188 protein-coding genes, 7 tRNA genes, 1 pseudogene, 1 CRISPR repeat array and 2 riboswitches (1 of these 199 running past the window's edge) are annotated in these 230,686 nt (G+C 44.3%); of the genes and pseudogenes, 73 read left to right on the plus strand and 123 right to left on the minus strand.

Translation table 11 applies throughout. The features are described 5' to 3' along the window. Nucleotides 1-56: 56 nt before the first annotated feature. The 6 genes from G7Y45_RS13885 to G7Y45_RS13910 form a co-directional block, all read right to left on the minus strand. Nucleotides 57-437 carry a YccF domain-containing protein gene (locus G7Y45_RS13885; protein WP_005820355.1) on the minus strand — a complete coding sequence of 127 codons (381 nt, stop codon included), beginning with the start codon at nucleotides 435-437 and terminating at the stop codon, nucleotides 57-59. A gap of 88 nt (nucleotides 438-525) precedes the next feature. Then, nucleotides 526-2,019: a proline--tRNA ligase gene (proS, locus tag G7Y45_RS13890; protein WP_165015079.1), complete on the minus strand. Its 1,494-nt coding sequence runs from the start codon at nucleotides 2,017-2,019 to the stop codon at nucleotides 526-528. A 179-nt stretch (nucleotides 2,020-2,198) separates the two neighbouring features. Next, entirely contained in the window at nucleotides 2,199-2,963 is a 765-nt protein-coding gene (locus G7Y45_RS13895; RefSeq protein WP_165015083.1) for a CDGSH iron-sulfur domain-containing protein, read from the minus strand. A gap of 84 nt (nucleotides 2,964-3,047) precedes the next feature. After that, on the minus strand, nucleotides 3,048-3,782 hold the full coding sequence (locus G7Y45_RS13900; RefSeq protein ID WP_165015086.1) for a TIGR02757 family protein: 735 nt from the start codon (nucleotides 3,780-3,782) through the stop codon (nucleotides 3,048-3,050). 131 nt (nucleotides 3,783-3,913) lie between these two features. Beyond that, complete coding sequence (locus G7Y45_RS13905) at nucleotides 3,914-7,147, minus strand: S41 family peptidase (RefSeq protein WP_165015089.1); 3,234 nt, start codon at nucleotides 7,145-7,147, stop codon at nucleotides 3,914-3,916. A 153-nt stretch (nucleotides 7,148-7,300) separates the two neighbouring features. Then, nucleotides 7,301-7,373, minus strand: a tRNA-Gly gene (locus G7Y45_RS13910). A gap of 67 nt (nucleotides 7,374-7,440) precedes the next feature. On the opposite strand from G7Y45_RS13910, the gene cobU reads away from it, so the two are divergent. The 4 genes from cobU (at nucleotide 7,441) to cobC (ending at nucleotide 10,585) form a co-directional block, all read left to right on the plus strand. After that, nucleotides 7,441-8,052, plus strand: coding sequence for a bifunctional adenosylcobinamide kinase/adenosylcobinamide-phosphate guanylyltransferase (gene cobU / locus G7Y45_RS13915; protein ID WP_080546236.1), 612 nt, complete (start codon nucleotides 7,441-7,443; stop codon nucleotides 8,050-8,052). An 11-nt stretch (nucleotides 8,053-8,063) separates the two neighbouring features. Then, a complete protein-coding gene (cobT, locus tag G7Y45_RS13920; RefSeq protein WP_005777932.1) occupies nucleotides 8,064-9,101 on the plus strand; it encodes a nicotinate-nucleotide--dimethylbenzimidazole phosphoribosyltransferase in 1,038 nt (345 codons plus the stop codon). An 11-nt stretch (nucleotides 9,102-9,112) separates the two neighbouring features. Beyond that, complete coding sequence (gene cobS, locus G7Y45_RS13925) at nucleotides 9,113-9,856, plus strand: adenosylcobinamide-GDP ribazoletransferase (protein ID WP_005806312.1); 744 nt, start codon at nucleotides 9,113-9,115, stop codon at nucleotides 9,854-9,856. A 138-nt stretch (nucleotides 9,857-9,994) separates the two neighbouring features. Next, the gene (gene cobC, locus G7Y45_RS13930) at nucleotides 9,995-10,585 is read left to right on the plus strand and encodes an alpha-ribazole phosphatase (protein WP_165015092.1); all 591 of its coding nucleotides are present in this window, start codon (nucleotides 9,995-9,997) and stop codon (nucleotides 10,583-10,585) included. On the opposite strand, the gene cbiB is transcribed toward cobC, so the two are convergent. The 3 genes from cbiB to G7Y45_RS13945 are packed head-to-tail and all read right to left on the minus strand — an operon-like array spanning nucleotide 10,518 to nucleotide 14,002. After that, a complete protein-coding gene (cbiB, locus tag G7Y45_RS13935; protein WP_206265632.1) occupies nucleotides 10,518-11,474 on the minus strand; it encodes an adenosylcobinamide-phosphate synthase CbiB in 957 nt (318 codons plus the stop codon). The genes cobC and cbiB overlap by 68 nt on opposite strands. 34 nt (nucleotides 11,475-11,508) lie before the next feature. Further along, the gene (gene cobD / locus G7Y45_RS13940) at nucleotides 11,509-12,522 is read right to left on the minus strand and encodes a threonine-phosphate decarboxylase CobD (protein ID WP_165015098.1); all 1,014 of its coding nucleotides are present in this window, start codon (nucleotides 12,520-12,522) and stop codon (nucleotides 11,509-11,511) included. Beyond that, nucleotides 12,515-14,002, minus strand: coding sequence for a cobyric acid synthase (locus G7Y45_RS13945; RefSeq protein WP_122142152.1), 1,488 nt, complete (start codon nucleotides 14,000-14,002; stop codon nucleotides 12,515-12,517). Before G7Y45_RS13945 ends, cobD begins: the two co-directional genes overlap by 8 nt. Nucleotides 14,003-14,621: 619 nt before the next feature. On the opposite strand from G7Y45_RS13945, the gene G7Y45_RS19975 reads away from it, so the two are divergent. From G7Y45_RS19975 to G7Y45_RS13980, 8 genes are all read left to right on the plus strand, one after another. Then, nucleotides 14,622-14,885: a hypothetical protein gene (locus G7Y45_RS19975; RefSeq protein ID WP_241158968.1), complete on the plus strand. Its 264-nt coding sequence runs from the start codon at nucleotides 14,622-14,624 to the stop codon at nucleotides 14,883-14,885. Then, a complete protein-coding gene (locus tag G7Y45_RS13950; protein ID WP_241158969.1) occupies nucleotides 14,882-15,412 on the plus strand; it encodes a hypothetical protein in 531 nt (176 codons plus the stop codon). The genes G7Y45_RS19975 and G7Y45_RS13950 overlap by 4 nt, the downstream gene beginning before the upstream one ends. A 702-nt stretch (nucleotides 15,413-16,114) precedes the next feature. Further along, nucleotides 16,115-16,462, plus strand: a complete 348-nt coding sequence (locus G7Y45_RS13955; protein ID WP_005777955.1) for a hypothetical protein — start codon at nucleotides 16,115-16,117, stop codon at nucleotides 16,460-16,462. Then, the gene (locus tag G7Y45_RS19980; RefSeq protein WP_241158970.1) at nucleotides 16,459-16,656 is read left to right on the plus strand and encodes a type II toxin-antitoxin system RelE/ParE family toxin; all 198 of its coding nucleotides are present in this window, start codon (nucleotides 16,459-16,461) and stop codon (nucleotides 16,654-16,656) included. Before G7Y45_RS13955 ends, G7Y45_RS19980 begins: the two co-directional genes overlap by 4 nt. A gap of 209 nt (nucleotides 16,657-16,865) precedes the next feature. Further along, on the plus strand, nucleotides 16,866-18,314 hold the full coding sequence (locus G7Y45_RS13965; protein ID WP_165015101.1) for a TolC family protein: 1,449 nt from the start codon (nucleotides 16,866-16,868) through the stop codon (nucleotides 18,312-18,314). A 15-nt stretch (nucleotides 18,315-18,329) separates the two neighbouring features. Further along, nucleotides 18,330-19,328: an HlyD family secretion protein gene (locus tag G7Y45_RS13970; protein ID WP_005806331.1), complete on the plus strand. Its 999-nt coding sequence runs from the start codon at nucleotides 18,330-18,332 to the stop codon at nucleotides 19,326-19,328. Nucleotides 19,329-19,474: 146 nt separating this feature from the next. Beyond that, nucleotides 19,475-20,647 (plus strand): ABC transporter permease, encoded by a 1,173-nt coding sequence (locus G7Y45_RS13975; protein ID WP_165015104.1) that lies wholly within the window; start codon nucleotides 19,475-19,477, stop codon nucleotides 20,645-20,647. After that, a complete protein-coding gene (locus G7Y45_RS13980; protein ID WP_032531012.1) occupies nucleotides 20,631-21,821 on the plus strand; it encodes an ABC transporter permease in 1,191 nt (396 codons plus the stop codon). Before G7Y45_RS13975 ends, G7Y45_RS13980 begins: the two co-directional genes overlap by 17 nt. Here G7Y45_RS13980 and G7Y45_RS13985 read toward each other — a convergent pair. From G7Y45_RS13985 to G7Y45_RS14010, 6 genes are all read right to left on the minus strand, one after another. Beyond that, on the minus strand, nucleotides 21,784-23,688 hold the full coding sequence (locus tag G7Y45_RS13985) for an ATP-binding protein (RefSeq protein ID WP_165015274.1): 1,905 nt from the start codon (nucleotides 23,686-23,688) through the stop codon (nucleotides 21,784-21,786). The genes G7Y45_RS13980 and G7Y45_RS13985 overlap by 38 nt on opposite strands. A gap of 36 nt (nucleotides 23,689-23,724) precedes the next feature. Next, entirely contained in the window at nucleotides 23,725-24,297 is a 573-nt protein-coding gene (locus tag G7Y45_RS13990; protein WP_032539259.1) for a cob(I)yrinic acid a,c-diamide adenosyltransferase, read from the minus strand. Then, entirely contained in the window at nucleotides 24,297-25,631 is a 1,335-nt protein-coding gene (locus tag G7Y45_RS13995; protein ID WP_165015107.1) for a cobyrinate a,c-diamide synthase, read from the minus strand. Before G7Y45_RS13995 ends, G7Y45_RS13990 begins: the two co-directional genes overlap by 1 nt. 71 nt (nucleotides 25,632-25,702) lie before the next feature. Beyond that, on the minus strand, nucleotides 25,703-26,437 hold the full coding sequence (locus tag G7Y45_RS14000; RefSeq protein ID WP_032531008.1) for a DUF6064 family protein: 735 nt from the start codon (nucleotides 26,435-26,437) through the stop codon (nucleotides 25,703-25,705). Nucleotides 26,438-26,470: 33 nt separating this feature from the next. Further along, the gene (locus tag G7Y45_RS14005) at nucleotides 26,471-26,956 is read right to left on the minus strand and encodes a threonine/serine exporter family protein (RefSeq protein ID WP_005777972.1); all 486 of its coding nucleotides are present in this window, start codon (nucleotides 26,954-26,956) and stop codon (nucleotides 26,471-26,473) included. Then, nucleotides 26,953-27,720, minus strand: a complete 768-nt coding sequence (locus G7Y45_RS14010) for a threonine/serine exporter family protein (RefSeq protein WP_005806347.1) — start codon at nucleotides 27,718-27,720, stop codon at nucleotides 26,953-26,955. The genes G7Y45_RS14005 and G7Y45_RS14010 overlap by 4 nt, the downstream gene beginning before the upstream one ends. 809 nt (nucleotides 27,721-28,529) lie before the next feature. Beyond that, a riboswitch (cobalamin riboswitch) is annotated at nucleotides 28,530-28,768 on the plus strand. Between the two features lie 54 nt (nucleotides 28,769-28,822). Here G7Y45_RS14010 and G7Y45_RS14015 point away from each other — a divergent pair. From G7Y45_RS14015 to cbiD, 8 genes are all read left to right on the plus strand, one after another. Further along, complete coding sequence (locus G7Y45_RS14015) at nucleotides 28,823-30,904, plus strand: TonB-dependent siderophore receptor (RefSeq protein WP_165015110.1); 2,082 nt, start codon at nucleotides 28,823-28,825, stop codon at nucleotides 30,902-30,904. 3 nt (nucleotides 30,905-30,907) lie between these two features. After that, nucleotides 30,908-31,825, plus strand: coding sequence for a sirohydrochlorin cobaltochelatase (locus G7Y45_RS14020; RefSeq protein ID WP_165015113.1), 918 nt, complete (start codon nucleotides 30,908-30,910; stop codon nucleotides 31,823-31,825). Next, nucleotides 31,822-34,176, plus strand: a complete 2,355-nt coding sequence (locus tag G7Y45_RS14025) for a TonB-dependent siderophore receptor (RefSeq protein WP_165015116.1) — start codon at nucleotides 31,822-31,824, stop codon at nucleotides 34,174-34,176. The genes G7Y45_RS14020 and G7Y45_RS14025 overlap by 4 nt, the downstream gene beginning before the upstream one ends. Continuing rightward, a complete protein-coding gene (locus tag G7Y45_RS14030; protein ID WP_165015119.1) occupies nucleotides 34,176-35,648 on the plus strand; it encodes a PepSY-associated TM helix domain-containing protein in 1,473 nt (490 codons plus the stop codon). The genes G7Y45_RS14025 and G7Y45_RS14030 overlap by 1 nt, the downstream gene beginning before the upstream one ends. A gap of 233 nt (nucleotides 35,649-35,881) precedes the next feature. Next, nucleotides 35,882-37,291 carry a precorrin-3B C(17)-methyltransferase gene (gene cobJ, locus G7Y45_RS14035; RefSeq protein WP_165015122.1) on the plus strand — a complete coding sequence of 470 codons (1,410 nt, stop codon included), beginning with the start codon at nucleotides 35,882-35,884 and terminating at the stop codon, nucleotides 37,289-37,291. A 32-nt stretch (nucleotides 37,292-37,323) separates the two neighbouring features. After that, on the plus strand, nucleotides 37,324-38,562 hold the full coding sequence (gene cbiE, locus G7Y45_RS14040; RefSeq protein WP_165015125.1) for a precorrin-6y C5,15-methyltransferase (decarboxylating) subunit CbiE: 1,239 nt from the start codon (nucleotides 37,324-37,326) through the stop codon (nucleotides 38,560-38,562). Beyond that, nucleotides 38,559-40,358: a precorrin-4 C(11)-methyltransferase gene (gene cobM, locus G7Y45_RS14045; RefSeq protein WP_165015128.1), complete on the plus strand. Its 1,800-nt coding sequence runs from the start codon at nucleotides 38,559-38,561 to the stop codon at nucleotides 40,356-40,358. Before cbiE ends, cobM begins: the two co-directional genes overlap by 4 nt. Before the next feature lies 1 nt (nucleotide 40,359). Then, entirely contained in the window at nucleotides 40,360-42,261 is a 1,902-nt protein-coding gene (gene cbiD / locus G7Y45_RS14050) for a cobalt-precorrin-5B (C(1))-methyltransferase CbiD (protein ID WP_165015131.1), read from the plus strand. A 6-nt stretch (nucleotides 42,262-42,267) separates the two neighbouring features. Here the strand turns inward: cbiD and G7Y45_RS14055 are convergent, their stop codons facing one another. The 13 genes from G7Y45_RS14055 to G7Y45_RS14115 all read right to left on the minus strand — a co-directional run bounded on the left by G7Y45_RS14055 (nucleotide 42,268) and on the right by G7Y45_RS14115 (nucleotide 57,595). Then, a complete protein-coding gene (locus G7Y45_RS14055; RefSeq protein WP_005806367.1) occupies nucleotides 42,268-42,942 on the minus strand; it encodes a DUF421 domain-containing protein in 675 nt (224 codons plus the stop codon). A 237-nt stretch (nucleotides 42,943-43,179) separates the two neighbouring features. Further along, a complete protein-coding gene (locus G7Y45_RS14060) occupies nucleotides 43,180-43,782 on the minus strand; it encodes a hypothetical protein (RefSeq protein WP_044300193.1) in 603 nt (200 codons plus the stop codon). 288 nt (nucleotides 43,783-44,070) lie between these two features. After that, on the minus strand, nucleotides 44,071-44,970 hold the full coding sequence (locus G7Y45_RS14065) for a DUF4906 domain-containing protein (RefSeq protein WP_165015276.1): 900 nt from the start codon (nucleotides 44,968-44,970) through the stop codon (nucleotides 44,071-44,073). A gap of 117 nt (nucleotides 44,971-45,087) precedes the next feature. Next, a complete protein-coding gene (locus G7Y45_RS14070) occupies nucleotides 45,088-46,137 on the minus strand; it encodes a BF2992 family fimbrillin-A clan protein (protein ID WP_032531028.1) in 1,050 nt (349 codons plus the stop codon). Between the two features lie 10 nt (nucleotides 46,138-46,147). After that, complete coding sequence (locus tag G7Y45_RS14075; protein WP_165015134.1) at nucleotides 46,148-48,259, minus strand: fimbrillin family protein; 2,112 nt, start codon at nucleotides 48,257-48,259, stop codon at nucleotides 46,148-46,150. A gap of 111 nt (nucleotides 48,260-48,370) precedes the next feature. Further along, a complete protein-coding gene (locus tag G7Y45_RS14080) occupies nucleotides 48,371-49,396 on the minus strand; it encodes a hypothetical protein (protein WP_165015137.1) in 1,026 nt (341 codons plus the stop codon). Between the two features lie 35 nt (nucleotides 49,397-49,431). After that, nucleotides 49,432-50,985 (minus strand): Mfa1 family fimbria major subunit, encoded by a 1,554-nt coding sequence (locus tag G7Y45_RS14085; RefSeq protein WP_165015279.1) that lies wholly within the window; start codon nucleotides 50,983-50,985, stop codon nucleotides 49,432-49,434. Then, complete coding sequence (locus G7Y45_RS14090; protein WP_165015140.1) at nucleotides 50,972-52,024, minus strand: FimB/Mfa2 family fimbrial subunit; 1,053 nt, start codon at nucleotides 52,022-52,024, stop codon at nucleotides 50,972-50,974. Before G7Y45_RS14090 ends, G7Y45_RS14085 begins: the two co-directional genes overlap by 14 nt. A gap of 176 nt (nucleotides 52,025-52,200) precedes the next feature. Beyond that, on the minus strand, nucleotides 52,201-53,856 hold the full coding sequence (locus G7Y45_RS14095; protein WP_165015143.1) for an Mfa1 family fimbria major subunit: 1,656 nt from the start codon (nucleotides 53,854-53,856) through the stop codon (nucleotides 52,201-52,203). Between the two features lie 24 nt (nucleotides 53,857-53,880). Next, nucleotides 53,881-55,281, minus strand: a complete 1,401-nt coding sequence (locus G7Y45_RS14100) for a hypothetical protein (RefSeq protein WP_165015147.1) — start codon at nucleotides 55,279-55,281, stop codon at nucleotides 53,881-53,883. An 8-nt stretch (nucleotides 55,282-55,289) separates the two neighbouring features. Beyond that, on the minus strand, nucleotides 55,290-55,847 hold the full coding sequence (locus G7Y45_RS14105; protein WP_165015150.1) for a DUF3575 domain-containing protein: 558 nt from the start codon (nucleotides 55,845-55,847) through the stop codon (nucleotides 55,290-55,292). Between the two features lie 35 nt (nucleotides 55,848-55,882). Further along, entirely contained in the window at nucleotides 55,883-56,257 is a 375-nt protein-coding gene (locus G7Y45_RS14110; RefSeq protein ID WP_032530991.1) for a hypothetical protein, read from the minus strand. Between the two features lie 390 nt (nucleotides 56,258-56,647). Further along, nucleotides 56,648-57,595 carry a Tsr25 family tyrosine-type DNA invertase gene (locus tag G7Y45_RS14115; RefSeq protein WP_080594274.1) on the minus strand — a complete coding sequence of 316 codons (948 nt, stop codon included), beginning with the start codon at nucleotides 57,593-57,595 and terminating at the stop codon, nucleotides 56,648-56,650. 206 nt (nucleotides 57,596-57,801) lie between these two features. On the opposite strand from G7Y45_RS14115, the gene G7Y45_RS14120 reads away from it, so the two are divergent. Then, nucleotides 57,802-58,176 (plus strand): SNF7 family protein, encoded by a 375-nt coding sequence (locus G7Y45_RS14120; RefSeq protein ID WP_165015153.1) that lies wholly within the window; start codon nucleotides 57,802-57,804, stop codon nucleotides 58,174-58,176. Nucleotides 58,177-58,251: 75 nt separating this feature from the next. On the opposite strand, the gene G7Y45_RS14125 is transcribed toward G7Y45_RS14120, so the two are convergent. The 3 genes and pseudogenes from G7Y45_RS14125 to G7Y45_RS14135 form a co-directional block, all read right to left on the minus strand. Then, nucleotides 58,252-59,829 (minus strand): ATP-binding protein, encoded by a 1,578-nt coding sequence (locus G7Y45_RS14125; RefSeq protein ID WP_165015156.1) that lies wholly within the window; start codon nucleotides 59,827-59,829, stop codon nucleotides 58,252-58,254. A 267-nt stretch (nucleotides 59,830-60,096) separates the two neighbouring features. Beyond that, a pseudogene (locus G7Y45_RS14130) lies at nucleotides 60,097-61,388 on the minus strand (AAA family ATPase); the annotation flags it as partial. Between the two features lie 225 nt (nucleotides 61,389-61,613). After that, nucleotides 61,614-62,822 (minus strand): hexokinase, encoded by a 1,209-nt coding sequence (locus G7Y45_RS14135; protein WP_005778023.1) that lies wholly within the window; start codon nucleotides 62,820-62,822, stop codon nucleotides 61,614-61,616. Between the two features lie 344 nt (nucleotides 62,823-63,166). On the opposite strand from G7Y45_RS14135, the gene G7Y45_RS14140 reads away from it, so the two are divergent. The 5 genes from G7Y45_RS14140 to G7Y45_RS14160 all read left to right on the plus strand — a co-directional run bounded on the left by G7Y45_RS14140 (nucleotide 63,167) and on the right by G7Y45_RS14160 (nucleotide 67,227). Beyond that, on the plus strand, nucleotides 63,167-63,478 hold the full coding sequence (locus tag G7Y45_RS14140) for a DUF4248 domain-containing protein (RefSeq protein ID WP_005806399.1): 312 nt from the start codon (nucleotides 63,167-63,169) through the stop codon (nucleotides 63,476-63,478). A 354-nt stretch (nucleotides 63,479-63,832) separates the two neighbouring features. Then, nucleotides 63,833-64,453, plus strand: coding sequence for a hypothetical protein (locus tag G7Y45_RS14145; RefSeq protein WP_165015159.1), 621 nt, complete (start codon nucleotides 63,833-63,835; stop codon nucleotides 64,451-64,453). Nucleotides 64,454-64,591: 138 nt separating this feature from the next. Beyond that, nucleotides 64,592-65,956, plus strand: a complete 1,365-nt coding sequence (gene dnaB, locus G7Y45_RS14150; protein ID WP_005806404.1) for a replicative DNA helicase — start codon at nucleotides 64,592-64,594, stop codon at nucleotides 65,954-65,956. Nucleotides 65,957-66,085: 129 nt separating this feature from the next. Further along, nucleotides 66,086-66,565 (plus strand): HU family DNA-binding protein, encoded by a 480-nt coding sequence (locus G7Y45_RS14155; RefSeq protein ID WP_022011627.1) that lies wholly within the window; start codon nucleotides 66,086-66,088, stop codon nucleotides 66,563-66,565. A gap of 218 nt (nucleotides 66,566-66,783) precedes the next feature. Next, the gene (locus tag G7Y45_RS14160) at nucleotides 66,784-67,227 is read left to right on the plus strand and encodes an N-acetylmuramoyl-L-alanine amidase (RefSeq protein ID WP_005778037.1); all 444 of its coding nucleotides are present in this window, start codon (nucleotides 66,784-66,786) and stop codon (nucleotides 67,225-67,227) included. A 261-nt stretch (nucleotides 67,228-67,488) separates the two neighbouring features. On the opposite strand, the gene G7Y45_RS14165 is transcribed toward G7Y45_RS14160, so the two are convergent. From G7Y45_RS14165 to G7Y45_RS14200, 8 genes are all read right to left on the minus strand, one after another. Continuing rightward, nucleotides 67,489-67,561: transfer RNA gene (locus tag G7Y45_RS14165), tRNA-Gly, on the minus strand. 7 nt (nucleotides 67,562-67,568) lie between these two features. Beyond that, nucleotides 67,569-67,650 (minus strand) — tRNA-Leu (locus G7Y45_RS14170). A gap of 61 nt (nucleotides 67,651-67,711) precedes the next feature. Next, nucleotides 67,712-67,784 (minus strand) — tRNA-Gly (locus G7Y45_RS14175). A 22-nt stretch (nucleotides 67,785-67,806) separates the two neighbouring features. Continuing rightward, nucleotides 67,807-67,890, minus strand: a tRNA-Leu gene (locus G7Y45_RS14180). A gap of 37 nt (nucleotides 67,891-67,927) precedes the next feature. Continuing rightward, nucleotides 67,928-68,009: transfer RNA gene (locus G7Y45_RS14185), tRNA-Leu, on the minus strand. Between the two features lie 25 nt (nucleotides 68,010-68,034). Then, nucleotides 68,035-68,107: transfer RNA gene (locus tag G7Y45_RS14190), tRNA-Gly, on the minus strand. 130 nt (nucleotides 68,108-68,237) lie between these two features. Then, nucleotides 68,238-69,377, minus strand: coding sequence for a carboxynorspermidine decarboxylase (gene nspC / locus G7Y45_RS14195; protein WP_032537980.1), 1,140 nt, complete (start codon nucleotides 69,375-69,377; stop codon nucleotides 68,238-68,240). 117 nt (nucleotides 69,378-69,494) lie between these two features. Then, complete coding sequence (locus tag G7Y45_RS14200; protein WP_032536723.1) at nucleotides 69,495-71,855, minus strand: ATP-dependent helicase; 2,361 nt, start codon at nucleotides 71,853-71,855, stop codon at nucleotides 69,495-69,497. A gap of 121 nt (nucleotides 71,856-71,976) precedes the next feature. Here G7Y45_RS14200 and G7Y45_RS14205 point away from each other — a divergent pair, with 121 nt between their 5' ends. The 9 genes from G7Y45_RS14205 (at nucleotide 71,977) to G7Y45_RS14245 (ending at nucleotide 79,462) form a co-directional block, all read left to right on the plus strand. Next, nucleotides 71,977-72,594, plus strand: a complete 618-nt coding sequence (locus tag G7Y45_RS14205; RefSeq protein ID WP_005778049.1) for a superoxide dismutase — start codon at nucleotides 71,977-71,979, stop codon at nucleotides 72,592-72,594. A gap of 182 nt (nucleotides 72,595-72,776) precedes the next feature. After that, nucleotides 72,777-72,869: riboswitch (TPP riboswitch) on the plus strand. 65 nt (nucleotides 72,870-72,934) lie between these two features. Beyond that, entirely contained in the window at nucleotides 72,935-73,132 is a 198-nt protein-coding gene (gene thiS, locus G7Y45_RS14210) for a sulfur carrier protein ThiS (protein ID WP_032530986.1), read from the plus strand. 3 nt (nucleotides 73,133-73,135) lie between these two features. Beyond that, nucleotides 73,136-73,750 carry a thiamine phosphate synthase gene (locus G7Y45_RS14215; protein ID WP_022012389.1) on the plus strand — a complete coding sequence of 205 codons (615 nt, stop codon included), beginning with the start codon at nucleotides 73,136-73,138 and terminating at the stop codon, nucleotides 73,748-73,750. A 140-nt stretch (nucleotides 73,751-73,890) separates the two neighbouring features. Continuing rightward, entirely contained in the window at nucleotides 73,891-74,667 is a 777-nt protein-coding gene (locus G7Y45_RS14220) for a thiazole synthase (protein WP_165015162.1), read from the plus strand. A gap of 30 nt (nucleotides 74,668-74,697) precedes the next feature. Continuing rightward, complete coding sequence (gene thiC / locus G7Y45_RS14225) at nucleotides 74,698-76,392, plus strand: phosphomethylpyrimidine synthase ThiC (protein ID WP_005806421.1); 1,695 nt, start codon at nucleotides 74,698-74,700, stop codon at nucleotides 76,390-76,392. A gap of 11 nt (nucleotides 76,393-76,403) precedes the next feature. After that, the gene (locus G7Y45_RS14230; RefSeq protein WP_044300182.1) at nucleotides 76,404-76,949 is read left to right on the plus strand and encodes a hypothetical protein; all 546 of its coding nucleotides are present in this window, start codon (nucleotides 76,404-76,406) and stop codon (nucleotides 76,947-76,949) included. Between the two features lies 1 nt (nucleotide 76,950). Continuing rightward, a complete protein-coding gene (gene thiH, locus G7Y45_RS14235; RefSeq protein ID WP_044300181.1) occupies nucleotides 76,951-78,075 on the plus strand; it encodes a 2-iminoacetate synthase ThiH in 1,125 nt (374 codons plus the stop codon). 15 nt (nucleotides 78,076-78,090) lie between these two features. Beyond that, nucleotides 78,091-78,792, plus strand: coding sequence for a HesA/MoeB/ThiF family protein (locus G7Y45_RS14240; RefSeq protein WP_005806426.1), 702 nt, complete (start codon nucleotides 78,091-78,093; stop codon nucleotides 78,790-78,792). 61 nt (nucleotides 78,793-78,853) lie between these two features. Next, a complete protein-coding gene (locus G7Y45_RS14245) occupies nucleotides 78,854-79,462 on the plus strand; it encodes a thiamine phosphate synthase (protein ID WP_005778065.1) in 609 nt (202 codons plus the stop codon). An 80-nt stretch (nucleotides 79,463-79,542) separates the two neighbouring features. On the opposite strand, the gene G7Y45_RS14250 is transcribed toward G7Y45_RS14245, so the two are convergent. The 3 genes from G7Y45_RS14250 to ppdK all read right to left on the minus strand — a co-directional run bounded on the left by G7Y45_RS14250 (nucleotide 79,543) and on the right by ppdK (nucleotide 83,749). Next, a complete protein-coding gene (locus G7Y45_RS14250; RefSeq protein ID WP_005778068.1) occupies nucleotides 79,543-80,058 on the minus strand; it encodes an outer membrane beta-barrel protein in 516 nt (171 codons plus the stop codon). 199 nt (nucleotides 80,059-80,257) lie between these two features. Further along, nucleotides 80,258-80,827: a porin family protein gene (locus G7Y45_RS14255; RefSeq protein WP_022012391.1), complete on the minus strand. Its 570-nt coding sequence runs from the start codon at nucleotides 80,825-80,827 to the stop codon at nucleotides 80,258-80,260. A 201-nt stretch (nucleotides 80,828-81,028) separates the two neighbouring features. Next, nucleotides 81,029-83,749, minus strand: a complete 2,721-nt coding sequence (gene ppdK / locus G7Y45_RS14260) for a pyruvate, phosphate dikinase (protein ID WP_005778073.1) — start codon at nucleotides 83,747-83,749, stop codon at nucleotides 81,029-81,031. A 266-nt stretch (nucleotides 83,750-84,015) separates the two neighbouring features. Here ppdK and rlmD point away from each other — a divergent pair, with 266 nt between their 5' ends. Together rlmD and G7Y45_RS14270 are read left to right on the plus strand one after the other, a co-directional pair. After that, nucleotides 84,016-85,434, plus strand: a complete 1,419-nt coding sequence (rlmD, locus tag G7Y45_RS14265) for a 23S rRNA (uracil(1939)-C(5))-methyltransferase RlmD (protein WP_005806432.1) — start codon at nucleotides 84,016-84,018, stop codon at nucleotides 85,432-85,434. A 10-nt stretch (nucleotides 85,435-85,444) separates the two neighbouring features. Next, nucleotides 85,445-86,362 (plus strand): RluA family pseudouridine synthase, encoded by a 918-nt coding sequence (locus G7Y45_RS14270; protein WP_005778080.1) that lies wholly within the window; start codon nucleotides 85,445-85,447, stop codon nucleotides 86,360-86,362. 68 nt (nucleotides 86,363-86,430) lie between these two features. On the opposite strand, the gene G7Y45_RS14275 is transcribed toward G7Y45_RS14270, so the two are convergent. The 10 genes from G7Y45_RS14275 to cas6 form a co-directional block, all read right to left on the minus strand. Continuing rightward, complete coding sequence (locus G7Y45_RS14275; protein WP_032544034.1) at nucleotides 86,431-86,835, minus strand: hypothetical protein; 405 nt, start codon at nucleotides 86,833-86,835, stop codon at nucleotides 86,431-86,433. Between the two features lie 21 nt (nucleotides 86,836-86,856). After that, complete coding sequence (locus tag G7Y45_RS14280; RefSeq protein WP_165015167.1) at nucleotides 86,857-87,300, minus strand: hypothetical protein; 444 nt, start codon at nucleotides 87,298-87,300, stop codon at nucleotides 86,857-86,859. Between the two features lie 173 nt (nucleotides 87,301-87,473). Beyond that, nucleotides 87,474-92,564: a CRISPR direct-repeat array (repeat unit 29 nt; unit sequence GTTTCAATTCCATAAGGTACAATTAACAC). A gap of 213 nt (nucleotides 92,565-92,777) precedes the next feature. Next, the gene (cas2, locus tag G7Y45_RS14285) at nucleotides 92,778-93,041 is read right to left on the minus strand and encodes a CRISPR-associated endonuclease Cas2 (RefSeq protein WP_005806443.1); all 264 of its coding nucleotides are present in this window, start codon (nucleotides 93,039-93,041) and stop codon (nucleotides 92,778-92,780) included. Between the two features lie 2 nt (nucleotides 93,042-93,043). Further along, nucleotides 93,044-94,057 carry a type I-B CRISPR-associated endonuclease Cas1b gene (gene cas1b / locus G7Y45_RS14290; RefSeq protein WP_005806445.1) on the minus strand — a complete coding sequence of 338 codons (1,014 nt, stop codon included), beginning with the start codon at nucleotides 94,055-94,057 and terminating at the stop codon, nucleotides 93,044-93,046. Further along, nucleotides 94,054-94,566, minus strand: a complete 513-nt coding sequence (gene cas4 / locus G7Y45_RS14295) for a CRISPR-associated protein Cas4 (RefSeq protein WP_005806448.1) — start codon at nucleotides 94,564-94,566, stop codon at nucleotides 94,054-94,056. Before cas4 ends, cas1b begins: the two co-directional genes overlap by 4 nt. Before the next feature lie 64 nt (nucleotides 94,567-94,630). Then, nucleotides 94,631-95,689 (minus strand): hypothetical protein, encoded by a 1,059-nt coding sequence (locus G7Y45_RS14300; RefSeq protein ID WP_005806450.1) that lies wholly within the window; start codon nucleotides 95,687-95,689, stop codon nucleotides 94,631-94,633. A gap of 12 nt (nucleotides 95,690-95,701) precedes the next feature. Further along, the gene (locus tag G7Y45_RS14305) at nucleotides 95,702-97,027 is read right to left on the minus strand and encodes a hypothetical protein (protein WP_005806451.1); all 1,326 of its coding nucleotides are present in this window, start codon (nucleotides 97,025-97,027) and stop codon (nucleotides 95,702-95,704) included. Nucleotides 97,028-97,030: 3 nt separating this feature from the next. Continuing rightward, nucleotides 97,031-99,190 carry a CRISPR-associated helicase/endonuclease Cas3 gene (locus tag G7Y45_RS14310; RefSeq protein ID WP_005806453.1) on the minus strand — a complete coding sequence of 720 codons (2,160 nt, stop codon included), beginning with the start codon at nucleotides 99,188-99,190 and terminating at the stop codon, nucleotides 97,031-97,033. Further along, nucleotides 99,180-99,743 (minus strand): hypothetical protein, encoded by a 564-nt coding sequence (locus tag G7Y45_RS14315; RefSeq protein ID WP_005806454.1) that lies wholly within the window; start codon nucleotides 99,741-99,743, stop codon nucleotides 99,180-99,182. Before G7Y45_RS14315 ends, G7Y45_RS14310 begins: the two co-directional genes overlap by 11 nt. An 11-nt stretch (nucleotides 99,744-99,754) precedes the next feature. Next, on the minus strand, nucleotides 99,755-100,426 hold the full coding sequence (gene cas6 / locus G7Y45_RS14320) for a CRISPR-associated endoribonuclease Cas6 (protein ID WP_005806456.1): 672 nt from the start codon (nucleotides 100,424-100,426) through the stop codon (nucleotides 99,755-99,757). A 403-nt stretch (nucleotides 100,427-100,829) separates the two neighbouring features. Here cas6 and map point away from each other — a divergent pair, with 403 nt between their 5' ends. From map to G7Y45_RS14335, 3 genes are read left to right on the plus strand one after another with little or no spacing between them, the layout of a single operon-like run. Beyond that, entirely contained in the window at nucleotides 100,830-101,684 is an 855-nt protein-coding gene (gene map, locus G7Y45_RS14325; RefSeq protein WP_005806458.1) for a type I methionyl aminopeptidase, read from the plus strand. Beyond that, nucleotides 101,685-102,911 (plus strand): DNA recombination protein RmuC, encoded by a 1,227-nt coding sequence (locus G7Y45_RS14330; RefSeq protein ID WP_022012393.1) that lies wholly within the window; start codon nucleotides 101,685-101,687, stop codon nucleotides 102,909-102,911. It abuts the gene before it with no gap. Between the two features lie 26 nt (nucleotides 102,912-102,937). After that, complete coding sequence (locus G7Y45_RS14335) at nucleotides 102,938-103,693, plus strand: DUF169 domain-containing protein (protein WP_032542589.1); 756 nt, start codon at nucleotides 102,938-102,940, stop codon at nucleotides 103,691-103,693. A gap of 70 nt (nucleotides 103,694-103,763) precedes the next feature. On the opposite strand, the gene G7Y45_RS14340 is transcribed toward G7Y45_RS14335, so the two are convergent. The 7 genes from G7Y45_RS14340 to G7Y45_RS14370 all read right to left on the minus strand — a co-directional run bounded on the left by G7Y45_RS14340 (nucleotide 103,764) and on the right by G7Y45_RS14370 (nucleotide 111,329). Next, nucleotides 103,764-105,410, minus strand: a complete 1,647-nt coding sequence (locus G7Y45_RS14340) for a M56 family metallopeptidase (RefSeq protein WP_165015170.1) — start codon at nucleotides 105,408-105,410, stop codon at nucleotides 103,764-103,766. 4 nt (nucleotides 105,411-105,414) lie between these two features. After that, nucleotides 105,415-105,780, minus strand: a complete 366-nt coding sequence (locus G7Y45_RS14345; protein WP_005778094.1) for a BlaI/MecI/CopY family transcriptional regulator — start codon at nucleotides 105,778-105,780, stop codon at nucleotides 105,415-105,417. Nucleotides 105,781-105,929: 149 nt separating this feature from the next. Further along, nucleotides 105,930-107,243: a Na+/H+ antiporter NhaA gene (gene nhaA, locus G7Y45_RS14350; RefSeq protein WP_005820467.1), complete on the minus strand. Its 1,314-nt coding sequence runs from the start codon at nucleotides 107,241-107,243 to the stop codon at nucleotides 105,930-105,932. Between the two features lie 44 nt (nucleotides 107,244-107,287). After that, on the minus strand, nucleotides 107,288-108,466 hold the full coding sequence (locus G7Y45_RS14355) for a sodium:proton antiporter (RefSeq protein ID WP_165015174.1): 1,179 nt from the start codon (nucleotides 108,464-108,466) through the stop codon (nucleotides 107,288-107,290). A 144-nt stretch (nucleotides 108,467-108,610) separates the two neighbouring features. Further along, on the minus strand, nucleotides 108,611-110,392 hold the full coding sequence (gene lepA / locus G7Y45_RS14360) for a translation elongation factor 4 (RefSeq protein WP_165015177.1): 1,782 nt from the start codon (nucleotides 110,390-110,392) through the stop codon (nucleotides 108,611-108,613). Nucleotides 110,393-110,517: 125 nt separating this feature from the next. Then, nucleotides 110,518-110,718, minus strand: a complete 201-nt coding sequence (locus G7Y45_RS14365; RefSeq protein ID WP_005778103.1) for a winged helix-turn-helix domain-containing protein — start codon at nucleotides 110,716-110,718, stop codon at nucleotides 110,518-110,520. A gap of 146 nt (nucleotides 110,719-110,864) precedes the next feature. Beyond that, nucleotides 110,865-111,329 carry a C-GCAxxG-C-C family protein gene (locus G7Y45_RS14370; protein ID WP_005806471.1) on the minus strand — a complete coding sequence of 155 codons (465 nt, stop codon included), beginning with the start codon at nucleotides 111,327-111,329 and terminating at the stop codon, nucleotides 110,865-110,867. Nucleotides 111,330-111,399: 70 nt separating this feature from the next. Between G7Y45_RS14370 and G7Y45_RS14375 the strand changes: the two genes are divergently transcribed. Further along, nucleotides 111,400-111,810: a secondary thiamine-phosphate synthase enzyme YjbQ gene (locus G7Y45_RS14375; RefSeq protein WP_005806473.1), complete on the plus strand. Its 411-nt coding sequence runs from the start codon at nucleotides 111,400-111,402 to the stop codon at nucleotides 111,808-111,810. 1 nt (nucleotide 111,811) lies between these two features. On the opposite strand, the gene G7Y45_RS14380 is transcribed toward G7Y45_RS14375, so the two are convergent. Both G7Y45_RS14380 and G7Y45_RS14385 read right to left on the minus strand, forming a co-directional pair. Beyond that, complete coding sequence (locus G7Y45_RS14380; RefSeq protein WP_005778108.1) at nucleotides 111,812-112,573, minus strand: exodeoxyribonuclease III; 762 nt, start codon at nucleotides 112,571-112,573, stop codon at nucleotides 111,812-111,814. A gap of 10 nt (nucleotides 112,574-112,583) precedes the next feature. Then, nucleotides 112,584-113,837: an Nramp family divalent metal transporter gene (locus G7Y45_RS14385; RefSeq protein WP_005806476.1), complete on the minus strand. Its 1,254-nt coding sequence runs from the start codon at nucleotides 113,835-113,837 to the stop codon at nucleotides 112,584-112,586. A 142-nt stretch (nucleotides 113,838-113,979) separates the two neighbouring features. On the opposite strand from G7Y45_RS14385, the gene G7Y45_RS14390 reads away from it, so the two are divergent. After that, nucleotides 113,980-114,372 carry a hypothetical protein gene (locus G7Y45_RS14390; RefSeq protein WP_005778111.1) on the plus strand — a complete coding sequence of 131 codons (393 nt, stop codon included), beginning with the start codon at nucleotides 113,980-113,982 and terminating at the stop codon, nucleotides 114,370-114,372. A 150-nt stretch (nucleotides 114,373-114,522) separates the two neighbouring features. On the opposite strand, the gene G7Y45_RS14395 is transcribed toward G7Y45_RS14390, so the two are convergent. The 24 genes from G7Y45_RS14395 to dnaB (G7Y45_RS14510) all read right to left on the minus strand — a co-directional run bounded on the left by G7Y45_RS14395 (nucleotide 114,523) and on the right by dnaB (G7Y45_RS14510) (nucleotide 141,795). Then, nucleotides 114,523-114,768 carry a TIGR03905 family TSCPD domain-containing protein gene (locus G7Y45_RS14395; RefSeq protein WP_005778113.1) on the minus strand — a complete coding sequence of 82 codons (246 nt, stop codon included), beginning with the start codon at nucleotides 114,766-114,768 and terminating at the stop codon, nucleotides 114,523-114,525. Beyond that, entirely contained in the window at nucleotides 114,768-115,505 is a 738-nt protein-coding gene (locus tag G7Y45_RS14400) for a YebC/PmpR family DNA-binding transcriptional regulator (protein WP_005778114.1), read from the minus strand. The genes G7Y45_RS14395 and G7Y45_RS14400 overlap by 1 nt, the downstream gene beginning before the upstream one ends. Nucleotides 115,506-115,603: 98 nt before the next feature. Further along, nucleotides 115,604-118,066 carry a phenylalanine--tRNA ligase subunit beta gene (gene pheT, locus G7Y45_RS14405; protein ID WP_165015180.1) on the minus strand — a complete coding sequence of 821 codons (2,463 nt, stop codon included), beginning with the start codon at nucleotides 118,064-118,066 and terminating at the stop codon, nucleotides 115,604-115,606. Nucleotides 118,067-118,216: 150 nt separating this feature from the next. Continuing rightward, the gene (locus tag G7Y45_RS14410) at nucleotides 118,217-119,170 is read right to left on the minus strand and encodes a glycosyltransferase family 4 protein (protein ID WP_005820481.1); all 954 of its coding nucleotides are present in this window, start codon (nucleotides 119,168-119,170) and stop codon (nucleotides 118,217-118,219) included. Between the two features lie 116 nt (nucleotides 119,171-119,286). Beyond that, complete coding sequence (locus G7Y45_RS14415; protein WP_165015183.1) at nucleotides 119,287-120,183, minus strand: NAD(P)-dependent oxidoreductase; 897 nt, start codon at nucleotides 120,181-120,183, stop codon at nucleotides 119,287-119,289. Nucleotides 120,184-120,213: 30 nt separating this feature from the next. Continuing rightward, nucleotides 120,214-121,026: a glycosyltransferase gene (locus G7Y45_RS14420; protein ID WP_005820486.1), complete on the minus strand. Its 813-nt coding sequence runs from the start codon at nucleotides 121,024-121,026 to the stop codon at nucleotides 120,214-120,216. A gap of 12 nt (nucleotides 121,027-121,038) precedes the next feature. Next, nucleotides 121,039-122,019: a glycosyltransferase family 4 protein gene (locus G7Y45_RS14425; RefSeq protein WP_005820487.1), complete on the minus strand. Its 981-nt coding sequence runs from the start codon at nucleotides 122,017-122,019 to the stop codon at nucleotides 121,039-121,041. Continuing rightward, nucleotides 122,016-123,038 carry a glycosyltransferase family 1 protein gene (locus G7Y45_RS14430; protein WP_050550834.1) on the minus strand — a complete coding sequence of 341 codons (1,023 nt, stop codon included), beginning with the start codon at nucleotides 123,036-123,038 and terminating at the stop codon, nucleotides 122,016-122,018. The genes G7Y45_RS14425 and G7Y45_RS14430 overlap by 4 nt, the downstream gene beginning before the upstream one ends. 5 nt (nucleotides 123,039-123,043) lie before the next feature. Then, nucleotides 123,044-124,186: an EpsG family protein gene (locus G7Y45_RS14435; protein WP_005820491.1), complete on the minus strand. Its 1,143-nt coding sequence runs from the start codon at nucleotides 124,184-124,186 to the stop codon at nucleotides 123,044-123,046. A gap of 62 nt (nucleotides 124,187-124,248) precedes the next feature. Continuing rightward, nucleotides 124,249-125,532: a hypothetical protein gene (locus tag G7Y45_RS14440; RefSeq protein WP_005820493.1), complete on the minus strand. Its 1,284-nt coding sequence runs from the start codon at nucleotides 125,530-125,532 to the stop codon at nucleotides 124,249-124,251. A gap of 31 nt (nucleotides 125,533-125,563) precedes the next feature. Then, the gene (locus tag G7Y45_RS14445; RefSeq protein ID WP_005820495.1) at nucleotides 125,564-126,442 is read right to left on the minus strand and encodes an alpha-1,2-fucosyltransferase; all 879 of its coding nucleotides are present in this window, start codon (nucleotides 126,440-126,442) and stop codon (nucleotides 125,564-125,566) included. A 7-nt stretch (nucleotides 126,443-126,449) separates the two neighbouring features. Beyond that, nucleotides 126,450-128,009, minus strand: a complete 1,560-nt coding sequence (locus G7Y45_RS14450; RefSeq protein ID WP_137569249.1) for a lipopolysaccharide biosynthesis protein — start codon at nucleotides 128,007-128,009, stop codon at nucleotides 126,450-126,452. A 33-nt stretch (nucleotides 128,010-128,042) separates the two neighbouring features. After that, nucleotides 128,043-129,086: a glycosyltransferase family 2 protein gene (locus G7Y45_RS14455; protein WP_005820499.1), complete on the minus strand. Its 1,044-nt coding sequence runs from the start codon at nucleotides 129,084-129,086 to the stop codon at nucleotides 128,043-128,045. 207 nt (nucleotides 129,087-129,293) lie between these two features. Further along, the gene (locus G7Y45_RS14460; protein WP_005820500.1) at nucleotides 129,294-130,187 is read right to left on the minus strand and encodes an NAD(P)-dependent oxidoreductase; all 894 of its coding nucleotides are present in this window, start codon (nucleotides 130,185-130,187) and stop codon (nucleotides 129,294-129,296) included. Then, nucleotides 130,184-131,263 (minus strand): CDP-glucose 4,6-dehydratase, encoded by a 1,080-nt coding sequence (gene rfbG, locus G7Y45_RS14465; protein ID WP_032537489.1) that lies wholly within the window; start codon nucleotides 131,261-131,263, stop codon nucleotides 130,184-130,186. The genes G7Y45_RS14460 and rfbG overlap by 4 nt, the downstream gene beginning before the upstream one ends. A gap of 4 nt (nucleotides 131,264-131,267) precedes the next feature. Then, complete coding sequence (gene rfbF / locus G7Y45_RS14470; protein ID WP_005820502.1) at nucleotides 131,268-132,044, minus strand: glucose-1-phosphate cytidylyltransferase; 777 nt, start codon at nucleotides 132,042-132,044, stop codon at nucleotides 131,268-131,270. Then, entirely contained in the window at nucleotides 132,041-133,378 is a 1,338-nt protein-coding gene (gene rfbH / locus G7Y45_RS14475; RefSeq protein ID WP_032542584.1) for a lipopolysaccharide biosynthesis protein RfbH, read from the minus strand. The genes rfbF and rfbH overlap by 4 nt, the downstream gene beginning before the upstream one ends. Beyond that, complete coding sequence (rfbC, locus tag G7Y45_RS14480; protein WP_032542583.1) at nucleotides 133,371-133,943, minus strand: dTDP-4-dehydrorhamnose 3,5-epimerase; 573 nt, start codon at nucleotides 133,941-133,943, stop codon at nucleotides 133,371-133,373. The genes rfbH and rfbC overlap by 8 nt, the downstream gene beginning before the upstream one ends. A gap of 13 nt (nucleotides 133,944-133,956) precedes the next feature. Further along, entirely contained in the window at nucleotides 133,957-134,844 is an 888-nt protein-coding gene (gene rfbA / locus G7Y45_RS14485) for a glucose-1-phosphate thymidylyltransferase RfbA (protein ID WP_005820506.1), read from the minus strand. Nucleotides 134,845-134,867: 23 nt separating this feature from the next. Then, nucleotides 134,868-135,338 carry a UpxZ family transcription anti-terminator antagonist gene (locus G7Y45_RS14490; RefSeq protein WP_032542582.1) on the minus strand — a complete coding sequence of 157 codons (471 nt, stop codon included), beginning with the start codon at nucleotides 135,336-135,338 and terminating at the stop codon, nucleotides 134,868-134,870. Between the two features lie 35 nt (nucleotides 135,339-135,373). After that, nucleotides 135,374-135,892 (minus strand): capsular polysaccharide transcription antiterminator UpeY, encoded by a 519-nt coding sequence (gene upeY, locus G7Y45_RS14495; protein ID WP_005778177.1) that lies wholly within the window; start codon nucleotides 135,890-135,892, stop codon nucleotides 135,374-135,376. Nucleotides 135,893-137,033: 1,141 nt separating this feature from the next. Continuing rightward, nucleotides 137,034-139,883 carry a bifunctional fucokinase/fucose-1-phosphate guanylyltransferase gene (locus tag G7Y45_RS14500; RefSeq protein WP_165015186.1) on the minus strand — a complete coding sequence of 950 codons (2,850 nt, stop codon included), beginning with the start codon at nucleotides 139,881-139,883 and terminating at the stop codon, nucleotides 137,034-137,036. A 4-nt stretch (nucleotides 139,884-139,887) separates the two neighbouring features. Further along, a complete protein-coding gene (locus G7Y45_RS14505) occupies nucleotides 139,888-140,217 on the minus strand; it encodes an L-rhamnose mutarotase (RefSeq protein WP_005778184.1) in 330 nt (109 codons plus the stop codon). A 30-nt stretch (nucleotides 140,218-140,247) separates the two neighbouring features. Further along, nucleotides 140,248-141,795 carry a replicative DNA helicase gene (dnaB, locus tag G7Y45_RS14510; protein ID WP_005778186.1) on the minus strand — a complete coding sequence of 516 codons (1,548 nt, stop codon included), beginning with the start codon at nucleotides 141,793-141,795 and terminating at the stop codon, nucleotides 140,248-140,250. 180 nt (nucleotides 141,796-141,975) lie between these two features. Between dnaB (G7Y45_RS14510) and ispE the strand changes: the two genes are divergently transcribed. The 3 genes from ispE to G7Y45_RS14525 all read left to right on the plus strand — a co-directional run bounded on the left by ispE (nucleotide 141,976) and on the right by G7Y45_RS14525 (nucleotide 145,465). Further along, nucleotides 141,976-142,800 (plus strand): 4-(cytidine 5'-diphospho)-2-C-methyl-D-erythritol kinase, encoded by an 825-nt coding sequence (gene ispE / locus G7Y45_RS14515; protein WP_005778189.1) that lies wholly within the window; start codon nucleotides 141,976-141,978, stop codon nucleotides 142,798-142,800. A gap of 22 nt (nucleotides 142,801-142,822) precedes the next feature. Continuing rightward, a complete protein-coding gene (locus G7Y45_RS14520; protein ID WP_005820518.1) occupies nucleotides 142,823-144,067 on the plus strand; it encodes a DUF4934 domain-containing protein in 1,245 nt (414 codons plus the stop codon). 135 nt (nucleotides 144,068-144,202) lie between these two features. Continuing rightward, on the plus strand, nucleotides 144,203-145,465 hold the full coding sequence (locus G7Y45_RS14525) for a DUF4934 domain-containing protein (protein WP_165015189.1): 1,263 nt from the start codon (nucleotides 144,203-144,205) through the stop codon (nucleotides 145,463-145,465). Nucleotides 145,466-145,771: 306 nt separating this feature from the next. On the opposite strand, the gene galE is transcribed toward G7Y45_RS14525, so the two are convergent. The 10 genes from galE to G7Y45_RS14575 all read right to left on the minus strand — a co-directional run bounded on the left by galE (nucleotide 145,772) and on the right by G7Y45_RS14575 (nucleotide 154,747). Then, nucleotides 145,772-146,806, minus strand: a complete 1,035-nt coding sequence (gene galE, locus G7Y45_RS14530) for a UDP-glucose 4-epimerase GalE (protein ID WP_005778195.1) — start codon at nucleotides 146,804-146,806, stop codon at nucleotides 145,772-145,774. Between the two features lie 203 nt (nucleotides 146,807-147,009). Continuing rightward, the gene (rsxA, locus tag G7Y45_RS14535) at nucleotides 147,010-147,582 is read right to left on the minus strand and encodes an electron transport complex subunit RsxA (RefSeq protein ID WP_005778198.1); all 573 of its coding nucleotides are present in this window, start codon (nucleotides 147,580-147,582) and stop codon (nucleotides 147,010-147,012) included. Nucleotides 147,583-147,593: 11 nt separating this feature from the next. Continuing rightward, nucleotides 147,594-148,181 (minus strand): RnfABCDGE type electron transport complex subunit E, encoded by a 588-nt coding sequence (rsxE, locus tag G7Y45_RS14540; RefSeq protein WP_005778200.1) that lies wholly within the window; start codon nucleotides 148,179-148,181, stop codon nucleotides 147,594-147,596. A 17-nt stretch (nucleotides 148,182-148,198) separates the two neighbouring features. Continuing rightward, on the minus strand, nucleotides 148,199-148,873 hold the full coding sequence (locus tag G7Y45_RS14545) for an RnfABCDGE type electron transport complex subunit G (protein ID WP_005806529.1): 675 nt from the start codon (nucleotides 148,871-148,873) through the stop codon (nucleotides 148,199-148,201). Continuing rightward, nucleotides 148,870-149,862, minus strand: coding sequence for an RnfABCDGE type electron transport complex subunit D (locus G7Y45_RS14550; protein ID WP_032540529.1), 993 nt, complete (start codon nucleotides 149,860-149,862; stop codon nucleotides 148,870-148,872). The genes G7Y45_RS14545 and G7Y45_RS14550 overlap by 4 nt, the downstream gene beginning before the upstream one ends. 5 nt (nucleotides 149,863-149,867) lie before the next feature. Continuing rightward, nucleotides 149,868-151,205, minus strand: a complete 1,338-nt coding sequence (rsxC, locus tag G7Y45_RS14555) for an electron transport complex subunit RsxC (protein WP_005806533.1) — start codon at nucleotides 151,203-151,205, stop codon at nucleotides 149,868-149,870. Nucleotides 151,206-151,241: 36 nt separating this feature from the next. Beyond that, nucleotides 151,242-152,114: a Fe-S cluster domain-containing protein gene (locus G7Y45_RS14560; protein WP_005806535.1), complete on the minus strand. Its 873-nt coding sequence runs from the start codon at nucleotides 152,112-152,114 to the stop codon at nucleotides 151,242-151,244. Between the two features lie 5 nt (nucleotides 152,115-152,119). Beyond that, nucleotides 152,120-152,539 carry a SoxR reducing system RseC family protein gene (locus G7Y45_RS14565; RefSeq protein WP_005778211.1) on the minus strand — a complete coding sequence of 140 codons (420 nt, stop codon included), beginning with the start codon at nucleotides 152,537-152,539 and terminating at the stop codon, nucleotides 152,120-152,122. A 252-nt stretch (nucleotides 152,540-152,791) separates the two neighbouring features. Further along, a complete protein-coding gene (locus G7Y45_RS14570; protein WP_005778212.1) occupies nucleotides 152,792-153,196 on the minus strand; it encodes a hypothetical protein in 405 nt (134 codons plus the stop codon). A gap of 120 nt (nucleotides 153,197-153,316) precedes the next feature. Beyond that, complete coding sequence (locus G7Y45_RS14575) at nucleotides 153,317-154,747, minus strand: DUF3078 domain-containing protein (RefSeq protein WP_032530673.1); 1,431 nt, start codon at nucleotides 154,745-154,747, stop codon at nucleotides 153,317-153,319. Between the two features lie 382 nt (nucleotides 154,748-155,129). Here G7Y45_RS14575 and G7Y45_RS14580 point away from each other — a divergent pair, with 382 nt between their 5' ends. From G7Y45_RS14580 to G7Y45_RS14595, 4 genes are all read left to right on the plus strand, one after another. After that, nucleotides 155,130-156,731 (plus strand): CTP synthase, encoded by a 1,602-nt coding sequence (locus G7Y45_RS14580; RefSeq protein WP_005806541.1) that lies wholly within the window; start codon nucleotides 155,130-155,132, stop codon nucleotides 156,729-156,731. A 47-nt stretch (nucleotides 156,732-156,778) separates the two neighbouring features. Next, the gene (gene yidC, locus G7Y45_RS14585) at nucleotides 156,779-158,635 is read left to right on the plus strand and encodes a membrane protein insertase YidC (protein ID WP_005778218.1); all 1,857 of its coding nucleotides are present in this window, start codon (nucleotides 156,779-156,781) and stop codon (nucleotides 158,633-158,635) included. Nucleotides 158,636-158,724: 89 nt separating this feature from the next. Further along, nucleotides 158,725-160,056: an MATE family efflux transporter gene (locus tag G7Y45_RS14590; RefSeq protein ID WP_165015192.1), complete on the plus strand. Its 1,332-nt coding sequence runs from the start codon at nucleotides 158,725-158,727 to the stop codon at nucleotides 160,054-160,056. Between the two features lie 50 nt (nucleotides 160,057-160,106). Beyond that, nucleotides 160,107-162,215: a S9 family peptidase gene (locus G7Y45_RS14595; protein WP_165015195.1), complete on the plus strand. Its 2,109-nt coding sequence runs from the start codon at nucleotides 160,107-160,109 to the stop codon at nucleotides 162,213-162,215. Between the two features lie 92 nt (nucleotides 162,216-162,307). Here the strand turns inward: G7Y45_RS14595 and G7Y45_RS14600 are convergent, their stop codons facing one another. The 5 genes from G7Y45_RS14600 to G7Y45_RS14620 all read right to left on the minus strand — a co-directional run bounded on the left by G7Y45_RS14600 (nucleotide 162,308) and on the right by G7Y45_RS14620 (nucleotide 166,535). Beyond that, nucleotides 162,308-163,303, minus strand: a complete 996-nt coding sequence (locus G7Y45_RS14600) for an MBL fold metallo-hydrolase (RefSeq protein WP_005778223.1) — start codon at nucleotides 163,301-163,303, stop codon at nucleotides 162,308-162,310. A gap of 243 nt (nucleotides 163,304-163,546) precedes the next feature. Continuing rightward, on the minus strand, nucleotides 163,547-164,116 hold the full coding sequence (locus G7Y45_RS14605) for a flavodoxin (protein WP_165015198.1): 570 nt from the start codon (nucleotides 164,114-164,116) through the stop codon (nucleotides 163,547-163,549). A 176-nt stretch (nucleotides 164,117-164,292) separates the two neighbouring features. Beyond that, nucleotides 164,293-164,862, minus strand: coding sequence for a sugar O-acetyltransferase (locus G7Y45_RS14610; RefSeq protein ID WP_005806553.1), 570 nt, complete (start codon nucleotides 164,860-164,862; stop codon nucleotides 164,293-164,295). A 245-nt stretch (nucleotides 164,863-165,107) separates the two neighbouring features. Then, nucleotides 165,108-166,187 carry a PspC domain-containing protein gene (locus G7Y45_RS14615; RefSeq protein ID WP_005778228.1) on the minus strand — a complete coding sequence of 360 codons (1,080 nt, stop codon included), beginning with the start codon at nucleotides 166,185-166,187 and terminating at the stop codon, nucleotides 165,108-165,110. A gap of 12 nt (nucleotides 166,188-166,199) precedes the next feature. After that, nucleotides 166,200-166,535, minus strand: a complete 336-nt coding sequence (locus tag G7Y45_RS14620) for a PadR family transcriptional regulator (RefSeq protein ID WP_005820533.1) — start codon at nucleotides 166,533-166,535, stop codon at nucleotides 166,200-166,202. 161 nt (nucleotides 166,536-166,696) lie between these two features. Between G7Y45_RS14620 and G7Y45_RS14625 the strand changes: the two genes are divergently transcribed. Further along, nucleotides 166,697-167,194, plus strand: a complete 498-nt coding sequence (locus G7Y45_RS14625) for a GNAT family N-acetyltransferase (RefSeq protein ID WP_032530073.1) — start codon at nucleotides 166,697-166,699, stop codon at nucleotides 167,192-167,194. 108 nt (nucleotides 167,195-167,302) lie between these two features. Here the strand turns inward: G7Y45_RS14625 and G7Y45_RS14630 are convergent, their stop codons facing one another. The 3 genes from G7Y45_RS14630 to uvrA form a co-directional block, all read right to left on the minus strand. Then, complete coding sequence (locus G7Y45_RS14630; protein WP_005778234.1) at nucleotides 167,303-168,961, minus strand: peptide MFS transporter; 1,659 nt, start codon at nucleotides 168,959-168,961, stop codon at nucleotides 167,303-167,305. Nucleotides 168,962-169,022: 61 nt separating this feature from the next. Next, nucleotides 169,023-169,502, minus strand: a complete 480-nt coding sequence (gene ybaK / locus G7Y45_RS14635; protein WP_005778236.1) for a Cys-tRNA(Pro) deacylase — start codon at nucleotides 169,500-169,502, stop codon at nucleotides 169,023-169,025. A 160-nt stretch (nucleotides 169,503-169,662) separates the two neighbouring features. Then, nucleotides 169,663-172,491, minus strand: a complete 2,829-nt coding sequence (gene uvrA / locus G7Y45_RS14640; protein ID WP_005778238.1) for an excinuclease ABC subunit UvrA — start codon at nucleotides 172,489-172,491, stop codon at nucleotides 169,663-169,665. A 176-nt stretch (nucleotides 172,492-172,667) separates the two neighbouring features. Between uvrA and G7Y45_RS14645 the strand changes: the two genes are divergently transcribed. Continuing rightward, nucleotides 172,668-174,437, plus strand: a complete 1,770-nt coding sequence (locus tag G7Y45_RS14645; protein ID WP_022012641.1) for a LysM peptidoglycan-binding domain-containing protein — start codon at nucleotides 172,668-172,670, stop codon at nucleotides 174,435-174,437. Then, entirely contained in the window at nucleotides 174,434-175,141 is a 708-nt protein-coding gene (locus tag G7Y45_RS14650; protein ID WP_005806564.1) for a porin family protein, read from the plus strand. Before G7Y45_RS14645 ends, G7Y45_RS14650 begins: the two co-directional genes overlap by 4 nt. 75 nt (nucleotides 175,142-175,216) lie before the next feature. Here the strand turns inward: G7Y45_RS14650 and G7Y45_RS14655 are convergent, their stop codons facing one another. The 5 genes from G7Y45_RS14655 to G7Y45_RS14675 all read right to left on the minus strand — a co-directional run bounded on the left by G7Y45_RS14655 (nucleotide 175,217) and on the right by G7Y45_RS14675 (nucleotide 178,867). After that, the gene (locus G7Y45_RS14655; RefSeq protein ID WP_005778244.1) at nucleotides 175,217-175,666 is read right to left on the minus strand and encodes a DUF4293 domain-containing protein; all 450 of its coding nucleotides are present in this window, start codon (nucleotides 175,664-175,666) and stop codon (nucleotides 175,217-175,219) included. Nucleotides 175,667-175,775: 109 nt separating this feature from the next. Further along, complete coding sequence (locus G7Y45_RS14660) at nucleotides 175,776-176,111, minus strand: DNA-directed RNA polymerase subunit omega (RefSeq protein ID WP_005778246.1); 336 nt, start codon at nucleotides 176,109-176,111, stop codon at nucleotides 175,776-175,778. 15 nt (nucleotides 176,112-176,126) lie between these two features. Next, nucleotides 176,127-176,930, minus strand: coding sequence for an outer membrane protein assembly factor BamD (locus G7Y45_RS14665; protein ID WP_005806568.1), 804 nt, complete (start codon nucleotides 176,928-176,930; stop codon nucleotides 176,127-176,129). A gap of 186 nt (nucleotides 176,931-177,116) precedes the next feature. Then, entirely contained in the window at nucleotides 177,117-177,542 is a 426-nt protein-coding gene (locus G7Y45_RS14670; RefSeq protein ID WP_005778250.1) for a hypothetical protein, read from the minus strand. A gap of 26 nt (nucleotides 177,543-177,568) precedes the next feature. Further along, nucleotides 177,569-178,867: a phenylacetate--CoA ligase family protein gene (locus tag G7Y45_RS14675; RefSeq protein WP_005778252.1), complete on the minus strand. Its 1,299-nt coding sequence runs from the start codon at nucleotides 178,865-178,867 to the stop codon at nucleotides 177,569-177,571. A 115-nt stretch (nucleotides 178,868-178,982) separates the two neighbouring features. Between G7Y45_RS14675 and uvrB the strand changes: the two genes are divergently transcribed. From uvrB to G7Y45_RS14710, 7 genes are all read left to right on the plus strand, one after another. After that, nucleotides 178,983-181,016 (plus strand): excinuclease ABC subunit UvrB, encoded by a 2,034-nt coding sequence (gene uvrB, locus G7Y45_RS14680; RefSeq protein ID WP_165015201.1) that lies wholly within the window; start codon nucleotides 178,983-178,985, stop codon nucleotides 181,014-181,016. 294 nt (nucleotides 181,017-181,310) lie between these two features. Continuing rightward, nucleotides 181,311-181,949, plus strand: a complete 639-nt coding sequence (locus G7Y45_RS14685) for a vancomycin high temperature exclusion protein (protein WP_005806572.1) — start codon at nucleotides 181,311-181,313, stop codon at nucleotides 181,947-181,949. 42 nt (nucleotides 181,950-181,991) lie between these two features. Continuing rightward, nucleotides 181,992-182,768: a transglutaminase-like domain-containing protein gene (locus G7Y45_RS14690; RefSeq protein WP_165015282.1), complete on the plus strand. Its 777-nt coding sequence runs from the start codon at nucleotides 181,992-181,994 to the stop codon at nucleotides 182,766-182,768. 153 nt (nucleotides 182,769-182,921) lie between these two features. After that, nucleotides 182,922-183,299: a GxxExxY protein gene (locus G7Y45_RS14695; protein ID WP_005778261.1), complete on the plus strand. Its 378-nt coding sequence runs from the start codon at nucleotides 182,922-182,924 to the stop codon at nucleotides 183,297-183,299. Between the two features lie 64 nt (nucleotides 183,300-183,363). After that, complete coding sequence (locus G7Y45_RS14700) at nucleotides 183,364-183,828, plus strand: hypothetical protein (RefSeq protein ID WP_044300243.1); 465 nt, start codon at nucleotides 183,364-183,366, stop codon at nucleotides 183,826-183,828. A 244-nt stretch (nucleotides 183,829-184,072) separates the two neighbouring features. Then, nucleotides 184,073-184,501, plus strand: a complete 429-nt coding sequence (locus tag G7Y45_RS14705; RefSeq protein WP_005778266.1) for an Hsp20/alpha crystallin family protein — start codon at nucleotides 184,073-184,075, stop codon at nucleotides 184,499-184,501. 296 nt (nucleotides 184,502-184,797) lie between these two features. After that, nucleotides 184,798-185,253: a DUF6078 family protein gene (locus G7Y45_RS14710; RefSeq protein WP_165015204.1), complete on the plus strand. Its 456-nt coding sequence runs from the start codon at nucleotides 184,798-184,800 to the stop codon at nucleotides 185,251-185,253. Nucleotides 185,254-185,482: 229 nt separating this feature from the next. Here G7Y45_RS14710 and G7Y45_RS14715 read toward each other — a convergent pair whose 3' ends face one another. The 7 genes from G7Y45_RS14715 to G7Y45_RS14745 all read right to left on the minus strand — a co-directional run bounded on the left by G7Y45_RS14715 (nucleotide 185,483) and on the right by G7Y45_RS14745 (nucleotide 196,026). Further along, complete coding sequence (locus G7Y45_RS14715) at nucleotides 185,483-188,554, minus strand: response regulator (protein WP_005806585.1); 3,072 nt, start codon at nucleotides 188,552-188,554, stop codon at nucleotides 185,483-185,485. A 133-nt stretch (nucleotides 188,555-188,687) separates the two neighbouring features. Beyond that, complete coding sequence (locus tag G7Y45_RS14720) at nucleotides 188,688-189,806, minus strand: ABC transporter permease (protein WP_005806587.1); 1,119 nt, start codon at nucleotides 189,804-189,806, stop codon at nucleotides 188,688-188,690. Continuing rightward, entirely contained in the window at nucleotides 189,803-190,903 is a 1,101-nt protein-coding gene (locus G7Y45_RS14725; RefSeq protein ID WP_005778275.1) for an ABC transporter permease, read from the minus strand. The genes G7Y45_RS14720 and G7Y45_RS14725 overlap by 4 nt, the downstream gene beginning before the upstream one ends. Nucleotides 190,904-190,906: 3 nt before the next feature. Beyond that, a complete protein-coding gene (locus G7Y45_RS14730; protein ID WP_022012631.1) occupies nucleotides 190,907-192,367 on the minus strand; it encodes an ATP-binding cassette domain-containing protein in 1,461 nt (486 codons plus the stop codon). 13 nt (nucleotides 192,368-192,380) lie between these two features. Continuing rightward, on the minus strand, nucleotides 192,381-193,277 hold the full coding sequence (locus G7Y45_RS14735) for an HlyD family secretion protein (protein ID WP_005778279.1): 897 nt from the start codon (nucleotides 193,275-193,277) through the stop codon (nucleotides 192,381-192,383). Nucleotides 193,278-193,290: 13 nt separating this feature from the next. Further along, nucleotides 193,291-194,547 carry a TolC family protein gene (locus G7Y45_RS14740; RefSeq protein ID WP_165015207.1) on the minus strand — a complete coding sequence of 419 codons (1,257 nt, stop codon included), beginning with the start codon at nucleotides 194,545-194,547 and terminating at the stop codon, nucleotides 193,291-193,293. A gap of 318 nt (nucleotides 194,548-194,865) precedes the next feature. Beyond that, on the minus strand, nucleotides 194,866-196,026 hold the full coding sequence (locus G7Y45_RS14745; RefSeq protein WP_032542568.1) for a 6-bladed beta-propeller: 1,161 nt from the start codon (nucleotides 196,024-196,026) through the stop codon (nucleotides 194,866-194,868). Nucleotides 196,027-196,332: 306 nt separating this feature from the next. Between G7Y45_RS14745 and G7Y45_RS14750 the strand changes: the two genes are divergently transcribed. Beyond that, a complete protein-coding gene (locus G7Y45_RS14750) occupies nucleotides 196,333-197,220 on the plus strand; it encodes an AraC family transcriptional regulator (RefSeq protein ID WP_032542567.1) in 888 nt (295 codons plus the stop codon). Nucleotides 197,221-197,311: 91 nt separating this feature from the next. Here G7Y45_RS14750 and G7Y45_RS14755 read toward each other — a convergent pair whose 3' ends face one another. From G7Y45_RS14755 to G7Y45_RS14775, 5 genes are all read right to left on the minus strand, one after another. Further along, nucleotides 197,312-199,468, minus strand: coding sequence for a family 20 glycosylhydrolase (locus G7Y45_RS14755; protein ID WP_165015210.1), 2,157 nt, complete (start codon nucleotides 199,466-199,468; stop codon nucleotides 197,312-197,314). A 166-nt stretch (nucleotides 199,469-199,634) separates the two neighbouring features. Then, nucleotides 199,635-199,931, minus strand: coding sequence for a thioredoxin family protein (locus G7Y45_RS14760; RefSeq protein WP_005778289.1), 297 nt, complete (start codon nucleotides 199,929-199,931; stop codon nucleotides 199,635-199,637). Between the two features lie 104 nt (nucleotides 199,932-200,035). After that, a complete protein-coding gene (carB, locus tag G7Y45_RS14765; RefSeq protein ID WP_005778290.1) occupies nucleotides 200,036-203,266 on the minus strand; it encodes a carbamoyl-phosphate synthase (glutamine-hydrolyzing) large subunit in 3,231 nt (1,076 codons plus the stop codon). Between the two features lie 161 nt (nucleotides 203,267-203,427). Next, the gene (gene carA, locus G7Y45_RS14770; RefSeq protein ID WP_032538057.1) at nucleotides 203,428-204,504 is read right to left on the minus strand and encodes a glutamine-hydrolyzing carbamoyl-phosphate synthase small subunit; all 1,077 of its coding nucleotides are present in this window, start codon (nucleotides 204,502-204,504) and stop codon (nucleotides 203,428-203,430) included. Nucleotides 204,505-204,635: 131 nt separating this feature from the next. Beyond that, entirely contained in the window at nucleotides 204,636-206,519 is a 1,884-nt protein-coding gene (locus tag G7Y45_RS14775) for an amidophosphoribosyltransferase (RefSeq protein ID WP_005778294.1), read from the minus strand. Between the two features lie 753 nt (nucleotides 206,520-207,272). Between G7Y45_RS14775 and gltB the strand changes: the two genes are divergently transcribed. From gltB to G7Y45_RS14825, 10 genes are all read left to right on the plus strand, one after another. Next, complete coding sequence (gene gltB / locus G7Y45_RS14780) at nucleotides 207,273-211,817, plus strand: glutamate synthase large subunit (RefSeq protein WP_165015213.1); 4,545 nt, start codon at nucleotides 207,273-207,275, stop codon at nucleotides 211,815-211,817. Between the two features lie 65 nt (nucleotides 211,818-211,882). Further along, entirely contained in the window at nucleotides 211,883-213,244 is a 1,362-nt protein-coding gene (locus tag G7Y45_RS14785) for a glutamate synthase subunit beta (RefSeq protein WP_032540501.1), read from the plus strand. 54 nt (nucleotides 213,245-213,298) lie between these two features. After that, nucleotides 213,299-214,969 (plus strand): asparagine synthase B, encoded by a 1,671-nt coding sequence (asnB, locus tag G7Y45_RS14790; protein ID WP_165015216.1) that lies wholly within the window; start codon nucleotides 213,299-213,301, stop codon nucleotides 214,967-214,969. Between the two features lie 251 nt (nucleotides 214,970-215,220). Beyond that, nucleotides 215,221-215,982 (plus strand): glycerophosphodiester phosphodiesterase family protein, encoded by a 762-nt coding sequence (locus G7Y45_RS14795; RefSeq protein ID WP_005820571.1) that lies wholly within the window; start codon nucleotides 215,221-215,223, stop codon nucleotides 215,980-215,982. A 262-nt stretch (nucleotides 215,983-216,244) separates the two neighbouring features. Beyond that, nucleotides 216,245-216,799 (plus strand): DUF4251 domain-containing protein, encoded by a 555-nt coding sequence (locus tag G7Y45_RS14800; RefSeq protein ID WP_005820573.1) that lies wholly within the window; start codon nucleotides 216,245-216,247, stop codon nucleotides 216,797-216,799. 236 nt (nucleotides 216,800-217,035) lie between these two features. Next, the gene (locus G7Y45_RS14805) at nucleotides 217,036-218,073 is read left to right on the plus strand and encodes a sensor histidine kinase (RefSeq protein ID WP_165015219.1); all 1,038 of its coding nucleotides are present in this window, start codon (nucleotides 217,036-217,038) and stop codon (nucleotides 218,071-218,073) included. Further along, entirely contained in the window at nucleotides 218,066-218,845 is a 780-nt protein-coding gene (locus tag G7Y45_RS14810; RefSeq protein WP_022012618.1) for a LytTR family DNA-binding domain-containing protein, read from the plus strand. The genes G7Y45_RS14805 and G7Y45_RS14810 overlap by 8 nt, the downstream gene beginning before the upstream one ends. 461 nt (nucleotides 218,846-219,306) lie before the next feature. Beyond that, nucleotides 219,307-220,116, plus strand: coding sequence for a diaminopimelate epimerase (gene dapF, locus G7Y45_RS14815; RefSeq protein WP_032530055.1), 810 nt, complete (start codon nucleotides 219,307-219,309; stop codon nucleotides 220,114-220,116). 87 nt (nucleotides 220,117-220,203) lie between these two features. Further along, on the plus strand, nucleotides 220,204-221,436 hold the full coding sequence (locus tag G7Y45_RS14820) for an LL-diaminopimelate aminotransferase (protein WP_005778316.1): 1,233 nt from the start codon (nucleotides 220,204-220,206) through the stop codon (nucleotides 221,434-221,436). Nucleotides 221,437-221,611: 175 nt separating this feature from the next. Next, entirely contained in the window at nucleotides 221,612-223,801 is a 2,190-nt protein-coding gene (locus G7Y45_RS14825; protein WP_005778318.1) for a glutamine synthetase III, read from the plus strand. Between the two features lie 216 nt (nucleotides 223,802-224,017). Here the strand turns inward: G7Y45_RS14825 and G7Y45_RS14830 are convergent, their stop codons facing one another. Then, complete coding sequence (locus G7Y45_RS14830) at nucleotides 224,018-224,584, minus strand: HdeD family acid-resistance protein (RefSeq protein ID WP_005778321.1); 567 nt, start codon at nucleotides 224,582-224,584, stop codon at nucleotides 224,018-224,020. 170 nt (nucleotides 224,585-224,754) lie between these two features. Here G7Y45_RS14830 and G7Y45_RS14835 point away from each other — a divergent pair, with 170 nt between their 5' ends. Next, nucleotides 224,755-226,821, plus strand: a complete 2,067-nt coding sequence (locus tag G7Y45_RS14835; RefSeq protein WP_032530052.1) for an RNA degradosome polyphosphate kinase — start codon at nucleotides 224,755-224,757, stop codon at nucleotides 226,819-226,821. Further along, nucleotides 226,818-227,732: a Ppx/GppA family phosphatase gene (locus G7Y45_RS14840; RefSeq protein ID WP_122330253.1), complete on the plus strand. Its 915-nt coding sequence runs from the start codon at nucleotides 226,818-226,820 to the stop codon at nucleotides 227,730-227,732. Before G7Y45_RS14835 ends, G7Y45_RS14840 begins: the two co-directional genes overlap by 4 nt. A 154-nt stretch (nucleotides 227,733-227,886) precedes the next feature. Here the strand turns inward: G7Y45_RS14840 and G7Y45_RS14845 are convergent, their stop codons facing one another. Both G7Y45_RS14845 and G7Y45_RS14850 read right to left on the minus strand, forming a co-directional pair. Then, entirely contained in the window at nucleotides 227,887-229,032 is a 1,146-nt protein-coding gene (locus G7Y45_RS14845) for an iron-containing alcohol dehydrogenase (RefSeq protein ID WP_005806615.1), read from the minus strand. Nucleotides 229,033-229,164: 132 nt separating this feature from the next. After that, a complete protein-coding gene (locus G7Y45_RS14850; protein ID WP_165015058.1) occupies nucleotides 229,165-229,458 on the minus strand; it encodes a hypothetical protein in 294 nt (97 codons plus the stop codon). 819 nt (nucleotides 229,459-230,277) lie between these two features. On the opposite strand from G7Y45_RS14850, the gene trpB reads away from it, so the two are divergent. Next, a protein-coding gene (trpB, locus tag G7Y45_RS14855) for a tryptophan synthase subunit beta (protein WP_005806622.1) crosses the window boundary here: on the plus strand, nucleotides 230,278-230,686 show its beginning. The gene runs 764 nt beyond the window's last position; the window shows 409 of its 1,173 coding nt (coding positions 1-409); its start codon is at nucleotides 230,278-230,280; its stop codon lies off the right edge, out of view.

Here is a 230,686-nt window from a genome sequence, read left to right on the forward strand (position 1 = left end):
ATACAAAAACGGAAAGTGTATGAATACCGAAAAGGGATGTGAAGAAGATAGAACGATTAAAAGCCCTTATCGACAATAACCTTTCCGAAGGGAGTCAGAGCCAGTCCGGCAAGTTTGAAGTGTTGTCTCCCGAATGGTATACCAATGATTGTGATACAAAGCAGAATTCCCCATCCCAGATGAGAGAGGCTGATCCAAATTCCACCGAGAAACAGCCAGACTATATTCATTATGATACTGAGGCAACCTCCCGAATCGGGGGTGCTCCTCACCTCTTTGCCGAACGGCCATAAAGCAAGCCCGGCCAGTTTCAGAGTCTGAAAGCCAAATGGAATACCAATAATGGTAACCATCATCAAGAGACTTGCAATAAGATACTCTATCGCAGTAAAAATGCCGCCACACAGCAGCCAGATAAGATTCAAGAATGGATTCATAGGCTATTAGAATAACGGTAGTAAAGAAAAAGGTCGGAAGTTCATTTCGGTACCTCCAACCTTTTTTCCTTATACCTTATATTAATTATTAATAAGAACGAGCAAATATCACACGGCAAGCAGAAGGTTTGCCGGTTACCATACACTTACCGGGCTCTTTGTCACCTTCAACAAACGAATCGAACGGGATACAACGAATAGTAGCTTTTGTCTCTTCCTTGATCTTCTCTTCTGTTTCCGTAGTTCCGTCCCAATGAGCCAGAATGAAACCGCCCTCTTCGATTTTTTCCTTGAATTCATCGTAGCTGTCTACCTTAATGATACGTGAATCGCGATAAGTACGCGCTTTCTTGTAGATGTTGGCCTGAATCTCTTCCAACAGATTTTGAACATATGTCTCGATACCATCGCAAGTGACGGTCTCTTTCTCCAATGTATCGCGACGCATCACCTCCATCGTATTGTTTTCCAGGTCGCGTCCGCCCATTACCAGACGAACCGGTACACCCTTCAGTTCATAATCGGCAAATTTGAAGCCCGGTCGTTTGTTATCGGCATTATCATATTTGACCGAAATGCCCAATGCCTTCAGCTTCGCTACAATACCTTCTACCTTGGCATCAATCTGTTTCAGCTGCTCGTCATTCTTATATATAGGAACGATCACTACCTGAATCGGAGCCAGATGCGGAGGTAATACCAGACCGTTGTCATCCGAGTGGGTCATGATCAATGCACCCATCAGACGGGTAGAAACACCCCATGAAGTAGCCCATACGTACTCAAGCTTATTTTCTTTATTAACAAACTGCACATCAAACGCTTTCGCGAAGTTCTGTCCCAGGAAGTGAGACGTACCACTCTGTAACGCCTTGCCGTCCTGCATCATCGCTTCAATGGTATAGGTGTCAAGCGCACCGGCAAAACGTTCATTGGCCGACTTCACCCCTTTCACCACCGGAACCGCCATGTATTTCTCTGCAAAGTCAGCATATACATTCAGCATACGGATTGCTTCTTCTTCTGCCTCCTCACGTGTTGCATGTGCCGTATGGCCTTCCTGCCACAGGAATTCTGCTGTACGGAGAAACAGTCGTGTACGCATCTCCCAACGGAAAACGTTTGCCCACTGGTTGCATAAGATAGGCAGGTCACGATAAGACTGAATCCAGTTTTTATAAGTATTCCAGATGATTGTTTCGGAAGTCGGACGGATAATCAGTTCTTCTTCCAACTTTGCAGCAGGGTCAACCACCACACCCGAACCATCTTCGGCATTCTTCAGGCGGTAGTGAGTAACTACGGCACACTCTTTGGCAAAGCCTTCCACATGCTCAGCTTCACGACTCAAGAATGATTTTGGAATCAGCAACGGGAAATAAGCATTCACATGTCCGGTTTCCTTAAACATATCGTCCAGCTGACGTTGCATTTTCTCCCAAATAGCGTATCCGTAAGGCTTAATCACCATACATCCGCGTACAGCCGATTGCTCTGCCAAATCGGCTTTCACTACCAAATCATTATACCACTGCGAATAGTTTTCGCTGCGTTTGGTCAGGTCTTTCAGTTCTTTTGCCATTATATTTTTCTTCTTTTAAAGTTTTCTATCTTCAAAACAGGATGCAAAAATACTAAAAATGGGTGAACTGTGATCATTCTTTATCTATAATTTTAAGAGGTAACCCGGCAGGGCAGTTCATAAACAAGCCGGTTTATCGATTGACAACCGGCTTATTTATGATTTTTCAGAAAGCAGAATCACCACTTCTTGCCTTTTTCTTCCAACGGAAGTCCGTCACTGAATCCCATGGAAGCATGCGTACCGTCGCAAAACGGTTTATTGGAGGACTGTCCGCAACGGCACAAAGTCACCCTGTTCCTGATTGTATAGCTTTTGCCATCCGCACTCTCTATGCGGATACCGCCTTTTACCCAGATAGGTCCGCTCACTCTGATTCCGGGATCCTCAATAATACCGATAGAGGGCTCAAAAGGCGGTTCGAAGACTTTTTGCGTCTCTTTGTCCCAAACGACGAGCCGCCCGGCAGGACAATGGCCGGCCTCGCGACGGACAAGTTCACGCTCTTCTTCGGTTTCAGCGAGTTGTACCAGATTCCAGATTCGACCGCGTGCATCGCAGAAACGGGCAAAAGCACAATACTTTTCGTTATCGGCAAGCACCATGGCGGGGCCTTCCAATTCCTCGGCTTCTTCAAGTAACGGACGTTTGTTATTGGTTTCATTAGAGTCCCAATCGGTGGCACGCTTATGAGAACCGTCACAGAAGGGTTTATGGCGGGAATGCCGGCAACGGCACAGAGCTACCGGAGTGGCCGAACTGTCGAAACTCAGCCCGCGTTGATACACCCACGAAGAACCTTCTTCATTGGGAAGAATAATTTCCTGGTCAATGGGAGGATTACCATAAACAAGATAAGGGCCGTCAGGAGTTATTTTGATATAATACTTCTCGGGTGCTTGCCGACTGCCCTCTTCTACTAAAATTTCTTCTTTCTTAGTCATAATTTTACGCCATAAGGAGGTTTAACATATCCTTTATCGCTTAAAGAACAGATAGTCAAACTAAAAAGTTTCTTATAACACCGTCTAACTTCTTACGGATTCGTTGATACCAAACCCGAAAAGTGCAAAGTCTCCCTTCACCGGATCATCCGGCCATATCTCCCGCAATGCATCGGTAATACAACGCGCAGTCTTCAGACATTTACGTGCATCGGTCAGTCCAAGATCGACTGAAATGCGATGCACATGCGTGTCGAGAGGGATAATCAAATCCGAAGGATCAAAACTCCGCCAGATACCCAGATCCACAGGAGAATCCCGACGAATCATCCAGCGCAGGAACATACACATCTTTTTCGCTTCGGAAGCACTTGCCAAAGCAGGCATCCCATTGATATGTCCGAACACGGATTGCAGTCTTTCCAACGGAGTACCCCAAGAAAGCGAATGGCACAAATGCGACTCCAGGTCTTCATGTTCCTGATAGGCCGCATACAAAGCCTGACAAAGTAAATAGAAATCATTCCAGGAATAATAACGATAGAAGCTGGTTTTTACTCCTCGATATTTCTTCCACTCCTCACTAAGTATATACCGGTAAGGAGCATTCGAGAACAGTTCACGGTCAATCCGGTCGCCGCTTTTGATAATAGCCTTCCGGTTTCCGGTAGCAATCCAAGAAGCTACCAGGGCAGAGATCTCAATATCGGCCTTGCCGGTATAGCGATGTGGAAACTGTACAGGGTCATCCATAATAAATTCGGCTACCTCGTATTTCTCTGCCAAAAATGCAAGTTTATTCTTTAGTTCTTGTTTCATAAACGTTAGAAGGTATGTATCAAAAAGAAACACCACAGATTACGCGATTCTATACATAACACTGATAATGAGTCTGTAAAAGTACGTGGAATCTGTGGTGAAAACCTCTTACTGCAATCTCAGTAAGTTTTTTATTTGCTAAAATCTCTCGGAGCAGGTACCGGAGCCAATGGTTTACGGTCCTGAAGCTGTTTCATAACCTCTTCGATGGCTCTGTTCAGCTGCTGATCCTCTCCATTCCACTCTTTCACCGGATCATTATCGATCAGGATATCCGGGTCCACACCATGGTTTTCGATAATCCATTGTCCCGTCTTCGGGTCATAACTGGTAAAGAACGGAACACGTATGTCTGTTCCATCCATATATGGCAATGAACCACTAATGCCAACAATACCTCCCCAGGTACGCGTACCTATCAACTTGCCCAATCCAAGTGCGCGGAAGCCCCATGGGAACAGGTCGCCATCAGAAGCGGAGTATTTATTAATCAAACAAACCTTCGGTCCCACCTGTACAGCATCAGGCACTGTTCCCACATGGCTGGTACCTCTACCCATAGTCAAGCGATAAGGTTCACGGGAAAGACGTTCCAGGATCATTGGTGAAACATTACCTCCACCATTGACACGATCATCAATAATCAACCCTTCTTTATCAAGTTGCGGATAGAAATAGCGGGCAAACTCGTTCAAGCCTTCCGGTCCCATATCCGGAATATAAATATATCCGATACGTCCGTTGGAAGCCTGGTCCACTTTCTTTATATTATCCTGTACCCAATTGTAATGTATCAAAGGATATTCATTGGCAAGCGGACTGATCACAACCTTACGTGCTCCGGAAAGCTGAGGTTTGGCATTCAACGAAATTTCAGTAGGTATCTCTGCTTTACCCACCAGTAAAGAATACATATCTTTAACTGTATTGGTCGGCACACCGTCAATAGCTACGATGTACTCTCCTGCTTTCACATCAACCCCCGGTTCCGTAAGCGGAGAGCGCAGTTCTTTGCTCCAAGATGCTCCGGGGAATATCTTCTCCAGACGGAAAAAGCCACTCTTGTCGCGGGTAATCTCCGCACCAAGCAAACCGGTATTGATCCGTTTGGGCTGTTCCGTTTCTCCCGGATTGACATAAGCATGCCCACAGTTCAATTCACCTATCATCTCACCGATAATGTAATTCAGGTCTAAACGAGTTTTAACGTAAGGCAGCAAGACCGCATATTTTTCTTTAATTGCTTTCCAATCTACACCGTGCATGCTCTCCTGATAGAATCCGTCACGATAGGCACGCCAAGCTTCATCAAAGATTTGTGCCCACTCTTTCGGATAATCCACAGTAATCTTCATATTGCTTAAATTGACCGGAGTGGTCAGTTCTGTCTTACCCGAAGGAAGATTGGTCACATAAATCTGACGGCCTTTAAAGAAAAGTGCCTTCTTACCATCGTAAGTAACATCCATCGAAGCTCCATCGGCAATCGATTCCTCTTTCTGACTTACCAAGTCATACATTTTCGTACCACCACGTCCCCAGTAGTACACCTTGTTGCCATCCGAATAGAAGTTACCATAATAAGACGGAGACAAGGGCAATCGAACAATGCGATCGGTAATGCCATCCGGATCGAACTTCACCAACGAAGCATCAGCCACCTCCTTCTTATCTGCCGGTTTCTTATCCCCGCTTTTGGGTGCAGCATTAGCTGCAGCCACTTCCGCATCTTTCTGCATGAAAGGAGACGATGTATCTTTAGACAGCAAAGCGATGTACACACCATACATATTATTATATACATGGTTCCATTCCAATGATCCGTAAGTCGGATTAAAATCACGGGCAGAAGAGAATATCAGATACTTTCCGTCGGCACTGAACACCGGAGAAGAAGAGTTATACCATTTGTCGGTCACCGGATATTCTTTCTTTTCCGCAATATTGTAGACATATACGACATTGATTTCATTTTTACCCATCCGTGTATAAGTCAACCACTCACTGTCCGGAGAGAAAGTAACTCCACCCGGCACTCCCATCGGATCTTGCAATAATAATGAAACTTTCCCGGAAGCCACATCCAGCAGATTAACTCGGTTCTTACGATCCATATACACTATCTTCTTAGAATCCGGACTCCATTTAAAGCCACGGATATATGTATCGTTCTTATGGGTTAACTGCATCGGTTCGCCACCTGCCGCATTCTGCAGATAAAGTTCGGTTTCGCCTGTAGCATCAGAGATATAAGCAATCTGTGTTCCGTCCGGTGACCACTGTGCGTCACGGTCGTGAGCTCCCGGCGAACGAGTTATATTTTTTGTAACCCCTTTTTCTACCGGCAGATTGAATACTTCACCCCGGCTTGTCACTACCATTCGTGCTCCATCCGGCGACAGACTGGCCGCAGTCACATAATTCGCTCCGTCTTTCAAATCGGTACGGGCATAGATGTTATCCGAAGCCAGTGTAATGTTTACCTTTTCAGCCTTCCGGGTAGCGGCATCCATCTTATAAATATATCCACCATTCTCAAAGACAATGGTATTTCCACTGGCACTTGGGAACTTCACATCATACTCAGTGAAATCAGTTACCTTGGCAGTCTGTTTAGTCTTCGTATTGTATACAAAGATATTCATGATGCGGTCACGATCGGAAAGGAAAAAGATTTCATCGCCAATCCACATCGGAAAAATGTCCTGAGCTACATTATTGGTAATGTTTTCCACTGTTTTGCTGTTCGGATTATACACCCAGATATCATCCGCCATACCGCCTTTATAATACTTCCAGGTACGGAATTCACGCATCACCCGGTTGTATGCCAACTGTTTTCCGTCCGGTGAGTAACTACAAAATCCGCCCTCCGGAAGAGGAATTGCTTCTGACAATCCGCCTTCCTTGTCCACTGTAAACAGTTTGCCGGAAAATCCATCACTGATACGGTTACGGTATACGATGCGCTGTCCGTCCGGTGTCCAGGTCATGACAATGTTATTGGGTCCCATACGGTCACCCAGGTCATCGCGGCTATTGGTAGCCGTATAGGTAACTCGTAACGGTTCACCCCCTGTCGCAGGCATGGTATACACTTCTGTATTTCCATCATACTGTCCGGTGAATGCAATCGTTTTGCCGTCCGGAGAAAACCGGGGAAACATTTCGTATCCCACATGGGAAGTCAGACGCTGTGCCTCACCTCCCGCAGCAGGCACTTTATACAAATCGCCCGCATACGAAAATACGATCTCCTTTCCGTTCGTAGCAGGAAAACGCAGTAATCGTGCTTCTCCCGCAGCCGATAACAGTACAGGAGCCCCCGCCAGAACGAAGATAGATAAGATTAGTTTCTTATTCATGTGATTATCTATTAAAATTGATTCACAAAGGTAAGAAAAGAACAAAGAGTGAAAGAGGAAATACACAAAAAAACCGCAGATTCCATCATTCTTTTCTCACAAAAAGATCAAGGGAACCTGCGATATTTACTTTTGACTTGAAAACATGAATTGAGCGGTAGGCGAGGGTCGAACTCGTGACCTGCGGCTTGGGAAGCCGCCGCTCTGCCAACTGAGCTACTACCGCAATATAAATTGCTTCCGTTTTGTAAAGCAGTGCAAAGATAAATATTGTTTCTGAAATACCCATGGCAATGGCACAATATTTTGCATCCGGGAACGGAAATATAAAATATTACCGTACATTTGCTAACCGAAAATACACAGATAGATTCATGAAACAGATCATACTTATCACCGGAGGGGCCCGTTCGGGCAAAAGCAGCTATGCCGAACGGTTAGCATTATCTCTCTCCCCCAATCCGGTCTACCTGGCCACCTCACGCATCTGGGACGAAGAGTTCCGTCAACGGGTGTTACGTCATCAGGCCAACCGGGGACCGGAATGGACCAACATAGAAGAAGAAAAGGAACTGAGCCGCCATTCTTTGCAAGGGCGTGTAGTGCTGATCGATTGCGTAACACTCTGGTGTACCAATTACTTCTTCGACCTTGAAGCGGATACAGACAAGGCACTCGCCGCCATAAAAGCCGAGTTTGACCGGCTGACAGAACAGGAAGCCACCTTTATCTTCGTCACCAACGAGATCGGCATGGGAGGCACCTCAGAAAACCTTATACAACGAAAGTTCACCGATATGCAGGGGTGGATGAACCAGTATATTGCCACCCGGGCCAATCAGGTCTTATTAATGGTATCGGGCATTCCCGTGAAAGTAAAAGATGAAAAACAAACGATAGACTAACCCTATATAAAATGAAAACATTTCAAATCACCAGACCGGACGAAACAATCCGGGAAGCATTGACTGACAAAATAAACAATCTGACCAAGCCCAAAGGTTCTCTGGGAACACTTGAAGAACTGGCTTTGCAAATCGGGCTTATCCAGCAGACACTGACTCCCACGCTGAAATGTCCGCAGAACATTATATTTGCAGCCGATCATGGCATTGTCGACGAAGGTGTCAGCCTCTCTCCCAAAGAGATCACCTGGCAGCAAATCAGCAACTTCCTTCATGGAGGGGCAGGTGTCAACTTCCTCTGCCGCCAACACGGATTCGAATTAAAGATCGTGGATGCCGGAGTGGATTACGATCTGCCTTACGACAGGGGAATTATCAATATGAAAGTACGCAAAAGTTCACGCAACTACCTGCATGAAGCGGCCATGACGGAAGAAGAGATGGACTTGTGTATAGACCGTGGGGCAGAGATAGTCCGCCGGTGCCACGCCGAAGGATGCAATGTGCTCTCCTTGGGTGAAATGGGAATCGGCAACACTTCATCCTCCTCTATGTGGATGACCTGCTTCACCCGTATTCCCCTCGAACAATGCGTCGGCGCCGGAAGCGGACTCGACAATGCCGGAATCCGTCATAAATACAGCGTATTGCAGCGGGCACTGGACAATTATCAGGGAGACGGAAGCGTACGCGACCTGATTCGTTACTTCGGCGGCCTGGAAATGGTAATGGCGGTAGGTGCCATGCTTCAGGCAGCCGAACTGAAAATGATTATCCTGGTGGACGGATTCATCATGACAAACTGCATCCTCGCGGCATCCCGGCTTTACCCTGAAGTAATGCACTACGCCATCTTCGGCCATCAGGGAGACGAGACCGGACACAAGCTTCTGCTTGATGCCATGGGAGCCAAGCCGTTATTGAATCTGGGTTTGCGCCTTGGAGAAGGGACCGGAGCCATCTGCTCCTATCCTATCGTAGACTCTGCGGTGCGGATGATCAACGAAATGGACAACTTTGCGCATGCGTCCATCACCAAATACTTTTAAAGAAGCCCCACATGAATATATTAGCAGCATTTATCTTTTTCACCCGTCTCCCCTTCTGGCGCATCCGGGAAGTTCCGGCAGAATGTTTTAAGCACGTGGTGCCTTACTGGCCCCTTTCAGGATGGCTTACGGGCGGCGTCATGGCGGGGGTACTCTGGTCGGCCGCACAGGTTCTCCCCTTCACCGTTGCCGTATTGCTGGCACTTACCAGCCGATTGTTGATTACAGGCGCATTGCACGAAGACGGGCTGGCGGATTTCTTTGACGGATTCGGCGGAGGAACCAGCCGGGAACGTATCCTCTCTATTATGAAGGATTCGCACATCGGCAGTTATGGGGTCATCGGATTGATCGTATACTTCTTCCTGCTATGGAATCTCCTGACAAGTCTTCCTCTCTCCTTCGCCTGCTCTGTACTGATTGCAGGCGACACTGTGAGCAAGTTGACTTCATCACAGATCATTAACTTCCTGCCTTACGCACGGAAAGAAGAAGAGAGTAAGGCGAAGGTGGTTTATAATAGAATGTCGCAAGGAGAATTTGCTTTCGGACTTTTATGCGGAATACTTCCTTTGACGCTCCTGCTTCCGTACAGGTATTGGATTGCCATTATATTCCCACTGGCAGTGTTGTATCTACTATACAGGCTGATGAAACGAAAGTTACAAGGGTATACAGGCGATTGCTGCGGTGCACTGTTCCTTTTAAGCGAACTGTCCTTCTACCTGGGGGTAGTTATTCTTATATTCATATAGTTTGACTCACCACAGAGTAACACAGAGTTCCACTGAGATGATTTATCTCTTAAACATCTTATAGACAATAATTTAAAAACCGGTGAAACTCTGTGTTACTCTGTGGTGAATCAAACTCATACTTAAACCAATAAGATCATGGAAATCATATTGATCCGACATACCTCTGTCGATGTTCCCAAAGGCGTCTGTTATGGCCAGACCGATGTTCCCTTACGGGATAGTTTTAAAGAAGAAGCCACAATCACGGCTCAACAGTTGCAGGATGATGTGTTTGATGCCGTATTCACAAGTCCTTTGAGCCGCTGCACCCGTCTGGCAGAGCACTGTGGCTATCCGGATGCCATCCGTGATGCCCGTCTGAAAGAACTGGACTTCGGTGAATGGGAAATGAAGGAGTTCGACAAAATAGATGATCCGCGACTGCAAGAGTGGTATGACGACTATTTCCATGTGGCAGCCACAGGCGGAGAATCGTTTATGATGCAACTTCAACGGGTCTCCGAATTTCTGGATGAAGTGAGCAGGCAAAAGTACGGGCGCGTGGCTGTCTTCGCACATGGCGGAGTACTGATTTGTGCACAGATCTATGCAGGAACATTAAAGATGGAAGATGCTTTCGGCGCACTGACACCTTACGGTGGAATAGTCCGGCTGCAACTTAACCCAAAGACAGCAGAACAGTCAGCCACACCAACGCGACCATCAACGCCTCTGCCTTCTGATTGACGGATACCGCTTTCCTCATATCCGCTGTTGTCAATACCCGTTCGTTATCACCGATGAACGGTTTCCATACCTCCTCCCCGAAGTAATAATGCGGACCGCCGAACCGGCAATTCAGGATACCCGCCAATGCCGCCTCCGGATAACCGGAGTTGGGACTGGCATGGCGACTGCCGTATTTACCCACAAACCTGAATAAAGAAAGCCGTCCGCTGACGATTATCATCAACAGAGCCGTCAGGCGGGCAGGAATGTAATTGGCGACATCATCTATCCGGGCCGCTATACAGCCGAACTGACGATAGCGCTCGTTTCGGTAACCAATCATCGAGTCGAGCGTGTTCACCATCTTATACGCCATCATGCCGGGTACTCCCAGCACAGCATACCAGAAAAGGGGTGCAATCACTCCGTCACTCAGATTTTCCGCCAAGGTTTCCAAAGCCGCCGTGCGCACTTCCTGCGCAGATAAAGCAGAAGTATCCCGCCCCACGATACGCCCCACCTGTCGGCGTCCCTCGTCCAACGAACGGTCTACCGCCTCGAAAACCATCCGAACCTCACGTATCAACGTCGTTCCGGCCAGGCAGCAGAATATCAGCAAGGTCTTTATCAGAGCCGTCAATACGATGGAATACTCTTCGGTCACCCTGAGAAAGAAGCAAGTGAAAAGATAGACTCCCGCAATCAGCACTGCCGATACCAGCCCACCTTTCCAAACGCGGGCACTCCCCACATTCATCGACTTTTCTCCCCAAGCTATCAGTTTGCCGAATCCCACCACAGGATGCGGCAACCAGGCAGGGTCTCCCAACCAGCGATCCAGCAGCCAAGCCAAAGGCAAGGGGGACAGCCGGCAGAAATATACAAGGCAAACAAACCCAAAAAACATCTCGTCCATACTCTGATACATCCTTAATCTGTCATTATTCCGCCATCCACTTCGCAATGGCCCTCACCAGTTCATCATTCTCTTCCGGTGTCTGGGTGGCAACACGGAAGAAACGTTCGTCCAACCCTTCGAAGTTGGAAGCATCACGAATCAGAATTCCTTCTTCACGGGCCAGATACTCTTTCAAGGCAGCAGCTTTACCGAATCGCAAACAAACCAGCATAAAGTGCGTATCGGTAGGCCATACTTCCAGTCCGCCTATCGCTTCAAGCGAACTTTTCAGACGGGCACACTCTGCCAGATAGTCCTTCATGGAGAGAGCTTCCGGAATGCCCTCGGAAAGCAGGTAGAGACCTGCCTCGATGGCAAGCTGATTGACCGACCAAGGCATGCGGTTCGTACGCAGACGAGCCATCAGCCCCGGCTGCGCAGTTACGTATCCCAGACGGAGCCCCGGTATGGCATATCGCTTGGTCATGGAATGCAAGAGGATCACATTGGGAAATCCGGCAGCTTCACGTGCGGTGAAGAGTTCCTCCAACGTAAAGTATTCATACGACTGATCGATCACGAAGCAAACCTGCGGATGTTTCCTGATCAGTTCGGTCAGGCGCTCCTTACCATGCACCTCTCCTGTCGGATTATTCGGGTTGCAGAGCCATACCATACGCACGTCCTCCGGCACTGCCTCCAGCGTATACAGGGATGTGACCCTATGCCCGTGCATGCGGCAGGCATCGGCATATTCGCTGAACGTAGGCATCAGGATGGCCGTATTCGTCCCCCGGAAGGTTTGCGCTATCAGATAAATGGCTTCTGTGGCACCATTCGTCACGCAAACCGAAGCGGCAGGCAAAGCGTGACGGTCGGCCAGACGGGCCTCTAATGTATAAGGTTCCGGTTCGGGATAAGCGGAAATGGTGGAGATACGCCCGCACAAATGCGTCCGCAGCCCGTCAAGGTTTACCTTATTATATACGTTCGAACTGAAATTACTCCGTATCGGGTGGAGGTATTTATAAGAATCGTCTCCGTGTCCTTCAATCATTGTCTGTCAATATTTGATAGATAAGCGGCAGGTCGACATGCTTGCGGACGTGGGCTGCCAGTTTATCGTATTGTTCTTCTTTAAACGCTTTATAGTCGAAAGTGGTCTCCTTCAGCTTATCGGCGAAAGGTTCCAGCAGATAGTCGATGACCGAAGGATTGTCGAGAATGCCATGTACGTATGTCCCCATACAGGTACGGTCGGCAAAATATCCGTCCTCCCTTCCGTCTGCCAGATGGTTGAGTGGCGAAGCGGGAACATCGGCAAGGGGCGTCGTTGTGCCCATGTGTATCTCGTATCCTTCACAGGTCTCGCTGCCTTCAAGAAAGTGGAAACGTACCTGCCGCGTAATCTTTTCCCCCTGCATACGGGTGCTGACGGGCAATAATCCCAATCCCGGCAAGCGTTCTATCTCACCTTCCACATGATCGGGATCGCAAACCTCCTGCCCCATCAACTGGTAACCTCCACAAATGCCCATCACCGTGGCACCCTCCCGGTGGGCACGGACGATGGCCTGCGCCACTCCGTTACGGCGCAACTCATACAGATCGGACAAAGTGCTTTTCGAACCGGGCAACAGGATGATATCAGCTTTCATCAGTTCGTCCGTATTGTTGGTGTAGAACAGGTGTACACGCGGATCGCGCTCCAATACATTGAAGTCGGTAAAGTTACTTAAATGCCGGAGCAGCACTACGGCTATGTTTACCTTCCCCTGTCCGGCACGGATATTCTTGGTTTGCAGCATCACCGAATCTTCTTCTTCGATATAAATGTCTTTGTAATAAGGCACGACTCCCACCACCGGAACACCACAGAGATCTTCCAGCATCTTTACCCCCGACTCGAAAAGACGGATATCTCCACGGAATTTATTAATCAATATCCCCTTGATATGCTTCCGCTCTTCCGGCCGAAGCAGCATCACCGAACCGTAAACACTGGCAAACACTCCTCCACGGTCTATATCCGCCACGAGAATCACATCTGCTCCGGCATGCATAGCCATAGGCAGGTTCACCAGATCACTGTCCCGGAGGTTAATCTCGGAGATACTCCCCGCCCCTTCCATCACTACCGGATTGTAACGGGCAGCCAAACGGTCGAATGCGGCATGAACCTCTTTTCGCAATTCCTCCCGCCCTTCACGGCGGAAATATTCGTAAGCATTCCGGTTACCGATGGGGCGCCCGTTGAGTACCACCTGTGAAGTATGATCGGACGATGGTTTCAGTAGCAACGGGTTCATATCCGTATGGCAAGGCACGCCTGCGGCCTCGGCCTGCACAGCTTGTGCCCTTCCTATTTCAAGTCCCTCGGGAGTGGCATATGAATTTAATGCCATGTTCTGTGCCTTGAATGGTGCAGGATGATAACCGTCTTGCAGGAATATGCGGCAAAAAGCTGCGGCAATGATGCTTTTACCCACATCACTACCGGTTCCGGCCAACATTAAAGGGTGTAAGTTCTTATTCATATCGTGTTTGTCACGTTAATGGGCGACAAACTTAGTGAAAATATTCGGGGGGGACAAGTGGGGGTATCAAAAACTCACCACAGAGAACACAGAATAACACAGAGAGGGGGTGTGTCGAAACTCGTATTCACAACAGATTTATACAGATAAGTATCATTAGTTATCAACAGATTAAGTTTGCTCTATGGAACTCTGTGTTACTCTGGGGTGAATAATGACACATCCCCAATCCATGCAGAGTGCTTCCATGCGGAAGTCATAACAGTCTCAACTTTCTTGTCACATTCTTTGCTATTCCCACAAGATTCTTTATCTTTGTCACTTGAAAGCCGAAGAGAAATGCGGCATATTGAAACGTTTTTTGCGGAAAGAAAAGTACCAAATTTAATTAATGCATAAAAACAAGAACTTCAATAAATCAGTTTCATACGTGCGACGTAGGGTCGGGCGTGTGAACATATTTATGAAGTTCTAGGTATTGGTACTACCTCTTTCCGCGTAAATATGAACTCAGCGCCCGACTTCTTATATATATAAGGTATACATAAGGATGTGGACGTTCATAATAATCAGAAAGGTATGAACAGACCAATCAAAGAAGTAACAAGGAGGGGCAGGCATGGCTAACTGGATAACCCTCAAACAACTGTCGGAGAAACGCGGTATTGCCGAATCCGACCTCCGCACATGGGCAAACTTGGGATATATCGCTTCATCGAGGATAGAGAACGTCCTAATGATTGATGACGAAAGCCTGACCCAATATCTTGATGTTCACCAGATCAAAGATTTAGGTGAGAATTATCTGGAAAAGATCATCAAAGAAAAGGAACTGGAACGTAAGTACTCCTCTCACAATGTGACGACGAACTATTTCTATTGAAAACCCAGAAACTACACCAACCACTTTTCCATATCCTCATTCAGGAACTCGGTCAGTTGATTACGGACGATCACGAACGGGAAATATTCCTTTCCGTCTCCAGTGGCGAACCCATCGCACGGGTGGCGAAACGTAACAAAATGACGTATGCACGAGTGGCGACTAACTATAGTTCCATCCTCCGGACTCTGGGCGAACATAAGGGGCGAATCGCCACATTTCGCAGTCGGACGATGGAACTGATGTTCGATAAATGCAATACGGTCACACCCGTAAATACTCCCCTATCAAACCTTGTCGGCGCGCATGCCTATAATGTTTTATATGGAGAGATGGGATTCAGGACAGTACGCGACCTTCTGCAATACACCACCCAGAACGGATGGCAAAGCCTGAGACGCTTCAAGGGCATGGGACTGGTTACGTATAAGAGTGTGATGAACGCACTAAGGGATGCCAACTTCATCATTGTCCGCAAAGACGGAAACATCGAGCTGTCACCAGAGATCGCTGCGCTGGTAATATAAAAAAGATAGAACCGAGTATCCCGAAGGGAATTGAGCCAGACACAAAGTACCCTTTTATCAAAATGATAATCCAAACGCTTTAGATTCGCTTTTTCCCGTACAAAGTACCAAGGATGGGCAAAAATCGCCGTATTTTCGCATCAAGAGAATACCGTTAGAAACAAATACATCCATTACGAGAACAAAAGGATACCTATTTTGCATTATCGTTTAACAACAGAAACAAAAACCAATAAAATATCATATTTTTATCAATCATCAATCTATCATTCTACGAAAGCAACCAGAGAAATAGGACCACTGTTTTCACTCCCAAACAAGAACAATATATGTAATGGAAGAAAACATATAGAGATATTGGGCAAAACTCTTATTCATTTTTGAAAAACGCAACCGTCTTTCGGAGCAAATGCTTACTTCTTTTAGTCGAAATGCCGGCTCTTCAAGGTGAAAACGCCGGCTCTTCCTCCTCCCAAGCCCGGCTTTCCGGGCGAAGAAGCGGAAAGTTCCGGGACATTCTCTCCTATATGGGCAAGAAGATGAAAAGGGATAGTTAGCGGAAAAGGCCATTATCCGCCTTTTTGATTCCGAAAACGTTTTATAGACATCAATTAGGCAAATGAAATTAATTCTGAACGGAACCTTATTCGCTATCAATTAATTTATTATCTTTGTATTCATACTAAAAAAACAAGACGCATTATGAAGGAGTCTAAAAAATACAAGCAACAAGAAGAGGAAACAACCAAAGTATCCGAACCGGTAGTAGCTTACAATAGTATGGCTTATCTTGAATTGGAAGCAGAGAAAGCAGAATTGATCCGGACTATTGCCAATATAGACAGTAAAGAAATCATCGACAAAGTGAAGCAGAAACTTCACGATGTGCTCGGTTTGAGAGAGAAAACTGCTGTTAAGAAAGCAGCTCCCTGCCAGCTCACAGAAGATGAAATTAAAGAAGAAATAGAACAAGCAATAGATGAAATACAACAAGGACAAATCATCAGCAGCCAAGAAATGCACACTACTTTTAAACACTATCTATTATGATGAAGATAGCATGGACAATTCAAGCACAAAGAAGGGTTATTGAAATTTTAGAATACAGCCAACAAGAGTTTGGTAACAAAGCAACCGATCGCCTGGCAAGAACCATTGAACAAAAAACATTGCAACTAATCAATACCCCATTCCGAGGACCTGTAGAACTGATACTTGCCAAAGAGAAAAAGATTAGCTGCTGATACTTACTCGTAAATCCTTATAAAATTATATATTATGTAGATGAAAAGGAAGAAAGCATATACATCGTAACTTTGTTCCATACTCACCAACATCCTTCAAAGTTGGACAAAGAAGTCGAATTATAAAGACGGCATTCCCTTACATTTTCTGAACAAACCTCCCCCCTCGTCTGTTACAAGGACTCATAAACCTAAACCGTAACAGACGTATGGAAAAAAAGAAAATACCAGTCGCGCTGATGATAGCGGCAGGAATACTCTTATACAGCAACACCGTTCTGGCGCAAAGCCTCCCTCCCACGCGGGAAACTTCGCAGCAGCAACTCAGCTTTGATGAAGCGTTGCAACTGCTGCACAAGGGCAACCAAAGCCTCAAGATAGCCGACAAAGGTATCGACATAGCCCGTGCCGAACGGGGAAAGCTCAATGCCTTCTGGATGCCCAGCCTGCAATCGACCGGTGTCTTTGTGCACCTTTCCGAAAAGATCGAAGTGAAACAACCCCTTTCCCAGTTCACCGATCCGGCCAAAGACTTTGTACATACCATCCTGCCGGATGATAAGATCATATCGTCCATACTTGACCAGATTGGTACGAACACACTTATTTTCCCGTTGGCGCCGCGTAACCTGACCACTGTAGACCTCACCGCCGAATGGGTACTCTTTGCCGGGGGCAAACGTATTCATGCCACCAAGATAGGTAACACAATGATAGACCTCGCCCGTGAAAACCGGGCACAGGTAGACGCCACGCAGCGCACGCTGCTTGCCGAAAGCTATTACGGCCTGCGCCTGGCGCAGGAAGTCGTCAGTGTCCGCCGGGAATCGTACCAGGCACTGAAGCTCCATTACGAGAATGCGTTAAAGCTGGAGGCCACCGGCATGATAGACAAGGCGGCACGCCTCTTTGCCCAAGTCAACATGGACGAGGCACTGCGCGAGCTGGAAGCCGCCCGCAAGGAAGAGGCCGTGGTGCAACGTACGCTGAAAACCCTGCTCAATCTGGAAACAAGCGGAGACATCACACCTTCCTCTCCCCTGTTTATCAACGATACCCTACCTCCCAAGATGGAGTTTTTGCAGGTGGTAGGCATCAGCAACTACCTGCTCAACCAACTGAACCTTCAGGAACACATGGCCAAGCAACAGGTCCGGATAGACCAGAGCGGCTATCTGCCCAATATCGCCCTCTTCGGTAAGCAGACGCTTTACTCTCATGGCATACAAAGCAATCTGCTGCCTCGCACCATGGTCGGCATAGGTTTCACCTGGAACCTTTTCGACGGACTGGAACGGGAGAAGCGGATCCGACAATCGCGCCTGACCCAACAGACTCTCGCATTGGGGCAGGAGAAAGCACGTGACGATCTTTCCGTCGGAGTGGACAAACTGTACACCGGTCTGCAAAAGGCGCTCGACAACGTGCGGGCACTGAACACTACCATCGAGTTGAGCGAAGAATTGGTGCGGATGCGGAAAAAAGCCTTCGCCGAGGGAATGGCAACTTCAACAGAAGTAGTAGACGCAGAAACTCTGCTATCGAAAACAAAGGTGGCCAGACTGGCAGCCTACTACGAGTATGACGTAACCCTGATGAATCTGCTGGCACTCTGCGGCATACCGGAACAATACTCGAACCTGCAAAATAATCAATAAAACAATAATAAAGAGATGGAGAAGTCAGAATCTAAAAAAGGCAGAACCTTAAGCATCGCCTTCATCGCCGTACTTGTGGCAGTAGCCTTGTTCACAGCCATCGGAATGATTGCCATGCGCCGCCAGCCCCTGATCCTGCAAGGTCAGGCCGAAGCAACCGAAATCCGTATCAGCGGCAAACTGCCGGGACGCATCGACACCTTCCTGGTGGACGAAGGCGAGTGGGTGAAACAGGGTGATACGCTGGTGGTCATCAACAGTCCCACCGTAGAGGCGAAATACCGCCAGGTGGACGCATTAAAGCAAGTGGCTGTAGAGCAAAACAAGAAGATAGATGCCGGAACCCGCCGGCAAATCATAGCTACGGCGCAGCAACTGTGGAACAAAACCCAGAGTGACCTGGCACTGGCACGGACAACGTATAACCGCATCCTCACCTTATACAAGGACAGCGTGGTCACTTCTCAACGCAAGGACGAGGTAGAAGCCATGTATAAAGCGGCTCAGGCAGCCGAGCGTGCGGCCTACGAACAATACCAGATGGCAGTGGACGGGGCGCAGAGTGAAGATAAAGCTTCGGCCCGCTCCATGGTAAACGCGGCCAACAGCACGGTCGATGAAGTTTCATCACTGCTGGTGGATGCCCGCCTGATTGCGCCGGAAGACGGGCAGATAGCAACGATCTTCCCCAAACGGGGCGAACTTGTGGCACCGGGCACTCCGATCATGAATCTCGTAGTGATGGACGACGTGCATGTCGTTCTCAATGTAAGGGAGGACCTGATGCCAAACTTCCGCATGGGAGGTACATTCATTGGAGACGTGCCGGCCCTCGCCGAAAAGGGAATCGAGTTTAAAATCTACTATATCAGTCCGCTGGGGAGTTTTGCCACCTGGAAGTCGACCAAACAAACAGGAAGCTACGACTTACGGACTTTCGAGATCCACGCCCGCCCTACCCGGAAAGTGGAAGGGTTGCGTCCGGGGATGTCGGTATTGGTGGAAATCAAATAGAGAATAAAAATGAATACGATTCACCACAGAGGACACAGAGGGCACAGAGTTTAAATTTTCTGTTTATAGAATATCAAAGAGAAAAATATATTTTCTCTGTGCCCTCTGTGTCCTCTGTGGTGAATCAAACTCAAAAACCAATCATTATGCAACAATCCCCTATCACCCGTGTCGTACAACGTGAGTGGCGACGGATGACCTCACGGCGCCTTTACTTCGGCGTCTGCCTGGTGCTTCCGCTATTCACGCTTTTCTTCATGGCTACCATATTCGGCAACGGACAGATGGAGAACATCCCCATCGGCATTGTCGACCAGGACAATACGGCCACCTCGAGGGATATTACCCGGCGGATGTCTGCCGTACCCACCTTCCGGGTGGTTCGTCACTTCGTCGACGAAGCCGAAGCACGCAAAGCGGTACAGCAGAAAGAAATATATGGTTACCTTTCCATTCCTCCACACTTTGAGCAAGATATGATATCGGGACAGGACGCTACGCTGAATTATTATTATCACTATGCACTGCTCTCGGTGGGAGGCGAGCTGATGGCCGCCTTCGAAAGCTCGCTTGCTCCCGTAGCCCTCTCACCTATCGTGATGAAGGCCGTGGCGCTGGGCGTAAACGAACAGCAGATAGAAACCTTCCTACTCCCCGTACAAGCCAACAATCACCCGATTTACAATCCATCGCTGGACTACTCGGTCTACTTGAGCCAGCCCTTCTTTTTCGTACTCTTCCAGGTGCTGGTACTGCTTATCACGGTATATGCCGTGGGGAGCGAGATCAAGTTCCGTACGGCCGGCGAATGGTTACAGGCGGCCGGGGGTGACATCACGATAGCCGTTATCGGCAAGTTGCTGCCTTATACACTTATTTTCAGCCTGATCGGCATACTGGGCAACTTTGTCATGTTCGGCATCCTGCACATACCTTTTCAAGGGAGCTGGTTGCTACTCAATGGAATGACGGTACTTTTCATTATCGCCACCCAGGCACTGGCTCTGTTCATCTTCTCCCTGTTTCCTGCCGTGGCAATCATCATCAGTATCGTATCCATGGTCGGATCGCTGGGGGCTACCTTGTCCGGCGTCACCTTCCCGGTACTCAACATGTATCCGTTGGTGCGAGACGCCTCTTATCTGTTCCCCGTGCGCCATTACACCGAGATTACACAAACCATGCTCTACTATGGTGGCGGATTCATCCACCTATGGCCTTCGGCAGTGATACTTTGTATCTTCCCGCTATTGGCATTGGCGATGCTCCCCCACCTCAGACGAGCCATAATCAGTCGTAAATATGAAAATATCCGGTAAACTATCGCAGATTTCCTTCATCATCACACGTGAATTCCGTGCCATCAGCACCAGTTATGCCGTACTGTTGGTGCTGATGGGAGGTATCTTTGTTTATGGGCTGCTCTATAATTATATGTATGCTCCCAACATCGTGACCGACGCTCCCGTAGCAGTTGTCGACAACTCGCACAGCAGCCTTAGCCGCCAATACATCCGTTGGCTGGACGCCACGCCGCAAGTAGCCGTCTATGCACAGGCAATGGACTACCGGGAAGCCCGCGAATGGATGAAAGAAGGCAAAGTGCAAGGCATTCTGTATATTCCGCATGATTTCGAAACCCGCGTCTTTCAAGGACGGGAAGCAGTGTTCTCGCTATACGCCACCACAGATGCCTTTCTCTATTTCGAGGCGTTGCAGGAAGCCACTTCACGTGTATACCTTGCCCTCAATGATGCCCACCGCATGGATGGTGCCGTATTCCTTCCTCCGCAGGGACTGCTTGCCGTAATGATGGCTAAACCTGTCAACATAGCAGGCACGGCACTCTATAACCACACCGAAGGGTATGGCTCCTATCTGATTCCGGCTGTCATGATGGTCATTATCTTTCAGACATTGCTGATGGTCATCGGTATGCTGACGGGCGACGAATATCAGCACCGTGCCACAGAGCCGTTACTTCCGGCATTCAGGACGACCGGTAAAAACGGGCTTTGGGGAGCGGCAACGCGCCTTGTGGCGGGAAAAACATTTGTATATTGCGGGCTTTATGCGATCTTTTCCATGTTCCTGCTCGGGCTGTTACCCCACTTCTTCAGTATCCCAAACATTGGGAACGGACTGTACATCACCGCCATGATGGTGCCTTACCTGATGGCAACCTCTTTCTTCGGGTTGGCCGCCTCGCGTTTCTTCACCGATTCGGAAGCCCCACTGCTGATGATCGCTTTCTTCTCGGTGGGACTGATTTTCCTGTCGGGAGTCTCCTATCCGTTGGAGCTGATGCCGTGGTATTGGCGTATGATGCACTACATCATCCCGGCCGCACCCGCTACTCTCGCCTTCGTCAAGCTGAACTCGATGGGGGCCGATATGGCAGACATACAACCGGAATACATTACCTTATGGATACAGGTTGTTGTTTATTTCGGACTTAGCGTGTGGGTATACAAGAAGAAACTGGAAGCGTAAACCAGAAGCGCGAGCCCTTCCCCAATTCGGAAGTGACGCCGATACGTCCGCCCATCTTTTCGATAATGCTCTTGCACAAAGGAAGGCCGAGGCCCGTACCCTGTACGAAACTGTCTACTTTCATAAAGCGGTCGAAAACTGCCGTCTGATTCTCAGCAGAGATACCGATGCCGGTATCTTCTACAAACATTTCAAGCTGCCGGGCGGCATCGATCTGGTAACCGATGGTGATAGTGCCCCGGTGCGTAAACTTAATCGCATTGCTCACGAAATTGGTAATCACCTGGTTCAAGTATCCGCTGTCGGCGTTGAACCAGGCATCGAGCGGTGAGTCTTCATCGATCCGTAACTCTACTCCTTCGGGTACTCTATCCTTCATCTTCTGTAGCATCATGGCACAGAACTGATAAAGATAAACAGGCTTCGGCACATACTCAAACGAACCTGCATCGATCTTAGAAAGGTCGATGATATCGGAGAACAGTTGCAGGAGCAATACGTTGTTTTTCTGTATGGTCTGGCGGAACTCTTCCTGCTCCGCCGGATCGTCCACTGTCATCAGAAGGTCGGAAAAACCGACAATGGCATTAAGCGGCGTACGTATTTCATGGCTGATATTTGCCAGAAAAGCGGACTTCAACCGGTTGGACTCTTCCGCTTTATCGCGGGCCGCCCTGAGCTCTGCCTCTGTTTCTTTCTGGACCGTTATGTCATAGTTCACCTCTACTAATTCCAGTCTCGGATCGGGCGACTGGTAGGCAGTCACCATGGAAGATTTATGTATCCAGTTCCATTCGTCCGAATCCTTTGCCCGACGGATACGCAGATCACCGTCAAAGAAACGTTCCGTACCCGCTTTGGCCTTTTCATAGAAATCGAGTACCAACTTCCGGTCATCGGGGTGCATGTACGAAAACACACCGATAATATCCGTCAGCGGCGTGTCATGGCTTTCACCCAGATTCCTGTACCACTGGCGGATGGCGTATCCGGTGTGATCCAGCAGATTGATTTTCGCATATCCCACCTTGGAATAGTCGGAAATAATAGAGAAGAAGTTCTCAAAGTCATGCACTTTGCTCAGTGCATTATTGCGTTCGGTATTATCTATATTCATCAGCAGATAGTTCGACAGATTCCCTTCCGCATCATAGAGCATCAGGCTCCGCACATCAAGATCGGCCATCCCCTTCCGTTCCGACCGGAAGAGTCTGCGTTCTTCGTCGAAGTTATAATGCAAATGAAAACTGCCGGGACAGCCGGCTTGAAGGCTTTCAAGCATATCCTGAGTCACATTGGGGCTCTCAAACAGGCTCAGGCCGATGATCCGGTTCTTGTCTGTTACTCCGAATATCTCGAGATTCCGGTTATTGCAGTCCAGCAACACGCCCTCCTTATTATATAGCTCGAGACCGACCGGAATGTTGTTGAATATATCGCGAAACAACTTATCGCTACGTTGGCTCCATACGCACTGATAACCTTCTGTCTCCGGGTTTTCTATCCGTTGGCTATACCCGATAGCAATCAGCTGTCCTTCTTCATTTTCCTCTTCCATGCTCAGTGCGCAGTGCATCCAGAAGATGTTACCGTGGTTGGAAGATACGGGAAAGGTCTGTTCGAATACTCCTTTTTGGGGAATGGACATGAATTCGTCCGTGATGCGTTTACGATAGTCCCGGCGTACGGTGGACATTAATTCGTCTATGCTCAACAATTCACTGCTGACTTCCAGCGCCTTAAGCAGGGTTTCCGCAATAAGGCATTGTCCTGTGTTAAAGTTCACTTCCCACCATCCGATTTGTGCATCGGCACAAATCTTATTCAGTTTGGCTACATTGTCCAAAGGAGTTTTGCTAATCATTATGTTTGCTTTGTTTTGACAGAATTTGGGATAGGCCCCTTATTTTTTCTTTGTCTTATATGCGAACGACTGCCAGCGCTCTTCCGGCCAGTCCTGTTGTTGCATGTCATAGCGTGCCATAACAAAAAACAGGTCGGACAAGCGGTTGATAAAGCTCAGGATTTCTTCCGGGACGGCATCTTGCCGGTTCAAAGTCCAAAGACGGCGTTCTGCTCTTCGGGCAACTGTGCGGGCAAACTGCAATTGGGCAGAAACCGGTGTGCCTCCGGGCAGCAGGAAGTAACCATTCTCTTTCAGCTCGGCCGTCATCGCATCCATTTCCTGCTCACAGAAGGTTGCCAGATGAGGTGATAGACTGTTCGGGTTCTTGTCGCGAATGGCCGACGGAGTCGCTACATGACTCATAACCACCATCAACTCCCGCTGGAGGGTATGCAGCAACCTTTGCCAGTCATGTGTTTGCGGAAGCAATGAACGGATGATGCCGATCACCGCATTCAATTCATCGATGGTTCCGTTTGCTTCAATCCGGATATCGTCTTTTTCTACCCGTTCTCCACCATGAATACCGGTTGTTCCCCGGTCGCCGGTCCGTGTATAGATTCGTTTCATTATTCAAATAATTTAAGTAAATCAATCTCTCCCCAGTATAGATGCGTGTAACTGGCTATCACGTTTTTGTATCGGAACACAGGTGTACCGACAGGTATTCCCTTGGCATTGTATACCTGAGTGACAGACTCCGGCAGTTCTTCCGTCTTCGGTTCGAATTGCGTATAGTGGAACTCGTGGCCGCGAAGATGCTGTCCGTTATAATCGAAAGACCGATACCCCAACGTCAAACGCCTATCAGCTTTACGGCTTGAAATATAGAAAGGAAATACCCCTGTTTGCGGTCCGGTCGCAATCCCCGGATGTTCCGGCCGGTCGAAGAGAATACCTTTAGAAAGGTAAATCATCCCTCCGCATTCGGCAAGCACGCGCCCGCCCGCCTCTACATAGTTACGGACAGACTGCATTCTTCGCCAAGCCCGACTCAGCCGGGTATGACATTTCTCCGGATAGCCTCCGGGAAGATAGAGCAGATCGGTTCCTTTCGGCAACGGACGATTGTGTTCAGGATTGAAAAAGGTAACGGTTCCCAAACGGCGAAGTATATCCAGATGTTCCTGATAGATGAAAGAAAAAGACTCTGCACTGCATGCCACGGATATTTTTAAATCTCCTTGTCGGAAAGTATCCGGAGTAGAAGGTATGGGGGCAGGAAGCGTTGTCTCTTCAAGCAGGCGGGTATAGTCGATGTGTGTTTCCATTAAGGCGGTCAACTCCTCAAGTGCATCCGTCCCTCCCGAACGGCTGAAGTCCAGCCCCAAGTAACGGGATTCCTGCACCAGATTCTCCCGCTTAGGCAAATATCCTAAACAGGAAATACCCAATTCGCTACATACTTCCTGTAGCATTTCGTAATGACGGGGAGACCCTACACGGTTAAAGATAACTCCCGCTATTCTTATCTCAGGACGGAAATGAAGGAAACCCGAAAGCAGAGGAGCCATCGAGTAGGCCGCCGACTTGGCATCGACTACCAATACGACGGGTAAATTCAGCAAGCGGGCTATTTCGGCCGAAGAACCCCGGTCACGGTCATATCCGTCATACATGCCCATCATCCCCTCCACAATACAGGCATCGGCCCCTGTGGCATAGCGGGCATAAAGTTCCCCCACATGCTCTGCCGAAGCCATAAAGGTATCCAGGTTAATGGAAGGACGCCCGCAAACTGCCGTATGATATTTGGTATCGATATAGTCGGGCCCGCACTTGAAAGGTTGTACTTTCAACCCTTTCTTTATCAATAGTGCCATTAATCCGCGACTGACCGTTGTCTTTCCGCTGCCCGAAGAAGGGGCTGCTATCAGAAACTGAGAAATCATCCTACACTCCATATTGTCAGTTTTTATCCTGCAAAGATACGGATATTTCTCTCTAAGGGTATACCTTTGTCTGTAAAAATGCGCTATGGCTGCTGGGTCGGCACCAGTTCCAGAAACATGGTCGTGGTCAGTAAAATCCCGATAGATACGCAGACAAGAATAAGTAACCAATTAATATATTTTGCTTTAGGCTTGGTATCGGCATGCAGATTGTTGAGGAAATACTCCCGGAAAAAGAGGTATAATGCGGGAATCGTTGCACTGGCCAGCAGAAAATCTTCCGGAATATTAAAGAAGTAAGTTTTCGACAAACCGATAAGAGACCAATGGCACAGGAACAATACCAGAAACATATTCACTTTGCGCGAGAATAACAGAAGCAGACCGATGGTAAAAACGGTTACCGAGCAAGGCATCACCGGCGATGTAATGCCGGGAAAAGCAAGTCCCCTTGCGACAGACACCAAAGGATATACGAATGGCAAAGCCAACAGCACGTACGAAAGCATATCGTATTTATGCGTACGCTCAAAAGTGGTATATCCGGTGATGGCATCCCACACCCATATCGTAGCCATAACAATCCAAAACATAGCCAATGCCCCGTTATAGCTGCGCTCGTCACAACAGATGGCATAGTATGCGATGGCAATCCACAAATACAGAAAAACCATATACAGTTTCATGCCCATCTTCACCCATGGACGGGGATTCTTTATTAGCATCACTGTCAGCAGCAAGCCGGCAACAATGATCAACAACTGATAGATCCAGGTAGCAGAATTATAATACGCAATAGTTTTCCAGAATATCTCCATAAAATATAGATTCTTATTAAACAGATTAATTTATTAATGCCGCGTCAGGGAAAATGCTTTGTGAGGAAACAGGAACATGGGGAAAGTGGCTCCCACCGCCAACATAAAGATAACGGTACAGGTCACCAGTCCGTTGGCAAAGAATGTCTCCATGTATTTACCCAGCCGCTCCGGCTCGTTCATTGTTTGCAGACTCATAATCAGTGAAAACACCATGTTATAAGCAAACTTACCCGGAATCATCGGAAGCAATGCCGGTATATAGAGTACGGTCATCGGGCAATATACTTTCTGCCCGAGCCACAAGCTGCCGAAACCGATAATCAATGCTCCGAACAAAGAAGCCGTAGCAATATCCACCCCCAGAAAAGTCATCAGGCAATAACGGCAGGCATGTCCGGCAGCCGCAAGTAACGCAATCATCTTGAAAGCCCGCAACGGCGGATCGGATATAGCCCCAAAGCCAATACCCGCAATTGCGGCAAAAAATCCATCGGAAAGAATATCTAAAGCTATCATATCAAACTGTTTTTAACCATTAACAATGTAAACGAAAGACCTATCGCAATGCTGACAATCAGCAGGGCAGCCTCCGTCAACCGGGCAAATCCCGTGAGGATATATCCTTCTACAATATCGATCACACCGTTGATCAGCGGCACGCCCGGTACCAGATAAAGCACGCTGGTTGCAAGGGCTATCTCAGAGGTAGTGTCAAAAATAAGTGCCGTCGACGCACATAATGACGCAACAAAAGCGGAAACAATAAAAATGATATAATGATTTATTTTCTTCTTCTGCATCTGTTGCTTCAGGAAAAGTCCCGTGATAGTAGCCGAAAAGACAATGCTCATAGAAATGATATCACCACCAAACAACTTACAGAATGAAGCATTGGCGAATCCAACCAGCAGAAGCACAAACAACGGATCTATTTTCGGTGCCGATATAATTTTATTGAACTTGTCCGCCATCTCGTGTAAAGGCAGATGTTTGTCATAAACCTCCCAACTCAAAGCACTCAATTCAGAGTTGTGTTCAAAACTGATCGGATGGGCAGGAATATCAATTACTTCGTTACAGGCCTCACCCGTTTCGTTATCAATAATGGTCAGGATAATGTTTTTATGAAAAACACTCAACTTCACATCCACCCCATAGGCTTCTCCGATACGCTTCGAGTTACGGATGACACGTGAGGTGTGCACACCTGCTCCCATCAGATGGGCCGAATATCCGGCAATGAACTTGGATATGGAAATCAAAGATTCATTTGTAGTCATAATGCTCACTTTTTAAATCGGGCGCAAAAGTACAAAAAAGATAGGAAAGAGAGACATGATGCAACCTTTCATTTTATCCAAATCTTGTTTCGCACCGCTTTCCTGCTTCCATTCAGCATCTTCCATCATTGACATTTTGACATTCTGTCATCTTGTATTTTCTATGTGGCTTGTAGCGCATTTTTCGGAGTCTGTCCCAGGCTTCTCCGGAAAAAGCGCCGTATTTACAATTCTCCAAAAACAAAAGAACATTCGTGAACATATCTTCCAAGCAAATTAAAATATATCCACTGCATTTTGTAGCATAAAGCATATAAATAACTGATATTACAATCCAAACGATTAATCCGGCCGAGCATCGAGACGGAGTCAACCAGCATAAGAAACAGAGCTTTTAGTGCCTCTTTTTAGAGTGTTAACCTCACCCGGATACAATGTTAACTTCCTCTGAACGCAATGTTAACTTCCTCCGAATACGATGTTAACTTCATATAAAGACAATATTAACTTCCTAAAGGCAAGAAATCGATCATCTCTGATCATCCAAAGTATATTTAATCACAAAACAGTCCGGATATCGTATACTAATGCCATATTTATGCGGACTACTTTTCTATTTCACACATATAGAATTCTTCCCTTGTTTTAAAAACAGAGTAAATTCCTTCTTTCTGCTACAAATAAGCAGTAAACCGCGTCCTTTTGACTAAAAGACATCCGCCTTTCCCAATATAAAAGGCTTCACTTCTCCGATATACCTATAAATAAGTATATTCTTTAATTTATTTCTATATAAACTAATAAATGTATATCTTTGCCCCCGCTTAGGTGATGCAGTCGAAGCATTCCGTTCGATGCATAAAAGGGAATCCGGTGAGAATCCGGAACAGTGCCCGCTACTGTGATGCCCATATACTCCGCATTCTGTTCAAAGGAGGAAAGGAAAGCATTTCTACACATACCACTGTCGATGCCGGAAGGCAAGGCGGGAAGGTTGCTTTCTAAAAAAGGGATAGTCAGGAAACCTGCCGAGCAGACATAGATAACAGTGCCGTCCCGGGGTCAGGAAGGCCGTTTATTAACACATTATTCAAAAACATCAATGGACAAAAGATGCTTACTGACCATTCTCTTGGGAGGATGTGCAGCGGTGGGTGCGTTTGCACAGCAACACGCAACAGGCAAAGACAAAGAGATGACTGTGGACCTGAACCCTGTAGTTGTGACAGGTACCGGTACACACCAAAGACTGAAAAACACACCGGCTCCGGTGGAAGTAGTAACTGCCAACGAAATAAAGAAAGCCGGTATCACAGACTTTCAGCAGGCAATGACCATGCTCGTTCCTTCCCTTTCATTCTCTACCAACTCAATGGGTTCTTACCTGATGATGAACGGCCTCTCCAACAAATATGTACTCATCTTGATTAATGGCCGAAAACTGATAGGGGACACAGCGAACAATATCGACCTCTCACGCATCGACATGAGCCGCGTGAAACGCATCGAGGTGCTTGACGGCGCAGGTTCATCACTTTATGGTTCTGATGCCATTGCAGGTGTAATCAACATCATCACCAATGAACCGAAAGAACTGATGCAGGTGACTTCTACCACCCGATATGAAGATCACCGCCAACTGACACAAATGGTAAATGCGGACATCGCTACTGAAAAGTTCGGTTCGTATACCTCCTACAAACATGAACAAAGCGCAGGGTGGAGAAACAGTGACTTAGCATACGTAACAGATAGTAAAACAGGAGCAGTATCAACTATTCCCACCGTATCGCCTACATCCAATGGCTTCCACTCCAATTTAGTAAATCAAAAGTTCACTTTCCAACCGACTGAGAAGTTCTCTTTCTATGCTAATGGAGGTTACTACTGGAAATTAACAGATCGCCCTGTATACGATAAAAGCATCGACGGAGGTTCTAAATATAACTTGCATTACGAATCATATAACTTCGGTGTAGGCGGACGCTATAAAATCAATAAGCGGTCTTCTATCCAACTCGACCTGATAAACGACAATTATATGCAGAACTACAAGTACCTGGTTGATGACACTAAAAAAAATATTGCAATTGGTGATTATACAAAAACAAAACGGCAGCACTTCTATGATGCCGAACTGAAAGGTATCTTCAACTTTGCGAAAGACAACATGACGGTATTCGGAGTAGACTACCGTTCGGAAAGCCTTGACCGTCCCAGTGCTAATGTTGATAAAGCAATCTATACGGCCTCTGCTTATGCACAACACGAAATTAAATTATGGAACTGCCTCAAAGGTATTGCCGGTGTGCGTTACGATTATCACGAACTTGCCGGGGGACGTTTCACTCCAAAAGTAGCTCTGATGTATTCCGTGGGGGCTTTCAATATCCGTGGTACATACTCTACCGGTTACCGTGCTCCTGGTTTGGATGAATTATATTATTATCTCGTAAAATCAGGAGGAAATACCATTACCCAAGGTAACAAAGACCTGAAAGCAGAACACAGTAACTACTACTCCATCAATCTGGAATATAACACGAACCGTCTGAATGTATCTGTTACGGGCTATCTGAATTACATTAATGGTATGATTAACGCAACCACCACTCCCCTCAAAGACTTACCCAATGGTGAAGAACTTCGTGCAAAAGCTCAGAAAGACTTCAACCTGACAGATGCCGAAGCCAAAAAGCTCTCCAATTACAAACTCTACGGCAATCTCGACAAGGGTGTTATCCGTGGCTTTGAAATAAATGCAGCAAGCAACCTCGGTGCAGGCTTCAGCCTGAATGGAAACTATGCTTTCGCTTATGCACGTGGTAAAAGTGTGGACGGTGTGTGGGGTAACATCGAACGCTCGGTACGCCATACAGGAACCGTAGCGGGGAATTACAGCCATTCCTGGGATGACTATCTGCTGAACATCAACATCAACGGACGTTTCCAGAGCAAACGCTTCCATCCGGGACACAGCTATGGTGACGCTCCGGGTTATGGGGTGTGGAACCTGAACGTGAAACATTCACTGACAGGATTCGAACACCTGGGACTGGACTTCGGCATGGGGCTCGACAACATTTTCAACAAACGTGATACCCGTCCCAATGGCGTTAACTACGCACTTCTTTCTCCGGGACGTATGGCATATGTAAGTTTAACTCTCCGATTCAAGAAATAACCAATGAAAACATCTATTCTCTCTTTACTCTTGTTAGTTTCCCTCTTCTGCTCCGCGCACGAAGGGGGAAACTTCGTGGCCTCCGATATGCTGGCCACCATGCAACCGGGCGATAAAGCCGCCCTTCTTATGGTACACTTCGGTACTACATACGATGACACCCGTACCAAAACAATCGATGCCATCAATGCCAAAGCCAAAGAAGCATTCCCACAACTGGAAATGCGCGAGGCTTATACTTCACGTATTGTCATGCGCCGCCTCAAAGCTCGCGGCATTGAGAAACCCAGTCCACTGGAAGCACTGTTGAAACTTCTCGGAGATGGCTATACACATGTCATTGTGCAGAGTACTAACATTATAGAAGGTGTTGAGATGGAGTCGTTGAGACGTGACGTAGCCTCAGTAGCGCCATTCTTTAAAGAGATCCGGGTAGGTAATCCGCTTCTTTATTCGGTAGAAGACGCTGAGGCTGTGGTGGATATCCTGAGCAACAGCAAGCCGGAAAAAGGCAGTGTGGTCCTCGTCGGACATGGCACTTATACCCCAAGTACAGCTACTTATGCCATGATCGACTATATGCTGAAAGCCAAAGGATTGAAAAACTTTCATGTAGGTACCATCGAAGGTTACCCTACATTCGACACCATGCTTCAGCAACTGAAGGATAACAAAACCAAGCAAGTGACATTGGTTCCCTTTATGTTTGTAGCAGGTGACCATGCCAACAACGACATTGCCGTCGACTGGAAAGAAGCTCTTGAAAAGGAAGGCTTGAAAGTAGATGTACGTATGCAGGGATTGGGTGAAATACCCGCTATCCAACAACTGTTTATCGACCATGCCCGGTTTATGCTGAAGCACAAAATGGTGGACATTATGAAGAAAAAAGCCAAATATGCAAAAGAAAAAGACGAATGAAAAGAGTGATATTAATGGCAATAGGCAGTGCACTATTGCTCCCCTCGCAGGCACAGCTGCAAAACAGAAAATATACCAACTTCAATGATTCTATATTCTCAATCAACGAAGTAGTAGTGGCAACCAACTACAGACGAAAGACCGATGCCCTGAAACTGGATGTTCCCGCCAAGTTCATTCCCATTTCAACCAATTCAATCACTTCCGGAATGCTTGAGAAACGAAACATCCGGGACATACAGGAAGCTGCCCGTTTCCTCCCAGGTGTACGCTTCCGCACCTCCTACGGAGCCTTTACGCAGTTCTCTATCCGCGGGTTCGATAATTCCGTGATTATGGTGGACGGAGTGCGTGACGAACGTTCATCCATCGACAATTCCTATCCGTTTATGGACCTGTCTTCCGTTGAAAGTATCGAATTGCTGAAAGGTCCGGCTTCGGTACTCTACGGACAGTCCGCCGTAGGTGGCGTTCTCAACATTGTCCGTAAAGCTCCCGTAAGCAAACAAAGCGTATACGCACGTCTCGCTTATGGCAGTTATTATAACAAACAGGCTACAATGGCGTTAGGCGGCAAACTGGTAGGTCCCCTAAACTATCGTGCAAGCGTCAACTGGCAAGATCAGGAAGGATGGAGAAGTAATGCTACCAAACGTCTTTCCGGATACCTGGCCCTTGGCGGACATCTGACTGAAAGCGACGAACTGGACATCCGTATCGGCGCCAACCGCGATTTCTATCCGACCGAGATCGGTTTACCTCCCACAATGTCTTATGATATACTCTCAGCCACAGACGGCAGCAAATACCTAAGCAAAGGAGATGCCCTGCCCGGACTGAACAAAAAAGCCCGCTACAACAGTGAATCGGACTTTATGTACAACCGTGGTTTCAACATATCCGTCCTGTATAAACACACCTTCAGCGAAGCGTTCAAGCTGATGGACAAACTCTCTTATACGTATGACGATATTGATTACTTCGGTACCGAGTCATTGGACTATCTGACAAGTGACAGCCCTATCTATGATCATTATTACATGACCAAAGACGAGCAAGGTAACGACACCAAAAAGTATATCTGTCTGGATTCCATCTATTACAGTTATCCGCTACGCTTCTCACATATCGCTAAAACAGTGAACAACCAACTGGAAGCAAGCGGTAAGTTCTATACCGGAGACGTTGTGCACAACTATCTGGGCGGTTACTCTTTTGTATCCCTGATGCGTGACTCTTACATGGCTTATGGTGGCGGAAGTACCGGAGCTACCGGCCCCGGAACCACAGGACACGGTTCGGTATATAATCCACACAGCATTGGCTGGATGGAAGCGCCTTTCAGATTTGTCACCGCACAGAAAACATTCACCCACGGATTTTACCTGCAAGACCTGGTGGAGTTCAGTGATAAACTGAAAATGATGCTGGCAGGACGTTATGACTTGTTCATGTACAAGACCGCCAACCTGAACACCAGTGACGGAGGACGCCATTATGACAAACCGGATGACGATGCATATAACAAAATCACCAACGGTGCCTTTACGTTCCGTGCCGGATTGGTGTATCTGCCTATTGACAAAGTGTCCATTTATGGTTCATACGGTACTTACTTCAAACCTATCCGCGCATTTTATGACGCTAATACCATTTACATTGATAAAGATGGTAAAGAGTTTATTCCGATAAATGGTAAAGAGGTATTCAAGCCGGAGAAAGGTTTCCAGGTAGAAGTGGGAGCACGATACGAGATCACACGTACGTTGCAGGCTAACGTAAGCTTGTTCTATATCAATAAGAATAATATCCGCCAGACTCTTGCAAACAAAGGAGACATTGCCAATGGTGTAGAACTGGACAAAAAAGTTGTAGGGCAAGTGGGTAGAATGGATTCCAAAGGATTCGATATTGATATTACCTGGAGTCTTATTTACAACCTGTCTATGAGTGCCGGATACGGATACACCGACGCCAAAGTGCGTGACCTGGCCAACAACCCTTATATGCAGACAAACGCAAGCGAAGGCAAGCAGTATGCTTATATCCCTAAAAATACTTTCTACGCTTTCGGTGCCTATACGGTTTCAAAAGGTATACTGAAAGGTTTGGGAGTGAATCTCTCTACCAGTTTCCAGGACAAAGTGTACCGCAACTTAGACAATACAAGTTCGTTCGATGCTTACTGGCTGACCGACCTCGGTCTCTCTTATACATTAAAGAGCAATGTGCGTCTGGGAGTCAACGTCAACAATCTGTTCAACAAGGAATACTGCAACCAGGCACTTGGCAATCAATTGATACCAAGCATGCCACGTAATTTCATGCTTTCTGCGTCTTATACTTTATAATGATGATCACGAAATTGATGTATACCATTCACAGGGTACTGGGCACACTGCTCAGTATCCTGTTTTTAGTTTGGTTCCTATCAGCTTTTGTCATGATGTACCACGGATTTCCACGTGCATCTCAAGCTGAAAAATTAGAGAAACTGGAACCCCTGTCTCCTTCACTGCCTTCTGTCGGCGAAATCACTTCCCGACTGCCCGAAGGTGAAAAAGTGAAAGGAATCCGGATAGACCGATACCTCGGACAGACCGTCTTCCACATCCGCACGGACAAAGGTGAACATAACTTGCCCGCTGACTCTGCTCAGGTACTACCATCTGTAGACGGATCCCGTATCCGCCGGACAGCGTCCCTATGGTGCAGTGCGCCGGTGGAGCGGATAGATACGCTGAACCGGCTCGACCAATGGATTCCGTTCGGTAACCTGAAGAAGGAGTTTCCCATTTATAAGTTCCACTTTGCCGATGCGGAGAGACACCAGTTATACATCGGCTCACAAAGTGAAGAAGTATTGCAGTTCACCACCCGTAACGAACGTTTCTGGGCATGGCTGGGGGCTATTCCACATTGGGTTTACTTCACCTGGCTCCGGCAAGATGCCGCTTTATGGAGCGTCACGGTGATCTGGCTGTCGGGCATTGGCTGCCTGATGACGATTGCAGGACTGTGGATAGGTATCGACATCTGGCGCCGCTCACGCAAACAGGGAAAAAGTTTCTCTCCCTATCGCAAAAAGTGGTATCACTGGCATTATGTGACGGGAATCGTTTTCGGTCTCTTCGTGCTGACATTCTGTTTCAGCGGAATGATGTCGCTGGCAGAAGTTCCGTCCTGGATCAGCAAACCGGTATTGGATAAAAACCCCACACGCGAAATAAAGAAAGGAGCACCGAGGTTAGAGCAGTATGTGCTGGATTACCGCCGGATATTAACCGAATATCCCGACGTACGCCAGATAGAATGGAGTAATTTCCGCTCGCAACCTTACTATATAGTAAAACGAAGTGAAGGAGATCTATATATCGATGCATCGGACTCCCTGTCGCGCCCGCTGAAATTGGACGAAAAGCAGATAACGGATGCCGTGAGAGCCATACATGGTGACAGCGCCCGGCTACATGCAGCACTGATCAACGAATTTGAAACCTACTACAGGGATATGAGCCGGATGTACCGTGACCGCAGTCTGTTGCCCGTCTGGAAAGTCACTGTCGGCGACGCAGACAAGAGTTGTTACTACATCCATCCGGAAACGGCCACCGTACGATATGTGAACGATACGGTCCGTTGGAAATACTGGATGTACACCGCCCTGCACCGCTTACGCATACAGGGACTGAACTCTTCGCCTACACTCCGTAAAACCGTTCTTTGGGTACTATTGCTGGGCGGTACTGTCTGTTCGCTAAGTGGTGTAGTGCTCGGAGTGAGGTACATCGAACGTAAATGCAGAAAGAAAATAAAAAGATAAAATGAAAGGGTCCACCCATCTTTATGTTCCCGAATAAAAGGCTAAAAACGGATTAATCCGTATCTTTGCTACATAGTTTCTCTAAATCAGGAATAGGAAATGAATCAGGTTCACCACAGAGGACACAGAGGACGCAGAGAATATCTTTCTCTTAAACATCCATATAAACAAGAGATTAAAACTCTGTGCTCTCTGTGTCCTCTGTGGTGAATAATACTCAAAACCGATAAATTATGAAACAACCCAAGATAATCGTAGCCGGCATCGGGCCGGGAAGTGAACAGGATATTACCCCTGCGGTGCTCGCTGCCGTGAGTGAAGCAGATGTAGTGGTGGGATACAAGTATTATTTTCGTTTTATCCGTAACTTTGTCCGTCCGGATGCCGAATGTATCGACACCGGAATGAAGCGCGAACGGGTTCGTGCCGAACAAGCTTTCGAATACGCCGAACAAGGCAAAACAGTCTGCGTCATCAGTTCGGGCGATGCAGGTATCTATGGCATGACTCCCTTGATATATGAAATGAAACGCGAACGACAGAGCGATGTGGAAATCATCGCCTTGCCCGGAATCAGTGCTTTCCAAAAAGCCGCCTCCCTGCTGGGTGCTCCGGTAGGACACGATTTCTGCGTCATCTCCCTCTCCGACCTGATGACTCCGTGGGAACGCATCGAACGCCGTATCATCGCCGCCGCACAAGCCGATTTTGTAACTGCCGTCTACAACCCCAAAAGCGAAGGACGCTACTGGCAGCTATACCGCCTCCGGGAATTGTTTCTGCAGGAAGGGCGCTCGCCGGAGACTCCGGTGGGATATGTCCGCCAGGCGGGCAGAGATGAACAGGAAATACACGTAACGACTCTTTCCGCATTCGATCCGGAAGAAGTAGACATGTTCACGGTCATCATCATTGGTAATTCGCAAACCTACTCTTTCGGTGAAACGATGATTACTCCCCGCGGGTATTATCGTGAGACAAAAGAAGACGCAACCGGCATCGGACAGGATATTATGATACGCAGTTTCCGTACCATCGATGGAGAATTGAAAAACAAAAACATCCCGCTCGACCATAAATGGGCTTTGCTCCATGCCATCCACACAACGGCGGACTTTGATATGGAAAAATTACTCTACACCGACCCCGGTGCAGTGGCTTCACTTTATCATGCCATCGGTGAGGGAAAATTGAAAACGATTGTCACAGATGTGACCATGGCTGCATCCGGCATTCGCAAAGGTGCCTTGCAACGTCTGGGTGTCGAGGTAAAATGTTACCTGAATGATGAAAGGGTAGCAGAAATGGCTGCCTCTAAAGGCATCACCCGCACACAAGCCGGTATCCGCCTGGCCGTAGAAGAACACCCGGACGCTCTATTCGTATTTGGCAATGCTCCCACGGCACTCATGGAACTGTGCGACCTGATCCGCAAAGAGAGAGCGCAGCCGTCCGGCATCGTTGCCGCTCCCGTAGGTTTTGTCCACGTACAGGAGTCCAAGCACATGACCAAACCCTTCGTTCACATCCCCAAACTGATTGTAGAAGGCCGTAAAGGAGGCAGTAACCTGGCAGCCACACTGGTCAACGCCATCCTCTGTTATCCGGATGCCGAACAATTAAGACCGGGAAGAGACGTTTAAAAGGAGAGAAAACCCATTAGAAACTTAAAGACATGACAGATCACCATCATCCCACCCAATTCATTGTCATCGGTCTGGACGACAGCCCTGCTCCTTATCTCCCACCCTCGATACAGGCATTGATACGCGAGGGTAAGGTCTTTTCAGGGGGCTTGCGTCACCATGACATCATCTCCGCCTTCCTTCCCGAAGGGGCGGAATGGATCGATATCACTGTCCCTCTCGACGCGGTATTTGCCCGTTACGAGGCCTACGACCACATTGTTGTCTTCGCTTCGGGCGACCCGCTCTTTTTCGGATTCGCCAATACCATCCGCCGGCGTTTGCCCGAGGCGGGGATACAACTTTATCCTACCTTCAACTCCCTGCAAACACTGGCTCACCGATTAGTCATGCCTTATGACGACATGCGCACCGTATCCCTCACAGGGCGTCCCTGGCATGAATTTGACCGGACACTGATAGAACGCACACCGAAAATGGGCATTCTCACCGACAGGGAACACACCCCTGCCGCTATAGCCCGACGTATGTTGGACTATGGCTACACTCATTATACGATGTACGTCGGCGAACATCTGGGCAACCCGGAACGGGAACGTATCCGCCGGCTGGAACTTCAAGAGGCGGCAGAACTGACCTTTGAATATCCCAACTGCCTGATTGTCCATCAGTACCCCGACACCTATACTCCCACCCACCCCGGAGCGCGTATAAATCTCCCTCCACTCGGAATCCCCGATGAAGAGTTCGAACTGCTGGACGGGCGCACCAGAATGATCACCAAAGCTCCCATCCGTCTGCTTACACTCAGTGCGCTGGAACTGAATCGCCGCGTCTCTTTCTGGGATGTCGGTTTCTGTACCGGCTCCGTATCCATCGAAGCCAAACTGCAATTCCCGCACCTGCACGTTACCTCCTTTGAGATCCGTCCCGAAGGACAAAGACTGATGGAGGTCAACAGCCGGCGTTTCGGCACTCCGGGCATCACCATCCTCATAGGTGATTTCCTTGAAGCCGACCTCGACACCATTTCCCGCCCCGATGCCGTCTTTATCGGCGGGCATGGCGGACATCTGAAGGAAATAATTACACGCATCTCCCATTACCTCCTTCCGGGAGGATGCATTGTCTTCAACTCCGTATCCGAAGAAAGCAAGTCGCTCTTTATCGAAGGGATAAGAGAAGCCGGACTCCGGCTCCTCAGCGGAACAAGAATTGCCGTCAATGAATACAACCCCATTGAAATACTCAAAGCCGAACAACAATGAAAACAGCTATTATCGTAATATCAGAAGCCAGCATATCCATGGCGAAAACCCTCAAGCAGGAACTACCTGAGTCTGAAATTGTCTCTACCATCGCAAATGCCGACTGCCGGCATATCCCGGCCCTTCAGGAGGCAGTTCCACAACTGTTCCGCGACTCCGACGCACTTATCTTTATCGGGGCGATGGGCATTTGTGTGCGTGCCATCGCTCCCTGCATTGAAGATAAGAAGACAGATCCCGCCGTGCTATGCGTAGACAGTACGGGACGCTACGTCATTTCCGTACTCTCCGGACACGTCGGCGGTGCCAACGGACTCACCCAATATGTGGCAGGCATTCTGGGTGCCGAACCTGTCATCACCACCCGTAGCGACCGCACCGGACTCTGGGCACTCGACACCCTCGGAAAGAAATACGACTGGCAGGCAATCCCCAGCGAAAACTGCGACATGAACCACCTGATCTCCCTTTTCGTCGACTGTGCACCGACCGCCCTGTTACTCGATATTCGTGACGAAGGCACTGCCCAACTGGAACACACCTTGCCGTCACACGTAGATGTGTTCTATAACTTCAAGGACATAGATACCGGCAAATACCGCCTGTTGCTGCTCGTCACTCCTTATTTGTATGAAACTTCCGGCATGCAAGCACTCTACTATGTACCCAAAGTGCTGCACATGGGTATGGGACTGGCACGCAACGCCGGCCCGAAGAATGCCGTCATCACCCGCCTGATGAACACCTTACTGGAGGCAAACATCATACCTGCCGCCATTCGGACCATCTCCTCCATCGAAGAGAAAAAGCATGAAGAAGTGCTGAAACTGCTTGCCGATGCTTATGAACTGCACTTGTATACAGCCAGCCAACTCAGCCAGGTAGATGTACCTACCCCAAGCGAGGTAGTCGATAAATACATGGGTACGCCCAGCGTGTCCGAAGCCTCAGCCTTGCTGACAGCCGGAGGCGGCCCGCTGATTCTGCCGAAGCAGAAATGTGAGAACTTTACCGTTGCCATCTCCCTGGACAGCGCAGCCGTACGCCAAGGGCACATCGAAATTGTGGGAGCCGGTCCCGGCGATCCCGAACTGATTTCGGTACGCGGACGCCGTTTCCTTGAAGAAGCCGACCTGATTCTCTATGCCGGTAGCCTCGTCCCGCACGAACTGACCGAATGTGCCAAAGCCGGAGCCACCATACGCAGTTCGGCGTCCATGACTCTTGAAGAACAGTTTGCCCTGATGAAAGACTTTTACGACCGCGGACAGCTGGTAGTCCGCCTGCATACGGGCGATCCCTGCATCTATGGTGCTATCCAGGAACAGATGAACTTCTTCGACCGATACGGCATGCATTATCACATCACTCCGGGCATCTCGTCATTCCAGGCCGCGGCCGCTGCCTTACAATCACAGTTCACCATCCCCGAGAAAGTACAAACCATCATCCTCACCCGAGGCGAAGGACGCACGCCCATGCCCGAGAAAGAGAAACTCAGCCTGCTGGCACGTTCGCAAAGCACCATGTGCATCTTCCTCAGTGCGGGTGTGATCGATCAGGTTCAACAGGAATTACTTGAACATTATCCTCCCACTACCCCCGTTGCCGCTTGTTATCATCTGACGTGGAAAGACGAACGCATCTATCGTGGCGAGCTGAAGGATCTGGCACAAATCGTAAAGGAGAACAACCTGACACTGACCACCATGATTGTCGTAGGCGACGCCATCGACAACCGTGAAGGATTATCACGCCTGTACTCACACCAATTTAAACATCTATTCCGTAAGTAAAATGATACTGATATTAGGAGGAACAACCGAAGGAAGGAAAGTCGTCGGCATTGCCGAAGAAGCCGGAAAACCTTATTACTATTCAACCAAAGGAGACGAACAGGAAATCAGCCTGCAACACGGAATACGGCTCACAGGTGCGCTGACCCAGACCACTATGAAAGCCTTCTGCCGAAAGAACGGTATCCGCCTGCTGGTGGATGCCGCCCATCCCTTTGCAGAACAACTGCACGCAACGGTCACCGCCGTTTCACAAGCGCTCGGCATCCCTTGCGTTCGGTACGAACGCATGTATGATGACCTGTTCAAGCTGTTTAATGAAGAGATGTACGATGAATATCCGCTCAAACTGAGGGAAAAGTACGAAGAACTGTCAGAGTTACTCAACGAAGAAGGTATACATCGGGTACTTGCCCTGACCGGGGTCCAGTCCATCCCCAAACTAAAACCCTTCTGGAAGAAAAAGGAAAGTGAGTGTTACTTCCGCATTCTCGACCGCGAAAGCTCCCGCGAGATAGTCCGGAAGGCAGGCTTTCCCGAAGACCGCCTGGTCTATTATACTCCCGGCAAAGAGAACCTGCCCGAACTCCTCCGGCAACTCTCTCCGGAAGTCGTTCTTCTGAAAGAAAGCGGCGTGTCCGGAGGATTCTCCGAGAAAGTGAACATCATTACCGAACAGGGAATCCGTCTTTATATCCTTCTTCGCCCTTCTCTGCCCCCGTATGACCAGACAGTGAATGGAGTGAATGGAATGCGCCGTGCCATCGAGCACTTTCTGCCCGACTTCCTGCCCCTGCGCAGCGGACTTACCACCGGGACATGCGCAACCGCAGCCGCCAACGCAGCTCTGCGGAAACTCCTGTCGCCCATACCCGGAAATAGAATAAAAGATGTTTCCGTTTTGCTCCCCAACGGAGAAAAGATTGCCGTCCCTGTCCATTCCGTTACCGGCTCGTTCACTGACCGGCGCATGGAAGTCTCCTGCACTGTGACCAAAGACGGAGGTGATGATCCCGATGTCACGAACGGGCTACCCATTGTAGCTACCGTATCCATCGATATTTCTGAAGAAAAGCCGCACACCGGAGGTGAGCGGCAACAGGTTATACAAATCCACGGCGGACAAGGTGTCGGTACCGTCACCCTGCCCGGATTGGGACTGGAAGTAGGCGGACCGGCCATCAACACCACTCCCCGGCAAATGATTACAGAAAATCTACTGCACATCCTTGACAGACACACCCCCGTGCCCACTGCCCCCATACATGTCACCATCTCTGTCCCCGGAGGCGAAGAGGTTGCCGCTCGCACCTTCAATCCCCGCCTCGGTGTTGTAGGTGGCATTTCCATTATCGGCACCAGCGGTATTGTGAAGCCATTTTCTTCCGAAGCATTTGTCAATTCCATCCGTAAAGAAATGTCGGTAGCCCGGGCTACAGGTTCTCCCCGCATCGTCATCAATTCGGGTGCCAAGAGCGAGAAATACATCCGCAGCCTCTACCCTGAATTACCCTCACAGGCTTTCGTCCATTATGGTAACTTCATTGGTGAAACCATCCGGATCGCTGCCGAACTCGGCATCCGGCAACTCACGTTGGGGGTTATGATCGGTAAAGCCGTAAAGCTGGCAGAAGGACATCTCGACACGCATAGCAAAAAAGTAACGATGAATAAGGAATTCCTGAAAGAGATAGCCCGTCAGTCCGGGTGCAACACTGCCACTGTAACAGCCATCGAAGGCATCACGTTGGCACGGGAACTTTGGGAACTCCTGCCCGAAGCGGAACTTCAGGCGTTTTGTTCATTACTGATCGAACAATGCCATCGCCATTGCGCCCCCCTGTTGCCCAACGGAGAACTGACTATTCTGCTGATAACGGAAGAAGGGAAAGTGATTCGTTAACTGATTTTAATTACACACATCATTCTCTTCTTTGCCTATGATACCATTATCCGAGTTTTTCTTTGCAACATAGAAACCACGTCCGGGCGTCCACTCCACACAAAACAATTCACTGACGTCCGGATACCCCTGCCGGGCAAGATTATCCTTCAGCCACTCTTCCGTTTTACCGGCACTCTCCAATGAAGAATCCAGCACTGAGCCACTGTTTACGAAAAGATACGATTCCGATTTGGAATTGCGGGTCGATACCGTAAGTTGCCCGTTTGTTTCAAAGCGTACATCATCCACATCCATCATCGAGAAGATGCCATTCTCACGCAAAAGGGTACGGAACTGTTCCATTTCCAGCCCGTTTCGTTTAAATTCTTTCAGATTGATCTGACCATTGCGGACAATCATCACCGTATCTCCCTTTATAAGGCGACGCAACGTTTTGAAACGAAGCAGATAGCGAATACCCATGTTGAAACAGGTCCACACCCCCAAAGAGAAAACGAGTTGCCATGCCGATACATCGGGACTATAGATAACACCTCCGACGAGCGCACCCAGCACAAAAGCATTGACTGAATCAAGAGGAGTCAGTTGCGCCATCTGTGTTTTACCGGAGATACGAAGAAAGAAGAGCACGCCCAGCATGCCTACCACAATTTTGACTATAATAGTAAGGTACATCATCTGCAATAATAGGATTTAATTTTACAAAGAACAACGTCCGAAACGAGATTTTGTTTACGAGCAGACCAAATTCTTCCCTCTCTTGTCACCACAAACATAGCAATCAGACTAATCCTACCAGTATACTCCCATTTACACTCTTGGACCTTATAGTAGCCCTCCTTTCTTTTTGTAATCTGTCGAATCCTTCGTAGAGACAATGAAAACAAGCACGTTTTTATCAGTTATTAGCAATCATCACCTTTGAATCAGATGAATTGTATCATTAAAGTAACCTCTATACTTTCCTCCCTCAGGCACAAATACGCCTTTTATTTCTTTAGAAGCAAAGTCATTACCAGTATAATAAATGCCAGAAGCTCCTACATGCCAGAAACCTGCCTTATAAACACAAACAAACTGAATGGTAGGTATATAAAACGTTGATTGCCCTGCTATATTATTATTCCAATAGTTCCCAGCCTCAATTCTGCATACCTGTGTTCCCACATTGCGTTGTTTATGCATATTGCTCCCGTTTGCATCATGATAAAAATAATAGTTATCATTCAGGTAGCAAACTTCCAAAGCACATCCGTTCATTCCTCCTGTCACTACAACCGTTCCATCCTGAACAGGAGTTTGTATCCCCACATATCCGGCATTGCCCTGCACATATGGAAAATAAAAATCTGTTGAGTGATGATTAGCAATGTCCCAATAAAACACTCCATTCTTCAACTGTTCATTTATCTGTACAGTACATCCTAAAGGAGTTTGAACTAAATTACGTGTATCAACAAAAAAATGTTCGCTACTCAATACTGTTTGCGGATTTGTTCTTAACTGTGTCAGTCCCATATAAAATATAATTATAGTCTCCTACTCTATTTACTATCAGGATTTTCGGATTCTTCCTTATAAGCTTACACCTCAAAAGTAGAAGCTTTACTGACGACAAACAACTATTTTCTCTTATTGAATTGCTATTTCTTCTGACTACCCCATTAATTTTTTAATATGAATGATAACCGATATAAACCGAGCAAGTCCACCTTTCCCCACCGGGAAAGCATGGACCTGCAACAAACAAAACAAGCAAGGGGAAGCGTCTGTCGCAGATAGCTTCCACACTATTAAGATATATGATTATTCTAAAATGATATTGAATGTATAGTTATTGTTTCGGCGGAGAGAATAGTCATTGATATCACTCCTGCCCAGATCAATGATTTTTGTATACTCAGTCCCCCCTTTCGTTGCTTTTATTTGGAGTTGCGTGCGTTCATCCCGGTTTGTTCCTGTGGTTACATTCTCCGCCATATAGTAATAACGATAAGAAGAAGCTGTTCCCAATGTTCCGGTGGTGATCACCTCTTCCGTATAATCACCGCTTTCCGGTGCCAGATACGTATCCGAAGGGAATAGATAACCTTTGGTCTGCGCCCGCTTCAATTGAATTTTCACGTTGCTGAATACTCCTGCCGCCTTGGCCGAAACAGCTATGTTGAGCCTGCATACCAGACGTCCCAATACCACATTCACAGCAGTGGTTCCGGCAGTAATCTCTCCTTCATAATAGCCGAAAAGACATACATTCCGGTCCGCACTCCGTTCTTTCATCCAGCCCATATCTACCACCAGACTTTTGAAACCATTCAGGTTATCAGGCCACGCGGGAGTCTCCGCATCTGTCAGATTGCCTACTATGCAAAGGGTGCTGCGCCCGGTCCTCAGTGCGACTCCTTCAAGCGTTGTATTGAGCACCGGTGTGGTCAGCACTATCTGTTCACTGCCGATCAGGATACCTTCACGGTCAAACTGCAGAATCCACAAATTACCAATTAGGTTTTCATAATCGGGCGCCATCGGCTGCTCCGCACGGGTAACCGCATCATTGGTAAAAGAAGCGGCAGTGAGCCCAACCGACACTTTTACCACGTCCTCTTCCTGATCCATCGGTTCATGGGATATGCAGGCACCCAACGTAAGCAGACAAACACTAAAAACGATATATCCGAATCTTTTCATGGGACTATTATTAAGTATTACTCTAATTTGTTCATTTCACCACAGATTACACAGATTAACACAGAACTTTTAATCGTAGATATCAACGAGATAAATTATAAATCTGTGTTAATCTGTGTAATCTGTGGTGAGCTCTTATGTATCCATTTCCACATTTTCCGTCCACGAACGGTTTTGCCAGGTCAGCACAGTCACCCCGTTACTGATCTTCACCGTAGCGGTATAGTTATACGAATGTCCTGCTGTCAGATACAAACCGGTCAGTAACATCTGATACTGAGTGGGGTTACCATTCACTTTCAGATTCAGCAACACGCTGATAGAGTGCGAACGTGCATCTGTGGGCAATATGCCGGTATGTGCCATCAGGCTGTTATCGGCATTTTGGGTGGCTTGTGTGATACGTACCGATGCACTTTGGTCGCCCACTTTCACGGGCAGCACCTCTCCATTCACCCAGTCAAAACTGGTTGTATTGTCCAGTGGTTGCTGTATGCCACTGATTTCAATTCCTTCGGCAAGCATCTCCAAGGAGTGTACACCCTCACCCGCTTTGACAGTAAACTGCATCCGTGCCGTCTGGTTGATGATGGGGGGCAGATACAGGGTCTGAACATTGTTCAATGTACCCCCTTCATCAATTTTCGTAATGGTCACCGCTGTCATGGCTGTTTGCGTATACCGGTCGTCGGTCGCAAGCAGATATTCTCCATTACCGATATTGACAAAACCCTTTGAGTTTAAGGCCTTGGCAGGTGACAGGATTCTGAAGTAATAAGTACCCGCCTTCATATAAAGAGGAGTGCTGCTTGAAGATATTACCGTCCCGTCGTCGTCTACCTCGCAGGGATAAAGCAAACTGCTGCCTGACGTACCGGCGTTACGTACCAGATAGGCTTTGGAATACTCTTCCATTAAGTTCTTGGTATTATCATATACCACCAGTCGTATCGTACTCCCGTCTTCCAGCAGATAAATCGGTTTATCCTGCAATGTTTCACTATCCTGTGCCGTTGCACGGGTACGGACCGAAGGAAGCATAGAAGCGTAATATCCGCCGGCAATGGGATTCACCTGTACCAGTTCCTCCGTATTCTCCTCTTCGGGAGAGGCAGGGACACATGCCGTACAGAGCAGAACCATGATTACATACAACCAACTTTTGAAGACAATCATTCTTTTCATACTTACCATTTTATTGTGAAGTGACATCCCGCACACAACGGACGGAAACGCCGGCAGCCCTTGACGTGTCATATACCGCAAAGTAGCGACGACTATCATTGCCCGTATATTTAAACGAAGCAGCATACATATAAGCACCGTTAGGGGTCGATGTCGCATATACTACCTCAGCACCGGCATTATACAGTGCCGCTTGATTGGGATAAATATAACCGGAAACAGGCAGATTGATAAAATCACTGGGATGCACCCAATCATAATCCGTATTACAGGTATTTATATTCAGGTCGGCATCTTTATCACATGGAAACCTCGAGATTGTAACATAGGCGCGATAGCGTGTTCCATAATCCGTTACAGACTGATTGTCTCCAACCATCCCCACCGTCCACATCAGGCGATAAGCTTGTGAAGTTCCCTGATACTTAATTGCATAAATGACTCCATACGGTGCACCACTTGCCCGTTGGCATACATAAACAGTTCGGGCACCTGCCTCCGGATCATTCGAAGCAACTTCCCTCCAGGACGTTCCGCTATGTTTTGCAAATGTCAAGTCGCCATATTTCTCTGCCGTAGGCATAATTCCATCAAAATCCGCCTTAGTAGGCACGCGCCAGCCCGTCGGACAAGGGTCATTCTTTGTGTTCTTCCAATAAGTAGAACTGGTAGCGGCAGTATTATCCCAATCACCACCGATCATAACGTAACTAAATGTCTTACCGACATCTCCCGGATTAAGCGCTAAGGTTCCCACCGCAGGCCGCCCGACAGGAGCATCGTTTTCATGTCCCACTATCTGTGGGTAAGGTTTTGCACCCCCGTCTCTATCAACCATACTTTTAGGTCTTTGACGCGTCACTCCGTCACTTCCCCTATAGTTTACTGTTTTAGGCAGATAATATGGAATACTTCTTCCCATCTGATACACATATCCTCTGGCTCCTTCCCATCCCTCGGCGGTTGTCATATCCGCACTGGTAGCTCCGAGATTCCGGTCCATCCACATTAGGCCGTTAAAAGTCAGGGGTTGCCCCAGATATTGCGAATCATCATCATGTTCGATCCAATCGTACCGGCGGGGAATAATAGTAATAATCTGTACATCACTGTTAGTGATCGTAATGGTGAGTGTATACTCGTAATTGGGCAGGAAGCGGAAAGGCTCCGTCACGGTTTGACCACTTTCATCTTTCTGAACGTTCCCGTCATCTCCCATAACCGGAACACGAATTTCATACGTATCCGTTCGATCTCCACTGTTCGTTCCCGTCGTAGCCACTTTTATTTTAAGTCCCTCCGCAGCCGTGGTTAGAGTCGGGAATATCAGGCATTCGGCAGCCGCACTGCCCGATTGCCCGTCTATAGTTACAGACTGCACACTTTCCGTCACAGCTTGAGAGAATCCGCTGCCCAGAACCGTACGGTCACTTTTCCCTCCCGTATGGCTGTATTCTCCGGTCGAAAGCAAGAGCGCTCCTTCGCTATAATCACTGACAGAGATACCTTGCAACCGGATATTTTGCAATACATCCGTACCCGTTGAACCGCTTTCCGGTTTTTGCTTCACCACCTCAAACTTCAACTTAGACAAAGTATGCTTGAAGGGTAAGGTAATCACTCCCGAGTTGATACCCGATTGTCCTGTCAGCACAGCACGGCGCAAATCGGGCAGTGCTCCTCCGGCAGAGGAAGTGACGTTGCAAACAGGTATGCCATCTGCTTCGGAACCGCATACCGGCAGAGTCGTATTACCGTATGTCAGTGCATAAAAGTCGAGGATTCGGCCTTCAAAACGGTCTTCGTCAGTACCTGTACTCAGATATTCTATCTGATGTGTGCCGTCCGCATCCACGGTCTCCGTGCCTTCCCGCCCATCCATCGTAGAGAGTCTGCCGCTCCACGAACTCCCTATAAGTCCGTATAGCCGGTATTTAGTGCCGGCTGTGAAATGATTCACCGACACATCTCCCGCACGGGTGATGGCCTGCTCTTCACTCGAGGAGAGTGTAAAGCTGTCACCACCCTGCGCAGGTATGTGTTCCTCTTCGGGAGTGCAGCCGGTAACCAGTGCAGCAGTCACGGCTACGGTTGAAAGAAAGAATCGTATTATTGTTTTCATATATTCAGCTCTTTTTATTTAGATTCACCACAGAGGACACAGAGGGCACAGAGTTAGAGTATTTAAGTTTACAGCCCCTTCCCTGTTCACCGTTCCCTGTTCACCGTTCATCTATGTACTTGGAACCGGTTCAGGAACTACCACGGGAATGGTCATTTTTCCTCCATCCCCCCACTCTTTCTCTTCGCCTTCCAGCGTAAAAGAGTCGATATCAAAATTGAGAGTGGTTCCATACGACTCTCCGGCTTGCAACTGAGTTACCGGGGTTCCGGATTGATCCATGAAATTCAGATTGCCATCCAAAACAGGAAAGCTTGCCTTTCGCGCTCCGGTCGTAAAATTTACATCCTTGGCCACATCCGCTGTCAACGTAAGCCCCGGTGTACCCACAGAGGAAATATCGGTCAGCAAGTCGTTCGTCGCACAGGGTATCAGATAGAATACCGCAATCTGCGTATCCTCCGTACTCAATATCTGACCGGGATGATCGATAGCCAAATCGGCAGAAGCCGGAGCCGCTACATAGTGTTTCACCCCCGTATCCCATTTCACCCCTCCGCACACTAACCGTGAGGGTACTGTCAACCTGAGGTTCTTGACATACAGCTTACCGACCGTGTTGTCCGTACGCCTTGCCTTGAGCACGATGCGTACGGCGGCATGCGCGAACTCCAACGCCCGCCCGAAAGGTTGCTTCCTGCTGCCCGTAACTCCATTCGGAGTAACCAGCACATCGGTCAGCCCTGTTCCCGAAGACGGTAACGAATAGGTGCCGTGACCATCTGCCATAGTCATGACCGAAGGGCAAAGTCCCATCACCACCACCCGGGAGTTATCAGCCGGATAATCCGCTTCCGTATTATAGGGTGCATCGGCGTAATCACCGATCGCCCCTGCCGGAGTGGAGATTTTATAAGGAGAGCCCAATGTCCCCGCACTGAAATCCGTCTCTTTCCAGAACAGCAGTAACGGAGTGCTTTCGCTGCCTGCCACCCCATCCGTACGGGTGAGAGCTACCTCCATGGGTATCTCCTGTTCGTACTCTCCTTCTCCGGATGCACACGAGGCAGACAGCAGACACAGGCAAAGCAGCAGGCATGCCCGGCAGAATCTACTCTTTTTTTCTTCTTTATTCATAGTTGTATGCTTTCTTTTTCACCACATTTTCCTTTCTACGTCGGCCTGACTATAATTGTATTACCCGAACTCGTCACCCAGTCCGTTACTTTCATCGTGGCACGCATCGGTTGCGGCAAAGCGGCCGAAGGCAGACTAAACCGGGTAATACGCAGCAGATAATAACGGTTGCGCAAAATGCCGGAATCCGCACTGAAAGCAATTGTGCCGTCGGCAGCAGTTGCGCCGTCTATATAAGTGTAATAATAACCGATCCCGCCTTCGTAAGCGGTAAAATCAGTACGTTTCAGCGTACCCGCATCGATGACGGCCTTCATGCCCGCATAGCTGTAACAGTCACTCCCGTTGGTAAAGTAAGTGCCTGCCGCATGTGCTTCCGCATCGGCAGGTGTCGTCGTTGCGGGCAAGTGAGTAGCGGCATCGGCGGGAGATGACAGGGTTTGCGTGGTTCCCGCCCCGGTAATAATCTGTTTGGGGACAAACTTCGCCGCTACCAGCAGATGGGTAGCCACCAGGCGGGGAATCTCCGCTTGGGTTGAATTGAGTGTTCCTGTCAGATCCAGCCCGCCTTCAAGAGAGGCGGTAGAAGTGGCAGTGGTGTTCTCCGGACAATACAGTCCACCGGTATAAGCGCCGCTTGTCGAGGGGACAGTGGCCGTAGCATTGTACCGGGGGGCGTCATACGCTTCCGGAGCGCTACCTTCTGCCCAGACACTGCCCAAGGTACGGTAAGCGAATTGCTGTTCAGGCACATCGGGTGCCGACACATAATTGCTGCCACCATCTTTTACCACATACGGGTCTACTTCATAGTTAGGATCTTTCCCATCCGAAGGCGCATTCAGATACACCTTCCGGTTCACCGTATTGAGGGCATACCGCACTTCCGACAAACAGATCCAGCCCGGATCATCCGCCGGACGAGCCGCATTGTCGGACATCCGTACATACGCCCCTCCGTCGTCCGTATAGGTATCGCACACCAGCAGCACTTTAGCCACCACCCTTTCGAGCGCGACAGGCGAGGCCGTAAGATCTATATTCACATCGGTACCCGCACTGACCGTTACGGCATCGGCGGCTTTTCCGGTCATGGCAATGCCCTCCGCCTGACGGGCAAACTGTCCGATCACTTCGTCATATCCGTCTCCGGCAGCGGTATACAATCCCAGGCCTCCCGCCTGCCCGCAAATGGCATGCACCTGACCGGGCAACAGATTGGCACCCACATAGACCTTCTTCCGTCCGGGAGCGGTCGGTATGCGGGCCTGATATACGTCCGTCACACCACTTGTAGCGCCGTAAACCACTTCGTACTGCACATCATTCCAGTCTTCGTTTCCGCTCCCGTCTACCGATACCAGAAAAACGGCGACAGAAGAGATCTTCTCCTCAACCGCTTCGCCCGCCGATACGGCCGCCCGGGTAGTTGCTCCCGCCACCCGCACCGAGAAACGGACACACGCCGTCACCCGGTCCGTCCCTGCCGGAGTGCCCGGCATATCGGTATCGTCGGAGCATCCACATGCCAGCAGGCAGAGCAGAAACCGAAAAAACAAGGTAAATATGCTGCCTTTACAGTTGTGCATCATTCAGTCTGATAATCCATCCGTTAATGTTCAGCGCCTCCAGCCTTCCCATCGGGGTAAGGTAGAAAATCACGTTGAACTGATCTTCGTAATCAAGGTAATCCTGGTCGCTGAGCTCCACACCGCTGCTCTCTTCAAACAAAGGACGCGTCATCAGCAGATAATGCGTCAGGTCGACGTCCACTACTTTCTGTCCCGAGGTGCGGTCAGTCACCACCAGACGGGCCTCCTGCCCTGCCAGTAAGCGCAATGTATTCAAGCGGGCACGTGCCAGGCTGACTTCTCCCGTGCGGGTGACCGCCGGTTCCGTTTCGGACGCGGACTCCGTATGGTAGGCGGCATAAGTCACCCGGTTGCCCGTTATTATCTCGTTATCGGCATTCAGGTGACCGTTATCCGCCAACAGGGTAAAGTCATAATCATCGGCATCCAGCCCCTCGCCCGAAGTGTCGTGCAGGGTGATGATGAACCGGTTGCTATCCTTCAGCATCGGCACACTGACCGATGTCAGTTCCGAAGGCTGTATCCGGCTCAGCCGGACATGCCCATACCACAGGTGTCCCAGTTCGTCATCCTGACGTCCGTCCCCGTCACGTTCCAGCCAGAGGACCAACTCGTCACGGGTCGAACTGCCCGGTGTGAGCTGCGGTATCCGGTAATGCCGGTTGTCCCCTCCCGCCCAGAACACCAGTTCGTAAACATCTCCGTCTTTATATTCCAGTGGCAGGGTAATGATAGATCCGTTTTCAGTCAGCGATTGCCTGTTTTCAGTGTGCAGGCAGACAAACTGTCCCTGTGCGTCGAACACGTAGAGGGACAATGTGTCAATCTCGTCGGTGATGATGCCTATCCCGCTACCGGGCTGTATCTGTGCATGCAATGCAGGCTGAAGACGAATACGAAAACCACTGGGACAGTCGCCGCGATCGTCCTTGGTCCACGAGCAGGCGGATAAGCCCGCCAACAGGCAAAACCATAAGAACGGCAGAAGCCGACTGCCGGAATGGAAGAAACAGGAGGTCTGAAAGTTATCGGACATGGTTGGGAAAATTTTATGATTGAACAAGGGGTTCACCACAGAGTACACAGAGGACACAGAGTTTTATGCTCTTGTTTATAGGGTATTGAAGAGAAAAATATGTTCTCTGTGCCCTCTGTGTACTCTGTGGTGAAAACCTATCTCAAAGCAATTACTTTATAACAGAAAACAGTGGGTTAACGTCCCAATACGGCACTATTCGTGCGTACTGTCCAGGGTTTGATACTTAACTTCACATTCAGCAATACGGTGGTCGGATCATCGGTTTCGGTATCGGTGATGATATCTTCGGTTACACCGTCTTTGCCCACACCTTGAATACCGGTGACGGTTACTTTATAGACATTGTTGCGGACAATGCCGAACTCCATCACGTCTTCTGCCGTATTTTCCGAAGGGATATGCTTGATCCAATACGGATAATAACAAACGAACTTGCCATCGGCACTCCCTTTTTTGAAGCACTGGACGTCGTTCTTCTTCAGGTCAGCAGGGGCACCACTGGCAGAGCTGGAAGTAGTTCCGTCCGCCAGCAATACGCCGGCTTCCTTCAGCGCTGCAATATCCTTGTAAAAGATGCCGGAATGATAGAAGATTTCAGACATGCTGGTAAATGTGGAGTTCTCTTCCACACCACCACTACCAGCCTTTTTTTGCATCATTTTACTCGGAGCTATTTCCGCTTTAAATACGATACCGGTTGTATATCCGTTCTTCTGTTTATCCTTCAGCATCGTGTTTTCATGGCAGTAAGCGGCGACTTTGGTTTCTGCCGCACTGGAAGAATAACCCGGCATAGCCGTATAAGTTCCCCCAAAAGAACCGAAAGACGACAAGCTGAATGCGCCTGATGCTTGCAGATACCAGGTGGCATAGCTATTGGCCAAAGCAGCAGGTGTGCCGGAATAAGTTTTACTATACGTTTTCGGATCTACCACATACGGCAATGAAGTGCTTGAGTTACCATAATTTGCCTCGGTCAAAGAACTCGTTGCAGTGCTTTCTTTATCCACATGACGGAAATAATATCCCTCTTTCCGTGCGTTGACTACATAATAGCCTTTCAGGGTGATATTCGTAATATTGCCGATAGCAGTCACTGTGGTAGAAAAGCTGGTATACACATTAGGGGCAGAAGCCACATTGGCTCCTCCCGCCGTCACCGTAATCTTTCCCATCATACGCTCTACCGTTGCCGCAATGGTTTGTTCCGGATCTTTGGTGATCGTCTGGGCAATATAAGGAAGAGTATTCGTATTATCACTGTTGGGAGAACGGCTCGCCATCACCAGTCCGGCGTCCGGCACAGCGGCTATCACGCCCGTAGCGTCAGCCGTTGTCTTTGCAAGGAAATCGGCTTCGGTCAAGCTATTCTTGCTGCTGTCAGACACTCCATTGACCGTACCGTTCACCACAATATAAATACGATAGTCTCCCGGGGTCAAGGCTGTTTTCTTACTGGTCCATACAATCGTTTTAGCGTCGGCAGTGCTGGCTGTCATTTGTGTAAACTGGTTGATGGAAATAATCTCTTTCAACTTAGCGCTACCAAAGCTACTACCCGCTCCTCCCGGAAACAAATACAGATTGGCGGTCTTCACTTTGTATTCATCCTCCGAACCGGCTTCAGTAGTGTTATCGTCAGTATCTGCCGTCGTACCGGCTCTTGTTTCCGCCACGCCGTTCGGCACGGCAATGGTCACTGTGGTATAAGCTCTCGCTTCTTCCGGATTCTCTCCGCCCGGGATGTCCGTATCGTCGGAACAGGCGGACCAGGTTGTCAGCAGCAAAGCAGCCAACCCCATCATACTCATGTACTTTAGTCTTTTCATTTCTTTTTATATTATGTGATACACTTATTGCGTTATACCGGTTGTCGCGGCCCGTTGTTCCGCATTCATCTTTTTAAGGTTCTCCTCCGCCTCCCGGTTTCCGGCTTTCGCCGCTCTGTGCAGCCATATCCCGGCCTCTTTGTCGTCTCCGCACAACAGATGGCATACTCCCCGTGCGTTCCACGAACGTTCGTCCGCCTCTACTGTTTTCAGCAGCCGGAATGCTTCTTCATAATCCCGCACCCGAATGGCGGCTATCGCACGGTTCACCGTATCCGCCACACTGTCAGAACGGTTGGCATACTCCACACGGATGTAGCAGGCATCGCGCAACTGCGGATAGAGCACATCCAGCACCGAACGGTACGGACGCCCTCCCGCCAAAGCTTTCAGCCTGTCGTTCCGTTCTTCCTCCGGATGGCTGCGAAGAATGGCAAGCACCTCCTCTTTATACGTCATGTCGCTTTCATTTACCAGTTCGGCCAGCCTGTCCCAGTCTACTCCCCCGGCATTCAGTTCAAACAACGATACAGGCAGGTTCATACGGCCCGAGAGAGCATGCCGCAAAGCCTCGGCACGTTTCGCCGACAACTTCCGGTTCAGCTCCGTCGCTCCTTCGGGCGAAGCATATCCGGTGATCGAGATACCTTGCAGGGATGCGCAACTGTCCGCACGCAGCAATCCGATGGCTTCCGTTATCCGGCGCAGATTTCCGGCATTGGCCGAGTATAGTGTATCCACCACTGCCGACGCCGCACGGAAACGAATACCGATGCCGCTTTCACGCAGGGGACGGCTGCCCGCCTCACACAAGAACGGATAGTCAGCCGCATGTTCCGCTACCGACCGGCTCACCTGCGGAGCAACCTCACAAACCGAGGGACGATAGGGCAAAACCACCGGAAAAGCACCGGAGGAAACGACGCTCCCCACCGTCTGTACCCGGCAGCAACCTTCCCGGTCGATGTCGAGCCGCAGGTTCAAACCACTCTCCATCCACGGAGCATAGCGCAGCGTATCGGTATACAAGAAGGTATCTCCATTGCGGGCGGTCAGCCGATGACCCGCCTCACCGGCACTGCCTTTCAAGAGACGTTGTTGCCTCGCCCTGCGTGCCATGATGCGCCCCGTCACCACAAACGGGCTGAGCAACACGCTATCCGAGGCATTGCCCAGACAAGGGGTAATCACCCAGCGGTGACGGGCACGCACTGCGCGGGGGGCTATCTTTATGGCAAACGAGACATATACCTGTCCACCCGCACGCTGCATTCGGGCAGCAGTAAGGGCCACTCCTCCGGACGGCCCCGCCGCACGGGCAGACGGCATGCCGGAACACAGGGCAAAGGCCGCCAGGCAACAGGCTGACGCCAAAGCCTTCCGAAAGCATATTCTTAAACGGGTCGATCGTATCTTCTCTTTCATAAAACTTTTCATTTTAGCATATAAATCAAGCTGACGCCCACACGGGTCGGTGCCAGGAAGTTTTTCTTATCCGCTCCCCGATATTCGCCACAGGCAGGGCAATTAAAGCGTTTGTACTCGGCATGTACCCATCCCGCGCCTACGGTAGCCTCCAGATTCCAGCGTTTGCCCAGCACCCACGAGTAGCCGTATGAAAACCCTGCCATCACCGCCCACCCCTCGTAGCGGGAAGAGGCCGAATGGGAGACAAAAGGCAGACGCACCCGGCTCAGGTTGTACTCTCCCCCTCCGGCATGCACGCCCAAAAAATGCCCGTAGAACGATTGGCAAAGCCAGTAGCGCGCCTCCCCCTGTGCCATCCAGAATTTCCACTTCCGGTTGTTCTCAAAGCTCCACGGACAGGCGCTTCCCGAAACATCGAGTGTCCATCGGGAGGCCAACGCCCACTCGGCGGCAAGCGAAGGAGCGGTCGCGACATCGTGCAGCAAATTGGTTTTAACTGCTGCCCTCTGTGCCAGCACGTTGCCCGAAACAAGCAAAAGCAATATGAATAGTTGTTTTTTCATTCTGTTAGTTTATCTGAAACAAACCGGCAATCCGTTCATAAATCGGTCAGAGGTATCTCCGACAGGTAGACGCGGGTCATCTGGTTGATGATCCCCAACTTATGGGCGGCACGGTGATAGCGTGCGTACATTTTCTCACAATCCGGTTGATTGCAATTCAGATGTTGGTCCGTGGCTTCCATTACATGGAGCAGGGAGATTTGGAAGAGGGGACGGGTCAGCTCATAGATTTCCGGAGTGACATCACCGGCATGATCCGCCTTGACACGTATCAGCCCTGCGGATTCCAATTGCCCCAGAAGTTCGCCAAGAGGCTTACAACTACCTTCTAATTCCTGGAAGTTTACTGTTTCCTGAAGGGAAATATGACGCAAGACAGATATGGCTGTCAAAGTTAACGGCGTAAGCATAAGCTATTTTGTTTTGTTGTGTGATCGTCCGTTACTTTGTAGGTAACGGCAATTAACATAAAATAGATTCGGATAGCGTTCCTGACAGGACACTGAGATTTAAATAATAAAAAACATCTGATGATGGCAATAGAATAATCATCCGCGTTAAATAACAGTAAACGTGGCCAACCCCTCTTATAGTTTTTTTAGGAGAAAATAGGGAAAACTAATGCAAAGCATGCATCTTTTTTAAAATTAATTGCCTTTTTTATAAAAAACTTGTCTTTTTATTTGTTTGTGTGAAAAATAATATCCAATTTTGCAGCAATAATTCATTGCCGTTACCTACAAAGTAACGGTCTATACACTTCTCTGATTACAAGCATAATACATTCTATTTTTCGTTTTTCAAACCGCATTCAGCACATACCGGATTATCTTCCTGTTTGTCCGATCTACTTCCCTGTCCCCGAAAGGCTTCAGGTAAGTTTCGGTCACCTTCACCGAGGAGTGTCCCAACGCACGGCTGATAACTCCTACGGGAGTCTCCTGATGAAAAGCGACCGTGGCCCACGTATGGCGGGCGGTGTATGAACTGAGCCTGCCTCCCAGTTTCAACTCCACCGAAACCCGTTCCAACTGCCGGTTCAGGTTACGCAGGGCACATTGATATTCCTGATAAGGAGTGGGATTTTTCTTTGTATGCCGCTTTCGGGTACGGGGTTGCCCCAGGATAGGCAGCAGATAGCTCGGATGGCAGTTCTCAGCCATCCTCCTGTTGATAATTTCCATCGCCTCATGCGGTACGGTGATGGTCACCTCCTGCCCCGTCTTGTGGCGGCAGTAGGTCAGCACTCCTTTATCGAGATTATTCCTGCGCAAGTGAGCCAGATCGACAAACGGGATTCCCCGAAGCATAAACATCAGCACAAACCAGTCGACGGCTTTCCCTGAAGCGTCTCCATCCGGATGTCCTGCCATCCGGATCATCCGCCCCACTGTCCCCGGACTGACAGCACGTTTCACGTCGGAGCGCGTACCGGTGTATACCTTATCGAAAAGCCCGGTCACATATCCCGGGCGGCCTTTCATCCCTCTGTTGTAGCCCGCACGCAAGGCACGCATGTAAGTCGATACCGTGTTCCAGCTCAACCGTTTTCCCAGCAGCCAATGTTCATACTTGTCCAGAAACACCGGACTCACCTCTTCGAATCCGATCTCCTCTTTTCCTGCACTCTCCCTAAGCGTACGCAGCATATTATGGTAGATACGCCGGGCCGGTTCACGCCCCTCTTCTTTGAGCCTTTCGATCTCCGAAATCATAAATACTGTTAATGTTTCATTCATCTTATCCATTGTTTTTAGTTTACAAATCTCCTTTAGATATAAATTGTGTAAATAGCCGGATAACAGAATCTATATCTTTACAAAAAACATCTAAAGAGACTTTGCAGAACAATCCCCGGGACGATATGCTATACTCTTTTTGTATATCTTTGCCGATCCTAACGTCGATTTAACAAACATTGGCATCCGCCATCCCATACAAACCTCAAAGTAAAATGAAAAAGAGCATCCAGGACCTGAAAGAGTCATTAAGAAAAAAAGAAGAGAAACAACAGCGACTGCGTGAAAAAGAAGAATCGATAGAAAAAGACATCCGTGTGCTGCGCTACCTGATAGCCAAGGAGGAACAAGCCGCCTCACCACAAGCCCCCCGGAAACGGAAAATCACCCGAAAACAGGTAAGCAGCTTTTTCAGCCGGATCGCCCTATTTTATGAAGACCTGCAGCGACGCCTGAACCTCCGCATCACTTACCGCTGCTTCTGCCGCTGGCTCTGCACCCGCTACGAGTTTGAGTCACGCTATCGCGACCGCCACAAGCTGTCGCCTTGCACGGTACTGGGATATTTTAAGAGAGAAAGGGGTGGATGAAGGGGAAGTAGCCTCTGCTCTTTAATTTCGTATCGCCCGTACACTTCTGTGAGAATCTGTGTAATCTGTGGTGAGTTATCCTCCTATCACCCACTTCCCAATATTCCGTTCTTCCTTCTCGAAGGCTACACCCACCTTCACTACTTTCCGCCCGTCCGCCTGATAGGGCAGCAGATATCCCTTTTCATCAATCTGCCTCAAGGCAGCCTCGGCGCTGTCGTTCAGCTTGAACTCAAACACGTAGATGTAGTCCGGTGTCTTCACCACCGCATCGGCACGCCCCCGGGCACTCCGGACCTCCGTCTCCGTAAACTGCCCCATAAGCTGGAAGACGAGGTAGAACACCGTCTGATAATGCCGCTCCGTGCGGTCGTTCAGGTCGTAGGGAATACCGGCAAAGAAGCAGCGCAGGCGCGTGAGGAAAGCGTCTACATCGCCGCTCTCCAACTCGCGGATGAACTTGCCGATATAGAACGAGGTGTCTGTCTGGGCTATAGGAGTGTAGAAGGGACTGACGAAGTTGAGGAAACCATATTTCACCTCCTCGTTGGGGAACCCCAGCGTGTACATCCGGAAGCGCTCGTCGTAGTCCTTAATCGTCAGATATCCGCTCTGATAAATCATGGGTATCGGATTGTTTATATCCGCGCGGTCGTCGCTCAGCGAAGCCTCATTCACCTCAATGCCCTCCATCTCCCTCAGGTCGAAATCGGTCTTCTGCAGCATCTCCACCAGGAAGGTGGGCGTGCCGCTCGCAAACCAGTAATTGCCATACGAACGCTTCTGCAAGGCACTCAACACGCTGAAGGGATTATACATGGAGGTGAATTCCTCGTCTTTGGTGAACCGGTATCCGTCATATTGGAGAGTTAGCCGGTCCATCACCTGCCGGCAGGTCGCATTACTTTTCACTGCCAAGGCTTCCAATTCGGGAGAGAAGGTAGCTTCTATCTCCGCACGGGTCATACCGCAGAGGGTGTTATAGTCGAGGTCGAAACTGATATCGTTCAGTTGGTTCAGATTACTGAAAATGCCCATTTGCGCGAATTTGGTCACTCCGGTGATGAAGACGAACTGCAACCAGGGGTCGGCATCTTTGAGCACAGTATAGAAAGCGGTCAGCGTCTCCCTGAAATCGTGTTGCAACTCCTGATTGTCGAACGAACGCAGCAAGGGTTTGTCATATTCGTCGATAAGCACCACCACGCGGCGCCCCGTCTGTTCGCAGGCGCGCCGGATGACGGTCATGAAACGTCCGGAGTGCGTAATGCCTTCTCCTCCAGTCCGGTATAACTCTTCCCACTGCCGCAACTGCCGCTCAAGTATATCGACCAGCCCCTCACGACTGTCATACTTCTCCGCATTGAGGCTGAGATGCAGCACGGGATATTGCAGCCACTCTTTTTCCAATTTCTCGATAGCCAATCCGCGGAAGAGTTCCTTCTTACCTTGAAAGTAGGCCTCGAAAGAAGAAAGCAACAGGCTCTTGCCAAAGCGGCGGGGACGGCTCAGGAAACAGGGATTGCCCGCTTGAGCCAGCCGGTAAATCAATGCGGTCTTATCTACATAAAGGAAATTTTCGGAGCGCAGTTTCTCAAAACTCTGTATCCCTATCGGGAGTTTTCTAAGCGGGGCATTGATCAGTGTATCCATGGGGCATTGAAGTTAGTCTTTTGCAAATGTACACAATTATTTTTTAGATTCTCACACGTGGTTACAAAAATGTAAGGGATGCAACAATTGTCCCTTCTTTATTATCCTTATACCCATAGATACAAAGATAACATTTTCTTTTCACCACAGAGGACACAGAGGACACAGAGTTTTAATCTCTTGTTTATATATCCTCTGTGTACTCTGTGTACTCTGTGGTGAGCCCCAAATACAATCAAGTCAGCGCTGCCATACCGGTTCCTATCAGAGCACATTCCGGTAATGGAGTTCCTGCTCGCGAACTATCTCTCGTAAGTGGTATCCGCAAAGAAACTTTGCAAACGGCGGAAGAAAGAGTCATAGTCTCCGGCGCGAATCTCACGGACAAACTTCTGAACTTCAAACGGAGCTTCTACCTTATCGGTATTCGCATAGTAGGGAAGCAGGAATTTCATGAACCCCTCCTCCACTTCACGGTTCGGGAATCCCAAACGGTAAATTCCAAATTCACGGTCATACCCCTTAATGGTAAGGTAACCGCTTTGATAAATCACAGGAATAGGATTGGTAGAGGAAGAGTCGATGCTGTTCAATACATCCGCATCGGTTTCCACATGCGCCATTTTATGAAGATCATAGTGATGCATCTGCAACAGTTCTACCAAATAGGTAGGAGTACCCGTTTCAAACCAATAATTTCCAAATTTCATTTTATAGAACGTATTCAGCAGGCTGAAAGGATTGTAAATGCCGATCGAATCTTCCACAAAATGATACCCGTCATAGCATTCCTTCAATTCACGGCACACCTCTTCATAACCCATCCTCTGCCTGTCGGCAAGTTCGTACAATTCTTGCTCCAGATTAGTCCGTATTTCCTCTTCAGTGATGCCGCACAATGCCACGTAACGTTCGTCCATCGACAAATCAATCAGATTGTTCAAAGCACTGAACACACTCACTTTACCAAACTTAGTGACACCGGTCAGAAAAGCAAACCGGATGTATCCATCCATTGTTTTGATGGCTCCATAAAAGGCTTGCAACGTCTTGCGAAACTCCTTTTGCAATTCTTCATCCCCGATGGATTGCAGCATAGGCTTATCATATTCGTCGACCAGAATGACTACACGATGCCCCGCCTGCTTGCAAGCACGCTCTATGACACCGGCAAAGCGCAGAGACAAAGAGCGCTCCGAAGGTTCAGCTCCATAGAGTTTCTCCCATGCCACAATTGCTTTCTCCAATATATCCTCAAGACTTTGCAGTGAGTCATATTTCTCTATATTCAAATCCAGATGCAATATCGGGTGTTTTATCCATTCTTTCTCGAGCTTTTCCATCGCCAGCCCTTCAAAGAGCTCCTTTTTTCCCTGAAAATAGGCTTCGAGGGTAGAAACAAGCAAACTTTTTCCAAAGCGACGGGGACGGCTCAGAAAATAATAACTCCCGGTCTTTACCATTTGATAAACCAATGCTGTTTTATCAATATAGAAAAGGCCCTCTTTACGGATTTTCTCAAAATTCTGTATCCCGATAGGATAGATTTTATTGCTCATATTCTTTTATTCCGGATAAATAACAGACAAACTTATAAATACAAAGATAACATTTTCTTTTGTATTTTACGTGTTGTGTCTTAAAAGAATGGTTTTGAGTTCAATTCACCACAGAGGACACAGAGGACACAGAGTTTTAAGCTCTTGTTTGTATATCCTCTGTGTACTCTGTGTACTCTGTGTACTCTGTGTACTCTGTGTACTCTGTGGTGAGCCCAAATACAATCAAGTCAGTGCTGCAATACCGGTTCCTATCAGGTTGGCATTGCTCATGTTATTGATATGAACTTCCACATCTTCCAGTTGAAGTTCGCGAAGAAGTTCCTGCAATTTCTCCATCACAAGAATATTGTAACTTTTATCTTTCCGGCTCTCACTCCAGAAGAGGCTTCCTTCGGCTATCAGACAAATCCGATGAATATCTTTGTTGTATGATTTCAGCAATGCGATCAGTCCGGCAAGGGACGCGGCAACCAGTTGGGCCGATCTGCTATAGATCCAACGGGCCACCTGCACATAGATATCTTTGTGGATATCCGGATAGTTCATGATGGCAGTCAACTTCCGGGCATCGAACTTTTCTTCAAATTCATCCAACGGAAAGGCCGCTTTCAATATATCCCCTAAATACATGCCGGACACCGCTTTCTCAAAACGCTGTTTGCCCATGCTGTCGGACATTGCATCCACCGTATCATCCACCGCTGTCAAGAATGGCGGATGAAAGTTGCCCGACTCCAGATTGACAGGAATCAAACCCTCTACGCTGTATGCCGGATCCAGTTTCTTTATCTTGTCAGCGGGAATAAAAGTGGCCATATTCGTACCGGTCCCGACAATCAGGCCGATATAGGCGTCGTAACTCTTGTCGGTAAGCCCGGCAAACAAACTGGCGATCGTGTCATTCAGAACTTTGATGCCTGTAAACTTTATTTTATTCTTTTCATTCAGATAGTCGAGTAAAGGTTTCCCCACAAACTGCCCGACCATTTTCCGGATATCCACTCCTTTGGTCCAACGAAGCAGCTTTGCATCTCCTCCGGGCACTGATTCGGCGGGATAAGAAAAACAATAGCCAATAGGCATTTCCTCTTCCCGTTTTATCTCCACAATCAGATCGGCCAGTTCTTTGAACAGTTCTTCGCGCGTATAGCCGGGCGACTTCATGACGGACATGTCTTTCTTCCAGCCATTGTTCGGGTAGATGACCGGCTTTTCTTGCGTGAAATCGACAATCGCCACCCGGTAGTTGGTACCTCCCAGATCGAGGACTAAGGCCTTCCCTTTGACATCGGCCGCCTTGGGCAGAATAAAGGTAGGAATACATTGTATCTCTGCATTTTTTTTACTTAATCCTTCTTCCACTTTCTCCCGGAATGCATAGGCAATCCCTTTGAGTTGTTCGTTGTCCAGTTTGAAAATATTCTTTTCCATGGTGTTGGTTTTATGTATGGATGATCTTTATTTCTGTAAATAACAACTGAGGAGGATTTTTGCTCAAAACCGGGATAAAAACGATTTCACCACAGAGGACACAGAGGACACAGAGTTTTTTTAGACAGAAGAACAAAAGAACAGATAATTCTTTATTGGTTCATCTGTTCTTTCGTCTGAAAACAAATAGAGCGCAGCCAATTAATCTCTGTGTCCTCTGTGTCCTCTGTGGTGAAAGAACAGAACAAAACCCATGCAAGCATTCAGTTCCGTTACATAGTAAAAAAGTCTTTCTCGATAAGCAGAGAATATGCTACTTTGCCACGTAAACAAAAACAATAAGAATGAAAGACTTAAATTTTGACTGGCTGCTGAGTGGAAGCTGCCTGCTGTCGGACGTGGCGATGGCGTATTTTACAACTTGTATTTATCCCCGCTCGGCGGGCAGACAGATGCGTGAGCAGATAGAACGATATCCGGACTTGCATGCCGAACTACTGGAAGCAGGATACAAACGCTCCAATACACTGCTGACACCCCGGCAGATCTGTATCGTGATACAGCATTGGGGAATGCCCGACACGGTGTACCAATGGCTACGCGAACATCCGGAGGATCGGGTCCAAAAACTGTTCGCCGATCGCAAATTCGACTGATATATGTTAATATATCTTTTTGCTTATTATTTATTTATGTGCAGGTCTGCCTGTTGGCGGCTTCCGGAACATCCTCCGTAAATAACTGACGGACAACGGACTACAAGTCTGAAAGCATGTTGGTGTCCGTGTTGGTGATTTGGAGGCTCTGAATGACGGCAACAGAGGGTCTGAAAGGGTGAAAACAAGGCTCGGTTTCACCCCGGCAGAGTGTGCGTAGGACGGCAATGGGGATCACCGTACACTTTTGCACCAATCTACACCAATCTTTTGCATCCTTGCCCTTCTATGCGTAGCTTTGTCATGCCGTTCGGGAAAGGACGGCACATTCAATAACCTTTAAAACGAAATTCCATGAACGCACCGACCGAGACAATTCTGAAAAAAGGATATATCCTGATTCCCAAATCCATGATCGAAGATTTCTTCAAAACCGGATCGCAAACCGAGGGCTACCTGGAAGCATGGATACAGGTATTGACGCGGGTCAACTACTCCGATACGGAGGTTTGTGTACAAGGCAACCGGATCGTTTGCCGGCGGGGTGAAACCGTATATACCTACAAACAGTGGGAAAAGACACTGGGATGGAGCCGATACCGCACCCGCCGCTTCTTCGAAACGTTGTTCAAATCCGGAATCATGGAGGTGGTAGAGAATCCCGCCGGAATCACCCTGCTCCGGGTAACAGACTATGACCTCTGGACCGGACATAAAAAAGCCGCCACCACCCGGGACAGCCATGCGACGGAAGGCTTTGCCGACTTCTGGGATCTTTATCACCAGATCACCCAGAAAGATAAGATAAACATAGCCCGTGCCCGGAAAGAATGGAAAAAACTGACGGTAACGGAAAAGAAACTGGCACTGGAAAACATCGAGGAGTATTACACCCACCAAAAGGACATACGCTTCTGTAAACAGGCAGCCACATATCTGGAAGATAAGGCGTTTCTGAACGAATACGAATTTTAAGATTATTCACCACAGAGGACACAGAGGGCACAGAGAAATTTCTCTCTCTTCAATATCCCATAATAAAAGCTTAAAACTCTGTGCCCTCTGTGCCCTCTGTGGTGAACTATACCCCAAACCATATACCATCCAAACATTATGTTACAACCCCAAGCACCCGAACTCGAGGAAACCATCCTCGGAGCCTGCCTGATTGAAAAAGAAGGCATGGCACTGATTGACGAACTGCTGAAACCGGAAATGTTCTATGTCACCCGTCATCAACTGATTTACGCCGCATTGCAGGCGATGTTCCACGCCGGTACGAACATCGACATCCTCACCGCCACCGAGGAGCTTCGCAAACGTGGAAAGCTGGACGATGCCGGAGGGCCGTTCTACATCACCCAACTGAGTAGCCGGGTGGCAAGTTCGGCACACCTGGAATATCACGCACGCATCGTTCACCAAAAGTACATCCGAAGGGAAATGATCGTGGGATTCAGCAAACTGCTGACACTCTCCGGCGACGAAACCATCGACCTGACAGACACGTTAGTGGATGGACACAACCTGCTGGACAGGCTGGAAGGGGCATGTGGGCACAACAGGCAGTTGCGCGATATGGACACGCTGATGCAGGCAACCCTGACCGAAGCGGAAGGACGCATGCAGAAAAATAAGGACGGAGTGACCGGAATCCCCACCGGACTGGCCGAACTGGACAAGATGACAGGAGGATGGCAAAACAGCGATCTGATCACCATCGCCGCCCGTCCGGCAGTGGGAAAAACCGCCTTTGCACTCCATCTGGCAAAAGCTGCGGCAGCGGCCGGACACCACACGGTAGTGTACAGCCTCGAGATGCAAGCCGAGCGGTTGGGCGACCGCTGGCTCCTGTCGGCAGGAGAAATGGACCCATACCTCTGGCGAAGCGGAAAGCTATCACAGGAAACATGGCTACAGGCCCGGCAAACGGCCGGAGAACTGGCAAGGCTCCCCATCTGCGTAGACGATAACCCGGATATGAGCATGGACCGTGTACGCTCGAGCGCCCGGTTACTGCAAAGCAAAGGGAAGTGTGACTTTATCATCATAGACTACCTGCAACTGTGTGACATGCGCACCGAACAAACCAACCGGAACCGGGAACAAGAGGTGGCGCAGGCGAGCCGTAAAGCAAAATTGCTGGCCAAAGAGCTGCACATCCCGGTCATCTTGCTAAGCCAACTCAACCGTGGCTCCGAAAACAGGGCGTACGGACGTCTGGAATTGGCCGACCTGCGTGAGAGTGGAGCCATCGAACAGGATTCCGACCTGGTGCTCCTCCTCTATCGTCCGGCACTGGCACATCTGGCAACAGACAAACAAAGCGGATATCCGACGGAGGGACTGGGAGTAGCCATCATCGCCAAACACCGCAACGGGGAAACGGGAAACGTATACTTCGGACACAACAAGAGCATGACCAAAATAGGCGACTACGTTCCGCCCATGGAATGGATAAAAAAGAATGCCAGATAGAGGCTCCGTTTTCTTAACCTACACATCGTTATTTTCATCATTTTACTTGACTTTACCTGTTTGATTTCGTATCTTTACGTAGTGATTGAGACAAGAAATTTATTAACCTAAACCTTAACTTTTTATTGTATGGAAGTATCAGTGGAGCGCTATCAGCGCAAGAAGTATGTCAATCAGGAGAACTCTCCCATGTTGTATTACATCCGCCAGAAAGCGGGAACAGCCAAAGTTATGGATATCGACGCACTGGCGGAAGATATCCAGACCAATTGCGCCCTGACAACGGGCGATGTGAAACACACCATAGAGGCGCTGGTGGAACAGCTGCGAAAGGTGCTGACGCAGGGAAACAAAGTGAAAATAGAAGGACTGGGAACCTTCCACATGACGCTGACCTGCCTGCCGGGCGAAACCGAGAAGGAGTGCACGGTGAAGAATATCAAGCGGGTGAACGTGCGGTTCATACCCGATAAGGCAATGAAGCTGGTGAACGCCAGTCGGAGCATGACCCGAAGCCCGAACAACGTGACGTTTGCCATGGCTTCGGCAGGCGCTCCGGAAGGCGGAGGAAGCGGAGACGGGGGCATTGTGGACGACCCGACGGCATAAATCCGCACCACAGATTACTCAGATTTACACAGATTTAAATTTTAAGTTCGATTGCAGAGAAAATAAATCTTTATCTGTGATAATCTGTGAAATCTGTGGTGAAACAACGAAACTTAATACAGCAAAAACAATGAAGAAAATACAAAAAATACTGGAATGTCTACTGGCATTCCTGATGTTTCTCCGCGGGGGGAACACCGAAAAATAGAACCGGAACTATGAGAGAAATCAATCTGATTGTTATTCACTGCTCCGCAACCAGAGAAGACCGCTGCTTCACGGAGCATGACCTGGAGGAGTGTCACCGAAGACGGGGATTCGAAGGAGCGGGCTATCACTTCTACATACGCAAGGACGGGAAGATCATCACTACCCGACCGGTGGAACGGGCCGGGGCACATGCCAAGGGATTCAACGCACACTCCATAGGCATCTGCTACGAAGGAGGGCTGGACTGCAACGGACGACCCAAAGACACCCGGACAGAATGGCAAAAACATTCAATGCGGGTACTGGTGAAAGTATTGCTGAAGGAGTATCCCGGAAGCAGGGTATGCGGACACAGGGATCTGAGTCCGGACCTGAACGGAAACGGAGAGATAGAACCCGAAGAGTGGATCAAGGCATGCCCGTGCTTTGAGGTAAAAGAGGAAAGCTTTTAAATTCACCACAAACTTCACCACAGAGTACACGGAGTACACAGAGTTTTATTGCTAATGAACGGAGCTCACCACAGATTACACAGATTAACACAGATTTATCTATTTCTCAATCTGTGATAATCCGTGTAATCTGTGGTGAAAAACATTAAAACTCTGTGTGACTCTGTGGTGAAGTTTGTGGAATCAGCATGGCACTGACCCCGGTAAACGGCAAACAAAAAAAGGAAGCTGAATCAAATGATTCAACTTCCTTTTTCTTTGAGCGGAAAACGAGACTCGAACTCGCGACCCTAACCTTGGCAAGGTTATGCTCTACCAACTGAGCTATTTCCGCAATGTAGTGCCCAGAACAGGACTCGAACCTGCATGCCTCTCGACACACGCACCTGAAACGTGCGCGTCTACCAATTCCGCCACCTGGGCATTGACTAATCAGGAATCTGCTGTTTAAATGGAGAGGAACAGATAACCGACATTCTTGTTGAGCGGAAAACGAGACTCGAACTCGCGACCCTAACCTTGGCAAGGTTATGCTCTACCAACTGAGCTATTTCCGCAAAACAACTTTAATAAAGAATGTGAAGAGAAGGAGACTCGAACTCCCACGACAGTAATGTCACTACCCCCTCAAAGTAGCGCGTCTACCAATTCCGCCACCTCTCCAATCTCGATTAAAGCTTTGAACTATTCTCACCTTTTGTGCCCAGAACAGGACTCGAACCTGCATGCCTCTCGACACACGCACCTGAAACGTGCGCGTCTACCAATTCCGCCACCTGGGCAAAAGGTTTCCAACATTTCAAAGAGAGCGGAAAACGAGACTCGAACTCGCGACCCTAACCTTGGCAAGGTTATGCTCTACCAACTGAGCTATTTCCGCATTTGCAACCGTTGTTTCTCGATTGCGGTTGCAAAGGTAGGCATTTTCTTGATATCTGCAAGCATTCGGGATACTTTTTTCTCAGGAAAATGTGCATTTTGTTTTTGCCAAACGACAAATGTTTTGATTATCAACTCATTCTATTGCGATAATCTTCATAGGAAAATTGCTTGAAGATTTCAGCATTTCCACTCGCCGTCCACAAAGCAATGGCAGGATGGTGAATCCCGTTAAACATATTTGTTTTTACCATCGTATAATGTATCATATCTTCAAAAACGATACGTTCGCCGATCTGCAATTCATGATCGAAACTCCAGGAACCCATATAGTCTCCGCTCAGGCAGGAATTACCTCCGAGCCGATAGACAAACGGTCCCTCCTCTCCCATCACCGCCCCGCGAACGGCCGGTTGATAAGGCATTTCCAGACAGTCGGGCATGTGACAGGTAAAGCTGACGTTAAGAATGGCGGTACGGATACCACGGCTCTCGACAATATCTACCACCTCGGAAGTCAGTACCCCGGTTTGCCAGGTGAAAGCCGAACCGGGCTCAAGGATGATGCGCAAATGCGGATAACGTTTCTTTAAGCCCTGCAACAAGCCTATGAGGTGCCCGGTATCATAATCTTTACGGGTCATCAGATGTCCGCCTCCCAGGTTGAGCCACTTTATCTGAGAGAACCACGGGGAGAACTTCTCTTCAAGATGTTGCAAAGTACGCTCGAGTTCGAACGAAGATGATTCACAATGGCAATGGCAATGAAAACCCTCGATCCCCTGCGGCAACTGTTCGGGCAGCAGATCGGCAGTGATGCCGAAACGGGTGCCGGGAGCGCACGGATTATAGAGTTCGGTCTCCACTTCGGAATATTCGGGATTGATGCGAATGCCGCAAGAAATATCACTGCCTCCGGCCACGGTCATCGGGTAGAACCGGTGGAACTGCGCCATGGAATTGAACGTGATATGACTGCTGCAACGCATGATTTCCGGAAAGTCGGCTTCGGTATAAGCCGGAGAATAAGTGTGTGCCTTACTGCCGAACTCTTCGAGTGCCAGGCGTGCCTCGTAGACGGAGCTTGCCGTGGAATGTCCGATGTATTCCCTGAAAATTGGGAATGAACGCCACATGGCAAAAGACTTGAAAGCAAGGATGATTTCAACTCCGGCCCGGTCGGCCACACTCTTTATCAGACTGAGGTTCTTTCTCAGCAATTCTTCCTCCATGATATAGCACGGAGAGGGAAATTGGGTAAAATCTATCATAGTCAACTACAAGGTTCACCACAGAGGACACAGAGGGCACGGAGTTTTTATTTTCCAGGTTTATAGAAAGATCTTAAATTCTTCCTCTGTGAACTCTGTGTCCTCTGTAGTGAATAATTATTCTATTACTTTAAATCTCGCAAAACGCAGCAGCAACTGTTTATCGCCCGCATTACGAAAATGGATCGTTGCTTTGGCATTGTCGCCCGAACCTTCGACACGAATCACCTGGCCTATGCCGAAACGCTCGTGTTCAATGGTCTGCCCGGGTTGTACACCTGTAATGCCGGCTCCGGGAGCTGCCGATGGGGATACCGTGGTACCGCTCACCCTCTTCAAGTTACGGGGGACGGTCGGGGCAATGATCTGCTCCTTCGGACGTTCACGCTGCGGACGGTCGGCAGACGGACGGGCAGAAAAACGCTCGGCAGACGGACGGCGGGAGTATCCCTCCTCCATTTCGCGGCGGAAACGGCCGGCTCCTTCGTCAACGCTACGGCCTAAAGCTGCCTCCTGCGGAAGTTGCAGAAAGCGGGTGTCGATATCCCTCAGGAACCGACTGGGACTGCCGAACTCCATCTTTCCGTAACGGAAACGGGTTTTGGCAAACGAGAGGAAACAGTGTTCCTCGGCACGGGTGATGGCGACGTAGAACAGGCGGCGTTCTTCTTCCATCGCGCGCGGTGAATCGCCCGCCATGCCACTGGGGAAGAGATTCTCTTCCAACCCTACCACAAATACATTGCGGAACTCCAGCCCTTTGGCAGAATGCACCGTCATCAAAGTCACCTTCTCACCATCTCCCTCCTTATCGGAATCCTGATCGGTGAGCAGGGATACTTCGGAGAGAAAGTCGATCAGTGAAACATTTGTGTTCCCCTCTTCCTGACGCATGGCACAGAAATCATTCATACCGTTCACCAGTTCCTCGATGTTCTCTTTGCGGCTCAGGTTTTCGGGCGAATTGTCCTGACAGACGTCATTGATAATGCCGGACCGGCGGATGATTGCCGTACCTATTTCATAGGCATTCTTCTCCGCCACCTCGGTCATGAACTGTTCGATCAGTTCACGAAAGCCTTGCAACTTGGTGTGTGTATTTTTATTAATAGTAAGTCCGTAAGTGATGGGTTCGCACAGCACAGTCCACAGGCTGACATTGTTGTCGGTGGCGGCTTTGATAATCTTCCCCACCGTAGTATCACCGATGCCGCGTGCCGGATAATTGATAATCCGCTTGAACGCCTCTTCGTCGTTGGGATTGACCACCAGACGGAAATAAGCTATGATGTCTTTTATTTCCTTACGCTGATAGAAAGAGAGACCGCCGTAAATCTTATAAGGCATGCTCCGCTTACGCAAGGCCTCCTCGAAGACACGGCTCTGGGCATTGGTGCGGTAAAGGATCGCAAAATCAGAATAGCCATAATCGTGTTCGCGACGCAGCTGGGCGATTTTATTGGTCACGATATCGCCCTCTTCCACATCGCTGTAGGCTTGGAATACACCGATGGCTTCCCCCCGTTCTTTCTCGGAGAAAACCTCTTTGGGGATCTGCCGCTCGTTCTTTTCGATCAGGCTGTTGGCTGCACGGACGATGGTCTGGGTAGAACGGTAATTCTGCTCAAGCTTGAAGACTTTTGTGTCGGGATATATCTTGGTGAAATACAAAATATTGTCGATGTCGGCTCCCCGGAAAGAGTAGATGCTCTGCGCATCGTCACCCACCACACAAACACGCTGATTCTCCTTAGTGAGCTGCAACACAATGCTGTGCTGCGCATAGTTGGTGTCCTGATACTCGTCGACAAGCACATAACGGAACTGCTCACGATAGCGCGCCAGCACTTCGGGAAAATCGCGGAAAAGAATATAGGTATAGACCAGCAAATCATCGAAATCCATTGCTCCGGCTTGCCGGCAACGCTCCCAGTAACGGCTGTAAATGTCGCGTATGGCAGGCATCTTGGCCGCAGCATCTGCCTCGTAAGCCTCCTTGTTGGCAGCATAGCCCGAAGGAGACACCAAATGGTTCTTGGCATTGGAAATGCGAGCCTGTACACTGCCGGGTTTATAGGTCTTTTCATCAAGCCCCATCTCCTTGATGATGGAACGGAGCAGGCTCTTGCTGTCCGCCGAGTCGTAGATGGTGAACTGTGACGTAAACCCGATGTGGGATGCCTCGGCACGAAGAATACGGGAGAACACCGAATGGAATGTACCCATCCAGAGATACCGTGCACGCTGTTCGCCCACCTGCCGGGCAATGCGCTCTTTCATCTCACGGGCGGCTTTGTTGGTAAAAGTCAGTGCCAGGATGTTCCAGGGATTGTAACCGTTCTCGAGCAGATAGGCTATCTTATAAGTAAGTACGCGTGTCTTTCCAGAACCGGCACCGGCAATGACCAGTGAAGGACCATCACCGTAGAGCACCGCTGCACGCTGGCTTTCATTAAGTTCTTCGATATAGTCGGGCATAAAATTTATCTGTTAAATCTCTATTCACTGGCAAAGATAGAGGAAAGTTTGGACAACTCCGAACATTTAGGCCCTATATCCCGTTATATATTTATAGAAATGAAATAAAAGATTTGAATTTATGAATACATTATTAATGTCTTTAATATTTACAACCATGACTTACGAAATGCCTAAACTTCCGTACGCAAACAATGCGCTGGAACCTGTAATCAGTCAGCAGACCATTGATTACCATTATGGTAAACATCTTCAAACATATGTAAACAATCTCAATAGCCTCGTTCCGGGCACCGAATTTGAAGGAAAAACAGTAGAAGCCATCGTAGCTTCGGCTCCCGACGGAGCCATCTTCAACAATGCCGGACAGGTGCTGAACCACACACTCTACTTCCTGCAATTCGCACCGAAACCGGCGAAAAACGAACCGGAAGGTAAGTTGGGAGAAGCCATCAAACGCGACTTTGGAAGCTTTGAGAACTTCAAGAAAGAATTTAATGCGGCTGCCGTAGGATTGTTCGGTTCGGGATGGGCCTGGCTGTCTGTGGATAAAAACGGGAAACTGCATATCACCAAAGAAGCCAATGGAAGCAACCCGGTGCGTGCCGGACTAAAACCGCTACTGGGATTCGATGTGTGGGAACACGCTTATTATCTCGACTATCAGAACCGGCGGGCCGACCACGTAAATAAACTGTGGGAGATCATCGACTGGGATGTAGTGGAAAAACGACTGTAATTCAGAAGTATTCACCACAGAGGACGCAGAGGACACAGAGTTTCAAATTCGGGAAAAGAACGAATTTGACTCTGGTGTCCTCTGCGTCTTTTGTTTCCTCTGCACCACTCTCTGCCTACTCCGTGGTGAAATAATCCCTGATTTACTTTTTTCTTATCTCCTTTTTCACTTACTTTGTTCCCGTAAAGACAAAGGGGTGCCACCCGGTGGCTGAGATCATACCCTAAGAACCTGATGCAGTTAGTACTGCCGAAGGGATTGTGTATTTCTTCTTATCGTTTCTCTCCGCATGCACTCTCTTTGTATTTACTTTCATTTATCTATAAATACATATACGAATATGAAAGTACAAGTGAACAACAAAGAAGTGGAAACTACCGCAAGCACCATCACCGGGCTTGCCACGCAATTGCAACTTCCCGAAAACGGCATTGCCATCGCTGTGAACAACCAAATGATCCCACGTCCGCAATGGGACGAATTCAGCCTGCACGAGAATGACAACCTGATTGTGATTAAAGCAGCCTGTGGAGGATAAATCATGCTGAGCCTGCAATTTATCACTCACCAGACCGGGAAATACTCTTATTTCGAATCGGCATGTATGGCCCTCGAAGGAGGATGCAAATGGATACAACTGCGCATGAAAGAGGCATCTCCGGAAGAGGTGGAAACAGTAGCCCGGCAGCTGAAACCTCTTTGCAAGACACACGGAGCCATCCTGATTCTTGACGATCATGTGGAACTCGCCCAAAAACTGGAAGTGGACGGAGTGCATCTGGGCAAAAAAGACATGCCTGTCAGCGAAGCCAGAAAAATCCTGGGCGAAGCATTCATCATCGGAGGTACAGCCAATACTTTTGAAGACGTGAAAATGCACTTCAGCGCCGGTGCCGACTATCTGGGCATCGGCCCGTTCCGGTTTACTACAACCAAGAAGAACCTCAGCCCCGTACTGGGACTCGAAGGATATACCTCTATTTTATCGCAAATGGATGAATGCGGCATCCGGATTCCGGTAGTCGCCATCGGAGGCATCGTAACGGAAGATATCCCTGCCATCATGAAAACAGGCGTAAACGGCATCGCCCTCTCAGGAGCCATCCTGCAAGCGCCGGACCCGGTAGAAGAAACAAGAAGGATTCTAAACATATAAGGAAATGAATACGAGTTCACCACAGAGTACACGGAGGACACAGAGAATATATTTCTCTTAAATGTACTAATAAACAAGAGATTAAAACTCTGTGCCCTCTGTGTCCTCTGTGGTGAATAAAGCTCAAAACAAAATCAGAAATGGAAAAGCTAATTATTGCGGGACGTGAATTCAACTCCCGCCTCTTCCTGGGAACAGGAAAGTTCAACTCAAACGAATTGATGGAACAATCGATACTGGCCTCGGGCACCGAAATGGTAACAGTGGCCATGAAACGTATCGACATGGAGAATTCGGAAGACGACATGCTGAAACATATCGTGCATCCACACATCCAACTGCTGCCCAATACCTCGGGAGTGCGCAATGCAGAAGAAGCGGTGTTTGCCGGACAAATGGCACGCGAAGCCTTCGGGACCAACTGGCTGAAGCTGGAGATACACCCGGATCCGCGCTATCTGCTGCCCGACTCGGTAGAGACTCTGAAAGCAACCGAACGACTCGTGAAACTCGGATTTGTGGTACTGCCTTATTGCCAGGCCGACCCGGTGCTCTGCAAACAACTGGAAGAGGCGGGAGCGGCCACAGTGATGCCGTTGGGAGCACCGATCGGAACCAACAAAGGTTTGCAGACCAAAGAATTCATCCACATCATTATCGAACAGGCGGGTATCCCGGTAATAGTGGATGCCGGAATCGGTGCGCCGAGCCATGCGGCAGAAGCGATGGAGCTGGGAGCATCGGCGTGTCTGGTAAATACTGCCATTGCCGTAGCCGGCAACCCGGTAGAAATGGCAAAGGCCTTCAAGCAGGCAGTCGAAGCAGGACGAATGGCCTATGAAGCAGGACTCGGCATGCAGACTACCGGATTGGTGGCAGAAGCAAGTTCACCGCTGACGGCATTTTTAAACGAATAAAAAAACAGTCCCACCTCTAATAACGAATTTATGGAACAAAGAATAAAATTCCCCCGCTCCGAGAAAGTGTACCTGTCCGGAAAACTTTTCCCCGAAATCCGCGTAGGTATGCGGAGAGTAGAGCAAGTGCCCAGCACCACTTTCGAAGGAGAGAAGAAAATCATAACTCCCAACCCACACGTATATATCTATGATACAAGCGGACCTTTCAGTGACCCGGACATAGAGATTGACCTGAAAAAAGGTCTCCCCCGGCTGCGGGAAGAATGGATACTGAAAAGGGGGGATGTAGAGCAACTTCCGGAGATCAGTTCGGAATACGGACGGATGCGGCGGGACGACAAAAGCCTCGACCCTCTCCGCTTTGAGCACATCGCACTGCCCTACCGGGCCAAATCCGGGAAACATATCACCCAAATGGCATATGCCAAACAAGGTATCATCACTCCGGAAATGGAATATGTAGCTATCCGCGAAAACATGAACTGTGAGGAACTGGGTATCGATACTCACATTACTCCTGAATTTGTATGCCAAGAGATAGCCGAAGGGCGGGCGGTTCTGCCTGCCAACATCAATCATCCCGAAGCCGAACCAATGATTATCGGCCGTAACTTTCTGGTAAAGATCAATACCAACATCGGTAACTCCGCAACCACGTCGAGCATCGACGAAGAGGTGGAGAAAGCGATGTGGAGCTGCAAATGGGGAGGTGACACGCTGATGGATCTTTCAACGGGAGAAAACATACACGAAACACGGGAATGGATCATACGCAACTGCCCGGTTCCGGTGGGTACGGTACCCATCTATCAGGCACTGGAAAAGGTAAACGGCAAAGTAGAGGACCTGTCCTGGGAACTGTATCGCGACACACTGATAGAACAGTGCGAGCAGGGAGTGGACTACTTCACCATTCATGCGGGAATCCGCCGGCACAATGTGCACCTGGCGGAAAAGAGGCTTTGCGGAATCGTATCCCGCGGCGGGAGCATCATGAGTAAATGGTGCCTGGTGCACGACCGCGAGAGTTTCCTTTACGAACACTTTGACGACATCTGTGATATTCTGGCACAATATGACGTAGCGGTATCATTGGGAGACGGTTTGCGGCCGGGTTCCACCCACGATGCCAATGACGAGGCACAGTTTGCCGAACTTGATACCATGGGCGAACTGGTGGTGCGCGCCTGGGAAAAGAACGTACAAGCCTTCATCGAAGGGCCCGGACACGTGCCGATGCACAAAATCCGCGAGAACATGGAACGCCAGATCGAGAAGTGCCACAATGCCCCGTTCTATACACTCGGCCCGTTAGTGACGGATATTGCACCGGGATACGACCACATCACCTCTGCAATCGGTGCGGCACAAATAGGCTGGCTCGGAACAGCCATGCTCTGCTACGTGACGCCCAAGGAGCACCTGGCATTGCCCGACAAAGAAGATGTACGCGTCGGAGTGATCACCTATAAGATTGCCGCCCATGCAGCCGACCTGGCCAAGGGGCATCCGGGAGCCCAGGTACGGGACAATGCGTTGAGCAAAGCACGCTATGAATTCCGCTGGAAAGACCAGTTCGACTTATCGCTCGACCCGGAACGCGCATTCTCTTATTTCCATGCCGGACGACACACGGACGGAGAATATTGCACCATGTGCGGACCGAACTTCTGCGCAATGCGACTGAGCCGGGATTTGAAGAAAACTAAAAAACAAGAGTAAGACCAACTGTCATGGAAAGAACAGACGAATACCGGAAAGCATTGGACGTACCCATCTCCGAACTATCCATAGACCGGATCATTGAGGAGATCCGCCGGCAGCCGGAGAGCTTTGAGGCCCTCTATCATCTGACGACAGACGAGAAGCTATTGGTCTCCTGGCGGGCACTGTGGGTATGCGATAAACTTTGCAGGCAATACCCCGATTGGTTCGCCCCGCTCCGGGAAGAACTGACCGGAAGGCTGGTGACCTGCAAACACGATGGTTCCAAGCGCCTGCTTCTCTCCATACTCTACCATGCTCCCGCCGAAGAAATCCCATCGGTTGAATTGCTTAACTTCTGTCTGGATTGCATGCTGTCTCGCCACGAAAGCATAGGCGTGCAATCCTTAGCCGTCCGAATGGCCTACCACCTGTGCAAGCACGAACCCGAACTGCTCAACGAACTGCGGACCATACTGGAAAGCACAGATACGGAACTGTATTCGACCGCTGTAAAAACAACTGTGCGGAACACATTGAAGAAAATAAATCAGAAGAATAAAAAGAAAAAATAAAATGTTTTCAGATGAATTAGAAAAGATTTCCTGGGAAGAGACGACTAAAATCATCTATTCCAAAACCGACGCCGATGTGCGCCGCGCATTGTCAAAGGAACATTGCGATGTAAACGATTTTATGGCATTGATTTCGCCGGCTGCCGCCCCCTATCTGGAGACTATGGCGCGTCTCAGCCGGAAATATACGCTGGAACGCTTCGGAAAGACAATTTCGATGTTCGTTCCACTCTATATTACAAATTCTTGTACAAACTCGTGTGTATACTGTGGCTTTAACCACAATAATCCGATGAAACGGACCATCCTTACGGAAGAGGAAATGGTAAACGAGTACAAAGCGATCAAGAAACTGGCTCCGTTCGAAAATCTGCTGTTAGTAACAGGCGAAAATCCTGCCAAAGCAGGAGTAGATTACATTGAACGGGCCCTCCTGCTGGCAAAGCCTTATTTCTCTAATCTGCAAATTGAGGTAATGCCACTTAAAGCAGAAGAATATGAACGGCTTACGTATGCCGGACTGAATGGAGTCATCTGCTTTCAGGAGACTTACAACAAAACCAATTATAATGTGTATCATCCCCGTGGTATGAAATCGAAATTTGAGTGGCGTGTCAATGGTTTTGACCGTATGGGACAAGCAGGTGTACACAAAATAGGCATGGGGGTACTGATCGGTCTGGAAGAATGGCGCACGGATGTCACAATGATGGCCTACCATCTGCGCTATCTGCAAAAGCACTACTGGAAAACGAAATATAGCGTCAACTTCCCCCGGATGCGTCCCTCGGAGAACGGAGGTTTCCAACCTAATGTTGTGATGAACGACCGGGAACTGGCACAGGTGACTTTTGCCATGCGCATCTTCGACCACGATGTGGATATCTCCTACTCTACCCGCGAAAGCGCAGAGTTCCGTAACCACATGGCTACGCTCGGGGTGACTACCATGAGCGCCGAAAGTAAAACGGAACCGGGAGGCTACTTTACCTATCCGCAGGCACTGGAGCAGTTTCATGTCAGCGACGAACGGAAAGCCGTGGAAGTGGATGCCGCACTGCGTTCACTGGGGCGGATACCCGTTTACAAAGACTGGGACACGGCACTGACCCTGACTCAATGCTAACGATAAAGACGAATCATGGAAAGATACAACAGGCAAATCATGCTTCCGGAAATAGGAGAAGCAGGACAAGCAAAACTCAAAGCTGCCAAAGTATTGATTGTGGGCGTAGGAGGACTGGGTTCTCCCATCGCCCTCTATCTGGCGGGTGCAGGAGTAGGTACCATCGGACTGGTGGATAACGACGAAGTAAGCCTCAGCAATCTGCAAAGGCAGGTGCTCTATACAGAAGAAGAGGTGGGAGACCTGAAAGCGATTTGCGCTTCACTGCGGCTCAGTGCCCTGAACCGGGAAATAGAGGTAAATGCCTGTCCGGGACGGCTCAGCAAAGACAATGCCCGTGAATTGATAAGGCAGTACGACATCGTAGTGGACGGATGCGATAACTTTATCACCCGATATCTGATAAATGACGTCTGTGTAGAGTTGGGAAAACCTTATGTGTACGGTGCCATCTGTGGTTTCGAGGGACAGGTTTCTGTCTTTAACTACGGGAGCGGGGCACAACGGAAAACATACCGTGACCTCTATCCGGATGAAGAAGAGATGTTGCGTATGCCTCCCCCTCCCAAAGGGGTAGTCGGAGTAACACCGGCAGTGACGGGCAGTGTGGAAGCAACCGAAGTCCTGAAGATTATCTGCGGATTCGGCGAGGTTCTGGCAGGCAAACTATGGACAATTGACTTACGGACATTGCAATCTAACATATTTTCACTATAAAGGTTGGTTTCTGAGTAAGTTAATTACTAACTTTGCTAAACTTAACAGTTTAACAACAGAAATGAAACTTATCGTAGTAACGACGCCTACTTTCTTTGTAGAAGAAGATAAGATTATCACTGCTCTCTTTGAAGAGGGATTGGATATTCTGCATCTCAGGAAACCGGAAACGCCGGCTATGTATTCGGAACGCTTGCTCACACTGATTCCGGAAAAATATCATAAACGCATTGTCACCCATGAACACTTCTACCTGAAAGAAGAATTCAACCTGATGGGAATTCACCTGAATGCCCGCAACCCGAAAGAGCCACATGACTACTCCGGGCATATCAGTTGTTCCTGCCACTCGGTGGAGGAAGTGAAAAACAAAAAACACTTTTACGACTATGTGTTTATGAGCCCGATTTACGACAGTATCTCAAAAGAAGGATATAACTCGCCTTACACGGCTGAAGAATTGCGTCAGGCAGGTAAAGACAAAATCATCGATGGCAAAGTAATGGCTTTGGGAGGCATCACGCCGGAGAATATACTGGAAGTAAAGGATTTCGGATTCGGAGGTGCAGTGGTTTTAGGAGACTTGTGGGGTAAATTCGATGCCTGTTCCGACAGAGATTATCTGGCAGTGATAGAACACTTCAAGAAACTGAAAAAGATGGCGGACTGAGCCAAAGAATAACGGACTAAATAAAATAGGGTGACTTCCTTATGAAGGGAAGCCACCCTATTTCGTTGAAACCTATTTGATTAAAATTCGTAATGGAATCCGAATGTTAAGTCTTCGCTACTTGCGCTAAAGCCGAATCCGCTGTTATTCATATAGTCGTCCTTATAACCCAAGAAACCACATTTGGCAACCAAACTGAAATGTTGGTTCAGTTTTATGGCAATACCCGGTTTCAGACCGATCTCAAAACCGTTTATTGCATCTCCGCCATCTTTCACCTTAGTGGTAGCAAAGCCAAACCCACCATCAATAAACAGACGTACAATCTTGTTCTCGTAATAAGAAAAGCGTGCATAAGGAGCAATAGCAAAAGAATTAATCGTTTTATGACTTATATAATCATGGTTAAACTGGAGTTCAACGCCCAGTGCCCATTGTTCACTCAGGTTGTATCCGATTTCCGGAGCGAGCTTGAAAGAAGTAGTATTAGCGTCATCATTACGCCACAAACCTACGGTACCTCCCATGTAAATGTCCTGAGCTTTGACAGATAAAGTTGCAATAGCAACAAATAAAAACAATACAATCTTTTTCATCTTCTTAGTAGTTTTAATTAAATGTACCTATTTTGAAAACAAACAAAAGAATTATTTCACTTTTGTTTCGGGGCGCAAAAGTATAGTATATTCATTAATTAAACAACTATTTCCGCCATTATTCGCTGAGTGAATATAAAAGAAAAGCCGCTTGTAATTGATTTACAGCGGCTTCTCTATTTTAATATTTATCGGTTTCTCAGAACTTATAACCTACACTGATCGAAACATTCAGATTTTTACCATTTACGTCGTCCATTACATCGACAAATCCGAACTGGCCGTCAAGCCCTGCGATGATCTTGCCAAACTCCGCGGCCACACCGATACCCAAACCTACATCGCCACGTTTCAGCAGACCGTCGTCGCCAAAGGTATCAACTTCCAAACGTCCTTTACCTAAATCGACTTTAGAATTACCCCCGATACCGCAAGCAAAATAAGGACCGGCACTCAACACAATATTGGTATTATCGGCCACTTTGAAACGCGCCGCAGCCATAACCGGCAGTTCCAGATAAACAGCATTCACACTCAGTTCATCCTTCTTGACACCTTTGGAAGATACGAACAAAGAGGGTTGCAAAGACCAGATTTCATTAAATCCATACTCCATACCACCGCCTATTTTGAATCCTACTTTGGCATTCATGTCAAAATCACCGGTATAATTACTGATATTCATTCCCACCTTGGCATTCCAGCTCACTTGAGAAAAGCCCACAACCGAAACAAGGGCAAACAATACAAACACAAGATTTCTTTTCATAATTCTGTAATTTTAGTTTGTTAAAAATATAATAAGTAAGGTTTCATAAGATAAAGGAAATATTTTTATTTGAATTATACAAATATTCACTCTACATTTTATCCACTCCCCCTGCTTCTGCTTTCTCTTATTCTGTTTCCATAAAAAAACGAGGCTACCCTTTCACGGGTAGCCTCGCCTAACCAGTTATCTAAAATCTATTTAGTCTTCGATAGCTGCTTGTGCCGCTGCCAGACGTGCAATAGGCACACGGAACGGAGAACAACTAACGTAATTCAAACCTACTTTATGGCAGAACTTCACAGATGAAGGCTCACCGCCATGTTCACCGCAGATACCGCATTTCAAATCCGGACGGATAGCACGCCCTTTTTCGGTTGCCATACGTACCAACTGGCCTACACCATTCTGGTCGAGTACCTGGAACGGATCTACCTTCAGGATCTTCTTCTCCAGATAAACCGGAAGGAAAGAAGCGATATCGTCACGAGAGTAACCGAAAGTCATCTGAGTCAAGTCGTTGGTTCCGAACGAGAAGAACTCGGCAGACGAAGCGATACGGTCGGCAGTCAGAGCTGCACGAGGAATTTCGATCATGGTTCCGACCTTGAAGTCGATGCGGTCTCCCACCTCTTCGAAAAGCTTTTCTGCTTCGGCACGGATCACACTTTCCTGCTGCTGGAACTCGTAAAGAATACCTGTCAGCGGCACCATGATTTCGGGATGTGTTTCTATTCCTTCTTTCTTCAGTTCAAGAGCGGCACCCAAAATGGCACGAGTCTGCATCTGTGTGATTTCGGGATACGTATTTCCCAAACGACAGCCACGGTGACCCAACATCGGGTTGTGTTCGCAAAGTGATTCTACACGCTGCTGGATATATTGCAGGCTTACCCCCATCGTATCGGCCATTTCTTGCTGTCCTTTCAGATCGTGAGGAACGAATTCATGCAAAGGAGGATCGAGCAGGCGTACGGTCACCGGACAACCGGACATAGCCTTAAAGATACCTTTGAAGTCGGCTTGCTGATACGGAAGTATCTTAGCCAGTGCTTTGCGGCGCCCTTCAGCATTTTCTGCCAGAATCATTTCACGCATAGCCTTAATTTTTTCACCTTCAAAGAACATGTGTTCCGTACGGCAAAGGCCTATACCTACCGCACCGAAGTTACGGGCAACCTCAGCATCATGCGGAGTGTCGGCATTAGTACGTACTTGCAGGCGGGTATATTTATCGGCCAACTTCATCAAATCGGAAAAATCACCCGATAACTCAGCAGCCTTCGTTTCTACTTTACCTTGGTAAACTTCACCCGTACTACCGTTCAAAGAGATGAAATCACCCTCTTTCAGCAACACGCCGTCCACTTCTACTGTACGGGCTTTATAGTCGATGTTCAGTGCACCGGCTCCCGAAACACAACATTTACCCATACCGCGGGCAACCACGGCTGCATGTGAAGTCATACCTCCGCGTGCGGTCAAAATGCCTTCAGCAACTGCCATACCGGCCAAATCTTCCGGTGATGTTTCAATACGAACCATTACGACGCGTTTTCCGGCAGCATGCCATTCGGCAGCGTCGTCAGCAAAGAATACAATCTGACCGGTAGCAGCACCCGGAGAAGCCGGCAAACCGCGAGTCAACACTTTAGCCTGTTTCAAAGCAGACTTATCGAATACCGGGTGGAGTAATTCATCCAGCTTATTGGGTTCTACACGCATCAGGGCAGTCTTTTCATCAATCATTCCCTGACGGAACAGATCCATTGCGATTTTTACCATGGCAGCACCGGTACGTTTACCGTTACGTGTCTGAAGGAACCAAAGTTTGCCTTCCTGAACGGTGAACTCCATGTCCTGCATATCTTTATAGTGATTTTCGAGCTTAGTCTGCAATTCGTCCAGTTGTTTATATATTTCCGGCATTGCTTCTTCCATAGAAGGGTATTTCGAAGCACGCTCTTCTTCGCTCACACCGGCCAACTGGGCCCAACGCTGAGAACCGATCTTCGTGATCTGTTGCGGAGTACGGATTCCGGCAACAACGTCCTCGCCCTGTGCATTGATCAGGTATTCACCATTGAAAAGGTCCTCACCTGTGGCAGCATCGCGTGAGAAGCAAACACCTGTAGCAGAACCATCGCCCATATTACCGAATACCATTGCCTGAACACTTACGGCAGTACCCCATTCGTCAGGAATTCCCTCCATCTTACGGTACAGGATGGCGCGTTCATTCATCCATGAATTAAATACAGCGCAAATTGCTCCCCAAAGCTGTTCGTATGCACAAGTAGGGAAATCCTTGCCGGTCTGTGCTTTTACAGCAGCTTTAAATTTCTTCACGAGTTCTTTCAGGTCTTCTACCTCAAGCTCGTTATCCAATTTCACGCCTTTGGCATGTTTCACCTCTTCGATGATGGCTTCAAACGGATCCTGGTCTTCTTTGTTAACAGGCTTCATACCCAATACTACATCACCATACATCTGTACGAAACGGCGGTAAGAATCCCATGCAAAACGGGCATTTCCTGTTTTACGGGTCAAGCCTTCAACCACTTCATCGTTCAATCCCAGGTTCAGGATCGTATCCATCATGCCCGGCATGGATGCACGCGCACCCGAACGCACAGAAACCAGCAACGGATTCTCTACGTCACCAAATTTTGAACGCATCAGGTTCTCTATATTTGCAATGGCTTTTTCTACTTCTTCTTTCAGGAGAGATACGACCTTTTCCTGTCCCATCTCGTAATATTCGGTACAAACGTCAGTTGTAATTGTGAAGCCCGGAGGTACGGGGACACCGATCAGATTCATTTCGGCAAGGTTCGCACCTTTACCCCCAAGTAAGTTTCGCATACCGGCTTTTCCTTCTGCCAGTCCATTACCAAAGGTATAAACTCTTTTTTTGTCCATAATACGATTTTAAAGTTATTAGTTGTGATTCTTTTCTGTTCGCAAATCTAAGGATATTTCGCAAACCAGAAAACTTTTATATGAAAAACTTTCTATCAAAATGCAATTTCGACATTGCAATCTGCATTATTTCACTTCATATAGAGAAATACGAAAAAAAATACCTACTTTTGCGAAAGATTTTATTAATATGGCGTAGAATGGTGATTTTATATATTCACGCTTTATACATAAAGAAATCATTTTAATATAATTCAAGGAGTATTGTGGCTAGAAAGAAAAAAGAACTTCCCCTGCTGGAGAAGGTGACAATAACGGATGTGGCTGCCGAAGGAAAAGCCATCGCAAAAGTAAATGACCTGGTAGTTTTTGTGCCTTACGTAGTGCCGGGCGATGTGGTGGATCTGCAAGTCAAAAGAAAAAAGAATAAATATGCCGAGGCCGAAGCGGTGAAGTTTCACGAACTCTCGCCGATACGTGCCGTTCCTTTTTGCCAACACTATGGCGTATGCGGCGGATGCAAATGGCAGGTATTGCCTTACGCCGAACAAATCAAATACAAACAGAAACAGGTGGAAGATAACCTCCGTCGCATCGGCAAGATCGAATTACCGGAGATCTCTCCTATCCTGGGATCTGCCAAAACCGAATTTTATCGGAACAAACTGGAATTTACCTTCTCAAACAAACGCTGGCTGACAGCAGAAGAAGTGAAACAGGATGTAAAGTACGACCAGATGAATGCAGTGGGATTCCATATCCCGGGAGCATTCGACAAAGTACTGGCTATCGAAAAGTGTTGGTTACAAGACGATATTTCCAATCGCATCCGAAACACAATCCGTGATTATGCTTACGAGCACAATTACTCTTTCATCAACCTTCGTTCACAGGAAGGAATGCTCCGCAACATGATTGTGCGTACTTCAAGTACCGGCGAACTGATGGTAATTCTGATTTGTAAAATTACCGAAGAGCATGAAATGGACCTCTTCAAGCAGTTATTGCAGTATGTGGCCGACCAATTTCCGGAAATAACCTCTCTCCTATACATTATTAATAATAAATGCAACGACACCATCAATGATCTCGATGTACACGTATTCCGTGGCAACGACCATATCTTTGAAGAGATGGAGGGCCTGCGTTTCAAAGTGGGACCGAAATCGTTCTATCAGACCAATTCGGGGCAGGCATACAACCTCTATAAGGTAGCGCGCGACTTTGCCGGATTAACGGGTGGCGAACTGGTGTATGACCTGTATACCGGAACAGGAACCATTGCTAACTTTGTATCGCGACAGGCACGGCAAGTGATTGGCATCGAATACGTGCCCGAAGCCATTGAAGATGCGAAAGTAAATGCGGAAATTAATGGAATAGAGAATACGTTGTTCTTTGCCGGAGACATGAAGGATATCCTGACTCAGGACTTCATCAATCAGTATGGACGTCCGGACGTAATTATCACCGATCCTCCCCGGGCAGGAATGCATCAGGATGTGGTAGACGTAATCTTGTTTGCCGAACCAAAACGAATTGTATATGTTAGTTGTAATCCGGCAACGCAAGCCCGTGATCTTCAGTTGCTCGACGTTAAATACCGTGTGAAAGCAGTGCAACCGGTAGATATGTTCCCACATACCCATCACGTGGAAAACGTAGTGCTGCTCGAACTTAAATAAGGAAACGAATATGAAAAGAATGAAACGAACTCCGGCCGAAAAGGCACGTGCGCAATATACAGGTTATCTGGTGAAAGAGCCTATGGAACTAATGGACTTCCTCGCAGCGAAAATGCCTGATGCCAGCCGTACCAAGCTAAAGTCACTGCTCAGCAAACGAATCGTACTGGTTGACAATGTGATTACGACACAGTTCAACTTCCCTCTGCAACCGGGCATGAAAGTGCTTATCAGCAAAGATAAGAATAAAAAGGAATTCCGTCATCCGCTGCTGAAAATCGTCTATGAAGACGCTTATATCATCGTAGTAGAGAAAAAAGAAGGCTTACTCTCTGTTGGCACCGACCGGCAAAAGGAACGCACAGCACAGCATATCTTAAGTGAATATGTGGGGCGTTCGGGGCGTGGAAACCGTATTTTTGTAGTTCATCGTCTGGATCGTGACACCTCAGGATTGATGATGTTTGCCAAAGATGAAAAGACACAACGTACACTGCGTGACCACTGGCATGACATCGTGACGGACCGTCGTTATGTAGCAGTAGTTACCGGCGAGATGGAAAAGGACAGCGACACCGTCGTATCCTGGTTGACAGACCGTACCTTATATGTCAGTTCAAGCAGCTACGATGACGGTGGTTCCAAATCAATCACCCACTATCGCACTATCAAACGCGCCAATGGATATTCATTGGTAGAACTGCGACTGGAAACCGGACGTAAAAATCAGATACGTGTACATATGCAGGATTTAGGGCATCCTCTGATCGGAGACGGGCGTTACGGTATCGACGGCGGCCCCAATCCTCTCGGGCGTCTGGCGTTGCATGCTTTCAAACTTTGTTTCTATCATCCGGTAACAGATCAGCTGATGGAATTTGAAACTCCTTATCCCCCGGCATTCAAGAAATTGTTTCTCAGAAAATGATACTAAAATGGGCGTGAAACAACTATTTCACGCCCATTTTGATATATCCCACCTGTCAAATATAAGTATTATTCCATCCTAAGCTCAAAATTAAATCCCGGTGCATTGTCCGAAAGATAAAAGATACCGCTCAGCCGATCTCCGTATACTCTTACGTCATCCATAAAAGAAATACCGTTAGTTCCGTAATCCAACACTAAATTACGATTATAAGAGTCGCCCCAATACCACCGGAAACGATACTGATCATACAAAGCGCCGTCAGAAGCATAAAACTGGGTTTCCACCCCAAAACCGTCAAGCCCGAATTCAAAGGTACTAAACAAGGCTTCACCGTTATCGGCATTCATCCCCACATCTCCTGTCCATGCCCGTCCGGCAATGACATATTCAATCTCTCCCTGATCGTCTTCACAGGATGCCAGTCCGACAGCCAGCAGCAGTCCCAGCAGAATCTTTAAATAGCCTTTCATCTTTCTATCTCCTTTTCTAAATTAGTTTCTGTTGTATTTTGAATCAACAAATACAACGACCTTTCCGTTCAGCTTTCCGGAAAGATTATGTTCGCGCACCCACACATTATCAAAATAAGTCATCCCGTTTACGCCATAGTCAAAAACAATTCCTTCCATCGAATCGTCTATCCAGGACCAAGTCAGATTATTTGTTTCTGTCCGGTAAGGTTGGTTTTCATTCAAATGATAATAAGCATAAGTTTCTGCCAGCCGTCCGCTATCATCAAACTTCAATGTATGGCGCACCCATTCATCCGCATCATTTTTATCAGAATCATTCACCCAAGTCTTTCCGCATAACTTTGCATTACTGTTTCGCAAATAATCATCTGAATAATACTTGTCGCCACAAGAGTTCAAGCCTACTATAGCTACCAATAAAAGCAGCGTCTTCATAAAATTCAATGTCTTCATAAGTGTCATTTGTCATTAAATTAATAATACAAGGGACAAATATAAGGATTGTTTTCTAATAAAAAGGAAATAGGATTAATAAAAACATTTCCCAAAAGATAATGAGAGAATATGCTAGCAAGAAAAAAAAATTCATTCTATTAAGTTCTATTAAGCCAATCTTATAAATATACATCTTCCTTAGTCCAATTCCATAAGGTACAATTAATACGTGCAGGCGGTGTAGGTACCGTTGTAGCACACAAAGAGTCCAATTCCATAAGGTACAATTAATACCCTGTCATTTTATCTTTATTTTGCTTTTTTCTCAGGTTTCAATTCCATAAGGTACAATTAACACTCCCCAACTTGGAGAAAAGTTCACTACGGTTAATGCGTTTCAATTCCATAAGGTACAATTAACACGCAAGTTAATAGTTTGAAGGCTGGTACTAAGTTGTCTTGTTTCAATTCCATAAGGTACAATTAACACTTCAAATTTTCAACTTCTTGATTTATCTTATCAAGTTTCAATTCCATAAGGTACAATTAACACAACAGTGTGATAAACTTGATATTCGTTATATTTTCGTGTTTCAATTCCATAAGGTACAATTAACACGAAGACAGTCAGATGTTCTTCGTTTCTATTGCGGTTTCAATTCCATAAGGTACAATTAACACTATAAGGAGAAGTTGAAAACGGCTATGAGAGAGAAGTTTCAATTCCATAAGGTACAATTAACACACATTCTCCTGAATGGCATAAATTTGTTTTATACCTGTTTCAATTCCATAAGGTACAATTAACACAACGGCTGCTCTGACGGAGTTTGGAAACAAAATCGGGTTTCAATTCCATAAGGTACAATTAACACTCCCGGTATATTCAGTCTATTGAGTTTGAAAGAGGTTTCAATTCCATAAGGTACAATTAACACTCAATTCTAATTTTGGCAAGTATTTGACTAATCTTTGTTTCAATTCCATAAGGTACAATTAACACAAGCTGACGTCGTTCTCTTTATACTCCAGTTCTCAAAGTTTCAATTCCATAAGGTACAATTAACACAAGCTGACGTCGTTCTCTTTATACTCCAGTTCTCAAAGTTTCAATTCCATAAGGTACAATTAACACCTCTCCTACGCTGCAAAGATAGCCCGCTTTTCTGGTTTCAATTCCATAAGGTACAATTAACACAGTGGCGGAGAACACCGTCTTTCGGGTGGTACTGAAGTTTCAATTCCATAAGGTACAATTAACACCAATTGTGCCGCCTGTGATCGTAAACCGTTTGTTGTTTCAATTCCATAAGGTACAATTAACACACCTTTAAATCAAGTATTTGCGTATCGGGGTTTTTGCGTTTCAATTCCATAAGGTACAATTAACACCGGTGACTCGACCGTCAACTGTATCGGCTTTGTTGTGTTTCAATTCCATAAGGTACAATTAACACGCATTAAATATTTTGGCAGAATCACCCCAATATTTATGTTTCAATTCCATAAGGTACAATTAACACTAAATTGTATTGTTCATATACAAAGTTTGTTGATGTTTCAATTCCATAAGGTACAATTAACACCATTGATGGTATCACTCTCGACTGGATCAAAAAAGTTTCAATTCCATAAGGTACAATTAACACGCACTGGATAAGAAGTATGAAGTGACTTATACAGGTTTCAATTCCATAAGGTACAATTAACACTATGGAGAACGTTACAATGACGGCCGTATGAGCGGGTTTCAATTCCATAAGGTACAATTAACACTTTGAGTTGCTTATACAGAAAATACGTTCAATAAAGTTTCAATTCCATAAGGTACAATTAACACAGTATCAGGTCTGTATGAAAGCATGATGGCTTTGGTTTCAATTCCATAAGGTACAATTAACACGAGTAAAGCGGAATATACTCACAGCATATAACTTGTTTCAATTCCATAAGGTACAATTAACACTGTAGCCCTCTGCAATAGTGGTTATTGCGTCGAGAGTTTCAATTCCATAAGGTACAATTAACACTGTAGCCCTCTGCAATAGTGGTTATTGCGTCGAGAGTTTCAATTCCATAAGGTACAATTAACACTAAGTTTGCTATCTTTCCTGTCATTGTTGATCTCGAGTTTCAATTCCATAAGGTACAATTAACACCAGCGTGCGTATCAATTAGCCTCTATCAAACTACGTTTCAATTCCATAAGGTACAATTAACACATATAACGACATCCTTCAAGAGAGGGGATTATGAGTTTCAATTCCATAAGGTACAATTAACACTCCGATCTTCATATCATAATCTGATGTCTTGCAAACGTTTCAATTCCATAAGGTACAATTAACACGCATCTACCGTTATCTGGTGAGTGAGGCCCTCTACAGTTTCAATTCCATAAGGTACAATTAACACGTAAGCGCTGCGGCGACCTTGTATCCAAAAATTAGTTTCAATTCCATAAGGTACAATTAACACAAGAGGTACGATTACGCGTTGACCCTGAGTAAAGAAGTTTCAATTCCATAAGGTACAATTAACACGTTATGAAGAAAAGAGATTATAAGTTAGTAATAAAGTTTCAATTCCATAAGGTACAATTAACACGCGAAATTATCAAAGTTCAATGCGAACACTGGATTGTTTCAATTCCATAAGGTACAATTAACACTTTACTGCCTGTCCTTGCTTTGCCGTCCAGCCAGCGTTTCAATTCCATAAGGTACAATTAACACCCTTATACTAATCATTATGATGATGATTTCTTGCGTTTCAATTCCATAAGGTACAATTAACACTTTAAACACTTCATCAAAAGCGGATTCCGCAAAAGTTTCAATTCCATAAGGTACAATTAACACGAAATATCAGCAGCACAACCTAACAAATGCTGAGGTTTCAATTCCATAAGGTACAATTAACACATATGGAAAAATATTATTTTGCTATTATTCATTTGTTTCAATTCCATAAGGTACAATTAACACAAATGAATCCTACGCAGTTGCGTCGTTATCTTAAGTTTCAATTCCATAAGGTACAATTAACACCGTGCTAACGTTAATGGTATGATGCCTGTTGTCTAGTTTCAATTCCATAAGGTACAATTAACACAATTGTTATTTCCGATTCAAACACCCTTGTTCACGATGTTTCAATTCCATAAGGTACAATTAACACACTTGTGTCAATCAACTCATGCAAAGAAAAAAACTGGTTTCAATTCCATAAGGTACAATTAACACCGCCAATAGCAGCTCCTATCATTCTGATGAAGATGTTTCAATTCCATAAGGTACAATTAACACATTATCGTAGCGTAACTTATCTCGTTCAGAGTCAATAGTTTCAATTCCATAAGGTACAATTAACACACAAGTTCAAGAACTTCGCTAAATACGTAGATAAGTTTCAATTCCATAAGGTACAATTAACACTGGTGAGAGTACAACGAATGTAGCCTTATATGTTGTTTCAATTCCATAAGGTACAATTAACACCACCAATAGCAGCACCTATCATTCTGACGAAGATGTTTCAATTCCATAAGGTATAATTAACACACATTAACAATAGCTGAATTTATATCAGATAAAGAAGTTTCAATTCCATAAGGTACAATTAACACATCGCCTACAGATTCGTAGTAATGTGTTCCAACTGTTTCAATTCCATAAGGTACAATTAACACTGAACATGCTGAACGTCTTTTGTCAATGTTTCCTAAGTTTCAATTCCATAAGGTACAATTAACACTTCGGTGATTTGAAAGGAGAGGTGAGTATAATCTTTGTTTCAATTCCATAAGGTACAATTAACACCGTGACGTTTTCTCCGCTCCCATTATACGAGTATTGTTTCAATTCCATAAGGTACAATTAACACCTTTCTATCTTTGTAGTCACACCCATCGCACGGACGTTTCAATTCCATAAGGTACAATTAACACTTTGCTAAAATCAATCATATTTTTCTATTTTTAAAAGTTTCAATTCCATAAGGTACAATTAACACACGTGATTCAAGAAAGGTTACAGTTTGACCCAAATACGTTTCAATTCCATAAGGTACAATTAACACACCGATGAAACGAAGCGTAGAGCCTTTAGTTCGAGTTTCAATTCCATAAGGTACAATTAACACGTTTCAGTTTCTTTGCCTTCCGCCTCTATTTTCGCTGTTTCAATTCCATAAGGTACAATTAACACCCGGATAACAGCATATCAGAGGCGGTTAAGCAATGTTTCAATTCCATAAGGTACAATTAACACATGCATGATTGGATAGATTTCACTCCGAGCAAAGGTGTTTCAATTCCATAAGGTACAATTAACACTTTTGTGGTGATTTCTACCTTGCTGTTATTTATTTGTTTCAATTCCATAAGGTACAATTAACACAGTATTTGCCAGTAGGTCAATTTTATAAAGGTTCTCTGTTTCAATTCCATAAGGTACAATTAACACTTAATCCACTATGTTGGGGTGTGGTATGTATTGAGTTTCAATTCCATAAGGTACAATTAACACCTTCCGCAAGAAAAACAGATAGCTCTTTCTACGCTGTTTCAATTCCATAAGGTACAATTAACACGAAGAACAGGACTAATCTCTTTGACATTAATCAAGTTTCAATTCCATAAGGTACAATTAACACAAAGGCAAAGACTCCAAGCCTAAAGAATCAAATTCGTTTCAATTCCATAAGGTACAATTAACACTTTGTGGTGATTTCTATCTTGCTGTTATTCATTTGTTTCAATTCCATAAGGTACAATTAACACTCCTTATACTAATCATTATGATGATGATTTTTTATGTTTCAATTCCATAAGGTACAATTAACACGTTTTATTCTTCCTTTCATATCTCAATCAAATTTGTTTCAATTCCATAAGGTACAATTAACACGCCTCCTTTGCCTTTTTGGGCGCACGTTTAACAAGTTTCAATTCCATAAGGTACAATTAACACTGTAAGCGCTGCGGCGACCTTGTATCCAAAAATTAGTTTCAATTCCATAAGGTACAATTAACACAATGGCAAATCTGAATTATTTTTAATCAAGATTGAGTTTCAATTCCATAAGGTACAATTAACACTACGTAATTGACCAGTAAAAGCGACAGAACCGAAGTTTCAATTCCATAAGGTACAATTAACACTAAGAAACCAAACTTAGCAACAGAACCAACAATGTGTTTCAATTCCATAAGGTACAATTAACACTCCCTCTGAAGGTGGTTATAATTTTTCGTACAGTGTTTCAATTCCATAAGGTACAATTAACACCCTGTCCATCAACCAACGCAATCACTTAGTAATAAGACAAATACTTTTTAGAAAAAATACTTTTATTTAGAAATAATGCGTCGATCAAGAATAATATAAAAAACATGGGTTAGCGACATAGGCGCTAAACATCTATGTATCAACACGTCATAGAGCGTTTCGGTTGCATTATCATTGAATAATTCACAATAACGATCCACTTCGACAACCGTTTCACAAAAAATTATCGATGTTAGAAAGTTCTTTACCCACTATTTCCTTCTCCAAAGAGCATTGAGTAGCCCCTTTAAAAATGATAATACAATCTTCTTCGGGATTCATAAACCCTTTTGCCAATAATAATAGCTCTTTTAAACGTACTTCCGAGAGTTCACCTTCAAACACAGAATTCTGGATCCAATTCAAATACCGACGACATAATCTCAACATCTTAGAAACTCTCCTTTCACCAAAATCATAAACTAAAATAACATACATATTTACCAATACATTTTAAACGGTTTATACTCCTCTATTTCCAATAAATGTTTTGCCAACTTATAGCACTCTAATTTTATCAAATGCCTGTAGCTGACATTACGGTTTAGGGTTCTGTGCTTTATTGTTTCAACCAACTTATCTTCAATTGCCTTTACAAAGATTTTTTTACCTGTTTGATTGAGCAAACATTTATTCAATTTCCAATCAAAATGCTTTTCTTGGATTTCCTTTTTATTTAAGACTTTAAATATAACCCTATCAATAATTACCGGTTTAAAGACCTCCGCAACATCCAATGCCAATGAGTAACGTCTTTCGCCTGGAGTATGCAAGAAGCTAATTGTTGGATTTAGTTGAGTCTGATGAATGGCACGCAAACACATAGTATAGCACATCATATTCCCAAAAGAGATAAGAGCGTTTACTTCATTTCTTGGAGGTTGCTTACTCCTACCACCCATCTCATAATCATTTAGAATCAAATTAAAAGCATCATAATAAGTTTGCCTTATCATACCCTCTAACCCCATTAATTCTTGAACACAAGTTGTTGCAGATAGCTGAGAAGCATACTTTTTAATTGCATCCATCAAATCCTCCATATCTTTACCACGACGATTGTAATATTGCAAGTTCTTTAGCATATTCCAAGACGCAGCTTCTATAAACTTCTGAGCAACTACAATCCTTTTTTTCTTATTTTGATAAGCAGAAGTTTGCGCCAAGATCATTTTCCCGGATAATAAAGAATCTTTGGGCATAAAAGATCCGGTGTAATTTTGATAATAATCAAAAAAATGTACTGCAATATCTTTTTGTCCCAAAAAGTTGTATAAAGAGCTATTTGCACGTAATGAACCGAAGACATAGAACTCATTTATATCTTCAACTGGTAAATAACGAGGTTCCCCCACACTGTTTTCTGAACCATCTTCCGAAATCGGAGTAAACTTCAACGTATTGTCCTTACGCTCCAATTCTCCAGGATTGAATAGATAATAAGTTTTTTTCATTCAACATCCTCCCCACTATAGCAAAAATCAAAGTAACTACAATTCCTACAAATCCTCTTTCTCTCCAAAGAAGGACAAATATCAGAATCCATGATTCTTATGATATCTGTCTCCATTTCACTAATCTTTTCACGGTCTATTTCACTCAGCAACACTATATTCCTTTTTCTCAAAATAGGATACTCCAACACTCCTGTAACATCCATAATACCATTTCTTTCAAACACATAAATATAGTATTTTAACTGCCATTCGTGCGCAATATCTACCTTATCTGATTTTTTGATTTCATGAATTGTCTTATGTAAAGCATCATAATAGTCTACTTTAATGCCATCTATCTCTATCTCTTCATATTTGGAAGAACGTTGAGGATATGAGTTTTCATGAATCAACTTTCCATCATAAACTAAATCGGATGTATGCTCCATGCGTATGCCGTTGGCAAACAACCAAAGTTTCCGTTTACAAACCTGATAATAATTGAAATGTGTACCTATCAAATTCATATATAGCTTTTTTATTTCATAGGTGAGGTAGATGATCTCCCTCACCTAATAAAACTAACATACCCTATTTCTGAGTTTCGTAATCAAAAGCAGTCAATAATGCAATCAATTTTGCTTCTGCCTTTTGCAAAGCGTCTGCCGACTCATTCTCGGTCACGACATAACCAGAACAGGGTAAAGTAACAAACAATTCTGCACCGGCTGCTTCATCTATCACTGGTTTAGCCTGAGGTTTATCCGGATTATTATCCAATAATTTCGCACGAATTGCCCCAGCCAAAGTATTAGCATTATCGCTAATAGCCACGGCCAATGTTTCCATTAAGCTAAATGTTCGGGATTGATTACTAGAGATTCTCCAATTGACAAGCGCTTTTGCAATAGCAGGAATCACTTTTAATCTTTCCACTTCAGGCATTATCAGACATTCTCCAAATACATTTTGAGTGATTCCCCAACCTTTTTCCTTAAGCTCTTGTATTTTTTCTTTAGAAAGCTCCGGTTCCAATTGGTTAGTAGACACCGTGAACAAGGTTCGCATATCAATAGCTACATCATATACAAAAAGTCCGGTTGCTCTACTGTTTTCAGGAATCCATTTACGGTAAAGGCTTCTATCTGTATCTACCAGCAGCTCTTCTATTTGCTCTTCAGTCATAGGCTTTCCCGAAGAATCCCGAACTATTACTTTATGCAATTCTGGTCGATCACTTCTGTCAAATGTAGCGTTCTCTATAAAACGTCCACCTAACAAAGGATGCAATGGACGCATAGCAGAAATAGAAAAAGGACTCCTTCTTTTAAGAGTGCGCTCTTTACCTCCTTTAGCAGCTTTCATCCATCCTCCAAGAAGTTGATCAAAGTATTGAGGATCACATAATGACAACACTTCTCCTTCTCCTAATGTGTTTTTATTAACATCAAAAACAAAAGTAACAGGAGAAGGTTCTGCTTGCAATTCATCGTTGATGGCATTAAGAATACTTCGTTTCACCTGTTGACCGCTTGAATAAGGTGCCCACACATTAAATACCGGATCCCAATATCTCTTTTGTCCATTCTCTACACAAAACACAGATAGGTCGACATGACGTAATCCTCTTAAATAAATATACGGTTTCATAGTTTTATTTTATTATTTGTTTAACAATGCATATTGAAATCGGATCAATGTATTGAAATAAGGAAAATTATCTTTAGGCATTTCATGAAGTACCTTTCCCATATTTCTATACCCTTCTACTTCTTTCTCATTTTCTATAATAGGAATCAAATTATTCAAAAATTGCTTGGCTGATACTGAAGCAAATAATTGGCCAACCTGATTCATTCTATCTCTTTTCATTTTACCGGCATCCGCTTCATATTGCAACAGCAATCTCGCGAATTCCTCAGACAAAGTCCATAATTTTTCATTATTCAACATAGCTAATATCCAAATTAAGTAAATATTGATTATTATTTTTTGTTCATTATCGTCTTTATACACAATTTTTTTTAGTCCTTTTCCCGTGGAAAAATAAGCCTTGAGCCCTTTAGGCTCCATAGCTGGTATACCGATCGTTCCAGCCTGACAAGCTATTCTTAACCCGAAAGCGGTTCCCAAAAGGCTTTCAATCTTTCTTCTATTATCGTTAAGTGCAGGTAATCCAAATACTTTAGAATATAGGTGTTCTATACTTATTATGTCCTGAAGTCTAAAAGGCATAAAGCCAATGGTTGTATTGGACTGTCCAATACTGTATAGATACCCGACCAAATTGTCTATTGGGAAATATCGGGCTATTCCCATAACGACCGGAACCCAAGAAATAGTAGGTAAATTGACAATTTCCCCTTCTACAGATACCACAGGATTCATGCCGGATGTCGGATTGTCAACATCATAAAGATAATCATCGTAACGATGCGTTATCCAATGCGCATTCCAAGTATTTATCTGATTTCCTTTCATCCACGGGTAACGCTCTAAATAATCACGATAATATTTCCATCCGTCAAAAATATCCAGAAGTATTTGTTCGTGGTTAAACGAGATGGTCAAACCTCCGGAGACCCCTACTCCTAGTCCAGCACCGATCCAAGACAAATATATATTTTCTTTATTGTCTGGAAAATCAATATTGGTAACCTGTCCGGTGGTAGCCGCAGTATTATCAGAAACTCCATATCCAACAGCAATACTCGCATCGGCCTCTTCAGATTCTATTTTTCGAATCATTTTATCAATCCTTGCCTGCCTTTGCTCTGGAGTTTCAAACGGCTTCTTACCTTTAATCATATCTTCCCAACTCAATTTAGGATTTTCAAGAGGAGAGTTTCCGGCAGTCATCATATATTTCTGATGATCGAAAAATAAAGGCACAAATTCTTCAATAAAAAAAGATTTGCCTGTATGCTCCTTTTGATACTTCCGATTATAAGCCTTCAAAAATATTTTTCCTATAGTTGTTGTATACATAGATCATAACATTTGATAATTAGTATCATAATTTTCAGCTCCCATTTTTGTTACATCCAAGCCTCTATCGGATGAATAAGCAATATCTGGAATCACAAACGGATGCGAACCATACGGAAATGTTTCAAGCTTTTTCCACCGCAACGAACTGTATCGCATCGGAATCTCCATCAAAATTCTTTCTTCAGCCGTAGCTTCACGATATTTTCCGGTGTCAGCATCCTCCTGCGTGATACAAGATACAGAATCAATATCCAACTTCTCAATAAAAGCGGATTTTGGTAAATGAAACAATTCTTTCAATCTCCATTTTCCATCCGCAAACGCAGCATCTAGACTCAGATCTATTACATTCACTTGAGGATATACCTGATCAATAAGCCTTTGCAAAGAAGATTCTTCCAACAAGCTATCCTGAGGTAATGCGTCATAACTGCGTTGTAGTATTTCTTGCGAATAAGGCAAACAATCTTCTTTTTTATCAGGAGGAGCTATCACATATATATGTTTCAAAGTTCTCTCTTCCTTGGGTTTTCGCTTACGATTAATACGTCCAAAACGCTGAATCAAAGCATCAATGGGTGCAGTCTCGGTTATCATCATATCAAAACTGATATCCAAACTAACTTCTACTACCTGAGTCGAAACAACGATGCAAGCCCGAGGCATTTTATTATAGGTGTCTTGCAATTCCTTTTCAAGCCTATTTCTATCCTTTCGTTTAAAACGACTATGTATCAACATCTTGTCTACTTCGGGATATAACTCATCTATTCTTTCAAAAAGAATCTGGGCATTCCTTACCCGATTACATACAATCAGTATTTTCTGGTCATTTTCTATCGCCTCCCTAAGCACAGGAAGAACAGAGTCAAAATCCGTCACTTTATGGACGATGTGCCGATTGAACGAATCAAGAACGGATGGCAACAATTCTACCTGTTGTGTCTTATCCCGACCTAAAATATCAAGAATCTTCTGTTCCAACTCTGATGGCATAGTTGCTGTCCCTACATGAATCCGGCATCCGATGTGTACAAGTACCTCAATCATAGTTAATATAATTGATTGCATTATATCGGAATAGGTATGAATCTCATCTAAAATGATATCGCACCCACACAAATCGAACAGAAGAGTTTCGTATCCTTTAGTACCCAAAGACACAGAAGCCAACTGATGGGGAGTCAAAACTTTTATGGATGCACCTATCTTATCCTGTATTACTTTTTCTTCCCAAGCTTTCTCGCCTTCAATCACCAAGCGAGACATGGAATGCAGTAATCTCACATCCTCTACCATTCCATTCAAGTCACGATGTATACGCTCGTACATAGCATTGATAGATGCTTGGAAAGGCAGAGTATAAAATATACGCCCTTGGCAACGCTTCAATAAAAAATCAGTTTTACCCGCACCGGTGGGAGCTTTAACAAATGTATGCTTTTTATTAGCCTCTGACAATACCTGCGATAGTGGATACAAGGGATGTTGACGATTGTAAAAACCTACATCAGGGATAGAGAATAAGGTAGGAATTCGTTCCTTGAATTCTTCCGTCGCAGATGCCAGATGATCCACTCCCATCAACAATCCTTTCCACTTGGACCATCCTTTTGGCTTTCTTCTACAATGTTCAATTGCATATCGATAGGCTTCCAATGCATCTTCTTCCGAAAGAAGTGAATCGGCAGATAGACCCGGAAAGTTCAGTTCTCTCAAAATCCCTATAGCGTCTACATTCCAAGATGGAAAACCAGCCACATGGTCACTAAAAGTGTTTTCTTCTCCATAATAGTCCTTTAAATCAAGAAGCCCACTACTGCTTCTATCTTTATAAACGGATTTGTGGTGTGCGATTATCATATCAATCACTTCTGGCCATAAACTCCGCTCTATCAGTTTTAAAAAGAACAAAGATGCTACTTCATGTCTGAAAACCTTTTCATAGGGCGTTTTTTCCCCTTTCAAACGTGCCTGAAAGAGTGGGCTTGCTTTACCTATATCGTGTAGTAAAGCGCCAATCTTAACTACATTTTCATCCATTCCAGCATAGCGAGCCGCTATCTGAGCAAAAAAAGCCACCGACTCTAAATGGGATTTAAGCGGAGTACCACCGTTACTCTCACTCTTAGCGAGAATATAATCGTATCTACTCCCCATATTTATGTACTTTTGTAGGGTTACCTACTATTTCTATCCACCCATACATTTCTTCATTATTTTTAAAACGATTGTAGCCAACAAGAAATGATTGCTCACTCTCACCGAAACGGAGTTCGTACCCTTCCAATTTATCAAATTCAGATATTGACAGTTCCTGAATATTTGATTCAGGCAAAAGAATATCTTCATTTCGACATAGGCAAATATGTTGCAAACTTGCTTTACAGGCATCCTCCAGTGTGGAAAAAGCAATATAAATAACAGGAGAAAGCATTACTCCCCGCCTTAAAATAGAGCGTTCCTTTACATATGTTTTTCCTTTCTTACTCCAAGCCTTAGCCTGCACCACTTCCTGTTGGAGATCTATGCCAGCGTAAGAGAGTTTATGTCTCATGATTGCAGTCACTTCCAACTTCTGCCTAATTCCTTCAATGATGGAAGGAGTCAGAAACTGCTGAGAATAAGTTTCTCCGCCACTGGCATCACGAACCGCAGTCCAAGGCTTAATAAAGCCAAAAGGTCCTGCATATTTTACTACATAATATTTCATATTTACACCTTTTAAATCAAAGCTCCATATCCGCTACCAGTTCCGTTCCCCAAACCAACTACCCAAGCAAACCTTTTACTAGTCTGAGTGCCATGAATAATAACCGGACACATATTGGCTATACTTTTGATACCATGAATAGTCACCATTTTCTTTTTCTTCTTTGAGTAGCTTATATCAAATTCTACTCTTAATGTATCGTCTTCCGGTAACCCAGCTTCCCTCATTTTATGTTTCAAGGTTTCTGTCATAAGTTGATTACTTTCCAGATCATCATAGAAATAATATTTATAGCCTATACCTTCTTCTATTCGCCGTTTAATAAATATAGGAGAAGCTAAAAAAAATCTTTGCGGCCCTTCTGTAAAAATAGAACTCTCAACAATAGTAATATCTTTCACACATAAGCCATAAAAGATTTCTGGATCCAACAGAATACTATCAATTATCTTCTTAAGATACTGATCTTCATAAAAGCTAATAAGCAATTCGGCTCCATTCGGAAATATATAGCCTTTTTTATTAACCATTACACCACCTAACAGCCATGAAAAAGAGTATAAAGATATCTTGTCATGCAATTCGTTATTTCCTAACCATTTATGAATTACTCCAATCAACTTCCCTTGATAATCAAAAGGAAGGATTTTCTTACTTGAAGTTGTTTCAATTCTTATTCTCATTTGTCATTCCATTTTTATGTGAAGAAAAGCATTTATTTTTTGACATGATAATTTCCAAGCATGTTATACAACATTCTTCTTAAATAGAATCAAGTAAACATACAGTTAAAAAGTTTCCTAATATAACCACGAAATACAAAAATCACTAATAATCAATTCAAAAAGAAAGCTTAAAACATGAATAGCCCGCAAGTTGTTTGATATATAAAGAATTTGCTAACTCACACTAAAGATCAAAGTATCCTTATGGAAGATTCCCCTAAAATAAAATGACAAAATGAGTTATTGAGTATTAATTGCTGCTTTTCACCTCCGACTCGCAGAAATAATCTTTCCCGATACACAGCATTTCCCCTTTTTATTCCCTACATTTGTGCTACGAATAAAAAATCAAGATAGTAAAATGAAAAAGTTTATTAAAGGAGTCCGGTTTACTCCTTCCAATTATCCGGATGAAATAGAAGATAAGATACAGAAATACAGAAAACAAGGCTATAAACTTCCCCCACGCAAAGTGCTCCGTACGCCGGAACAGATTGAAGGTATCCGTGAAAGTGCCAAAATTAATACGGCGCTGCTTGACCACATCGCGGAAAACATTCGTGAAGGAATGCCTACAGAAGAGATCGACCGATTGGTTTATGATTTCACAACAGCTCACGGTGCTATTCCCGCCCCTCTCAATTATGAAGGATTCCCTAAAAGCGTCTGTACCAGTATCAATGATGTGGTATGCCACGGAATACCCAGTCCGACCGAATTTCTGCAAAGCGGAGATATAGTCAACGTGGACGTATCGACTATTTACAAAGGCTATTTCTCCGATGCATCACGTATGTTCATGATCGGTGAAGTCAGTCCGGAAAAACAAAGACTGGTGCAAGTTACCAGAGAGTGTATGGAAATCGGTATAGCAGCCGCACAGCCTTGGGCACGGTTAGGAGATGTGGGTGCCGCTATTCAGGAACATGCCGAGAAGAACGGTTATAGCGTGGTCCGTGACTTATGCGGGCACGGAGTAGGTATCAAATTCCATGAAGAACCCGACGTAGAACACTTCGGACGCCGGGGAACAGGAATGTTAATTCTTCCGGGCATGACTTTCACCATCGAACCGATGATCAATATGGGAACATATGAGGTCTTTGTCGACTCTGCTGATGACTGGACAGTCTGCACAGACGACGGATTGCCGTCTGCACAATGGGAAAATATGATTCTGATTACTGAAACCGGAAACGAAATATTGACTTATTAAATGGAACTGACTCTCCTCTTGATTATTGCAGCCTTGCTGGTTGTCCAGCTTGTATTGACACTAACCCGCAACAATCGCTCGCAAAGCGAAGAGATGCAACGGGCATTGCGTCAACAAATGCAGGAAAACCGGGAAGAGTTGAATCGCAGCATTCGTGAGTTGCGCATGGAAATGACGCAAACCCTGAATCAGGGTTTACAACAGTTGCAGGACGCCATGCATAAGAACATGATGACCACCGGAGAACTGCAACGCCAGAAGTTCGACGCAATGGCACGTCAGCAGGAAACGCTGATACAGTCTACTGAGAAGCGTCTGGATGACATGCGCGTGATGGTTGAAGAGAAATTACAAAAGACTCTTAACGAACGTATCGGACAGTCCTTCGAGATAGTCCGTTCGCAACTTGAAAACGTGCAAAAAGGCCTGGGAGAAATGAAGTCTCTCGCACAAGACGTGGGTGGTCTCAAGAAAGTTCTGAGCAACGTGAAAATGCGCGGGACCTTTGGAGAAGTCCAGTTAGGTGCTCTTCTGGAGCAGATGATGAGTCCTGAACAGTATGAAGCAAATGTCAAGACCAAGAAGAGCGGAACCGAATTTGTAGAGTTCGCCATCAAACTTCCCGGGAAAGACGATGCAAACAGTACCGTTTATCTGCCAATCGATGCAAAATTCCCAAAAGATGTTTACGAGCAATATTATGATGCCTTTGAGGCAGGTGACGCTGTACTGATGGAATCATGCGGGCGTCAACTGGAAACAACCATAAAAAAGATGGCAAAGGATATTCATGACAAGTATGTCGACCCGCCGTTTACAACGGACTTCGCCATCCTGTTCCTCCCCTTTGAAAGCATTTATGCAGAAGTAATCCGCCGCACAACTTTAGTGGAAACACTACAAAAGGATTTCAAGATTGTCGTAACCGGGCCAACTACTTTGGGAGCTATACTGAACAGCCTGCAAATGGGATTCCGGACACTTGCCATACAGAAACGTACTGGTGAAGTATGGACTGTACTGGGAGCCGTAAAAACTGAATTCGGAAAATTCGGAGGACTGCTTGAGAAGGTGCAGAAAAATCTGCAAAGTGCAGGTGACCAATTGGAAGAAGTAATGGGAAAACGCACCCGCGCCATCGAACGCAAGCTCCGGCAGGTCGAAGAGCTCCCACACGAAGAAAGCCGGAAAATCTTACCGATTGACGATGGCGGAGAAGATGATTAATTGATAAAACAACGAGATATAAGGTCATGGAAACAACACTTAAGGATCAGTTCATTACCTTGTGGGATACTTATTTTCCACAAGCCGGACTCCCCATAGCATTTGAATACTCGGCAGATACACAGAATCTTCCGGTAGTGGAAGCTCCGAAAGGACATCGGTGTATCATTGCCCAACTGACACAAGTACAACGAGGAAAAACTCTCTGTATACAGGCAGATTCTGTGGGATGCCGGGGTGGAAAACGGTATACAAGCTTTACGGACAAAATGTTCCCCGGGTTTGAATGTTTCCTTTCACACAATGGGCAAGGAGAAGGAGAACGATACAAACAAACGCCGGAATTGGCTGCGGAGGCTCTGGCACAGTTACCCGTACTTCCTATCAAGGGGGAAAACCTGATTTTCAAGCGTTGGGACAAACTGGAAGCAGAAGACACACCGGAAGCGGTTATTTTCTTTGCATCTGCCGATGTTCTCTCCGGATTGTTCACACTGGCTTGTTTTGACAATGCAGATCCTGATGCAGTGATTGCTCCTTTCGGTGCAGGCTGTGCCTCCATTATCTATCATCCGTACCGGGAACAACTGAACGGAACCAATCGGGCAGTGTTAGGATCATTCGACCCTTCGGCACGCAAATGTATGAAATCCGACCTTTTGTCTTTTGCCATTCCATTTAACAAATTCAAAAAAATGGTGTTGCAAATGGAAGAAAGCTTCCTGAAGACAGCTACGTGGGAAACTATTAAAAAGAGAATGGACAAATCCAATCAGTCTTAAATAAAAGAGCTATTCCGGAGAGTTGTTTCACCGGAATAGCTCTTATCAAAGTAACCGAAACCGGTTCTTCTTACCAGTTCTCTCTGAGTATCTGTTTCATTTTCAACACTGTCCCCATATTACATTCACGATCAACCTTGACCCTCACACTAAGTTTCCGGCCATCTTTCAGTTTCTCCCGATAATCGGTTACCGCCTGTTGTAACTCCTCTGCCGTAGGATTCTTCAATTCTTTAAGCAAATCCTTACCGGACATAAAATTCAACTCGATCCCACTCAGACAATCTCCATTTTGGGAGCCAAACTTCTTCAAATTCTCATATTGCGAAACAACGATGGGGAATTCCTTGTCAAGAAAATCTTTACTATCATTACCCGAAGCAATAGCAATGCTGTCACGTATTTCGGTATATGCATCGTAAACCGCCTGCAATGCCTGCCTTGCTTCATCCACGTTGGTTCCTCTGTCACACCAGAACCCAACAATCTGTTCGTCTTTACGACCAGACTTTTCTTTCTCTCTCCGTTGTTTATACAAAAGCTTTTCCTTAACTTTATCCTTCAGATTTTCTTTGAGAACATAATCTCCATCGAACAGCATCACATTCCTGGCATTCATTAGCAATTGATTCATCCGGTTCTCAGGGGTAGTAGGGGCAACCTTCTTTCCAAATTTCCGAAGGTTGTAGGCCTCCTCTTCATTCCTCAACAGTTTCGACAGAGTTTGATAATCCATTGCTTGTTTCTGGTGCAGTCCGGGCACTGTCTGTACAAATGTCTCCTTCACTTCGGGCCGGGCGAACGCATAAAGCGTTCCGGCCATCACGGGCACAAAAAGCAACAGCTTCAAACGTGCCCACCCATTGGTTCTTTCTTTCAACATCATGGTAATTCGGTTTTTAAGTTTACTGTGATTGAAACCGTTGGCCATAGAGTAGAGCCTTGTACCAACAGCCTTTTTCACTAACAAAAGTTGATATCTCGTTGCATCGATGCCATTATTTATCACTCCGTCGTCTGCCTCAAATTCGTGAACTTCCTGTAACTCACGTTTCAACAGCCACACGGCCGGATTAAACCAGAATAGAATGAGAAGAAGTTGAATCCACAATAAATCCAGCGTATGCCAACTACGCAAATGCATCACTTCATGCAGCAGAATTTCTTGTGAATGACCATAATCCGCTTCAGAAATCACAATAACCCTCCCCCAGCTAAAAGAACCTACCGTTTGAGAAGTCAATGCCAATGTATACTTTCCGTATCTGCTCCTCCTGGCATGTAATATCAGACGCCACATACGAATCGCAGACAGTACAAAGCCTAAGAACACTACGACGCTCCCTATCAAATAGACAACTCCCCCTACTCTTATTAATTCATGCCGGAATGTGATATCAGGAGAAGTATGTCGTACCCTTTCAGGCGAGTTTGCCAACCGCCCCATTCCTCCTTCCTGAACCAACTCCAACGAAGAATCGGAATAACCTTCTTCCACCAATACACGATGGATGACCTGAAAAGGAGTATGGAAGAGATGCTCTTCCTCAGTAGTAAACTCCATCAAAGGGAGGACGACACATACCGACATCCCCACCAGCAATGTCAATCGGTTAAAGCGAAAGAAAGTGCTGCGGCTCAGCAACGCTCGATAAAACACATAAAATAATATCAGGCAGAAAGCTGACTTGAGCAGGTAAAACAAGAAAGCTCCCATAAGATTATTTTTTACGTCCTTGTTCTATCTGGCGAATCAAAGCTTTCAGGTCTTCAACAGATAACCCTTCTTCCTCAATAAATGCCGATACAACATTGGTGTAGGAATTATCATAATATTGGGAAACAACTTCATGAAGAGCGGAGCGCTTATACTGCTTCTCTGAGATCAAGGCAAAATACTGATAGGTATTGCCATAAGCTTTATATCCGACAAACCCTTTCTCTTCAAGACCCCGTACGATAGTAGATACTGTATTATAATGGGGTTTGGGCTCGTCATAATACTTCAGAAGTTCACGGACAAACATTGCACCTTCTTTCCAGAATATGCGCATGATCTCTTCTTCTTTGGCAGTAAGTCTTTTCATCGTAATTAAGAATTAAAAGGTTCTGATACCACAAAGATAATAAATCATTCAGAACAAACAACTGCAACTATTAGTTATTCAACTAATACCATAAGTTATTTAACTAATCTTAGCAGGAGATTAGAAGACCACCTTATTATATAAGAAAATTATCTTTTCCGGGGCAAGACCCAATGCAAAACCAGATATCCCAATATACCTGCTATTACCGTACCGGACAAAACACCGAGTTTAGCTTGGTTCAACAATACGGGGTGAGTGGAGCCAAACGAAAGATTGGCAATAAAGAGTGATACCGTAAAACCAATGCCTCCCAATAATGCCACTCCGGATATGTTCTTCCAGTTCATCCCTAAAGGCATTGGAGTGAGTCCACTCTTGATGGCCAACCAGGTAAAAGAATAAATCCCAAGAAACTTGCCAGCCAACAGCCCCAGAGCAACCGCATAGGTAACTCCGCCAATGACCTCGCCTTCACCACTGAACATAACACCGGCATTGACAAAAGCAAATAATGGAAGAACAAGGTAATTCACCGCACCATGAAGATTATCTTCAAGTGATTGAAGCGGACTGATGACTCTGTCGGAAGCCGACTCAACCTCCTTCAGCTTAGCTATCTGCTGGTTGGTCAATACGATATTATTTGCTCCCATTTCGGGGAATGTACTGATAATACGCCGGATACGCTCAATATAAGTACCGACATTCAACTGAGGTTTAGCGGGAATGACAAAAGCCAGAATGACACCGGAAATCGTACTATGGATACCCGATTGCAGGAAAAGATACCAGATAACCACCCCAACGACTAAAAAGAAAATCTTATTAGTGGCTCCTTTCTTACCTATAAAATATAACAGTACGTAAAGTAATGCCGCCCATAACAAATACTCATAAGCCACATGTGAACTGTAAAAGATAGCAATCACCAAAATACCGCCTATATCATCGACTACCGCAAAAGCTGTAAGGAAGATTTTCAAACTTAGCGGCACACGCTTGCCCAACAGACTGAGTACTCCCAAGGAAAAGGCAATATCGGTCGCCATGGGGATAGCCAACCCTTGTCCTCCTTCAGTGCCCGGAGCACAAATCATGGAATAGATTACAACAGGCACTACCATTCCGCCACATGCGGCTATGAATGGCAGTGCAGCTTTACGAAACGAAGAAAGCTCACCTACCAGCAACTCCCTCTTAATCTCCAACCCGACCATCAGGAAAAAAATCGTCATCAATCCGTCATTGATGAACTCAATCATTGTCAGATTGTGTCCCGCATGCGAAAGTAAATTAAAGCCTCCGATACGGAAATGAAGTTCGTGCGACAAAAATTCCTGATACACCGGTGCCACAGGAGAGTTAGCAATTACCGCAGCAGCAATCGCTGTTACAAATAATAAAATACTCGCCGTAATATTCATCGACGAGAAATCCTTCATCGAACGTAAAACTGTCATAATATGTATTTATAGAATTAGGTTTAAGTAACTTTATGCCTTTGCTAAGTTGTATAACTCCGCAATGCCAACTTCTTCACCCATAGAACAAAGATGCCGGTCAGGATCAGGTTTAACACGATCGTAAGCACTGAGATCACTAAAGCAGGACCACCCAGATTGTATCCAAGGGCAATAAAAATAATTCCGGCTCCTACTTCACCACGGGTAAACATACCGATAGAAAGTGCCAGTCGTTCGCTGAACTTCCGGTCCCGGTAAAAGAATACGGGGAATAACTTACCTATGTTTGAAAGCAGTGAAACAATCAACACATGCAACGTTATCATTCCCCATGACATCATTTCCTGTGAGCCTGTCACCGAATGGGTTCCGGCATGCGTCTCTGCAAAGTTCACCCCAATAAAATACGGCATACTGAGTCCGACTAAAAACATAAACAGGAACGAGACTCCCGTCGAAATTTTGTGCTCCACCGGAGTATCTATCTCTTTGTGTTTCATGATCATACCCAGAACAAAAGCCGGCAACAGCACTTCGATATGAATGCTGCCCTCTTCGCCATACAACTGCTTGCTGAAGTAATAAACAGCCTGTGTAGCAACAAAAACAAGTACCGAATAGCCCATTATCGCTTTCCAGTCCTGACGCCAGTTATATTTGCCCAACTGTTTCCAACCTAATGAAAGCAGCAAAAAGACGATAAAGATAACCACAATCAGTTGCCAGCGCATACCGATCATCATTATCTGCAGAGGAATCATCAATAAAATCGTATCAAGGTCATCGAAGATAGCCAACACCTGAATCTTTTTATAAATCCAACTTGACTTAAGTCCGATAGCAGCGAGCATTGTGAAAAGGATACCTGCCGACGTAGGAGCGGCAAAACGGCTTAACAGCAAATTCTCTTTCCACGCCTCCCAACTACTCCAAAACTCAGGAGGAAGAAGTACAAACACATAATAAAGGGCAATCAGGAACCAAGGCATAGCGGCAGTAGCCATCGCAATAAAATAATCTTCAGCGTAACTTCGCCAACGGGTCTTATCTACTTCAAACTCACGCCCGACATTAATCATAATAAAACTCAGGCAGACATAAAGAAGAATACTAGATACAGTTTTTACAGCAGCATATCCTTCACCTGCCAATGATGGCAGGAATTGTGATAGTAAAAGGCCAATAATCAAAAAGGCCGAAAAAGACAGAACTTTTCTCATTTTTATTGTTTATCGTTGTTTTAAAGGCAATTGCCAGGGAAAGCTCTGCGGACAGATGGCAATTACCTGGTATATTAGAAACTGGCTGCAACGAAATTTGTTCAGAAAGATTTCTGCTTTTTATCACGTTGCAGCCCTTATTTCCTAATCCAGTTTAAGCACGGCAAGGAACGCCTTCTGCGGCACTTCCACGTTGCCGATCTGCTTCATACGTTTTTTTCCTTTTTTCTGCTTCTCAAGCAATTTACGTTTACGGCTGATATCACCTCCGTAACATTTCGCCGTAACATCTTTACGCACAGCCTTGATCGTCTCACGTGCTATGATTTTGGCACCGATGGCAGCTTGGATGGCAATCTCAAACTGCTGTCTCGGAATCAGTTCTTTCAATTTTTCACACATCCGACGTCCCATATCGTAGGCATTATCGAAGTGAGTCAAGGTGGAAAGCGCGTCAACCGATTCGCCATTCAACAGAATATCCAGTTTCACCAACTTAGACGGACGGAAACCATCCGGATGATAATCAAACGAAGCATAACCTTTCGAGATACTCTTCAATCTGTCATAGAAGTCGATCACAATCTCGCCCAAAGGCATATTGTAAAACAGCTCGACGCGGTTTCCAGATATATATTCCTGCTTCAACAGCTCTCCCCGCTTGCCAAGGCAAAGCGTCATGATAGGTCCGATATAATCGGTAGTTGTAATAATGGAAGCTTTGATATAAGGCTCTTCTATGTGGTCAATCATTGTCGGATCGGGCATACCGCCGGGATTATGAACTTCCGCCATATTGCCTTGCTTATCGTAGATATGATAAGATACGTTAGGAACCGTAGTAATGACGTTCATATCGAACTCACGATCCAGACGCTCCTGTACAATTTCCATGTGAAGCAACCCCAGGAAACCGCAACGGAAACCGAATCCCAGCGCCAAAGAAGATTCCGGCTGGAAAGTCAACGAAGCATCGTTCAACTGCAACTTCTCAAGCGAAGCCCGCAGATCTTCAAATTCTTCGGCCTCAATAGGATAAACTCCGGCAAACACCATCGGCTTCACCTCTTCAAATCCGGCAATCGCTTTATCACAAGGACGGGCTACATGGGTAATCGTATCTCCCACTTTCACCTCTTTCGAGGTCTTAATACCGGAAATGATATATCCAACATCCCCCGTCCGTAATTCTTTACGGGGAACCATTTCCATCTTTAACACTCCAATTTCATCGGCAACGTATTCCTTTCCGGTATTAAAGAACTTCACTTTGTCCCCCGCACGGATAACTCCGTTCGTGATTTTGAAATAAGCTATAATTCCACGGAAGGAGTTGAATACAGAGTCGAAGATCAAAGCTTGCAACGGTGCGTCTTCATCACCTTTCGGATGAGGTATACGCTCTATTACTGCTGCCAGTATTTCTTCAACCCCCATACCCGTCTTACCGGATGCACGGATAATTTCATCCCTCTTGCATCCCAGCAACTCTACAATCTCGTCTTCCACCTCTTCGGGCATGGCACTCGCCATATCGCATTTATTAATGATCGGAATGATTTCAAGATCGTGCTCAATAGCCATATAAAGATTTGAGATGGTCTGTGCCTGGACCCCTTGTGATGCATCTACAATAAGCAACGCACCTTCACAGGCAGCTATCGAGCGGGACACTTCATACGAAAAGTCAACATGACCCGGAGTATCAATCAGGTTCAAAATATACTTTTCCCCCCTGTATGTATACTCCATCTGTATGGCGTGACTTTTAATTGTAATCCCCCTCTCCTTCTCCAGGTCCATATCATCAAGCATCTGCCCTTCTGTCACTTGAATGGTATTAGTGAACTCCAACAAGCGGTCCGCTAATGTTGATTTACCATGGTCGATATGAGCTATGATGCAAAAATTTCTGATTTTATCCATCTGATACTATTATCTTAATTTAATTTGGTGCGCAAATATACACAAATGCCAGAACATAAAAAAATGCGCTGATAACATATCATAATGTATCAACGCATTTTTTTATTGGGGAAGTAGCCCACTCCTTAGTTCAATGTAACGAAGATTTCACCTTCGATTTCCTGAGTAGAGATCTTGTCTTCTCTCAACAGCCATCCGAGGCCAAGGAACAAATCTTTATCTACCAACTTAGTCGCTTTCTTAATCTGCTTGGCAGTCAGTCCTTCTGTTCCATTCAGTGCATTCCAGATTTTACCTGCAATTTCACCTGCTTTTTCTTTCAACATTTGCTTTAGAAATTTTAGTTAGACATGAGTTAAAACCTGAACAAATCAGATTTTATTTCGGCTGCAAAGATAGTTATAATTATGTTATATAACAGATTATTAGTAAGTTTTTTCTCTTCTTTGTAATGAAAACATCAATTTAACAGCTATTTTTTCTGTTTTTCGAGATATTCAGCCCATATTCTGGCTGCTTCTTCTACCATTTTCGAACAAGGTCTTTTGGCATAGTACTGTTCTGTCCGGGCCTCCGGTTCGGATGAAACCGGCGCTTTCTTCTTTAAACCAAGCAGTTCGCCACAATTCAACGAACCATTTCGTTTCTTGAATTCGGCTGCAAGCTCTTGCACCAAAGCATAATTGGCAGCCTTCCCTTCACGATCGGCTCCGTCGACAGCTCCCTTCTCCAATCCGGCAAGCAGAAACATGCCACAAGCCGCTCCGCACGTTTCACGCATGCGCCCGATACCTCCACCGAACGAAGCAGCCATACGCAGTGCCTGTTCTTCAGTAAATCCATACATATCGGCAAACGCAGCTACTACAGACTGCGAACAATTATAACCGCTCTTAAAAAGCTCAGAGGCCCGGTTTATTCTATCTTCCAGTGTCATTTTATATCTTTTTAATTTCTTGCAAATTTATTAAAAAAGTATCTTTGCCGGCAACTAACCAATGATTTTTATGGCAACAACCTTCGACATACGACTGCCGCACTATCCGCGCGGCTTTCATCTGATCACTCATGACGTCCTCTCCCTTATCCCTGAATTACCGGAAAACGGACTGTTGGTCGTGTTCATCAAACACACCTCGGCAGGCATCACCATCAACGAGAATGCAGATCCGGACGTGCGCCATGATTTTAATACGTTTTTCAACAAACTGGTACCCGATGGGGCACCTTACTTCATCCATACCGAAGAAGGACCGGATGATATGAGCGCACACATTAAGGCATCATTAATAGGAACATCGGTCACCATTCCCATCCGAAACCACCGGCTCAACCTCGGAACCTGGCAGGGCATTTACCTATGTGAGTTCCGTGACGGAGGAGACAGACGCAAACTGAGTATCACCATTCTCGAATAATTCAGCCGACTTCCAATGCCATCGGACAATGGTCGGAATGAACGGCATTGTTCAAGATAACGGCCTCTTTCAATAAAGAGCGCACCGGTTCGCTTACCATACAATAATCAATTCTCCACCCCTTGTTCTTAGCGCGTGAGTTGAAACGATAACTCCACCAGGTGTACTCTTGCTTTTCGGGATAAAGCGTGCGGAAGGAGTCGATAAACCCTGCGGACAGGAAGCGAGTCATCCATTCCCGTTCTTCAGGCAAGAAACCACTGTTGGTGGCATTACGTACAGGATCATGAATATCGATGGGTTCATGACAAATATTATAATCCCCGCAAAGAATCAGATTCGGACGGGATTTTCGCAGTTCGGTCACATACTTTTGGAACGCTTCAAGCCAAACCATCTTAAAAGCCTGACGTTCATCTCCGCTCGTACCCGAAGGATGATAAACACTTACCACCGACAAGTCGCCAAAATCCGCACGGATAAAACGCCCTTCATTATCATACTCTTCGATACCCATCCCATATTCGATGTGGTCGGGCTCGATTTTGGTCAATATGGCCACTCCGCTATACCCTTTCTTCTGTGCAGAGTAAAGATATGCTTTATATCCAAGCGCCTCGAATGCCTCTGCCGGATATTGGTCGGGTTGCAATTTGGTTTCCTGCAAACAAAGCACATCGGGATTCTCTTCTGCCAACCATTCGGGCAACCCTTTATTCACCGCGGCACGAAGTCCGTTCACGTTATAAGTTATAATTTTCATCGTCTATATTTTATGAGAACAACAACATGATATTCAATACAGTCACTATCGCAGCAATGGCATAAAGCACAAACGTGCTCCATCTGCTGTTTACATAATCTCCCATCACCTTACGCGAAGAGGTCAGACCTACCTGTAAGAAAACGGTAAACGGAAGCTGGATACTCAGCACCATCTGGGAAATGATCAACCCCTTAAACGGATCACCGATAAAGAAGATCAACAGCAACGCAATGCCCAACGATAAAATGACTCCTACCTGAGAGTGGCTGTCCTTGATGTGATAAGATTCACCAAAAATACCGGCAAAAATAGATCCGGCTGCCATCCCGCTGGTGATTGTAGACGAGATACCTGCCATAAGTAATGCCAGAGCAAAAACAATGGCTGCATTGCTACCAAGCAAGGGTTCAAGCAATGACTTTGCCTGTTGCAATTCTTCCACCTGGATACCGCTTTTAAAGAAAGTAGCGGCTGCCAGCAGAATCATAGCACTGTTGATGGCCCATCCCACAATCATGGAAAAGAGGGTATCAAACAGTTCATACTTTAATACCTTTTTTATAGATGCATCATCTTGCTTGTTATATTCGTGGCTTTGAATCACCTCCGAATGGAGGAAAAGATTATGAGGCATCACCACCGCTCCCAATACACTCATAATGATAAGCATACTTCCTTTGGGTATAGACGGTGTCACCCAACCTTCGATTGCCATAGGCCAGTCAATGTCTACCAGAAAAAGTTCATAAATGAACGACAGCCCGATCACCGATACAAAAGCGATAATAGAGCGTTCGATTTTCTTATATGAATTTGTAAAAAGCATAATGGATACAAAAACAGTTGTCAGCACCGCTCCCCAGATAATTGGAATATCAAGCAGCATCTCCAGAGCGATAGCCCCTCCCAGTATTTCGGCCAGCGATGTGGAGATGGAAGCGAGTACGGCTGTACCCAGAATAGGGCGTGATACCCACTTAGGAGTATACTGTGTGGCAGCCTCCGAAAGGCAAAGTCCGGTCACAATCCCCAAGTGGGCAACATTATGCTGCAATACGATCAGCATGATGGTGGACAGCGTGACCACCCACAACAGTGAGTAACCAAATTCTGAACCTGCTGCAAAATTAGAAGCCCAGTTGCCCGGATCAATAAAACCTACAGTAACCAATAAACCGGGACCAATATATCTGAAGACGTCCAAACCTCCCAGATAGCGTTTGTGGTCTTTACTTCTCAAATCTTTAAAAATATTTTTCATAAGGATGTCATGTCTCTTGTTTTTCCTCTAATTTACAGAATGTATCTACAAAGATAGCTATTAATAACAAGCAAGAACCTTGTTCGGTTCACTTTTAACAACTATCTTTGTTCCATATTCACACATTAAAAAGATTAAGCAAATGAAAAAAATCATTCTCGGAGCTTGCGCTGTTCTTTTCACGCTGGCTTCTTGCCAACAAGCTAAACAAAAGGTTTTCGAACTGGCTTCTGAACAAGTAAACAAACAGTGCCCTATCACTGTAGATGAAATGACAAGAATGGACAGTACCACTTATTCAGGCAAAGACAATACATTTACCTATTTCTATACCCTGAGCGGACAGGCTGACGATCCTACCATGTCGGAACAATTAAAGAAATCACTTGAAGAAACGCTCCCGGAAACTATAAAGAACACTGAAGAGATGAAAGTGTACAGAGAATCAGATGTGACGATTAAATATATTTATCTGTCAGGTAAAACGCAAGAAGAGCTGATGCAGGTAACAGTTACTCCCGAGATGTATAAATAAGAAGCTGTATTCTATTTAAAAATAAGGGAGGCGATGAACTGTCAGTTCATCGCCTCCCTTATTTTTAAATAGAGCCTTTAAATGGTGCAAACAGAAGCTACGTTCGTAGTTGACAGAGGCTCTGTTTACCCCAAATACAGACTTTGTTTTTTAGAAACCCATCTCGTGCAAAGCACGGCATAGTTGGTCGGGACATGAAGTAGAACGAGTCCCGCAACGGACCCCTTCAAGTCTCGTGATCACCTCTGACACAGGCATTCCCGTCACTAAACGTGAAATGCCCTGCAGGTTGCCGTTACATCCACCCCAAAAAGCAATTTCCTTCACGATGCCATTCTCAACATCCAATTCAATGTTCGTGCTGCAAGTGCCCTTGGTTTTATAAACGTATTTCATTATTCTTCGCCTTCGTCCTCAGCAGGTTTCATGTTTGTGTACACATTCTGTACATCTTCATCTTCTTCCAGACGCTCTACCATCTTATCGATCGTGGCACGTTGTTCCGGAGTCAGGTCCTTTTCATCATTCGGAATACGGGTAAACTCAGCACCCTTCACTTCGAAACCATTCTCTTCAAGATATTTCTGAATCTGGGCAAATGACTTCGGATCACCGTAAAGTGTGATTTCATCACCATCTTCATCATATTCTTCTTCTACTCCGTAATCAATCAGTTCCAGAATCAGATCATCCATGTCCACACCTTCTTTCTTTGTGATAGTGAACATTGACTTCCAGCTGAACATAAAATCAAGGCTACCCGAAGTACCCAATGTTCCGCCAAACTTATTGAAGACACTGCGAACGTTAGCCACAGTACGGGTCGTATTGTCTGTAGCAGTTTCTACAAATACTGCAATACCAAACGGACCGTAACCTTCATAATTCATCTCTTTGTAGTCCTTTTGGTCCTTGCCCATTGCATTCTTGATAGCGCGTTCCACGTTATCCTTCGGCATGTTCTCACGTTTGGCAGTGGCAACTACTGCACGCAGATGCGGGTTGTTTTCAGGATCGGGACCACCGGCTTTTACAGCGATAGCAATTTGTTTACCGATTCTCGTAAATGTACGGGCCATGTTGCCCCATCTTTTCAGCTTGGTAGCTTTTCTATATTCGAACGCTCTTCCCATTGGTTTAAAATATTTGCCTCACCCCGCTTCCTCTATCGCGATAGAAAAAGCGAGCGTGAGTTTTATTAATTATTTAATTGTTATTTTTATGTTCCGTATTATCTGAGCTTTGCTCCCAGTTTATCTTCAAGGTTCTTCACCAGTTTCGACATGATTTTATCAATCATTTTATCGTTCAGAGTCTGACTCTCGTCCTGAAGCAGGAAGCTGACAGCATACGATTTCTTACCGGCTTCAAGATTCTTGCCTTCATAAACATCGAATAAAGAAACTTCTTTCAGAAGCTTTTTCTCCGTTTCATAAGCTATCTTCTCGATCTCGGCAAACTGTACTTTCTTATCCAGTAACAGAGCCAAGTCACGTTTTACGGCCGGGAACTTAGAGATCTCTTTATAGCTTACTTTCACTGAACGGATGGCTTTCATCAACTCTTTCCAGTTCAGGTCTGCATAATAAACTTCATTATCGATATCAAAAGCTTTCAGCAGTTTCCTGGTAATTACACCGAACGTAGCCAGTCTCTTGCCACCTTTTGTGTTCACAGTCAAGGCTGTAGAATAAATATCGTCACTCAGGTTACCCACCACCAGTGTATGCAATTCCAGTCCCAAACGTTTGAGAATATTCTCTACGTAAGCTTTCAGTTCATACACAGAACTGTTTTCATCTGCATGTGCCCAAGAGTTTGATACCATCTTACCGGTTACCCACAAGCCCAAATGGTAGTCTTCTGAATAAGGAGCCAATACCTTTTCCGGATTCTTCTTTTCTGCATCAAAGTGATAACAGTTACCGAATTCAAAGAATTTCAAGTCGGCATTCTTACGGTTTGCATTGTGAGCAATGCTTTCCAAGCCACCGAACAACAATGTCTGACGCATGCAATTCAAGTCTGCACTCAAAGGATTCAAGAGCATCACCAGATTCTTGGCAGCATAAGTTTCCATACCATCGTAATAGGCTGCCCGAGTCAAAGAGTTATTCAGTATTTCGTTGAAACCGCAACCAACCAGTTGTTCGGCTACCAGATTCTGTAACTTATTCGACTTGTCACAATCTCCTTTAGTAGTCAGACTCGACTTCAAAGTCGATGGAATTTCCACATTATTGTATCCGTAGATACGCAGGATATCTTCGATTACATCACAATCACGCTGTACATCTACCCGATAAGGAGGTACTGCCAATGTCAGTCCTTCGGCTGTCTCGTTCATGATTTTCATTTCAAGACTGGCAACAATGCTCTTAATCGTCTCTACCGGAATCACTTTACCAATCAGGCTGTGTACCTTTTCGTAAGTCAACTCGACAATAAAATCCTGTGCAGGAGCAGCACAGATATCTTTAATCTCCGAAGAAATGGTACCTCCGGCGAGTTCTTTCACCATCATAGCTGCCAGTTTCAGACAGTAGATAGTGATATTCGGATCAATACCTCTTTCGAAACGGAAAGAAGCATCTGTATTCAGACCATGGCGACGGGCAGTCTTACGTACCCATGTCGGATGAAAATAAGCACTTTCGATAAACACATCCGTTGTGGCCTCTGTAGAACCGGAATCAAGACCTCCGAAAACACCTGCAATACACATGGCGTCTTCTTTGTTGCAAATCATCAGGTCACGTTCATTCAACTTACGTTCTACTCCGTCCAGTGTAACAAACGGTGTACCCTCCGGCATTGTTTTCACAATCACTTCGCCACCTGTTATTTTGTCCGCATCAAAGCAGTGAAGCGGCTGCCCGAAAGCATGAACAATGTAGTTAGTAATATCCACTACATTATTAATAGGCCGCAATCCGATGATACGCAACTTATTCTGCAACCATTCCGGGCTCTCTTTTACTGTAACGCCTTTCACGGTAACGCCTGCATAACGAGGGCATGCTTCACTGTTTTCCACAGTTACCTTGATATCCAGATCATGATTTTCGACAGCAAAAGCATCGACAGACGGCTTGGTTAATACAGCTTGTTTACCATTCTGTATCAGATAAGCATACAAGTCACGCGCCACTCCATAGTGTGAACAAGCATCCGCACGGTTCGGAGTAATATCTACTTCAAGTACATAGTCGCTCTTTACATTATAATAATCTTTGGCAAGTGTTCCCGGCACTGCGTCTTCCGGCAATACAATGATGCCGTCATGTGATGTTCCGATACCAATTTCGTCCTCAGCACAAATCATACCAATAGACTCTACACCACGAATCTTCGACTTCTTGATCGTAAAACATTCGTCACCATCATAAAGCTTCGTGCCCAGAGTGGCAACAACTACTTTTTGTCCGGCAGCGACATTAGGTGCTCCGCACACAATCTGAGTAGGTTCGCCGTTACCCAAATTTACGGTTGTGATGTGTAAATGGTCTGAATTCGGATGTTCAACGCAAGTCAGCACTTCGCCAATCACGAGGCCTTCCAGTCCGCCTTTAATCGTTTGAACTTCTTCCACTCCACCTGTTTCCAGTCCGATAGAAGTCAGCGCAGCCGCCACTTCATCGGGCGTCAGATCGAAATTGACATACTCTTTCAGCCAATTATAAGAGATATTCATATCATTAAGTTTTTTATGTTTTCAAAAGTGACCCGCAAAGTTAATAAGATTTTTTGGTTGACAGGGAATGAATGCTTATAAAAAAACTCCCGGTCACCTTTAAAAAAGGATGACCGGGAGGCTTTTTTCATCAGACTTGCCACCGAAGCATCATTCTGTCATCTGATGCAGGTGGAAATATTTCTTCATAAACAAGACATACACTACACTTAATACGATGATTGCTCCCATCAAATAGCAATAACCATTGCCGGGAATTAACAGATAGCCAACTATAATTACAGCTTGTGACATCATATAAATCAATGAGACCACCACATGTGGAATTTTCAATTCATTTGCCATCAACTGGTATAGATGCTTGCGATGCGGCAAACCAATATTTTCATGTAACATAAGCCGATGGATAATAGTCAGTACACTGTCTACTCCATACACCGCAAGCAAAACGATCCAACTGAAATTCTCTGTTCGAATTATTAGTTTGCCTACCAAAAAAAGAACAACGAAAGCAATACTGACCGATCCGACATCTCCGGCAAAGCATTTTGCTTTCTTGCGAAAATTGAAAAAATTAAATACCAATACCGCACAAAGCATAGTGTATATAAGATCCCCTTCCACAAAATGAACCATTTGCATATTGACAAAGGCTAAAGCAAGTAATACAATTAAAGAATAACCTCCTGTTATGCCATTAATCCCGTCCATAAAGTTATAAGCATTAATAATTCCCGTACAAACAATCAGGGCAACAAAGACCGTCCACCAAGGCAAACTGAACAATCCCCATTGATAGAACATTAAAGCCATTGCCGTAAAATGAAAGACTAAACGCAATCCTTGCGAGGTAGAACGGATATCATCCACAAAACTGATAAAAGTAATCAAGGTCAAGGCCAATATGAACCAGGGATATTCGAAATGGTTTGTCAGAAAATAAACCAACGCCCCCAAATAAAAGATAATTCCCCCACCCCGCAGCGTGATCCGGGTGTGCGAACTACGCTCGTTAGGTTTATCGATAATGTTACATTTATCAGCGATACGAAAATAAAGAAGTTCTACTAAGAATAGCAGAACTAAAATCATCAAATAATACATAAATTATTCATTCTTGTCTATTAAATGAAACCAAAACTGAAGCCCTAAAAAGACTAAAGCTGCCAATCCCATCAAAAGCCCTATTATCCAAAGAAGAATATCCACCACACTTTCTTCTATTCTATTCGAAAATTCTCTAAAACATTCATAGGTTTCCATCCAAGTTCTCGTACTGCCTTTTCATTACTAAAGGTCAAAGAGCTTGTGATTTTGCGAAGTTTCAAAGAATTAATCGGAGCTTTTGCTCCCAGACAGTCGCCCATTACAGCCATACTTTTAGCCAACCAATAAGGAATAGATATTGGTGTTTTTTTATTCAATTGTTTACACATTACCATCTCTAATTCACGAAAACTCGGCTGGTAACTATCACAAGCATTATATATTCCACCCTTTTCTATTAACATAGGAAGAAGATTTGCAATATCCTGAACCATCAGTACACTCTTTCTTGCTTTTCCTCCTGCAATACTCAGATACTTATTAGTTTTAATCCCATGAATCATCGCTCCTAAATTTCCCGGAGGATTAGGTCCGGCAATCAATGAAGGACGAAGTATACTTAACTTCACATTATGCATAATACACCACCCTTCCAAGTATTTCTCAGCCTTAATCTTACTCAAAGCATAAGGAGTCGTTCCATTTAAAGGATGCTCTTCCGTGATATTCTCACCCGAATCACAACCATAAACGGCAACGGTACTAATAAAAATGAAAGCTTTAGGAATACCACTATTCTCTAAAGCAGTGCATAAGTTCTTGGTACCCTGAAGATTTACATCAAAAAAGAGTTGTTTTTCTTCTTCTGTTTTAGGAATAGAATGCGCTTTACCTGCAGCATGGAGTACAACATCGTACTTGATATTCAGTTTAGGAACATCCGACACTAAATTTATAGTATAGTTATCCCGAAGAGTCAGCCCTACAGTCCTAATTTGATATTTATCTTTCAGTAGAGAATAAAGATTGCTGCCTAAAAAGCCAGAAGCACCAGTAAAAAGAAGATTCATTTTAGATAATTCTACAATAATTTAAAGAAGTTAGTCTCTCAGAAATTTTCTATAAAAGACTAAACGTAAATAGTTAGGTAAAAGACGTATTACAAAGTGTATCGGTGTACTTTTTACTAATCCTCCCAAGGATATAAAATGCATCTTCCACATTTCACAATGAAACTTCAATTCATTAACAGCATATGTCCACCCTCCACGACGTTCCAACATAGCAGTCGAAAATCGAAAATAAAGAAGACTTTCTTGTATATTATAAAATTTAGCTCCACTATTCAACATCCTTACCCACAAGTAATAATCCTCCAAAAGAGGAAAATGTCGATAGCCACCTGCCGCCAATACTGCACTCTTTCTGAACATCACTACAGGATGATTTATAGGATTTCTCATTTGAGCAAATTTATATATATCTTTATGGTGTTCTGGAAGTCTACGAGTTGATATTACATTATTACAATTATTTTCAAACTCATCAACCCATGCTCCAACAACATCTACTTCTGGCATTTTCTGAAAAACATCTATTTGCTTTTCGAAGCGATTACGTTTTGCAATATCATCAGTATCCATACGAGCCACCAATTCAAACGTACAATGACTTAGTCCTTCATTCAAAGCCTTACCCAAACCTTGATTAGTTGACAATGTTATAACTTTTAATCTCGAAAATCGAATAGAAAAATTAGCTATTATCCGCTCTAAATCATCTGTTAAAGGTCCATCTTTAACTAAAACGATCTCATCTGGTAGTAATGTTTGGTTAAAAATACTATCCAAACTTTGCTGAAAAAAAACAGGCTGTTCTTTTTTATAAACAGATAAAAGGACTGAATATTTCATAATATCGGATACCTATTGAGAGGAGCTTACTTTTTTATAAATGTCATACAAGCTTTTTTGTATTTTTTTTTCACTAAATATATTTCTTATAGCGTCAATATTAACTTTTACATTCATAGCTTTGTCAATTGATGCCACAAAAGCACTTTTATCTCCATACGGAAATACTGTATATCCACTCACATTTTGAAGATGGTCAACAATTCGAACTCTATTAGATACCAAAACAGGAGTACCACAGTTTAAAGCTTCTAACACTACGTACGAGAAAGCTTCATATCGAGATGGAACTACTAATAAAGATGCTTGAAAATACAATTTTAACAATTCACTATCCGACAATTTATTATGAATAATAAAATCATTACGCAAATTAGTAGAATCATTTGTAACACAATGTATTTCATATTTATTTTGAGGTAACTCTAACAAATAATCTGGAGATTTATTACTATCATTACGTCCCACAAATAATATCATATTCTTCTTTCTTTCTACTACGTTTACTGTGGAAGAGTTTCTAAAAAGCCAATTAGGTAATAGTACTGTAGATTTATTATAGCGAGAAAAAAAATTAAAATCTTCATGATTAATACACACTATTGTAGAAATCTTAAATAATAGAGGGCGTAATAATACATAAAAAAACAATCTACCCAAGATCGGCTTTTCCAATGCGTTAAATGGATGAAAATGAGGAGTATAAACAACTTTTTTTCTAACATTCAGTGCAACTAAAAGACTTTGCCAGACTGTAAAATTAGCAAAACCATGCACGTGTACTATATCACAATTACTATCAATTATAGTTCGTTTCAATGATTTCTTTTTAAAAAAACGCTTATTAAAAATAGTTCTGTTTTCAATAGACTCTATAGAAGCCATTTGCACTTCCACCTCTGAAGAACAAAACATTTTACAAATATTATAACAATGTCTTTCAATTCCTCCAAAAGGACCCGCAGGATTTTCTGCTATCAGTAATATTTTCATTTTAATATTTTCTCATAAAGTTCAACAACTTCTTTCCAAGACTTTGGTATGCCATTTTGCAAATAATGAATATATTTTTGTTGATATTTGACAAGCTTACTATTATTTCCTTCTGTGATTTCTTTCAATATAACTTTAGGAGCTTCACTAGAAGATGTTTTAACATACATCGTTTTGAGTAATTGAGGAGTGCAAGAGCCTTCGTATGACACAACTAATGTCCCATTAGAGATAGCAGCAAGAAAAGAGCCTCTTCTTTCTGAAAGTCCATCAGGAAATGGCAAAAAAGTAACTTTAGATTCATTTAATAGAGAAGCAACCTCCTTATTCTCTCGATTATAGATTTGCTCAACCCTTGCATCTGCATATGTATTTAGCAATTTATCTATATATAACTTATGCTCTGGAAGAATTTGCCCTATTAAACATATTCTTGCATTTTCCCTGTTTTTCCTTAAATACAAAGCCGCCACAAAAAAATCTTCTAAACCTTTCTCTGGTCTCAAGAGCCCAAAATAGCATAAATCAATAGATCTACAATCCCAGTCTTTAATTACATTACAAGCCTCAATATTTGAGACTATTTTCACAACGCCCATCCTGTTAAGTGAAATTTTATAATATCTATGTGCGTACTCTTTTTCATATTCACTTGTCAAGATTACTTTATGCGATATAAAAAATAGTAAAGATGCTAATTGAGCCTTTAGAGTTCTTTGAGATAATTCATGCAATACGACTACCACCTTTTTATCGGTAAACAAAGAATAATAAATACAAAGCAACTGAGGCAATAGATTCCACCCATACCCTAAAGTAGGATATTGGATAACTATATGAGAGAATTGAAACTTACTAATATCCGACTTTTTCTGAAAAAATGTAGATATCTTCCAAACAGAAGAATTATACAGACTCCACTTATCTCTATCTGCAGCCTTTAAAAAGCATGCAGTATAATCACCGACTCCACATATATCAGGTGGGTAGGATCCTGTTATCATTAAATATTTATTCATTGAAATTAATTAATAAATGCCCAAAATGGAGTATATGGTATATATAAATCAGGATATATGCTTAATGCATTTACCAATTGCAAAAAACCATACAATCCAAGAACTAAGCAGAAAACAGTTTTTAGTCTTCCAGATGTATAAGAATATATTCGTGCTACAAGTACTATTTCAATCAGCGCAAAATAGGTTGTCAAGATTTGAAAAAAAGATCCAATAAAACATAGATAACCAATAAACCCAATGACATAAAGATTATAAAAAAAACAGGTCATTGGGTCTACCTTACTCTTTTTGAAAACATAAATATAAAAACTTAACAGTATACTCCTCTTAATAACTGCCAACGTTGTTGAAAGTAACAAGCTTCCCGTACTATAAGTCATTGCGGCATCTTCTGTATCAGAATAAACCAGCATTTTATCTACAATGGGATTATTGATAATAGTAGATAACAGCTTTCCTGCATATTCCATCATTTTAATAGGAAGTTGAAATACGCCTATTAAGAGAGCTAGAATTAAGAAAAAGATTGTTCTCTGTAAAGAAAATATTTTCCGAGAAACGAAAACTGAAACAATATTTACTAATGCCGAACGATGAAAAGCAAATGCCAGCCCCCAATATATAGTATACCATTTCTTTTTATTTTGATATATAAAATAAAACATCCAAAGCACAAAGACCAATGACATCATTCTTCTATTAGAACCCATAAAATGAGATATCATAAAGTTGGTATAGAAGAAGAATAATGATAAATTTGGATATGGAGATATTTTGTTTAATAGCTTAGATAGCAAAAAAATAGTTATACCAGAATTAATTAAAAGAAAGAGTACATAATTATCAGTGAATACCCTTATTATTGCATTAAAGAATAGATACCCAACATCAAATGAATTGGCCATCAATAAAAAACTCAAATCAATTTTGATTTCCTGAAAAAGTAACAAATATGAATTCCAGTCCGTTCCAGTCTCCCATCTACATCCAATAACAAGAAATAGTATAAATGAAGAAAGTAAAAAACTAAACTTTTTATAATAGGAAAATTTTTGAGAAGATTCTAACACAACAAAAAGCCATAAGTATAACAACAAAAATAAATACAAATGACCATTTTCTAAAATTAAATTTATTCCAGACAAAATTTATCAAAAAGCTTTAAGAAGATACGTAAAAAAGCACAAAACATTATGCCATTACAATACTAATAAATATTATTATCTAAATATTTATCATCTAAAAGATGTATTTGAGATTCCAAACGAGAATATGGATGTAACAAACGAATAAGCAGGAAATAGCGTTCATAGCCCAAGATAGAAAATAACATTTTCATAAACAGATTAAAATATTTCAACTTTTTTTCAGCATTAGGGAAATTCTGTTTGGTAAGTTTATCTAAATTCGATTTAGTTGTCACTATTAATTTTTTTTTAGCTAATAATGAATAAAATACACCATTTATAAGAAAAGGATTATCATCTTTCATTCCCTTAGAAACCATCGATCGATATAACCGACGATGAACACTAGTAACAACATTACCATTACTATAAAAGCCATAGCTATATTGTAAAGAAATAAAACAGTCAAAGAATTTCACATTTTCTATTATAGCTTTCCCATACATAAAAAGTATTTTTTCAATATCACTATATTTTTTTATATTTAAAATATTTTTTTGAACAGTTCCACCTTTCTTCAACTCTTTATAATCATATCCAGAGTAATGTACAAAAATCACCCGATCTTTCCTATCTTTATTACAACGTGACCTTACATACAACTGATTATCTTCTTCAAAAATTTCACGCTCATAAAAATTCCATGGAGCGATATTCATCCCCAAGTTAAAAGATATCTTCAATTCTTGTGGAGAGAAAAAAGAAGGGAGAAAGTCCATCCACTTTTGATCAGTATACAAGAAATTATAACTGTCTATATAACAATCATTGCGAAGTCTAGCATGCCACCACTTAAGCATTTGTAGAGCTGAAGCACTACGTTTAAGTCCGCAAAATCCAAGATTATACATTCCGCAACTATGCCAAATATTTTCAGGAGAATCACTTAAGCCTTTATCTAATATTTGAGTTATATGGGGTGTTAGTAATATGTTACATTCATCCAACATTTTAAAAATTTGTCCAATACTACTGTAGAAATATATATCTGGATCTAAATATATTATCTTATCAAAATTTGTATTTTCAAATAAATATAAAAAAGAGGCAGGCTTTATGGATGTACAGAATTCCGTTAAATTATATTTAAAACTCATTTCATGCCATGTACCAACATCTAAACCCAAACATTCTTTAGCGATTAATACATTAGCAGGAAGTTTACTCCTTAAATCTTCGGAAACTTCATCTGCAACAATAATATAAAACGATAAATCACCATAATACTTACGTATAGAAGACTCTAGTATTAAAGCCAAACCAATATAATTTTTAGCAACTATAGTAAAGGCACAATTTTTCATTTGAATATCTTATTTTAAAATTACTAGCTACTCATTCTATCATTATCCATTTTTGGGGATAATAATCTTTAGTTTCTATATCTTTTATAAAACATTTAGGGTGAAGAACTATTCCATTAGAATAAGGAGAAAGCCAAGCCGCCCACCAACTGAATGTGCTATTAGCATTAATATGATGCCTACATTCAGACATCAAATACATATCTCGCCAAGAGTCTTTCCCCTTATTACAATCTACATAATACATATTCTCTGTTCCAAAAGTTTTCATACACCAATTTATATCATTAGAGAAAATATAAAAATTAGGCTCTAAAATTTTTTCTTTAAGATATAGAATTGCTTTCTCATAGTAATCTATTGTACAAACTCCATTAAATTGATAATAAGGGTCAGAAGGTTTATCTAAATAATCTCCTCTCCGAATGTGAATAGACACACTATTATTGTCTAAAAATATTTTATTAAACCACTCTGTAAAATACGGAGAATTTGTAACTTCTGGAAATTTAAAAACCTTTTTTACCTCAAACTCAATATCTTTAAAATATTTTTCACTATGCCACCCTCCCCAATAAAAACTTATAAAGTTAGAACTAGGTTTTAATAGTTCCTCTCGATAATCATAATTTTTAGGTTCATAGATCATTCTTATACCCACCAATGAAAACAATCTATTAACTATCCTTTTATTAAAAATATATCCATAAAAGTAGCTAATAATCTTATCTAAATAATTTCTATTTAGCTCTATCCCAAAAACTCGTTTTAATTCTGCCCCATTATGTACATTAGTTGATTTAGGATCAAATATAACATGGCAATTCAAATTATCTTTTTTTTTTGCTAAATAAAAGGCATATTGAGACATTTGATTGCCCAAACCATTAAAAATAACAACAATATCCATTATACATTTATTTTATTTCTATATTGTTTGTATGATTACTTATACCTAACCGCTGGACAAGTACAGTTTTTACTAATCTCTTTTCCGAATCATTAATACCTATAAAATAAGCCGAGATAGCAAGAAATACCAATGAAGTTATTGAAGATAATATCAACCGAACGAAAGACTCTTCTTTTATTATATACCTTACACAATAGACTACGCAAAATGTTATTATACCAACTAAAAGCATAGGTATAACAACTGAGCAAAAAAAGCGTCCAAACGGAAAATTCATTTCCATTTTAATGCATATACAACTCATAATAAACAAAAGTATTTCTAATCCAAATGCAAGTTGCATACAAACAATAATATCCATACCACGCTCACAACAAAAATAACAAATAGGTAAATACATAAAACTAAGGAAACTCCCCCCTAACTGCAAATTCCGGATACGCCCCATTGCTAAATAAATAGGAGAAAAAGCACTGGCAATCGAATGTATAAAACATATTACTATGCCCCAACAGACAAATTCTTGAGTATATGCAGGAAACGATTTTAACCATATAGTAAGTATATAATGTGATTCTAACAAAAATGGAATCATCATAACAAGAATAAGATAACCTTGGGCCTTTGCCGAAACGAAAGTTAAATTAATACTACGTTCAATATTACCTTGACTATAAGATTTTGTTATTTGAGGTGATATTGCAATTCCTATATTTGAGGCAAAACTATTGAAGACAGACATCACCTGCATACTAATGCCACGTGCTGCATTAAGTGACAAATTATAGAAAATATTAATTATAATATTCATGCCTTGATCTTTTAAGATACCCGCTGCCGTTCCAATACCCATCCATATAGAAAAAGAAGTCATTTGTTTAGAAATATTCTTATTTAAAATAAAATGGTATTTCGATTCCTTAAAATGAAAATTACAATATATCCCATAAATAATACGAGACATAACACTTACCAGAACTAAAAGAAAAGCATAAACACATAATCTATCGAATGTGACACTAGACAATGATAAAACTACAACAACTTTAGCAACAGATTCTAACACACTCATTACAGCATAAAAGTCCATGCGTTCATGAGCTATAATAATAGCTTGATATGGTACTACAAGAAGATTCATTGAAAAAACAAATAAAGAACAATAAAAAACAAAGTAAGCCGCTTTTATTCTATCTGGAGGTATATTAAGATATCTACTTATAAAATACGATCCCAAAATAAATCCAATTACAAATACAACTATTGCTATAATAATAAGCAAGTTAATTATTGTAGATATTGTTTCCTTCAACTTATCTGGATCACCTACGCCTATTTCATACATAATAAAACGAGCGGCTGTACCTGAAAAAGCTCCTGTCAAAATAGACAACATAGAAACAAAGCCTCCCACCAAAGAATATAAACCAAAGTCATCTACCCCCAGCACCTCCAGCACTACTCGACTAGTATATAAACCAATAGCCATGGCGAAAAATAACCGTATATATAAATATATGGTATTTTTTAATATACGTCTATTATTTACCGAGTTGTTTAACATCTCAAAAGGACATAAAATTGTTAATGTTTTAAATTAACATTTTTCAAGTGTAGACCAGAATTGTCTTCTTTTAATTATCAATCTTATTTTATTTACAATTTTATTTGGCATAATTGAGAGCAACACATATGCCAAAAGAGAAAGTGTAGATGCTCTACCCTTTATTTGTTTAATTAAAGGATGATTCGTTTTTATCAATGCAGGATATAATTTTTCTTTAAAATCTTTCCGTTGGTCAATAGGTATATACGAATAGTCTTTATACATTCTATTTACTACATCTTTAAAATCCTGTCTTAAAGGAGAATCCATGAAAAAGTAATCAGCTATAAAGCCAAAAGCACTGATATCCAAGGCATCTCTCGCTATACCGCCGCCCCAAATATTACTTGTTCCCATTACTGCTTGAATATAAGATTGCTTACGGTACATTAATTTATGACCATTCAACAAATATTTCCAAAAATAAAATTCAAAAGCATAACAAGATCCTATAAACACAGGGTCCATCTCTACACTTTTCACAGCTTCTGTTTTAAATATTACAGCACTGATAAAACTGCCCAATGGCAATATACTATTGCATAAAGCAAAGTAGTTTCTTGCCTCAATTTCCTTAGAAAAATCAACAATTAATTGTTCTTTTTCCCTTAAATAGTCAACATGACATATAAATTCACGTCTAGTGTTTACAATATCTACATCGGAAATAAAAAAATCTATTTGTGGATTTTCATTCAACATATTTAGCAGATACTTCAAACCTCCTGCTTGAAAATAATCATCATCTCCTTTCAATATAGAATACTGCCCTGAAGACATAGATAAAACTTTGATAAAATTTCTATCTGCCCCTATATTTGTTTCATTATGATTAACTAAAATCTTAAATTGAGGAAAATCAGAATGAAGTTTTTCTAATTCTTCTTTTGTATTATCCGTAGAAGCATTATTAGAAATGCAAACTTCAATTTGGCTTTCCACTCCTAAATCTATAGCTTGTTTAAACAAATCATGCAACGTATCAATTAGGAAAAAGCAACGATTGTATGTGGGGATACAAATTGATATAGTCATAATATATGTTGTATTAAACTTTAATAAGTATCCTATTACTTGGATAAATATTGATTTTTCATGTCACAGTTTTAATAAATAATCCAAGATTTCGCTACATTCTATCTTAATATTAAACAGCTTTAAAGCAGATAATAAAACTAATAATGGATATTTATTAAATAAATAGGCAATCAAATGTAAATCAATGAATACGCAAAAAATAATTCATCGTTTATTGAATTTTTCTAATCCTTCTTGTAAAGAAATAGCAGGTCTCCATTGTGGCAGGCATTGGTAATGTTCCATTGGTTCCATCACTTCACGATTTTTATAAGCTCTCTTTCCTAAGTTAACTTTTATATTGCACTTCAATATATCAGAAAATAATTCTATAAGTTCTTTTAGACGTATTTTTTCACCTGTATACACACCGTATATCTCATTTTCAATTAGACGATCTGAGTAAAGTAGTTCACAAGCTTGTAAATAGGCAGAACAAACATCTGAAATATAAACCATATCAAGATACTGTTCACCTGGTGAAACATCAATACTACGTTCTGTATCTGCTATTTCTTTCAATAAATTAAGTAATTTCGGACGTTTATCATCTTCTCCATAGACATCATATAACCTTAAAGTTATTACTCTAATCCCAAAAGCATCTACATAATATTTTAATATTTTCTCAAAAGCTTCTTTAGTAGCCGCATATAAGTCAACAGGATTATATTCATCTGAATTGTAATTTTGCCAATAAGTACCAGTATTAATAAATAGGCGAGTAGTACTATACTGCATAGCCTCTAAAATTTGTGTTCCAAACAAAATATTACTCTGTATAAGAGCCGGTATTTGTTCGGATTTACAATTTGTGTATACAGCGGCTGCCAAATGAAATACTACAGTAGGATTAGCTCTTTTAAAAAAAGAAATTAATTCTATTATATTTTCAGTATATATAAAAATATTTATCCTATCAATTATTCTCTCAATATTCTTATAATTAGAGTTTTCTCGAAGTATGATAAAAATTTCCCACTCCCTATCAAGCAGATAATGTACTAAGTGAGAACCAATGTAGCCTGTTGCTCCCGTTATAACGCAAGTCCGTTTCACTTTTTAGTATATAGCTCTATTTGATTTACACAAATACTGTAGACACTTTCTTCTTGATAACGTTTGTACCAGTCTACGGTCAATGCTACTGTCTGATTTATATCCATTCTGGATTCCCACCCCAACATAAATTTTGCTTTAGAAATATCCAACATTAATAGTTTAGCTTCATGCAAGGTATTGGGATCGGATAAGTCTCGCAATTGACCACTCCCATAGTTTTCCACCACTTTAGTAGCCACATCCCATACTGTGGAAATAGATTCTGCTCTTGGGCCAAAATTCCAACCTTCACAATATTTTATAGGCTCTTTCCACATCCTTAGGGCAAGAAGCATATAACCGCTTAAGGGTTCAAGTACATGCTGCCATGGACGAATCGCTTTAGAACTCCTAATCTCTATTTCTTTGCCGGCTTCTAAAGCCTTAATACAGTCTGGAATAATACGATCTAATGCCCAATCACCACCACCAATCACATTACCTGCACGTACACTGGCAATGCTTTTACCATGCTTCTCATATTGCTCGGGATGGAAAAAAGAGCGACGCCAAGAGGCTATCGCTATTTCAGCTGCCCCTTTACTACTTGAATAAGGATCATAACCTCCCATCGGTTCATTTTCCCGATATCCCCAAATTTGCTCTTTATTCTCATAACATTTATCAGTGGTAATCATCACCCCCACTTTTACACTATCGGTTACACGGATAGCTTCAAGGACATTAATTGTTCCCATAACATTGGTTTCGTACGTCTCAACCGGAATATCATAACTAAGCCGTACTAGTGGTTGGGCTGCTAAATGGAAAACAAGTTCAGGCTCGTATTCTTTAAAAATGGCTTTCATACGTCCCCCATCACGAATATCAGCACGGATATCAGCTTTTATGTTCTTTCCTATGTCGGAAAGAACATAATTATCTCGCTCTGTGAATGGTTCTAAGCCCACACCTATCACCTCAGCACCCAATTCGTGCAGCCAAATCGAAAGCCATGAACCTTTGAAACCGGTATGACCAGTAACAAGTACTCGTTTACCTTTATAGAAGTTATTAAATATATCTATACTCATATTCCTACCATACTTTCCAGGGAGCTTTCCCATTATCCCACATGTCATTTAATTCTGTATTATCTCTGAGTGTATCCATTGGCTTCCAGAAACCAGTATGTCTAAAAGCATGCATCTTACCGTCTTTAGAGATAGACTCCAATGGTTGACGTTCAAATATCGTAGAATCACCGTCCTTTATATAGTCAAATACTTCTGGTTCGCAAACAAAGTAACCGGCATTAACCCAGTTACGATCTCCGTCAGGTTTTTCTTGAAAAGAAAGTACTTTATCCGTAGCCAAATCTATTTGCAGAGCACCAAATTTTCCTCCTGGTTTATAAGCTGTTAGAGAAAGGATTCCTCCTGCAGCTTCGTGTGACTGAATTGTATCAGTTATATTCAGATCAGCCACCCCATCCCCATAAGTTAATAAAAAGCGTTCATTTCCAATATATTTTTGAACTCGTTTGATACGACCACCAGTCATCGTATTTAAACCCGTATCAACCATAGTCACTTTCCAGTTCTCTGAATGATTATCATGAATAGTTGTAGTATTATTAGACAGATCAACTGTCATATCGCAATTGTGCCGAAAGTAATTAGCAAAGTATTCTTTGATTACATATTGTTTGTAGCCACAGCAAATAACAAATTCATTGATTCCATAATGACTATAAATTTTCATTATATGCCAAAGGATGGGTTTACCACCAATTTCTACCATCGGCTTAGGAATCAAATTGGTTGCTTCACTCAAGCGAGAGCCAAAGCCACCGGCAAGAATTACAGCTTTCATTTGTTACAAAATTCTTTTATGGTTGTAATCATATGATCTAACATTTCCTTCGTCATTCCCGGATATACTCCTATCCAAAGAGTATTGTTCATCACAAAGTCAGTTCCTTTCAATTCACCAACTACCCGATATCCTTCTCCTTTTTTGCGCATTTCATCAAAGGCTGGGTGCTTCAACAGATTTCCAGCAAATAGATTACGGGTTTGTATTTTTTTACTTTCTAAATGGACAGCTAAATCATTACGAGTAAACCCGGCATCTTCTTTTACCGAAATAAGGAATCCGAACCAACTGGGATTAGAGTTTTTTTGAGGTTCCGGCAGAATGATATTTCTTGTTCCTGTAAGTCCTTCTTTAAGATAAGTAAAGTTATGACGACGTGCCTCCACAATATCATCCAATTTATCCAGCTGTGCACAACCGATCGCTGCTTGCATATCTGTTACCTTCAGATTATATCCGAAATGAGAGTATACATATTTATGATCGTAGCCAAGTGGTAATTCACCGAACTGCTTACTAAAACGATATTTACAGGTATTATCTACTCCACCGACACACCAACAGTCACGCCCCCAATCGCGGAATGAATTAACCAACTTGTGGAGTAAAGGATCATTAGTATAAACAGCACCACCCTCTCCCATAGTCATGTGGTGTGGAGGATAGAAACTACTGGTACCAATGTGACCAATTGTGCCTGTTTTCTTTTCTACTCCATCAATCATATAAGTAGAACCAAGTGCATCGCAATTATCTTCTACCAACCAAAGATTGTATTTATCACAGAATGTCTTGACAACTTGCAAATTAAATGGATTTCCCAAAGAATGAGCAATCATAACTGCTTTTGTTTTTGACGATAAAGCTGCTTCTAACTGTTCTATATCAATATTGTATTCAGGAATAGTAACATCCACAAAAACAGGAATAGCACCATATTGAATACAAGGTGTTACTGTCGTAGGGAATCCGCAAGCAACCGTAATCACTTCATCACCACGTTTTACTCTACGTTCCCCCAACTGAGGAGAAGTCAAAGCCATAAATGCAAGTAAATTAGCAGAAGAACCGGAATTAGTAAGTGAACAGTAATCTACCCCTAACCATTTAGCAAAACGGACTTCAAATTTATGTGCCCACGGACCGGCAGTCAGCCAGAAGTCAAGGGACGAGTCAACCAGGTTCACCAATTCGCGGTCATCGAAATAGCGACCGCCGTAGTTGACAAAACTTTTACCGGGTTCGAAGGAGGGGGAGGACCCGTGAACCTCTTTGTAGTATTCCCGAGTTAAATCGAGAATTTGTTGCTTGAGTGTTTCTTTCTTACTCATATAATGTATTGTTTATATCAAACTGTAGTTCTATGCTATGTAACAGAGGATGCGTGTAGTCTTTACCACTCAATATAACCTGGTCTTGTGGTATCTTCCAGGCGATATTCAAATCCGGATCATTCCAGGCAATCGCCCCTTCAGCTTCCGGATGATAGAAATTATCACACTTGTATTGGAAGATGACCTCTCCGCTCAGCACACTAAAACCATGTGCGAAGCCACGCGGAATAAAAAACTGACGGTGATTGTCTTCTGTCAATTCAACCGAAACATGTTTTCCAAATGTGGGAGAACCTTTGCGGATATCGACAGCCACATCAAGAACTGCACCCTTGATTACCCGTACCAGTTTGCTTTGGGCAAAAGGAGGTTTCTGAAAATGGAGACCGCGAATGACCCCGTAGCTCGATTTGGATTCATTGTCCTGAACAAAAGTCGTTTGACATACATTTGATTCGAACTCCCCCTGATTGAAGGATTCAAAAAAGTAGCCACGGTCATCCTGAAACAGACGGGGCTCAAGGATAACAAGACCTTCGATTGATGTTTTTATTATATTCATCGGAATAAAAATTCTACTTTATGGATAATTCATCGATAACTTTCAACAGATATTGCCCATATTGATTCTTCAGCATCGGACCTGCCAATGCTTTCATCTTTTCAGGAGAAATCCAGCCTTGCCTCAGGGCTATGCCTTCCAAACAGGCCACTTTCAATCCCTGACGTTTTTCAATAACCTCAATAAATGTACTTGCTTCGGACAAAGAATCATGAGTGCCTGTATCCAACCAGGCGAACCCCCGTCCTAAAAGCTGGACCTTCAGTTCCCGATCGGACAGGAACCGTTGATTGACCGTTGTGATTTCCAATTCTCCACGAGGGGAAGGCTGAATACTCTTGGCTACTTCCACCACCTTATTGGGATAAAAATAAAGACCCACAACGGCATAATTGGACTTAGGGACCTCAGGTTTCTCTTCGATGCTGAGAACATTCCCGGCCCTGTCAAACTCAGCTACACCATAGCGTTCGGGATCACTTACCCAATAACCAAAAACAGTTGCTTTGTTCTCCGATTCGGCTGTATGGACTGCTTCACGCAGCATACGGGTAAAACTTTGCCCATAAAAGATATTATCACCAAGAACCAGACATACAGAATCATTGCCTATAAACTTCTCACCAATAATAAATGCCTGTGCCAAGCCGTCGGGAGAAGGTTGCTCGGCGTACTCAAAACGTACTCCAAAGTCAGAACCGTCACCCAGCAAACGTTGAAAGCCGGGTAAGTCATAAGGAGTGGAGATAATCAATATTTCACGAATCCCTGCCAACATAAGTACAGAGATAGGATAATAGATCATCGGCTTATCAAATATCGGAAGCAACTGCTTACTGACTCCTTTGGTGATCGGATATAAGCGAGTGCCCGAACCACCGGCCAAGACAATACCTTTCATGACAATAAATTATAGGTTAAAAATTAATCTATGTAATTATTTGGATACTGATTTTCCTCTATCATCTTCAGCATATCTACAGCCTCCTGTTCATCTATCGATAAAGTTTTATTATCCCAATAATCTATAATTGCATGAGCTTCCTTTGCCAACTCTTCCTCAAAAACTTCTCCATAACAATATGTCAAAAGCTGACACTTGAGCAAAGAAGACGGGAGAGACTCTAACACAAGCAAGGAACGATCCAGAATAACCTGTTTCTTAGATTCCTTGTCGCCATAATCATAGATTGTTGCATTGTAGCCCATCAAGAGAACCAGGCAAAGTCGTGCTTCTTCTTCCGGATTTTCTCCTTTCAAAGCAAACAAAGCATCAGATTTTTGAAGCACTTCAGTGTTTAATTGACGGAAACTGTCGGTATAGATAGGAGAACCGTCAGCGCCCAAATACAATAATTCGTGAGCCACATGTTGCAGCTCATGAATCTGGGTCATAAGAGTATTCATTTTATATGATAAAATATTACTGATTACGGTGCGAGAATGCGAAGGTAGCTTTTAGGAACCTTGACACTGGCAGATAAAACGCCACGAATACGGATAGTGACATAAGTACGATTAGAAAGACTGGCCAGTTCACCTTCAACTCCACAAAAATCTCCCTTGATAACTTGTACTTTGGTGCCAACTGCGAAACAATCATCGTTGAGGATAACAGCAGCAGGGTCGAGATTCATGACAAACATAAAATCTTTCATCTGCTTATCGGGAACAATAAGCATACTCTTAGTGTCAAAATCACGCATATAGAAAAGACGAACCCCGTATTCGTTGGCAATAGCACAAGCAAACTCTTTGGTAGCATGTACAAAAATAAGATTACGAATGACAGGAACTTCTACACGACGCCGGCGATATTTCAATTGACGAATGACAAATTGGGTCGGCAAAAAGTACTCGACACCTATTTTCTCTAATGCGTCACGAGTAGTAAGCTCCTGATCCTTACGGGTACGGGCAGCGAACCAATATTCTTGTTGTTGAGACATTTAGAAGGATATATTCCTGAGTGATTTACTTAAGTCCGGGTATGCTTCGCAGTTGGGTGAGACTCTTTTTCTCAGCCAAACTGCAAGATTTTTTATGACTTATTTTAGGTGGAAACGAACGGATTCAATCAATTGATGTTTCAAAAAACGTTCGTCTTTTGAAACATCAATTATGGAGATAAAAGACCACATGCAAAATAAGTAAAAAGCTGTTTTTATTATCAGATTATTATCTGATAATCAGCATATAAAGAAGTATATTTACTTTTTCATCTAAAAATATTTTGCACATCAAAATTTAGTTCATACCTTTGTGCTATTAAACGAACGTCTTTTGAAACACATTCACTGCTGAATATCAGTTAATTACAAAAGAATTTATTCTTTTTGTTCTTTTTACGCTTACCACATAACATACTGATAATAAATAAATTACCTGACAAAATAAAATCTTCATTATTCCATCTATAGAGGTTTAGAAATTATATACTCCCAAAAGCATTCTGTCACATTGTATTTTGAGTAGCCTCAGGAATCCCTTATTTACGGACCACTGACTAAGTTGTTATAAAAAACACCGGGATTCCATTTTCACCAATATCATATCTCCACCAAATAAATCAGATCACCAGTCACAAGTTCAATAAACATGTGCTAATTTCAATCAGTAAGCAACGGCAACGGCATCCTATACCTCCAAAATAACATTCAGGAATGATTCATATTGACCTATGCTACAGAAGAGAATTCTATAGTTTTTGTTCAATAAATGAAACCGTTAGGCAAAAAGTAGGAGAATTTTCAATAAAAATGAATTTCGTAACTATACGAAGTTAACTTCGTATTTTCTTATAACTAACTTCTTCTTCACAAGAAGTTAATGTTTTGCAAAGACGAAGTTAACATCGTATGAAGAGTACACGTATGAAGAAACGAATTAAAGGCAAGTTTATGCTCCATCACTTGCTATTTCATCACTTTCTCAAGACAACGGAGTTTTTAAAACAAGAAAAAAGCAGACTTAAAGATACCAGAATCTCTATTTTACTATCAGAATAACAGAAGAGGCAAACTTAATGAGGAATAGAAAAGGAAGTCGACAAGAGATAAAGTATTTACCTCCCGTCGACTAATAATGATTTTATGATCGTGATACTTGGAATCCCTTATCCGACAGCGTCATTTCAACGAAGCGTGCACGAGGATTCGGAGCGTTTTCTGTCAGTATCTTACGAATACGAACAGCAGCTTGCGGATCTTTCGCTACCATATATAGGTACCCGCCACCACCGGCTCCCGGCAATTTATATCCCAAAGTATAATCTTTTATCAGATCGATAATTGCCTCCACAGCCGGAGGATTCGTTCCGCTATCCAATGCTTTGTTTTGTTCCCAGGTTTTTCCTACCAAACGGCCAAACTCAACAAAACTTCCACGCTGTATAGCTTCATTCATATCCAATGCATGTGCCTTCATTTCCGAGAGCAAATTGAGATGCAACGATGAATTGAGGAACATGGAACTGACTATTTCTGCCAAGATTCCTTTTGCCGTACGAGTTATGCCGGTATAATAAAGCAAGTGACAGTCTTTATATTCAGGATGCGTAAATAAATGATCGGGCAACCAACGCACCAATGGGCTTTGAGCAAAGCCCGCCTCGGTCTGAAGAAGCTTCACACCCTGCAACACACCTCCATACTGATCCTGCCATCCACCACCGGTAGTCAACAATTGTTCAAGAACAAGGGTGCGTTGACAAATCTCATTCTTATCCCAGGCTAAACCACAGAAATCGTTAATGGCACCAAGTACGGTAGAAGCTAAAATAGAACTTGTACCCAAGCCGGAACCTGCCGGAATAGCCGCCAATAAAGTCACTTCAATACCTGCACCGAAATCTTTAAGCTGTTCCTCCAATGAAGCATAAGATACAGCAGAAAACGCAGGTGCAAAGCCTGCCAACGATAGAGCGGCTTTCGGTATAGAGAATGGTGAACCGATCTTCTTATAATCCTGCAATTCATCAAACGTAGATACTATTTCCATGGCACCCATATCGATAGAACGCAGGACGATATGGAAGTCTTTGCACGGCTTCACATAAACCTGTAAGGGAGGTTGTCCGTTCAACTCAATGGCCAGATTCACAACGTTTCCTCCCGAATAAAGTGAATAAGGAGGAGTGTCGGTCCACCCTCCTGCCATATCGATACGTACAGGACTGCGTCCCCAAACAATCTGATCGGAATATACATCCAGTTTTGGTTCACTCTTGCGGTTGCTGATCTCGCCCAACAGTCCATCACGCAGCAGATCAAAAGCAGCCTGTTCTTCCGGACGATAATCTTTCCCGTCTAATTTCAAAATACGCGCACGCAACATCCGGTTATGGATTCGTGACATCTGCAGAGCATCCTCAGGCAATAACTCAGGCATATCCAGACCAAGACGTACAAAATCTTCGGCCGCATCGGCCAGATCGAGTTGATAGAAAACACTTTTTTCATGATTAACGGCCAATGCTTTCCAGTTTCCTTTCCGAAACTCTTCACGCTGTGCATACAAACGTTTCAAATTGGCACCTGCCGAAATCTCGTCTGCAGAGAAACGTTCGGAACGTAACCAAATGCTCTTTCCCTCTTCCAACTCAGGTTCGGACAACATCCACCTCAACACCAATCCCAATTCTTCAGCAGAGTTAACCAAAGAAAATATAGAAGCAGCCTGCAAGTCGTCCGTACGTCCTTTCAAATCTGTATATGAAAGACCACGTTTCGCCATCCATTCACCAAAAGGAATACCCGTCAGGGTTGTTTTAGAATCTCTCAAATCTCCTTTGAAAACATCGTCCAGACCGTATGGACGGGCAACAAAGCCCTTATCTCCCATCGGAACCACATCTACACACACTCCGGCAGGAACAGTCAATGTCCAGTCATTTTCCGGTACACCGGTTATGATATGTCGTGAAGCTATCTTCCACTGAGCCCCTATATGGCTGTTTTCAATCCATAAATCAGCATTTTCTGCACAGAGAGGTATCTGTACTACAGCATTTTGGACAAACATAGCCGGATTGGGTTTTACTTTACGATGCATGATACGACGCTGATCGTACACTTTATTCTGCACAGAAAGAGTGGAAGAAATCAGCTCTTTACTGGTACCATAATGATAAAACTCTCCCCCGGGCAAAGGTAAAATAGCAACCGACAAAGTATTCACCTCTTCATCTTCAATGCACGGGTGTGCGCCAAGAGCCAATCCAAAATCGGAATAAAGATCGTAATATCTCAGTTCCTCAGAATTCTCTTTATAGGAACGCTTCATCAACACCTCCACAGCACGGTCACTCAAAAGCCAGATGCCAATATCCATCAGAAAAAGATGAGTCTTTGACAATGACTCCAGTTCATCCAAAGAAGGTTTTTGGAGCATGAAGTCAAGTTTTTCAGGATGTTTCCGGTCGGAAGCAAATACACCATGATGAGTGGCCAATGAAGGATCAACCCACAGTCCATAGCAAACTACATCTGCATCCGGAATGGTTTGTAAAGGCTTCTCCGAACGAATATATACATCACCGCTCGCAATCAATGTATGTAGATTTTCCGGAGCTAAAGACATGATCTTTTCATACAGAGGCAACTGTAAGGAAAGCAAGTTCTGCCCAAGGTGTTGCCCCCTCTCCCATCGGAACACAGGAACCGGTGTCAGTATCTTGCCCGATGGTGCGTAACCAGGCAGACGACGGCTTTGTCCGCCTGCATGCAACAGAATTCTTTTCTCTTTTCCCAGCCACCCGGAAAAAGAGGTCCCGTCAGCAAATTCGTTATAACATTCTTTCAGTAACCAAGCTGTTCCACCTCCGGAACCAAGTTTTTTGCCTACCGGATCGGAAGTACAAAACCAATCGGTACGGTTTACCCGCTCTAATTCATGAAAGGACTGAACCAGATTAGGAGGCAAAGATAGTAGTTTTTGCATATCATCAGAGTTTAAATATACGTTCCATCATTTTCCATTTCTCGTGTGATGCTTGTCCGGGCAACGAACGCTGGAAACGGGACATATAAGCTTCCCATTCAGCCTGCCGAGGCAGTTTAGCCAGACGTTCGTTATCTTTTATCCAATCGAATTCATCTACCGTATCGACAATCATAAAGAGAGTATGTTCGTGGATATAAATCTGCATATCGAGTATCCCGACTTCACGGATACCTGCTTTAATTTCCGGCCACACATGCTGATGTTCTGCGACATAAGCACGAATCAATTCCGAATCGTCATACAATTCGAGTGTTTGGCAATATCTTTTCATGGTATTATAAATTAAATAAATATCTTATTTCTAAAAAGGCAAAGGTCCGTCATTGCCTCCTCCGAACGGATTACCTCCCTGAGGGGCAAATTCAGCTGGAGGCGGAGGTACACTCCCGGTATTATTCATGCGCGACCCCAACATAGCTCCTGCATCAGGCAACGGAATCACCATATCGTCATCCGGATTCTGGAAACGGGTATATTCACCTTTGAATCGCAACAGAACATCGCCAACTGCACCATTACGATGTTTAGCGATAATAATTTCGGCCATTCCACGGAGATCGTTTCCTTTATCATCCTGAAATATCTTGTAATATTCGGGACGGTGAATGAAGCACACCATATCGGCATCCTGCTCAATGGCACCGGATTCACGAAGGTCACTCAACTGAGGACGCTTTCCTTCAAGTCCTTCACGACTCTCGACACCACGGTTCAACTGTGACAGAGCAATAATCGGGATATTCAACTCCTTGGCAAGTCCCTTCAATGAACGTGAAATGGTACTGACCTCTTCCTGGCGGCTGCCGAATGCCATACCGCTGGCGTTCATCAACTGCAAGTAGTCAATGATGATAATTCTCACTCCATGCTCACGTACCAACCGACGCGCCTTGGTACGAAGTTCAAATACGGAAAGTGAAGGTGTATCGTCCACATAAAGCGGTGCATCCAGCAAATCCTTTAGTTTATAATCGAGCTGTTGCCATTCATAAGCTGCCAATTGTCCGCTCTTGATTTTTTCACTCGGAATTTCACAAACGTTCGAGATCAGACGATTGACCAACTGAACGTTACTCATTTCAAGAGAAAACAAGGCTACCGGATTCCTAAAATTCACGGCAATATTCTTAGCCATTGAAAGTACAAAAGCCGTTTTACCCATGGCCGGACGGGCTGCAATAATTATCAAGTCGGATTTCTGCCATCCGGAAGTCATCTTATCCAGTTTGGTATATCCACTCTCCAATCCGCTCAGACCATCGGTACGTGCGGCGGCTTTCTGAATCTGTTCGTAAGCTTCCGCTATGATCGGATTGATCTGCGTATAGTCTTTCTTCATGTTCCGCTGCGAAATCTCAAAGAGTTTTCCTTCAGCTTCTTGCATAAGATCATCTACATCAAGAGTCTCATCAAACGCCTTACTCTGAATATTACTTGTAAAAGTTATAAGTTCTCTTGCCAGATATTTTTGTGCTATGATACGAGCATGATATTCAATGTGAGCAGAAGATGCCACTTTACTGCTCAATTGAGTAATATAAAATGGTCCTCCGACTTCTTCCAACTCGCCACGCTTACTGAGTTGCTCTTTTACTGTCAGAATATCTACCGGTTTTTGATTAACGGCAAGGTCGGTAATAGCAGCATAAATCAACTGATGCCGATGTTCATAAAACGATTCCGGACGGAGAATCTCACTCACCAGCGAATAAGCATCTTTTTCAATCATCAAGGCCCCGAGCACAGCTTCTTCCAGTTCCGGCGCTTGCGGCTGGATACGCCCATAATCATTTACGGGTTGAACCTTGGACTTAGTGGTACTACGGGTATTTCTTCTTTGTTCGGCCATCTGTATTTTTATTGAAATATAGAAAATGAATAGTGGATTAAGTTGTATACATCCACAAAATGTAGGCAAAGATAATTCTCTATTATCAATTTTCCATTATCAAATCTGAATTATTTATTTAACTTTGCGTCCATTAGATAGCATTAATCATTAACCACGAATCATTAATAGTCCAAAGACATGATTACATTTCCGAATGCCAAAATAAACCTGGGGCTGAACATTACTGAAAAACGTCCGGACGGATACCATAACCTGGAAACAGTGTTCTATTCTGTACCTCTGGAAGATGCTCTGGAAATTACAATATTGAATGACTCTAAACAGAAATTTGCTTTGCATCAATCCGGTCTTGAAATCAGTGGAGAACCCGAAAACAATCTGGTAGTAAAAGCTTATCTTTTACTTGATCGGGAATTTCAATTACCCCCGATAGATATATACTTGTACAAACACATTCCTTCGGGTGCCGGATTAGGAGGTGGCTCTGCAGATGCTGCTTTCATGCTGAAGCTGCTAAATGAAAAATTTCACCTGCATCTGACAGATGAGAAACTGGAAGAATATGCTGCCATGTTAGGAGCAGACTGCGCTTTTTTTATAAAAAACAAACCAACTTTCGCAGAGGGTATCGGGAATGTCTTTTCCCCTGTCGATTTATCACTGAAAGGGTATCAGTTAGTACTTGTAAAACCCGATATCTTTGTCTCGACGCGGGAAGCTTTTTCATTCATTAGGCCCCGCCATCCCGAACATTCATTAAAAGAAATCATCAAACGTCCGGTAAACGAATGGAAAGACAACATGCTGAATGATTTTGAAGAAAGTGTCTTCCCACAGTACCCTGTAATCGAAGATATCAAAAAAGAACTTTACCGCAAAGGAGCCGTATATGCTGCCATGTCTGGTTCCGGTTCATCTGTCTTCGGTTTATTCAACCCTGAAGAAGAAATAGCAGATTTAGATTTCGGCCAGGCATTCTGTTTTCAAACGAAATTGAAATAGCCCCATCATAAATTATAATACAATGAAAAACTACTTATTGGCATACGGATGTGCTATGCTTTTATTAGCCTCTTGTACCTCTCCATCAAGAGAAACGAAAGCGCCCGGACAGATAGATATTGTTGGAAAAATTAAAAATCCAACGGAACTTAAAGCCTCCGATTTTCTAAAGGAAATCAATTATATAGCATTAGAAACCACAGACAGTTGTCTGATCAATAACAATCCGGATATACAAGTTTATAAAAACAACATTATCGTTAGCACAAACAAGCAATGCTTAGTCTTCGATAAAACCAACGGCAAATTCATACGTTCTATCGGACATGTAGGTAACGATCCGGGAGGATATAGTGAAGCGACTTTCTGGATCGATGATGTGGCAGAAGAACTATATTTTGTCGGGTGGAACGGTAGTTTAATGCGCTACGATCTGAAAGGTAATTATTTAGGCGAAGTTAAGGTTTCCAAAAGCTTAGGCCCAAGAAATCCTGCTTGCTTTGTTTTCACAGATTCATTAATCATCAGTTACCAATCTGACCTTTTCCCGATAAAAGGAACGGAAAAGAAGCCCCCTTTTCTCCTCCTTGACAAAAAGGGGGAAATATTAGACAGTATCCCATCTCTACTGCCAGTTATACCCGTAGCCATAAATACAATACGAATAAACATATTAAAGAATGAAAAAGCACGAGAGTTCTACGGCAACATGGGGATCTATGGCATGATAATAGCATACTTTAACAGTGATGAGGTCATTGAATCTCCACGGATGCTTTCTACATTATGGAAACATGATGGAAAAGTACGTTTTAAAGAAGCTTATCTGGACACAATCTACACCTTATCCGGAAATAAGTCACATCCTTATCTGGTTTTCAATACAGGAAAATATCATTATCCGGTAGAAGAAAGATACCAGAAAAAGAAAAATGATGAAAGAATTAAAATCGATCATGTGATGGAAAGTGCTTCAATCATCATATTCCAGTTCAGGCAGAGAGATGAGGTATACACCGGCATATACAATAAAAACACTCAAACGACTCAAGTAAGCAAAGGACAGAGTTTTATGAACGATATTGATAACTTCATGCCTCTGAATCCCCGTAGATGCAATGCTGATAATGAATATGTAGATCTTATTCAGGCAAGTAGTGTTTTAGAATGGATGGAAGAGCATCCGGAAATTAAACCAAATGGCAAGTTTGCTTTTGCAAAAGAGATCAACGAGGAATCTAATCCGGTAGTCATCCTTATGAAATAGATTTTTCAAGAATCAAAAAACTAAATATTTTGGTTATTTAACTACAACAAATAGTTTAATCACTAAAATATTTAGTTTATTTGTCCTTCATAACGAACAACAGGTATTTTATAACCTAAAATAAATGATAAAAACATGAAGAGACAAATTGTACCATGTGGCATTTTCGCCCTATTATTATTATTGCCTTCTTGCAATAGAACACAGCAAACCTCGGAAATCAATCAGATAGATATTGCCGAAGGAATAGAAAAACTGGCAGAGCTCAAAGTATCTGATCTTGGAAAAACAATCCAATACATCCCTTTAGAAACAACAGACTCTTGTTTAATCGGAGATTTTCCGGAAGTTAAACTTTTGGATAATAAGATTATGATCCATAATGGGAAACAATGTTTGTTGTTTGATAAGCAAACCGGAAAGTTTATTTGCTCCGTAGGACATAGAGGAGATGATCCGGAGGCTTATAATAATACTAATGGATATCTGAATCCACAAAACCAGTTGTTATATTTTAACCGTGAACCTAATCAACTGGTAAAATATGACCAAAAAGGTAAATTTGCGGGAATCATTACCATTCCCACTCCGGAAACCTCAACCGGCAGTATTCAAATAAATCGTCCCGGACTCAACGGATTTATATTTTGTGATTCTATTATTGTAGGACATTATGTAGGTGGTTTGGGTCAGAAATGTCCCAGTTCGGTATTATACTTTTCTGAAAAAGGCAATTTTATAGATACAATCCCTAATATTATACCTGAATTAGGTACCGGGCAGGTAGACGATATTAGCAGTATTTCCGTACGCAAAGGATTCGGACTGTTAGGTGGTATCATCCACATACAATACAGTAATGGAAAGCAGAGCATTTGTGTGCCTAATCATACGGCACTTTGGAAAAATAATAATGAAATCCGTTTCAAGGAATTGTTTACTGACACCATTTATACATTGAAAGATTATCAATTGGAAAAACACATGATATTCAATACCGGCAAATATCATTGGCCGGCAGAAGAACGAACACTTTCGGAAAACAATAGTGACCGTATCCTGGTCAGCTATGCAATAGAGAATAACAAATTACTCTATTTCCAATTTATCAGAGGACTATACACAGAAAAGCCTGTTTTATACAATGGAATTTATGATAAAAAGACGAAGGTAACCCATATAGCTTTAGCTGATAATAAATTCATCGATGACTTAACTCAGCTTATGCCTTTCAACCCTACTTTCTTTAATGAAAAAGGAGAATATGCCTCTTTAGTCCAGGCAGACGACATTCTTAGCTGGCTGGAGGAACATCCCGAAATAAAAATAGAGAAAGAACTAAGTGTCTTAAAAGAATTGAATGAAGAATCGAATCCGGTAGTAGTATTGGTAAAGTGATTTAAAAGTGTAATCACATTTTGTTCTCAGACAATAATCTGACAAAGCGGAAGAAGATAAATCAAATAAAGTTCATAATAAAAAAACAGTACCACGACTCACGTCGTAGTACTGTCACAACACAAACACAAAATAAAACACGACAAAACTACTATGCAATCTTACCTGTCTATGCCGGGGAGGCATAAGTACCAATTATGGATATTCACATACACATAAACAGCATCAGGCCGATTTGCATCCTATAAACAAATGTATAAAAACATTTGTTCATTTCTTATATGTTAATTAAAACAATATTCTAATTTATTGGATACCTCTTTCACGAAGTTTCAACTGCCAAGCCCATGCAGAGCGCAGTGTATCTTCAAGAGTTTCCTGTGCCTTCCATCCTAATTCATTGTTTGCATAATCAGGATTAGCCCACACTTTTTCTATATCACCGGCACGGCGCCCTACAATCTGATAGTTCAGTTTTACGCCTGTAGCTTTCTCAAATCCGTTGATCAGTTCAAGAACCGAAACTCCACGACCTGTACCGATATTGAAAGTCTCAACTTTATCTTTTTGTTTCTTTTCAAGAATACGTGCGATAGCAATCACATGTGCTTTGGCAAGATCTACAACATTAATAAAATCACGGATACATGAACCATCGGGTGTATCATAATCATCACCAAACACGCTCAGTTTTTCACGAATTCCGATAGCTGTCTGGGTTAAATAGGGAACAAGATTTTGTGGTACGCCATTAGGAAGTTCTCCCAATAATGCTGTTGGATGAGCACCGATCGGATTAAAGTAGCGCAACAAAATAGCATTTATCGGAGCACCTGAAGTTACAGTATCCCTGACAATCTCTTCGTTAATCTGTTTTGTATTTCCATAGGGAGAAGTAGCTTTCTTAATCGGAGCATTCTCTGTTACAGGTAATTCATCCGGTTCACCATATACAGTACATGAAGAAGAAAATACAATACCTTCTACACCATGTTTTGGCATCAGCTCAAGCAGGTTGATTAAAGAAACCAGATTATTGCGGTAGTACAGCAATGGTTTTTCTACAGATTCACCTACTGCCTTGCTGGCTGCAAAGTGAATAATTGCCTTAATACCTTTATATTTATTGAACACGGCATCCAAACCGTTAAAATCCAAACAGTCCAGTTTCTCAAAAACAGGACGAATACCTGATACTTTCTCGATGTTATCTACTACATCAGCATTTGAATTAGATAAGTTATCAATGATGATTACTTCGTATCCACTGTTTTGCAGCTCTACTACAGTATGAGAGCCGATATATCCGGTTCCGCCTGTTACTAAAATTCTTTCTTTCATAACGTGTATAATGGTTAGTTTTTTCGGTTTTCTTGTAAAGTGTTTGCAAATGTAACAAAATAAATTTAGATAAATGCACAAAAAACGAATATTATTTCATGATGGAAATGTGCATTAAGACAAAATAACAGAAAAAGCGACGGAAGAACTACCTTAACGATAGCCTGTCCGCCGCTCATCCTTCAGTTGTTTGTCGTCAGGATTTATACCACTCCGGAGAATCCCATAAATGCCATAGCCAGCAATCCGGCTGTAATTAAAGCAATCGGAGTTCCCTTCATACCTTCGGGAATTTTCACAAGGCTCATTTGCTCACGGAGTCCGGCAAAAAGCACCAAGGCTAAGCCAAAACCGATAGCAGTAGAGAATGCATAGACAACTCCCGTCAATAAATCATAATCTTTCTGGATAACAAGAATAGCCACACCCAAAATACAACAGTTTGTCGTAATTAAGGGAAGGAATACGCCCAGTGCCTGATAAAGTGCAGGGGAAACCTTTTTTAGAATAATTTCCACCATCTGGACCAGTGCCGCAATGACCAAAATAAACGTAATAGTCTGCAAGTACTGCAATCCGAAAGCATCGAGCACAAACTTCTGGATCAGGAACGTTACGATTGTGGCAATGGTAAGCACAAAAGCCACCGCTGCACTCATACCCAACGCTGTATCCACTTTCTTGGAAACACCCAGAAACGGACAGATTCCCAGAAATTGCGACAACACAATGTTATTAACAAAGATTGCCGAGATAAATATCAATATATATTCCATAATCGTTTATTTTAATTTGCTTTCTTAAGGCTGTTAATCAGCGCAATCAGATATCCTAATGCAATAAACGCACCCGGAGCAAGAACAAAGACAAGCATACCATATTCTTCGGGGATGATTGACAAGTTGAATATCTTACCTGTACCCAGAAACTCGCGGACAGCTCCCAACAATGTAAGAGCAATCGTAAAGCCCAGTCCCATACCAATTCCGTCGAACATGGACGAAAGAGCATTATTCTTAGCTGCAAATGCTTCTGCACGTCCCAACACAATACAGTTCACAACAATCAACGGAATAAAAAGCCCTAATGTAGCATACAATCCAGGGACATAAGCCTGCATCACCATCTGGAGCAAAGTCACAAAAGACGCGATTACCACAATGAATGACGGAATGCGTACCATGTCCGGAATCAAGTTCTTTATCAACGAGATCACCACATTAGAGCAAATCAAAACAAACATAGTGGCAAGTCCCATACCCATACCGTTAATGGCCGAAGAAGTCGTACCCAATGTAGGACACATACCAAGCAGGAGCACAAATGTCGGATTCTCTTTAACAATCCCATTCATCAATACTTTAAAGTTATTCATATCTTTATACTCCTTTCTTATTTAATAACTACTGAATCGACAATCGCAGTTTCAGACTCCTGTACCGGAGCGGCTTTCTGAGAAGCACCGGTTGTCCCGTTAGTATCGCCATTGCCTTTATAAGCACCATACGCAGCGTTCACGGCATTCAAGAAAGCGCGTGAAGTGATTGTAGAAGCGGTAATAGCATCTACCTGTCCACCATCCTTACTTACCGTTAACGGTTGCTCACCCGGATTCATTCCTTTAATACTACCTTTATTGCCTTCCTTAAACCAATCGGCCGCTTTTGAACCAAGCCCGGGAGTCTCGGCATGTGACAACAATGAATAGTTATAGATTTTGCCTTCGGCATCAAAACCAACCAGTACTTTCAGTTCTCCGCCAAATCCCATCGATTTAGCTTCAACCGCCGTCCCGACCCATTGATCTCCGTTTTTAGCCGGATAAATAATAAAGTCAACAATCTTCTTACCGTCTTTCTCACTAAACATAGTATCACACTCTGCAACCGGATTATTCGTGAATTCGGGTAAGACTTCTTTTAAAGCCTCATTCAGTGTTTTTGCATTTGCTTCTGCAATAGGCCCTTTGGTCAACTCATTCACATAAGCCAGCAGAGCTACCGAAATAGCTGTTACTCCCGTGAGTACCAGCAACATATTTTTCAATGATGATTCTAACTTTTTCATTTCTTCTTCGCTACCTCCCCAAAGCGTTTTGGTTTACAATATGTATTGATTAGCGGAGTGAATGCATTCATAATCAGAATAGCAAATGACATACCTTCCGGATATGCACCGAATAAACGGATAACAACTGTCAGCAAACCGATGCAAACACCATAAATCAGCATACCTTTTTTACTCATCGGAGAAGTCACATAATCAGTCGCCATAAAAATGGCACCCAGCATCAGACCTCCGGAAAGCAACTGGATTACCGGAGAAGCATAAGCTTCCGGATTGGCCAGGTACATAATGCCTGAGAATACAAATACAGTGGCCAGAATAGATACCGGAATATGCCATGTAATGATTCTCTTCCATAACATATAGAGGAGGCCCAAAATCAAAGCAGCTGCACTCACCTCGCCCAAACATCCGCCATTATTGCCAATGAACAAATTCCAGGCATCAGGAAGTTGGCTAAAAGCTGAGGCATCACCATGAACGGCTTGTTTCATCAAGGCTAACGGAGTAGCAGCGGTAGTAGCATCAGTATAGGCAGTCAACTGACCAACCACCGGCCACGAAGTCATTTGCACAGGGAATGATAACAACAGAAACACACGTCCTGCCAATGCCGGGTTAAACGGATTATTTCCCAATCCGCCAAATGACATCTTACCGACACCAATAGCGAATAAAGCACCTAAAATAATGATCCAAATAGGCAGATTCGACGGAAGATTGAATGCCAGCAACACCCCTGTGATGATAGCAGACCCATCACAAATAGTAGTGGTTTCTTTCTTCAGCAAGAACTTACCGATTGCCCATTCAAAAAACAGACAGGCTATCACAGAAGTCGCTGTGACAATCAACGCACCCAGTCCGAAATATACGAGCGAAACGATGAAGGCAGGAATCAGTGCGATCAACACACCGTACATATTTTTCTGTACACTGTCTCCACCATGAACGTGAGGCGATAATGATACGATTAATTTATTTTCCATACTTATTATTTTTTAGCTTGACGTGCACGAATCATGGCACCAACTTTCCCTTTACCCAAACGACAATAGTCGAGTAACGGACGATTGGCAGGACAAGTGAATTGGCAAGAACCGCACTCGATACAATCCATGATTCTTTCTGATTCCATTCTTTCAAATTCTGTGTTCTCGGCCAAAGCGGAAAGCAGATACGGTTCCAGTCCCATCGGACAGGCACTTACACACTTCGCACAACGGATACAATTTTGTATTTCTCCGCGTTTAGCCTCTTTCCGGTTCATAATCAAAATTCCGGAACTTCCCTTAGCAGTAGGAACATCGGTATTAACCAATGCTTTACCCATCATCGGGCCGCCTCCAATTACCTTTCCGGTGTCTTCGGGCAAACCGCCACAGGCATCAATCAGTTGTTGCATCGGAGTTCCGATACGTGCCAGGAAGTTGGAAGGTTTAGCAACCGATTTACCGGTCACCGTAATCACACGTTCAAACAAAGGCTTATTTTTCTGCACAGCCTGGTATACTGCAAATGCTGTACCTACATTCTGAACAACCGCTCCTGTAGAGATGGGTAGTGCACCACTCGCAACCTGACGTTTGGTTATAGCATCGATCAGCTGCTTCTCACCTCCTTGCGGATATTTCACCTTCAAAGGTACAACCTCGATACCGGCATAACTGGATGCAACTTTTGTCATCAACTCAATAGCATCGGGTTTATTGTTTTCAATACCGATAAATGCCTTATTTACCTTTACGGCTTTCATCAGAATGGAAACTCCTACCATTACCTCTTCGGCATGCTCCAACATCAACTGATGGTCGGCGGTTAAATAAGGCTCACACTCTACAGCGTTTATAATAACACATTCTGCTTTAAATGAAGGAGGCGGACAGAGTTTAACCTGAGTGGGAAAACAAGCTCCTCCCAAACCAACAATACCGGCATCGGCTATCTTCTTCACAATCTCTTCCGAAGTCAATTCGCACTCTTTCACCAGTTCAGGGCTGCGATCGATAGATTCTTCCCATTCGTCCCCGTCTACATCTATAAAAATAGCAGGTTTGGCATAACCACTCGCATCGACGATCGAATCAACCTTAGCGACTTTGCCACTGACAGAAGAGTGAATGGCAGCCGAAACAAAGCCATTGGCTTCGGCTATTTTAGTGCCCACCTTCACCACATCACCTTTTGCCACAATAGGCTTAGCAGGTGCACCGATATGCTGCCCCAAAAGTATTACAGCTTTTGCCGGAACTTCCGCCGTAATAATGGGTTGATGTGCTGACAGTTTATTTTCGTGTGGATGAACACCACCAATTGAAAATGTCTTCAACATACAATTCTGTATTTTATCTGTTTATTACTCGTTTTCTTAAGCTTCAGCTGTTTTAGCAGCTTCGGCAACAGGTGCTTCCTCTTTGGGTTTGCGCGGAGGGAAATTCAACTCGATGATAGTGTTCTGGGGACAAACTTCAACACACTTACGACAAGACTTACATTTGTTGTAGTCAATGTAAGCAAGATTGTTCTCAAGTGTGATTGCTTCAAACGGACAAGTCTTGACACACTTACCACAACCGATGCAACTTACCGTACAAGCTTTACGCGCAACAGCCCCCTTGTCTTTATTGACACAAGATACATATACGCGGCGGGATTTTTTGCCCTTAGCACGAAGTTCGATTATCGCTTTCGGACAAGCTTTGACGCAAGCGCCACAGGCTGTACACTTTTCTTCATCCACTTCAGGAAGTCCTGTTTTGGGATTCATGTGAATAGCATCAAACTGGCAAGCAGCCACACAATCGCCACATCCCAGACACCCATAGCTACAGCCGGTTTCTCCACCATAAAGCGAAGCGGCAATAGCACAACTCTTTGCACCGTCATACATATTTGTACGCGGACGGTTCGTGCAGGTTCCGTTACATCTAACCACTGCCACCATCGGTTCTGCAGTTCCGGCGTCCAGCCCGAGGATCGAAGCAACCTGCGACATCACAGGTTGTCCGCCTACCGGACAAAACTTACCTTCCAGCGAACCGGCTTTGACGCAAGCATCAGCAAATCCGCTGCAACCCGGATAACCACATCCACCGCAGTTAGCCTGAGGCAACACTTCGGATACCTGGGCAATTCGTGGGTCTTCGTACACGGCAAATTTCTTGGAAGCAACATACAATATCGCAGCCAGTACAAGCGCAATAGCTCCCAAAGAAATCACTGCAATCAGAATCAAATTCATAATTTTTAGTTATTTATTGGTTTTATAGTAAAAGAAAATTTTTGTTTCAACCGAGTTCTGTTCAGCCATATTATATAATAATAAGGAACAAGCACCGCTAAAGCAGCAAGCGCTCCATATAGTTCACTATGAAGAACTGTCTTGAAAACGAAAAGGCCGAGAATTAAAAGAAAGAGAGGAATAACAAAGGCCAGAAATACAGCCTGCATACCCATGGAAGTAGCACCAATAATTGTCACCTCGTCACCTACCTTCCATACAGATGAAGTGTCGGTAATCTCAATTACCTTCTCTTTGCTATCTGCCGAAGAGCAATGTCCCTTGACACTGCAAGTTGAGCAGGCCGATGTTTGGATGATCCTCACAGAAACCTGAGAACCACTTATGTTTTCCACAATACCTTGATGAGTTATTATATTAGTCATTTTGCAAACTGCACATTACAAATTGCGGCAAATTTAAGCATAAGTTTGAGAACTACGAAGTATTTGAATGTTTTTTATAGCGCAATAAGAGTTCTTTTTGAAGTATTTTTTTACTCCATTAATCAGGAGTAGAAACAGAAAAAGCAGGCAAAAAGCCTGCTTTACTGCTAAATTGTTATCATCCTCCGATATTTTAAAATAAATTAGAAACAGAAACCGATTCTTTTATCACTTTCTGTTCATTTCCTTATTTTACATCTTCAAACATTCATTTATCTCAATCATCCGAATCAAATCTGTCCGTTGAATGGAAAAAGTGCTGCTTTCTTTCTGAACATACTTCAGTAAAGTGAGCCCATCCTGGCGCAGTTTAGACTTTTGCAAAATATTAGACTCCATCTCATCCGAAATCTTCAGCAGGGTCATGGCAGCCAGTTCTATCTTTCCCATCCGGTTAGGATCTCCTTCATAATGGTCAATCAGTTCATCCGGATTCATACTCTGCAACTGCTCCTGAGGAAGTCCTAAAATCTGTCGTGTAAGACAGTCGTACTCTGTCCATTCATCCTTACGAAACTTCTTTTTATTCAAAATCATATTAACAATTAATGAAATGATTTCCTGAATCATTCGTATCAGATAATCTTGTTTAATCATAAGGCACTTTCTTTAAGTATAACATTTTAATTACAGCGATGAAATTTGCACTACCGGAAACAACAGAGCCGACTGAAAACTCCAGCCGGCCCCATATTTATCTTTGTGTCAACTATTCCTTTACCATTTATAGTTCAGACCAAAACTGAGCAACTCTTTCAACTGGAAATAACTGCTACCGGTGGTCGGCTTTGCACTGTCATCAAAGCGTGCATGCACAAAAAGCTTAGTAGAAAGATAACGGTTCAATACAAAATTGAAAGTATTTTCCCACTCGATGCGTACCCATTTATAGTTAGTCAGATAGTTCAGACGGGAATCGACTACAATGGACGGAATAATGGTCCATGAAATGGTAGGTTGTACCTGTGCACCAAAGTCATTCTTTGAACATTTACCTTTATCCAGTCCGAACTTGGTTTCGTCCACATTTTTGTTACCAATATAACGAAGGTTATAGGTCAATGGAGACATAAATACGGAAAGGTTGAATTTTTTCTTTTTCAGCTTATAATCCATACCGACACTGACAATCACATCAGCAGGAGCAAGGAAAGCAGCAACCAGTTCTTCACTGTTAGCCTTATAACCTTTGGCAAACTGAGTCTTAAACTCACCGGTGATAGTATAGTACCAATTATGTGCAGCCTGGATACCTAATTTGGAATACAAGCGCAACTGGTCAGTATTGACCAAATACTTATGATATTCATCCGATGGAGAAGAGTTGAATCCCAATTTAGCCTCCAACAGATTCTCAAACTGTACTTTCTCACGGTCATTGTAATTGGCAAACAACTGTAAATTAGCCATTACAGCATTGTTACTCTCACCACCTTTATACCAGTTGTCCGATATATAGTTCTGAGTAATTTGAAGCGAACCGTTACCTCCCGTCACCCACCAGTTAGGTTTCGAAATTACCATTTCTGCTTCACCTACATTCTCTTCTACCTTATCTGCACGGAACAGGCTTTTCACTTCCGTCTTCGGAATTTCAATCTTTTTATTGCCATGATACAATTTACGGCTCATTATATGATCTTCGGTAGTAACAACCAAATTGGGATGGTTCAGGTATAAATCCATCAAAGCAGCATCTACCAGCCGGGCCGATCTCTTGATTTTGGTAAACTGCAAAGTGTCACACGGTGATAACTGCTCATTAAGAGAAGGTGCAGTAAAAGGCTCTTTAAATTTCCAGCGCATAGTAGAATATTCCGCAATAGGCGAATAATAATAAGTTAGCGGAACAAACAGGCGGTAGTAATCCGGATCTGTTTTCACATAACGCATAGGTACTGAAGGATCATTGAGGTATTCCAACTCTCCTATATAATTATTATATAAGATGGACACTGTATCCATCTTGGGCTTCGGACCATCCAGATTCAGTTTCAGGAGAAGGTACTGCTGAAGCACCTCGGAAAGTGTATCAGCTTTCACTTCATTTTGCACTGTCTCGGAAACCGGTTTTATCGTCTTCTGCGCCATCACTGACGAAGAAAACAGGATTGCAAATGCTAATGTTGAGATGTGACTAGTCTTCATTTTTATAACAAATTTGAGGGCAAATTTACATTAAATAGTTTAGATTACATAAAATTCGCTCATTTTTAATAGGAATAACCGATCAAACGGATCGATGAAACAACCGATCTGTTTTACCGGAATTTGTATGGCATGCATGAGCTACACGGATTTATCCTGTAGACAGGTTTATGCTACTTATGCTACCAGACGGATAAAGCCCCATTCATCCGTTAGAGGCATACAACTTTTTGTCGTCCAAACATTTCGGAACCCGGAATTGCATTTTTTAATAAATTTGTTTTGTAGAAAGCATCCGTTCTTCCCCATTTTTTTGTAATTTTGCGGTTTTTAAGATTCAAATCAAACGATTTAGAAACAAATTATTAAAACAGTTATAGCTGTGGGAGAAACAAAGTATATTTTCGTAACCGGTGGTGTTGCCTCTTCTTTAGGAAAAGGTATCATTTCATCTTCCATCGGTAAATTGCTGCAAGCAAGAGGTTATAAAGTAACTATCCAAAAGTTTGACCCGTACATCAACATTGACCCGGGAACATTGAACCCTTATGAACACGGAGAATGCTACGTGACTGTAGACGGCCATGAAGCCGACCTTGACTTAGGACACTACGAACGTTTCCTGGGCATCCAGACTACAAAGGCCAACAATATCACGACAGGCCGTATCTATAAGAGCGTCATTGATAAAGAACGCCGTGGAGACTATCTGGGAAAAACCATTCAAGTCATTCCCCACATCACGGATGAAATCAAGCGTAACGTCAAGTTGCTGGGCAACAAGTATAAGTTCGACTTTGTAATTACAGAAATCGGAGGCACGGTAGGTGACATCGAGTCCTTGCCTTATCTGGAAAGTATCCGTCAGTTGAAATGGGAGTTGGGACAGAATGCGTTGTGCGTGCATTTAACTTATGTACCTTTCCTGTCTGCCGCTCAAGAACTGAAAACCAAACCGACCCAACACTCTGTAAAAGAATTGCAGTCACTCGGAGTGCAACCGGATATTCTGGTGCTTCGTACCGAACATGACCTGAACGCCAACCTGCGTAAGAAAGTGGCATTGTTCTGTAATGTTGCCGAGAATGCGGTCGTTCAGTCAATCGATGCTTCAACTATATATGAAGTACCCCTGTTGATGCAGGAACAAGGCTTGGACGAAACCATACTTCAGAAGATGGGCTTACCTGTGGGCGAACGTCCGCCGTTGGGACCTTGGAAAGACTTCCTGAACCGTCGTGCTAATGCTACCGAAACGGTGACTATTGCAATGGTAGGTAAATACGTTGAACTGCAGGATGCGTATAAGTCTATCCTGGAATCACTGTCACAGGCTGCCACTTATAATGACCGTAAAGTTAAAATAGAATATGTATCATCCGAACACCTCACTCCGGACAATGTGGACGAACAGCTGGGACATGTAGACGGAGTAGTTATCTGTCCGGGATTCGGTTCACGTGGTATCGAAGGTAAGTTCGTAGCTGCCAAGTACACCCGCGAACATAACATTCCGACTTTTGGTATCTGCCTGGGTATGCAATGCATGGCCATCGAATTTGCCCGCAACGTACTGGGTTATGCCGATGCCAATTCTATTGAAATGGACGAAAAGACCAAACATAACGTTATCGACATCATGGAAGAGCAGAAGGCCATCACCAATATGGGAGGTACAATGCGTCTGGGTGCTTACGAATGCGTCTTGAAAAAAGACTCTAAAGTATACGAAGCTTATAAACAAGAACATATTCAGGAGCGTCATCGCCACCGTTACGAATTCAACAACGACTATCGCAAGCAATTCGAAGAGGCCGGCATGAAATGTGTAGGTATCAATCCGGAATCGGACCTGGTAGAGATTGTAGAGATCCCTACATTGAAATGGTACATCGGAACGCAGTTCCATCCGGAATACAGCAGTACGGTGCTACACCCGCATCCGTTGTTCGTATCGTTCATTAAGGCTGCAATCGATAAGTAAAATCACTATCGTATAGATTATTAATCATTAATCACTAAAACAAGAGAATGGATAAAAACACCATCACAGGCCTCGTTTTAATAGGTATATTACTGGTAGGATTCAGTTTTCTGAGCCGTCCCAGCGAGGAGCAAATAGCCGCCCAGAAGCGGTATTATGACTCTATAGCCGTGGTACAGCAGCAAGAAGAAGCACTGAAAGCCAAAACCGAAGCTGCACTGGCTAACGAAAAAGAGGAAACAGCCGCCGATTCGGCATCTCTCTTCTTCAATGCCACCCAAGGTAAAGAGGCGTTTACTACTATCCAGAACAATTTGGTAGAAATCACTCTGGATAACAAAGGCGGCCGCGTTTACTCTGCCCTGTTGAAAAACTACATGGGACAAGATAAGAAACCGGTTGTGTTGTTCAACGGTAGCGATGCTTCCATGAACTTCAACTTCTACAATAAGAAGGGTGCCCTCCAGACAAAAGACTTCTATTTCGAAGCAGTCAATAAAACAGACAGCAGTGTTACGATGCGTCTGGCCGCCGACAGTGCCAGCTATATCGACTTTATTTATACACTGAAACCGGATAATTATCTGATGAGCTTTGTGATTAAAGCAACAGGTATGGAAGGCAAATTGGCTGCTACTACAAACTATGTGGACATCTCGTGGTCACAACGTGCCCGCCAGATCGAGAAAGGATATACTTACGAGAACCGTTTGGCAGACCTCACCTACAAATATACAGGTGATGATGTGGACAACCTTTCGGCAAGTAAAGACGATGAAAAGTCAGTACCGGAGCGTCTGGACTGGATTGCTTTCAAAAACCAGTTCTTCTCTTCTGTATTCATTGCAGAACAGGATTTCGAAAAGACTACGGTCAGATCGAAAATGGAGAAACAGGGAAGTGGCTACATCAAAGACTACTCGGCTGAAATGAGTACGTTCTTCGATCCTACCGGTAAGCAACCGACCGACATGTATTTCTACTTCGGCCCGAACCACTATAAAACACTGACCGCATTGGACAAGGGACGTGAAGAGAAATGGGAACTTAACAACCTGGTATATCTGGGTTGGCCGTTGATTCGATGGATCAACAAATGGATCACCATCAACGTGTTCGACTGGTTGTCAGGTTGGGGATTAGGCATGGGTGTCGTACTGTTGCTATTGACAATTATGGTGAAAGTTGTGGTTTTTCCGGCAACCTGGAAAACTTATATGTCATCGGCCAAGATGCGTGTACTGAAACCGAAAATAGACGAGATCAATAAGAAATATCCCAAGCAGGAAGATGCGATGAAGAAACAGCAAGAGGTAATGGGACTATACAGTCAATACGGTGTAAGCCCGATGGGCGGCTGTTTGCCGATGCTTGTTCAATTCCCTATTCTGATGGCATTGTTCATGTTTGTGCCGAGCGCTATCGAACTCCGCCAGCAGAGTTTCCTTTGGGCGGACGACTTATCGACCTACGACGCATTCATCACTTTCCCGTTCCATATTCCGTTCTTGGGTAATCACCTCAGCTTGTTCTGCCTGCTGATGACCATTACCAATATCCTGAACACGAAGTACACGATGCAGCAGCAGGATACAGGTGCCCAGCCGCAAATGGCAGCAATGAAGTGGATGATGTATCTGATGCCGATTATGTTCCTCTTCGTTTTGAACGACTATCCTTCGGGATTGAACTATTACTACTTCATTTCGACTTTGATCAGTGTGGTAACCATGATCATACTGCGCCGGACAACTGACGAAGACAAGTTGCTCGCCGATCTGGAAGCAAAGAAAAAAGATCCGAAGCAAATGAAGAAGACCGGATTTGCCGCACGTTTGGAAGCCATGCAGAAACAGCAGGAACAGATGGCAAAAGAACGGGCTAATAAGCAGAATAAGCGATAAGAAATAAAAATTAGCTTAAAGACCGAAGAGCCGGGCAAGCAGTATATGTTTGTCCGGCTTTTTTTCCCCTTTATAGAATATATAAAAACATGACTACCAAATACACATACAAAGAGATATGGCTCATAGCCTACCCTATCCTGATCAGCCTGATCATGGAACAATTAATAGGTATGACAGACACTGCCTTCCTGGGACGGGTAGGCGAAATCGAACTGGGAGCCTCGGCCATCGCAGGCGTATATTATCTGGCCATTTTCATGATGGCGTTCGGATTCAGCATCGGAGCACAAATCCTGATAGCCCGGCGAAACGGCGAGCAACAATACCGCACCATCGGACCGATATTCTATCAGGGGGTCTATTTTTTGCTGGCATTGGCAATAGTAGCATTTACCCTTTCTTTATGCTTCTCTCCTCATTTGCTGAAACTGGTTATCAGTTCGCAGCACATTTATGACGCGTCCATCAGCTATATCAACTGGAGAGTTTTTGGTTTCTTTTTCTCTTTTGTCGGCGTGATGTTCCGGGCATTTTTTGTAGGTACCACACAGACCAAGACCTTGACATTGAATTCAATCGTAATGGTATTGTCCAACATAGTATTCAACTATATCCTGATATTCGGTAAGTTCGGCTTCCCCGCATTAGGTATTGCCGGAGCTGCTATCGGGTCGTCACTGGCCGAAATGGTATCGGTCATCTTCTTCATCGTCTATACCTGGAAGCGGATAGACTGTAAGAAGTATGCACTGAACCAGCTTCCCAGTTTCCAACCGGAAACATTAAAACGAATATTAAACGTATCTTTTTGGACTATGATCCAAAATTTCTTCTCACTATCCACCTGGTTCATGTTCTTCCTTTTTGTGGAACATCTGGGCGAACGCGCACTGGCCATTACGAACATTATCCGCAACGTATCGGGTATTCCATTTATGGTTGCGATGGCATTTGCCACCACATGCGGTTCACTGGTGAGCAACCTGATAGGCGCAGGAGAGATTAAAAGCGTACCCGGAACTATCCGGCAGCATGTACGCATCGGCTATGTTTTTGTATTACCTCTGATACTGTTCTTCGCCCTCTTCCCCAATCTGGTATTAAGTATCTATACAGATATACCGGATCTGAAAGAGGCTTCCATCCCCTCGTTATGGGTATTATGTTCCGCCTATCTGATATTGGTCCCGGCCAATGTTTATTTCCAGGCGGTATCCGGAACGGGCAATACACGTACGGCACTGGGATTGGAACTCTGCGTGCTGGCTGTCTATCTGGCTTATATCACGTATGTCATCCTCTATCTGAGAGTAGACGTAGCCTTCTGCTGGACTACAGAGCATTTATACGGAATCTGTATCCTGACTCTGTCGTACATCTATATAAAGAAAGGAAACTGGCAAAAAAAGCAGATTTGACCTGATTTTTGCTTATCTTCGCAACTCAAATAATCAATTATTAAAAACTTATGAGACAAGTAAACCTATTTATTATGTCGGCAACAATGATGTTAGCATCCTGTGGCGGAACCAAGGATGCAGGCAAAACGGACCAGGCGCTGATCGGAAAATCCGATATCAAAATCGAGGGGAAGCGGATGACTCCCGAAGCACTCTGGGCAATGGGACGTATCGGCGGACTCTCCGTATCGCCCGATGGAAAGCAGATAGCCTATACAGTGGCTTACTACAGTGTACCCGAAAACAAAAGCAACCGGGAAGTTTTTGTGATGAACGCAGACGGAACCGACAACCGGCAAATCACTCACACTCCTTTTCAGGAAAATGAAGTGACTTGGGCAACGGACGGAAGCAAACTGCTTTTCCTGAGCAACGACAACGGCAGCAGCCAACTGTACGAAATGAACCCCGACGGTAGCGGACGCAAACAGATTTCCAATTATGACGGGGATATCGAAGGATATTCCATCTCGCCGGACGGCAAGAAGATACTGTTCATCGCCCAAGTAAAGACTGTTAAAAGCACGGCTGACAAATATCCTGACCTGGACAAAGCAACCGGCATCATCATCACCGACCTGATGTACAAACATTGGGATGAATGGGTGACAACTGCCCCCCACCCCTTTATCGCCGATTTCGATGGCAAGTCGGTAACCAACATCGTAGACGTGCTGGAAGGTGAGCCTTACGAAAGTCCGATGAAACCATGGGGAGGTATCGAACAACTGGCATGGAACACGACCTCGGATAAAGTGGCTTATACCTGTCGAAAGAAAACGGGACTGGCTTATGCCATTTCTACCAACTCGGATATCTATGTATACGACCTCAATACCAAGAAAACAATAAATATCACCGAAGGTATGATGGGTTATGATACTAATCCGCAATATTCTCCGGATGGAAAGAGCATCGCTTGGCAAAGTATGGAGCGTGATGGTTACGAAGCAGACCAGAACCGTCTCTTCATCATGAATCTGGAAACCGGAGAAAAACGTTTTGCCAGCAAAGCGTTCGATTCGAATGTAGATGCATTCGTATGGAGCCAGGATGCCAAGACGATCTATTTCACCGGTGTATGGCATGGTGAAACTCAAATCTACTCACTCGATCTGACCAATGATTCTGTACGTCCTGTCACTTCGGGTATGTACGACTATGAAGGCGTTGCCCTCTTCGGTGATAAACTGATCGCCAAACGTCACTCTATGAGCATGGGAGATGAAATTTATGCCGTTTCCCTGGATGGGCAGACGACACAACTGACTCAAGAGAACAAGCAGATCTACGATCAGATAGAGATGGGCAAAGTTGAAGGACGCTGGATGAAAACGACAGATGGTAAAGAAATGCTGACATGGGTCATCTATCCGCCCCAGTTCGATCCGAATAAGAAATATCCGACACTGCTCTTCTGCGAAGGCGGTCCGCAGAGCCCGGTAAGCCAATTCTGGAGTTATCGCTGGAACATGCAGATTATGGCTGCCAACGACTATATCGTTGTAGCACCGAACCGCCGCGGACTTCCCGGTTTCGGAGTGGAATGGAACGAAGCTATCAGCGGAGATTACGGTGGCCAATGCATGAAGGATTATTTCACGGCAATCGACGAAATGGCAAAAGAACCTTTCGTTGACAAAGACCACCTGGGCTGTGTGGGTGCCAGCTTCGGAGGATTCTCCGTCTACTGGCTGGCAGGACATCACGACAAACGTTTCAAAGCCTTCATTGCCCACGATGGTATCTTCAACATGGAGATGCAATACCTGGAGACAGAAGAGAAATGGTTTGCCAATTGGGATATGGGAGGCGCATACTGGGAAAAGCAGAATCCGGTTGCCCAGCGCACTTTTGCGAACTCTCCGCACTTGTTCGTCGAAAAATGGGATACCCCGATTCTTTGCATCCACGGTGAGAAGGATTACCGTATCCTTGCCAATCAGGCCATGGCTGCGTTCGACGCTGCCGTAATGCGTGGCGTACCGGCTGAACTGCTTATTTATCCGGACGAGAACCACTGGGTGTTGAAACCGCAAAACGGTGTGTTGTGGCAACGCACTTTCTTCGAATGGCTGGACGAATGGTTGAAACCAAACACAACAGATTCCAAATAAAGGCTCTGTTCTGCTAAAATAAAGGCTCTGTTCCGACGGAACAGAGCCTTTATTTTAGCAGAACAGAGTGTCCGTTTACTCCTTCGGAAAGCTTACATCCGCTTCAACTTGACAATCTCTCCAAGTACCGGAATATACACGTCTATCCTACGTTTCTTTGCTTCGGCAGCAAAAACCTGCGGAGGGTCATGCAGAGGTTCGTCCGACAAGTCGAACGTACCATAATGCATCGGGATGGTAAGAGCTGCTTTCATATCGGTGGACGCTGTCAGTGCATCGTAAGGTGAAATGTGATTGGGCTGCATAAACCAACGCGGCTTATAAGCACCGATACCCACCAAAGCATAATCGGGTGTCCCGAATAGTTCGGGTATCTCACGGAAATGCCTGGAATATCCGGTATCGCCACTGTAATAGATGGAGATGCCGTCACCCTGTACCATAAACGCTCCCCACAGCCTTCGTCCTCCGTCACGCACCGAACGCTTGCTCCAATGCTGGGCAGGAAGAAAAGTAATCTTCAACCTGTCATCTTCTATCTGTTGGTACCATCCAGCCTCCGTTACCTCAAGCTCCGGAAACCAACTCTTTATCAATTCACCGGTACCCAACCCACAGAAAAGTTTCATCCGGGGATTGTTCTTCACCAGCCGGGCTACACTTTGCTTATCCAAATGGTCGAAATGGTCGTGACTGATAAGCAAGTAATCTATATCGGTAAAAATATCGGGGTTTGCCGGAAAATCACTCTGACGTTTGACAAAAGGGATATCTCCAAAAACAGGATCGAACATGACACGTTTTCCTGCCAATTGAAGGAAGAAGGAGTTATGCCCCAGCCATATCAGCGAATTACCGACCACCCCTTCCAATGAACGCAGATAACTCATCCGGGGATTCCACTTCACACTCTTCTTCTCTTTCCGCTGCGGATTGGGAGAAAGGCGCCATTTCAAGACACTTCCCATCCCGGGACGAAAACGATGCTGGCGATTGACAAACTTTCCTCTCACCACAGGATTACCCCGCCAATGCGGGTTTACCGTTGCCAGTCTTTCATTTCTTCTGAAACATATATGCTCGCCCATACACTTATATACTTTTTTCGTTGTGTAACAAACAAAAATAACAAAAGATTTGTGTATAGTCGCAGAATAAGACATTTTTTTAACTTAAAAAGATCACCCTCACGTCAAACAGGATTGTAACGTGAGGGGTAATCTTCGCAAGCGTCATCCGTATGCAGTATGGCAAGTACGACCAGCATCGCTCTCTACAAGCCAATGCTACCGATAAATAAATACGTTATCATTGTTTTTGGTTCCAGATAGTCAGTACCCTAACTTATCGACCCACTCACGAATGGATTTTTCATTGGCACGATTAAGTAATCTTCCCTCTTTCCATTTCAAATTGTGATAGTCTTTTTTCAATGCTGTCACACTACCTGTAATACTGCTTCCTCCCGAAGTGGCAAAAGGTATGATGATCTTATTTTTAAGATCATGACTTTCAATGAAAGTGTTCACAACCCGAGGTGCAAGATTCCACCAGATGGGATAGCCGATAAAGATCACTTCATAATCGGCTATGTTTTCTTTTTTATTCTTAAGGACCGGACGTGATTTCAGATCGTTCATCTCCACCGAGCTGCGCGATTGTTTGTTATGCCAGTCAAGATCGGCATTCGTATAAGGTTTTGCAGGAGTGATGGCATACAGTTCACCACCCGTAACCTGAGCCAGTTTCTTTGCAGCTTCCGCCGTAGTACCGGTTGCCGAAAAGTAGGCAACTAAAATTCGTTTACCATTGTGCCCCTGCTTTATGGGATTTTGTACCGCTGCGTGTAAATTCATAAATAAGATTGCTAAAAGCGTTAGTAAAACAGATTTTGTTCTCATATTATTCAATATTTTAATAAGTTATTTTATTACTTTTCTCATACGTTTACGATTGCTGCAATGCAAGCCGTCGATCGTTGCCTGCCACCATCCTTTGCTAAAGCTCAAACCATACAGGAGTACTGTCAAATATACGGCAGTTATACTCCGAATTTAGCAACTCTTCATCTTCAGCTCTATTCAGGGACTATTGATTTGATGAATTTCGCCGGAACTCCTCCGACAATGACATTCGGCGGCACATCTTTTGTGACCACCGCTCCCGCCGCAATAACGGCATTGTCACCAATCATCACACCCGGAAGAATTGTGGCATTTGCCCCTACCCAGACATTTTTTCCTAAAACAATCGGAGCAGGATACGTTGTTCCGCGGTCTTCAGGAGCAAGCCCGTGATTAAGAGTGGCAAACACTACATTATGTCCGATTTGGCAACTGTCGCCAATGGTTATGCCACCGTGATCCTGAAAGTGGCAACAGGCATTTATGAATACATCATCACCTATCACTATATTCTTCCCAAAATCAGTATAGAACGGAGGAAATACGCGAAGTGTAGGCGGAACCGGACTTCCAAAAAGCTCGGATAATAAATTTCGTACTTCGGCCGGCGTATGGTAAGAAGCATTCAGCCTGAATGTAAAACGCCTTGCCTCGTTACTCATATCATCCATAAAACAGTGGATTTCTTCTGTGTTGAGAGGCTTACGTGACTTTACATACTCTTTAAAACTTTCGATAGTCATATTATTGTCGTTATAATTTTACTCATACATCTTTGGCTACATCCTATGCCGCGATACCAATCCGATAGCCGATATATTTAATTGCAAAATTACCGGAATAAAAAGGAGCGGTTGTATATGATTTACGGATACTCATACCCGAATCCCCGATTTTGAAATAAAACGCATATTATCTACAAAAAAAAATACCTTCCGGACACACAACGGAAGGTATTTCTACACATGTCAATCTATTCATGGACAGGTCATCCGACCAAAAGGAAAGGATAAGGCCATCCCAAATAAGACAGGTTGATAACAAAGATTACGGCTGCCAGCACCCACAGTATCAATAAAGACCATTTCAGTCCGGACGCCATAGCCGGCCAATCAAATATCTGTCGGAGAATAGCATAAATGATCCCCGCCAAAGGTATGCCCACCAATGCTACTCCTGCAATACTTCCTACAATGGTCATCATCGGCGAAGTGGAGATCAGCGGTGACCAATCGACTGCTGGCAGCATATGATAGAGAGCAGCTCCACCACCAATGGCTACTGCAATGGCAGCAATCACCAGAGCAACAAAAACAATGGCAAGCACAAAAAGCACCGGACTGCATATAATGGCGAGCACCACCAGACAGGCTTTCAGAAAGAAACCCGCTATCGATACCAACGCATCGCCCACCTTCTGCAGAAAACTGCGGGGCTTACCTGAATTTACATAATTGTTCACCCCGTTGGCTACCCTTTCAAACCCATCAGTCACCGTCTTACCGATATTCTCTATGGTGATATCCTCGCCGCGCATACTCAACTTCTCGGCTGCCGTACGGGCCTCGGGAATAATCAGCCAACAGATGATGTATATAGGAATCAACACTCCATATCCACAGATCAGCACAACGAACATAATCAGTCGCAACAGCGTTACATCCCAGTTCAGATATGCAGCCAGCCCGCTAATCACCCCTCCCAATATTTTATCATCCGGATTACGGTAAAAACGGCGATGAATGGTTGTGCCGGATTGTGCCCCTGTATGTCCGGCTGTCTTTTGAGGTTCGTCTTCCTCACTCTCCTCACCAAAATCTTCGGGTTTTCCCATCCGGGCAATCACTTCTTCTACGTCGGCAATCGTAATCACTTGCGATCCGGCAGCCAACTTCTCGGCAAATAGTTCGGAGATGCGATTCTCTATATCGTTCACAATCTCCTCTGCTCCTTCTTGTTTGCGAAAGTGAAGTTTTAGGTTGCACAAATAATTATCGAGCAACCGGTAGGCATCCTCGTCGATATGAAAAACGGTTCCACCTAAATTTACGGTTAATGTTTTTTTCATCTTTATTTCTTTTTAAATGGATTCTCTATTAGCAATATGATTCACAGTTTCGTTCAGCTCCCTCCACGAAAGTTCCAGTTCGCCAAGGAACAACTCGCCTTTCTCTGTCAGCTTATAATACTTCCGTGGCGGTCCCTGTGTAGATTCCACCCATTCGTAACTAAGTAAATCATCGTTTTTCAATCGGGTCAACAATGGATACAATGTGCCCTCCACCACAATCAGCTTTGCCTCTTTCAACTTCTGGATGATATCCGAAGCGTAAGCCGGCTCTTTATGCAACAGCAGCATGATGCAATATTCCAGCATGCCTTTTCGCATTTGCGACTTTACATTATCTACATTCATAAGCTTTACCTTTTTGATGCGACAAATATATGCATAACTTTAGTACTATGCAATGCAAAGTACCTTAAATTCATACTAATTAACTTATTAAGATACCTCCACCTTATTATAAAAGCAAATTATCACTATATTTGCGACATAAACCGAAAAATACAACAAACATGTTTACTATCCGAGAAGCCACTTCAGATGATTGCATACTGATTAACAAACTGGCGAAACAGGTATTTCCGGCTACCTACAAAGAAATACTTTCGCCCGATCAACTTGACTACATGATGGAATGGATGTACGCGCCCCTGAATATCCGCAAACAAATGGAAGAAGAAGGACACGTATACTTCATCGCTTACCAGGAAGATGAACCTTGCGGCTATGTATCAGTACAGCCTCAAGGAGATGATGTGTTTCATCTCCAGAAAATATATGTCCTTCCCTCTTTTCAGGGAGCACACCTGGGAAGCAAACTATTTGACCATGCAGTACAATACATCAAAGAGATTCATCCGTCTCCCTGTCTGATGGAATTAAATGTCAACCGGAATAACAAGGCATTGCACTTTTATGAACATAAAGGGATGAAAAAACTACGTGAAGGTGATTTTCACATCGGAAACGGATATTATATGAATGACTATATCATGGGATTGGAACTCTGATGCGCATGTAAAGAAAATGCCAATATAAGAAACGCCCCGTTACATATATTGTTATCGTAATAACAAATAATGTAACGGGGCGTTTGGTGTATAGATACAACCCAAAGGTTATGCTACTTTTTCAAGTTTCTTCATGATAGAGAAGATGAACAGAGCGGCCAGCAGACAGCATACGATAAGTACACTCCATACCATCCACAACTGCATGCCACCCCACAGATAACCAATGATGGCAACGAGGTAGTTACCAATGGCAGTTGCGGCAAACCATCCACCCATCATCATACCTTTGTATTTAGGAGGAGCTACTTTCGAAACAAACGAAATACCCATCGGAGAGAGGAACAACTCGGCGAAAGTAAGCACCAGATAAGTAGAGATCAACCAGTTTGGAGAAACCAGTGCGTCTTTCTCGATGCCACTGGCTGCCAGAGCATCCGGAGTAGGCAACCCGATAGACCCAATGGCCATTATCAAGAAACCGCATACGGCAATCATCATACCGATACCGATTTTACGCGGAGCAGAAGGTTCTTTCCCTTTTCTGGCAAGATATCCAAACACCGCCAGTGAAACCGGAGTCAAGGCAATCACGAAGAACGGATTGAATTGCTGGAAGATCTGAGGCAGAATATTAACAGTAGGATCCATAGAGCTATAGCTCCATCCCAGACAGAGAAGTGCGGCAGCAACTACTATACCGGCAATCATTTTTGATTTACCGGTCTTTCCCTGGAACAGTGAAAAAAGTCCGTAAATAACAATCAACAAGAAGGTGAGGTTCACGATATTGAAGCCCAAACGGTCGAGTCCGGTCACCTCTTGTGCGGTATAATCACGTGCAAAGAATGTCAGTGTCAGTCCGTTCTGGTGGAAAGCCATCCAGAAGAAAATAACTACGGCAAATACAAGCAACAAAGCCACGATGCGCTGTTTGGTTTGTTCCGGGGTCAACTTCTCCTCAACTACGTTAGCCGGTTTAGCTTGTTTAGAGTTGTAGTCGGCATGTTTAAATGTAGAGCGGAAAGCGACGTAAATCAACATCGAAATAATCAATGATACACATGCCACACCAAATCCATAGTTATATGCTTCAGAAAGCTTATCGATATAAGTAGTACAGAATGTGGCAATGTCGCCGGTAAAGTTCTGTGCAGCCTGCAATGATTCCAAAGTAGCCTGGTTAGCAGGAGTGATTGTACCGTCAAGATATTGATGTGCCAATGAAGGAATCTGAGGAACATACGAAAGCCCTGCCTTGCCCAACATATAGTTGGTTACCTTTGTAGCAGCTGTCGGAGCGTACATCGCACCGATATTGATAGCCATATAGAATATACTGAACGCCGTGTCACGTTTGGAGCTATATTCGGGGGCATCATACAAATTACCCACCATTACCTGCAAATTACCTTTAAAAAGTCCGGTACCGCAAGCAATCAGAGCCAGCGCACCAAACATCATTACTTTGCCGGAATCGTTGGAAGTCGGGATGGCAAGCAGTGCGTAGCCGATAAACATGACTACAATACCCATTGTCACCATTTTGCCATAACCAAACTTATCGGCAAGAATACCACCAAAGAACGGAATAAAATAAACAGCAGCCAAAAAGCATCCAAAAATGGTAGAAGTTTCAGCAGCAGTGTAACCAAACTTTGCTTGTAGAAACAAAGTAAAAATCGCAAGCATGGTATAGTAACCGAATCGCTCGCCTGTGTTGGCAAGTGCCAGAGCATACAAACCCTTAGGTTGTCCTTCAAACATAAAATTAGAATATTAGATTATTAAATAGATATTTTCTGCAAATATATACTTTTTACTGAAATTAAACAGTATATAATACACAAACTTCCGCCCGAACCTCGTTTATTAGCTCTTTAGGATCAATTTTTATCTGTAATCCGCGTTGCCCCGCACTTACATAAATATACGGAAACTCCAGACAGGTTTCATGGATATAGGTGGGAAAATGTTTTTTCATTCCGACAGGCGAACAGGCACCGCGGATATATCCGGTGACGGAAAGAAGCTCTTTCATAGGAATCATATCACAACTCTTATTACCGGACACCTTTGCGGCAAGCTTCAGATTTACCTCTTTGTCTCCGGGAATCACGCAAACGAAGTATCCCGTTTTATCGCCATGAAGCACAAGAGTTTTAAAAACCTGATCAATATTCTCTCCCAAACTGGCCGCTACATGCACAGCACTCAAATCATTTTCGTCTACCTCGTAAGGGATAAGTTCATAGGAAATTTTGGCCTTATCCAACAGACGGGCAGCATTGGTCTTATTGATTTTCATAGATATATGTATATTGGAGCAGCCATAGAAAAAAGCTGCTATTAGTAAGTTAATAACGTAACTCTACAAAGTTAACTTCGTAGTTGCAGGAAGTTAACTTTGTACAAATACGATATTAACTCTTTATTATTTAACAAGTTAATATCGTATATATAAATTATCAATCGATTCTCAGTTCTTCGCGAAGAAACTTCGGGGTATATCCTTTTGTACTCTTCGCAACCTCTTCCGGTGTCCCGAAACTGAGAAGTTCCCCTCCCCCTTTACCGCCTTCGGGGCCCATGTCGATAATGTAATCCGCCATCTTTATCACATCCAGATTATGCTCAATGACGATCACAGTATTACCTTTATCCACCAATTTATTTAATACTCCCATCAGCACACGGATATCTTCAAAATGCAGACCGGTAGTCGGTTCATCAAGAATATACAAAGTCTTTCCCGTATCTCGTTTCGAAAGCTCCGTTGCCAATTTTACGCGCTGGCTTTCACCTCCCGAAAGGGTGGTTGATGATTGCCCTAATTTAATGTATCCCAATCCAACATCCTGGATAGTCTTAATTTTGTTCAGAATCTGAGGAACATTTTCAAAGAACTCTACCGCACGGTTAATGGTCATATCGAGCACATCGGCAATGGATTTTCCCTTGAAACGCACTTCCAGAGTTTCGCGGTTATAACGTTTGCCATGACAAACTTCACATGGAACATATACATCGGGCAGGAAATTCATTTCGATTGTCTTGTAGCCATTCCCGGAACATGCCTCACAACGTCCTCCGGAGACATTGAAAGAAAAACGACCGGGTTTATAGCCACGAATCTTAGCTTCCGGCAATCCGACAAAAAGACTGCGGATATCTGAAAAGACACCGGTATAAGTGGCAGGATTGGAACGCGGAGTACGCCCCAACGGAGACTGGTCCACATTGACAACCTTATCTATGTTCTCCAATCCTTCAATAGAATCGTATTCCAAAGGATCCTGCAAAGAACGATAGAACTTCTGCGAAAGTATCGGTTGCAAAGTTTCATTTATCAACGTAGACTTACCACTACCGGATACTCCCGTAACACAAATCAGTTTGCCTAACGGAAATTCGACATCTACATTCTTCAGATTATTCCCTTTAGCGCCACGCAACCATAAAGATTTTCCATTACCGGGACGCCGCTTGGAAGGCACTTCGATGGCAGTTTGTCCGTTGAGATACTGTGAAGTAAGCGTACTGGTCTTCAACATCTTTTGCGGAGTTCCGGCAAAAACAACTTCTCCCCCCAGTCGTCCGGCTTTAGGCCCCATGTCAATCACATAGTCGGCAGCCAGCATCATATCTTTATCATGCTCTACCACGATCACAGAGTTACCCATATCACGCAGTTCTTTCAAGGAGTTGATTAACCGCAGGTTATCACGTTGGTGCAGCCCGATGCTCGGCTCGTCAAGAATATAAAGCACATTGACCAGTTGAGAACCAATTTGTGTGGCCAGACGGATACGCTGACTCTCCCCACCCGACAGACTGACGGAACTACGGTTTAAAGACAGATAATCCAATCCTACATCCAACAGGAATTTTAAGCGGGTACGTATCTCCTTCAAAATCTCTGCGGCAATCATTTTCTGCTTATCCGTCAGAAATTCGTCCACTTTCATCAACCAGTCATACAACTCATTGATGTCCATATTTGAAAGTTCATTGATATTTTTATCATGGATACGGAAGTGGAGTGCTTCCTTATTCAGTTTCGCTCCCTTACATTCAGGGCAAACTGTGGTTTTGGCAAATTGTTCCGCCCATTTCTGTGCAGTGGCCGAAGCATCTTTCTCCTGCAACATCTGGATATACTTGACAACACCTTCATACGTCACAAAATAATCGGAAGAAGTACCTATCAAAGAGCTTTTTATCTTGATACGTTCGTCCGAGCCATACAGAATCTCGTCGATTGCATCATTTGGCAAATCTTTTACGGGAGTCTTCAATGACGCATCATATTTCTCCAGCAAAGCACCGATCTGCCAGAAAATCATTGCATTCTTATATTTACCTAAAGGAGCTATCGCCCCTTCATATATAGACAACTCTTTATCAGGAATCACCTTATCTACATCAATCTGACTGACTACCCCCAATCCCTTACAACGCGGACAAGCTCCCTGCGGAGAATTGAACGAAAAGTTGTGCGGAGCCGGTTCACGATACGACAGTCCCGTGACAGGGCACATCAGGCGTTTACTGTAGTGACGGATACTCTCTGTCTGTGCATCAAGAATCATCAATAATCCGTCGCCCTGCCGCATAGCAGTAGCGACACTCTGTTTCAACCGCTTGTCATCCTTATCTTCCACGATAAGCTTATCCACAACGACTTCGATGTCGTGGTTTTTATAACGATCCAGTTTCAGTCCGTGGGTGATTTCGCGTACTTCTCCATCTATACGGACATACAAATATCCCTTTTTGCGAATCTGCTCGAAGAGTTCTTTGTAATGTCCCTTACGTGAACGCACCAAAGGTGCCAGCATATAAATTTTCTTTCCTTTATAATCTTTCAGGATCAGTTCCAGTATCTGTTCCTCAGTGTATTTCACCATCTTTTCTCCCGAGAGATAAGAATAGGCTATTCCGGCACGGGCATAAAGCAGACGGAGATAATCGTAAATCTCTGTAGTAGTGCCGACCGTGGAACGGGGATTTTTATTCGTAGTCTTTTGTTCTATGGAAATAACCGGACTCAACCCTGTAATCTTATCTACATCCGGACGCTCCAGATTGCCCAGAAAGTTGCGGGCATAAGCCGAAAAGGTTTCAATATAGCGGCGCTGGCCCTCTGCAAATATTGTATCGAAAGCAAGAGATGATTTCCCGCTTCCACTCAGTCCGGTAATCACAGTCAGGCTGTCACGTGGTATTTCCGCATCAATGTCTTTCAGATTGTGTACGCGCGCACCGTACACATTTATATATTCTGTTTCCTGCATACTCTAACTTTTATTGAGTTGCAAAATTAATGTTTCCGCCCGAAATATAGTTTTAAAAAACACAATATTATTTTCTTAACTCAATATATTATGTGAATCTATGACATTATTCGTACCTTTGCCGTAATCAATTGAGAATTGAATAGTAAAAATTACAAATTAAGATTAATAAATTGATGAAATCAATCAAACGAATCTTCTTTCTCCTGTCTTTTATAAGTGTTTCCTATTTAAGCACATTGGCACAAGAGAACCAATCCTACTTCCTTCACACTATTGAAAAGGGGCAAAGCTTATATTCCATCTCAAGTATGTATGGAGTCAGCAAAGCAGATATTATTCGCCTGAACCCCGGTTGTGAGGACAAAATCTATGCAGGACAAGCCATCAAAATCCCACAGAACAAAACCGCCCAGAAAAGTGAAATGTTCCATACCATTCAACCGGGAGAAACCCTTTATCGGTTGACAACCACCTATAAAGTTTCTGCAAAAGCCATTTGTGACGCCAATCCGGGATTAAGTGCAGAGAACTTCCGTATCGGACAGGTTATCCGTATCCCTTCCGCTGCAGAAGCCATCGACTCTACAGTAGAAGCAGTAGTCACAACTCCCGAACAACCCATTATCCAACCGGCTGTAAAGCCCCGTTGCAGAGACATGCACAAGGTGAAACGCAGAGAGACTATTTTCAGCGTCAGCCGTGAATATGGCATTTCTGAACAGGAACTGATTGCAGCCAATCCGGAGTTGAAGAACGGTATGAAGAAGGGACAATTCCTTTGTATCCCCTACCCGTCAGAGAAATCGGCAGTCACTACTCCACAGACAGACACCAATATCACACCGCCAAGCAACAGCGAATTGTTCCGTGAAAACAAAGAAACACCCAAAAGCATTTCTACCATCAAAGCGGCTCTCTTGTTACCCTTTGACGACAAAAGAATGGTAGAATATTATGAAGGCTTCCTGATGGCAGTCGACAGTCTGAAACGTACCGGCACTTCAATCGATCTATACGTCTACGATTGCAATAAAGAAAGTTCATCATTGAACAACATTCTGGCAAAAAGTGAGATGAAGAATATGAATGTCATTTTTGGTCCGGCACAGCAACAGCATATTAAACCGTTAGCAGCTTTCGCGAAGAAAAACGATATTCGCTTGGTTGTCCCTTTCTCTTCAAAAGAAGGCGAAGTATTCAGCAACCCGTTTATTTATCAAATCAATACTCCACAGTCTTATCTGTACTCCGAAGTCTACGAGCACTTCACACGTCAATTCCCGAATGCTAACGTGATTCTTTTGGAATCTTCGGTTGTGGATAAAGATAAAATTGAATTTATCAAAGGCTTAAAACAGGAACTGGGAAGCAAAGGGATTCCAGTGAAAACATTAAAGGAAAACGCCCCGGTGGAAACGCTGAAAGCAGCTTTGCGTAACGACAAAGAGAACTTCTTCATCCCCACCTCCGGTAACGATTTGACGCTTTTGAAAATCATTCCCCAATTGACATTACTTGTAAGAGATAACCCAGAAGCGCGTATTCATCTATTCGGTTATCCTGAATGGCAAACTTATACAAAGGATCATCTGGAAAGTTTCTTTGAGCTGGACACCTATTTCTATTCGTCATTCTACACGAATAATCTGCTACCTGCTGCAATCAACTTCACTCATGCTTATCGCAAATGGTACAGCAAAGAGATGGAAGAACGGTACCCGAAATACGGCATGCTGGGTTTTGACACAGGATACTTCTTCCTCAAAGGACTGTCCAAATACGGTTCCGAACTGGAAAAAAATCTCCCTCTGATGGATTTAACTCCTATCCAAACCGGATTTAAATTCCAACGTGTCAATAACTGGGGAGGATTTGTAAACAAGAAAGTATTCTTTGTCCATTTCACAAAGAACTTTGAATTGATTAAACTTGACTTCGAATGAAAAAGAATCAACTGAAATCAATCCTACTGGGAACTGCTTTGCTGGCAGGAATTGTACTGCCGGCAAATGCCCAGATAGGCGAACAACGACATAATTTTGCCATCGGAATTAATGGAGGTGCAAATTACAGTACCGTTTCTTTCCAACCTACCATTAAGCAAAACGGATTATTAGGAATTACCGGAGGAGTAACAGCACGTTATATTTCCGAAAAATACTTCGCTATGATTTGTGGAGCACAATTGGAACTTAACTTCTCGCAACGGGGATGGGACGAAAAATTCGACCCCGAGCAAGGCTTTTCTTCAGAAGACTCTTATGTCCGTACCCTGAACTACCTTGAAATACCTTTTCTTGCCCATTTGGCTTTCGGCAAAGACAGAGGAGCACAGTTCTTCATCAACCTGGGACCGCAAATAGGTTTCTTGTTAAGCGAAAACGAAAAAAGAGAAGGTAGTTGGAAAACAGCCAATCGGGCACCCAACGAACAATATGGAAAACGGATAGAAAATAAATTCGACTATGGAATTGCAGGTGGCGGCGGAATCGAAGTCAGGACTAAGGCCGGAAATTTTCTTTTAGAAGGAAGATATTATTTTGGACTGGCCGATTTTTATAACAGCACCAAAAAAGACTATTTTGCACGTTCGGCCAATAGTACCATTACAGCAAAAATCACTTATTTATTTGACATAAAGAAGTAAAAGCGTATAAATGAATTCACCACAAAGGATATGGTGTCCATAGAGACATCCTGTATCCTTTGTGGTGAATCTTTTTTATCGGAGACGGTCGGCAGCCTTTACCATCACTTCATCCCGTCCTATCGCACGAATAGCCAAATAGTTGAGAATAATCGAAATCAACGGCAGGCACAACGCCCATGAAATCTGAAAAGCAGCATTCAGATCTTTCTTCAGGACAAACATAAAAGCAAGAAAGGTAAGATAATAACCAATCAACAAAATGCTATTGAATATCGACATGCGAATCTGCAACATACGGTTCTTGAAAAGAAAGATTGTGGCAAATGCGATGATTGCACTAAGCAACAATATACCAAATACTCCCCAAGTAGAATAAAACATTCCGTTCTGTTCCACCCCCAATGGTTTGAAAGTATACATGGCAGCATCAGCACCTATAAAGCTGCCGACAGGCAGACACATACTTGTTATCAGTAATGCAGTAACAAGCAAAAGATAAATCGTTTGAATTCGTTGAATCATAGTTTTTAAAGTTGTGTTTAATCCGGAATAAAAAAGTCAAGCAATAAGAGATAGAAGAATAGACTCCTACTTACTACTTGACTGTTAACTCTTCAACCGGCGAAGAAAATTACTGTAATTTTTCTTTTTCCTTTGCCGGGTTTCTATAATAGATCTTTCCTTCTACATACTCTTGCGCAGCAATCAAATCGGGTTTCGGCAATTTCTCGTAGTAACGTGAAATTTCGATCTGCTCTCTATTTTCAAATACCTCCTCCAAATTATCGTTGTAGGAAGCAAACTCCGCAAGTTTCTTGGAAAGGTCGTTCTTTATTTCCACACTGATCTGATTGGCACGCTTACCAATGATAGCTACTGTTTCATAAACATTACCGGTATCGGCACATAAGTCCATCATATCACGGGTAATGGTATTCGTCGGAGCATTTGTTTTCTTGTAATCCATAAATCTATTTATAATTTAGTCTTTAATTACTTTTTGAGAATCTTTGAATATCCTTTCGGCTTCCTTCAGATATTTACTTTCCGGAAATTCATTCTTGAAAGCATAATATTCGTCTACCGTTTCACGGTAACGATCCATCTTCTTGTCTTCCACACTATTCACCGCCATTTCATACTTGGCCCGGAGAATCAATATAGATAGTTCTTCACGATAATCAGTATAAGGATAGTCCTTTAAAGCATTCTGGGCAGTGATCACACAAGACATGAAGTTATTGCCCAGATAATTACCAAGATTATAATATAATCTGGCAGACAGAAGTTCTTTCAAAACCAACTTGTCCTGCAAAGCAAAAATCATATTTTGTGCCTCCTGTTTTCTGCTGCTCTGGGGATAATATTCCAGAAACATCTGCAACTGCTGGATAGCCTGATAAGTACTTGATTGATCCAAACGGGGTTCGGGAGTATCCAAATACAGAGCTTTACCGGCATGGAAGCGGGCCAACTCTGAGAACTGACCGCGCGGATATGTATTGAAGTAAGTGATAAATGACTGGGCCGCAGTAGAATAATCTTTCTGATTATAATAACTCATAGCCAGCATGTATAATGATTCTTCTGCTTTATCCGTACCTTTCAGGATAGTTATCAACTCGTTCAGCAATGTAGCCGATCGATTATACTGACCTTTAGCGAAGTAGTTCTTAGCGGCCTCATACTTGTATTCGTAATCGGTGCTTTTTAGCAACTTATTGTACTCTCCACACGAGGATAAAACAGTAGCTGCAAGCAGCGTTATAATGATGTTCTTCTTCATTCTGTATTTAAATAATGCGCAAAGTTAAAGATTCGCGCTGAATAAACCAATTAATCAATGTTTTTTAAGATAAAAAAGAATGGAAGAATAGAGTTTAGTTACGAATAGTGAACAAGCGATGATGGATGGCTAATTTATAAACAATGCAACAGTCATTCACTAACCACCCATCACTACTCACAGGTTTTACAGTTTATACAGGTCGCTTGCCGCCAGCAAGTCAACTTTCTTCTCTGTTAACACTCGGATACAATTTTCCATATCGTTGGGACGGATAATCACATTTGCAGAATTATTATTGGCAAATGAATACATATATTCAATGAAAACCCCTTCATTGGAAAGATATTGTAATACTTTAGCCAACGCACCGGGCACGTTAGGGCAGTTAATACCTACTACCTCCGTCACATTGACTGCGAAATGGTTATCTTTTAAAGCTTTGTAAGCCTTATCCGGATCGGATACAATTCCGCGGAGAATACCAAAATCGGCGTTCTCAGCAATGCAAAGAGCCGAAAGATTAATACCTTCCTTTGCCAATACTTCAGTCACCTCTGTCAGTCGGCCTGATTTATTTTCCAAAAAAATGGAAAGTTGTTTTGCTACCATAATAAATGACTTTATATTTATATTCGTTATAGTTTTCTATTATCAATCACACGCTTCGCTTTACCCACACTACGCTCGATGCTGCGAGGTTCCACCAACTTCACATCTACTCCCAAACCTAACACACTCTGCAAACGTGCTGTCAGCTTTTTCTTTAAAGCCAGCATCTTATTTATTTCATCCGAATAATAGTCCGGACGAACTTCAACTTTCAGTTCCATAGTATCCGTATTATTCTTACGGTCGATAGTCAGCAGATAATGCGGCTCAAACTCTACCATTTCCAAAATAACAGATTCAATCTGTGTGGGGAATACATTGACTCCACGGATAATAAGCATATCATCGCTGCGTCCCAGAATACGATCCATACGTACCAAAGTACGTCCACAAGAGCATTTTTCATAATGCAATGCGGTCAGATCTTTCGTCCTGTAACGCAATAGAGGCATACCCTCTTTAGTCAGATGGGTGAAAACCAATTCACCGGTTTGCCCGGGCTCTACAGGCTGTAATGTATGCGGATCTATTATTTCAGGGAAGAAATGATCTTCATTCAAGTGGGTGCCGTTTTGACACTCACATTCATATCCGACGCCGGGACCTGCAATTTCACTTAATCCATATATATCATAAGCCTTAATCCCTAATTTTGCCTCGATGTCTTTACGCATGCTTTCTGTCCAGGGTTCTGCACCGAAGGCGCCTGCTTTCAGCTTAAACTCTTCACGCGGGAAACCGGAATCATTAATCGCATCAGCCAGATAAAGGGCATAAGACGGTGTACAACATAGGACGGTTGATCCGAAATCATGCATCAAAGTAATCTGTTTCTCCGTATTACCACTCGACATAGGAATAACTGAAGCCCCGATATTTTCGGCACCGGCATGTGCTCCCAGCCCACCTGTAAACAGACCGTAGCCATATGACACCTGAAATATATCCGAACGGCTTGCTCCATAGGCCGTAAAGGCACGGGACAAACACTCTGCCCAGGACGATAAGTCTTTACGGGTATACCCTACTACAGTCGGTTTGCCGGTAGTACCCGATGATGCATGGATACGTACAATCTGACTCATAGGCACGGCACACAGTCCGAATGGATAATTGTCGCGTAAATCTAATTTAGTGGTAAATGGTAGTTTGGAGATGTCTTCTATTCCGTTGATATCATCAGGAGTGATACCTAATTCTTGCATTTTCCTACGATAGAACGGCGTATTGTGATAAACGTATTCTACTATTTTCTTTAGTCTAATGCTCTGGATTTTACGCAAATTATCGCGTTCCATGCATTCGATGCTCTCATTCCAAATCATGTCTTTCGTTGTATTTTGTTAGTTATGTTGTGCAAAGTAAAGGATTTATTTTAAAAATCTATTTGTTTATCTCAACTATTTTGCCGAATATTGTCTTCTGAAAGAAAAAAGAAACATGAATTTTGAATTAACATCCGCATACAAGCCAACCGGAGATCAGCCGGAAGCAATCGCACAACTGACTGAAGGAGTTCTTGAAGGTATACCGGCACAAACGTTACTGGGTGTAACCGGTTCCGGAAAGACATTTACCATTGCCAATGTTATTGCCAATATCAATAAACCTACGTTGATTCTGAGCCATAACAAAACGCTGGCAGCTCAGCTATATGGTGAGTTTAAAGGATTTTTCCCCAATAACGCTGTCGAATATTACGTCTCTTATTACGATTATTACCAGCCGGAAGCCTACCTTCCGAGTTCGGATACATATATAGAAAAGGACCTCGCTATCAATGATGAAATTGACAAGCTCAGATTGGCTGCAACTTCAGCTCTCCTTTCCGGAAGAAAAGATGTGGTGGTGGTATCTTCCGTATCTTGCATCTATGGTATGGGAAATCCGTCGGATTTCTATAATAATGTTATTGAAATAGAGAGAGGACGAACCATCAACCGCAATGTGTTTCTCCGACGATTGGTAGATAGCCTGTATATGCGTAACGACATTGAACTCAATCGTGGAAATTTCCGGGTAAAAGGAGACACGGTAGACATTTATCTGGCCTACTCGGACAATTTACTTCGGGTTACCTTTTGGGGGGATGAAATTGACGGCATCGAAGAAGTAGATCCGGTTTCCGGAGTAACCATCGCACCTTTTGAGGCTTATAAAATATATCCCGCCAACCTGTTTATGACTACCAAAGAAGCAACCTTACGCGCCATCCATGAAATAGAGGATGATCTCACCAAACAGGTTGCCTATTTCGAATCTATCGGCAAAGAATATGAAGCGAAACGCCTTTATGAGCGAGTAACATATGATATGGAAATGATACGGGAACTGGGTCATTGTTCCGGCATCGAAAACTATTCACGATACTTTGACGGTCGTGCAGCAGGTACACGCCCTTACTGTCTGTTAGATTTTTTTCCGGATGATTTCTTGATTGTAATAGATGAAAGTCATGTAAGTGTTCCGCAAATACGTGCTATGTACGGAGGAGACCGGGCCCGCAAAATTAACTTGGTGGAATATGGCTTCCGACTGCCTGCCGCAATGGACAATCGCCCGTTAAAGTTCGAAGAATTCGAATCAATGGCTAAACAGGTTATCTATGTAAGTGCTACCCCCGCCGATTACGAACTGGTGCAATCAGAAGGCATCGTCGTTGAGCAAGTGATCCGCCCTACCGGTCTATTGGATCCTATTATCGAAGTACGCCCCAGTCTAAACCAAATAGACGATTTGATGGAAGAGATCCAACTCCGTATCGAACGGGAAGAGCGCGTACTCGTAACTACTCTGACTAAACGTATGGCTGAAGAATTAACGGAATATCTATTAAATAATAATGTACGTTGCAACTATATCCACAGCGATGTGGATACCTTAGAGCGCGTCAAGATCATGGATGATCTTCGCCAAGGTGTATATGACGTATTGATCGGGGTAAATTTATTACGTGAAGGACTTGACCTTCCGGAAGTATCACTGGTGGCCATCCTCGACGCAGATAAAGAAGGTTTTCTCCGTTCACACCGCTCATTAACCCAAACGGCCGGACGAGCTGCCCGAAACGTAAACGGAATGGTAATCATGTATGCCGACAAGATCACGGACAGCATGCGACTGACCATTGACGAAACTAACCGCCGCCGCGAAAAACAACTCGCATACAATGAAGAGCATGGAATCACTCCACAGCAGATTAAGAAAGCACGCAACCTGGCTGTATTCGGTAATGGTAACGAAATGGAGGAAACGCAAAAAGCAACCCGTGCATACGTGGAACCCTCTTCACCCAATATTGCCGCAGACCCGGTCGTACAGTATATGAGTAAAGCTCAGCTGGAGAAAAGTATGGAACGCACCCGTAAACTGATGCAAGAAGCAGCTAAGAAGCTGGAATTCATTGAAGCTGCCCAATACAGGGACGAATTGCTCAAGATGGAAGACTTAATGAAAGAGAAGTGGCCAGGATAAAAAGCACCTTGGTTTTGATAGAATAACAAGTAGTTAGAATATATCGGAGAAACCATCTTTTTCTTAATTATCCTAACAAATTCAATTAAGAAATAAAATAAATGTTATAAAATCAGGCGTTTCTAATAAAACGCTTGCCAATACTTGAAAAAGCTGTATCTTTGCAATGTGTTTTTCATAGTATTAGATTTAAGGTTAACAAAGGTTGGAGCAAGGCGTTGCTCCTTTTTTTATGCTTTCAAGTCAACTTTCAACCCAAATCCCTATCTTTGCAAAGAACTCTGAATATAAAAAATGAAAAAGATTATCTTTATAGGAGCACCTTTATTGCTGACAGTTCTTGTAATTACCATCTATGTATGTAATCGGACTATTCAGAAAAACAGTGAAGCATATCTTTATTCAACAGTATCCGATATTCCCTATAATAAAGTAGGTCTGTTATTGGGCACCTCGCCCAAATTGAAAAACGGGAAAAACAATCTGTATTTCGACTATCGGATTAAAGCTGCCACAGAATTATATAACGCAGGAAAAATCAAATATATATTGGTTAGCGGTGACAATCGGAGAAATGATTATAATGAACCCGAAGAAATGAAGCAGGCATTAATTGCCACAGGTATTCCCGAACAGCAAATCATATTAGACTATGCCGGTCTGAGAACATTGGACTCTGTTATAAGAGCGCATTTAATTTTTGGTCTGGAGCGTTTCACTCTGATTTCACAAGAATTTCACAATGAACGGGCTATTTTTCTGGCTCAGCAAAACCATCTTCAGGTTATTGGATATAATGCTCAGGACGTGAGTGCATATGCCGGCTTTAAAACCAACCTTCGAGAATTACTGGCAAGAGTAAAAGTCTTTATGGATATCATTACCGATAAAGCTCCCAAACATCTTGGGGAAAAGATAGAGATACCGGAATAATAATTTTAATATTTCCCTAATAACTCAGTTATCATGAAAAACATGCAAAAGTTGCTATTTCTTTTTTTATTGTCGCTGATGCCATTTTCTTTCCTGTGTCATGCTCAGACGACTTATCGAATGGTGACAAGAAATTACTCTCCGGTCACAGATTCTTATCCACAAAAGGTTTCTGATTTTAAAAAGGCAGACAGTGTCTACCATTTCACCGTAAAAGTATCCAAAGCTTATGACGATACCTTAAAAAGAAAAGTAGCAGAAAAGGCCCTTTATATCCCCAATGACATCTATGACGAAGAGGTTGCTCCTTATCTGAACCCAACCAAACTTATCGACTATTCTTCTCCTACTATCGAACTCATAACAGACTCTTTATTCAAAGGTGAAGACAGTACAATGATAATTATTAAAAAAGGCTTAGAGTTTGTATCCCATTATATAAGTTTTGACGATTCTTTAGCCATGGCTATTTCAAAAGGTGATTGTAAAACATTGGATGTAAATCATATCCTCCAAAGAAAGAAAGGTACTTGTAGCGAATACACCAATTTGTTCACGGCACTTATGAGAAAGAAAGGAATTCCTTGCCGTTTTGTTGCCGGCTTTATTTTTATACCTGAACAAAAATTCTATGGATGTCATGCCTGGGCCGAATGTTACCTTAAACAATACGGATGGATGGCAGTAGACCCGCAATCTGGAAAAAGCTGGCTACCGACAACTATAATCCGACTCTTTGCCGGAAAAGATTATGCAGACTGCGGACTGAACTCTTTCATGGATTTAGTACCTAAATCTATAGAAATAGTAAAAGAATAAATACATATCAAAAATATAGAAAGGTGAATAACATTCAGATAATTATGGAACAACAACTTCAACTCAACGACCATAACAAACAAGAATATCCCTCTATGCATACGAAAGAGACATATTATTTTGTTTTTTAGACATAAGAACAAAAGAAGGAATATGGAAATAGAAAGTTTGATAAAAACTATTATTCAGTGTGCATATAATGTAAGAACACATCTTGCTGCGGGTTTTCTTGAAAGTGTTTATCAGAAAGCATTGATGATTGAATTAAAGGAAAAAGGTATTCATGCAGATACAGAAATGCCTATAAATGTATATTACAAAAATGAAATTGTGGGAGAATTTAGAGCGGACATAATCGTAAAAGGAGAAATAATCATTGAGCTTAAAGCTGTACAGCATCTTCTTCCCATACACGAAACCCAATTAGTAAATTACTTAACCGCTACCAATACAGACCACGGCTTATTAATAAACTTTGGCGGTGAACGCATTGAAATAAAAAGAAAATTCAGAGAATATAAACATTTATAATCACCCATAAGAAAAAATATGTTCTTTTGTTCTTATGTCTAAAAACAATAAAAATTTGTCTATTATGGAAATAAACCAAGCAGCCCCCAAGTTTCAGGATGTGTCAATTGCACCTATGCATACAGCAGAGCATTTGCTCAATGCTACTATGGTAAAAACATTCGGATGTCCACGTTCACGTAATGCACATATCGAAAAGAAAAAGAGCAAATGTGATTACGAACTTCCGGTTTGCCCAACCGAGGAGCAGATTCATGCCATTGAAGAAAAAGTAAACGAAGCCATCAATCGCCATTTACCTGTAACCTGTGAGTTCATGACACACGAAAAAGCCCAAAGCATTGTAGACCTGAGTAAGCTTCCGGAAAATGCAAGCGAAATGTTGCGTATTGTTAGAATAGGAGATTACGATGCCTGCGCCTGCATCGGGCAACACGTAGAAAACACATCGGAAATAGGCATCTTTAAAATTATCAGTTACGACTATGCCGACGGAAAATTACGCCTTAGATTCAAACTGATAAAATAGGCATGTAATGATATCGAACGACCAAGGGATTTTTAACAAATATCTTATCAAAGTATAAATAGGAGAACAATTTGACAGCAAGATAGCAAGTTTGACATTACATCTCTGACATTTAGTCAAACAAAGAAAGAATATGGCACTGGCACAGGTTTTGTATCTTCTTTAGTGAACAACGGTTCAAAAGAAAGAGCCGGAGTTCAAAAATTAACCTGAATGTTTAACTAAAAAGATAGGAGACTAAATTATGATGCCTGTTAGAAGATCTCAGAATTGGTTACCAAGTATCTTTAATGATTTCTTTGATAACGAATGGATGGTAAAAGCAAATGCTACTGCACCTGCTATTAACGTAATTGAAACTGAAAAAGCCTACAAAGTAGAGCTGGCTGCACCGGGAATGACCAAGGAAGATTTCAACGTGCGTATTGACGAAGAAAACAACCTGGTAATTTCAATGGAAAAGAAAACTGAAAACAAAGAAGAGAAAAAAGACGGTCGTTATCTGCGCCGTGAGTTTTCGTACTCAAAATTCCAGCAGACAATGATTCTGCCTGAAAATGTAGACAAAGATCACATTTCCGCACAAGTAGAAAATGGAGTTTTGAACATTGAATTGCCCAAATTAAGTGAAGAAGAAGTGAAGAAACCGGACAGAACCATTGAAGTTAAATAAGCTCATTGAATAAGGAAAGGTCCCCTAACACAAAGAGGACTAAGGGCTACACCGGAATTATTCTCCCTAAGGAGATGAAGTTCCGGTGTATTTTTTTATAAAGTGCAACACAATTAGCCCACGCCAAGATAGAATAAAACAAACATTATATCATTATTCCTTCAATAACATCAAGTCTGTCATCCATCTTTTTTGAATATTCAACCGGCACTTCATCAATTAGATTGCTTTAATTAGGGAATTTGGTAATATATGTTGTACCTTTGTAAAACTATTATTAACCTATTATATATACAATGGAAAAAGAAACGTTCGACTACTCAATGGTTCCCAATAATTTTAGTTTATGTATAGAACAAAATTGTCCAAATGCCGATACTTGCCTGCGTCGCATTGCGTACGATCATGTTCCGGCAAGTATAACTTTTCTGTCTATACTGAATCCGAAAGCAAATAAAGAAGCGACAAGAAAGAGATGTCAACATTACTGTTCAAACGAAAAAGTACGTTATGCTAAAGGATTTGTACGCACTACGGGAGTCCTGACGGTAAATGCAGCAAGTACATTCCGCTACAAGCTAATTGCCACTTGGGGAATCAGACGATATTACCAGAAGCGAAAAGGGGAAACTTTACTCTCTCCCGCCGAACAACTACAAGTCATCTCACTTGCCCAAAAGCTGGGCGTTCATCAAGAAGAATACTTTGATAATTATATAGAAGAGTACAAATGGCATAATGAAACCGATTAAAGGATCACTTCATATTACCAGATCTACCTTTTAACAATAGGGCCTAACTCCTCCGGCCCCAAAGGAATATTCCGTTTACATACCGGGGTAAAGGCATTTACATACCGGGGTAAAAGGATTTACGCACGGAGGTAAAAGACGTTACATACCGAGGTAAATGGTTTTACATAGTAATGTAAAACCATGGTAAATATAACATTTTGATAATCAGCGATTATTTAGTAAACCGTCATAAAGCAACATCTGGAGAATAGCAGTATTTACGTAATACAGACATCAGTCTTGCTTTATCTACCGGCTTGGCAAGATAATCATTACAACCGGCTTCTAATGCAGCTGCCTTATCGGAGTCGAAAGCATGTGCCGTAAGCGCTACAATGGGTAATTCCTTATTGAACTTCCGAATCTCAACTGTTGCCGTCAGTCCGTCCATTACAGGCATTTTCATATCCATCAGCAAAAGATCAATCCTGTAGTTCTTCGCCATCTCTACAGCTTGCTGTCCATTCATGGCATGAAGCAAATTATAATGCTTACACAGCATGGCCGATAATAACAGATAATTACTTGAGATATCTTCTGCTATCAGAATCGTCTTTCTATCCAAAGCCGCATTCAGATTCCGGCCATATGTCATATTCTCTTCATCTATGCTTGGCCCGATATGCCTTTCGGGCTCCCGCCCGGTTTTCACTTCCGGATTGCAAGGAATAATGGCCCAGAACAGAGAGCCTTCATGGTATTTAGATTCAAAACCGACACTTCCTCCCATCGATTCGGTAATTGCCTTACAGATAGAAAGGCCGAGCCCTGTGCCTTGAGCAAACTCATCGAGTTTCTCGAACCGATGGAAAACTTTATTCTTTTTCTCCTCCGGTATGCCGATACCTGTGTCTTTTACATACAGACGGATTCCTGTATCCATTACTTCATACCCCATTTCTATAGATCCTTTCGGAGTATATTTAATGGCATTTGTGACATAATTAGTCATCACTTGTGCCACACGGTTTCTGTCAAGTTTCACCAGACACACATCATAAGGATTAATCGTCACCAACCGGACTTCCGGATTAACCATCCGTTGCTTCATAGAAGATGCCATGCCATTAAAATATTCGGCCAGATCAAAATCTTCATATTTTAGTTCCACCGAACCGGACTCCAATTTCGACAGGTCCAGGATATCATTAATAAGTTTCAGCAACAGTTCGTTATTGGTATTGATAATCTGCATATACTCTTCTCTATCAGCCTGCTCTTCCGAGTTCATCAGTAAATCAGAGAAGCCGACAATCGCATTTAGCGGTGTACGGATTTCATGACTCATATTGGCAAGAAAAGCTGACTTAAGTTTATCCGATTGTTCGGCCAGCAGCTTCGCCTGCCTCAGTTCTTCGATCATTCTCTCTCTGTCAGTAATATCATCCACACGAATCACGATGCCATCTATCTCTTCACCTTCACCAAATACGGGAGTAGCCAATACCTCTACAATCCGGTTGTTTTCCGAATGAAACTTTATCTTTTCCATCTGCCTTGATGCCAATACTTTGCCTAACACACAATTTTCACAGGGAGAAGTCCGGTTATGGGCACTCTTATAACAGCACTCTCCCCGCTTATATGCCTCAAAGGAAAGGCTGGACGAACAGACCGATACATTTTCCCATTGCACAACATAATCTTTAGTGATATAAGCCAATCCGGAATTAGTATTATTCAGTACCAATTCATTCTGTCGGATCAGCCTCTTCAGTTTCTCCTTATTCTTCAGCAAAGTCAATTCTGTCTGTTTATAAGATTCAATGCTGATCGTCATGCCGGAGACATACTGATAAGGAGTATCATTAAGAATAGAGGTCTCAAGCACTCCACGGGTTTGCCACCATTCGTAATTCCCGTTTCCCCGCAAGTCTGCACGATATTCTATGTCCCATTCACCACTATCCTGCTTCAGCACTGCATCCATCGTACCGATGAACTGCCTCCGGTCGTCAGGATGTACACATTCTGCAAACTTTTCAAAAGTATTGATGTCCAAAGCATTCCGCCCTATCTTATCAAATCCCTCACCAAAACTGACTCTTTGCTTCGACGGCTCGTAAAACCAAGTATAAGCATTCATCACCTCCATGGATATGGAAAGAACCTTGGCACGGCGTTCAAGGTCATTCTGCAATTTCTGATCCCAACGAATATTGAGCAACAGACGCTTGCTACCATCATAAATGATATTCTTGCGTACAATGGTATCATAGCTGCGACCATCCTTCAGAATAATTCTTTCTACCCCAAAATAAGGCTTGCCGGTAGTAAAAACTTCCAAATCTGTTTTTTGCATGCGCTCCGCCTGTTCACGATCCAGAATGTCACTTACTGTTTCACCTTCATAGGTGCCAAACATCCGCATACTTTCTTCATTACAGAAAACATAACGAAAATCATCTTCCACATCTTTTATGTGTATAGGCAACGGTATGCTATTCAAAATGTTCTCTTGCAACAACTTCCGTCTTTGTAACTCTGTATTGTTTTTGCGAAACCCTACATACTTGACAACTTTTCCATCGACTCCCCTCTCATACGGAGAACAATTCAATTTACAATATTGCCACTCTGATGTATCGGACAGTCTAATCCGGATATCCATTTCATACAGACAATCACAGCCATTAAGCATATCAAGCAAAATAGGTTCCGCTTCTTTCCAATCCTCCGGATGAATATGTTTTTTATAATCTTCAATAGTGAGGGGCTGGGTAGGATCGCAGTTATTAAGTGGTTCATTCTCCGCATAGAACAAATGGGTGCGAACATCAAATTCCCATAAAACCACATCGGCGGCCTGCATGGCCAATGCGGTTTTTTGCTTGCTTTGACGTAATATCTCTTCGGTACGTACCGTTTCGGTCACATCCTGTGCTATAAAAAGAAACTTATCGATCTCCTTATTCTCATCATCCCGGACTACCGATACGGTAATTTCAAAATAACGTATCCCTGATAAAGTTGTCGGATAATAAAATTTGGCTAATTCAAAATCATACTTGACTGTAAAACGAATATTCTCTCCCGCACGCAAGCGGCTCTTCATTTCATCGGGAACATTCGGGTTTTCAAAAATGTTGATACCCAACATATCTTGTTTATCCTTCACCCCCATCATTTTCAGTCCTACACTGTTTATCTCTATCAGGCGGCCTTCACAATCATACAATTCCATCCCTACGGGAAGATTTTCATATATAGTTTGCTGAAGTCTATGGGTTTGAGAAGGGCTTGATGTTTGTTTGCTCATTACGTAATATCTTAGTATATCTGTTTTCTTTCTACAAAAATACACATAAGTTGCAAGCAAACACAGGTTTATCCTAAATTTTCCAGTCTGTTAACCACTTTTCGAATGCTTTTTGAAGCTCTCCACTGCCTAATTAGCCACTCTTCCGATAGCTCTTCACCGCCCAAATATTGAAAAACAGCGCAAAGGCCAGCAAAGCTCCCAGCTGCGGCAATAAATCGATAAACCCGCTCCCCTTGAGATATACCATACGCATCACCTGCATAAAATATTTCAGTGGATTGAGCATAGTGATCCATTGTGCCCACTCGGGCATACTGCGGACAGGAGTAAACAATCCGCTCATTAAGATTAGAATCAGCATACAGAACCACATGACAAACATGGCTTGTTGCATGGTAGCCGAATGATTGGAAATGACCAATCCAAGACCGGATACAGCCAAAACAAAGATGATGGCAAAGAAATAGATCACCAGAAAATGGCCTGCAGGAAAAATTCCGTAAAGTGCCCATGCCAGAATAAAACAAAGTGTCAGAACCACAAAGCCTATCAACCAATAAGGAATCAGTTTGGCAAGGATAAAAGTGAACTTTCCGACAGGAGTCACATTGATCTGCTCAATCGTACCGGCCTCCTTCTCCCCTACTATATTCAACGCAGGCAAGAAGCCGCAAAGCATGGTAAGCAGCATCACCATCAGGGCCGGAATCATAAACAGTTTATAATCCAGATTAGGGTTGAAAAGATTCTGAGTAAGAATATCAATCCGGGGCAGATTCCCGTTGGCAGCAGCCGGAATGTTTCCACTCTCCGCCTGTAATTCCGTACCATAATCGTTGATGATGGCAGACAGATATGAACTGCCCAAACCGCCCTTGGTCCCATTTACGGCATTGGCGGCCACAAGTACGTGGGCAGCCTCGCCATTCACCCAGTCCTTCTCGAAATCTCCGGGAATTTCAAGCAGCACATCGGCTGTCCCCGCTTCAATCGCTTCCAACCCTTCTTTATAGGAGTCCGGTAAAGCAGTGGTCCGGAAGTAAGTTGAAGCCGTTATCTTATCGACCAGCCTGCGTGAAAGAGCCGAATGATCATTATCTATAATATTCATCCGGATATTTTTTATTTCAAGATTAGCAGCCCAGGGCATAAGAAGCATAATCATGCAAGGGAAGATAAAAATCAACCTCGGCAGGAAAGAGTTGCGGAGCAACTGCTTGAATTCTTTCTCTATAAGATATTTAATCATAACCTGTTTTTGAATTTCTTGAAGCTAATTGTTATCAACACGACTGCCATAAGAGCCAGAATACTGACCTCAGACAGTACAAAAGAAATATCTACTCCCTCAATCATCAATTTACGTACGGCCTGAATATACCAGCGGGCGGGCAGAATATCGGAAATCAATTGCAATACCAGAGGCATGCTCTCTATCGGAAATATCATGCCGGAAAGCAACATTGTAGGCATCATCAAGATCAACCCCGAAGCGAGCATGGCGGCCACTTGCGTCCGTGTCACCGTGGAAATAAGCAATCCCAACGCCAACGACACAAAGATAAAAAGCAATGATACCATTATCAACCAGAACAGGCTGCCTGCCACGGGTACATCAAGTACATAAACTGAAAGCAGCAGAATCGTCGTAAGATTGACAAACGACAGCACAAAATAAGGAACGGCCTTAGCCAGAATAACGAACAAAGGTTTCACCGGAGAAACCAGCAATATCTCCATCGTACCTGTCTCCTTCTCGCGGACAATGGATATGGAAGTCATCATGGCACAGATCAGCATCAGGATAAGTCCCATCACACCGGGCACAAAATTGTAGGCACTCTTCATCTGTGGATTATAGAGCAGTTTCACATCGGGCACAACAGAAGATACGGACATTCCGGGAGGAAGCATTTCCTGTCGGACGGAAGCTATGACATTAGTGGCGTAACCGGCTTGTGTGGTAGCCATATTCGGATCGGTTGCATCGGAAACCAGTTGCACACGGGCATCGCCTGTATACAGATGATTGGCAAATTGTTCGCTGAATACAAGTGCCATGTCGATTTCATTTTCCTGAAACGCCCTTTCCATCTCCTGTGGAGAATGCAACAGGCACTTCACGGAAAAGTATTCGCTGGCATCCAAACGGTCGATGATCTTGCGGGTAACCATGTCATTCGAAGGGTCGAGTACACCCACACGTACATTTTTCACTTCGGTAGTAATGGCAAAACCAAAGAGAATGATCTGAACAACAGGCATCCCTAACAGAATCAACATAGTCCGTCGGTCGCGGAAAATGTGGAAGAACTCCTTTTTTACAAATGCTATAAACTGTTTCATAGGTTAATCGGCTTTACGCACTGCCTTACGGGCCAGTTGCTGGAATACATCGTCCATGGTATCGGCATGAAAACGTGCCTTTAGTCCGCGAGGGGTGTCAAGTGCCTCGATACGTCCGTCTACCATGATAGACACACGGTTACAATACTCGGCCTCGTCCATGTAATGGGTGGTTACAAAGACCGTTATCCCCCGATCTGCCGCTTGATAAATCAATTCCCAGAACTGCCGGCGGGTAGCAGGATCGACTCCTCCCGTAGGTTCGTCAAGAAACACAATCCGCGGATCATGGAAAATCGAAACTGAAAAGGCCAGCTTTTGTTTCCAGCCTAAAGGAAGGCTCTTCACAAGTGTGTCACGCTCGTCGCTGAACCCCAGACGATCGAGAAGAGCATCTGTCTTTTCGGCTATCTCGCGGTCCTGCATTCCATAAATGCCGGCAAAAAGACGAATGTTTTCCCATACTTTAAGATCTTCGTATAGAGAGAACTTCTGGCTCATGTATCCAATATTCTTCTTCACTTCTTCAGGGTGAACGGCAACATCAAAGCCGGCTACCCGTGCTATGCCGGAGGTAGGTTTGCTCAATCCGCAAAGCATACGCATGGCAGTGGTTTTTCCCGCACCGTTCGCCCCGAGAAATCCGAAGATCTCTCCCCGGTTCACCTGAAAGGAGATATGGTCGACAGCCGTGAAATGCCCAAAACATTTGGTAAGCCGGTCTACCTCAATGGCAAAATCATTTTCGGCATGTACTTCCGCACGTTCCAGACCAGGTGGACAAAGAATGTGACTGAACTGTTTCAGGATGCGTTCCGGCACATCGATTCCCTGTATCTCTCCTTCGTTGATAAAAGCGATACGGTCGCATTGCCGGGCTTCATCCATAATCGGAGTAGAAACGAGAATAGTGATTCCCTGCTCCTTGAGATGCCTCAACATTTCCCAGAACTCCTTGCGTGAAACCGGATCCACACCGGTAGTCGGCTCGTCCAGGAACAGAATGCCGGGTTTGTGAATCAACGCACAACTTAAGGCCAGCTTTTGTTTCATACCTCCCGACAAAGCCCCCGCTCTGCGTTTACGAAAAGGTTCTATCTGCTGATAGATATCTTTCACCAAATCATAGTTTTCGCGGATAGTCGTATGAAATACAGTAGCAAAAAAGTCGAGGTTCTCTTCCACCGTCAGGTCCTGATAAAGCGAAAAACGTCCGGGCATGTATCCCACCCGTTGCCGGATTTGTTTGTAATCCTTCACAACATCGAGCCCGTTCACCGTAGCCGTCCCACTGTCGGCAAGCAACAGTGTAGTCAGGATGCGGAAGAGTGTACTCTTACCGGCTCCATCCGGTCCGATGATGCCGAACAACTCACCGGAATTCACGGAAAAGGAAACCTTCTTCAAGGCTTCTACTTCACCGTAACATTTAGTCACGTCACTGACAGATACAGCTGGTTTCATCATCAGGCATCATTTAAAACTTCACTCCACCATACATACCTATTTTGAGCAGTCCGTCGTTCTCCACGGTTATCTTGACGGCATACACCAGGTTGGCACGCTCTTCTTTCGTCAGAATCGTTTTAGGAGTAAATTCAGAACGATCTGAAATCCAGCTTACGACTCCCGGATACTCTTTACGTTCGTTTCCTCCATAGTCGGAGAAAACTGTCACCCGGTTACCGATTTTAACCTGCGAGAGCTGTTCGGATGTGATATAAGCGCGAAGATACATATGATCGACATCTGCCACCTTGAAGAGTGGCTTGCCCACGGCAGCCAGTTCTCCTGCTTCGGCATATTTCGCCAATACAGTACCGCTGATAGGCGAAACAATATGGCACTTCGCCAACTGGTCTTCCACCTGTGCCACCTGAATGGCTACTGACGAACCTTGTTCCGTAAGACTGTTCGTACTGTTTTGTAAAGACGACATCTGTGCCGCAAGCTGACGCTCGAGCAAAGCGACCTGCGCATCCCAATCATCCAGTTGCTTCTGATTAGCGGCTCCGGCTTTCAAAAGGTTTTCTACACGTTTCTTCTCCCGTTGGGCGGTAGCGATTTGCTGGCGGGTAGCGGCAATCTGCTTGTTGACATCCGGACGTTGGCTTTCAACCGACTTCATACTGGCTTGCAATTGCAGTTTCTTCAGGTAAAGTTGCACGGTATCGATCAATCCCACTTCTTCACCGGATGCCAACCGTGTACCTTCTTCAACATCAAAGCACAGAAGCCTTCCCGAAGCCTCGGCCGAAACCAGAACTTCAGTCGCTTCGAAAGTTCCCGTAGCATCATAGTCGGTAGTTCTGCCTCCGCAAGCGGAAAGTAAAGACAGTAAGAATAGACATCCTATAAGTTTATTTGATTTCATAACTGCTATTATATTAGTTATTCGTAGTATATTTCAATTGATAAATATTCATCAGGAGCTGGACTTCATGCAAAGCCTTGGTCTGTCGAGCCAGATTCTCGGAAGTCATATCCCGAAGCATATCGGTAACGGTCATGGTGCCATTAGCCACTTTCGCCTCCGAAGCTTTACGGATATTAGTCCGCAAACGGATAATTTCATCATCATCCACCATCTGACGGCGCACGCTCTCCACGGCACTCTCCTGCTGAGTAGCCTGAATGCGGGTGTTAAACAGAAACACATCCCGGTTACTGTCCAACTGTCGGCGACTGGTATCTATCACCCGCCTATCGTTACGCAATGTATACAGGCTGCCGAAGTTCCACGACAAACGGACTCCTGCCACATAATAAGGGGTGAACTCATTTTTCAGCATATTCAGTCCCGGATTGCCATACGCCCCCTGTACGAAGAGCCCGAGACGAGGCATCAGTCCGGTTTTCAAAGCTTCTTCCTGTACTTGTAAGCGTCCGTTCTGTGCATCGAACCATAGCAATTCCGGACGATTATTCGCCATCACCTGTATGTCCAACTCGGCGACCGGCTTCTGCAAAGACGCACTGGCAGGCACTTCTTCGCCTGTCAGCAGCGAAAGCATTGACAGATAGGCCTGGCGTGAAGTCGTTAACTCTATCCGCTTTTGCCGGGTGTTCAATTGCTCCACACTGACGGCATCGAGATCGGCCTGACTGGCAATGCCATTTTCAATGTACGAAGAAATCTGCCTGTGGGTACGTTCCAGCTCTTCCAGGAAGAGCTGATTCTGACTCAATTGTTCGTCCAGTAACAGAATCCCGAAATATACCTGATTCACCCGCTCGGTAAGTGCATACATATCCACATTCAGCTTTTCCCGGTCTACGTCCGACATCGCCTTTACCTGCTCTTTCCTTGAACGGATTTCACCACCGTCCCAAATATTCTGTTTCAGTTCCAGCATCACCTGATATTGATCCTTGGACAAGCCCTTGATATCTACCCCGGGAATCTGCACGGGCAGCTCTGTTACCTCACTCTGCCAGGTAGCTTTGCCCGAAAGGGTGAACTGAGGCAGATTAGCTTTCGACGCATTTGCCAGATTATATTCTTTAGTCTTCTCTATCAACCCGTACTGTCTCACCAACGGATAGTTTTCCCGGGTTTTCCGTTGGCACTCTTCAAGGGTGATCTGCCCATATATCAGCAGGGCAAACAGAGAAAAAGACAAAGAAAAAATAAATCGTTTCATTATTCTATTCCTAATTAATTCTTCTTTCCTGCAAAGATAGAGAATAAGAACACGCAACCAGGTTCCAATTGTTTGCAATAATGTTCTATTAGTTCGATTCTTTAGAATAAATCATATGAATCAAATGTCGACTGTGGATTTATTCAGGATTTAAGATACGCTATCCTTTTATTGAAGCCGTTTATAAATCCATACCTTATTAGAGTCCGCGAAAAGCGATGACCGAAAAAACAAACCCCGGAAGATGACTCTCCCGGGGTTCCATATTTAGAAAAACTTCTTTCTAAATCAACATTGCCATATCTCCATATGGATTCTTCATTCTTTTACCTTTCCGATAAACAGAACATTATTATCATTCTCATTCAAAGTAGCTGCCAGTTCCTTAAGTTTCTTTTCATCCGGACCGGAGCATTTGCCGGAAGCAAGATGTTTTTCTATCTTTTCAATCAACTGGCCCGGTTCCATACTCTGGATAAAGTACCCGCGATAAAAACTGTGACCCGGAGCCGAAATAGGAAGATTACCGTAAAAGTCATTAACAAGGCGGAAATAAGAAGAAGCATTCTTCTTAGTGTCTACCAAGACATCTCCACCTCCTGTTCCCTTTTTCCCCCAATAGGTGACCATGAAATGATGAGGTAGTCTGTAATATAAATGTATCGGTTTCTCATTCATATTCGGGAAGGTCATGGTGAATTTTGGTAACAACTTATTGTTAGTGGAATCATAAGTAAAAAGAGTATCTATACTGGTATGGAAGAAATCGAAATCGTTGCAATTTCTGTATGAGAAAATTTCTCCGTCGAAATTCATCACCTTCGTTGCGGCTGTCGCAGGGATTTGCTTCAGTATATTTCCGTCCGTATCCATTTGGAAAGCAAGAGGCTCTCCCTCATTGAAAGGCATGTGTATAATAGATAAACTTCCATCTTCATTCACCCATATTTTCGGTTTATTGACTTGTATGGGAAGGTGGATATCCTTAATCCATTGCCCGTTTATATCATACATCATGATTCTTTTCCCCACAAAAGGCGTGAAGAATATATGACCATTCTTTTCATCAATGCATTCATCGTAAAGGGTGGTGTCATATTCACCGGGACCGCTTCCTACGGAACCGACATTATATAGGAATTTACCATTCCTGTCAAACAGCTTAAACACACCCCGATCCCCTTGGCGGATACCGATGTAATTGTCGGTAGCATTAATAAACCAGGCTTTGAAGTATGCCTCTTCGGAGGTCTCAAAACGAACAATGCGACAATCTTCGACAAACTCGCTGAGTGGCACTTCTATGGTGTCTTTTACGAGTGATAAGTCACATATAGTCAGTTTGCTTCCGGCAGTTTCGACAGTAGTGATGCTCCCATCGTCTGTTTTCATTTCTTTGGATTTCTGGCCGGAGGTGTTGCAAGCGGATACACATCCCAGCAACAAAGCGGAGGATAAAAGTAAATAAGTGGTTTTCATGCAGAATTGTATTTAAGTTATTCGTCATCAACAAATATACGAATAGTTCGTAATTACAGACTGTCCGTATAAACATATTTGCTCCGGATTAAACTATATTAACTTTTTCAGGACAAGCTTCACCCTACTGCCCATACCCCTATTATATTATCCTCCATGCCCATCAGCCTCATGTATGTTAAGGTCCGGACCGGGATACACGCACACTATCTCATTGTGTTTTGGATAAAATATGCTATTCTTTTACTTGGCTCGCTTATAAATCGCATATTTTATCTAAGTTTGCCGTGTGATAACAACTGATTTATGGAAAAGAACAAACCTCTGGAACTGGCACTCGACCTGCTGAAGCACAGCAACGTGGTATGCAACAACGAATATCGCTTCGTCACCCCGGATTTTGGCATTGTCATCAGCTTCGCCAATATGGAAAGCCACCTGTTCCGTTTGGGACAACCCTACCGGCTGAAGGAAGGAAGAATCATCCGCGGACTACGCGGAAAGGCACGGATCATTATCAACCTGATTGAATATACCGTCTATCCACAAACCATTGTCACTTTCATCCCCGGCTCCATTGTCGAACTTTTAGAATTCACACCCGATTACGATTTTCAGATGATCGCAGTGGACAAAGACTTCCTGCCGCTCCTACGACGTGACCAGCTCTTTGAATCACACGTACGGCAGAACCTCGTCACCCGGGTGACAGATACCGAATGGAAGCTGTCGGATGCTTATTTCACGCTGATTTGGGAAACTGTTCAGGAAAAGCCCTTCCGCCGGGAGGTAGTACAACATCTGCTTGCAGCTCTACTGCATAATATAAAGTATATACGGACGGAAGAAGCCAATGACGCTTCTCACAGGTTTTCACATCAGGAAGAGATATTCTGGCGATTCATCACACTGGTGAACGAATCCAGCAAAAACGAACGTACCGTAGGATTCTATGCCGACAAGCTATGCCTGACTCCCCGTTACCTGAACACGCTGATCCGGCAGGTCAGTCACCAGACAGTGATGGAGTGGATCAATCAGTCTGTTATTCTCGAAGCAAAAGTATTACTGAAACACAGTGACCTGCTTGTATACCAGATTTCGGATGAACTGCATTTTCCGAATCCCTCCTTCTTCTGCAAGTTCTTTAAACGAATGACGGGCATGACACCACAGGAGTATCAAAAAAGATAAATTCACTTTGATAGCATATTTTAGATTTAAATAGAAAAACATCAAAGGTCACAAAACATTGAATTCTAATGAAGTACACAGTATTACAATATTATTTAATATCAGTTTCATATTCCAATCCTTCCACCTCTGAATAATGAATGCCATCCCACTTTACAGGCATAAAGCAAAATTGCCACCTGCGTTGTCCTTCATCCCCATTCCAGTGGCCGAAAGGTACACGAACTAAAACCTTATTTAGCCCCTTCTTGAGACTAATCTTAATTGGTGCCCGATAAAAATATCCTTGCCCTGTAAGCGGTATTTCAATTCTTCCCTGTCCCCATCCTGACCACGGTAAACTTTCAAAATCCCAAACAGGAGGCTCAATCCTATTTTCATTGAGCCATATATCTCCTCCACTCCAATCCCAACTGCCTTGTTGCGGTGCTCTTTCGGAACGATACCCGCCCGAATGTCCCCACATACCATTAAATCCGCACATTAAAAAAACGTCTTGCTCCCTGGGGCTTTTAATATATGTCAATGCATAACATGTCCCATTGCCAATTCCCACATCATCAGACATTAATGTAGGCCATAAGTTAGGCTGATATCTATTGTTATGCATATTAAACATTGCGTACAAAGAACGAATTTGTACTACTCCTCCGTAAGCTGCCTCATCTTTCCATTTTAAAATCTTATTATTATCGATATATTCACTTTTTATAATCCGTTCAGGCTCAAAAGAGGTATCATTGATTCCCTTATGATCAAAGGGACCTATGATTCTCCACTTAAGCTCAGATTGCTTGACATAAGCAAAAGGAATTCCTTGAAAATATTTATCCCTGTGAGCTACTAAACGATTTTCAAACTCATCAAATGCGATCCATGCATTACTCCCTTTTTTAGGCATGTTAGCAACAAACTGATTGGCTGATTCTTTAGCACCTCTCCATATTCTTTCGGCATATGTTAATAGAGTAGGATAAAATGGATATTGAGTTAAAATTTGCTTTTCGGGATATTCCCCAAGTCCACCGTCTGTCCATACACACATCACTCCCCCCAATGCATTTGTGTTTTCAGAAGCAACTTCGCATGGTTGCTGAAAGAATACTTGTTGTACGCCGGACTGAGAATCCATATAATCCATATAAAATCCATTACCATCAATATAAGGTATATCTGTTTTGATCTGATGTCCTGATTCACATTTACCCCAAAACATACGAATACAATCGTTATCTTGCTGGTAGCCGGGACTCCAAATAACAATCCGCTTGCCTTTATCTCGAATATACTTAATCATCTCAGGCATAAACTCAGGCATTGCAAACCTAACTTCATCGGATCCGATATGAAATAAAGAATCCTTGAATAATGGAATTACCTCATCCAATGCCTCTTTTAGTATAGCAATTCCTTTGGAGGTTTGCATATCATATCCTGTTGCCTTTTTAAAATACGCACTATGACCAGGCATATCAACCTCGGGGAGTACCCTTACGTTAAGAGAATCACAATAGGCAACAAACTCTTTTATTTCTTTTTGTGTGTAAAATTTTCCCGGCTGTCGTGTTTTCCAGTAAGAATTATAGGATGTCAGTTCAGGATGACTCTTAACCTCAATTCTCCACCCGGGATCATCAGTTAAATGAAGGTGGAGCATATTTATTTTGTACATAGACAATTTGCGGATCACTTCACGCAAAAAAGAGATCTCCAAAAAATTACGTCCTACATCAATCATCACCGAACGAACGCTAAATTCAGGGAGATCATCAACGTTACAATAATGTAAACGTAACATGCCGTGAGGTGATTCGGTAATCATTTGACGAAGCGTTTGTAAAGCGTTAAAATACCCACCAAATGTATTTGCCTCAATAATAATACCCTGTTTGTTAACTTGTAATGTATATGCTTCATCCGTTTTGAGCTTCCTTGAAGGAGTTGTAAATCTAATTTCGCATGTTTTTTTTCTCACCGACGTGAATTTTAGTGAATTAGAAATATCTATCACCTCTCTCTTCACTTTTTGTTGAGTAGAACAATCGACAGAACCAGAAAACAAGATCGATAATTCTGTAAAATCTATGGTTTTGCGAGTTGAAGCAATAAATTTAGGCTGCGGTATTATGGCAGGATGACAGGCCTCTTGGGACGGCGTCGGAAGAGTCCAATTCTGTGCATAAGCAATATGATTTGTAAATAAAAACAGACCTGCTATCCACAGGATCACTCTTATTGCTGATTTCATTATGATATTTTTAAGGTACAATAAATGCAAAGATAATAATTTATCGGAAGTAAAAAATATCTTAAAGAAAGAAAAGCAGTTCATTTACTAACCTTATAAACAAACTACCCGATATAGCGCATGCTACACCGGGTAGAAAATACAAAATGACATGATTGGCACTTTGCTATTTGAACTCTTCCAACACCAGTTTAAGTTCATCGATGGTCAGTTCTCCCACTTGCCTCCACAATTCGTGTCCACGCTGCAGAAGGATGAAAGCCGGAGCCGTCTCGATATTGAATGAATCCGCGACTGCCTTATCTCCCACTATATTCACTTTAACCACCTCGGAGACTTGTTTCTCGTAAGTCCGTACTACAGGTTCCAGCCATTCATAATGGGGAGACCAGTCTGCATAAAATTCTACCAACACCAGACGATTCGTTCCGGATGCGGCATCCAATTGCTCTGCTATACTCATTGTTACACGCTTTATTGATTTATATGTACTTTCAACAACAGTCAACAGAAAAAGTTCCGGATTTCAGGATTGTTAAGCAAAAGAGGAGAAGAAGACGGAACTTCTTATTTATATTCTTCCCATGACTTGATTGCTATATCGTCAATATCCATCGTACAGAACGCATTGATAAACGCACTCGCCAATCGGGCATTGGTAATCAGCGGGATGTTGAGGTCGATGGCGGCACGACGGATTTTGTAACCGTTATCCAGCTCACCGGCAGTCAGATTCTTGGGAATATTGACTACCATGTCGATCTCTTTCTTGTGCAACATCTCGAGTGCCTGGGGATGTCCTTCCTCACTGGGCCAGTAGACGCGGGTGTTCTCTACGCCATTCTCGGTAAGAAATTTGCTGGAACCTCCCGTTGCGAAGATATTATATCCCTTCTTCTGTAACATACGGGCCGCTTCGAGCATATCCACTTTCTGTTTCGGCGTTCCGGTAGAGAGCAGGATGTTCTTCTTCGGAATGCGATAGCCCACGGAAAGCATTGCTTTTAGTACGGCACAGGAAGTATCGCTGCCGATACAACCTACCTCACCGGTCGATGCCATGTCGACACCCAGCACAGGATCAGCTTTCTGAAGACGATTGAAAGAGAACTGACTGGCCTTGATACCGACATAATCGAGTTCAAAAAGGTTCTTGTTCGGCTTCTCAACAGGCAGACCGAGCATGACTTTCGTAGCAAGTTCGATAAAGTTGATCTTCAGCACTTTGCTGACAAAGGGGAACGAACGGCTGGCACGGAGATTACACTCGATCACTTTGATGTCGTTGTCTTTAGCCAGATACTGGATGTTGAACGGACCGGAGATATTGAGTGCCTTGGCTATCTCACGACTGATACGCTTAATGCGACGCACCGTCTCCACATACAACTTCTGCGGTGGGAACTGGATGGTGGCATCACCGGAGTGTACGCCGGCAAATTCGATGTGTTCGGAAATGGCATACGCAACGATCTCCCCGTTTTGTGCTACGGCATCCATCTCCACCTCTTTGGCATGTTCAATGAACTGGCTGACCACAACCGGGTGCTTCTTCGAAACATTGGCTGCCAGTTGCAGGAAGCGTTCCAGTTCTTCCTGATTGGAGCAAACATTCATGGCCGCCCCACTAAGCACATACGACGGACGCACGAGCACAGGGAAACCGACCTTGTCTACGAAGGAGTTGATATCTTCGAGCGAAGTAAGCGCACGCCATTCCGGCTGATCCACGCCGATGCGGTCGAGCATGGCGGAGAATTTATCACGGTCCTCGGCATTATCGATACTCTTGGCGGAAGTACCGAGAATATGAATATTCTGGGCATCGAGGCGCAGAGCAAGGTTGTTCGGTATCTGCCCTCCGGTGGAGACGATGACACCATGCGGATTCTCCAGTTCAAGAATATCCATCACACGTTCGAAAGTCAATTCGTCAAAGTAGAGGCGATCGCACATATCGTAATCGGTCGATACGGTTTCGGGATTATAATTGATCATCACCGAACGCCAGCCTTCCTTACGGATGGTATTGAGTGCCTGCACCCCGCACCAGTCAAACTCTACCGAAGAACCGATGCGATAAGCACCCGAACCAAGCACCACGATGGAACGGTGGTCGCCCAGGTAGGTTACATCGTTGGCTGTGCCGCTGTAGGTCAAATAGAGATAATTGGTCTGTGCCGGATACTCGGCAGCAAGCGTATCGATCTGCTTCACCACGGGAACGATGCCCAGGCTCTTGCGGTAATTGCGGACATAAAGGCTTCCGTCTTCCATATCACCTTCGTAACCGATGGCACGTGCTATCTGGAAGTCAGAGAATCCCTGTCGCTTGGCTTGCTTAAGCAGGTCGGCAGGCAAGTCGGCTATCTGCTTGTGATTATTCCCCCACTGATGAAGCTCCTCCGAAGTATTCATGATGTTCATCAGCTTTTGCAGGAACCATTTGTCGATCTTGGTCAGGTCGTGCACCTGATCGATGGTATATCCCGCACGGAAGGCCTTTGATATGACGAAGATACGTTTGTCGGTCGGTTCATGCAGCGCTTTGTCGATGTCGGAGATGACGAGTTCTTTGTTTTCCACAAAACCGTGCATACCCTGTCCTATCATACGAAGTCCTTTCTGAATCGCTTCTTCAAAGGTACGCCCGATGGCCATCACCTCACCGACAGACTTCATAGAAGAACCGAGTTCTTTATCCACTCCGTGGAACTTACCGAGATCCCAACGGGGGATTTTGCAGACTACGTAGTCCAGCGCCGGTTCAAAGAACGCACTGGTAGTCTTCGTCACGGAGTTTTTCAAATCGAACAGCCCGTACCCGAGTCCGAGTTTGGCAGCCACGAAAGCAAGCGGATAACCGGTAGCCTTCGACGCCAAAGCAGACGAACGGCTCAGACGGGCATTCACCTCGATCACCCGGTAATCTTCCGATTCGGGATCGAAAGCATACTGCACGTTACATTCGCCCACGATACCGATGTGGCGGATGATGCGGATGGCAAGCTCACGCAATTTATGATATTCTTTATTGGTCAAGGTTTGCGAAGGAGCAATCACAATGGATTCTCCGGTATGGATGCCCAGTGGGTCGAAATTCTCCATGTTGCAGACCGTGATACAGTTGTCAAAGCGGTCGCGCACTACTTCGTATTCCACCTCTTTCCATCCCCGCAAGCTCTTCTCAACCAGCACCTGCGGAGAAAAAGCGAACGCTTTCTCAACAAGTACGTCCAGTTCTGCTTCGTTGTCACAGAAGCCGGAACCTAATCCACCCAATGCGTAAGCCGCACGGACAATGACCGGATAACCTAATTCCCGGGCTGCACGACGAGCATCTTCGGCGTTCTCAACAGCTTCGCTCTTGATGGTTTTCACGTCAATCTCGTTCAGCTTCTCCACGAAAAGCTCACGGTCTTCGGTATCGATAATGGCTTGTACGGGAGTTCCCAATACACGTACTCCGTATTTTTCGAGAATGCCTTCGCGGTAAAGGGCCACGCCGCAGTTCAGTGCCGTCTGTCCGCCAAAGGCAAGCATGATACCCTCAGGACGTTCCTTCTGAATCACCTTCTCGACGAAATAAGGAGTTACGGGAAGGAAATAAATCTGATCTGCCACACCTTCCGATGTCTGTACGGTGGCAATATTGGGGTTGATCAGGATGGTTTCGATTCCTTCTTCTTTCAAGGCTTTGAGCGCTTGGGAACCGGAGTAGTCGAACTCACCGGCTTCACCGATTTTCAGGGCGCCGGAACCAAGGAGCAGTACTTTCTTTATATTATTTTCTTTCATTATTAGTTTGTTTTTGAGGTTAATCCACCACAGAGGACACAGAGAACACAGAGAATATCTTTCTCTTAAACATCTTAATAAACAAGAGATTAAAACTCTGTGTCCTCCGTGTCCTCTGTGGTGAATCGTATTCGTTTCTCATCATTTATGCAGAATATACTTCAGAGCAGTTTCACGAACTCGTCGAAAAGGAATTCCGTATCGGTCGGTCCGCTTGCCGCTTCCGGATGGAACTGTGCGGAGAACCACGGGTTTGTTTTATGGCGGATTCCTTCGTTGGAGCCATCATTCATATTGATGAACAACGGTTCCCAATCGGTGCCGAGTGTGTTGTTATCTACCGCGTAACCATGATTTTGTGAAGTGATGAAACAACGTTCAGTGCCTGCCATCCGTACCGGCTGATTATGACTGCGATGACCGTATTTCAGTTTGTATATTTTGGCTCCTCCGGCTTTGCTCAGCAACTGGTTACCCATGCAGATACCAAAAATAGGAAGTTTCGGGTTCTGCATGGCACGGCGGATGTTCTGCACCGCAGCATCACATGTATCCGGGTCACCCGGTCCGTTGGAGATGAAGAGTCCGTCGAATTCCAGATGATTGAAATCATAATCCCAAGGCACGCGAATCACTTCCACATCCCGGCGAAGCAAGCAGCGGATAATGTTCGTCTTTACACCGCAATCCACCAGTACGACTTTTTTCTTACCCGCGCCTTCATTGTAACGGATCACCTCTTTACAGGAAACCTTGTCTACGTAGTTCACCCCGCTGTAAACAGCTTCCGGAGCATTTTCCGGTTCATCGTCAAACACAATCCGTCCCATCATCACTCCGTGTTCACGCAGCACTTTGGTCAACTCACGGGTATCGATGCCCGTAATGCCCGGCACTTGCTCCCGTTTCAGCCAGTCCGCCAGACTTTCCACTGCGTTCCAATGGCTGTACTCCTGTGAGTAATCGCTCACGATGATGGCTTCGGCATGGATGCGTTCGCTCTCCATGAATGTAGCCAGCCCGTTGGGTTCCATACTGAAAGGAGGCACACCATAGTTGCCTACCAGCGGATAAGTCAGTGTCATCAGCTGCCCTGCATACGAAGGGTCGGTCAGACTCTCCGGATAACCGGTCATGGCGGTATTAAACACGACTTCACCTGCCACAGGCTTTTCGTAGCCAAACGACTTGCCGTGGAAACGGCTCCCGTCGTCAAGGATCAAAGTTACATTCTTCATTCTTATCTTCGTTTTAATCCACCACAAAGGATACAAAGCTCGCAGAGGTTTCATCTTTTATTTTAAAGTACATCTAAAAGAAACCGGTCCACTGTGTACGCTGCATCCTCTGTAGTAAAATCCTGATTTTCTTAAAATTGATATACCTGTTCAATATAATTAATAAATGCTTCGTTCAGCAGTTTCACTCCGCCCGGCGTTGGATAATTACCGCTGAAATACCAGTCTCCCGTATGGTTGGGACATGCCTCGTGCAATCCTTCAAGGGGTTGGTAAACAATCTGTACCTTGGCCTTCGTACCCTTCGGCGTCAGCAGTTCCACCATTTTAGCAGAGATTTCCTCGTCGGTGAAAGGAGCATAAATCTCCTTCACGTAGTTTACCATCTGTTCCTTCGGCAATCCTACCTGATCTTTCGATTTCCGGTAAGCTGCCGCGATCACGTCTTTCATATCCCGGTCCTTCAATAGTTCGATTGCCGCCTTGAAAGCGATGAACTCGGACATTTTCGCCATATCGATGCCGTAATAGTCCGGATAGCGAACTTGCGGGGAGGAAGAAACGATAACTATCTTTTTCGGTCCCAAACGGTCGAGGATACCGATAATGCTTTGCTTCAATGTGGTGCCACGGACGATGCTGTCATCGATAATCACCAGATTGTCGATACCTGCCCGGAGGCTGCCGTATGTTATGTCATACACGTGTGCCGCCAGATCGTTCCGGCTATTACCTTCGGCAATGAAAGTACGTAGTTTGATGTCCTTGATCGCTACCTTTTCCGAACGGATACGGCGAGACAGGATCACTTCCAGTTCATCGTGGTCCGGATTATGTCCCAGATTGGCAATCTGTCGTACCTTTTCTTCATTCAAGTAATCGTCCAGCCCTTGAAGCATACCGTAAAATGCCACCTCCGCCGTATTCGGTATGAACGAGAATACGGTATGGTCGAGATCATTATCAATTGCCTTCAGGATGTTCGGCACCAGCTTTTCACCCAGTTGTTTTCTCTCCTTATAGATGTCCGCGTCACTACCCCGTGAGAAGTAAATCCGCTCAAACGAACAGGCTTTCTTCTCCCGCGCTTTGTTAATCTGTGCCGTACGCAGTTTTCCCTCTTTGCTGATAAGAAGTGCCTGCCCCGGTTGCAATTCCTTTATTTCTCCTATCGGAACATTGAGTGCAGTCTGAATCACCGGACGTTCACTGGCAAGCACCGCAATTTCTTCATCCTGATACCAGAATGCCGGGCGGATCCCCCACGGGTCACGCAACGCAAAGCTCTCTCCGCTTCCGGTCAGTCCGCACATCACGTATCCTCCATCCCATTCCTTGCTCGATGTACGCAACACGTTGGCAAGATCCATATGATCCTCAATATAATGCGTCACGCCCATACCGGTCAGTCCTTCGGCCTCGGCCTGATTGAACAGTCGTTCCACTTCCCGGTCGAGTCTGTGCCCCACCTGTTCGAGCATGATATAAGTATCGGCATACTTACGCGGATGTTGTCCGATGGCAGTGATACGGGCAAACACTTCGTCCACATTTGTCATGTTGAAGTTACCGCAAAGGGCAAGGTTCTTCGCCCGCCAGTTGTTCCTTCTGAGAAATGGATGGACATAGGATATGCCGGATTTTCCGGTGGTCGAATAACGCAGATGTCCCATGTATACTTCCCCCGCAAAGGGCAGTGTACGCTTGGCAAACCCGGCATTATGCAATTGCTCCCCGGTCAGATCCTTGAAGTTGGCCTGCACCGTTTCAAAAATTTCAGTGATGGCACCGGAACCCAACGCCCGTTCACGGAACATATACTCTTCACCCGGATTTGCTTCCAGTTTCACACATGCCAGTCCGGCACCTTCCTGCCCACGGTTATGCTGTTTTTCCATCAGCAGGTAGAGCTTATTGAGCCCATACATCCATGTCCCGTACTTCTTTTCGTAATACTCCAGCGGTTTAAGCAAACGAATCATGGCAACGCCACATTCATGTTTCAGTTGTTCCATCTATTTTCGATTTAACTATATTACAATCGGTTATTGAACTCACACCATAATCACACTCTTTTCCTCCTATCCCGGTCGGTCTGTCGTGCCTTCCCGACCCATAACGATACATCACGGGCAAAGGTACACTAATTATCAACGGTTTAAAGCACTTTAATGTTTCCGGACTTCCGATACATAGATTATCGGTCTTACAAAACCGGTAACTCTGCAGGAAACATGAAACGAAATGAACGGGGATCTCTGTACAGGTACTGTTACAGGAAGTATAACTTTGGGATAGAAATTCTTGGAGGATAACGGTGGAAATTTCAAGATTGCCGTTAGCAATAAAAACAGATGCTTCGCCTTTCGGCTGATACATATCAATATAGCCTACCATTCCACACATATTATCCTTTTTTGTTTTCGCGTGCAAAGATACATAATCTAAATAACATAAAGATTAGTTTTCCTATAAATATTTGACATAAACGTACAAAAAAGTTGTTTTAATATCAAAACGTTAATTTATCTATTATTTCAGTCTCAAAAAGAAAGAGATTACAATCGTTTAATGATATAATGGAAGCAAGTTACAGTTTGAAACAAAAAGTAGTTAATTTACTTACGATCTGAAATATCAAAAAACTAAAAAGAGAATTAGTGTCACACAAAGGCGCGCAATACATATCATAATGAAATTAAATCCCTATTTTTGCCAAACATTTTGATACAACAAACAGGTATTATCGTATAATAAAGCTAAACAGAATGAAGGAACAAGAACTTTTTAACAACGAAACAAAAGAGTTGCCCTGTCAACGACTGCCCGAACAGTTGGGGCTCTATCATGCAATGAACGAACATGATGCCTGCGGAGTGGGTATGTTGGTGAACATTGACGGGGGAAAATCGCACGACATTGTGGAGTCCGCACTAAAAGTACTGGAAAACATGCGTCACCGTGGTGCCGAAGGAGCGGATAACAAAACAGGAGACGGCGCAGGCATCATGCTCCAGATTCCTCATGAATTTATCTTGTTGCAAGGCATACCTGTCCCCGAAAAAGGGAAGTACGGAACAGGTTTGATTTTCCTCCCCAAAAACGAAGAAGACCGGGCAACCATTCTGAGTATTATTATCGAGGAGATTGAAAAAGAAGGATTAACACTGATGCACCTGCGCAATGTACCTACTTGCCCGGACATATTGGGTGAATCGGCACGAACAGCCGAACCGGACATCAAACAGATATTCATCACCGGATTTACGGAAACGGAGACAGCCGACCGCAAACTCTATGTGATAAGAAAAAGGATTGAAAACCGGATACGCAAATCATCTGTCCCGGCAAAAGACGACTTTTACATTGTGTCGCTGTCTACCAAAAGCATCATATATAAAGGTATGTTGTCATCCTTACAGTTGCGTAGTTATTTCCCCGATCTGACAAACAACTATTTCACCAGCGGACTTGCATTGGTACACTCACGTTTCAGCACCAACACATTTCCCACATGGGGACTGGCGCAACCCTTCCGTCTACTGGCACACAACGGTGAAATAAATACCATTCGCGGTAACCGGGGATGGATGGAAGCAAGGGAAAGCGTACTCTCCTCACCTACCTTGGGGGATATCAGGGAGCTCCGCCCCATCATCCAGCCGGGTGGAAGTGACAGCGCCTCTTTAGATAACGTACTCGAGTTCCTGGTAATGTCCGGCCTCAGCTTGCCACATGCCATGGCTATGCTGGTACCGGAATCATTCAACGAAAAGAATCCGATCAGCGAAGACCTGAAAGCATTCTACGAATATCACTCCATCCTGATGGAACCATGGGACGGACCGGCTGCCCTGCTGTTCAGCGACGGTCGCTATGCGGGAGGTATGCTCGACCGTAACGGACTACGCCCCGCCCGCTATCTGATTACTCACAACAACATGATGGTAGTGGCCTCCGAAGTCGGCGTAATGGACTTCGAGCCCGGAGATATCAAAGAGAAAGGACGCCTGCAACCGGGCAAGATATTGTTGGTAGACACCGAAAAAGGTGAGATCTACTACGACGGTGAACTGAAAAAACAGTTGGCGGAGGCCAAGCCTTACCGTACCTGGCTCGCCAACAACCGGATTGAACTGAATGAACTGAAAAGTGGACGCAAAGTATCACACAGTGTAGAGAACTACGGCCGCATGCTACGTACCTTCGGCTATTCAAAAGAAGACATCGAAAAGATCATCACCCCGATGGCGACCGGAGGGGCCGAACCGATCAATTCGATGGGCAACGACACCCCCCTGGCCGTACTCTCGGATAAACCACAACTCTTGTACAATTACTTCCGGCAACAATTTGCACAAGTGACAAACCCTCCCATCGATCCCATCCGCGAGGAATTGGTGATGTCGCTGACGGAATATATCGGTGCTGTGGGCATGAACATTCTCACCCCCAGCGAGAGTCATTGCAAAATGGTGCGCCTCAACCACCCTGTACTGAACAATGCCCAACTGGATATCTTATGCAATATCCGGTATAAAGGATTCAAAACGGTAAAGCTGCCCATGCTGTTTGAGGCTGATAAAGGAAAAGCCGGACTTCAAGAGGCACTGACCGCCCTGTGCAAGCAGGCAGAAGCCTCCGTCGTAGAGGGAGTCAACTACATCGTACTGACCGACAGAGAGGTCGATGCCACACATGCTGCCATTCCATCCTTACTGGCTGTCAGTGCAGTGCATCATTATCTGATCTCAGTGGGCAAACGTGTCCAGACTGCTCTGGTAGTAGAAAGCGGCGAGATACGCGAAGTGATGCATGCAGCCCTGCTGCTTGGCTTCGGAGCCAGCGCATTGAACCCCTACATGGCCTTTGCCATTCTCGACAAGCTCGTTACCGGTAAAGATATCCAACTCGATTATGCCACAGCAGAAAAGAACTACATCAAAGCCATCTGCAAAGGGCTCTTCAAAATCATGAGTAAAATGGGGATCAGTACCATCCGTTCATACCGGGGAGCAAAAATATTCGAAGCTATAGGATTAAGCGAAGAACTGAGCAAGGCTTGTTTCGGCGGCCTGCCCTCTACCATCGGCGGCATCCGGCTTGAAGAGATAGCCAAAGATGCCATCGCTTTCCACAATGAAGGATTCGCAGCGGAAAACAGTGATGACATTCTGCCCAACAAAGGCTTATACTCTTTCCGAAAAGACGGGGAAAAACATGCCTGGAATCCGGAAACGATCAGTGCCCTGCAACTGGCAACCCGCCTGGGCAGCTACAAGAAATTCAAAGAGTTTACACAAATGGCAGATGAAAAAGAAATGCCCATCTTTCTGCGCGATTTCCTGGGATTCAAACGGTCGCCTATCTCTATCGACAAGGTAGAGCCCGTTGAAAACATCATGAAACGTTTTGTTACCGGTGCCATGAGTTACGGTTCGATCAGCCGGGAAGCACACGAGACAATGGCCATCGCCATGAATGCCATTCACGGACGGAGCAATACCGGTGAAGGAGGTGAAGATGCCAAGCGATTCACCCCGCGTCCGGACGGAACAAACCTGAGAAGTGCCATCAAACAGGTAGCTTCGGGACGTTTTGGCGTGACTGCCGAATATCTGGTAAACGCGGATGAAATACAGATCAAGATTGCACAAGGCGCCAAGCCGGGCGAAGGCGGACAGTTGCCCGGCTATAAGGTGGACGAAGTGATAGCCCGTACCCGTCACTCCATACCGGGCATCTCGCTGATTTCCCCTCCTCCTCACCATGATATTTATTCAATCGAAGATCTGGCACAACTTATCTTCGACTTGAAAAACGTAAATCCCCGGGCGAGAATCAGTGTCAAACTGGTAGCCGAAAGCGGAGTCGGCACCATTGCCGCAGGTGTAGCCAAGGCCAAAGCCGACCTGATCGTCATCTCCGGTGCCGAAGGCGGAACAGGAGCTTCATCCGCCTCTTCCATCCGTTACGCCGGCATCCCACCCGAATTAGGATTGAGTGAAACCCAGCAAACCCTGGTGCTGAACGGACTGAGAGGTCAAGTCATGCTCCAAGTGGACGGACAGCTGAAAACCGGACGGGACATCATCCTGATGGCAATGTTGGGAGCCGAAGAGTTTGGATTTGCCACCTCTGCCCTGATTGTTCTGGGATGTGTCATGATGCGCAAGTGTCATCAGAATACTTGCCCGGTAGGCGTGGCCACACAAAATGAAGAATTACGTAGACGCTTCCACGGACGCAGCGAATACCTGGTGAACTTCTTCACTTTCCTGGCACAGGAGGTACGCGAGTATCTTGCGGAAATAGGTGTCGGAAAGCTGGACGACATTATCGGACGGACGGACCTGATCGAACGCACCCCCCAAGATATGCTCCCCAAGCACAGCCTGATTGACTTCAGCAGGTTGCTGGCACGGGTTGACAACCGGGCTGCCATTCTGCATACCACCAATCAGGACCACGGTATCTCGGCGGTGAAAGATGTGGAAATAATCCATGCCGCCCGCGAAGCCATCGAACGCCAACGGGAAGTCTCTCTGGAATATACCATTGCCAACACTGACCGCGCGTGCGGTGCCATGCTCTCAGGTGCCATCGCTACCCGGTATGGAGAAAAAGGTCTGCCGGAACATACGCTGAACGTCAAATTCAAAGGTTCCGCCGGACAGTCATTCGGTGCCTTCCTTGTACCGGGAGTCAACTTCAAGCTGGAGGGCGAAGCCAACGACTATTTGGGAAAAGGATTGAGTGGCGGACGTATCGCCGTACTTCCACCGGTACGGAGCAATTTCGAAGCGGAAGAAAACACCATTGCCGGAAACACCCTGCTATACGGAGCCACCAGTGGTGAAGTATACATCAATGGACGTGCGGGCGAACGTTTTGCGGTGAGAAACTCCGGAGCCGTCGCTGTTGTCGAAGGTGTGGGTGACCATTGTTGCGAATACATGACCGGCGGACGGGTGGTCGTGTTGGGACAGACCGGACGCAACTTTGCAGCCGGCATGTCGGGCGGCGTAGCCTATGTATGGAACAAAGAAGGAAACTTCGACTATTTCTGCAACATGGAGATGGTGGAACTTTCACTGATCGAAGAAGCCGGCTATCGCAAAGAACTTCATGAACTGATCCGCCAACATTATCTCTATACAGGCTCAAAACTGGCACGCACCATGCTCGACAATTGGAATCACTGCGTGGACGAATTCATCCAGGTGGTACCGATCGAATATAAAAAGGTGTTGCAGGAAGAACAGATGCGGAAACTGCAACAGAAAATCGCAGATATGCAGAGAGACTATTAGATAAGCCGCCGAACCTGTATATCAGATACCAATCTCAATCGTAAACTATAAAATCGTAAATAAAAATGGGAGATCCAAAAGCATTCTTAAATATTCCCCGTCACGAGGCCGGATACCGCCCCGTACACGAGCGCATCACTGATTTCAGTGAGGTGGAACAGACCCTCAACACAAGTGACCGCAAACTTCAGGCTTCACGCTGCATGGATTGCGGTGTCCCCTTCTGCCATTGGGCTTGTCCGTTGGGCAACAAGCAACCCGAATGGCAAGACGCACTCTACAAGGGAAAATGGCGTGAGGCCTACCAGATATTGTCTGCCACGTGCGACTTCCCGGAGTTTACCGGACGCATCTGCCCGGCACTCTGTGAGAAGTCGTGCGTACTGAAGCTATCGTGTGACGCCCCTGTCACCATCCGTGAAAATGAAGCAGCCATCGTGGAAGCAGCTTTCCGAGAAGGTTATATCATGCCGGCAATTCCCAAACGAAATGGAAAACGGGTAGCCGTCATCGGTTCCGGCCCTGCCGGACTGACGGTTGCCAACCGCTTAAACCGCTCGGGGTATGCCGTCACCGTTTTCGATAAAGCAGCAGCTCCGGGTGGATTACTTCGCTACGGAATCCCCAATTTCAAACTGAATAAAGTCATTATCGACCGCCGGATGAAGCTCCTGGAAGCGGAAGGCATTGAATTCAGAATGGGAACCGAGATCGACACGCATAAACTCACTCCGGAGAGTCGCACTTCCGATTTCGATGCCTATTGCATCTGCACCGGAGCGGAAACACCCCGGGATCTGCCCATTCCGGGACGCGAGTTGAAAGGAATCCATTTCGCTCTTGAGCTGTTGAGCGGACAAAACCGAATCATTGAAGGAGAAACTTTTTCCAAAGACGGGCAAGTAAATGCGAAAGGCCGAAAAGTGCTGGTCATCGGTGGCGGAGACACAGGCTCCGATTGTATCGGCACAAGCATTCGTCAAGGGGCGGCCTGCGTGACACAAATCGAAATCATGCCCAAGCCTCCTGTTGCCCATAATCCTGCCACTCCGTGGCCACAATGGCCGGCTGTACTGAAAACCACCTCCAGCCACGAAGAAGGCTGTATCCGTCGCTGGAGCCTGACTTCCAACCGGTTCCTCGGAAAGAACGGTAAAGTCACCGGAGTGGAAGTAGAAGAAGTGGAATGGTTACCGGACCCCGTCAACGAACGCTCTATTATGAAGCCGACCGGAAAAAAGGAAATAATCGAAGCAGATATGGTTTTATTAGCGATGGGATTCCTCAAACCCGAACAGCCAGTATTTGCCGAAAACGTATTCATCGCCGGAGACGCAGCAACAGGCGCAAGCCTTGTGGTGCGTGCCATGGCAAGCGGACGTACAGCAGCGACAGAGATAGAAAAATATTTAAACGCCAAGCGGTGAACAGCACGTAGTTTATTCATCATCAGACATTAACCCTTTAAAACAATTACGATTATGTGTGGAATAGCAGGAATTTTTAATATAAAAATTCAGAGCAGAGAACTCAGAAGCAAAGCCTTACAGATGGCACGGAAAATCCGGCATCGGGGACCCGACTGGAGTGGAATTTATTGTGGTGGAAGTGCCATCCTGGCACACGAGCGCCTTTCTATCGTCGACCCTCAAAGCGGAGGACAGCCCCTTTACTCGCCCGACCGGAAACTGGTACTGGCCGTCAATGGCGAAATTTATAATCACCGTGACATCCGTGCCCGGTATGCCGGCCGTTACGAGTTCCAGACTGGAAGTGACTGTGAAGTGATCCTTGCACTTTACCGCGACAAAGGCATCCGTTTCCTTGAGGATCTCAACGGTATTTTTGCTTTCGCCCTTTATGATGAAGAGAAAGATGAATACCTGATCGCCCGTGACCCCATCGGAGTAATACCTTTATATATAGGAAAAGATTCCGAAGGACACATCTACTTTGGCAGCGAGCTCAAGGCACTCGAAGGATTCTGCGACGAGTACGAGCCCTTCCTTCCCGGACACTACTATCACAGTAAAGAAGGAAAAATGAAACGCTGGTATACCCGCGACTGGATGGATTATGAAAAAGTGGCGAAAGAAAACGGCACCTCTCCCTGCCGACAGATTCATGACGCTCTTGAAGAAGCAGTACACCGCCAGCTGATGTCCGACGTACCTTACGGAGTACTTCTTTCGGGCGGACTGGACAGCTCTGTTATCTCTGCCATTGCCAAGAAGTATGCAGCCAAACGTATTGAAACGGACGGTGCAAGCGATGCCTGGTGGCCGCAGCTCCACTCCTTTGCTGTCGGGCTGAAGGGTGCACCGGACTTAGTCAAGGCACGTGAAGTGGCCGAATACATCGGTACTGTTCATCACGAAATAAACTACACCCTTCAGGAAGGGCTCGATGCAATCCGGGATGTCATTTATTTCATCGAGACATACGATGTCACTACCGTCCGGGCTTCCACACCGATGTATCTATTGGCACGTGTCATCAAGTCGATGGGCATCAAGATGGTACTAAGCGGTGAAGGTGCCGACGAAATCTTCGGCGGTTACCTCTATTTCCACAAAGCACCGGATGCCCGGGCTTTCCACGAAGAAACCGTAAGGAAACTATCCAAGCTGCATTTATACGACTGCCTTCGTGCCAATAAGAGCCTGGCAGCGTGGGGAGTGGAAGGACGTGTCCCTTTCCTCGACAAAGAGTTTCTCGATGTGGCAATGCGGCTTGATCCCAAAGTAAAAATGGCTCCGGGAAAAGTCATCGAAAAGAAAGTCCTGCGTGAAGCCTTTGCGGGTATGCTCCCCTCCGGCATCGCTTGGCGCCAAAAGGAGCAGTTCAGTGACGGTGTAGGATATAGTTGGATAGATACGTTGAAAGAGATCACCGCAACGGCTGTCAGTGACGACCAGATGGCACACGCTGCAGAACGTTTTCCTATCCATCCCCCAATGAATAAGGAAGAGTATTACTACCGCAGTATCTTCGAAGAGCACTTCCCCAGTGAAAGCGCTGCCCGCAGTGTGCCCAGCATTCCCAGTGTAGCCTGTTCGACAGCCGAGGCACTAACATGGGACACCGCATTCAAGAACCTGAACGATCCCAGCGGACGTGCCGTAAAAGGGATACACGTAGAAGCATATTAAAAAGGGGGTAACTCTAATAGGCAAAGGGTGTAGCCATCGGACGCTCAGGGTGTAGCCCCGACAAACGGATGGCTACACCCTATCCACAGAAGCGTTGCTCCTACCCATACTCCCATTTTCGGTACACAGGAATGTATTGTAAAGAGATTTAAAAGAAATTTATAGCTTTGTTTAACGCAGATTAGCATCCTTATCCTGCTGATTTGCGTTACTTTTTTATATCTTTGAAGGCGAACCAAAAACTGAAATATATGAAAATAAAAAAACTTCTGTTTGCCTCTGCCCTGCTTTTTTCAGCATACAATGCCGCTGCGCAAACCCAGGTCATTGCACATCGCGGATTCTGGAAAACCGAAGGTTCTGCGCAAAACAGTATCGCCGCCTTGCTAAAAGCCGACTCCATCGGATGCTACGGTTCGGAGTTTGATGTATGGCTGGCAGCCGATGACCAGTTAGTGGTCAACCATGATCCCACATTTAAAGGGAAAAGGATGGAAAACTCACCTTCCACCGCACTGACAGCCATCAAACTGGATAACGGGGAGAGCCTGCCTACCCTTGCCAAATACTTGAAAGCGGCACAACCGCTACACACCCGGTTGATTCTTGAGCTGAAAGCACACACCACTCCCCAACGCGAAACAAAAGCCATCGAAAAAATCGTTGCACTGGTAAAAGATATGGGACTGGAAAACCGGATGGAATACATCACCTTCTCCCTGCATGCCACGAAAGAATTCATCCGCCTGGCTCCGGCAGGAACCCCGGTTTATTATCTGGACGGTAATTTGTCTCCCAAGGAGCTGAAAGAATTAGGATGTGCCGGGCCGGACTATCATTACACAGTATTCCGCAAACATCCCGAATGGATCCGGGAATGCCATGATTTGGGCATGAAAGTGAATGCCTGGACTGTGAACAAGACGGATGACATGAAATGGCTGATCGATCGTAAAGTAGATTTCATCACCACCAATGAACCGGTACAACTGCAAAATCTGTTGAAAAAATAAATCTCCGTATCCAATCATTTTTTTAATTCTCCCTTGAGTGAGTACACGCCCACTCAAGGGAGTTTTTTCAATCCCGACTTCGTGTCTCATAGCTACAAAAACCATTCCGTATCTATTTAAAATGTTACTTTTACGATTCAGCATACCATATTTACAATTTAGCAACTACCGTTTACAATTCAGAAAATAAACTTGAAAAAAAATAAAGCAAACGTTCTATCTTTGAGCAAAAGAAAATATATAACTTTAAAAAATTAGAATCATGAAAAAGTTATCAGTATTACCGGTGTTGCTGTTATTCGTTTGTCTGGGAAATGTACAGGCACAAACAGCAAAAGAAATGACACGTAAACAAAAGAAAGCTGAACAGGAATTACTGGATCAAGCATTATTTGATGAAGCCAAACAGGCAATTACCATGAAAAATTTCATTTTAGAGGCCGACCATGTGATATTTAAGCACGGTACATCGGCCTTCGTTTCTTCGAATACAAATTTTGTAGCAGTAAAAGATGACAAGGCCGTGGTTCAGGTAGCTTTCAACATACCCGTTAGCGGTCCTAACGGTTTGGGTGGTATCACCGTCGAAGGTAGTACCTCCAACTACAAACAGACTACCGACAAAAAAGGAAATATATTCGTATCAATGAGCGTAATGGGAACCGGAATATCCGCACAAGTAAACATTCGCTTGGACAAGGGAAGTAATAATGCGTCGGTAGATATAAGTCCGAACTTCAATTCAAATCGTTTCACACTGACCGGAAGTTTACTTCCTTTGACTAAAGCTAACGTTTTCAAAGGTACATCACTTTAAGGTAAAAAGATTGTTTTCAGGCCATAATCAAGTATTAAAGTAATAATTACATTATCCATAAAAGTGAATTACCGGACGGAATTACGGAATAAGAGAATAACGCCAGTTTCCGCATAGGCATTTGTTTATACTATTTTTCGAGAAACAAGAGGTTGCCCAGAACCATTGTGATATTTTGTGTCTCCTCTTGTTTTTTTTACTAAATTTGTAATATACACATAAAGTCTACAATCAATATGCGACAAAAATACAATCATTTGTTCAATGGCTTGCTATTCTCAGGGTTAGCATCTTTTTCATATCTGTTTCTCGTGCTGTACTCCGACTTGGCTCCGAAGCATTTGGAAGTATTGATTTCTTTTAAGTCGTTCATATTGATACTTGCCGCTTTTAATCTGGTTGGTTTCGGAGTATTGATGATTCACAACTGGCAGAAGCGCAGTTTCCAGTTCCTGGTCAAACGCAAAGATCGATTAATTATTGACTGCATCCTTACTGCGATCATACTGTTTTTGATGAATTATCTGGTCTGGTCAATAGTAAAAGCCATATTTGAGGTTTCCGAACCTTTTATCCTAAAAGGCCGAGGATTAAGAATAATAGCCCTGGTCTGGTTAGTAGAAATGGTGATAACCAATCTAACTTTGACTATCAACTTCTACAGGCAATTGGTTCTTTTGCACGAAAAGGCAGAGCAATTTGAAGAAGCTTCCATAAAAGCCCAATACGTAGCCTTACAGAATCAACTGAATCCGCATTTTCTTTTCAACAGCCTCAATACGCTTATCTCCGAAATAGAATATTCTCCCCGAAACGCCGTTCTATTCACCCAGCGCTTGTCCGACGTATACCGGTATATATTACAAAGCCAGCAACAGCGCTTGGTTACTTTAAAATCGGAATTGTCTTTCATTGATTCCTACATCTTTCTTCATAAAGTTCGTTTAGGAGATTGTATCCGAATCGATAACAAGGTAGAGTTACACAATTACGATTTGAAGTTACCTTCGTTGGCCCTACAGTTATTAGTAGAAAACGTCATTAAACACAACATTATTAATATGGATTATCCGATGAAGATACTGATTGATTACGAACAACAAAGTGGTATGTTGGCGGTAACCAATGAAATTAGAGTAAAGCCCAATGTAGCTACTACGGGAATGGGGCTAAAGAATCTTTCAATCCGCTATCGTCTGATATGCGATAAGAATATCCTCATAGAAAGTAATACTAATTATTTCACCGTTAAAGTTCCCCTATTAAATGAATAAAATTACAGCTGTTATTATTGAAGACGAAATTCCGGCGGCCCGCCGATTGAATAAGATCATAAATGAAATACGTCCCGAATGGCAAGTCACGATATTGCCCGGCAGTGTAGAAAAAAGTGTAGAATGGTTTAATAAGAATCCACATCCGGATATTGTTTTTCTTGACATACAACTGACAGACGGCATTTCATTCACATTTATCGAACAAGCACGTCCGGAGAGCACTATCATCTTTACCACTGCATACGATGAATATGCTATTAGGGCTTTTGCCGTCAATAGCATTGACTATTTACTTAAACCGATAGACAGTGTCCGGCTGGAAGAAGCTATTGCCAAGTTCGAACATCTTACCACCAAATATCTGGTACAGGAGCAAAAGACAACCGATCTAATAGACATTTTACAAAACATAGCCAATCCGTGCAAAAAGTATCGCACCCGTTTTCTTATATCAGGCGAAGATAAACTTTTTACCCTGCAAGTTGAAGATATCGCCTATTTCTATTCTGAAAACAAAATAACTTTTGCCGTTACCAAGCAAAACAGGGAACATATTATCGATCTCTCTCTGGACAGGCTGATGGAACAACTCAATCCGGATATCTTTTTCCGAAGTAGCCGGCAGACAGTGATCAGTATTAACGCTATTGAGCGGATTGAATCGTATTTTCTGGGAAAAGCCATTTTACATGTAAAACCTCCTTTTAAAGATAAGATAATCGTCAGCCGTGATAAAATACCTCAGTTGAAACTTTGGTTAAACTACTAAAAGCATTACATATCTTAGACATTTGAAATTGTTTTATCTCCTCCATCATTGATATAGAGATTTAACTGTATCCAACTTCGGACTCAAATACATATTCTGATACAGTCCGGTTAGCCGCACACAAAAAGAAAGCATTTAAGAAGAAAGAGGTTTCATTCTGTCAGGATGGAGCCTCTTTCCTCTTTTATAAAGATGCCCAATTGATCTAAATCAATTCATCTATCCTATCCCAAAATCCTAAAAGAGACACAGAACAAAATCGCTTCATTACAGTTTATTAAAAATATGCAGCATTCTTATTTCAATTCAGAAGTAAAAACAGGCAGAAATATCAAAAAGTGAAAGATCTCTTAAAATAAATAGATATAAGACATGCTTTCAATAGAAATACAAAACAAAAAGTCATATCTTTGCATAGTAATAAAACAAAAGGATACATCAATCGATTAATACAGATCAAAATGACAAGAACGATTCAATTCACCAAAATGCATGGGGCAGGAAACGATTACATCTATGTAAATACCCTCAGGTTTCCTATCCGCAATCCCGGTAAAACAGCCATCGAATGGAGTGCCTGCCATACGGGGATCGGCAGTGACGGGCTCGTTTTGATCGGTCATTCGGACAAAGCAGATTTCAGCATGCGCATATTCAATGCCGACGGTTCGGAAGCAATGATGTGCGGTAACGCAAGCCGGTGCATCGGCAAGTATCTTTATGAATACGGACTGACCTCAAAAAACATCATCACCTTGGAAACCCTCTCGGGTATCAAAGTGCTGAAACTGCACCTTGAAGTCCAAACGGTAAAAGCCGTAACGGTTGATATGGGTGTACCACTGGAAACCGGAACAATAGATTTCGACAACAAATTTCCATTCGTCTCCACGCAAGTATCGATGGGGAATCCGCACCTCGTCACCTTCGTGGACGATATCCGGAGTATAGACCTTCCGGAGATCGGCCCGAAGCTGGAAAAACATCCGCTTTTCCCCGACCGTACGAACGTGGAGTTTGCACAGATAACAGGAGAAAACAAGATCCGTATGCGGGTGTGGGAAAGGGGATCGGGCATTACACAGGCCTGCGGGACAGGCGCCTGTGCAACAGCCGTAGCGGCCCATCTCACCGGACGGACGGGACGAACCGTAGATATCGTGATGGACGGAGGCACACTGACCATAAAATGGGACGAAGCAACAGACCATGTATACATGACCGGACCGGCAGTTAAAGTATTCGACGGAACAATAGAACTAAGAGAATAGTTAATGGATTTCAGGTATCAGTCCATTTGATAAGGTATAAAGATTCAGTTTTCAGGAATAACATTTCAAACTTAAAACAAGAACAATATGGCATTAGTAAACGAACATTTTTTGAAATTACCGGGAAGCTACTTGTTCTCGGACATAGCGAAGAAGGTCAATACTTTTAAAATAACACACCCGAAGCAGGACATCATCCGGCTGGGGATCGGCGATGTGACCCGTCCCCTTCCGAATGCCTGCATCGAGGCCATGCACAAGGCAGTCGAAGAGATGACGTCTACCGAAACCTTTCGCGGATACGGTCCCGAACAAGGATACGATTTCCTGATTGAGGCCATTATCAAAAACGACTATGCTCCACGGGGTATCCATCTTTCGCCTACGGAAGTATTTATCAACGACGGCGCCAAAAGTGATACGGGTAATATCGGAGACATTCTCCGTCACGATAACAGTGTAGGTGTCACAGATCCCATTTATCCGGTTTACATCGACAGCAACGTGATGTGCGGACGTGCCGGAGTGCTGGATACCGAAAGTGGCAAATGGAGCAACGTCACTTATATGCCTTGTACCGCCGAGAATCATTTCATCCCGGCCATTCCGGAGAAACGCATTGACATCGTCTACCTCTGTTATCCCAATAATCCCACCGGTACAACGCTGACAAAAGCTGAACTGAAGAAATGGGTAGATTACGCACTGGCCAATGATACCCTGATCCTGTTTGACGCAGCTTACGAGGCCTACATTCGGGAACCGGATATTCCCCACTCCATCTACGAAATCAAAGGAGCCAAGAAATGTGCCATCGAGTTTCGCAGTTTCTCGAAAACAGCAGGTTTCACCGGAATACGCTGCGGATATACCGTTGTGCCGAAAGAGCTGACGGCAGCCACACTCGAGGGAGAACGCATCCCTCTGAACCGGATGTGGAACCGCCGCCAATGCACCAAGTTCAACGGAACGTCTTATATCACCCAACGTGCCGCAGAGGCGGTTTATAGCCCCGAGGGGAAAGAACAGATACAGGAAACGATCAATTATTATATGACAAACGCCCGCATCATGAAAGAAGGACTGGAATCCACCGGACTGAAAGTATACGGAGGAGTAAACGCACCTTATTTGTGGGTAAAGACTCCCAATGGAACCAGTTCGTGGCGTTTCTTCGACCAGATGTTGTACGAAGCCAATGTAGTGGGAACTCCGGGAGTCGGTTTCGGCCCCAGCGGAGAAGGTTACATCCGCCTGACGGCATTTGGCGAACGAAACGATTGCATCGAGGCAATGCGGCGCATCAAGAACTGGCTGTAAAGCTTTCATGTGATACGGGTAACATGAATACAAAGCGGAGATGAATACGGTTTCACCACAGATTGACGCGGATTAAAGAATTATTCCGTTGATGATTAAGATTTAAAAATCTGTGGAAATCCGTGTAATCTGTGGTGAATCAAAACCCAAACAGTTTATAAATAATTCAATCATTATGTCAAAACTCAGATTCAGAGTCGTAGAAACGGCCTTTAAGAAAAAAGCCGTAGAAGTGGCAACTCCCACCGAACGCCCGTCGGAATACTTCGGGATGTACGTTTTCAACAAGGAAAAGATGTTTAAGTACCTGCCAAGCCATGTGTTCAGCAAACTCACCGATGTGATTGACAACGGCGCACCACTGGATCGCAGTATCGCCGACGAGGTTGCAGCCGGTATGAAGAAATGGGCCATCGAGATGGGGGCCACACACTATACCCATTGGTTTGCTCCACTGACCGAAGGCACTGCCGAAAAGCACGACGCTTTTGTAGAACATGATGGAAAAGGGGGGATGATGGAAGAATTCACCGGAAAACTGCTGGTTCAGCAGGAACCGGATGCCTCGTCTTTCCCGAACGGAGGTATCCGCAACACTTTCGAAGCTCGTGGTTACAGTGCATGGGATCCCTCCTCACCTGCTTTCATTGTAGACGATACGCTGTGCATACCGACTATCTTCATCGCCTATACAGGTGAATCGCTCGATTACAAAGCACCGTTACTGAAAGCGCTGAGGGCAGTAGACAAAGCTGCTGTAGCCGTTTGCCGTTACTTCAATCCGGATGTAAAAAAAGTATATGCCTACCTGGGATGGGAACAAGAGTACTTCCTGGTAGACGAAGGCTTATACGCCGCCCGTCCGGACCTGCTGCTGACCGGACGTACCCTGATGGGGCATGACAGCGCCAAGAACCAACAGCTCGAAGACCATTACTTTGGTGCCATCCCCACCCGCGTAGCCGCTTTCATGAAAGATCTGGAAGTGGAAGCATTGAAACTGGGCATCCCCGTAAAAACGCGCCACAACGAAGTAGCGCCCAATCAGTTTGAGCTGGCCCCTATCTTCGAAGAGTGCAACCTGGCCAATGACCACAACCTGCTGATCATGTCCCTGATGCGCAAAGTTAGCCGCCGCCACGGCTTCCGTGTACTGCTCCACGAAAAACCGTTCAAAGGTGTCAACGGATCGGGCAAACACAACAACTGGTCGCTGGGCACGGACACCGGCATCCTGCTGATGGCTCCGGGCAAGACTCCGGAAGATAACCTGCGTTTCGTAACATTCGTCGTCAATACACTGATGGCTGTTTATCACCATAACGGACTTCTGAAAGCATCCATCTCCAGTGCCACCAATGCACACCGGCTGGGAGCCAACGAAGCGCCTCCCGCCATCATCTCCTCTTTCCTGGGCAAGCAGCTTTCACAAGTGTTGGAACACATTGAAGAAAGTACGAAAGATGACCTGATCAGCCTGAGCGGCAAACAGGGCATGAAGCTGGACATCCCACAGATACCCGAATTGCTGATTGACAATACGGACCGGAACCGTACTTCACCTTTCGCATTCACCGGAAACCGTTTCGAATTCCGTGCCGTAGGGTCCGAAGCCAACTGTGCCAGCGCAATGATAGCCCTGAACGCGGCTGTCGCCGACCAGTTGAAACGGTTTAAGAAAGATGTAGACAAGCAGATTGAGAAGGGAGAGCCCAAGATTTCGGCCATTCTCGACGTGATCCGGAAATATATCAAGGAATGCAAAGCCATTCATTTCGACGGCAACGGATACAGCGACGAATGGAAAAAAGAAGCCGCCCGTCGCGGTCTGGATTGTGAAACAAGCGTTCCTGTCATCTTCGACAACTATCTGCGCCCCGAAACGATAGCCATGTTCGAAGCTGTGGGCGTGATGAACCGGAAAGAACTGAAGGCCCGCAACGAAGTGAAATGGGAAACTTATACCAAGAAAATCCAGATTGAAGCCCGCGTATTGGGTGATCTGGCCATGAACCATATCATCCCTGTTGCTACACAGTACCAGACAGACCTGATAGATAATGTATATAAAATGAAATCCCTCTTTCCGGAAGAGAAAGCAGCCCGACTTTCTGCCAAGAACCTGGAACTGATTGAAGAGATTGCCGACCGTACCGCTTTCATCAAGGAACATGTAGACGCAATGATCGAAGCCCGCAAAGTGGCAAATAAGATAGAAAGTGAACGCGAAAAAGCCATTGCTTACCACGACACCATCGTGCCGGCTCTGGAAGAGATTCGTTACCACATCGACAAACTGGAACTGATTGTCGACAACCAGATGTGGACACTGCCTAAATACAGAGAGTTGTTATTTATAAGATAAACAGTCTTAAGAGAGTGTGTTGAAACTCACCACAGAGGACGCAGAGTAACATAGAGTAAATTTTAAACCATTGATTATCAATGTTGATAATCTGTGAGAATCGGTGTAATCTGTAGTGAAAAGTTTTTGGCACATCCCCTTTCAGAAACCTATTTCTTTTGTTGGTTGTTTTAAGTTTGCAGGGGGAGGATTGCCGTGAGGCAACCCTCTCTTCTTTTATTCAATGATCTCCGCGTCCTCTATCTCTCCTTTCACCGGAGTTTTAGGACGGCGACGGGCAAACTTGAACCAGTTGATCAGTTCGGAAATGGCATAAACCAAGCTGCTGATACCGATTATCATGAAAGCCGTGTTGCGTGCTCCGGTAGGATTGAACAGGGCTACGACACCCGCTATCAGGATCAGGGCCGGTATCACATAAAAGCCGCCCGGCACAGGCATCCAGCGACGTGCCATCGAAAGGGATGCAATCTGTTGTACGCCTCCCATAATCAGGATAAAGCCCAGCAGGAACATCAGTACATCGGCAAAGAAGCCCGGCATCGTAACCAGCCAGAGTCCGAAGAGCAGACTTCCAACCCCCTCGATAGGGAAACGGCGGGACACACCCGGTTCGGGTTTGGTACCGAAATAACCAATCAGCACAATAAATCCCGGAATCAGGAACAATATGCCAATGGTTATGACAATATAATTAATTGCCGCGTCCGGCCAGAGCACCAACACCAGGCCGATGACAAGCGCACAAATAGTGCGGATAAGAGAATAATTCATTGATTTCATATCTTACATTTTTTTAACGGGGTATCCCGCATACTTTCTGCGAATATACGTGTTTCTGTCTACATATAAAAAGAACAAATGATTTTTGTAATAAGTTCATAGCAAGAATGTAATATCTATTACATCGCAGAAGCATACTTTTGCAAAAAAATAAGTAAACTCTTATCCGAATGAAATCAGACGAAGCGAGACGTAAAAAGCTTTATGTAGAACGGGACATCAGTTGGATGTACTTTAATCAACGCATTTTGCTTGAAGCTGCCCGCCCGGAAGTTCCCTTACTGGAGCAACTTACTTTCCTGGGCATTTACTCAAACAACTTAGACGAGTTTTTCCGTGTTCGTGTGGCTACATTGAACCGTATTGTGGAGTATGGCGACAAAAATATCCGCGAAGAACGTGATACGGCCGCACGCACACTGAAGCAGATCGGCAAGCTGCACAATCAGTACTACCGGCAATTTGAAGAAACGTTCGCTTCGATCATGGAAAAGTTGAAACAAGAAAACATCCATGTCATCAAAGACACCGAACTCACACCGGAACAAGAGCTCTTCATCACTTCACTCTACCGGAACCGGTTGAACGGTTCTACCAACCCGCTCTTTCTCAATAAAACCTCCCGCCAACCGGACGACCAGACCGACGAAGACATCTACCTGGCCATCCGCCTGCAACGCAAAGACGGCGAGGGAAAAGTGAAAGTAAGAGATTATGCCGTCATCGAACTTCCCACCAACGAGTTCGGACGTTTCATCCGTCTGCCGGATTCGGACGGTAAAACGTATCTGATGTTCCTGGATGACGTCATCCGCTACTGCCTGCCGATGATCTTCATAGGTATGAACTATACGGATTATGAAGCCTATACCTTCAAATTCACCAAAGATGCCGAAATGGAGATAGACAGCGACTTGCGTACGGGTGTACTTCAAAAGATATCAAAAGGGGTGAAAAGCCGGAAGCGGGGTGAACCGATCCGTTTCGTCTATGACCAACAGATGCCGAAAGACCTGCTGCGAAAGCTGACCGACCGCCTCAACGTAGACAAAAACGACACCCGTGTAGCCGGCGGACGTTATCATAACTTCAAAGACCTGATGAAGTTCCCCGACTGCGGGCGCACTGACCTGAAATACCCTGCCTGGCCTCCCGTCTTCAAGCAGGAGCTGAACGGTGAGGAAAGTATCCTGAAACTGATCCGGAAGCAAGACCGCTCGCTGCATTACCCCTATCAATCGTTCGACACGGTGATACGCGTACTGCGTGAAGCGGCCATCAGCAAAGAGGTGAGAAGCATCAAGATGACCCTCTATCGCCTGGCCAAAGATTCGAAGGTAGTGAAAGCCTTGATCTGTGCGGCACAAAACGGGAAAAAGGTGACCGTCATCATCGAGTTGCTTGCCCGCTTCGACGAAGCCTCCAACATCAATTGGAGCAAACGTATGCAGGATGCCGGAATCAAAGTGATCTTCGGAGTGGAAGGACTGAAGATTCACTCCAAACTGATACATATCGGAACACGGTTCGGTGACCTGGCTTGTATCAGCACCGGAAACTTTCACGAAGGAAACGCACGGATGTACACCGATTTCACTATCATGACCGCACACCGGTCCATCGTACGCGAGGTCAACTCGGTATTCGATTTTATCGAGAAGCCGTATCTTCCCGCCAACTTCAAAGAACTGCTCGTGTCACCCAACGATATGCGCAAACGGCTGATAGCACTGATCAACAAGGAAATCAAAAACAAGCAACAAGGAAAAGAGGCCTACATCCTTGCCAAAGTGAACCACATCACCGACCGGGCGCTGGTACAGAAACTCTACGAGGCTTCGACAGCCGGCGTACAGATAGACCTGGTGGTCCGGGGCAACTGTTCACTGGTGACCGGTGTGCCCCGAATCAGCGACAACATCCGGATCAACGGTATCATTGACCGTTACCTGGAACATCCGCGCATCTTTATCTTTGCCAACGGAGGAGAAGAGAAATATTATATAGGATCGGCGGACTGGATGCCCCGCAACCTGGACAACCGCATCGAAGTGCTCACACCCGTATACGATAAAGCGATACAGGATGAACTGAAAAAAGTGGTCTGCCACGGACTCCGCGATACGGCCAAAGGACGCATCGTAGACGGCAGTGGCGAAAACAAGACATGGGAGGAAAGCGGTGTCCCTTTCCGCTCTCAGGAAGAATTATACAAATACTATAAAGAATCAGAATGAAGAAAGTAAACTATGCCGCCATCGACATTGGTTCCAATGCCGTGCGGTTATTGATAAAGAGTGTAAACGAGGAAGGATCGCCCGAAGGATTATTGAGCAAAGTTCAACTGATACGTATCCCCCTCAGGTTAGGTGAAGACGCTTTTACCACCGGAGAAATATCAGAAGAAAAAGCCGGGAAACTGATCCGGCTGATGAAAGCCTACAAGCAACTGATGAAGATATTCGAAGTGTCAGATTACCGCGCCTGTGCCACCTCGGCCATGCGTGATGCCCGCAACGGGAAAGCAATCACACGCAGAATAGAAAAGAAAACCGGTATCCGCGTCGAAATCATCGACGGGCAGGAAGAGGCGCATATCGTATACGATAACCACATCGAACAGCTTTTTGCTTCGGGACAGAACTACCTGTACGTTGACGTCGGTGGTGGTAGCACGGAAATCAACCTGATCTGCGACGCAGAACTCAAAAGCTCACGTTCCTATAATATCGGTACCGTGCGTATGCTCAGCGGCATGGTAAAGAACGAAGAAAAAGAACAGATGCGCTCCGACCTTCAGGCACTGGCTGCCGAATATTCCTCCATCCAGATCATCGGATCGGGAGGCAATATCAATAAACTTTTCCGCCTGGCGGACAAAAAGGACAAAAAACAATCTTTCCTTCCCGTCGAGTCGTTACAGGAAATCTGCGAAACCCTGAAGCCCCTCTCTAAAGAAGAACGGATCAAACGGTTCAAACTGAAGCCTGACCGGGCAGATGTAATTGTCCCGGCAGCGGAAATCTTTCTGGAAGTGGCAAAACAGGTGAACGCAACCGGTATCACAGTCCCGACCATCGGGCTATCAGACGGTATCATCGACAGCCTTTATACCAAAAACATGCGGACGGAAAACGATGAACGATGAACGGAGACTCACCACAGAGGACACAGAGTACACAGAGAAAAGATTATAGAGATGGATCATCCGTACTTAGCATATCTGTGCATTCCGAGTAATCTGTGGTGAAAAAACATAAAAGAACTCTGTGCCCTCTGTGTACTCTGTGGTGAATACAAGACTAAAGTGCGCTCTTCAGGATTTCCTTCGCAACAGCTCCGGTCACATTTTCGTTCTCGCCATATTTCACACCCCGTTCATTGAAACGGCGTTCTATTTCATCAATCGTCTCCATGCCGATGCCCTCCTCACTCAGGCGGGTAGTCAGCCCTAATGAACGGAAAAACTCCTCTGTGCGGCGGATCGTTTCATCGATACGTTCGTCACGGGTCCCGGAAGTAATGCCGAGTACCCTCTCGCCATATTGCAGAATCTTATCACCTTTCACCTTGCGAAGCACACGCAGAGTAGCGGGGAATACGATGACCAGTGTATGTCCGTGTGTCAGTCCATGAAGTGCGGTCAGTTCGTGCCCGATCATGTGCGTAGCCCAGTCCTGAGATACTCCCATAGCGATAAAGCCGTTCAGTGCCATCGTTGCCGACAGCATAAAATCGGCCATCAGCTGATAATCGTGCTGATTCTCACGGATCTTCGGAGCTATCTCCATCAAGGTTTGCAGGATACCTTCCGCCCAGCGGTCCATCACCCTACTCTGTCCCGGGGTTGTCATGTATTGCTCCATCACATGTACAAACGTATCAGCAATACCGCAGGCCACCTGATGGGGCGGCAGTGTAAACGTCACTTCCGGATCGAGAATGGAGAATAAGGGATAATTGGAATAGAAAGGATATTTCTCTTTGGTTTCATGACGCGAAATCACGGCTCCGCTGTTCATTTCCGATCCCGTGGCAGGCAGAGTGAGGACAGTAGCAAGAGGAACGGTATTTGTCACCGGACGTCCGGCAAGCACCAGATCCCACGCATCCCCATCGTACAACAGTCCGGCAGAAATCAGCTTCGTGCCATCGATGACCGATCCGCCTCCCACAGCCAGCAGATAGTCCACCTTCTCCTCTTTTCCAAGGGCAATGGCTTTACGTAAAGTCTCAATGGAAGGATTAGGCTCAATGCCCCAGAACTCTACAGTGAAATGATTCTTCAGGGCTTCTTTCACTTGGTCGTATACACCGTTTTTTTTCACGCTACCGCCACCGAAGGTAATCATCACCCGCTTGTCTGCCGGTATCTCTTTACTCAACCGGGCAATCATCCCGTGTCCCATGATCAGCTTCACGGGATTCTGAAAAATAAAATTATCCATAGGTTATCAGTTTATATCATCATTTATACGATATTCAATCAGATACAAAAATAATCGCTTCTTTCCGGAAAACAAAAAGATTTGCAGGGGAATCATGCGGAAAAAAACACTTAAGTGTTTCTCAGGAAAGACTTAAGTGTTTCCGGCAAAAGACTTAAACGTTTTCGGAAAACGTCTAAGCGTTTCGCTGAAAAGACTTAAGTGTTTAGGACGAAAAATACAAGTCTTTAGTTTACAGGTAGCCAAGCGTTGATATCCTCGGCTACAAAAAGCCAGTAAAGCAGCAACAGGATGAATATGACAACGGCAATCGCAATTAAAACTTTTCTTTGTTTCATAATGTTTGGTTTCTGTTTTTAAATAATTTATATCTGAAGAAACAATATAAATAACAAAATGTTTAAAAAGGACTTCTATTTCGAGCATTTACCAATTCTTTCTTACACTCAATGTATATATAATATACATCGGTTAGGTCCAAAGGCTCAAGGTTCATTCTATGGGATTCATCCCCTGGGAAAACACAAAGAATCCCCTGCATACAACATTAAAAATCAAATAATTACATACAAACATCTCTAATAATAGTGGACACAAAAACAGATAATGCGTAACTCTAAAAACAGACATAAATAATACACATATACAATACAATATATTTTACATTAATTCCAAAATGCGCTAAAGAGCAAAAGATTTTTAGAAAGTACTTTTTAACAACAAACACAACATCTTCCCACAAGGTATGATACTCATAGAGTGAACCTTGAGCCATTGAACCCTAATTAAAAGTTAAGCAAATTCATAATCTTCTGATAATAAAAAAGTTAATATTAAAAAAACAGAAACAAAGCAATACAGGTTCAGCAGAATCAGGAACCACTCCCTGCGAGCATCCGACAATTAAAAATATGTACAGCAAGTATTTGAGAAATCATAAATAGATTCCCGCCAAAACAAAAAATAAAAAGGAGGGAAATAAAAAAAAGAAAGATTTTATTTGTTATTCCAAACAAAGTATCTATATTTGCCCCGTTAAATAACAATTAGCAATGATGAAAATGCAAGTAAATACATATTGGTGGTGGCGCCCGTTACAACTCCGACAGTCGTAAGGGAGCAGCGCTCGTATGTATATACCTCATTAAAGATATAACAGAAATTCAGAAAGAGCCCTGTCGCAACCTGCGACGGGGCTCTTTCTTTTTTGACCGAAAATACAAATAACGAATAAAAAATAGGATTATGAAAAGTTTCTTAGTTGATCAGGATGGCTATTACGGAGAATTCGGAGGTGCTTATGTGCCGGAAATACTCCACAAATGCGTAGAAGAGTTGAAAAACACGTATCTCAAAGTGATCGAAAGCGAAGATTTTAAAAAGGAATTCGACCAATTGCTGCGGGATTATGTAGGACGTCCTTCTCCCCTCTACCCGGCTCGCCGCCTTTCGGAAAAGTATGGTTGCAGGATGTATCTGAAACGGGAAGACCTGAACCATACAGGAGCCCACAAGATAAACAACACCATCGGACAAATTCTGCTGGCACGCCGCATGGGCAAAAAGCGGATCATCGCCGAGACCGGTGCCGGACAGCACGGAGTGGCAACGGCCACCGTTTGCGCCCTGATGGACATGGAGTGCATCGTGTATA

It is taken from the genome of Bacteroides sp. ZJ-18 (genome assembly GCF_011038705.2).
In the GTDB taxonomy this organism is placed as follows: Bacteria; Bacteroidota; Bacteroidia; order Bacteroidales; family Bacteroidaceae; genus Bacteroides; species Bacteroides hominis.

Bases quoted from the DNA above. Each gene is read 5' to 3' on its own strand.
- G7Y45_RS13885 (WP_005820355.1), bottom strand. From the start codon at position 437: ATGAATCCATTCTTGAATCTTATCTGGCTGCTGTGTGGCGGCATTTTT.
- proS (WP_165015079.1), bottom strand. From the start codon at position 2,019: ATGGCAAAAGAACTGAAAGACCTGACCAAACGCAGCGAAAACTATTCG.
- G7Y45_RS13895 (WP_165015083.1), bottom strand. From the start codon at position 2,963: ATGACTAAGAAAGAAGAAATTTTAGTAGAAGAGGGCAGTCGGCAAGCA.
- G7Y45_RS13900 (WP_165015086.1), bottom strand. From the start codon at position 3,782: ATGAAACAAGAACTAAAGAATAAACTTGCATTTTTGGCAGAGAAATAC.
- G7Y45_RS13905 (WP_165015089.1), bottom strand. From the start codon at position 7,147: ATGAATAAGAAACTAATCTTATCTATCTTCGTTCTGGCGGGGGCTCCT.
- cobU (WP_080546236.1), top strand. From the start codon at position 7,441: ATGGCACAATATTTTGCATCCGGGAACGGAAATATAAAATATTACCGT.
- cobT (WP_005777932.1), top strand. From the start codon at position 8,064: ATGAAAACATTTCAAATCACCAGACCGGACGAAACAATCCGGGAAGCA.
- cobS (WP_005806312.1), top strand. From the start codon at position 9,113: ATGAATATATTAGCAGCATTTATCTTTTTCACCCGTCTCCCCTTCTGG.
- cobC (WP_165015092.1), top strand. From the start codon at position 9,995: ATGGAAATCATATTGATCCGACATACCTCTGTCGATGTTCCCAAAGGC.
- cbiB (WP_206265632.1), bottom strand. From the start codon at position 11,474: ATGTTTTTTGGGTTTGTTTGCCTTGTATATTTCTGCCGGCTGTCCCCC.
- cobD (WP_165015098.1), bottom strand. From the start codon at position 12,522: ATGATTGAAGGACACGGAGACGATTCTTATAAATACCTCCACCCGATA.
- G7Y45_RS13945 (WP_122142152.1), bottom strand. From the start codon at position 14,002: ATGAATAAGAACTTACACCCTTTAATGTTGGCCGGAACCGGTAGTGAT.
- G7Y45_RS19975 (WP_241158968.1), top strand. From the start codon at position 14,622: ATGGCTAACTGGATAACCCTCAAACAACTGTCGGAGAAACGCGGTATT.
- G7Y45_RS13955 (WP_005777955.1), top strand. From the start codon at position 16,115: ATGAAGGAGTCTAAAAAATACAAGCAACAAGAAGAGGAAACAACCAAA.
- G7Y45_RS19980 (WP_241158970.1), top strand. From the start codon at position 16,459: ATGATGAAGATAGCATGGACAATTCAAGCACAAAGAAGGGTTATTGAA.
- G7Y45_RS13965 (WP_165015101.1), top strand. From the start codon at position 16,866: ATGGAAAAAAAGAAAATACCAGTCGCGCTGATGATAGCGGCAGGAATA.
- G7Y45_RS13970 (WP_005806331.1), top strand. From the start codon at position 18,330: ATGGAGAAGTCAGAATCTAAAAAAGGCAGAACCTTAAGCATCGCCTTC.
- G7Y45_RS13975 (WP_165015104.1), top strand. From the start codon at position 19,475: ATGCAACAATCCCCTATCACCCGTGTCGTACAACGTGAGTGGCGACGG.
- G7Y45_RS13980 (WP_032531012.1), top strand. From the start codon at position 20,631: ATGAAAATATCCGGTAAACTATCGCAGATTTCCTTCATCATCACACGT.
- G7Y45_RS13990 (WP_032539259.1), bottom strand. From the start codon at position 24,297: ATGAAACGAATCTATACACGGACCGGCGACCGGGGAACAACCGGTATT.
- G7Y45_RS13995 (WP_165015107.1), bottom strand. From the start codon at position 25,631: ATGGAGTGTAGGATGATTTCTCAGTTTCTGATAGCAGCCCCTTCTTCG.
- G7Y45_RS14000 (WP_032531008.1), bottom strand. From the start codon at position 26,437: ATGGAGATATTCTGGAAAACTATTGCGTATTATAATTCTGCTACCTGG.
- G7Y45_RS14005 (WP_005777972.1), bottom strand. From the start codon at position 26,956: ATGATAGCTTTAGATATTCTTTCCGATGGATTTTTTGCCGCAATTGCG.
- G7Y45_RS14010 (WP_005806347.1), bottom strand. From the start codon at position 27,720: ATGACTACAAATGAATCTTTGATTTCCATATCCAAGTTCATTGCCGGA.
- G7Y45_RS14015 (WP_165015110.1), top strand. From the start codon at position 28,823: ATGGACAAAAGATGCTTACTGACCATTCTCTTGGGAGGATGTGCAGCG.
- G7Y45_RS14020 (WP_165015113.1), top strand. From the start codon at position 30,908: ATGAAAACATCTATTCTCTCTTTACTCTTGTTAGTTTCCCTCTTCTGC.
- G7Y45_RS14025 (WP_165015116.1), top strand. From the start codon at position 31,822: ATGAAAAGAGTGATATTAATGGCAATAGGCAGTGCACTATTGCTCCCC.
- G7Y45_RS14030 (WP_165015119.1), top strand. From the start codon at position 34,176: ATGATGATCACGAAATTGATGTATACCATTCACAGGGTACTGGGCACA.
- cobJ (WP_165015122.1), top strand. From the start codon at position 35,882: ATGAAACAACCCAAGATAATCGTAGCCGGCATCGGGCCGGGAAGTGAA.
- cbiE (WP_165015125.1), top strand. From the start codon at position 37,324: ATGACAGATCACCATCATCCCACCCAATTCATTGTCATCGGTCTGGAC.
- cobM (WP_165015128.1), top strand. From the start codon at position 38,559: ATGAAAACAGCTATTATCGTAATATCAGAAGCCAGCATATCCATGGCG.
- cbiD (WP_165015131.1), top strand. From the start codon at position 40,360: ATGATACTGATATTAGGAGGAACAACCGAAGGAAGGAAAGTCGTCGGC.
- G7Y45_RS14055 (WP_005806367.1), bottom strand. From the start codon at position 42,942: ATGATGTACCTTACTATTATAGTCAAAATTGTGGTAGGCATGCTGGGC.
- G7Y45_RS14060 (WP_044300193.1), bottom strand. From the start codon at position 43,782: ATGGGACTGACACAGTTAAGAACAAATCCGCAAACAGTATTGAGTAGC.
- G7Y45_RS14070 (WP_032531028.1), bottom strand. From the start codon at position 46,137: ATGAAAAGAATGATTGTCTTCAAAAGTTGGTTGTATGTAATCATGGTT.
- G7Y45_RS14075 (WP_165015134.1), bottom strand. From the start codon at position 48,259: ATGAAAACAATAATACGATTCTTTCTTTCAACCGTAGCCGTGACTGCT.
- G7Y45_RS14080 (WP_165015137.1), bottom strand. From the start codon at position 49,396: ATGAATAAAGAAGAAAAAAAGAGTAGATTCTGCCGGGCATGCCTGCTG.
- G7Y45_RS14085 (WP_165015279.1), bottom strand. From the start codon at position 50,985: ATGCACAACTGTAAAGGCAGCATATTTACCTTGTTTTTTCGGTTTCTG.
- G7Y45_RS14090 (WP_165015140.1), bottom strand. From the start codon at position 52,024: ATGTCCGATAACTTTCAGACCTCCTGTTTCTTCCATTCCGGCAGTCGG.
- G7Y45_RS14095 (WP_165015143.1), bottom strand. From the start codon at position 53,856: ATGAAAAGACTAAAGTACATGAGTATGATGGGGTTGGCTGCTTTGCTG.
- G7Y45_RS14100 (WP_165015147.1), bottom strand. From the start codon at position 55,281: ATGAAAGAGAAGATACGATCGACCCGTTTAAGAATATGCTTTCGGAAG.
- G7Y45_RS14105 (WP_165015150.1), bottom strand. From the start codon at position 55,847: ATGAAAAAACAACTATTCATATTGCTTTTGCTTGTTTCGGGCAACGTG.
- G7Y45_RS14110 (WP_032530991.1), bottom strand. From the start codon at position 56,257: ATGCTTACGCCGTTAACTTTGACAGCCATATCTGTCTTGCGTCATATT.
- G7Y45_RS14115 (WP_080594274.1), bottom strand. From the start codon at position 57,595: ATGGATAAGATGAATGAAACATTAACAGTATTTATGATTTCGGAGATC.
- G7Y45_RS14120 (WP_165015153.1), top strand. From the start codon at position 57,802: ATGAAAAAGAGCATCCAGGACCTGAAAGAGTCATTAAGAAAAAAAGAA.
- G7Y45_RS14125 (WP_165015156.1), bottom strand. From the start codon at position 59,829: ATGGATACACTGATCAATGCCCCGCTTAGAAAACTCCCGATAGGGATA.
- G7Y45_RS14135 (WP_005778023.1), bottom strand. From the start codon at position 62,822: ATGGAAAAGAATATTTTCAAACTGGACAACGAACAACTCAAAGGGATT.
- G7Y45_RS14140 (WP_005806399.1), top strand. From the start codon at position 63,167: ATGAAAGACTTAAATTTTGACTGGCTGCTGAGTGGAAGCTGCCTGCTG.
- G7Y45_RS14145 (WP_165015159.1), top strand. From the start codon at position 63,833: ATGAACGCACCGACCGAGACAATTCTGAAAAAAGGATATATCCTGATT.
- dnaB (WP_005806404.1), top strand. From the start codon at position 64,592: ATGTTACAACCCCAAGCACCCGAACTCGAGGAAACCATCCTCGGAGCC.
- G7Y45_RS14155 (WP_022011627.1), top strand. From the start codon at position 66,086: ATGGAAGTATCAGTGGAGCGCTATCAGCGCAAGAAGTATGTCAATCAG.
- G7Y45_RS14160 (WP_005778037.1), top strand. From the start codon at position 66,784: ATGAGAGAAATCAATCTGATTGTTATTCACTGCTCCGCAACCAGAGAA.
- nspC (WP_032537980.1), bottom strand. From the start codon at position 69,377: ATGATAGATTTTACCCAATTTCCCTCTCCGTGCTATATCATGGAGGAA.
- G7Y45_RS14200 (WP_032536723.1), bottom strand. From the start codon at position 71,855: ATGCCCGACTATATCGAAGAACTTAATGAAAGCCAGCGTGCAGCGGTG.
- G7Y45_RS14205 (WP_005778049.1), top strand. From the start codon at position 71,977: ATGAATACATTATTAATGTCTTTAATATTTACAACCATGACTTACGAA.
- thiS (WP_032530986.1), top strand. From the start codon at position 72,935: ATGAAAGTACAAGTGAACAACAAAGAAGTGGAAACTACCGCAAGCACC.
- G7Y45_RS14215 (WP_022012389.1), top strand. From the start codon at position 73,136: ATGCTGAGCCTGCAATTTATCACTCACCAGACCGGGAAATACTCTTAT.
- G7Y45_RS14220 (WP_165015162.1), top strand. From the start codon at position 73,891: ATGGAAAAGCTAATTATTGCGGGACGTGAATTCAACTCCCGCCTCTTC.
- thiC (WP_005806421.1), top strand. From the start codon at position 74,698: ATGGAACAAAGAATAAAATTCCCCCGCTCCGAGAAAGTGTACCTGTCC.
- G7Y45_RS14230 (WP_044300182.1), top strand. From the start codon at position 76,404: ATGGAAAGAACAGACGAATACCGGAAAGCATTGGACGTACCCATCTCC.
- thiH (WP_044300181.1), top strand. From the start codon at position 76,951: ATGTTTTCAGATGAATTAGAAAAGATTTCCTGGGAAGAGACGACTAAA.
- G7Y45_RS14240 (WP_005806426.1), top strand. From the start codon at position 78,091: ATGGAAAGATACAACAGGCAAATCATGCTTCCGGAAATAGGAGAAGCA.
- G7Y45_RS14245 (WP_005778065.1), top strand. From the start codon at position 78,854: ATGAAACTTATCGTAGTAACGACGCCTACTTTCTTTGTAGAAGAAGAT.
- G7Y45_RS14250 (WP_005778068.1), bottom strand. From the start codon at position 80,058: ATGAAAAAGATTGTATTGTTTTTATTTGTTGCTATTGCAACTTTATCT.
- G7Y45_RS14255 (WP_022012391.1), bottom strand. From the start codon at position 80,827: ATGAAAAGAAATCTTGTGTTTGTATTGTTTGCCCTTGTTTCGGTTGTG.
- ppdK (WP_005778073.1), bottom strand. From the start codon at position 83,749: ATGGACAAAAAAAGAGTTTATACCTTTGGTAATGGACTGGCAGAAGGA.
- G7Y45_RS14270 (WP_005778080.1), top strand. From the start codon at position 85,445: ATGAAAAGAATGAAACGAACTCCGGCCGAAAAGGCACGTGCGCAATAT.
- G7Y45_RS14275 (WP_032544034.1), bottom strand. From the start codon at position 86,835: ATGAAAGGCTATTTAAAGATTCTGCTGGGACTGCTGCTGGCTGTCGGA.
- G7Y45_RS14280 (WP_165015167.1), bottom strand. From the start codon at position 87,300: ATGACACTTATGAAGACATTGAATTTTATGAAGACGCTGCTTTTATTG.
- cas2 (WP_005806443.1), bottom strand. From the start codon at position 93,041: ATGTATGTTATTTTAGTTTATGATTTTGGTGAAAGGAGAGTTTCTAAG.
- cas1b (WP_005806445.1), bottom strand. From the start codon at position 94,057: ATGAAAAAAACTTATTATCTATTCAATCCTGGAGAATTGGAGCGTAAG.
- cas4 (WP_005806448.1), bottom strand. From the start codon at position 94,566: ATGAATTTGATAGGTACACATTTCAATTATTATCAGGTTTGTAAACGG.
- G7Y45_RS14300 (WP_005806450.1), bottom strand. From the start codon at position 95,689: ATGAAACCGTATATTTATTTAAGAGGATTACGTCATGTCGACCTATCT.
- G7Y45_RS14305 (WP_005806451.1), bottom strand. From the start codon at position 97,027: ATGTATACAACAACTATAGGAAAAATATTTTTGAAGGCTTATAATCGG.
- G7Y45_RS14310 (WP_005806453.1), bottom strand. From the start codon at position 99,190: ATGGGGAGTAGATACGATTATATTCTCGCTAAGAGTGAGAGTAACGGT.
- G7Y45_RS14315 (WP_005806454.1), bottom strand. From the start codon at position 99,743: ATGAAATATTATGTAGTAAAATATGCAGGACCTTTTGGCTTTATTAAG.
- cas6 (WP_005806456.1), bottom strand. From the start codon at position 100,426: ATGAGAATAAGAATTGAAACAACTTCAAGTAAGAAAATCCTTCCTTTT.
- map (WP_005806458.1), top strand. From the start codon at position 100,830: ATGAAAAAGTTTATTAAAGGAGTCCGGTTTACTCCTTCCAATTATCCG.
- G7Y45_RS14330 (WP_022012393.1), top strand. From the start codon at position 101,685: ATGGAACTGACTCTCCTCTTGATTATTGCAGCCTTGCTGGTTGTCCAG.
- G7Y45_RS14335 (WP_032542589.1), top strand. From the start codon at position 102,938: ATGGAAACAACACTTAAGGATCAGTTCATTACCTTGTGGGATACTTAT.
- G7Y45_RS14340 (WP_165015170.1), bottom strand. From the start codon at position 105,410: ATGGGAGCTTTCTTGTTTTACCTGCTCAAGTCAGCTTTCTGCCTGATA.
- G7Y45_RS14345 (WP_005778094.1), bottom strand. From the start codon at position 105,780: ATGAAAAGACTTACTGCCAAAGAAGAAGAGATCATGCGCATATTCTGG.
- nhaA (WP_005820467.1), bottom strand. From the start codon at position 107,243: ATGACAGTTTTACGTTCGATGAAGGATTTCTCGTCGATGAATATTACG.
- G7Y45_RS14355 (WP_165015174.1), bottom strand. From the start codon at position 108,466: ATGAGAAAAGTTCTGTCTTTTTCGGCCTTTTTGATTATTGGCCTTTTA.
- lepA (WP_165015177.1), bottom strand. From the start codon at position 110,392: ATGGATAAAATCAGAAATTTTTGCATCATAGCTCATATCGACCATGGT.
- G7Y45_RS14365 (WP_005778103.1), bottom strand. From the start codon at position 110,718: ATGTTGAAAGAAAAAGCAGGTGAAATTGCAGGTAAAATCTGGAATGCA.
- G7Y45_RS14370 (WP_005806471.1), bottom strand. From the start codon at position 111,329: ATGACACTGGAAGATAGAATAAACCGGGCCTCTGAGCTTTTTAAGAGC.
- G7Y45_RS14375 (WP_005806473.1), top strand. From the start codon at position 111,400: ATGGCAACAACCTTCGACATACGACTGCCGCACTATCCGCGCGGCTTT.
- G7Y45_RS14380 (WP_005778108.1), bottom strand. From the start codon at position 112,573: ATGAAAATTATAACTTATAACGTGAACGGACTTCGTGCCGCGGTGAAT.
- G7Y45_RS14385 (WP_005806476.1), bottom strand. From the start codon at position 113,837: ATGAAAAATATTTTTAAAGATTTGAGAAGTAAAGACCACAAACGCTAT.
- G7Y45_RS14390 (WP_005778111.1), top strand. From the start codon at position 113,980: ATGAAAAAAATCATTCTCGGAGCTTGCGCTGTTCTTTTCACGCTGGCT.
- G7Y45_RS14395 (WP_005778113.1), bottom strand. From the start codon at position 114,768: ATGAAATACGTTTATAAAACCAAGGGCACTTGCAGCACGAACATTGAA.
- G7Y45_RS14400 (WP_005778114.1), bottom strand. From the start codon at position 115,505: ATGGGAAGAGCGTTCGAATATAGAAAAGCTACCAAGCTGAAAAGATGG.
- pheT (WP_165015180.1), bottom strand. From the start codon at position 118,066: ATGAATATCTCTTATAATTGGCTGAAAGAGTATGTCAATTTCGATCTG.
- G7Y45_RS14410 (WP_005820481.1), bottom strand. From the start codon at position 119,170: ATGTATTATTTGATGATTTTAGTTCTGCTATTCTTAGTAGAACTTCTT.
- G7Y45_RS14415 (WP_165015183.1), bottom strand. From the start codon at position 120,183: ATGAATCTTCTTTTTACTGGTGCTTCTGGCTTTTTAGGCAGCAATCTT.
- G7Y45_RS14420 (WP_005820486.1), bottom strand. From the start codon at position 121,026: ATGAAATATTCAGTCCTTTTATCTGTTTATAAAAAAGAACAGCCTGTT.
- G7Y45_RS14425 (WP_005820487.1), bottom strand. From the start codon at position 122,019: ATGAAAATATTACTGATAGCAGAAAATCCTGCGGGTCCTTTTGGAGGA.
- G7Y45_RS14430 (WP_050550834.1), bottom strand. From the start codon at position 123,038: ATGAATAAATATTTAATGATAACAGGATCCTACCCACCTGATATATGT.
- G7Y45_RS14440 (WP_005820493.1), bottom strand. From the start codon at position 125,532: ATGAAAAATTGTGCCTTTACTATAGTTGCTAAAAATTATATTGGTTTG.
- G7Y45_RS14445 (WP_005820495.1), bottom strand. From the start codon at position 126,442: ATGGATATTGTTGTTATTTTTAATGGTTTGGGCAATCAAATGTCTCAA.
- G7Y45_RS14450 (WP_137569249.1), bottom strand. From the start codon at position 128,009: ATGTTAAACAACTCGGTAAATAATAGACGTATATTAAAAAATACCATA.
- G7Y45_RS14455 (WP_005820499.1), bottom strand. From the start codon at position 129,086: ATGACTATATCAATTTGTATCCCCACATACAATCGTTGCTTTTTCCTA.
- rfbG (WP_032537489.1), bottom strand. From the start codon at position 131,263: ATGAGTATAGATATATTTAATAACTTCTATAAAGGTAAACGAGTACTT.
- rfbF (WP_005820502.1), bottom strand. From the start codon at position 132,044: ATGAAAGCTGTAATTCTTGCCGGTGGCTTTGGCTCTCGCTTGAGTGAA.
- rfbH (WP_032542584.1), bottom strand. From the start codon at position 133,378: ATGAGTAAGAAAGAAACACTCAAGCAACAAATTCTCGATTTAACTCGG.
- rfbC (WP_032542583.1), bottom strand. From the start codon at position 133,943: ATGAATATAATAAAAACATCAATCGAAGGTCTTGTTATCCTTGAGCCC.
- rfbA (WP_005820506.1), bottom strand. From the start codon at position 134,844: ATGAAAGGTATTGTCTTGGCCGGTGGTTCGGGCACTCGCTTATATCCG.
- G7Y45_RS14490 (WP_032542582.1), bottom strand. From the start codon at position 135,338: ATGACCCAGATTCATGAGCTGCAACATGTGGCTCACGAATTATTGTAT.
- upeY (WP_005778177.1), bottom strand. From the start codon at position 135,892: ATGTCTCAACAACAAGAATATTGGTTCGCTGCCCGTACCCGTAAGGAT.
- G7Y45_RS14500 (WP_165015186.1), bottom strand. From the start codon at position 139,883: ATGCAAAAACTACTATCTTTGCCTCCTAATCTGGTTCAGTCCTTTCAT.
- G7Y45_RS14505 (WP_005778184.1), bottom strand. From the start codon at position 140,217: ATGAAAAGATATTGCCAAACACTCGAATTGTATGACGATTCGGAATTG.
- dnaB (WP_005778186.1), bottom strand. From the start codon at position 141,795: ATGGCCGAACAAAGAAGAAATACCCGTAGTACCACTAAGTCCAAGGTT.
- ispE (WP_005778189.1), top strand. From the start codon at position 141,976: ATGATTACATTTCCGAATGCCAAAATAAACCTGGGGCTGAACATTACT.
- G7Y45_RS14520 (WP_005820518.1), top strand. From the start codon at position 142,823: ATGAAAAACTACTTATTGGCATACGGATGTGCTATGCTTTTATTAGCC.
- G7Y45_RS14525 (WP_165015189.1), top strand. From the start codon at position 144,203: ATGAAGAGACAAATTGTACCATGTGGCATTTTCGCCCTATTATTATTA.
- galE (WP_005778195.1), bottom strand. From the start codon at position 146,806: ATGAAAGAAAGAATTTTAGTAACAGGCGGAACCGGATATATCGGCTCT.
- rsxA (WP_005778198.1), bottom strand. From the start codon at position 147,582: ATGGAATATATATTGATATTTATCTCGGCAATCTTTGTTAATAACATT.
- rsxE (WP_005778200.1), bottom strand. From the start codon at position 148,181: ATGAATAACTTTAAAGTATTGATGAATGGGATTGTTAAAGAGAATCCG.
- G7Y45_RS14545 (WP_005806529.1), bottom strand. From the start codon at position 148,873: ATGAAAAAGTTAGAATCATCATTGAAAAATATGTTGCTGGTACTCACG.
- G7Y45_RS14550 (WP_032540529.1), bottom strand. From the start codon at position 149,862: ATGGAAAATAAATTAATCGTATCATTATCGCCTCACGTTCATGGTGGA.
- rsxC (WP_005806533.1), bottom strand. From the start codon at position 151,205: ATGTTGAAGACATTTTCAATTGGTGGTGTTCATCCACACGAAAATAAA.
- G7Y45_RS14560 (WP_005806535.1), bottom strand. From the start codon at position 152,114: ATGAATTTGATTCTGATTGCAGTGATTTCTTTGGGAGCTATTGCGCTT.
- G7Y45_RS14565 (WP_005778211.1), bottom strand. From the start codon at position 152,539: ATGACTAATATAATAACTCATCAAGGTATTGTGGAAAACATAAGTGGT.
- G7Y45_RS14570 (WP_005778212.1), bottom strand. From the start codon at position 153,196: ATGATTAAACAAGATTATCTGATACGAATGATTCAGGAAATCATTTCA.
- G7Y45_RS14575 (WP_032530673.1), bottom strand. From the start codon at position 154,747: ATGAAGACTAGTCACATCTCAACATTAGCATTTGCAATCCTGTTTTCT.
- yidC (WP_005778218.1), top strand. From the start codon at position 156,779: ATGGATAAAAACACCATCACAGGCCTCGTTTTAATAGGTATATTACTG.
- G7Y45_RS14590 (WP_165015192.1), top strand. From the start codon at position 158,725: ATGACTACCAAATACACATACAAAGAGATATGGCTCATAGCCTACCCT.
- G7Y45_RS14595 (WP_165015195.1), top strand. From the start codon at position 160,107: ATGAGACAAGTAAACCTATTTATTATGTCGGCAACAATGATGTTAGCA.
- G7Y45_RS14600 (WP_005778223.1), bottom strand. From the start codon at position 163,303: ATGGGCGAGCATATATGTTTCAGAAGAAATGAAAGACTGGCAACGGTA.
- G7Y45_RS14605 (WP_165015198.1), bottom strand. From the start codon at position 164,116: ATGAGAACAAAATCTGTTTTACTAACGCTTTTAGCAATCTTATTTATG.
- G7Y45_RS14610 (WP_005806553.1), bottom strand. From the start codon at position 164,862: ATGACTATCGAAAGTTTTAAAGAGTATGTAAAGTCACGTAAGCCTCTC.
- G7Y45_RS14615 (WP_005778228.1), bottom strand. From the start codon at position 166,187: ATGAAAAAAACATTAACCGTAAATTTAGGTGGAACCGTTTTTCATATC.
- G7Y45_RS14620 (WP_005820533.1), bottom strand. From the start codon at position 166,535: ATGAATGTAGATAATGTAAAGTCGCAAATGCGAAAAGGCATGCTGGAA.
- G7Y45_RS14625 (WP_032530073.1), top strand. From the start codon at position 166,697: ATGTTTACTATCCGAGAAGCCACTTCAGATGATTGCATACTGATTAAC.
- G7Y45_RS14630 (WP_005778234.1), bottom strand. From the start codon at position 168,961: ATGTTTGAAGGACAACCTAAGGGTTTGTATGCTCTGGCACTTGCCAAC.
- ybaK (WP_005778236.1), bottom strand. From the start codon at position 169,502: ATGAAAATCAATAAGACCAATGCTGCCCGTCTGTTGGATAAGGCCAAA.
- uvrA (WP_005778238.1), bottom strand. From the start codon at position 172,491: ATGCAGGAAACAGAATATATAAATGTGTACGGTGCGCGCGTACACAAT.
- G7Y45_RS14645 (WP_022012641.1), top strand. From the start codon at position 172,668: ATGAAATCAATCAAACGAATCTTCTTTCTCCTGTCTTTTATAAGTGTT.
- G7Y45_RS14650 (WP_005806564.1), top strand. From the start codon at position 174,434: ATGAAAAAGAATCAACTGAAATCAATCCTACTGGGAACTGCTTTGCTG.
- G7Y45_RS14655 (WP_005778244.1), bottom strand. From the start codon at position 175,666: ATGATTCAACGAATTCAAACGATTTATCTTTTGCTTGTTACTGCATTA.
- G7Y45_RS14660 (WP_005778246.1), bottom strand. From the start codon at position 176,111: ATGGATTACAAGAAAACAAATGCTCCGACGAATACCATTACCCGTGAT.
- G7Y45_RS14665 (WP_005806568.1), bottom strand. From the start codon at position 176,930: ATGAAGAAGAACATCATTATAACGCTGCTTGCAGCTACTGTTTTATCC.
- G7Y45_RS14670 (WP_005778250.1), bottom strand. From the start codon at position 177,542: ATGGTAGCAAAACAACTTTCCATTTTTTTGGAAAATAAATCAGGCCGA.
- G7Y45_RS14675 (WP_005778252.1), bottom strand. From the start codon at position 178,867: ATGATTTGGAATGAGAGCATCGAATGCATGGAACGCGATAATTTGCGT.
- uvrB (WP_165015201.1), top strand. From the start codon at position 178,983: ATGAATTTTGAATTAACATCCGCATACAAGCCAACCGGAGATCAGCCG.
- G7Y45_RS14685 (WP_005806572.1), top strand. From the start codon at position 181,311: ATGAAAAAGATTATCTTTATAGGAGCACCTTTATTGCTGACAGTTCTT.
- G7Y45_RS14690 (WP_165015282.1), top strand. From the start codon at position 181,992: ATGCAAAAGTTGCTATTTCTTTTTTTATTGTCGCTGATGCCATTTTCT.
- G7Y45_RS14695 (WP_005778261.1), top strand. From the start codon at position 182,922: ATGGAAATAGAAAGTTTGATAAAAACTATTATTCAGTGTGCATATAAT.
- G7Y45_RS14700 (WP_044300243.1), top strand. From the start codon at position 183,364: ATGGAAATAAACCAAGCAGCCCCCAAGTTTCAGGATGTGTCAATTGCA.
- G7Y45_RS14705 (WP_005778266.1), top strand. From the start codon at position 184,073: ATGATGCCTGTTAGAAGATCTCAGAATTGGTTACCAAGTATCTTTAAT.
- G7Y45_RS14710 (WP_165015204.1), top strand. From the start codon at position 184,798: ATGGAAAAAGAAACGTTCGACTACTCAATGGTTCCCAATAATTTTAGT.
- G7Y45_RS14715 (WP_005806585.1), bottom strand. From the start codon at position 188,554: ATGAGCAAACAAACATCAAGCCCTTCTCAAACCCATAGACTTCAGCAA.
- G7Y45_RS14720 (WP_005806587.1), bottom strand. From the start codon at position 189,806: ATGATTAAATATCTTATAGAGAAAGAATTCAAGCAGTTGCTCCGCAAC.
- G7Y45_RS14725 (WP_005778275.1), bottom strand. From the start codon at position 190,903: ATGAAACAGTTTATAGCATTTGTAAAAAAGGAGTTCTTCCACATTTTC.
- G7Y45_RS14730 (WP_022012631.1), bottom strand. From the start codon at position 192,367: ATGAAACCAGCTGTATCTGTCAGTGACGTGACTAAATGTTACGGTGAA.
- G7Y45_RS14735 (WP_005778279.1), bottom strand. From the start codon at position 193,277: ATGAAATCAAATAAACTTATAGGATGTCTATTCTTACTGTCTTTACTT.
- G7Y45_RS14740 (WP_165015207.1), bottom strand. From the start codon at position 194,547: ATGAAACGATTTATTTTTTCTTTGTCTTTTTCTCTGTTTGCCCTGCTG.
- G7Y45_RS14745 (WP_032542568.1), bottom strand. From the start codon at position 196,026: ATGAAAACCACTTATTTACTTTTATCCTCCGCTTTGTTGCTGGGATGT.
- G7Y45_RS14750 (WP_032542567.1), top strand. From the start codon at position 196,333: ATGGAAAAGAACAAACCTCTGGAACTGGCACTCGACCTGCTGAAGCAC.
- G7Y45_RS14755 (WP_165015210.1), bottom strand. From the start codon at position 199,468: ATGAAATCAGCAATAAGAGTGATCCTGTGGATAGCAGGTCTGTTTTTA.
- G7Y45_RS14760 (WP_005778289.1), bottom strand. From the start codon at position 199,931: ATGAGTATAGCAGAGCAATTGGATGCCGCATCCGGAACGAATCGTCTG.
- carB (WP_005778290.1), bottom strand. From the start codon at position 203,266: ATGAAAGAAAATAATATAAAGAAAGTACTGCTCCTTGGTTCCGGCGCC.
- carA (WP_032538057.1), bottom strand. From the start codon at position 204,504: ATGAAGAATGTAACTTTGATCCTTGACGACGGGAGCCGTTTCCACGGC.
- G7Y45_RS14775 (WP_005778294.1), bottom strand. From the start codon at position 206,519: ATGGAACAACTGAAACATGAATGTGGCGTTGCCATGATTCGTTTGCTT.
- gltB (WP_165015213.1), top strand. From the start codon at position 207,273: ATGAAGGAACAAGAACTTTTTAACAACGAAACAAAAGAGTTGCCCTGT.
- G7Y45_RS14785 (WP_032540501.1), top strand. From the start codon at position 211,883: ATGGGAGATCCAAAAGCATTCTTAAATATTCCCCGTCACGAGGCCGGA.
- asnB (WP_165015216.1), top strand. From the start codon at position 213,299: ATGTGTGGAATAGCAGGAATTTTTAATATAAAAATTCAGAGCAGAGAA.
- G7Y45_RS14795 (WP_005820571.1), top strand. From the start codon at position 215,221: ATGAAAATAAAAAAACTTCTGTTTGCCTCTGCCCTGCTTTTTTCAGCA.
- G7Y45_RS14800 (WP_005820573.1), top strand. From the start codon at position 216,245: ATGAAAAAGTTATCAGTATTACCGGTGTTGCTGTTATTCGTTTGTCTG.
- G7Y45_RS14805 (WP_165015219.1), top strand. From the start codon at position 217,036: ATGCGACAAAAATACAATCATTTGTTCAATGGCTTGCTATTCTCAGGG.
- G7Y45_RS14810 (WP_022012618.1), top strand. From the start codon at position 218,066: ATGAATAAAATTACAGCTGTTATTATTGAAGACGAAATTCCGGCGGCC.
- dapF (WP_032530055.1), top strand. From the start codon at position 219,307: ATGACAAGAACGATTCAATTCACCAAAATGCATGGGGCAGGAAACGAT.
- G7Y45_RS14820 (WP_005778316.1), top strand. From the start codon at position 220,204: ATGGCATTAGTAAACGAACATTTTTTGAAATTACCGGGAAGCTACTTG.
- G7Y45_RS14825 (WP_005778318.1), top strand. From the start codon at position 221,612: ATGTCAAAACTCAGATTCAGAGTCGTAGAAACGGCCTTTAAGAAAAAA.
- G7Y45_RS14830 (WP_005778321.1), bottom strand. From the start codon at position 224,584: ATGAAATCAATGAATTATTCTCTTATCCGCACTATTTGTGCGCTTGTC.
- G7Y45_RS14835 (WP_032530052.1), top strand. From the start codon at position 224,755: ATGAAATCAGACGAAGCGAGACGTAAAAAGCTTTATGTAGAACGGGAC.
- G7Y45_RS14840 (WP_122330253.1), top strand. From the start codon at position 226,818: ATGAAGAAAGTAAACTATGCCGCCATCGACATTGGTTCCAATGCCGTG.
- G7Y45_RS14845 (WP_005806615.1), bottom strand. From the start codon at position 229,032: ATGGATAATTTTATTTTTCAGAATCCCGTGAAGCTGATCATGGGACAC.
- G7Y45_RS14850 (WP_165015058.1), bottom strand. From the start codon at position 229,458: ATGCTCGAAATAGAAGTCCTTTTTAAACATTTTGTTATTTATATTGTT.